This window comes from Pseudomonas sp. MDT1-85, from assembly GCF_054898065.1.
Map to the genome: position 1 here is coordinate 4468373 of NZ_CM142715.1, position 229144 is coordinate 4697516.

221 protein-coding genes and 5 pseudogenes (2 of these 226 cut by a window edge) are annotated in these 229144 nt (G+C 58.0%); 84 read left to right on the forward strand and 142 right to left on the reverse strand.

The window, feature by feature from the left end:
- Nucleotides 1-270 carry the 5' portion of a TetR/AcrR family transcriptional regulator gene (locus tag ACYZT2_RS20095; protein ID WP_038982266.1) on the reverse strand. 357 nt of this gene lie to the left of the window's left edge, so only the first 270 of its 627 coding nucleotides appear in the window; the start codon lies at nt 268-270; the stop codon falls past the left edge of the window.
- Between the two features lie 178 nt (nt 271-448).
- On the opposite strand from ACYZT2_RS20095, the gene ACYZT2_RS20100 reads away from it, so the two are divergent.
- The 8 genes from ACYZT2_RS20100 to ppnP all read left to right on the forward strand — a co-directional run bounded on the left by ACYZT2_RS20100 (nt 449) and on the right by ppnP (nt 9832).
- Nucleotides 449-2251, forward strand: coding sequence for an acyclic terpene utilization AtuA family protein (locus ACYZT2_RS20100; protein WP_461966715.1), 1803 nt, complete (start codon nt 449-451; stop codon nt 2249-2251).
- Nucleotides 2252-2263: 12 nt separating this feature from the next.
- The gene (locus ACYZT2_RS20105) at nt 2264-3178 is read left to right on the forward strand and encodes an SDR family oxidoreductase (protein WP_461966717.1); all 915 of its coding nucleotides are present in this window, start codon (nt 2264-2266) and stop codon (nt 3176-3178) included.
- Between the two features lie 2 nt (nt 3179-3180).
- Nucleotides 3181-4797 (forward strand): geranyl-CoA carboxylase subunit beta, encoded by a 1617-nt coding sequence (gene atuC, locus ACYZT2_RS20110; protein WP_461966719.1) that lies wholly within the window; start codon nt 3181-3183, stop codon nt 4795-4797.
- A gap of 25 nt (nt 4798-4822) precedes the next feature.
- Nucleotides 4823-5980 (forward strand): citronellyl-CoA dehydrogenase, encoded by a 1158-nt coding sequence (atuD, locus tag ACYZT2_RS20115; RefSeq protein WP_461966721.1) that lies wholly within the window; start codon nt 4823-4825, stop codon nt 5978-5980.
- On the forward strand, nt 5977-6774 hold the full coding sequence (locus tag ACYZT2_RS20120) for an enoyl-CoA hydratase/isomerase family protein (protein WP_461966723.1): 798 nt from the start codon (nt 5977-5979) through the stop codon (nt 6772-6774). The genes atuD and ACYZT2_RS20120 overlap by 4 nt, the downstream gene beginning before the upstream one ends.
- Nucleotides 6775-6891: 117 nt before the next feature.
- Nucleotides 6892-8853: an acetyl/propionyl/methylcrotonyl-CoA carboxylase subunit alpha gene (locus tag ACYZT2_RS20125; RefSeq protein WP_461966725.1), complete on the forward strand. Its 1962-nt coding sequence runs from the start codon at nt 6892-6894 to the stop codon at nt 8851-8853.
- A 71-nt stretch (nt 8854-8924) separates the two neighbouring features.
- A complete protein-coding gene (locus tag ACYZT2_RS20130) occupies nt 8925-9473 on the forward strand; it encodes a 3'-5' exonuclease (protein ID WP_461966727.1) in 549 nt (182 codons plus the stop codon).
- 74 nt (nt 9474-9547) lie between these two features.
- On the forward strand, nt 9548-9832 hold the full coding sequence (gene ppnP, locus ACYZT2_RS20135) for a pyrimidine/purine nucleoside phosphorylase (RefSeq protein WP_461966729.1): 285 nt from the start codon (nt 9548-9550) through the stop codon (nt 9830-9832).
- A gap of 69 nt (nt 9833-9901) precedes the next feature.
- Here the strand turns inward: ppnP and ACYZT2_RS20140 are convergent, their stop codons facing one another.
- Together ACYZT2_RS20140 and ACYZT2_RS20145 are read right to left on the reverse strand one after the other, a co-directional pair.
- Complete coding sequence (locus ACYZT2_RS20140) at nt 9902-10705, reverse strand: MOSC domain-containing protein (protein WP_461966731.1); 804 nt, start codon at nt 10703-10705, stop codon at nt 9902-9904.
- Nucleotides 10706-10836: 131 nt separating this feature from the next.
- On the reverse strand, nt 10837-11772 hold the full coding sequence (locus ACYZT2_RS20145) for a chemotaxis protein CheV (RefSeq protein ID WP_461966733.1): 936 nt from the start codon (nt 11770-11772) through the stop codon (nt 10837-10839).
- Between the two features lie 463 nt (nt 11773-12235).
- Between ACYZT2_RS20145 and ACYZT2_RS20150 the strand changes: the two genes are divergently transcribed.
- The 3 genes from ACYZT2_RS20150 to ACYZT2_RS20160 all read left to right on the forward strand — a co-directional run bounded on the left by ACYZT2_RS20150 (nt 12236) and on the right by ACYZT2_RS20160 (nt 14719).
- Nucleotides 12236-12706, forward strand: coding sequence for a hypothetical protein (locus tag ACYZT2_RS20150; RefSeq protein WP_461966735.1), 471 nt, complete (start codon nt 12236-12238; stop codon nt 12704-12706).
- 463 nt (nt 12707-13169) lie between these two features.
- Complete coding sequence (locus ACYZT2_RS20155; RefSeq protein WP_461973190.1) at nt 13170-14063, forward strand: sensor histidine kinase; 894 nt, start codon at nt 13170-13172, stop codon at nt 14061-14063.
- The gene (locus ACYZT2_RS20160; RefSeq protein ID WP_461966737.1) at nt 14060-14719 is read left to right on the forward strand and encodes a response regulator; all 660 of its coding nucleotides are present in this window, start codon (nt 14060-14062) and stop codon (nt 14717-14719) included. The genes ACYZT2_RS20155 and ACYZT2_RS20160 overlap by 4 nt, the downstream gene beginning before the upstream one ends.
- Here ACYZT2_RS20160 and yegS read toward each other — a convergent pair.
- The gene (yegS, locus tag ACYZT2_RS20165) at nt 14703-15620 is read right to left on the reverse strand and encodes a lipid kinase YegS (RefSeq protein WP_461966739.1); all 918 of its coding nucleotides are present in this window, start codon (nt 15618-15620) and stop codon (nt 14703-14705) included. The genes ACYZT2_RS20160 and yegS overlap by 17 nt on opposite strands.
- Before the next feature lie 324 nt (nt 15621-15944).
- Here yegS and ACYZT2_RS20170 point away from each other — a divergent pair, with 324 nt between their 5' ends.
- Nucleotides 15945-16253, forward strand: coding sequence for a hypothetical protein (locus ACYZT2_RS20170; protein WP_461966741.1), 309 nt, complete (start codon nt 15945-15947; stop codon nt 16251-16253).
- Between the two features lie 64 nt (nt 16254-16317).
- On the opposite strand, the gene ACYZT2_RS20175 is transcribed toward ACYZT2_RS20170, so the two are convergent.
- Both ACYZT2_RS20175 and moaB read right to left on the reverse strand, forming a co-directional pair.
- Nucleotides 16318-17544, reverse strand: coding sequence for a molybdopterin molybdotransferase MoeA (locus ACYZT2_RS20175; protein WP_461966743.1), 1227 nt, complete (start codon nt 17542-17544; stop codon nt 16318-16320).
- On the reverse strand, nt 17528-18067 hold the full coding sequence (gene moaB / locus ACYZT2_RS20180) for a molybdenum cofactor biosynthesis protein B (RefSeq protein WP_008075630.1): 540 nt from the start codon (nt 18065-18067) through the stop codon (nt 17528-17530). Before moaB ends, ACYZT2_RS20175 begins: the two co-directional genes overlap by 17 nt.
- An 81-nt stretch (nt 18068-18148) precedes the next feature.
- Between moaB and mobA the strand changes: the two genes are divergently transcribed.
- Nucleotides 18149-18751, forward strand: a complete 603-nt coding sequence (gene mobA, locus ACYZT2_RS20185; protein ID WP_461966746.1) for a molybdenum cofactor guanylyltransferase MobA — start codon at nt 18149-18151, stop codon at nt 18749-18751.
- A 76-nt stretch (nt 18752-18827) separates the two neighbouring features.
- A complete protein-coding gene (locus tag ACYZT2_RS20190; RefSeq protein ID WP_038982251.1) occupies nt 18828-19049 on the forward strand; it encodes a YgdI/YgdR family lipoprotein in 222 nt (73 codons plus the stop codon).
- A gap of 88 nt (nt 19050-19137) precedes the next feature.
- On the opposite strand, the gene ACYZT2_RS20195 is transcribed toward ACYZT2_RS20190, so the two are convergent.
- The 3 genes from ACYZT2_RS20195 to ACYZT2_RS20205 all read right to left on the reverse strand — a co-directional run bounded on the left by ACYZT2_RS20195 (nt 19138) and on the right by ACYZT2_RS20205 (nt 20817).
- Nucleotides 19138-20028 carry a pseudouridine synthase gene (locus ACYZT2_RS20195; RefSeq protein ID WP_461966748.1) on the reverse strand — a complete coding sequence of 297 codons (891 nt, stop codon included), beginning with the start codon at nt 20026-20028 and terminating at the stop codon, nt 19138-19140.
- Nucleotides 20029-20098: 70 nt separating this feature from the next.
- A complete protein-coding gene (locus ACYZT2_RS20200; protein ID WP_007895054.1) occupies nt 20099-20419 on the reverse strand; it encodes a hypothetical protein in 321 nt (106 codons plus the stop codon).
- A gap of 149 nt (nt 20420-20568) precedes the next feature.
- Nucleotides 20569-20817 (reverse strand): glutaredoxin family protein, encoded by a 249-nt coding sequence (locus tag ACYZT2_RS20205; RefSeq protein WP_461966751.1) that lies wholly within the window; start codon nt 20815-20817, stop codon nt 20569-20571.
- A 208-nt stretch (nt 20818-21025) separates the two neighbouring features.
- On the opposite strand from ACYZT2_RS20205, the gene ACYZT2_RS20210 reads away from it, so the two are divergent.
- Nucleotides 21026-22738, forward strand: a complete 1713-nt coding sequence (locus ACYZT2_RS20210; RefSeq protein ID WP_461966753.1) for a cation:proton antiporter — start codon at nt 21026-21028, stop codon at nt 22736-22738.
- 1 nt (nt 22739) lies between these two features.
- Here the strand turns inward: ACYZT2_RS20210 and ACYZT2_RS20215 are convergent, their stop codons facing one another.
- Nucleotides 22740-23948, reverse strand: a complete 1209-nt coding sequence (locus ACYZT2_RS20215; protein WP_461966755.1) for an ammonium transporter — start codon at nt 23946-23948, stop codon at nt 22740-22742.
- 306 nt (nt 23949-24254) lie between these two features.
- Between ACYZT2_RS20215 and ACYZT2_RS20220 the strand changes: the two genes are divergently transcribed.
- The 8 genes from ACYZT2_RS20220 (at nt 24255) to ACYZT2_RS20255 (ending at nt 34887) form a co-directional block, all read left to right on the forward strand.
- On the forward strand, nt 24255-24569 hold the full coding sequence (locus ACYZT2_RS20220) for an ElaB/YgaM/YqjD family protein (protein WP_008009371.1): 315 nt from the start codon (nt 24255-24257) through the stop codon (nt 24567-24569).
- A gap of 1 nt (nt 24570) precedes the next feature.
- Nucleotides 24571-24960, forward strand: a complete 390-nt coding sequence (locus ACYZT2_RS20225; RefSeq protein WP_007895049.1) for a phage holin family protein — start codon at nt 24571-24573, stop codon at nt 24958-24960.
- Nucleotides 24957-25298, forward strand: a complete 342-nt coding sequence (locus tag ACYZT2_RS20230) for a hypothetical protein (protein ID WP_461966758.1) — start codon at nt 24957-24959, stop codon at nt 25296-25298. The genes ACYZT2_RS20225 and ACYZT2_RS20230 overlap by 4 nt, the downstream gene beginning before the upstream one ends.
- Nucleotides 25299-25448: 150 nt before the next feature.
- Nucleotides 25449-26780 carry a deoxyguanosinetriphosphate triphosphohydrolase gene (locus tag ACYZT2_RS20235; RefSeq protein WP_461966760.1) on the forward strand — a complete coding sequence of 444 codons (1332 nt, stop codon included), beginning with the start codon at nt 25449-25451 and terminating at the stop codon, nt 26778-26780.
- Between the two features lie 171 nt (nt 26781-26951).
- Complete coding sequence (locus ACYZT2_RS20240) at nt 26952-27356, forward strand: response regulator (RefSeq protein ID WP_461966762.1); 405 nt, start codon at nt 26952-26954, stop codon at nt 27354-27356.
- A gap of 256 nt (nt 27357-27612) precedes the next feature.
- Nucleotides 27613-28239 carry a response regulator gene (locus ACYZT2_RS20245; protein ID WP_007895044.1) on the forward strand — a complete coding sequence of 209 codons (627 nt, stop codon included), beginning with the start codon at nt 27613-27615 and terminating at the stop codon, nt 28237-28239.
- Between the two features lie 8 nt (nt 28240-28247).
- Complete coding sequence (locus ACYZT2_RS20250) at nt 28248-31892, forward strand: transporter substrate-binding domain-containing protein (protein WP_461966764.1); 3645 nt, start codon at nt 28248-28250, stop codon at nt 31890-31892.
- A gap of 49 nt (nt 31893-31941) precedes the next feature.
- Nucleotides 31942-34887: an HD domain-containing phosphohydrolase gene (locus tag ACYZT2_RS20255; RefSeq protein WP_461966766.1), complete on the forward strand. Its 2946-nt coding sequence runs from the start codon at nt 31942-31944 to the stop codon at nt 34885-34887.
- On the opposite strand, the gene ACYZT2_RS20260 is transcribed toward ACYZT2_RS20255, so the two are convergent.
- Both ACYZT2_RS20260 and ACYZT2_RS20265 read right to left on the reverse strand, forming a co-directional pair.
- Nucleotides 34888-35370, reverse strand: a complete 483-nt coding sequence (locus tag ACYZT2_RS20260; protein ID WP_461966768.1) for a GAF domain-containing protein — start codon at nt 35368-35370, stop codon at nt 34888-34890.
- Nucleotides 35367-36257 carry an ATP-binding protein gene (locus ACYZT2_RS20265; protein ID WP_253552699.1) on the reverse strand — a complete coding sequence of 297 codons (891 nt, stop codon included), beginning with the start codon at nt 36255-36257 and terminating at the stop codon, nt 35367-35369. The genes ACYZT2_RS20260 and ACYZT2_RS20265 overlap by 4 nt, the downstream gene beginning before the upstream one ends.
- A gap of 154 nt (nt 36258-36411) precedes the next feature.
- Between ACYZT2_RS20265 and ACYZT2_RS20270 the strand changes: the two genes are divergently transcribed.
- Nucleotides 36412-38733, forward strand: a complete 2322-nt coding sequence (locus ACYZT2_RS20270; protein WP_461966771.1) for a hybrid sensor histidine kinase/response regulator — start codon at nt 36412-36414, stop codon at nt 38731-38733.
- On the opposite strand, the gene ACYZT2_RS20275 is transcribed toward ACYZT2_RS20270, so the two are convergent.
- From ACYZT2_RS20275 to msrB, 3 genes are all read right to left on the reverse strand, one after another.
- Nucleotides 38717-39178: a MarR family winged helix-turn-helix transcriptional regulator gene (locus tag ACYZT2_RS20275; RefSeq protein ID WP_461966773.1), complete on the reverse strand. Its 462-nt coding sequence runs from the start codon at nt 39176-39178 to the stop codon at nt 38717-38719. The genes ACYZT2_RS20270 and ACYZT2_RS20275 overlap by 17 nt on opposite strands.
- Nucleotides 39175-39660: a glutathione peroxidase gene (locus ACYZT2_RS20280; protein WP_030132313.1), complete on the reverse strand. Its 486-nt coding sequence runs from the start codon at nt 39658-39660 to the stop codon at nt 39175-39177. The genes ACYZT2_RS20275 and ACYZT2_RS20280 overlap by 4 nt, the downstream gene beginning before the upstream one ends.
- 221 nt (nt 39661-39881) lie before the next feature.
- On the reverse strand, nt 39882-40277 hold the full coding sequence (msrB, locus tag ACYZT2_RS20285; RefSeq protein WP_461966775.1) for a peptide-methionine (R)-S-oxide reductase MsrB: 396 nt from the start codon (nt 40275-40277) through the stop codon (nt 39882-39884).
- Between the two features lie 225 nt (nt 40278-40502).
- On the opposite strand from msrB, the gene ACYZT2_RS20290 reads away from it, so the two are divergent.
- Nucleotides 40503-41714 (forward strand): pyridoxal phosphate-dependent aminotransferase, encoded by a 1212-nt coding sequence (locus ACYZT2_RS20290; protein ID WP_461973192.1) that lies wholly within the window; start codon nt 40503-40505, stop codon nt 41712-41714.
- 317 nt (nt 41715-42031) lie between these two features.
- Complete coding sequence (htpX, locus tag ACYZT2_RS20295) at nt 42032-42919, forward strand: protease HtpX (RefSeq protein ID WP_008075669.1); 888 nt, start codon at nt 42032-42034, stop codon at nt 42917-42919.
- 193 nt (nt 42920-43112) lie between these two features.
- On the opposite strand, the gene ACYZT2_RS20300 is transcribed toward htpX, so the two are convergent.
- Entirely contained in the window at nt 43113-43769 is a 657-nt protein-coding gene (locus tag ACYZT2_RS20300) for a thiopurine S-methyltransferase (RefSeq protein WP_461966778.1), read from the reverse strand.
- A gap of 103 nt (nt 43770-43872) precedes the next feature.
- Here ACYZT2_RS20300 and ACYZT2_RS20305 point away from each other — a divergent pair, with 103 nt between their 5' ends.
- Complete coding sequence (locus ACYZT2_RS20305) at nt 43873-44640, forward strand: DODA-type extradiol aromatic ring-opening family dioxygenase (RefSeq protein WP_461966780.1); 768 nt, start codon at nt 43873-43875, stop codon at nt 44638-44640.
- A 180-nt stretch (nt 44641-44820) separates the two neighbouring features.
- Here the strand turns inward: ACYZT2_RS20305 and ACYZT2_RS20310 are convergent, their stop codons facing one another.
- Entirely contained in the window at nt 44821-46494 is a 1674-nt protein-coding gene (locus tag ACYZT2_RS20310) for a DEAD/DEAH box helicase (protein WP_007943712.1), read from the reverse strand.
- Between the two features lie 434 nt (nt 46495-46928).
- Here ACYZT2_RS20310 and ACYZT2_RS20315 point away from each other — a divergent pair, with 434 nt between their 5' ends.
- Nucleotides 46929-47720, forward strand: a complete 792-nt coding sequence (locus tag ACYZT2_RS20315; protein WP_461966782.1) for a crotonase/enoyl-CoA hydratase family protein — start codon at nt 46929-46931, stop codon at nt 47718-47720.
- Nucleotides 47721-47831: 111 nt separating this feature from the next.
- Here ACYZT2_RS20315 and ACYZT2_RS20320 read toward each other — a convergent pair whose 3' ends face one another.
- A complete protein-coding gene (locus ACYZT2_RS20320) occupies nt 47832-48587 on the reverse strand; it encodes a spermidine synthase (RefSeq protein ID WP_461966784.1) in 756 nt (251 codons plus the stop codon).
- A gap of 163 nt (nt 48588-48750) precedes the next feature.
- Here ACYZT2_RS20320 and ACYZT2_RS20325 point away from each other — a divergent pair, with 163 nt between their 5' ends.
- Complete coding sequence (locus ACYZT2_RS20325) at nt 48751-50097, forward strand: class II 3-deoxy-7-phosphoheptulonate synthase (protein WP_461966786.1); 1347 nt, start codon at nt 48751-48753, stop codon at nt 50095-50097.
- 89 nt (nt 50098-50186) lie between these two features.
- On the opposite strand, the gene ACYZT2_RS20330 is transcribed toward ACYZT2_RS20325, so the two are convergent.
- Both ACYZT2_RS20330 and ACYZT2_RS20335 read right to left on the reverse strand, forming a co-directional pair.
- Nucleotides 50187-51416 carry a winged helix-turn-helix domain-containing protein gene (locus tag ACYZT2_RS20330; protein ID WP_461966788.1) on the reverse strand — a complete coding sequence of 410 codons (1230 nt, stop codon included), beginning with the start codon at nt 51414-51416 and terminating at the stop codon, nt 50187-50189.
- Between the two features lie 64 nt (nt 51417-51480).
- Entirely contained in the window at nt 51481-51696 is a 216-nt protein-coding gene (locus tag ACYZT2_RS20335) for a DUF1127 domain-containing protein (RefSeq protein ID WP_461966790.1), read from the reverse strand.
- Nucleotides 51697-51792: 96 nt separating this feature from the next.
- On the opposite strand from ACYZT2_RS20335, the gene ACYZT2_RS20340 reads away from it, so the two are divergent.
- Complete coding sequence (locus tag ACYZT2_RS20340; protein WP_007899911.1) at nt 51793-52647, forward strand: LysR substrate-binding domain-containing protein; 855 nt, start codon at nt 51793-51795, stop codon at nt 52645-52647.
- On the opposite strand, the gene ACYZT2_RS20345 is transcribed toward ACYZT2_RS20340, so the two are convergent.
- Nucleotides 52637-53386: a sulfite exporter TauE/SafE family protein gene (locus ACYZT2_RS20345; RefSeq protein WP_461966793.1), complete on the reverse strand. Its 750-nt coding sequence runs from the start codon at nt 53384-53386 to the stop codon at nt 52637-52639. The genes ACYZT2_RS20340 and ACYZT2_RS20345 overlap by 11 nt on opposite strands.
- A gap of 109 nt (nt 53387-53495) precedes the next feature.
- On the opposite strand from ACYZT2_RS20345, the gene ACYZT2_RS20350 reads away from it, so the two are divergent.
- The 4 genes from ACYZT2_RS20350 (at nt 53496) to ACYZT2_RS20365 (ending at nt 56805) form a co-directional block, all read left to right on the forward strand.
- The gene (locus ACYZT2_RS20350; RefSeq protein WP_461973194.1) at nt 53496-54452 is read left to right on the forward strand and encodes a LysR family transcriptional regulator; all 957 of its coding nucleotides are present in this window, start codon (nt 53496-53498) and stop codon (nt 54450-54452) included.
- Nucleotides 54453-54521: 69 nt separating this feature from the next.
- Nucleotides 54522-54983 carry a MarR family winged helix-turn-helix transcriptional regulator gene (locus ACYZT2_RS20355; protein WP_461973196.1) on the forward strand — a complete coding sequence of 154 codons (462 nt, stop codon included), beginning with the start codon at nt 54522-54524 and terminating at the stop codon, nt 54981-54983.
- 356 nt (nt 54984-55339) lie between these two features.
- On the forward strand, nt 55340-55759 hold the full coding sequence (locus ACYZT2_RS20360; RefSeq protein WP_008009416.1) for an organic hydroperoxide resistance protein: 420 nt from the start codon (nt 55340-55342) through the stop codon (nt 55757-55759).
- A 32-nt stretch (nt 55760-55791) separates the two neighbouring features.
- Nucleotides 55792-56805: an alpha/beta hydrolase gene (locus ACYZT2_RS20365; protein WP_461966796.1), complete on the forward strand. Its 1014-nt coding sequence runs from the start codon at nt 55792-55794 to the stop codon at nt 56803-56805.
- 279 nt (nt 56806-57084) lie between these two features.
- Here the strand turns inward: ACYZT2_RS20365 and ACYZT2_RS20370 are convergent, their stop codons facing one another.
- Both ACYZT2_RS20370 and earP read right to left on the reverse strand, forming a co-directional pair.
- Complete coding sequence (locus ACYZT2_RS20370; protein ID WP_223483792.1) at nt 57085-57654, reverse strand: elongation factor P; 570 nt, start codon at nt 57652-57654, stop codon at nt 57085-57087.
- A 48-nt stretch (nt 57655-57702) separates the two neighbouring features.
- A complete protein-coding gene (gene earP, locus ACYZT2_RS20375; RefSeq protein WP_461966798.1) occupies nt 57703-58845 on the reverse strand; it encodes an elongation factor P maturation arginine rhamnosyltransferase EarP in 1143 nt (380 codons plus the stop codon).
- 124 nt (nt 58846-58969) lie between these two features.
- Here earP and ACYZT2_RS20380 point away from each other — a divergent pair, with 124 nt between their 5' ends.
- Nucleotides 58970-59377 (forward strand): hypothetical protein, encoded by a 408-nt coding sequence (locus ACYZT2_RS20380; protein WP_050681923.1) that lies wholly within the window; start codon nt 58970-58972, stop codon nt 59375-59377.
- A gap of 14 nt (nt 59378-59391) precedes the next feature.
- Nucleotides 59392-59874: a GreA/GreB family elongation factor gene (locus tag ACYZT2_RS20385; protein WP_461966803.1), complete on the forward strand. Its 483-nt coding sequence runs from the start codon at nt 59392-59394 to the stop codon at nt 59872-59874.
- Between the two features lie 14 nt (nt 59875-59888).
- On the opposite strand, the gene cysB is transcribed toward ACYZT2_RS20385, so the two are convergent.
- The 5 genes from cysB to ACYZT2_RS20410 form a co-directional block, all read right to left on the reverse strand.
- A complete protein-coding gene (gene cysB, locus ACYZT2_RS20390; protein ID WP_007899921.1) occupies nt 59889-60863 on the reverse strand; it encodes an HTH-type transcriptional regulator CysB in 975 nt (324 codons plus the stop codon).
- Nucleotides 60864-60975: 112 nt separating this feature from the next.
- Nucleotides 60976-61479 (reverse strand): universal stress protein, encoded by a 504-nt coding sequence (locus ACYZT2_RS20395; protein WP_007899922.1) that lies wholly within the window; start codon nt 61477-61479, stop codon nt 60976-60978.
- Between the two features lie 97 nt (nt 61480-61576).
- Complete coding sequence (locus ACYZT2_RS20400; RefSeq protein ID WP_008075703.1) at nt 61577-62482, reverse strand: 5'-nucleotidase; 906 nt, start codon at nt 62480-62482, stop codon at nt 61577-61579.
- A 121-nt stretch (nt 62483-62603) separates the two neighbouring features.
- Nucleotides 62604-63560 (reverse strand): putative 2-dehydropantoate 2-reductase, encoded by a 957-nt coding sequence (locus ACYZT2_RS20405; protein ID WP_461966806.1) that lies wholly within the window; start codon nt 63558-63560, stop codon nt 62604-62606.
- Nucleotides 63557-63943 carry a thioredoxin family protein gene (locus ACYZT2_RS20410; protein WP_461966808.1) on the reverse strand — a complete coding sequence of 129 codons (387 nt, stop codon included), beginning with the start codon at nt 63941-63943 and terminating at the stop codon, nt 63557-63559. The genes ACYZT2_RS20405 and ACYZT2_RS20410 overlap by 4 nt, the downstream gene beginning before the upstream one ends.
- On the opposite strand from ACYZT2_RS20410, the gene ACYZT2_RS20415 reads away from it, so the two are divergent.
- Nucleotides 63942-64370, forward strand: a complete 429-nt coding sequence (locus tag ACYZT2_RS20415) for a PilZ domain-containing protein (protein WP_461966810.1) — start codon at nt 63942-63944, stop codon at nt 64368-64370. The genes ACYZT2_RS20410 and ACYZT2_RS20415 overlap by 2 nt on opposite strands.
- Before the next feature lie 395 nt (nt 64371-64765).
- Nucleotides 64766-65842, forward strand: coding sequence for a 3-deoxy-7-phosphoheptulonate synthase (locus tag ACYZT2_RS20420; protein ID WP_038982203.1), 1077 nt, complete (start codon nt 64766-64768; stop codon nt 65840-65842).
- A 69-nt stretch (nt 65843-65911) separates the two neighbouring features.
- Here the strand turns inward: ACYZT2_RS20420 and ACYZT2_RS20425 are convergent, their stop codons facing one another.
- Nucleotides 65912-66193, reverse strand: coding sequence for a GNAT family N-acetyltransferase (locus ACYZT2_RS20425; RefSeq protein ID WP_030132333.1), 282 nt, complete (start codon nt 66191-66193; stop codon nt 65912-65914).
- A gap of 628 nt (nt 66194-66821) precedes the next feature.
- Between ACYZT2_RS20425 and oprI the strand changes: the two genes are divergently transcribed.
- On the forward strand, nt 66822-67073 hold the full coding sequence (gene oprI / locus ACYZT2_RS20430; RefSeq protein WP_003172710.1) for an outer membrane lipoprotei OprI: 252 nt from the start codon (nt 66822-66824) through the stop codon (nt 67071-67073).
- A 123-nt stretch (nt 67074-67196) separates the two neighbouring features.
- Here the strand turns inward: oprI and ACYZT2_RS20435 are convergent, their stop codons facing one another.
- From ACYZT2_RS20435 to ACYZT2_RS20445, 3 genes are all read right to left on the reverse strand, one after another.
- The gene (locus ACYZT2_RS20435; protein WP_461966829.1) at nt 67197-68168 is read right to left on the reverse strand and encodes a L,D-transpeptidase family protein; all 972 of its coding nucleotides are present in this window, start codon (nt 68166-68168) and stop codon (nt 67197-67199) included.
- Nucleotides 68169-68420: 252 nt separating this feature from the next.
- Entirely contained in the window at nt 68421-68714 is a 294-nt protein-coding gene (locus tag ACYZT2_RS20440) for a hypothetical protein (RefSeq protein WP_008075246.1), read from the reverse strand.
- Nucleotides 68715-68770: 56 nt separating this feature from the next.
- Entirely contained in the window at nt 68771-69376 is a 606-nt protein-coding gene (locus ACYZT2_RS20445; protein ID WP_461966831.1) for an arylesterase, read from the reverse strand.
- Between the two features lie 10 nt (nt 69377-69386).
- Here ACYZT2_RS20445 and ACYZT2_RS20450 point away from each other — a divergent pair, with 10 nt between their 5' ends.
- On the forward strand, nt 69387-70070 hold the full coding sequence (locus ACYZT2_RS20450) for an ABC transporter ATP-binding protein (RefSeq protein WP_461966833.1): 684 nt from the start codon (nt 69387-69389) through the stop codon (nt 70068-70070).
- A complete protein-coding gene (locus ACYZT2_RS20455; RefSeq protein ID WP_461966835.1) occupies nt 70070-72574 on the forward strand; it encodes an ABC transporter permease in 2505 nt (834 codons plus the stop codon). Before ACYZT2_RS20450 ends, ACYZT2_RS20455 begins: the two co-directional genes overlap by 1 nt.
- A gap of 12 nt (nt 72575-72586) precedes the next feature.
- Here the strand turns inward: ACYZT2_RS20455 and greB are convergent, their stop codons facing one another.
- From greB to ACYZT2_RS20475, 4 genes are read right to left on the reverse strand one after another with little or no spacing between them, the layout of a single operon-like run.
- Nucleotides 72587-73060 carry a transcription elongation factor GreB gene (gene greB / locus ACYZT2_RS20460; protein ID WP_461966837.1) on the reverse strand — a complete coding sequence of 158 codons (474 nt, stop codon included), beginning with the start codon at nt 73058-73060 and terminating at the stop codon, nt 72587-72589.
- A gap of 20 nt (nt 73061-73080) precedes the next feature.
- Nucleotides 73081-73686 (reverse strand): HipA domain-containing protein, encoded by a 606-nt coding sequence (locus ACYZT2_RS20465; RefSeq protein WP_461966839.1) that lies wholly within the window; start codon nt 73684-73686, stop codon nt 73081-73083.
- Nucleotides 73687-73709: 23 nt separating this feature from the next.
- On the reverse strand, nt 73710-73940 hold the full coding sequence (locus ACYZT2_RS20470) for a HipA N-terminal domain-containing protein (protein ID WP_461966841.1): 231 nt from the start codon (nt 73938-73940) through the stop codon (nt 73710-73712).
- Nucleotides 73937-74233 (reverse strand): helix-turn-helix domain-containing protein, encoded by a 297-nt coding sequence (locus ACYZT2_RS20475; protein ID WP_461966843.1) that lies wholly within the window; start codon nt 74231-74233, stop codon nt 73937-73939. The genes ACYZT2_RS20470 and ACYZT2_RS20475 overlap by 4 nt, the downstream gene beginning before the upstream one ends.
- A gap of 240 nt (nt 74234-74473) precedes the next feature.
- Between ACYZT2_RS20475 and ACYZT2_RS20480 the strand changes: the two are divergent.
- A pseudogene (locus ACYZT2_RS20480) lies at nt 74474-74598 on the forward strand (GreA/GreB family elongation factor); the annotation flags it as partial.
- Nucleotides 74599-74640: 42 nt separating this feature from the next.
- On the opposite strand, the gene ACYZT2_RS20485 reads toward ACYZT2_RS20480, so the two are convergent.
- The 3 genes from ACYZT2_RS20485 to ACYZT2_RS20495 all read right to left on the reverse strand — a co-directional run bounded on the left by ACYZT2_RS20485 (nt 74641) and on the right by ACYZT2_RS20495 (nt 77169).
- Nucleotides 74641-74949 carry a class I SAM-dependent methyltransferase gene (locus ACYZT2_RS20485; RefSeq protein ID WP_461966845.1) on the reverse strand — a complete coding sequence of 103 codons (309 nt, stop codon included), beginning with the start codon at nt 74947-74949 and terminating at the stop codon, nt 74641-74643.
- 260 nt (nt 74950-75209) lie between these two features.
- The gene (locus tag ACYZT2_RS20490; protein ID WP_461966847.1) at nt 75210-75644 is read right to left on the reverse strand and encodes a DoxX family protein; all 435 of its coding nucleotides are present in this window, start codon (nt 75642-75644) and stop codon (nt 75210-75212) included.
- Nucleotides 75645-75747: 103 nt separating this feature from the next.
- Complete coding sequence (locus ACYZT2_RS20495) at nt 75748-77169, reverse strand: MltF family protein (protein WP_461966849.1); 1422 nt, start codon at nt 77167-77169, stop codon at nt 75748-75750.
- A 236-nt stretch (nt 77170-77405) separates the two neighbouring features.
- Here ACYZT2_RS20495 and ACYZT2_RS20500 point away from each other — a divergent pair, with 236 nt between their 5' ends.
- The 3 genes and pseudogenes from ACYZT2_RS20500 to ACYZT2_RS20510 all read left to right on the forward strand — a co-directional run.
- Entirely contained in the window at nt 77406-78212 is an 807-nt protein-coding gene (locus ACYZT2_RS20500) for a TatD family hydrolase (protein ID WP_461966851.1), read from the forward strand.
- 186 nt (nt 78213-78398) lie between these two features.
- Nucleotides 78399-79880, forward strand: coding sequence for a methyl-accepting chemotaxis protein (locus ACYZT2_RS20505; RefSeq protein ID WP_461966853.1), 1482 nt, complete (start codon nt 78399-78401; stop codon nt 79878-79880).
- Between the two features lie 186 nt (nt 79881-80066).
- Nucleotides 80067-80291 (forward strand): annotated as a pseudogene (locus tag ACYZT2_RS20510) (terminase); the annotation flags it as partial.
- 18 nt (nt 80292-80309) lie between these two features.
- Here ACYZT2_RS20510 and ACYZT2_RS20515 read toward each other — a convergent pair.
- From ACYZT2_RS20515 to ACYZT2_RS20525, 3 genes are all read right to left on the reverse strand, one after another.
- Nucleotides 80310-81107 (reverse strand): acyl-CoA thioesterase, encoded by a 798-nt coding sequence (locus tag ACYZT2_RS20515; protein ID WP_461966855.1) that lies wholly within the window; start codon nt 81105-81107, stop codon nt 80310-80312.
- Nucleotides 81108-81328: 221 nt separating this feature from the next.
- On the reverse strand, nt 81329-82096 hold the full coding sequence (locus ACYZT2_RS20520) for a CHAD domain-containing protein (RefSeq protein WP_461966857.1): 768 nt from the start codon (nt 82094-82096) through the stop codon (nt 81329-81331).
- 44 nt (nt 82097-82140) lie between these two features.
- A complete protein-coding gene (locus ACYZT2_RS20525) occupies nt 82141-82419 on the reverse strand; it encodes a hypothetical protein (RefSeq protein ID WP_461963161.1) in 279 nt (92 codons plus the stop codon).
- Between the two features lie 232 nt (nt 82420-82651).
- Between ACYZT2_RS20525 and ACYZT2_RS20530 the strand changes: the two genes are divergently transcribed.
- Complete coding sequence (locus tag ACYZT2_RS20530) at nt 82652-83692, forward strand: patatin-like phospholipase family protein (RefSeq protein ID WP_461966859.1); 1041 nt, start codon at nt 82652-82654, stop codon at nt 83690-83692.
- Between the two features lie 141 nt (nt 83693-83833).
- Here the strand turns inward: ACYZT2_RS20530 and ACYZT2_RS20535 are convergent, their stop codons facing one another.
- The 6 genes from ACYZT2_RS20535 to kdpF all read right to left on the reverse strand — a co-directional run bounded on the left by ACYZT2_RS20535 (nt 83834) and on the right by kdpF (nt 91951).
- Complete coding sequence (locus ACYZT2_RS20535; protein WP_461966861.1) at nt 83834-84532, reverse strand: response regulator; 699 nt, start codon at nt 84530-84532, stop codon at nt 83834-83836.
- A 48-nt stretch (nt 84533-84580) separates the two neighbouring features.
- Nucleotides 84581-87232: a DUF4118 domain-containing protein gene (locus ACYZT2_RS20540; RefSeq protein WP_461966863.1), complete on the reverse strand. Its 2652-nt coding sequence runs from the start codon at nt 87230-87232 to the stop codon at nt 84581-84583.
- Between the two features lie 161 nt (nt 87233-87393).
- Nucleotides 87394-87939, reverse strand: a complete 546-nt coding sequence (gene kdpC, locus ACYZT2_RS20545) for a potassium-transporting ATPase subunit KdpC (RefSeq protein ID WP_461966865.1) — start codon at nt 87937-87939, stop codon at nt 87394-87396.
- Nucleotides 87940-88090: 151 nt separating this feature from the next.
- The gene (gene kdpB, locus ACYZT2_RS20550) at nt 88091-90148 is read right to left on the reverse strand and encodes a potassium-transporting ATPase subunit KdpB (protein ID WP_461966867.1); all 2058 of its coding nucleotides are present in this window, start codon (nt 90146-90148) and stop codon (nt 88091-88093) included.
- Between the two features lie 10 nt (nt 90149-90158).
- The gene (gene kdpA, locus ACYZT2_RS20555) at nt 90159-91853 is read right to left on the reverse strand and encodes a potassium-transporting ATPase subunit KdpA (RefSeq protein ID WP_461966869.1); all 1695 of its coding nucleotides are present in this window, start codon (nt 91851-91853) and stop codon (nt 90159-90161) included.
- 8 nt (nt 91854-91861) lie between these two features.
- Nucleotides 91862-91951: a K(+)-transporting ATPase subunit F gene (kdpF, locus tag ACYZT2_RS20560; protein WP_007899818.1), complete on the reverse strand. Its 90-nt coding sequence runs from the start codon at nt 91949-91951 to the stop codon at nt 91862-91864.
- A gap of 406 nt (nt 91952-92357) precedes the next feature.
- On the opposite strand from kdpF, the gene eat reads away from it, so the two are divergent.
- Together eat and ACYZT2_RS20570 are read left to right on the forward strand one after the other, a co-directional pair.
- Nucleotides 92358-93722: an ethanolamine permease gene (gene eat, locus ACYZT2_RS20565; RefSeq protein WP_461966871.1), complete on the forward strand. Its 1365-nt coding sequence runs from the start codon at nt 92358-92360 to the stop codon at nt 93720-93722.
- 145 nt (nt 93723-93867) lie between these two features.
- Nucleotides 93868-94035 (forward strand): DUF2897 family protein, encoded by a 168-nt coding sequence (locus ACYZT2_RS20570; RefSeq protein WP_008006000.1) that lies wholly within the window; start codon nt 93868-93870, stop codon nt 94033-94035.
- A gap of 93 nt (nt 94036-94128) precedes the next feature.
- Here ACYZT2_RS20570 and ACYZT2_RS20575 read toward each other — a convergent pair whose 3' ends face one another.
- The 7 genes from ACYZT2_RS20575 to ACYZT2_RS20605 all read right to left on the reverse strand — a co-directional run bounded on the left by ACYZT2_RS20575 (nt 94129) and on the right by ACYZT2_RS20605 (nt 101616).
- On the reverse strand, nt 94129-94980 hold the full coding sequence (locus ACYZT2_RS20575) for an urea carboxylase-associated family protein (RefSeq protein ID WP_461966873.1): 852 nt from the start codon (nt 94978-94980) through the stop codon (nt 94129-94131).
- 15 nt (nt 94981-94995) lie between these two features.
- Complete coding sequence (locus ACYZT2_RS20580; protein ID WP_461966875.1) at nt 94996-95655, reverse strand: GntR family transcriptional regulator; 660 nt, start codon at nt 95653-95655, stop codon at nt 94996-94998.
- Between the two features lie 74 nt (nt 95656-95729).
- Nucleotides 95730-97004, reverse strand: a complete 1275-nt coding sequence (fabF, locus tag ACYZT2_RS20585; protein WP_461966877.1) for a beta-ketoacyl-ACP synthase II — start codon at nt 97002-97004, stop codon at nt 95730-95732.
- 32 nt (nt 97005-97036) lie between these two features.
- Nucleotides 97037-97831, reverse strand: coding sequence for an SDR family NAD(P)-dependent oxidoreductase (locus ACYZT2_RS20590; RefSeq protein ID WP_461966879.1), 795 nt, complete (start codon nt 97829-97831; stop codon nt 97037-97039).
- Between the two features lie 228 nt (nt 97832-98059).
- Nucleotides 98060-98395: a ComEA family DNA-binding protein gene (locus ACYZT2_RS20595; RefSeq protein ID WP_461966881.1), complete on the reverse strand. Its 336-nt coding sequence runs from the start codon at nt 98393-98395 to the stop codon at nt 98060-98062.
- 112 nt (nt 98396-98507) lie between these two features.
- Nucleotides 98508-100502: a polysaccharide biosynthesis protein gene (locus ACYZT2_RS20600; RefSeq protein ID WP_461966883.1), complete on the reverse strand. Its 1995-nt coding sequence runs from the start codon at nt 100500-100502 to the stop codon at nt 98508-98510.
- Nucleotides 100503-100596: 94 nt separating this feature from the next.
- Nucleotides 100597-101616: an MraY family glycosyltransferase gene (locus tag ACYZT2_RS20605; RefSeq protein WP_461966885.1), complete on the reverse strand. Its 1020-nt coding sequence runs from the start codon at nt 101614-101616 to the stop codon at nt 100597-100599.
- Between the two features lie 367 nt (nt 101617-101983).
- Between ACYZT2_RS20605 and ACYZT2_RS20610 the strand changes: the two genes are divergently transcribed.
- The 7 genes from ACYZT2_RS20610 to ACYZT2_RS20640 are packed head-to-tail and all read left to right on the forward strand — an operon-like array spanning nt 101984 to nt 108036.
- Nucleotides 101984-103009, forward strand: coding sequence for a glycosyltransferase (locus ACYZT2_RS20610; RefSeq protein WP_461966887.1), 1026 nt, complete (start codon nt 101984-101986; stop codon nt 103007-103009).
- Nucleotides 103009-104169 (forward strand): NAD(P)/FAD-dependent oxidoreductase, encoded by a 1161-nt coding sequence (locus ACYZT2_RS20615; protein WP_461966889.1) that lies wholly within the window; start codon nt 103009-103011, stop codon nt 104167-104169. Before ACYZT2_RS20610 ends, ACYZT2_RS20615 begins: the two co-directional genes overlap by 1 nt.
- On the forward strand, nt 104166-104903 hold the full coding sequence (locus ACYZT2_RS20620) for a glycosyltransferase (RefSeq protein ID WP_461966891.1): 738 nt from the start codon (nt 104166-104168) through the stop codon (nt 104901-104903). Before ACYZT2_RS20615 ends, ACYZT2_RS20620 begins: the two co-directional genes overlap by 4 nt.
- A gap of 2 nt (nt 104904-104905) precedes the next feature.
- Nucleotides 104906-105847, forward strand: a complete 942-nt coding sequence (locus ACYZT2_RS20625; protein ID WP_461966893.1) for an aldo/keto reductase — start codon at nt 104906-104908, stop codon at nt 105845-105847.
- 15 nt (nt 105848-105862) lie between these two features.
- The gene (locus tag ACYZT2_RS20630) at nt 105863-106237 is read left to right on the forward strand and encodes a GtrA family protein (protein WP_461966895.1); all 375 of its coding nucleotides are present in this window, start codon (nt 105863-105865) and stop codon (nt 106235-106237) included.
- Between the two features lie 40 nt (nt 106238-106277).
- Nucleotides 106278-106775 (forward strand): hypothetical protein, encoded by a 498-nt coding sequence (locus ACYZT2_RS20635; RefSeq protein WP_461966897.1) that lies wholly within the window; start codon nt 106278-106280, stop codon nt 106773-106775.
- Entirely contained in the window at nt 106756-108036 is a 1281-nt protein-coding gene (locus tag ACYZT2_RS20640; protein WP_461966899.1) for a hypothetical protein, read from the forward strand. Before ACYZT2_RS20635 ends, ACYZT2_RS20640 begins: the two co-directional genes overlap by 20 nt.
- A 233-nt stretch (nt 108037-108269) precedes the next feature.
- Here the strand turns inward: ACYZT2_RS20640 and ACYZT2_RS20645 are convergent, their stop codons facing one another.
- Both ACYZT2_RS20645 and ACYZT2_RS20650 read right to left on the reverse strand, forming a co-directional pair.
- Nucleotides 108270-109211: an acyltransferase family protein gene (locus ACYZT2_RS20645; protein ID WP_461966901.1), complete on the reverse strand. Its 942-nt coding sequence runs from the start codon at nt 109209-109211 to the stop codon at nt 108270-108272.
- A gap of 461 nt (nt 109212-109672) precedes the next feature.
- Nucleotides 109673-110278 (reverse strand): hypothetical protein, encoded by a 606-nt coding sequence (locus tag ACYZT2_RS20650; protein WP_461966903.1) that lies wholly within the window; start codon nt 110276-110278, stop codon nt 109673-109675.
- Here ACYZT2_RS20650 and tnpB point away from each other — a divergent pair.
- From tnpB to ACYZT2_RS20665, 3 genes are read left to right on the forward strand one after another with little or no spacing between them, the layout of a single operon-like run.
- Entirely contained in the window at nt 110277-110636 is a 360-nt protein-coding gene (gene tnpB, locus ACYZT2_RS20655) for an IS66 family insertion sequence element accessory protein TnpB (protein ID WP_461964917.1), read from the forward strand. The genes ACYZT2_RS20650 and tnpB overlap by 2 nt on opposite strands.
- An 18-nt stretch (nt 110637-110654) precedes the next feature.
- On the forward strand, nt 110655-112157 hold the full coding sequence (gene tnpC, locus ACYZT2_RS20660) for an IS66 family transposase (RefSeq protein WP_461964919.1): 1503 nt from the start codon (nt 110655-110657) through the stop codon (nt 112155-112157).
- Nucleotides 112154-112468: a peptidylprolyl isomerase gene (locus tag ACYZT2_RS20665; protein WP_448091603.1), complete on the forward strand. Its 315-nt coding sequence runs from the start codon at nt 112154-112156 to the stop codon at nt 112466-112468. Before tnpC ends, ACYZT2_RS20665 begins: the two co-directional genes overlap by 4 nt.
- 90 nt (nt 112469-112558) lie before the next feature.
- On the opposite strand, the gene ACYZT2_RS20670 is transcribed toward ACYZT2_RS20665, so the two are convergent.
- Entirely contained in the window at nt 112559-113611 is a 1053-nt protein-coding gene (locus tag ACYZT2_RS20670) for a reverse transcriptase domain-containing protein (RefSeq protein WP_461966905.1), read from the reverse strand.
- Nucleotides 113612-114032: 421 nt separating this feature from the next.
- Between ACYZT2_RS20670 and ACYZT2_RS20675 the strand changes: the two genes are divergently transcribed.
- Nucleotides 114033-115124, forward strand: coding sequence for an IS630 family transposase (locus ACYZT2_RS20675; protein ID WP_461966907.1), 1092 nt, complete (start codon nt 114033-114035; stop codon nt 115122-115124).
- A gap of 36 nt (nt 115125-115160) precedes the next feature.
- Here the strand turns inward: ACYZT2_RS20675 and ACYZT2_RS20680 are convergent.
- A pseudogene (locus ACYZT2_RS20680) lies at nt 115161-115319 on the reverse strand (IS630 family transposase); the annotation flags it as partial.
- 5 nt (nt 115320-115324) lie between these two features.
- Here ACYZT2_RS20680 and ACYZT2_RS20685 point away from each other — a divergent pair.
- From ACYZT2_RS20685 to ACYZT2_RS20695, 3 genes are all read left to right on the forward strand, one after another.
- On the forward strand, nt 115325-115402 hold the full coding sequence (locus ACYZT2_RS20685) for an IS66 family transposase zinc-finger binding domain-containing protein (protein WP_461973198.1): 78 nt from the start codon (nt 115325-115327) through the stop codon (nt 115400-115402).
- A 193-nt stretch (nt 115403-115595) separates the two neighbouring features.
- The gene (locus ACYZT2_RS20690; RefSeq protein WP_461966909.1) at nt 115596-116579 is read left to right on the forward strand and encodes an acyltransferase family protein; all 984 of its coding nucleotides are present in this window, start codon (nt 115596-115598) and stop codon (nt 116577-116579) included.
- A gap of 45 nt (nt 116580-116624) precedes the next feature.
- Complete coding sequence (locus tag ACYZT2_RS20695) at nt 116625-118217, forward strand: hypothetical protein (protein ID WP_461966911.1); 1593 nt, start codon at nt 116625-116627, stop codon at nt 118215-118217.
- Nucleotides 118218-118425: 208 nt separating this feature from the next.
- Here ACYZT2_RS20695 and ACYZT2_RS20700 read toward each other — a convergent pair.
- The 23 genes and pseudogenes from ACYZT2_RS20700 to mtnA all read right to left on the reverse strand — a co-directional run.
- Nucleotides 118426-118618 (reverse strand): annotated as a pseudogene (locus tag ACYZT2_RS20700) (IS66 family transposase); the annotation flags it as partial.
- A complete protein-coding gene (locus ACYZT2_RS20705; RefSeq protein ID WP_461966913.1) occupies nt 118614-119987 on the reverse strand; it encodes an FAD/NAD(P)-binding protein in 1374 nt (457 codons plus the stop codon). The pseudogene ACYZT2_RS20700 and the gene ACYZT2_RS20705, both read right to left, overlap by 5 nt.
- Complete coding sequence (gene cysC, locus ACYZT2_RS20710) at nt 119984-120577, reverse strand: adenylyl-sulfate kinase (RefSeq protein WP_454868827.1); 594 nt, start codon at nt 120575-120577, stop codon at nt 119984-119986. The genes ACYZT2_RS20705 and cysC overlap by 4 nt, the downstream gene beginning before the upstream one ends.
- 64 nt (nt 120578-120641) lie before the next feature.
- Nucleotides 120642-125513, reverse strand: coding sequence for a glycoside hydrolase family 99-like domain-containing protein (locus ACYZT2_RS20715; protein ID WP_461966916.1), 4872 nt, complete (start codon nt 125511-125513; stop codon nt 120642-120644).
- 4 nt (nt 125514-125517) lie between these two features.
- On the reverse strand, nt 125518-126885 hold the full coding sequence (locus tag ACYZT2_RS20720; protein WP_461966918.1) for an ABC transporter ATP-binding protein: 1368 nt from the start codon (nt 126883-126885) through the stop codon (nt 125518-125520).
- Complete coding sequence (locus tag ACYZT2_RS20725) at nt 126875-127693, reverse strand: ABC transporter permease (protein WP_461966920.1); 819 nt, start codon at nt 127691-127693, stop codon at nt 126875-126877. The genes ACYZT2_RS20720 and ACYZT2_RS20725 overlap by 11 nt, the downstream gene beginning before the upstream one ends.
- Before the next feature lie 117 nt (nt 127694-127810).
- Nucleotides 127811-128818: a glycosyltransferase family 2 protein gene (locus ACYZT2_RS20730; protein ID WP_461966922.1), complete on the reverse strand. Its 1008-nt coding sequence runs from the start codon at nt 128816-128818 to the stop codon at nt 127811-127813.
- 357 nt (nt 128819-129175) lie between these two features.
- The gene (locus tag ACYZT2_RS20735) at nt 129176-130138 is read right to left on the reverse strand and encodes a UDP-glucose 4-epimerase family protein (protein WP_461966924.1); all 963 of its coding nucleotides are present in this window, start codon (nt 130136-130138) and stop codon (nt 129176-129178) included.
- On the reverse strand, nt 130135-131058 hold the full coding sequence (locus ACYZT2_RS20740) for a glycosyltransferase (RefSeq protein ID WP_461966926.1): 924 nt from the start codon (nt 131056-131058) through the stop codon (nt 130135-130137). Before ACYZT2_RS20740 ends, ACYZT2_RS20735 begins: the two co-directional genes overlap by 4 nt.
- 56 nt (nt 131059-131114) lie before the next feature.
- A complete protein-coding gene (gene rfbA, locus ACYZT2_RS20745) occupies nt 131115-132005 on the reverse strand; it encodes a glucose-1-phosphate thymidylyltransferase RfbA (protein WP_461966928.1) in 891 nt (296 codons plus the stop codon).
- Nucleotides 132002-132895 carry a dTDP-4-dehydrorhamnose reductase gene (gene rfbD / locus ACYZT2_RS20750; RefSeq protein WP_461966930.1) on the reverse strand — a complete coding sequence of 298 codons (894 nt, stop codon included), beginning with the start codon at nt 132893-132895 and terminating at the stop codon, nt 132002-132004. Before rfbD ends, rfbA begins: the two co-directional genes overlap by 4 nt.
- Nucleotides 132892-133968 carry a dTDP-glucose 4,6-dehydratase gene (gene rfbB, locus ACYZT2_RS20755; protein ID WP_095055846.1) on the reverse strand — a complete coding sequence of 359 codons (1077 nt, stop codon included), beginning with the start codon at nt 133966-133968 and terminating at the stop codon, nt 132892-132894. Before rfbB ends, rfbD begins: the two co-directional genes overlap by 4 nt.
- Nucleotides 133969-134194: 226 nt before the next feature.
- On the reverse strand, nt 134195-134434 hold the full coding sequence (locus ACYZT2_RS20760; RefSeq protein ID WP_305425806.1) for a LapA family protein: 240 nt from the start codon (nt 134432-134434) through the stop codon (nt 134195-134197).
- Nucleotides 134435-134461: 27 nt separating this feature from the next.
- Entirely contained in the window at nt 134462-134758 is a 297-nt protein-coding gene (gene ihfB, locus ACYZT2_RS20765; RefSeq protein WP_007899751.1) for an integration host factor subunit beta, read from the reverse strand.
- A 150-nt stretch (nt 134759-134908) separates the two neighbouring features.
- Nucleotides 134909-135187, reverse strand: a complete 279-nt coding sequence (locus ACYZT2_RS20770) for a hypothetical protein (RefSeq protein WP_007899746.1) — start codon at nt 135185-135187, stop codon at nt 134909-134911.
- A 438-nt stretch (nt 135188-135625) separates the two neighbouring features.
- Complete coding sequence (gene rpsA, locus ACYZT2_RS20775) at nt 135626-137317, reverse strand: 30S ribosomal protein S1 (RefSeq protein ID WP_007899744.1); 1692 nt, start codon at nt 137315-137317, stop codon at nt 135626-135628.
- A 120-nt stretch (nt 137318-137437) separates the two neighbouring features.
- Nucleotides 137438-138127 (reverse strand): (d)CMP kinase, encoded by a 690-nt coding sequence (gene cmk, locus ACYZT2_RS20780; protein WP_461966934.1) that lies wholly within the window; start codon nt 138125-138127, stop codon nt 137438-137440.
- Nucleotides 138124-140331, reverse strand: a complete 2208-nt coding sequence (locus tag ACYZT2_RS20785) for a bifunctional prephenate dehydrogenase/3-phosphoshikimate 1-carboxyvinyltransferase (protein WP_461973200.1) — start codon at nt 140329-140331, stop codon at nt 138124-138126. Before ACYZT2_RS20785 ends, cmk begins: the two co-directional genes overlap by 4 nt.
- A 28-nt stretch (nt 140332-140359) precedes the next feature.
- The gene (gene hisC, locus ACYZT2_RS20790; RefSeq protein WP_461966936.1) at nt 140360-141472 is read right to left on the reverse strand and encodes a histidinol-phosphate transaminase; all 1113 of its coding nucleotides are present in this window, start codon (nt 141470-141472) and stop codon (nt 140360-140362) included.
- 12 nt (nt 141473-141484) lie between these two features.
- Nucleotides 141485-142579, reverse strand: a complete 1095-nt coding sequence (gene pheA / locus ACYZT2_RS20795) for a prephenate dehydratase (RefSeq protein WP_007899727.1) — start codon at nt 142577-142579, stop codon at nt 141485-141487.
- Nucleotides 142579-143664, reverse strand: coding sequence for a 3-phosphoserine/phosphohydroxythreonine transaminase (gene serC / locus ACYZT2_RS20800; RefSeq protein WP_461966938.1), 1086 nt, complete (start codon nt 143662-143664; stop codon nt 142579-142581). The genes pheA and serC overlap by 1 nt, the downstream gene beginning before the upstream one ends.
- A gap of 246 nt (nt 143665-143910) precedes the next feature.
- Nucleotides 143911-146580: a DNA gyrase subunit A gene (gyrA, locus tag ACYZT2_RS20805; RefSeq protein WP_461966940.1), complete on the reverse strand. Its 2670-nt coding sequence runs from the start codon at nt 146578-146580 to the stop codon at nt 143911-143913.
- Between the two features lie 418 nt (nt 146581-146998).
- On the reverse strand, nt 146999-148075 hold the full coding sequence (gene mtnA / locus ACYZT2_RS20810) for an S-methyl-5-thioribose-1-phosphate isomerase (RefSeq protein WP_461966942.1): 1077 nt from the start codon (nt 148073-148075) through the stop codon (nt 146999-147001).
- Between the two features lie 109 nt (nt 148076-148184).
- Here mtnA and ACYZT2_RS20815 point away from each other — a divergent pair, with 109 nt between their 5' ends.
- The 5 genes from ACYZT2_RS20815 to ACYZT2_RS20835 all read left to right on the forward strand — a co-directional run bounded on the left by ACYZT2_RS20815 (nt 148185) and on the right by ACYZT2_RS20835 (nt 153124).
- On the forward strand, nt 148185-149519 hold the full coding sequence (locus ACYZT2_RS20815) for a TRZ/ATZ family hydrolase (RefSeq protein ID WP_461966944.1): 1335 nt from the start codon (nt 148185-148187) through the stop codon (nt 149517-149519).
- 71 nt (nt 149520-149590) lie between these two features.
- Nucleotides 149591-150289 (forward strand): bifunctional 2-polyprenyl-6-hydroxyphenol methylase/3-demethylubiquinol 3-O-methyltransferase UbiG, encoded by a 699-nt coding sequence (ubiG, locus tag ACYZT2_RS20820; protein ID WP_150712050.1) that lies wholly within the window; start codon nt 149591-149593, stop codon nt 150287-150289.
- A 4-nt stretch (nt 150290-150293) separates the two neighbouring features.
- Nucleotides 150294-150965, forward strand: coding sequence for an N-acetylmuramic acid 6-phosphate phosphatase MupP (mupP, locus tag ACYZT2_RS20825; protein ID WP_461966946.1), 672 nt, complete (start codon nt 150294-150296; stop codon nt 150963-150965).
- A gap of 117 nt (nt 150966-151082) precedes the next feature.
- Entirely contained in the window at nt 151083-151823 is a 741-nt protein-coding gene (locus ACYZT2_RS20830) for a YciK family oxidoreductase (protein WP_007899713.1), read from the forward strand.
- A gap of 374 nt (nt 151824-152197) precedes the next feature.
- Nucleotides 152198-153124 carry a GGDEF domain-containing protein gene (locus ACYZT2_RS20835; RefSeq protein ID WP_461966949.1) on the forward strand — a complete coding sequence of 309 codons (927 nt, stop codon included), beginning with the start codon at nt 152198-152200 and terminating at the stop codon, nt 153122-153124.
- Nucleotides 153125-153264: 140 nt separating this feature from the next.
- Here the strand turns inward: ACYZT2_RS20835 and ACYZT2_RS20840 are convergent, their stop codons facing one another.
- The 7 genes from ACYZT2_RS20840 to ACYZT2_RS20870 all read right to left on the reverse strand — a co-directional run bounded on the left by ACYZT2_RS20840 (nt 153265) and on the right by ACYZT2_RS20870 (nt 161149).
- A complete protein-coding gene (locus ACYZT2_RS20840; protein ID WP_461966951.1) occupies nt 153265-154026 on the reverse strand; it encodes a TenA family transcriptional regulator in 762 nt (253 codons plus the stop codon).
- Between the two features lie 77 nt (nt 154027-154103).
- Complete coding sequence (locus tag ACYZT2_RS20845) at nt 154104-156563, reverse strand: EAL domain-containing protein (protein WP_461966953.1); 2460 nt, start codon at nt 156561-156563, stop codon at nt 154104-154106.
- A gap of 197 nt (nt 156564-156760) precedes the next feature.
- Nucleotides 156761-158578: an ABC transporter ATP-binding protein gene (locus ACYZT2_RS20850; RefSeq protein WP_461966955.1), complete on the reverse strand. Its 1818-nt coding sequence runs from the start codon at nt 158576-158578 to the stop codon at nt 156761-156763.
- Nucleotides 158571-159173: a DsbA family protein gene (locus tag ACYZT2_RS20855; protein WP_461973202.1), complete on the reverse strand. Its 603-nt coding sequence runs from the start codon at nt 159171-159173 to the stop codon at nt 158571-158573. Before ACYZT2_RS20855 ends, ACYZT2_RS20850 begins: the two co-directional genes overlap by 8 nt.
- A gap of 39 nt (nt 159174-159212) precedes the next feature.
- Entirely contained in the window at nt 159213-160154 is a 942-nt protein-coding gene (trhO, locus tag ACYZT2_RS20860; protein ID WP_461966957.1) for an oxygen-dependent tRNA uridine(34) hydroxylase TrhO, read from the reverse strand.
- 167 nt (nt 160155-160321) lie between these two features.
- A complete protein-coding gene (locus tag ACYZT2_RS20865) occupies nt 160322-160615 on the reverse strand; it encodes a BolA family protein (RefSeq protein WP_461966959.1) in 294 nt (97 codons plus the stop codon).
- Between the two features lie 12 nt (nt 160616-160627).
- A complete protein-coding gene (locus tag ACYZT2_RS20870; protein WP_461966961.1) occupies nt 160628-161149 on the reverse strand; it encodes a DUF2059 domain-containing protein in 522 nt (173 codons plus the stop codon).
- Nucleotides 161150-161339: 190 nt separating this feature from the next.
- Between ACYZT2_RS20870 and ACYZT2_RS20875 the strand changes: the two genes are divergently transcribed.
- On the forward strand, nt 161340-162734 hold the full coding sequence (locus ACYZT2_RS20875; protein WP_461973204.1) for a class II fumarate hydratase: 1395 nt from the start codon (nt 161340-161342) through the stop codon (nt 162732-162734).
- 124 nt (nt 162735-162858) lie between these two features.
- On the opposite strand, the gene ACYZT2_RS20880 is transcribed toward ACYZT2_RS20875, so the two are convergent.
- The gene (locus tag ACYZT2_RS20880; RefSeq protein ID WP_461973206.1) at nt 162859-163818 is read right to left on the reverse strand and encodes a DMT family transporter; all 960 of its coding nucleotides are present in this window, start codon (nt 163816-163818) and stop codon (nt 162859-162861) included.
- Between the two features lie 200 nt (nt 163819-164018).
- Here ACYZT2_RS20880 and ACYZT2_RS20885 point away from each other — a divergent pair, with 200 nt between their 5' ends.
- On the forward strand, nt 164019-164213 hold the full coding sequence (locus ACYZT2_RS20885; protein WP_461966963.1) for a DUF6316 family protein: 195 nt from the start codon (nt 164019-164021) through the stop codon (nt 164211-164213).
- Between the two features lie 138 nt (nt 164214-164351).
- Here the strand turns inward: ACYZT2_RS20885 and ACYZT2_RS20890 are convergent, their stop codons facing one another.
- Together ACYZT2_RS20890 and pap are read right to left on the reverse strand one after the other, a co-directional pair.
- Nucleotides 164352-165536, reverse strand: coding sequence for a thiolase family protein (locus ACYZT2_RS20890; RefSeq protein WP_461966965.1), 1185 nt, complete (start codon nt 165534-165536; stop codon nt 164352-164354).
- A 105-nt stretch (nt 165537-165641) separates the two neighbouring features.
- Nucleotides 165642-167165, reverse strand: coding sequence for a polyphosphate:AMP phosphotransferase (pap, locus tag ACYZT2_RS20895; protein WP_461966967.1), 1524 nt, complete (start codon nt 167163-167165; stop codon nt 165642-165644).
- Between the two features lie 214 nt (nt 167166-167379).
- Here pap and ACYZT2_RS20900 point away from each other — a divergent pair, with 214 nt between their 5' ends.
- From ACYZT2_RS20900 to ACYZT2_RS20925, 6 genes are all read left to right on the forward strand, one after another.
- A complete protein-coding gene (locus ACYZT2_RS20900) occupies nt 167380-168438 on the forward strand; it encodes an IS110 family RNA-guided transposase (RefSeq protein WP_461973063.1) in 1059 nt (352 codons plus the stop codon).
- A 479-nt stretch (nt 168439-168917) separates the two neighbouring features.
- Nucleotides 168918-170900, forward strand: coding sequence for a bifunctional tRNA (5-methylaminomethyl-2-thiouridine)(34)-methyltransferase MnmC2/FAD-dependent 5-carboxymethylaminomethyl-2-thiouridine(34) oxidoreductase MnmC1 (mnmC, locus tag ACYZT2_RS20905; RefSeq protein ID WP_461966969.1), 1983 nt, complete (start codon nt 168918-168920; stop codon nt 170898-170900).
- 122 nt (nt 170901-171022) lie between these two features.
- Nucleotides 171023-172795, forward strand: a complete 1773-nt coding sequence (locus tag ACYZT2_RS20910) for an N-acetylglutaminylglutamine amidotransferase (protein WP_461966971.1) — start codon at nt 171023-171025, stop codon at nt 172793-172795.
- A 3-nt stretch (nt 172796-172798) separates the two neighbouring features.
- A complete protein-coding gene (ngg, locus tag ACYZT2_RS20915) occupies nt 172799-174544 on the forward strand; it encodes an N-acetylglutaminylglutamine synthetase (RefSeq protein WP_461966973.1) in 1746 nt (581 codons plus the stop codon).
- Between the two features lie 164 nt (nt 174545-174708).
- Nucleotides 174709-175899 (forward strand): osmoprotectant NAGGN system M42 family peptidase, encoded by a 1191-nt coding sequence (locus tag ACYZT2_RS20920; RefSeq protein WP_461966975.1) that lies wholly within the window; start codon nt 174709-174711, stop codon nt 175897-175899.
- 189 nt (nt 175900-176088) lie between these two features.
- A complete protein-coding gene (locus tag ACYZT2_RS20925) occupies nt 176089-176316 on the forward strand; it encodes a YheU family protein (protein ID WP_461966977.1) in 228 nt (75 codons plus the stop codon).
- 5 nt (nt 176317-176321) lie between these two features.
- Here the strand turns inward: ACYZT2_RS20925 and csrA are convergent, their stop codons facing one another.
- From csrA to ACYZT2_RS20940, 3 genes are all read right to left on the reverse strand, one after another.
- Nucleotides 176322-176507: a carbon storage regulator CsrA gene (gene csrA, locus ACYZT2_RS20930; protein ID WP_461966979.1), complete on the reverse strand. Its 186-nt coding sequence runs from the start codon at nt 176505-176507 to the stop codon at nt 176322-176324.
- A gap of 154 nt (nt 176508-176661) precedes the next feature.
- A complete protein-coding gene (locus ACYZT2_RS20935) occupies nt 176662-176994 on the reverse strand; it encodes a YnfA family protein (RefSeq protein WP_461966981.1) in 333 nt (110 codons plus the stop codon).
- Between the two features lie 64 nt (nt 176995-177058).
- Entirely contained in the window at nt 177059-177874 is an 816-nt protein-coding gene (locus ACYZT2_RS20940; RefSeq protein ID WP_008075150.1) for an SDR family oxidoreductase, read from the reverse strand.
- A gap of 299 nt (nt 177875-178173) precedes the next feature.
- Here ACYZT2_RS20940 and ACYZT2_RS20945 point away from each other — a divergent pair, with 299 nt between their 5' ends.
- Nucleotides 178174-178326: a DUF3309 family protein gene (locus ACYZT2_RS20945; protein WP_008012020.1), complete on the forward strand. Its 153-nt coding sequence runs from the start codon at nt 178174-178176 to the stop codon at nt 178324-178326.
- Between the two features lie 122 nt (nt 178327-178448).
- Here the strand turns inward: ACYZT2_RS20945 and ACYZT2_RS20950 are convergent, their stop codons facing one another.
- From ACYZT2_RS20950 to ACYZT2_RS20995, 10 genes are all read right to left on the reverse strand, one after another.
- Entirely contained in the window at nt 178449-180545 is a 2097-nt protein-coding gene (locus ACYZT2_RS20950; protein WP_461966984.1) for an LTA synthase family protein, read from the reverse strand.
- A gap of 511 nt (nt 180546-181056) precedes the next feature.
- Complete coding sequence (locus ACYZT2_RS20955; protein ID WP_461966986.1) at nt 181057-181659, reverse strand: START domain-containing protein; 603 nt, start codon at nt 181657-181659, stop codon at nt 181057-181059.
- A 41-nt stretch (nt 181660-181700) separates the two neighbouring features.
- Nucleotides 181701-181955 (reverse strand): YkgJ family cysteine cluster protein, encoded by a 255-nt coding sequence (locus tag ACYZT2_RS20960; RefSeq protein ID WP_461966988.1) that lies wholly within the window; start codon nt 181953-181955, stop codon nt 181701-181703.
- Between the two features lie 169 nt (nt 181956-182124).
- A complete protein-coding gene (locus ACYZT2_RS20965; protein WP_461966990.1) occupies nt 182125-182592 on the reverse strand; it encodes a translation initiation factor 2 in 468 nt (155 codons plus the stop codon).
- A gap of 87 nt (nt 182593-182679) precedes the next feature.
- Nucleotides 182680-184119, reverse strand: coding sequence for an aminotransferase-like domain-containing protein (locus ACYZT2_RS20970; protein WP_019582609.1), 1440 nt, complete (start codon nt 184117-184119; stop codon nt 182680-182682).
- Between the two features lie 356 nt (nt 184120-184475).
- On the reverse strand, nt 184476-185288 hold the full coding sequence (locus ACYZT2_RS20975; protein WP_461966992.1) for an OmpA family protein: 813 nt from the start codon (nt 185286-185288) through the stop codon (nt 184476-184478).
- On the reverse strand, nt 185285-185641 hold the full coding sequence (locus tag ACYZT2_RS20980; RefSeq protein ID WP_008073146.1) for a DUF4398 domain-containing protein: 357 nt from the start codon (nt 185639-185641) through the stop codon (nt 185285-185287). Before ACYZT2_RS20980 ends, ACYZT2_RS20975 begins: the two co-directional genes overlap by 4 nt.
- Before the next feature lie 9 nt (nt 185642-185650).
- Entirely contained in the window at nt 185651-186487 is an 837-nt protein-coding gene (locus tag ACYZT2_RS20985; RefSeq protein ID WP_461966995.1) for a substrate-binding periplasmic protein, read from the reverse strand.
- 209 nt (nt 186488-186696) lie between these two features.
- Nucleotides 186697-187626 (reverse strand): electron transfer flavoprotein subunit alpha/FixB family protein, encoded by a 930-nt coding sequence (locus ACYZT2_RS20990; RefSeq protein ID WP_461966997.1) that lies wholly within the window; start codon nt 187624-187626, stop codon nt 186697-186699.
- Between the two features lie 16 nt (nt 187627-187642).
- On the reverse strand, nt 187643-188392 hold the full coding sequence (locus tag ACYZT2_RS20995) for an electron transfer flavoprotein subunit beta/FixA family protein (RefSeq protein WP_283188805.1): 750 nt from the start codon (nt 188390-188392) through the stop codon (nt 187643-187645).
- A 545-nt stretch (nt 188393-188937) separates the two neighbouring features.
- On the opposite strand from ACYZT2_RS20995, the gene ACYZT2_RS21000 reads away from it, so the two are divergent.
- Nucleotides 188938-190602, forward strand: a complete 1665-nt coding sequence (locus ACYZT2_RS21000; RefSeq protein ID WP_461966999.1) for an electron transfer flavoprotein-ubiquinone oxidoreductase — start codon at nt 188938-188940, stop codon at nt 190600-190602.
- Between the two features lie 182 nt (nt 190603-190784).
- Here the strand turns inward: ACYZT2_RS21000 and ACYZT2_RS21005 are convergent, their stop codons facing one another.
- Entirely contained in the window at nt 190785-191675 is an 891-nt protein-coding gene (locus ACYZT2_RS21005; protein WP_461967002.1) for an AraC family transcriptional regulator, read from the reverse strand.
- Between the two features lie 204 nt (nt 191676-191879).
- On the opposite strand from ACYZT2_RS21005, the gene ACYZT2_RS21010 reads away from it, so the two are divergent.
- Nucleotides 191880-192932: an NAD(P)-dependent alcohol dehydrogenase gene (locus tag ACYZT2_RS21010; RefSeq protein WP_461967004.1), complete on the forward strand. Its 1053-nt coding sequence runs from the start codon at nt 191880-191882 to the stop codon at nt 192930-192932.
- 15 nt (nt 192933-192947) lie between these two features.
- On the opposite strand, the gene ACYZT2_RS21015 is transcribed toward ACYZT2_RS21010, so the two are convergent.
- The 6 genes and pseudogenes from ACYZT2_RS21015 to ACYZT2_RS21040 all read right to left on the reverse strand — a co-directional run bounded on the left by ACYZT2_RS21015 (nt 192948) and on the right by ACYZT2_RS21040 (nt 197755).
- Entirely contained in the window at nt 192948-193751 is an 804-nt protein-coding gene (locus tag ACYZT2_RS21015) for an IclR family transcriptional regulator (RefSeq protein WP_461967005.1), read from the reverse strand.
- Nucleotides 193752-193811: 60 nt separating this feature from the next.
- Nucleotides 193812-194021 (reverse strand): annotated as a pseudogene (locus ACYZT2_RS21020) (MFS transporter); the annotation flags it as partial.
- A 206-nt stretch (nt 194022-194227) separates the two neighbouring features.
- Nucleotides 194228-195376: a galactonate dehydratase gene (gene dgoD, locus ACYZT2_RS21025; protein ID WP_461967006.1), complete on the reverse strand. Its 1149-nt coding sequence runs from the start codon at nt 195374-195376 to the stop codon at nt 194228-194230.
- Between the two features lie 46 nt (nt 195377-195422).
- Nucleotides 195423-196043 carry a 2-dehydro-3-deoxy-6-phosphogalactonate aldolase gene (locus ACYZT2_RS21030; RefSeq protein WP_461967008.1) on the reverse strand — a complete coding sequence of 207 codons (621 nt, stop codon included), beginning with the start codon at nt 196041-196043 and terminating at the stop codon, nt 195423-195425.
- 19 nt (nt 196044-196062) lie between these two features.
- On the reverse strand, nt 196063-197055 hold the full coding sequence (locus tag ACYZT2_RS21035) for a 2-dehydro-3-deoxygalactonokinase (RefSeq protein WP_461967010.1): 993 nt from the start codon (nt 197053-197055) through the stop codon (nt 196063-196065).
- Nucleotides 197056-197272: 217 nt separating this feature from the next.
- A complete protein-coding gene (locus ACYZT2_RS21040) occupies nt 197273-197755 on the reverse strand; it encodes a GNAT family N-acetyltransferase (RefSeq protein WP_111455360.1) in 483 nt (160 codons plus the stop codon).
- Between the two features lie 354 nt (nt 197756-198109).
- Here ACYZT2_RS21040 and ACYZT2_RS21045 point away from each other — a divergent pair, with 354 nt between their 5' ends.
- The 4 genes from ACYZT2_RS21045 (at nt 198110) to ACYZT2_RS21060 (ending at nt 199962) form a co-directional block, all read left to right on the forward strand.
- Nucleotides 198110-198766: an HD domain-containing protein gene (locus ACYZT2_RS21045; RefSeq protein ID WP_461967012.1), complete on the forward strand. Its 657-nt coding sequence runs from the start codon at nt 198110-198112 to the stop codon at nt 198764-198766.
- A 93-nt stretch (nt 198767-198859) separates the two neighbouring features.
- Nucleotides 198860-199180, forward strand: coding sequence for a hypothetical protein (locus ACYZT2_RS21050; RefSeq protein WP_461967014.1), 321 nt, complete (start codon nt 198860-198862; stop codon nt 199178-199180).
- Nucleotides 199181-199235: 55 nt separating this feature from the next.
- Complete coding sequence (locus tag ACYZT2_RS21055; protein WP_461967016.1) at nt 199236-199490, forward strand: hypothetical protein; 255 nt, start codon at nt 199236-199238, stop codon at nt 199488-199490.
- A gap of 91 nt (nt 199491-199581) precedes the next feature.
- Entirely contained in the window at nt 199582-199962 is a 381-nt protein-coding gene (locus ACYZT2_RS21060; RefSeq protein WP_461967018.1) for a termination factor Rho, read from the forward strand.
- 135 nt (nt 199963-200097) lie between these two features.
- On the opposite strand, the gene ACYZT2_RS21065 is transcribed toward ACYZT2_RS21060, so the two are convergent.
- The 10 genes from ACYZT2_RS21065 to ACYZT2_RS21110 form a co-directional block, all read right to left on the reverse strand.
- Nucleotides 200098-201027: a PfkB family carbohydrate kinase gene (locus ACYZT2_RS21065; protein WP_461967020.1), complete on the reverse strand. Its 930-nt coding sequence runs from the start codon at nt 201025-201027 to the stop codon at nt 200098-200100.
- A complete protein-coding gene (locus ACYZT2_RS21070; RefSeq protein WP_461967022.1) occupies nt 201020-202486 on the reverse strand; it encodes a purine-cytosine permease family protein in 1467 nt (488 codons plus the stop codon). Before ACYZT2_RS21070 ends, ACYZT2_RS21065 begins: the two co-directional genes overlap by 8 nt.
- Nucleotides 202487-202706: 220 nt before the next feature.
- Nucleotides 202707-203705: an ADP-ribosylglycohydrolase family protein gene (locus ACYZT2_RS21075; RefSeq protein WP_461967024.1), complete on the reverse strand. Its 999-nt coding sequence runs from the start codon at nt 203703-203705 to the stop codon at nt 202707-202709.
- Nucleotides 203702-204415, reverse strand: a complete 714-nt coding sequence (locus ACYZT2_RS21080) for a GntR family transcriptional regulator (RefSeq protein WP_461967026.1) — start codon at nt 204413-204415, stop codon at nt 203702-203704. The genes ACYZT2_RS21075 and ACYZT2_RS21080 overlap by 4 nt, the downstream gene beginning before the upstream one ends.
- A gap of 273 nt (nt 204416-204688) precedes the next feature.
- Nucleotides 204689-205657: an L-arabinose ABC transporter permease AraH gene (gene araH, locus ACYZT2_RS21085; RefSeq protein ID WP_461967028.1), complete on the reverse strand. Its 969-nt coding sequence runs from the start codon at nt 205655-205657 to the stop codon at nt 204689-204691.
- Between the two features lie 9 nt (nt 205658-205666).
- Nucleotides 205667-207211, reverse strand: coding sequence for an L-arabinose ABC transporter ATP-binding protein AraG (gene araG / locus ACYZT2_RS21090; RefSeq protein WP_461967030.1), 1545 nt, complete (start codon nt 207209-207211; stop codon nt 205667-205669).
- 66 nt (nt 207212-207277) lie between these two features.
- On the reverse strand, nt 207278-208282 hold the full coding sequence (locus ACYZT2_RS21095) for a substrate-binding domain-containing protein (RefSeq protein WP_123494570.1): 1005 nt from the start codon (nt 208280-208282) through the stop codon (nt 207278-207280).
- 130 nt (nt 208283-208412) lie between these two features.
- Nucleotides 208413-209231 carry an SDR family oxidoreductase gene (locus ACYZT2_RS21100; protein ID WP_461967032.1) on the reverse strand — a complete coding sequence of 273 codons (819 nt, stop codon included), beginning with the start codon at nt 209229-209231 and terminating at the stop codon, nt 208413-208415.
- A gap of 273 nt (nt 209232-209504) precedes the next feature.
- Nucleotides 209505-210380 (reverse strand): SMP-30/gluconolactonase/LRE family protein, encoded by an 876-nt coding sequence (locus ACYZT2_RS21105; protein WP_461967034.1) that lies wholly within the window; start codon nt 210378-210380, stop codon nt 209505-209507.
- Between the two features lie 144 nt (nt 210381-210524).
- Nucleotides 210525-211241: a FadR/GntR family transcriptional regulator gene (locus tag ACYZT2_RS21110; RefSeq protein WP_461967036.1), complete on the reverse strand. Its 717-nt coding sequence runs from the start codon at nt 211239-211241 to the stop codon at nt 210525-210527.
- A 249-nt stretch (nt 211242-211490) separates the two neighbouring features.
- Here ACYZT2_RS21110 and ACYZT2_RS21115 point away from each other — a divergent pair, with 249 nt between their 5' ends.
- On the forward strand, nt 211491-212363 hold the full coding sequence (locus ACYZT2_RS21115) for an esterase/lipase family protein (RefSeq protein WP_461967038.1): 873 nt from the start codon (nt 211491-211493) through the stop codon (nt 212361-212363).
- Nucleotides 212364-212426: 63 nt separating this feature from the next.
- Here the strand turns inward: ACYZT2_RS21115 and ACYZT2_RS21120 are convergent, their stop codons facing one another.
- The 17 genes from ACYZT2_RS21120 to ACYZT2_RS21200 all read right to left on the reverse strand — a co-directional run bounded on the left by ACYZT2_RS21120 (nt 212427) and on the right by ACYZT2_RS21200 (nt 226213).
- Nucleotides 212427-212987 carry a DUF1285 domain-containing protein gene (locus tag ACYZT2_RS21120; RefSeq protein ID WP_461967040.1) on the reverse strand — a complete coding sequence of 187 codons (561 nt, stop codon included), beginning with the start codon at nt 212985-212987 and terminating at the stop codon, nt 212427-212429.
- A 16-nt stretch (nt 212988-213003) separates the two neighbouring features.
- The gene (locus ACYZT2_RS21125) at nt 213004-213609 is read right to left on the reverse strand and encodes a DUF4823 domain-containing protein (RefSeq protein ID WP_461967042.1); all 606 of its coding nucleotides are present in this window, start codon (nt 213607-213609) and stop codon (nt 213004-213006) included.
- Nucleotides 213610-213879: 270 nt separating this feature from the next.
- On the reverse strand, nt 213880-214848 hold the full coding sequence (locus tag ACYZT2_RS21130; RefSeq protein ID WP_461967044.1) for a GTP 3',8-cyclase MoaA: 969 nt from the start codon (nt 214846-214848) through the stop codon (nt 213880-213882).
- Nucleotides 214849-214987: 139 nt separating this feature from the next.
- Nucleotides 214988-215626, reverse strand: coding sequence for a TetR/AcrR family transcriptional regulator (locus tag ACYZT2_RS21135; RefSeq protein ID WP_186611511.1), 639 nt, complete (start codon nt 215624-215626; stop codon nt 214988-214990).
- A 384-nt stretch (nt 215627-216010) separates the two neighbouring features.
- Entirely contained in the window at nt 216011-216802 is a 792-nt protein-coding gene (locus tag ACYZT2_RS21140) for a TatD family hydrolase (protein WP_461967047.1), read from the reverse strand.
- Between the two features lie 14 nt (nt 216803-216816).
- Nucleotides 216817-217173 (reverse strand): PilZ domain-containing protein, encoded by a 357-nt coding sequence (locus ACYZT2_RS21145; protein WP_008014345.1) that lies wholly within the window; start codon nt 217171-217173, stop codon nt 216817-216819.
- Nucleotides 217174-217216: 43 nt separating this feature from the next.
- A complete protein-coding gene (locus ACYZT2_RS21150) occupies nt 217217-218203 on the reverse strand; it encodes a DNA polymerase III subunit delta' (protein WP_461967049.1) in 987 nt (328 codons plus the stop codon).
- Nucleotides 218196-218828, reverse strand: a complete 633-nt coding sequence (tmk, locus tag ACYZT2_RS21155; RefSeq protein WP_008067785.1) for a dTMP kinase — start codon at nt 218826-218828, stop codon at nt 218196-218198. The genes ACYZT2_RS21150 and tmk overlap by 8 nt, the downstream gene beginning before the upstream one ends.
- 19 nt (nt 218829-218847) lie before the next feature.
- A complete protein-coding gene (gene mltG, locus ACYZT2_RS21160) occupies nt 218848-220053 on the reverse strand; it encodes an endolytic transglycosylase MltG (protein ID WP_461967052.1) in 1206 nt (401 codons plus the stop codon).
- Nucleotides 220054-220056: 3 nt separating this feature from the next.
- Entirely contained in the window at nt 220057-220872 is an 816-nt protein-coding gene (gene pabC / locus ACYZT2_RS21165) for an aminodeoxychorismate lyase (RefSeq protein WP_461967054.1), read from the reverse strand.
- Nucleotides 220872-222116 (reverse strand): beta-ketoacyl-ACP synthase II, encoded by a 1245-nt coding sequence (gene fabF / locus ACYZT2_RS21170; protein ID WP_008067780.1) that lies wholly within the window; start codon nt 222114-222116, stop codon nt 220872-220874. Before fabF (ACYZT2_RS21170) ends, pabC begins: the two co-directional genes overlap by 1 nt.
- Nucleotides 222117-222225: 109 nt before the next feature.
- On the reverse strand, nt 222226-222462 hold the full coding sequence (gene acpP / locus ACYZT2_RS21175) for an acyl carrier protein (RefSeq protein ID WP_003442511.1): 237 nt from the start codon (nt 222460-222462) through the stop codon (nt 222226-222228).
- A gap of 191 nt (nt 222463-222653) precedes the next feature.
- On the reverse strand, nt 222654-223397 hold the full coding sequence (gene fabG / locus ACYZT2_RS21180) for a 3-oxoacyl-ACP reductase FabG (RefSeq protein WP_123494581.1): 744 nt from the start codon (nt 223395-223397) through the stop codon (nt 222654-222656).
- Between the two features lie 15 nt (nt 223398-223412).
- On the reverse strand, nt 223413-224351 hold the full coding sequence (gene fabD / locus ACYZT2_RS21185; RefSeq protein WP_461967057.1) for an ACP S-malonyltransferase: 939 nt from the start codon (nt 224349-224351) through the stop codon (nt 223413-223415).
- Nucleotides 224352-224475: 124 nt separating this feature from the next.
- Nucleotides 224476-225486, reverse strand: coding sequence for a phosphate acyltransferase PlsX (gene plsX, locus ACYZT2_RS21190; protein ID WP_461967059.1), 1011 nt, complete (start codon nt 225484-225486; stop codon nt 224476-224478).
- 3 nt (nt 225487-225489) lie between these two features.
- A complete protein-coding gene (rpmF, locus tag ACYZT2_RS21195; RefSeq protein WP_003179396.1) occupies nt 225490-225672 on the reverse strand; it encodes a 50S ribosomal protein L32 in 183 nt (60 codons plus the stop codon).
- A gap of 13 nt (nt 225673-225685) precedes the next feature.
- A complete protein-coding gene (locus ACYZT2_RS21200; protein WP_004371317.1) occupies nt 225686-226213 on the reverse strand; it encodes a YceD family protein in 528 nt (175 codons plus the stop codon).
- Nucleotides 226214-226318: 105 nt separating this feature from the next.
- On the opposite strand from ACYZT2_RS21200, the gene ACYZT2_RS21205 reads away from it, so the two are divergent.
- Nucleotides 226319-226897, forward strand: a complete 579-nt coding sequence (locus tag ACYZT2_RS21205; RefSeq protein WP_461967061.1) for a Maf family protein — start codon at nt 226319-226321, stop codon at nt 226895-226897.
- A 204-nt stretch (nt 226898-227101) separates the two neighbouring features.
- Here ACYZT2_RS21205 and sppA read toward each other — a convergent pair whose 3' ends face one another.
- The 3 genes in view from sppA to rluC are tightly spaced (at most 26 nt apart) and all read right to left on the reverse strand, a layout consistent with a single transcriptional unit that may run on beyond the window.
- On the reverse strand, nt 227102-228091 hold the full coding sequence (gene sppA / locus ACYZT2_RS21210; RefSeq protein WP_461967063.1) for a signal peptide peptidase SppA: 990 nt from the start codon (nt 228089-228091) through the stop codon (nt 227102-227104).
- 26 nt (nt 228092-228117) lie between these two features.
- Nucleotides 228118-228780, reverse strand: coding sequence for an HAD-IA family hydrolase (locus ACYZT2_RS21215; RefSeq protein ID WP_461967065.1), 663 nt, complete (start codon nt 228778-228780; stop codon nt 228118-228120).
- On the reverse strand, nt 228767-229144 hold the 3' end of the coding sequence (gene rluC, locus ACYZT2_RS21220) for a 23S rRNA pseudouridine(955/2504/2580) synthase RluC (RefSeq protein WP_461967067.1). 585 nt of this gene lie beyond the right edge of the window; 378 of the gene's 963 nt are visible here — the last part of the coding sequence; its start codon lies beyond the right edge, outside the window; it ends in the stop codon at nt 228767-228769. The genes ACYZT2_RS21215 and rluC overlap by 14 nt, the downstream gene beginning before the upstream one ends.

Genomic DNA, 229144 nt, shown 5'->3' on the forward strand with positions numbered 1-229144 from the left:
GGCTGCGCGCATCAACGCGGTGTTGTAGCGAATGGTCTCTTCCATCACTGCCCGCAGGATCTCGTCCTTGCTTTTGAAGTGATGAAAAATGCTGCCGGACTGAATGCCCACCGCACCAGCCAGATCACGCACGGTGGTACGTTCATAACCTTTATTGCGAAACAGGTGAGCGGCCACTTGCAGCAGTTTGCCGCGAGCGCTGTCCGGGTCGGTCAATTGGCCGCTGTCGACCAATTCGCGCATCACCCTCAGGGCTTTTTGCTCGTCCACCCGTTCTCTCCTACAGTCGATCAATCAATTGCGCCGCTGCCCGCTAAAACAGCGGGCTTGCGCGGGCAATTTAAGCTGGCGGGGGCGACCAAGCAAGCGCTTGGGTAGAAGATATTTCAGTCGTTTACAAACCAAGCGCTTGCTTGGTAGTCTCGAAACACTTCTGTCGGAGGTGGTTATGGAATTGGCTGCGCCTAAAACAATCCGCATCGGTTGCGCCAGCGCATTCTGGGGCGACACCTCGACCGCCGCCGAGCAACTGGTGGAAGGCGGGCGGCTGGATTACCTGGTGTTCGATTATCTGGCCGAAATCACGATGTCGATCATGGCCGGGGCGCGGATGAAAGATCCGGCGGCCGGCTACGCCAGCGACTTCATCGAAGTCCTCAGCCCTCTCCTCAACCAACTCGCGGAACAAAAGATCCGCGTTATCAGCAATGCCGGCGGCGTCAATCCACAGGCGTGTGCCGCGGCCCTGCAAGCGGCCTGCGACAAGGCCGGAGTGGCGCTGAAGATTGCCGTGTTGTCGGGCGACGATTTGCAACCGCAGTTCAAACGCCTGAGCAGCCTTGGCCTCCATGAGATGTTCAGTGGCGCGCCGCTGCCGCCGATGTGCGTGTCGACCAACGCCTATCTGGGCGCGCCGGGCATTGTCGAAGCCCTGCGTCTGGGCGCCGACATTGTGATTACCGGACGTGTGGTCGACAGCGCCGTGGTCAGCGCCGCGCTGGTGCATGAGTTCGGCTGGTCGTGGCACGACTACGACAAACTCGCCCAAGCTGCATTGGCCGGGCACCTCATTGAATGTGGCGCCCAATGCACTGGCGGCAATTTCACCGATTGGCACGACGTGCCCGATTACGAACACATCGGCTTTCCGATCGTCGAAGTCGGCGCCGACGGCCAGTTTATCCTCAGCAAACCCGACGGTTCCGGCGGTCTGGTCACGCCCCTGACGGTGGGCGAGCAGATGCTTTATGAAATCGGCGACCCGCAGGCCTATTTGCTGCCCGACGTGGTGTGCGATTTCAGTCAGGTCAAACTCGTGCAACAAGGCAAAAACACGGTTCAGGTGCATGGCGCAAAAGGCTTGCCGCCAACCGATCACTACAAGGTCAGCGCCACCTATCCGGACGGTTTCCGCTGTACCGCCAGCTGCCTGATCGCCGGAATCGATGCCGTGGCCAAGGCCCGACGGGTGAGCCAGGCGATCATCAACAAAACCTCGGAAATCTTCAGCCAGCGCGGCTGGGCGCCCTACAGCGAAGTGAACATCGAGCTACTGGGCAGCGAAGCCACTTATGGCCCTCATGGCCAGCGCCAGGACAGCCGCGAAGTGGTGATCAAACTCGCCGTGCGCCATCCGGGCAAACAGGCCTTGATTCTGTTCTCCCGGGAAATCGCCCAAGCCGCCACCGGCATGGCACCGGGGTTGACCGGGATCGTCGGCGGGCGGCCGACGGTGTACCCACTCATCCGGCTATTTTCATTCCTGATCGACAAAACGGCCTGCACCCTGGAAATCGACCTCGTCGGTGAGCGTCACCCATGCGCCTTGCCCGCCCTCGATGTACTCGACCCGGCTGACTTGCCGCTACCGTTCGATCCGCCCCAACCCACAGAACGCGCCGACGCCAGCGTGGCCCTGATCAAACTCGCCGTGGCGCGCTCCGGCGACAAGGGCAATCACAGCAATATCGGCGTCATGGCCCGCCATCCCGACTACCTGCCGTGGATCGCCGAAGCGCTGACACCGGAGGTGATGGTCGACTGGATGAGCCATGTCCTCGACCCGATCCACGGGCGTGTCGAACGCTGGTATTTACCCGGCACTCAGAGCTTTAATTTTCTTCTGGAGAACGCACTCGGCGGCGGTGGCGTGGCCAGCCTTCGGATCGATCCGCAAGGCAAGGCGTTCGCTCAACAACTGCTGGAGATCCAGATTCCGGTGCCGCAACGCATCGCCGATCAGGTCAACTAGAGGACCGTCGCCATGGCTTATGACTCGATTTACAAACCCGACCTGTTCGCTGGCCAAAACATCATCGTCACCGGTGGCGGCAGCGGCATCGGTCGTTGCACCGCCCACGAGCTCGCAGCCCTCGGCGCGCAGGTGCTGCTGGTGGGGCGAAATGTCGAGAAACTGAAAAAGGTCGCCGCTGAAATCACCGAAGACGGGGGTAAAGCCAGTTGGCAGGTCTGCGATATCCGCGATGAAGACGCCGTCACGCAATTGGTCAGCGAGCTGATCCGCAAACACGGTCCGATTCATGGACTGGTCAACAATGCTGGCGGGCAGTACCCCTCGCCGCTGGCGTCGATCAATCAGAAAGGTTTCGAAACCATCCTGCGCACCAACCTGGTGGGTGGTTTCCTGATGGCCCGTGAGGTGTTCAATCAGTCCATGAGCAAGCACGGCGGCGCCATCGTCAACATGCTCGCCGACATGTGGGGCGGCATGCCCGGCATGGGTCACTCGGGCGCGGCGCGCTCGGGCATGGACAACTTCACCAAGACCGCCGCGTTTGAATGGGGCTACGCCGGCGTGCGGGTCAACGCCGTCGCGCCAGGCTGGGTCGCCTCCAGCGGCATGGACACCTACGAAGGCGCGTTCCGGGCCGTGATCCCGACCCTGTGCGAACACGTGCCGCTCAAGCGCATCGGCACTGAATCGGAAATCAGCGCGGCGATTGTTTTCCTGCTCAGCCCGGCAGCCGCTTTTGTCAGCGGCAGCACATTGCGCATCGACGGTGCCGCCAGCCTCGGCGGGCGGGCCTGGCCGATGCACAAGGCGCAGAACAGTCATTCGTACAACGGCTTTCACCGCGCCTATTTACCCGAAGTACTCCGACCCGACGTGCCCAAACCAGACGCGTCCAATCCAGACGAGTTCAAGGACAAGGAATAACCATGCCGGTCATCCAGTCCCAGGTAGATCCGTTCAGCGCACCGTTCGCCCGCAACCGGGCGGCTATGCTGGCCGGCATCGAGCAGGTCCGTCAGCTCGAGCAGAACCTGCTGAGCAAAGCCGCCGAAGCCAAGCCCAGGTTCGACAAGCGCGGGCAACTGCTGCCCCGTGAACGCCTTAATCTATTGCTCGATCCCGGCGCGCCATTCCTCGAACTCGCGAGCCTGGCCGGCTACAAGCTGCACGACGACAAGGACGGCAGCTCGGCTGGCGGCGGTTTGATCGCCGGGATCGGTTACGTGTCCGGCGCACGGGTATTGGTGGTGGCGAACAACAGCGCGATCAAGGGTGGGACCATTTCCCCCAGCGGTTTGAAAAAATCCCTGCGCCTGCAACAGATCGCCATGGAAAACAAACTGCCGGTGATCACCCTCGCGGAGAGTGGGGGCGCCAACCTCAATTACGCGGCGGAGATTTTCGTCGAAGGCGCGCGCAGCTTTGCCAATCAGGCGCGGATGTCGGCCATGGGCTTGCCGCAGATCACCGTGGTCCATGGCTCGGCCACGGCGGGCGGTGCTTATCAACCAGGGTTGTCGGATTACGTGGTGGTGGTGCGCGGCAAGGCCAAGCTGTTTCTCGCCGGGCCGCCGCTGCTCAAGGCCGCCACTGGTGAAGTCGCTACCGACGAAGAACTGGGCGGCGCCGAGATGCACGCGCAAACCGCCGGCACCGCCGAATACCTGGCCGAAAACGATGCCGATGGTGTGCGCCAGGTGCGCGAGATCATGAGTTTGTTGCCGTGGAACGATCAACTGCCATGGTTACCCGAACGTCGGTGGGAAGAACCGCTCTACCCCATCGACGAACTGCTGGGTCTGATCCCGGATGACCCGAAAAAGCCCTACGACGTGCGCGAAATCATCGCCCGGATTGCCGACGCTTCGAACTTTCTCGAATTCAAGGGCGAGTTCGACCCGCAAACAATCTGCGGGCATTTGCAGATTCAAGGTCGAGCCTGCGGCTTCATCGGCAACAACGGCCCGATTACGCCCAAAGGTGCGAGCAAGGCTGCACAGTTCATTCAGCTCTGCGATCAGAGTCAGACGCCCCTGCTGTTTTTCCACAACACCACCGGTTTCATGGTCGGCACCGAGTCGGAACAACAAGGGGTGATCAAGCACGGCGCCAAAATGATTCAAGCGGTGGCCAATGCTCGGGTGCCTAAATTGACGATCGTCGTCGGCGGCTCCTACGGCGCCGGTAATTATGCGATGTGTGGCCGTGGCCTCGACCCGCGTTTCATCTTCGCCTGGCCCAACAGCCGCACCGCTGTGATGGGCGGCGCCCAGGCCGGCAAAGTGTTGCGGATCGTCACCGAAGCCAAACAGCTCAAGGACGGGTTGGTGCCCGATCCGCAAATGCTCGACATGCTGGAACAGGTCACCGCGCAGAAACTCGACAGCCAGTCCACCGCGCTGTATGGCAGCGCCAACCTGTGGGACGACGGGCTGATCGATCCGCGGGACACCCGCACGTTGCTCGGGTATTTGCTGGATATCTGCCATGAGGCCGAGGTTCGTTCGCTGCAATCCAACAGTTTCGGCGTAGCCCGCTTCTAAGCGGCGATCAGGAGAACAATAAAAAATGATCTTCACCCAGGAACACGAAGCACTGCGCCGCACCGTCCACCAATTCGTCGATCACGAGATCAATCCTCATGTCGAGGAATGGGAAAAGGCCGGACGCTTTCCGATCCATGAGATCTTCCGCAAGGCGGGCGACCTCGGTTTGCTGGGGATTTCAAAACCGGAAAAATTCGGCGGCATGGGGCTCGATTACAGCTATTCGATTGTGGCCGCCGAAGAGTTCGGCACCATTCATTGCGGCGGCATTCCGATGTCCATCGGCGTGCAGACCGACATGTGCACCCCGGCCCTGGCGCGTTTCGGCTCCGATGAACTGCGCGAAGAATTCCTGCGGCCGGCGATTACCGGCGAACAGGTCGGCTGCATCGGCGTCTCCGAAGTCGGCGCCGGCTCCGACGTAGCCGGTTTGAAAACCACCGCCCGCAAGGATGGCAACGACTACGTGATCAACGGCAGCAAGATGTGGATCACCAACTCGCCGAGCGCCGACTTCATCTGTCTGCTGGCCAACACCTCGGACGACAAACCGCACATCAACAAGTCGCTGATCATGGTGCCGATGAACAGCCCGGGCATCAGCCTCAGCTCGCACCTGGACAAGCTCGGCATGCGCAGTTCGGAAACCGCCCAGGTGTTTTTCGACAACGTGCGCGTGCCGCAACGCAACCGCATCGGCCACGAAGGCGCGGGGTTCATGATGCAGATGCTGCAGTTCCAGGAAGAACGGCTGTTCGGCGCGGCGAACATGATCAAGGGCCTGGAGTACTGCGTCGACAGCACCATCGAGTACTGCAAGGAGCGCAAAACCTTCGGCAATGCGCTGATCGACAACCAGGTCATCCATTTCCGTCTGGCCGAATTGCAAACCGAAATCGAATGCCTGCGGGCGCTGGTCTACCAGGCCACCGAGCAATACATAAAAGGCCAGGACGTCACTCGTCTGGCGTCCATGGCCAAACTCAAGGCCGGGCGCCTCGGTCGGGAAGTCAGCGACAGTTGCCTGCAATATTGGGGCGGCATGGGCTTCATGTGGGACAACCCGGTGGCCCGGGCTTACCGCGACGTGCGGCTGGTGTCGATCGGCGGCGGTGCCGACGAAATCATGCTGGGGATCATCTGCAAACTCATGGGCATCCTGCCGGGGAAAAAGAAATGAGCACCCTCCCTGTTTGTCAGACGCTGTTGCTCGAACGGCACAACGGCGTCTTGCACATCACTCTCAATCGCCCCGACAGTCGCAACGCCATGAGCCTGCAAATGGTCGCCGAACTGCGCGCGGTGCTGGCGGCGGTGCGGGATGACCGGCAAGTTCGCGCGCTGGTGATCGGCGGTGCCGGCGGGCATTTTTGTGCCGGTGCCGACATCAAGGACATGGCCAATGCCCGTGCTCAAGGCGCGACCGCCTACCGCGAATTGAACCGTGCGTTCGGCGCCTTGCTGGAAGAAGCTCAGCACGCGCCGCAAGTGGTCATCACGGTGCTGCAAGGCGCGGTGCTTGGCGGTGGCTTCGGTCTGGCCTGCGTCAGCGATATCGCCATGGCCGATCATCAGGCGCAATTCGGCTTGCCGGAGACCAGCCTCGGCCTGTTGCCGGCGCAGATCGCGCCGTTCGTGGTGCAGCGCATCGGCCTGACTCAGGCCCGTCGACTGGCCCTGACCGCCGCACGGTTCGATGGCAACCAGGCGCGGCGCATGGGTCTGGTGCATTTTGTCGAGCATGACCCGCAAGCCTTGGCCGAGCGACTCGATGAAGTGCTGGCCCATGTGTTGTGCTGCGCGCCGGGGGCGAATGCGGCGACCAAAAAACTCTTGCTGGCGAGTGCCGGGCAACTCTCGGATGGCCTGCTGGATCAGGCGGCCGAGTGGTTCTGTGAAGCGGTGACCGGGGATGAAGGGGTCGAGGGGACGATGGCCTTTGTGCAGAAGCGTAAACCGGGTTGGGCTACTTAAAAGCATCGCGAGCAGGCTCGCTCCCACAGGTTTTGTGAACGACATAGAACCCCTGTGGGAGCGAGCCTGCTCGCGATGAGGCCAGCACTTTCACCGCACAACTTGAGAGAAGACCCCATGCCCGCCTTCAGCAAAATCCTGATCACTAACCGCGGTGAAATCGCCTGCCGCGTCCAGCGCACCGCGCAAAACCTGGGCTACCGCACCGTCGCCGTGTTCAGCGATGCCGACGCCGATGCCCTGCATGTACAAATGGCCGACGAAGCCGTGAACATCGGCCCGGCCCCAGTGCACCAGTCTTATCTGAACATCCCGGCAATCATCGACGCCGCCCGGCGCACCGGTGCCGATGCGATCCACCCCGGTTACGGCTTCCTCTCGGAAAACGCAGCATTCGCCCTTGCCTGCCAACAGGCCGGCATCATCTTCATCGGCCCCAGCCCCGAAGCCATCGAGTTGATGGGCAGCAAACGTCTGTCGAAACTCGCCATGATCAAAGCGGGCGTGCCCTGCATCAAAGGCTATCAGGGCAGTGAACAGGACGACGCAACCCTGAGCCGCGAAGCCGAACGCATCGGCTACCCACTGATGATCAAGGCCAGTGCCGGCGGTGGCGGTCGTGGCATGCGTCTGGTGCACAGCGCCGCCGAGTTGCTGGAGCAACTCCGTACCGCACGCTCCGAGGCGCTGCATGGGTTTGGCAGCGACGAACTGATCCTCGAGCAAGCCTTGATCGACCCGCGTCACGTCGAGGTTCAGGTGTTCGGCGATCAGCACGGCAACTTGATCTACCTCGGCGAGCGCGATTGTTCGATCCAGCGCCGCCACCAGAAAATCATCGAGGAAGCGCCCTGCCCGGTGATGACCGCCGAGCTGCGTCAGGCCATGGGCGAAGCCGCGCTCAAGGCGGGGCGCGCGGTGAATTACGTCGGCGCTGGCACTGTGGAGTTCCTGCTGGATGCTCGCGGGCAGTTCTACTTCCTGGAGATGAACACCCGGCTGCAAGTGGAACATCCGGTGACCGAGCTGATCACCGGCCTCGATCTGGTGGCCTGGCAGTTACACGTCGCCGAAGGACTGCCACTGCCGTTGCGACAGGAGCAGGTGCAACTCAACGGGCATGCCATGGAGGTGCGCCTGTATGCCGAAGATCCAGCACAGGGATTTCTGCCGCAAACCGGACGAATCGCAGCCTGGGAACCTGCATTGCAGGGCAGCGTGCGGATCGACCATAGCCTGATCGAAGGCCAGTCTGTCAGCCCGTTCTATGACCCGATGCTGGGTAAGCTCATCACCCACGGTGCCACCCGCGAAGAAGCCCGGCGCAAGTTGCTGCGGGCTGTACAAGACAGCGTGCTGCTGGGCGTGCAAAGCAATCAGCGCTTGCTCGCCAGCCTGCTGGAACATCCACAGTTCATCAGCGGCGAGATCAGCACCGGGTTCATCCCCACGTACTTCGCCGATCATCCGTGCCTGCATCCCCACGTGCCGAGCGCCGAAGAACTGGCCATCGCCGCGGCGCTTTTTTATCAAGCTTGCGCACAGGTTCACCGCGCCCCGCTGGCCGGTTGGCGCAACAACGCCAGCGTGCCTTTGCACTACCGAATCGGCCTGGAGGATCAGGATTGGCCGGTGGAATTTAACGCTGAGCCCGGCCAGCCCTACCGTGCTCAGGTCGGCGCTCGCGCCATCGAACTGAAGGTCATCGGATGCGACGGACGCTGGGCCACCCTGGAAATCGACGGCATTCGCCAACGCCATGCCTATCGCCTCGAAGCCGGGCAACTGTGGTTGTTCACGCGCCCCGGCAGCTTGCGGCTGGTCGATAAGACCCAGGCGCTGGTCAGCGGCCAGGCCAGTGTCAGTTCCGGAACGCTCAAGGCGCCGATGGACGGGGCGATCGTAGATGTACTGGTCAGCGAGGGCAGCCCGGTCAGCAAAGGTCAGCTGTTGGTGGTGCTCGAAGCAATGAAAATGGAGCATCCGCTCAAATCGGGTATCGACGGCGTGCTCAAACGCTTGCAGGTCAGGGTCGGCGATCAGGTCAAAAATCGTCAGATTTTGTTAGAGGTCGAATAAGCCGCTAGGCGGATCCGCCGGGTTTGGCTACGCTCAAGCCCTATCAGGACGCGGATACCAGGAACCCTGCGATGCCTCACTGGTTGGTCATTGATCTGGAAGCCACCACCGATGAGGGTGGCTGGCCAGTAACAGAAATGGAAATCATCGAAATCGGTGCCACCCTCGTGGACCGCAAGGGCCAGGAACTGGATCACTTCCAGTGCTTCGTGCGCCCGTTGCGCCGGCCCTTGCTGACACCGTTTTGCCGGGAACTGACCCACATCACCCAGGCCAATATCGATGCCGCACTGCCGCTCACCGACGTCTGGCCGTTGTTCGAACGCTGGCTCGGCCACCATCACGCGCGCCTGGAAGGCTGGGCCAGTTGGGGCGATTACGACCGCAAACAACTGCTTCAGGACTGGCAGCGCCTGCAACTCGACAGCGCCCTGAGCCGGGTGCCGCACATGAACCTCAAGCAACGCTTCGCCAAGGCTTGTCGGCTCGAGCGCCCGCTGAACCTCAATGGAGCCTTGCAACTGGCGGGTCTGCAGTTCAACGGCCAGCAGCATCGGGCACTGGAAGACGCGCGCAATACTGCGCGTTTGTTACCGCTGATTTTCCCCGCTAATCCTTGAGTGCAGGAGGTGACGCCTATCGACACCTTGTGCATACTGGCCGGCCCTTTTCAGCCCTTTTCGAGGAACCGCCCATGTTTAAAGTCAACGAGTACTTCGACGGCACCGTCAAGTCGATCGCCTTTGGCACCCCTGAAGGTCCGGCGACCATCGGCGTCATGGCACCGGGCGAATACGAATTTGGTACCAGCCAGCGTGAAATCATGCACGTGGTGTCCGGCGCCCTGACCGTTAAACTGCCTGACAGCGACACCTGGGAAACCTTCGCCGCCGGCAGCCAGTTCAACGTGCCCGCCAACAGCAAGTTCCAGCTGAAAGTGGCCGTCGACACCGCCTACCTGTGCGAATACCGCGGCTAAACCCCCGGGTTTTCACAGCGAAAAAAAATGCCTGTGTCCTTGGACGCGGGCATTTTTTTTGAAGGGCTTTTATTCGAGGATTGTCACGGGCATGCCGACTTCGAGCCGGCCATTGCTGTCGTTGACCAGATTCTGACCGAACATCGCGCCATCGGCCTCGGTGCGGTATTTCTGCAAGGTGGCCAGCGGTTCACGATCTTCGCTGCGTACACCGGTCTGCGGGTCGATAGTGGTCAGAATGCAGCGTGAGCAGGACTTGACCACGCGAAACTCAATGTCGCCAATGCGGATGCGCTTCCAGCTATCTTCGGCATACGCCTCGCTCCCCTCGATCACCAGATTTGGCCGAAAACGCAACATCTCCAGCGGCCGCCCGACCTTGCTCGACAAGTCCTCCAGCGACGCCTGACCAATCAGCAACAACGGAAAGCCGTCGGCAAAAGCCACCTGATCATCGTCCTTGCCGTAGCCGGCCTGGGTGGTCCGTGCGCGATCAAGCGGCACTTGCACCAGACGCGTCGGCTTGCCGATGAACTCACTGACCCAGGCACCCGCCGTATCGCCGGCATCGGGAACGCGCAAGGTGTCACGCCAGATGGTCACCCCTCGCAAATCGGCATCGCCGTCAGGCAACGCAATACCGATCGGCGAGTGACCCGGGGCACTGAGGGTCAAGCCGCCGTCGGCATTCCACAACGCCGACAGTTGACTCATTTTCGCGACCGCGCGTTGGGTCAGGAAGCGCCCGCTGGCCTCGTCCACCAGCATCCAGCGTCGATCGCCGTCCAGTCCCAGCTTGTCCAGACTGACCTGATTGAGGGTCTCGCCCTTGCCGGATTTCAATGGAAAACGATAAAGCGCGCTCAGACGCATGGCCAGCTCCCTGGTAGGTAAAAACGCCACCCTATACGAGCTTGATCGACGAATCAAAGCCCTGTTGAGAGCGCTTGCCCGCTTTTCGTAGGAGCCAGCGGTGCGGCAAGCCTGGCTCCTACATACCCATTTCAGGCAGGTACGGCGTCGAGCATCAGGCGCTGGCGCACCACGTCGACGAGTTTGTCGGGCTGGAACTTGGAGAGGAAGTTGTCGCAGCCGACCTTCTTCACCATCGAGTCGTTGAAGCTGCCCGACAGCGAGGTGTGCAAGACCACATAAAGGCCGCGCAAACGGGGGTCGTTACGGATTTCGGTGGTCAGGCGATAGCCGTCCATTTCCGGCATTTCCGCATCGGTGAAGATCATCAGCAGCTTGTCAGTCATGACTTCGCCCGTATCGGCCCAGGCCTTGAGCATGTTCAGCGCCTTCAAGCCATCGCTGGCGATGTGCATCTTCACGCCCAGTTGACCCAAGGTGTCGCGCAATTGCGAAAGGGCCACGTTCGAGTCATCCACCAGCAGCACTTCACGACCACGGGCGCGCTCCAGAACCGGATCATCGAGTTTTTCGCGCGATACCTTGGCGTTGTACGGAACGATTTCGGCCAGGACTTTTTCGACGTCGATGATTTCCACTAACTGATCATCGACCTTGCTGATGGCGGTCAGGTAATGCTGGCGACCAGCGCTGGCCGGCGGGGGCAAAATGGCTTCCCAGTTCATGTTGACGATGCGGTCCACCCCACCGACCAGGAATGCCTGCACCGAGCGGTTGTACTCGGTGACGATGATGGTACTGGTGGGGCTTGGCACCAGCGGACGCATGCCGATGGCCTGGGACAGGTCGATCACCGGCAGCGTCTGGCCCCGCAGGTTGACCACGCCGCAAACAAAGGGATGGCGTTGGGGCATCAGGGTCAGCTTCGGCAACTGCAGCACTTCCTGGACCTTGAAGACGTTGATCGCGAACAATTGCCGTCCGGCCAGCCGGAACATGAGAATTTCCAGGCGATTCTCACCCACCAGTTGCGTGCGTTGGTCTACCGTGTCGAGAATGCCGGCCATTGATGACTCCTGGGCTTGTTCTGATGAATTCACTAAAGGGAGTTATCGGCTGTTTTTGCCGGACCTTGACCCCCAGACAAAATGCCACGATCAGACATTGATGTCACATTAACATCATGCTTTACTGGCGCTGTGATTTCATCTGCTTTCATTCCCTGCGGCGCGACCTCGGTTTGTACGTCAGGTTCCCCTGCGTAAGGGATTCCCCTAGTAACAATCAGGCCCAACCTGATATTCGCAGTATCCAATAGCCATTAATGTGACGCCATTCTCATTGCATGAACGGAGTCAGGCTTTTGTGTGCGATCGCAGGTCAGTGGCCATCCACCCTCTCGAGTTCCCCAGCCGGCGCTCAAACCTGCCGGAGCGCGATCTCACGAAGGCTTGGCGGCGCCGGGACACCTATGGTTCTCTTCGGCACACACGACATTCCCTCATCTGACATGACGTTGTGGAGATAAACATGCCGAACGACACCAAAGAGTGGGCTCAGCGATTTCCAGAGTTTCTCGTCGAGGCTGAAACACTCTTGGCCAAATCCGAGGAATGCCTGAGTCATTTGCAACTGATCAGCAATGACAAGGATGCCATCGATTGCATGCTCAGCACCCTTCTCAAGCTGTCCAGCAAGGCTGATGCTCTGGCATTGGCGGCGGTCTCGGAATTCTCGCTGCATATTCATGGATTGCTAAGCCACGCGCAGAACCACATGGACCTGCATGATCAAGCCCTGGACGCGCTCAAGGACTGCTTCACATTAATCGCCTGGCAACTTGAACTCATCGATCAGACTACCGGCCAACTCGGTCTCGATGACAGTGAACAGACCTCGCTGATTGAAGCGTTTGCGTTTCAGGTGGGGCAAAGTCAGTTTCAGCCGCCCAGCCACTCCAGACCGTTCAGGCTGGTTTCGTTCTCGGAACGGCAAGCTTAATCAGCCCTAGCCGTGCTGCGCTTTTCTCTTGCCATGACGCTGCCTATAACTTGATGCGCTCATGTCGCAATTGAATATTTCATACCCACGACGACAGTCGAAATAAATAATTATCCTGTCTCGATTTCAGATAGCGCGTGGCAATAAAGACAAAATGCCTGGCGATCGATTCCGACGATAAAAATCGAAAGTTTTTCCATTGTGGAACCATCGTCCAGATACCATATTTTGACTGTATGGAACTTATATACCGTACGCGACCAACGGTATGTTAAGTGGTAGTATGCCGACCATTAGTTGACGCCAATTAATGGCACAGTGACTCCAGCCAAGCACCATGAAGGCTGCATTTCCAGCACTGAACCACAGCCATGAAGGCGACTTCACAACAATTTCCACACAGAGACCCGTCAGCCCTTATGGCCGGTCTGCCCGCAGCGAACATTCATTGGCTCCATCCGCTATGTACGCCAGCCTCAAGTCAATTACCCTGTGGCCACCTTCTCGAAAAAACGCGCGCCGGTTCACGCTTTTACTGTGCATCTGCTCGGCGCTTGGCAGCCTGCTGGTCTACAGCTTGTCCATGCCTCTGCCGTTGAGTCTGCTGGTGCTCAATAGTGCAGCGTTGACCTGTGTCTGGGTGGGATATTGCCTCTCGCGCAAATCAATAAAGTTTCAACCTCAAGAACTGGCTGACCGTCTGCTGCAAGTGCAGGAAAACGAACGCCACCGGCTCAGTCGGGAACTGCATGATGACATCGGGCAATTGCTGACCGCCGCAAAACTTCAAAGTGAATGGCTCAAACGTCGATTGCCCGAAGAACTGCAGGGTCAGTGTTCGGTACTTAGCGATACGCTGGACGAAACCCTGACCAAGGTTCGTGACGTCTCGGCCATCCTCAATCCGCGGCAACTGGCCAGTCTCGGGCTGGAAGCCAGTTTGCGTGCACATTTACTCAGGACGCTGGCCAATACCTCCGTGCACTGGAGCCTGGAATGCCATCAACGCCTGACGGGCATACCAGAGGAAATGGCAGTGGCAGCTTTTCGAATCACTCAAGAAGCGATTACCAATATACTGCGTCATGCCGAGGCCAAAAATCTGTTGGTCCGCCTGCAACGCCTGCCCCAGGGCCTGACGCTGTTGATCAGCGACGATGGCCTGGGTTTCGCGCCAGCGGCAGATCCTGCTCGCGAGGGGCAACGCGGAATGGCCGGGATGTCGGAACGGACCGATCAGTTAGGTGGCACACTGACCGTGACCAGCGAGCCGGGTAAAGGCACTCAAATAGAAGCACTCTTCCCTTGGGCGCCCCGTGCGCTAGAACGGGCCAGTACGAATAAGGTTATGCATTGACTTGTAACTTACTTCTGGTGGACGACCACTCACTGATCAGGGCTGGCGTGCGCGCTCTGGTGCTGGATATTCCCGGTTACGCGGTAATCGGGGAGGCTAATGACGGCTCGCTGTTGGTCGAGATGGTCGAGCAGCTGTCCCCGGACATCATTCTGCTGGATATTTCCATGAAGGAAACCGGTGGTCTTGAAGCCTTGCAGCGACTCAAGCGCGTGCGCCCGCAGTGCAAAGTGCTCATCCTGTCGATGCATACCGACCCGGCGCTCATCATGCAGGCACTGGAATCAGGGGCGCATGGCTACCTGCTCAAAGACACCACGGCCACCGAACTCGAACATGCCCTGGATGCCTTGCGCCATAACGAACGTTATTTGAGCCCGGCCATAGCCCATACCGTCATCAATCAGGCGCTGACCCGAACCCAGAAAAATCAGGTGCAAACGCAGGACTCGCACAACCTGACGGCACGTCAGCTGGAAATCCTGCGACTGATTGTTCGCGGCAAATCCACCCGGGAAATCGCCAATGGCCTGGGTCTGAGCATCAAGACCGTCGAAACCCACCGCTCGCAGATCATGAAACGCTTACAGATCTACGATGTGGCCGGCCTGGTGCTGTTCGCCGTGCGCGAGCAAATCATCAGTCTGGACGATTAGCTGGATTCGAGACGCTCAGCAGCGGCGAACCCTCGGGCAAATGCACACGCAATGCCGCCGGGCGCGCCGAGAAACGCAGACTGTCGCCCTCCAGAGGCTCACCATCAAGGTTGATATAAAGGCCCTCCGAGACTTTGATCTCGACCCATGGCAAGCGTGCTCGTACAAACATGTTGTCGATTCCGAAGCCATCGGTCAGCAAGTCTTTCAAGGTACCAACCAACTCCTGTGGCGCGGGCAAAATGCTGATATCCAGCAGTCCATCGTCAGCCAGCGCCTGCGGGCACAACACATGACCACCGCCAGCCTGTCGGCCATTGCCAATGCCCAATGCCAACAATTCGCCGCGCCAGTGAAAATCCGGTCCCTGCAACTCGCCATAGGCCGCATGCAACTCACTAAAGCGCGATAAACCCGTGAAGAGGTAAGCGGCGCCTCCAAGAATTTTTTTCAGATCCTCGGAGGTGTTGGCCGTGACCTGACTGCCAAAGCCGCCCGTGGCCATGTTCAGGAAAACCTGCCCGCCGACTTCGCCCAGATCGATGGCCCGCGGGGCAACCTCCAGAAGGTCCAACGCCTGAGCGGGCTCCAGAGGCACACCGGCGGCGCGAGCAAAATCGTTGGCGGTGCCCAAGGGCAAAAGCACCAGGCTTGCCTGAGTCGAATGCGCCGCCATGGCTTCGGCAATATCACGCAAGGTGCCATCACCGCCGCCTGCAATCAGCTGCGTATAACCTGCCGTCAGCGCTTCCTCCACCAACCGCTGCGCATCACCGGCCTCCCAGGTCAGTCGAACAGCCAGTTCCCAGCCCTGTTGGCGTTTGCCTTCGACGGCTGCGCGGACCTCCTCATTGAGTGCCTGCTTGCCATGCAGAATCAACAGCGCCTTGCGCTCGCTCATTTTTGCCACTCCCATATCCGCAATTCCATGAGATATGTTGACCTCGCAGCGCCTCATAAAAGTCGCAGGAATTTGAATTATTTTCAGGGAAAGAAAACGTGAGTCCTACAGAGCGGTATTTTTTCTTACAAAACATGAGGAATCGGCTCAATTGACCCACCCGAACAATTGGTACACCGTTGGATCTCGGTTATCAGTTATCACCCGTTAATTTACACAGGGACGTGAAAACAATGAATGGAATCCCCTTAAGGGCCTCAAAAAGCGCAGGCAACGACGGCATCGATCACTCGAATGGTTTTAACGCAAGGAGCCAGTTACTCCATGCAAAGCCATGACCTCAGACTACCGGTAACCCCGGTCGCGCCGTTCGCAGAAAATCGCACAAATCATCAGGCTGACCTCAAAAACAGCGCAAAGCCCGCCGGAGAAGTTGATATGGAACCTCGCGTCATTGAACTGGAGACACACCTCAAATATATCCGAAGAGACATGGATGAAGTCCGGGGTGACGTCAAATCCATCAAACACAGGCTCGCCTATTCAGCTGGCGGAACAGCCGGGATCCTGGGACTTCTGGCCTGGATCGCCAACAGCCGCTTCGACCAGATGGTGACACTTCTGGCAAATTGACGAATGGTCATGGACGCAAGCCCAATGCGATCAACCGGGCTTGCGTGGCAAAACCAGTGCCTGTTCAGTTCAAGACTTCACTCAGCGGGATAAAGCTCACCCAATCACCCTCGATCAGCGTACGGTCCTCCAGCACTTCGACCAAACCGTCAGCCCAGGCGGCACTGCGCAGTACGCCAGAGCTCTGATTTCTGTAGATGATTGCCCGGCCATTCTCCAGACGTCCGCGCAAGTACTCACGTCGGTTACCAGCCTTTGGCCAGACAAACCCTGCCAGCACCTGAAACTTCAGGGGCTCAACTTCTTTTACGCCTTGGCGGCGCAAAAGGTAGGGCCTTGCCAACAGAGCAAAAGTCACCAGGGTCGATGCCGGATTGCCGGGTAAACCAATCACAGGCACGCCACGAAAATGCCCGAACGTCAGCGGCTTACCTGGTTTGATGGCAAGCTTCCACAGGGTCAATTCGCCCTCTTCCCGCAAGGCGATGCCCAGAAAGTCGGCTTCTCCCACCGATACGCCACCGGTCGAGAGAATCAGGTCGACATCCTTCAACTCACCGAGGCGGGCACGAGTGGTCGCTAAATCATCGGGAAGAATGCCGGCATCGATCACCTCACAACCCAATCGCTGCAACCAGCTGCAGAGCAATACTCGATTACTGTTGTAGATCTGTCCCGGCCCAAGGACCTGGCCTGGCTCAATCAACTCATCACCGGTAGACAAGACTGCAACACGAGCCTTGCGAACCACGTCCAGCTCAGCGCATCCCAGCGATGCCGCCAGCCCCTGTTCGATAGCCCCCAGACGCGTTCCGGCGGGCAAAATCAGCTCACCAACGGTGGCTTCCTGACCTTGTGGACGTATGTTCTGTCCTGGGGTCATGGTCTCGGTGAAACGTACCCGCTCATCCGCCTGAACCTGGGCGTTCTCTTGCATCTCGACACAGTCGGCGCCTGCGGGCACAGGCGCGCCGGTGAAGATCCGCGCACAAGTACCCGGTTTCAAGGGCTCCGGGGCCTGGCCTGCAAAAATCTTCTGACTGACCACCAACGGCTCTCCCTTCCAGTCGGCCAGGCGCAAGGCATAACCGTCCATGGCACTATTGGGCCAGGGCGGCAAATCAAGTGTCGAGACCAGGTCAGTGGCCAGTACACGCCCCTGAACCTGCGCCAACGGCAAGCGTTCGTGCTCGCGAATCTTCGAGGCGTCGGCCATTTCCAGTAAACGCGCCAGTGCCACCTCGACAGCCATCAGACTGCCAGTCTTGCCTGGCTTACCCGCGGGTTTCACAGGGTGCCGCCTGTTTCAGATGGGCCACGAAATTGCACGGACGGTGACGCGAATCCAGTTGCTCGGCGAGAATGCCGTCCCAACCGGTGCGCACCGCATTGGTCGAGCCCGGCAAACAGCAGACCAGCGTGCCATTGGCCAGACCGGCCAAGGCCCGGGACTGAACCGTCGAGGTGCCGATATCCGCTACCGATATCTGCCGGAACAATTCACCAAAACCATCGACCTGCTTATCCAGCAGGCAACTCACGGCTTCGGGTGTGCTGTCGCGACCGGTGAACCCGGTACCGCCGGTGATCAGCACCACTTGCACGACCTCGTCGGCAATCCAGTTGGCGACTTGCGCGCGAATTTTGTAGAGGTCATCTTTAAGCAGTACACGGGCCGCGAGGTTATGACCGGCAGCGCTCAAACGGTCGACGAAGACCTGGCCTGAGGTATCGGTTTCCAGGGTACGGGTATCGCTGACAGTCAGCACCGCGATGTTGAGCGGTGCGAAAGGTACATCAGCCTTGGCTTTCATAGGCTCGTCCAGTTGTAGGAGAAACAGCCCGGTGTTATATCACAGCGCCTCATTTTTTCGCCGCCACCATGGAGAAGTGCGATGACCTCGAATACACCTCTGGCACCTTGCTCCATTCTGCTCCTGGCCGGCGGTCCCGGCCAACGCATGGGCGGCCAGGACAAGGGTTTGCTGGATTGGCACGGAGAGCCACTGATCGCACATCTGCACCGCAAGACGCGCCCACTAAGTGATGACTTGATCATCTCCTGTAACAGAAACCTGGAAAAATATGCGCCTTATGCGGATCAGTTGGTCCATGACGACGAAGGCGACTTTCCAGGACCATTGGCCGGTATTCGCGCAGGCTTGAAAGCCGCCCGCCACACTCACCTGCTGGTGCTGCCCTGCGATGTGCCACGCATCGATGCCGCGCTGCTCCAGAGCATGCGTGAAACCGCCGGGCAGCATCCGGACAAACCACTGATGCTGCGCCATGGCGAACACTGGGAACCCTTGCTGTGCATGATTCCCGTCGCCCTTTCAGCGGCTTTCGAGACCGCCTGGAACGAAGGTGAGCGCAGCCCGGGTCGACTTATGCGCAAACTGGGCGCCACGGCCCTGCAATGCCCGGACAACGACGCTCGCCTGGCCAATCTCAATACGCCGGAACTGTTAAGCACACATCACACTATGTCAGACTGACACGCGAAGGAACTTGCGCGCGTTGTACACGTCTCAAGCTCAGCAACCAAAAGAATTCCCATTCGGAGACACACCCATGACTCAACGGACCCTCGCCACTTTCATGCTCGCACTGGGCCTTGCCACCCTCGCCGGTTGCGCATCGCCTACAGTGATTACCTTGAATGACGGTCGAGAAATCCAGGCCGTCGACGCGCCTAAGTACGATGAAGAATCGGGCTTTTACGAATTCGAACAACTGGATGGCAAGCAAACCCGCGTCAACAAAGATCAGGTCCGTACCGTTAAAGATCTGTAATCTTTACGGCGACAACCGGATACAGAAAAGCCCGCTTTAAAAGCGGGCTTTTTCGTGGCTGAAGAAAAGCAGAGTCGTTAGCCTGTGATCACCACTGCAAGGTGATGGTGCTTTCGAATTCTCTTTCCTGCCCCGTGACCGGATCGATAAATCGCAGCCCCTGGGCCAACAGCTTCAAGGGGTTGGCATAGTCATCTTCAACGTCCTTGAGCACCTGCGGATAGAACGGATCGTTGCAGATGCTCGCCCCCAAAGCTGTCATGTGAACTCGCAACTGATGTTTCTTGCCCGTCACCGGGTACAGCGCATAACGCCAGAGTTCTCCGTTTTTTTCCCTGACCTCGACCGCTGTCTCGGTATTGCTGACGCCCGGACCTTCTTGCATGCGAAAAAACGGCTCGCCATCGATAAGTCGACTTTTATGGACCAGCGGGAAGGAGTGTTCAGGCAATGCCCGGGCGATTGCTTCATAGCGCTTTTCGATCTGGCGTGTAGGAAACAATGACTGATACGCCGACCGACTCTGAGGATTGGCTGAAAACAGCACCAGCCCCGCCGTATGCCGGTCGATTCGATGCAACGGCACCAGATGCGGGTTATCCAGTCGACGGATCAGCCGTCGCAGCAATGTCTGCTCAACGTATTCACCCGCCGGCGTCACCGGTAGAAAGTGTGGTTTGTCCGCCACCACCAGATGCTCGTCGGCGTAGAGGATCGACTCCACCACCGGGATCGGTTTTTCGTCCGGTACTTCACGGAAATAATGAATCCGCAGACCTTCCTTGTAAGGCAGTTCCAAGGCGATCGGCAGGCCTTGACCATCGAGGACACGACCGCGAGCAATTCTGTCCAGCCATTGTTCACGACCAATGGCGCTGAAGTGTTCGCACAGGCAATCGAGTACGGTCTGCCACGGCCCCGGCGGCAGATAGAGCGTGCTGGCCTGGTTATGCGCAGCAGAAAAAGATGAAGTGGACATACGAAAAGTTCTGACCCTCAATGCAGGGCGGCATTATCCAACAGTGACCGGAACGAACCTAGAAGAATCCTCAGGCCGGTATCGACTGCGTTCGAGCGGCCGCTTCGGTGAATTCCTTGAGCCAGCGCAGCACATCGACCGCTTCCCAGCGACCGGGGTCATAAAGCGCATACAACAAACCCTGATAGCCCACGACATCCAGCTGCCGGTGGTAACCCGCACGCTGGAACAAGGCTTCGATTTCGGCGAAACAGGTATTGAAATGCAATTTGTTGAAGGGCGTTTTCCCCTCCGTGACCAGACCATCCAAACGCAATTCGAGTACGGCCTCGCGCACCACGTCCGCCGACATCCGGTTCACGCTGTTCTTCAATTGTTCGACATTGACCAAGGTTCATCCTCTGACGTCCGAGATCGGCTGCCAAACCCGAAACAGGGAAAGCATGGCAGGCAATCGGAATAACTGTATACGCATACAGTAACCGAATAACCAACCTTTCGCCAATGGATGAAACGAGAACTGCGACAGGAGGGGCGTCTTCAACCGGCGTCACGACTCAGGAACGCTACGACCTGATCCGCATCGAAAGGCCAATCGAGTTCAGCGCCGTTATCAAGACGCCGCAGCACCGGTATACGCAAACTATAGTCTTCGACCCAGTCTTCGTTTTCGGCGATGTCGACCAACTCCACCAACAAACCGTTTTCGACAAAGGGCATCAGAAGTGCTTCGGCGACTTCACAAAGATGGCAACCAAGGGTGCCGAACAGGCGACATTCAGGAGGCATGACGACAAGACCCATCGAAGTAAGCGCTCATTCTAGGCCCGCTATCAAAAGCCGTCGAGCCGATGCCCTATCTGTCTGAGCAATGGCTGATTTAAAGAGATTTCGGCAAACTCCTGACGCACATCATTCGCCTCAACGGCCATTTGCACGATGCTCGCGTTTTTTTTACTTCTACGCTTGGGTAGCCAGAACCTCACCGGAGTTTTTTGTGTTCGCCAATCTTTTGATCATCTTCACCTCATCTCTGGTGGTGATTGCACTGTTCCAGCGCCTAAGCTTGCCACCAGTACTGGGCTACCTGTGCGTGGGGCTGATGATCGGGCCGACCGCGTTCAACTGGGTGAATGAAAGTGAAGAGTTGCCCGACCTTGCCGAGTTGGGCGTAGTGTTTTTGCTGTTTTCTCTCGGGCTTGAGTTTTCCCTGTCGAAAATGCTCGCACTGCGCCGAGTGGTTTTTGGCCTGGGCAGCCTGCAAGTGCTGCTTTGCGGGATAGTGCTGGGGGGGTTGCTGATACTGTTTGGCATGCCGACCATACCTGCATTGTTACTCGGTGCCGGTTTGGCGCTGTCGTCCACCGCCATTGTCAGCAAGGAGTTGAGCAGCCTCGGTGAGCTTTTCAGCCGCCACGGCCAGAATGCCATCGCCGTGCTGTTGTTCCAGGACGTGGTCGCAGTGTTGCTACTGACCCTGGTGCCGGTGTTCGCCGGCACCAGCGACCAGGTTTGGTATTGGGCTCTGCCATTGACGCTGGGCAAGACTATCGTGCTGTTCGTCGGTCTGCTGCTGGTCAGTCGCTGGTTTTTGCCACGCCTGTTTCATGAAGTCGCCGCGTCCCGGTCCGCTGAGCTGTTCGTGCTGTTGGCACTGGTGATCGTTCTGCTGACGGCCTGGCTGACTCACCTGCTCGACCTCTCCCCTGCCCTGGGCGCCTTTCTCGCCGGCATGCTACTGGGGGAAAGCCACTACCGGCATCAGATCGAGGCGGACATCCGTCCGTTTCGCGACATTCTGCTCGGGGTGTTCTTCGTCAGTATCGGCATGTTGATCGACTTGCGCTTGTTTGCCAGCCACGGCCTGCTGATTCTCGGCCTGACGCTGGGATTGCTGCTGATCAAAGGCGCCGTGGTAGCGCTGCTGGTCAAATGGCGCGGCAGCGATGTCGAAACCGCCTGGCGCAGCGGCCTGGCATTGGCTCAAGGGGGCGAATTCTGCTTTGCCCTGATGACGCAGATGACGCAGAACAAACTGATGCCCACCGACTTCGGTGGCCTGCTGCTGGCCGCCACGTTCTGCTCGATGCTGGTGACGCCTTTACTGCTGCGCGCCGCTCCTCACATCGCCACACGCCTGCACCACAAACCCAACGAAGAAGCTGAACTCGAAGAAATCAGCGCGCTCAACGCCGGCTTGCACAATCACGTAGTGATTTGTGGGTATGGCCGTGTAGGTCAGTCCATCGGGCGCGTCCTGCGTAATGTGCATCAACCTTACATTGCGCTGGATACCGACCCGGTGCGGGTTCAGGAAGCAGCCGTCAATGAAAGCTGCGTTCATTATGGCGACTCACGTCGCGGCGAACTGCTGGTCGCCATAGGGTTGGAACGCGCCAGATTGCTGGTGGTCGCCGTGGACCAGACGGACATCGCACTATTGATACTCAAGGAGGCGCGCCGCTTCAACCCGAGCGTGCCGGTCCTGGTGCGCACGCGGGACGACAGTCAGTTGGCCGAGTTGAAGGCGGCCGGCGCCAGCGAAGTCGTACCCGAGTTGCTGGAGTCGAGCCTGATGCTCGCCTCCCACGCGCTGATCATGCTGGGCATTCCCGGCCAACAAGTGCAAGACCGGGTCGACCAGGTACGGCATGACCGTTATCGCCTGCTGCACGGTTTTTACCCCGGCACCGACGATGAAGAACGCTGATTCAATCCTGACTCACGGCACCGATCTTGTGCACCGACAAGTCCGCGCCGTAATACTCCTCCTCCTGACTCAGGCGCAGACCATGGAACATCTTGATCGCGCCATACACCACAAAACCGCCGGCCAGCGCCACGATCACCCCCAGAGAAGTGCCGATCAACTGGCTGATCAGGCTCACGCCCCCCAAACCACCCAAGGCGGTTTGACCAAAGATGCCGCAAGCGATCCCGCCCCAGACACCACACAGTCCATGCAGAGGCCAGACGCCCAGCACATCGTCGATATGCCATTTGCCTTGCGCGGCTGTAAAGCACCAGACAAACAGTGCCCCGGCGACGGCACCGGTCACCAATGCGCCCACCGGATGCATCAGATCCGATCCGGCGCAGATCGCCACCAGTCCGGCCAATGGGCCGTTATGCAGGAAGCCCGGGTCATTGCGCCCGACAATCAACGCCGCCACGGTGCCACCGACCATGGCCATCAACGAATTCACCGCCACCAGCCCGCTGACCCCTTTCAGCGTCTGGGCGCTCATCACGTTGAAGCCGAACCAGCCGACGATCAGAATCCACGAACCCAACGCCAGAAAGGGAATGCTCGACGGTGCGAAGGCCACCAGTCGTCCGTCGCGATAACGACCATGCCTTGGGCCGAGCAACAACACCGCCGCGAGTGCCAGCCAACCGCCCAGGGCGTGAACCACCACAGAGCCTGCGAAGTCATGGAAGCTGGCGCCAAAACGCTCCAGCAACCAGGCTTGCAGGCCAAAGTTGCCATTCCAGATCATGCCTTCGAAGAAGGGATAGATGAACGCCACGATCAGCGCCGTCGCACATAACTGCGGGACGAATCGGGCGCGCTCGGCGATGCCTCCGGAAATGATTGCCGGTATGGCCGCAGCAAAAGTCAGCAGGAAGAAAAATTTCACCAGCCCATAGCCATGGTCGGCGGTGATCACCGCCGCCGGTTGCATGAAAGTGACCCCGTAGGAAATCCAATAGCCTATAAAGAAGTAGGCCAGGGTCGAAATGGCGAAGTCGCTGAGGATCTTCGACAAGGCGTTGACCTGGTTCTTTTGTCGAACCGTACCCACCTCCAGAAAGGCGAAACCAGCATGCATGGCCAAAACCATGACTGCACCGATAAGGATGAACAACGTGTTGGAGCTATGGACCAGACTGTCCACAGCGCTTTGCAGATTTTCCATGGATTGGCAGACCTGAAGGCTGAAAAAAAGCACCAAAGCAGTTCGCGCACATGGTTGACGCACCAAGTTGCAGCTCATCCAGACTGAAGCGCTGATCCGGATGAACCGCTTTGGCGCACAAGAACGGAGCCTTTGCGCGAGTTTTGATTATTTGAGTTAAGGTTTTCCTGAAATCATGCCCAGCAACAGCGCAATGGCGCAGGCTGACGCACCACGACACAGCAAAAGTTGTACCAGTCATTTGTACTGAACCTTCACGCAAGGCTCATACTCGAACGCTTCACAAGCCACTCACGGAGATAACCAATGGCACGCACCACAGCAAAGACTGCTCAAGAAGTTCTGATGGAAGATTTTCAGACACTGGTCACCGACACTGAAAGATTGCTGGAACACACCAAATCCCTGGCTGGCGATCAGGCCGATGAGTTGCGCCAGCAGATCCATGACAGTCTGCTGCGCGCGCGGGAAACCCTGAGATTGACCGAAGATTCTGTGCGCGAGCGCGGCAAAGCCGCTGTCACCGCCACGGAAGATTACGTTCAGGCCAACCCATGGCAATCGGTCGGAATCGCGGCTGGCGTGGGTTTCCTGATCGGCCTGCTGGCCACTCGGCGCTAATATGGCGATCGGCGAATCCGGCCCGTCCGCGACGGGCACCGGCTCATCACCGCGGCGCCTCGGTGCCGCGTTTCTTGGACTGCTGCACAGTCATGTCGAACTGTTCGGCATTGAATTGCAGGAACAAAAAGCACGCACCGTAAGCCTGCTGCTGTTTGCAGGCCTGACGCTGGTCTTTGCCTTGTTATTGCTGGTGGGGTTGTCGACGCTGGTGTTGATCCTGTTTTGGGATACCTATCGCCTGGCCGCAATCATCGGGCTCTGTGTGTTCTATACCCTCGCCGCATTGTTCTGTGCGATGCGCTTGAGAGCAGCGATTTTCGATGAGTCCTCGCCCTTCCATGGCACACTGGAAGAGTTGGCCAATGATCGGGAGCGTCTGTTGCCATGAACATGTCTGAACTTCCCCGCAACAGCTCGCGCACGGAAATGCGCAAGGCGCTGATCCGCCTGCGCATGGAAATGCATCGCCAGGAAATCCGCCACGAATCCCAACACCTGCTGCATCCCCTGCAACGGGTGCGTGGCATGACGCAAAACCTGCAAGACGGCTTCGGCATCAAACACGCCCCCCTCTGGGGCATCGCGGCCGTGATCGGGTTGGGCTTTCTGACCGGCAAGGGTGCCAAGGGTGGCGGTATCGGCAGCCTGACCCGGCTGGCTCGCTTGGGCGTCACGCTGGGGCCCCTGATAAAGCTGATCATGCAGAGCTCTTCGCGCAAACATTGATCTGTCCTTTCTGGCTGCATGCTTGACCAAGGCACCAAGGCTTGTTGACGATTGGTCACGAATCAAACGTCAATAAACCTTGGCGCCCCTTGCAGGGCCCCGCTTGAACCGCGAAGCTAGGGCATCAGTCACCTGACGGAGAAACCAGCCTTGGATTGGCAAACCCTGCTTACCCGTGAACGCCTCGGAAAGCCTGTGCACAGCCCGGAAGAACTCGGCCGCAGCCCTTTCCATAAAGACCACGACCGCATCATTTTCTCAGGCGCGTTTCGCCGTCTCGGGCGTAAGACCCAGGTCCATCCGGTCTCCAGCAACGACCACATCCACACGCGCCTGACCCACTCGCTGGAAGTCAGCTGTGTCGGTCGTTCGCTGGGCATGCGCGTCGGTGAAACCATCCGCAGCGCCCTGCCCGACTGGTGCGAACCGAGCGACCTGGGCATGGTGGTGCAATCGGCTTGCCTGGCCCATGACATCGGTAATCCGCCCTTCGGTCATTCCGGTGAAGACGCGATCCGCCACTGGTTCCAGCAAGCCGCAGGCCGTGGCTGGCTGGATGCGATGAGCGAAACCGAACGCAATGACTTCCTCAACTTCGAAGGTAATGCCCAAGGTTTCCGTGTGCTTACCCAGCTTGAATATCACCAGTTTGAAGGGGGGACCCGGCTAACCTACGCCACGCTGGGCACCTACCTGAAATACCCGTGGACGGCTCGGCACGCCGACTCACTGGGCTACAAAAAGCACAAGTTCGGTTGCTATCAGAGCGAACTGCCGCTGCTGGAACAGATCGCTCAAAAACTCGGTCTGCCCCAGCTGGACGAACAGCGCTGGGCGCGCCATCCGCTGGTGTACCTGATGGAGGCCGCCGACGACATCTGCTATGCGCTGATCGATCTGGAAGATGGCCTGGAAATGGAGCTGCTGGAATACGCCGAAGTCGAGTCTCTGCTGCTGGACCTGGTGGGCGACGATCTCCCGGAAACCTATCGCCAGCTCGGCCCCCAGGATTCGCGTCGGCGCAAACTGGCGATCCTGCGGGGCAAGGCCATCGAACACCTGACCAACGCGGCTGCCCGAGCCTTCGTCGAGCAACAGGATGCGCTGCTGGCCGGCACGCTGCCTGGTGACCTGGTGGAACACATGCATGGCCCCGCCAAACGCTGCGTCTTGAATGCCAAGGACATGGCGCGCAAAAAAATCTTCCAGGACAAGCGCAAGACGCTCCATGAAATCGGCGCCTACACCACCCTGGAAATCCTCCTCAACGCCTTTTGCGGCGCGGCACTGGAGCAGCACAACGGCCGGACGCCATCCTTCAAGCACCGTCGCATACTCGATCTGTTGGGCAACAATGCGCCCGATCCTCACGGCCCTTTACACACCTCCTTCTTGCGCATGATTGATTTCATCGCCGGCATGACCGACAGCTATGCCGGTGAAATGGCGCTGGAAATGACCGGTCGTTCAAGCCACAGGTAAAAGCGTATCGATCAGCCGCGTCAGAGACGCCTGAGCGGCTGATCGAAATACTCGATATTCATTTGTATTTCAACGTTGACAGAATCGCCCTACACCTTGCGCAGAGCTGACTGATCGATTCTTCGGCGATATCGCGAAACAATCAAAGTCCCAATGCTCGACAGATGAAGCATGAAAATTCCTATGTTCAAACATGATTGGCGCATCTTGCTGGTGGAAGATCACCCTTTTCAACTAAGAGCCACTCAATACCTGCTAGAAAGTTATGGCTTCACTCAATTGACTACCACCGACAGTGCCGAAGGTGCCTTGCAACACATGCTCAAGGCTGCACAACCGTTCGATATTCTTCTGTGCGACCAATGCCTGCCCGACCTTCCAGGTCTCGACTTGATTGCATACGCCAGTCAGCGGGGGATGATCAGACAGGCAATACTTCTGAGCAGCCTGACATCCGTCGAACTGGACGAACTTAAAGCAATGGCCTGCCACCATGATCTGCCCTTGCTCGGTTACTTGATCAAACCATTGAAACAATCAGACTTCAGAAACTTGTTGACCTTGGCCTCTCCATAAAACGCAAAAAAACCAAACACACTAAAACCATGATCAAAACATCAATTCACTTCTCTAACTCAATGCTTTCGATCCCTTGATTATCCCGATCAAACTTTTGCTCTTCTTCATGCAAAACCTAGTTGATACGTAGTCCTATTCTTCTTCGATTGTAGGACTTTTCCTATATTGCCGCTACAGCGACCTCAGCTCATGCGGCCCCTCAACTATCTGAGCTAAGGTGCGCGCTTTATTTGTGCACGTATGGGATTTGATTATGAACTCCGTTTTTATTGTCGACGATCACCCTGTCATTCGCCTCGCCGTTCGAATGCTGCTGGAACATGAAGGTTACAAAGTCGTCGGCGAAACTGACAATGGGGTCGATGCAATGCAGATGGTCCGCGAATGCATGCCTGACCTGATCATCCTCGACATCAGCATTCCCAAACTGGATGGACTGGAAGTTCTTTCCCGTTTCAACGCCATGAGTACACCCCTAAAAACACTGGTATTGACGGCACAGTGCCCGACACTTTTCGGTATTCGCTGCATGCAGTCCGGTGCCTCGGGCTATGTATGCAAACAAGAAGACCTCAGTGAACTGATGAGTGCGATCAAAGCGGTCTTATCAGGTTACAACTATTTCCCCAGTCAAGCCTTGAACCCTGTTCGCCGCGATGACGCACGCTGGGCCGACCTGGAATTATTCAAGTCCGTTAACGATCGAGAGCTGATGGTATTACAGCTATTCGCTCAGGGCCGTACCAATAAAGAAATTGCCAAGGGTATGTTTCTCAGCAACAAGACGGTCAGTACTTATAAAAAACGACTCATGCAAAAACTCAAAGCCAAATCCCTGGTTGAACTCATCGATATGGCAAAACGTAACGCGTTAGTGTGAGAAACAGGATGCCCAGTCGTTTCAAGGATTATCTGATACTCATGGCCGCGGGTTTATGCCTGAGCACCCCGGTTCTCGCGACTCAGACGACCAGCGAGCACTACACCCTGCTTAGTCGCTCGACGGCTGGGCACATGGAAGTCCAACTGGATACCTCACAACGACAATGGGTTAAAGAAAAACGTGAATTGATCCTGGGTACATCTGCTCCAGATTATCCTCCTTTCGACCTGACGCTCAGCGGCCAGGACTATGAAGGTTTCACCGCCGATTACGCGGGCATCCTCGGCAACGCTATAGGGTTGCCGATCAAAGTTCGGCGCTTCGCGTCCCGAGGAGCCGCGATCGAGGCGCTGGAAAAAGGCCAGGTCGACATGCTTGGCACCGCCAATGGGTTCGAGGCCGACAATGCCGAGATTGCCCTATCCATACCTTATGCGGTGGATCAACCCGTACTGGTGACACGAGAAGGAGAAACCAGATCGCTGACCGATGGGCTTGCCGGCATGCGGCTCAGCATGGTGTATCACTATCTGCCTCTGAATGAGGTCAGGGCGCTGTATCCGAAGGCAATCATCACCTCCTATCCCTCCTACCAGAATGCAATCAATGCGGTTGCCTTCGACCAGGCCGACGTTTTTCTCGGCGACACCATTTCAACCCACTACATGATCAACAAGGGGTATCTGAACAACATCCGCATGGCCAACTTCGGTCAACACGAAGCCCACGGTTTCAGCTTTGCCGTGCAAAAGGACAACCCGGATCTGCTCGGGATCATCAACGCGGTACTCAGGGCCATTCCCACCAGCGAGCGAGAAAACATTGCCAAACGCTGGAGTGCCGGCAGCGACATTCTTCTCACCGATCACAAACTGCAACTCAGCCACCGCGAAGAACGCTGGCTGGCGCAACATCCGGTCGTGCGCGTCGTGGTCAATGAAGCGTTTGCGCCACTGACGTTTTTCGACAGCGACGGCAACTTTCGGGGCGTCACGGCGGATCTGCTCGAGCTGATCAGATTACGCACCGGTTTGCGTTTCGAAATCCTGCGCAGCCGAAGCGATGATGCGATGGTGGAGCAGATCGTTAACCATCAGGCCGACCTGATCGCCGCCCTGCTCCCCAGCGTCCAACGTGAAACGATGCTGAACTTCAGCCGCCCCTATCTGGAAAACTCCTTTGTGCTGCTGACGCGCAAAGCGGCCGACAGCCCGACAAACCTCACGCAATTGCAGGATAAACGCCTGGCGATCGCTCAAGGCAATCCACTGGTGGATTACCTGCGCAGCGAGTTTCCGCAGATCAACCTGGTTGAAACCCCGGACACATTCAGCGCCGTGCAGTTGCTCGCCGAGGGCCAGGCAGAAGGTGCGGTGAACTCACTGGTGATCGCCAACTACTTCATCTCATCACGGATCTTCGAACAGCCACTTCAGATCAGCACCACCATCGGCACCCGACAGGCAGCGTTTTCCCTGGCGACCGGGCGCGACGCCAAAGAACTGAATGCGATTCTCGACAAGGCACTATTGAGCATTGCACCGGAAGAGCTGGGCATCATCAACAACCGCTGGCGTGGCTATTCCGCGGCCTCGCAAAGTACCTGGCGCAACTATCACCGGGTGTTCTACCAGATCGTTATCAGTGCCGGCGTGTTGCTGCTGATATCCGTTGCCTGGAACGCCTATATGAGGCGCCAGATAAAACAGCGGCAAACGGCCGAACGGGCATTGAACGATCAACTGGAATTCATGCGCTCACTGGTCAATGGCACGCCTCATCCCATTTATGTGCGTGATCGCCAGGGATTGCTGCGAAGCTGCAACGACAGTTACCTGGAAACCTTCTGTGCGAAACGCGAAGACGTCATTGGTAAAGGCGTCATACAGGGCGCCCTGGGCAACGCTTTCGAAGCACGGGAATATCAGGCGGACTACCAGCGCGTCATGGCCGAGGGAACGCCGCTGATTCTCGACCGTCCGTTGCACATCGTCGACCGCAAGCTGACGATCTATCACTGGATTCTTCCCTATCGAGACTCGAGCGGTGACGTGCAAGGCATCATTGGCGGCTGGATCGACATCAGCGAACGGCGGCAACTGTTCGATGAACTGCGGGCTGCGAAAGAGCAAGCCGATGCTGCCAACCGGGCTAAAAGCACCTTTCTGGCGACCATGAGTCATGAGATCCGCACGCCTATGAATGCAATCATCGGCATGCTCGAACTGACGCTCAAACGTATCGATCACAGCCATCCGGATCGACCGGCCATCGATGTCGCGTACCACTCGGCGAAAGACCTGCTGGAACTGATCGGGGACATTCTCGATATTGCGCGCATTGAATCCGGGCGTTTGAGCCTGAGCCCGGAGCGCGTCGATCTGGCTGAAACCGCTGCCTCGGTGGTGCGGATCTTCGACGGGCTGGCCCGACAGAAAAGTCTGGGGCTGCAACTGGAATTCTGTCCTGCCAAACCACCCTTCGATGTGCTCCTGGATCCGATGCGCTTCAAGCAGGTGCTGTCCAACCTGGTCAGCAATGCCATCAAGTTTACTCAACAGGGCCAAGTCAGAATCAGCGTCGAGTTGCAGCCGACCGACGAACCCGACCGGGTCCAGTTGCAGTTGCTGGTCGAAGACAGTGGTGCGGGGATCAGCGAGCAGGATCAACAGCGGTTGTTCGAGCCTTTCGTCCAGGCCGATAACGCTGGCCAATTAGCCAGAGGCGGTGCGGGGCTGGGCCTGGTGATCAGCCGCAATCTATGCAAAATGATGGGCGGTAGCCTGCAATTGAACAGTCAGCCAGGTGTCGGCACACAGGTTCGGGTTTCGCTGAACCTGGCCACCCTGCCGACGGAACGGATGCCGGAACCTGTCGAGCCGCAAATCCACCCGAGCACTGCTCCCTTGAACGTTCTGGTGGTCGATGATCACCCGGCCAATCGCTTGCTCATGTGCCAGCAACTGGAGTTTCTGGGGCATCGGTTCAACGTCGCAGCGGATGGCAAAGCGGGGTTCGAGCTATGGAAGAATCAGCCATTCGACCTGGTGATTGCCGATTGCAACATGCCGATCATGAATGGATATGAGCTGGTCCGTGCCATTCGCCAACATGAACAACACATGCAGCGCCCTCCCTGCACCGTTCTGGGTTTCACCGCCAACGCACAGCCGGAGGAAAGACAACGCTGCAAACTGGCCGGGATGGACGATTGCCTGTTCAAACCCCTCAGCCTGACGGCCTTGAGCCAATGGGTCGAAGGCATCAGGCCAACGGTCCGCGCTCCGGCCTTCAGTCTGGAGGGGCTGCATCTATTGACGGGTGGCAACATAACTCTGAACCAGCGATTGTTGACCGAACTGCTGAACAGCAACCGCCTGGACCGCACAGCGCTGCTGGCGTTATCCGAGTCAAAGGACCGCCAGTCACTCCTCGACATTGCCCACAAAATCAAGGGCGCGGCCCGAATCGTCCAGGCCTCCCGCCTCATCGACAGCTGCGAGGCGCTCGAGCAGGCCTGCAATAACAGGCTCCACCACGATGAAGTGGCCGATTGCAGCACGTCCATGGCGCGCGCCATGCTTGAACTGGAGCAGGCATTGCAACACCAGATGGCACGCTATGACAAAAGCAGAATGAAGGAGCATTAACTATGCTTGAAGGCTGAGCAGTGCGTTAATCATCATGGAGAAAGCTGCAATGCCCAGCCCACTGCGCCCGGAGCTACGCCGGTTTCCTCTGCACATCCATATCAGCGTGATGTTCACCTTCCTGTTGTTACTGACCGGGGTGGTACTGGGCATTTTCAATTATCGGCAAACCACCCAGATCATTCTTTCCAGCAGCGAAAAGCTCTTCAACCGCATCGAGCAGGATGTCCGTCTGGACCTGCATCGCACCTATCAGCCGATTCGTCATCTACTGAGCCTGCTGGCGGACAATCCGGCGACCGAGGCGCCCGACCTTGAGCAACGCCTGGCGATGCTCAAGCCCTTCAGCCAATCGCTCAAGGACAACCCCCATCTGGCCTCGCTGTACCTGGGCTACGGCAATGGCGACTTCTTCATGGTTCGTCCCCTGCGTACCGTCGCCCTGAAAAACCTGGTCAAGGCACCGGACACGGCGGCGTATGAGGTGTGGAGCATCGAACACTCAAGCAGCGGTCAGATCCGCTCCCAATCATTGTTTTTCGATCAGAACCTGGCCCTTATCAGCCATCAGGACAACCCCGACGAGACCTACGACCCCCGTACCCGCGCCTGGTTCTCCAGCGCCCTCGGCAACCACGATCAGATCACCACCGAGCCCTACCTTTTTTTCTCCACCCACAACGTCGGCACCACACTGGCCCGGCGCAGTGGCGAGCAGGCGGTGATGGGGGCCGACCTTACGCTGGTTGAACTGTCGGCGACCCTGGCTGAACATGTGGTGACCCCCAGTACCGAAATTGTGCTGTTCGATGCCCAAGGTAATGCCATCGCTTACCCCGACAGCAGCAAACTGATCGTCGACGACCAAACCGCCCGGTTGACCAAAGCCGCCGACCTGAGCCCGACTCTTGCGGCTCTACTCACCAGCCCCCCCGAGGTCAAACGATTGAACGTCGCAGGTCATCAATGGATCGTGGCGCGCAGCAGCATCCAGGAGGGTGGCCCGCAGGGACTGCAACTGGCGCTACTGGTGCCGGAGGAGGAACTGCTCGTCGATGCCTACCGCATGCGCTGGCAAGGCGCATTGATTACCTTGGCGACGCTGTTGTTGTGCCTGCCGATGGGTTGGCTGACCTCGAGAATTCTGGTCAAACCCCTGCGTGCCCTGGTGCAGGAAGCCGATGCGATTCGTAGTTTCGATTTCAATTTTCCGGCCTCCCGTCGCTCGCCGGTGCTTGAAGTCGACCAATTGAGCGTGTCGATGGCACGCATGAAAGACACCCTCGCGAGTTTTTTCCAGATCACCGACAGCCTGAGCGCCGAGACCCGTTTCGCCCCGCTGCTGCAACGGGTGTTGTTTGAAACCGTGAAGATAGGCCAGGCCCAGGCCGGTCTGCTTTATCTGCGGGAAAATGATGACGAGCGCGTGGAGCCTCATGCGCTGGTCATCAATGGCAGCTCACAGGCATTGCCGTCATTCGCCATTCAAGGACACACGCCTCAGGATCCGCAGAGCCCTCAATGGATGCAGAAATTGTCGAGCGCCGACAATGTCGTCACCAGCCTGGGTTTCGACGAGGCGGGGGACTTGCAGAAGGTTTTGCTCGCACTGGAGTGCCCGAGGGTTCATCTGATCGGTATCCGGCTGCACAACCGTCATAACGAAACCGTCGGGCTGTTGGTCCTGCTGCTGGCCGACAGCGGCACGCAAGACGATCTGGAAAAACTTCGCCCGGACCGCATCGCGTTTCTCCAGGCGGTTTCCGGTGCAGCCGCCGTGAGTATCGAAAGTCAGCGCCTGCAAGCCAAACAGAAACAGCTGCTGGACTCTTTTATTCAACTGCTGGCTGGCGCGATCGATGCCAAGAGTCCCTATACCGGCGGGCACTGCCAGCGCGTGCCGGCATTGACCCTGATGCTGGCGCAGGCGGCCGCGGCCAGTCAGGCCCCGGCCTTCAGCAGCTATCGGCCCACCGACGATGAGTGGGAAACCCTGCACATCGCTGCCTGGCTGCATGATTGCGGCAAGGTCACCACCCCTGAATACGTGGTCGACAAAGCCACGAAGCTTGAGACCCTGAATGACCGCATCCACGAAATCCGCACCCGTTTCGAAGTGCTCAAGCGCGATGCCTGGATCAACTATTGGCAGGCCATCGCCCTGGGAGGTGACGAGCAGCCTCTGGCGCAATTGCGCAACGCGAACCTGGCGGCGCTGGATGATGATTTCGCGTTCATCGCCCGCTGCAATCTCGGCAGCGAGGCCATGGCCGAGGACGATCTGCAACGCCTGAAGATCATCGCCCAACGCACCTGGACCCGAACCCTGGATGATCGACTGGGGGTTTCGTGGGAAGAGAACCGTCGCCAGGCCCGGGCTCCGACGCCGACTCTGCCGGTCAGCGAGCCACTGCTGGCGGATAGACCCGAACACCTGATCGAACGCGCCGACAGTGAGCTGATCCCGGCCGACAATCCGTGGGGGTTCAAGCTCGACGTGCCACGCTACAAGTACAACCGGGGCGAGCTCTACAACCTGAGCATCACCCGAGGCACCCTGACCCGCGAGGAGCGTTACATCATCAATCACCACATGGTGCAGACGATTCTGATGCTCAGTCACCTGCCTTTCCCCGGCCACCTCAATAACGTCGCGGAGATCGCCGGCGGCCACCACGAAAAAATGGACGGCACCGGTTATCCCAAACGGTTGAAGCGCGAAGACATGAGCCTGCCGGCGCGGATGATGGCGATTGCCGATATTTTCGAAGCGCTGACCGCCGCCGATCGCCCCTACAAGAAAGCCAAGTCCCTGAGCGAAGCGCTGGGCATCATGGCCACGATGTGCCGTGACGCCCATATTGACGCTGAGTTGTTCGGGCTGTTCATCAACGACGAAGTCTACTTACAGTACGCCAAGCGTTTTCTCGACCCACGACAGATTGATGCGGTCGACCCGTCAAGCCTGCTGATCAAGGCTGGCTTGAAGGCCTGATCAGCAGTCGGTCAGACGCAGGAAAATCGCCGCCAGTTGCTCGATGCCGGCCTGATCTTCAGCGGTAAAACGCGCGAGTTTCGGGCTGTCGAGGTCCAGCACGCCGATCAGTCGACCGTCCTTGAGCAGCGGCACCACCAGCTCACTGTTCGAGGCACTGTCGCACGCGATGTGCCCGGGGAACGCATGTACGTCTTCAACCCGTTGAGTCTGCAAGGTGGCCGCCGCCGCCCCGCACACACCGCGACCGAATGGAATCCGTACACAGGCGATCTGCCCCTGAAACGGGCCAAGCACCAGTTCTTCGTTGCGATTAAGGTAGAAACCGGCCCAGTTCAGGTCATCGAGCTGGTTGAACAGAAACGCCGAAAATTGTGCGGCGTTGGCGATAAAATCACGCTCGTCTGCCAGCAGCGATTCCAGCTGCGCCCACAGCATGCCGTAGCCCTCCAGGCCCTGGCCGCTTTTTTGTAAATCGATCATGCCTTGTGCTCCAACAGCTTCAGCCCGACCCAATAACGGGCAAATTGATACGCGCAACGTCCGTTGCGATTGCCCCGGCCCGTGGCCCAGCGCACCGCGAGGATGTCCAGCTCCTCGTCACGCTGCCACTCAAGGCCGGCCTTGTCGGCCAATTGGCCGATCCAGTGTTCGACGACGTTGAGGAAATGCTCCTGAGTAAACGGATAGAACGACAGCCACAGACCAAAACGGTCCGACAGCGCGATCTTGTCTTCCACCGCCTCACTGGGATGGAGTTCGCCATCGACCCTTTTCCAGTTCTCGTTATCGCTTTCCTTTTCCGGCACCAGATGGCGACGGTTGGAGGTGGCATACAGCAGAACGTTGTCTGGTGCCTGTTCAAGAGAGCCGTCGAGCACGCTCTTGAGTACGCGATAATCGCCTTCGCCCGACTCGAACGACAGATCATCGCAGAACAGCACAAAGCGCTGAGGCAGCTTGGCGATCTGCTCGACAACGCGTGGCAAGTCCGCCAAGTGATCGCGTTCGATCTCGATCAGCCGCAGGCCACTCGTGGCGTGTTCAGACAGCAAGGCGCGCACCAGCGACGATTTACCGGTGCCACGCGAGCCCCAGAGCAAAGCGTGGTTGGCCGGCATGCCATCGAGAAACTGTCGGGTGTTGCGGCCCAGTTGTTCCAGTTGCCGGTCAACGCCGATCAAGTCGGACAAACGCGTGTCCAGGCTGACTTGCAGTGGCAACAGAAAACCGCTGCGACCCTCGCGCTGCCAGCGTGCGGCCAGGCAGTGCGTCCAGTCGATGGCTTGCCGAGGCGCGGGAAGCAACGGTTCGATACGGGCCAAAACGGCATCGGCGCGTTCAAGAAAAGCATTCAATCGGGAATCCACGTCTTCTCCTCGGGCACGTTCAAGGTAATGATGGCGATACAGCGACGAAACACAGCGTCTACACCCCCTACAGGTGTTTTGCGAGAACATCGGTATCCATTGATGATCGACTATGCTTGAGCAGCGAAGGGAAACGGAAGTGGTTCAACACCCCATGGATATCAAGTTCAGCCACCGGCTGTCGTACAAACAAGCCAGGATTACGGTGCTGGCCGGTTTCATTCTGGGCACGCTGCTCAGCCTGCTGCAAATAGGCATCGATTATGCCAGCGAAGACGCCTCCATCAACCGCGAAATACTGTCTTTGCTGGAAATCAGCCATAATCCCGCATCCCGCATCGCCTATAACATCGATGCCGAACTCGCTCAGGAGTTGGCCCTGGGTCTGCTGCGCTCCCCGGCGATCATCGGCGCGCAATTGATCGACAACAACAATACCGTGTTGGCCAGCGTCCAACGCCCGGGGCTGGAAAACAATGACCGGATGATCAGCGACTTCCTGTTCGGCGCTAACCGGCAGTTCGAAGACCGCCTTTACCTCGACCACTTGCCGGACGAATCCCTCGGGACCTTGCACCTGGAAGTCGACACCTACACCTTCGGCAGCCGTTTCCTGCGCCGGGCCGAAGTGACCCTGTTCAACGGCTTCGCGCGCAGCCTGATTCTCACGGGCATTCTGCTGGCGCTGTTTTACGTGATGCTGACCAAACCGCTGGTGCGGGTCATCCGCGAACTCAGTGGTCGTGATCCGCGCAGCGCAGAGCCTACTTGGCTAGAGTGTCCGACGGGGCATGAAAACGATGAAATCGGGGTCTTGGTCGAGGTCGCCAATCAGCAGTTCGAAAATATCGCCACCGAAATCCAGCAACGGCGCAACGCCGAAAACCGCCTGACCGACTACCTCTCGCAACTGGAAAACATCGTCTCGGCCCGCACCGCGGAACTCAAGGCGATCAATACCCGCCTCAGCCAATCCAACGAGGAATTGGAAGTCGCCCGCAGCACTGCCCTGGGCATGGCCGAAGCGCGCTCGGTGTTCCTGGCCAACATGAGTCATGAAATCCGCACACCCCTCAACGGTCTGCTGGGGATGATCGCGCTCTCGCTGGACGGCCCGCTCAATGCCGAGCAGCAACAACAGCTGTCCATCGCCCATGACTCGGGCAAAGTGCTGGTGGAACTGCTCAACGATATTCTCGACCTGTCGAAATTCGATGCCGGTCAGCTCGAACTCGAACACATTCCGTTCGACCTTGGTTCGCTGATCGAAGACACCGCCAACCTGCTGTCCCAGAACGCCGCGCCGAGTGTCGAGTTGGCATGCCTGATCGACCCGCAATTTCCCGCCCTGGTGCTCGGCGATCCGACCCGGGTCCGACAAATCGTCAGCAACTTGTTGTCCAACGCCCTCAAGTTCACCCGTTTCGGGCGGGTCGATGTGCGTCTTTCAACGTTCGAAGACGGTGTGCGAATCGAAGTCTGCGACACTGGCATCGGCATCGCTCAGGACGCGCAGGTCAAAATCTTCCAGCCGTTCACCCAGGCCGGTGCCGGCATTACCCGGCAATTCGGCGGGACCGGGTTGGGCCTGGCGCTGACTTATAGCCTCTGCGAAGCCATGCAAGGGCGTTTGACGATCAGCTCGGAAGCAGGCTTCGGCAGCCAGTTCTGCGTCGACCTGCCCCTGCCCTGCCATACCCGGGCCATTTCTCCGGCTGCATTGCAGGGCAACGTCGTCGCGATTACCGCTGCCAGCAGCGGTCTGGCGGAACTGTTGAGCAGCCTGTTGCCCGGCTGGGGGCTCGACTATCAGCAGCGCTCCATCGATGACCGGTTAATCGGCCTGGAGCCGGATGTGCTGATCACCGACTGCCCCGAATGCCTGTTTGGCCTGCGTCCTACCTTCACCGCGCCGATTCTGCTGGTGACCGCTTACGGCAGTTTCCTGCCCAGCGAGCAAGTCAACGCTCTCGCGCCCCTGCAACAACAGGCGCGGCCTCTGGCGCGCAATGCGCTTTACCAGACACTGCGGCGGATCCTGCAACCGGAACTCACCACGATCAACGGGGCCCGGATCGAGGCCATCTCACCCCAGCGACGCGGACGCATCCTGCTGGTGGAGGACAACCCGGTCAATCAGTTGGTGGCCAAGGGCATGCTCGGAAAACTCGGTTGCGAGGTAAGCGTCGCCGCCCATGGGGGCGAAGCGCTGGATCAGCTTGAGTTGAGCGAATTCGATCTGGTGCTGATGGACTGCAACATGCCGGTGATGGACGGCTATGAAGCCAGTCGGCAGATTCGTCGCAGCGGGCGCTGGCCACAATTGCCCATCGTCGCCCTGACCGCCAACGCCATGTCCGAAGAACGCGAACGCTGCCGTGCGGCGGGCATGAGTGACTACCTGGCCAAACCTTTCCGCCGGGAAGAACTGGCCGCCCTGCTCGACTTGTGGATACCCACTACGACGGCGCTTTGATTTGCCCCAGCAGGTGATCGAGGCCATCGCGCAGATCATTCAGGCGATCCAGATCGACGCCGCTATCGCACAACAGCCGGGCCTTGAGCGGCCCGACCTGATCGCGCAAAGCCTTGCCGACGGGCGACAGGCTCAAATGCACCTCACGCTCATCGCGTGCCGAACGCTGGCGCTGCACCAATTGCAATTGCTCAAGCCGCTTGAGCAGCGGCGTCAGGGTCCCGGAATCCAGTGCCAGGCGCTCACCCAAGGCCTTGACCGTCGGTTGCTCCGGCGCCGCCTCCTGCCATTCCCACAGCACCAGCATCGCCAGGTATTGCGGGTAAGTCAGGCCCAACTGATCGAGCATCGGCTTGTAGGCACGGATCACCGCCCGAGAAGCGGCATACAGCTTGAAGCAGAGCTGACTGTCGAGTTTCAGCGAATCAACTGACAACGTGTTCATTTGAGCAGAGCTTCAATCTCGCGGCTCAGGTCCTGCGGTTTAGTCGCCGGAGCAAAGCGCTTGACCAATTGACCGTCCTTGCCGATCAGGAATTTGGTGAAGTTCCACTTGATGCCTTGAGAACCCAGCACGCCCGGTGCGCGCTTTTTCAGCTGAACGAACAGCGGATGGGCGTCGGCACCATTCACTTCGATCTTTTTGAACAGCGGAAAACTCACCCCGTAATTCAACTCGCAGAACTCGGAAATCGTCCCCTCGTTGCCCGGCTCTTGCTTGCCGAACTGATTGCAGGGAAAGCCGAGCACCACCAGGCCTTGATCCTTGTAGGTCTGCCACAGCTCTTCAAGACCTTTGTATTGCGGGGTGAATCCGCATTTGCTGGCGGTATTGACCACCAGCACCGCTTTGCCGGCGAAATCGGCCAGGGTCTTTTGCTCGCCCTTGATGGTGGTGCAAGGGATGCTCAGCAGGTTGTCGCTCATGGCACGAACTCCGAATGGAAGAACAAGGACCAAACATAGCGAGCAATTGAATTGCGTGCAATTTAATAAATCAATAGATGTCCGCACGCACTCCTCATCGTAGGAGCTGCCGAAGGCTGCGATCTTTTGATCTTCAGCGGTCTGAAAGATCAAAAGATCGCAGCCTTCGGCAGCTCCTACGTTAAGCAAGGTACATCCGCGACCCTGCGCAACGATGCAGATTATTGGCGGGGAACGAGATCCAGGCACACCGAATTGATGCAATAACGCAGGCCAGTGGGCGGCGGACCGTCCGGAAACGCATGACCAAGGTGCGCATCGCATGTGGCGCAAACCACTTCGGTGCGGATCATGCCGTGGCTGACATCACGGATCTCGACCATCGCGCTGTCGCCGATCGGCGCATAGAAGCTCGGCCAGCCGCAGCCGGAATCGAATTGGGTCCTGGAGTCGAACAACGGCGCGTTGCAGCAGATGCAGTGGTAAACCCCGTCGACCTTGCTGTCGTTGTACTTACCGGAAAACGGCCGCTCGGTGCCCTTGAGGCGGCAAACGTTGTACTGCTCCGGATCGAGCATGGCCCGCCATTCTTCCAGGGTTTTTTCAAACTTTTCCATGATCACACCTCAGCAGCTGAAAAAGCCCGATCTGTACCTTTTCCACGGATCGGGCGGCACGTATGATTGCGCCTCGTCAAACGCCAGTCTGGCAGCCAGACCACGCGCATTCAAACAGATTATGGGTGCCGCCACTCAAGGCGTCAGGCCTGTGTGAATACGCAGGATTCCCAGTACGGTCGTTCATACGCCGCCTGGATCGTTCATTTTCGGGAACACATCGCCATGCAGGTCAGCAAATCGAACAAGCTCGCCAACGTCTGCTACGACATTCGCGGCCCAGTGCTCAAGCACGCCAAACGCCTGGAAGAGGAAGGTCATCGCATCCTTAAGCTGAACATTGGCAACCCGGCGCCCTTTGGTTTCGAAGCGCCGGATGAAATCCTTCAGGATGTGATCCGCAATCTGCCAACCGCCCAGGGCTACAGCGACTCCAAGGGGTTGTTCAGCGCTCGCAAGGCCGTGATGCAGTACTACCAGCAAAAGCAGGTGGAAGGCGTCGGCATTGAAGACATTTATCTGGGCAATGGCGTTTCCGAGCTGATCGTGATGTCGATGCAGGCCCTGCTCAACAACGGCGACGAAGTGCTGGTGCCGGCTCCCGACTATCCGTTGTGGACTGCCGCAGTAAGCCTGGCAGGCGGCAACCCGGTGCATTACCTGTGCGACGAGCAGGCCAACTGGTGGCCGGACCTGGCCGACATCAAGGCCAAGATCACCCCGAACACCAAGGCCCTTGTCATCATCAACCCGAACAATCCCACCGGTTCGGTGTATTCGAAAGAAGTACTGCTGGGCATGCTGGAACTGGCCCGTCAGCACAATCTGGTGGTGTTCTCCGACGAAATCTACGACAAGATCCTGTACGACGATGCCGTGCACATCTGCACCGCTTCGCTGGCACCGGACCTGCTGTGCATGACCTTCAACGGCCTGTCCAAATCCTATCGCGTGGCCGGTTTCCGTTCCGGCTGGGTCGCCATTTCCGGCCCCAAACATCACGCCCAGAGCTACATCGAAGGCATCGACATACTGGCCAACATGCGCCTGTGTGCCAACGTGCCGAGCCAGCACGCCATCCAGACTGCGCTGGGCGGCTATCAGAGCATCAACGATCTGGTGCTGCCGCAAGGGCGCTTGCTGGAACAGCGCAATCGTACCTGGGAACTGCTGAACAACATTCCGGGCGTGAGCTGCGTCAAGCCAATGGGCGCATTGTATGCGTTCCCGCGGATCGACCCGAAAGTCTGCCCGATCCACAACGACGAGAAATTCGTGCTCGACCTGCTGCTCTCGGAGAAGCTGCTGGTGGTACAAGGCACGGCCTTCAACTGGCCATGGCCGGACCACTTCCGCGTGGTCACCCTGCCACGGCTCGACGACCTGGATCAGGCGATTGGCCGGATCGGCAACTTCCTCAAATCCTATCGCCAGTAAGTGGCCTGTCACCGTGCGACGCTGATCAAAGTCGCACGGTGATTAATTCAGCAACATATCTTTGCACCCTGCCCTGCACCGTTGTTTCAAGCGCTGACTGACGACACGTTTCATGCCCGCGCCTAACAACGGCGGGGGCCTGCGACGCTAATTGGCTGACAACCGTTTCCCATGTCGACGTCGGAAATGCCCTTCAAGCAGCTAGACTGTTGCTGTAGGACACAGTTTGAAATAGTCACTCGGTTGAATAGCCCGGTGCAGCACCTTATATACCCCGCAGTACGCTACATCTTTAGCACGAGGAGATTTCTACAACCATGATGCGCATTTTGCTGTTTTTGGCCACTAACCTGGCGGTCGTGCTGATTGCCAGCATCACCCTGAGCCTTTTCGGCTTCAACGGGTTCATGGCGGCCAATGGGGTTGATCTCAACCTCAATCAGCTGCTGATTTTCTGTGCGGTCTTTGGTTTCGCCGGTTCCCTGTTCTCGCTGTTCATCTCCAAGTGGATGGCGAAAATGAGCACCAGCACCCAGATCATCAGCCAGCCGCGCACCCGGCACGAGCAATGGCTGCTGCAAACTGTCGAGCAACTGTCCCGTGAAGCCGGGATCAAGATGCCCGAAGTCGGGATATTCCCGGCCTATGAAGCCAACGCCTTCGCCACCGGCTGGAACAAGAACGATGCACTGGTCGCGGTCAGCCAGGGTTTGCTCGAGCGTTTCTCGCCGGATGAAGTGAAAGCCGTTCTGGCCCACGAAATCGGCCACGTCGCCAATGGCGACATGGTCACCCTGGCGCTGATCCAGGGCGTGGTGAACACCTTCGTGATGTTCTTCGCCCGGATCATCGGCAACTTCGTCGACAAGGTGATCTTCAAGAACGAAGAAGGCCAAGGTATCGCTTACTACGTGGCGACTATCTTCGCCGAACTGGTCCTGGGCATTCTGGCCAGCGCCATCGTCATGTGGTTCTCGCGCAAGCGCGAATTCCGTGCCGATGATGCCGGTGCACGCCTGGCCGGTACCAGCGCAATGATCGGTGCCCTGCAGCGTCTGCGTGCAGAACAAGGGCTGCCGGTGCACATGCCGGACACCCTGAATGCCTTCGGCATCAACGGTGGCCTCAAACAAGGGTTCGCCCGCATGTTCATGAGCCACCCGCCGCTGGAAGAGCGTATTGACGCACTGCGCCGCCGGGGCTGACAAGCTCCGCACTAAAAGAAAAGGCCCGCAGTGAATGCGGGCCTTTTTTTGTCTGCTTGAATGTTGTGGTGCTCATTCTGGCCCCATCGCGAGCAGGCTCGCTCCCACAGTGGACCAAGTCGCTCAGGCGGACGCTACCTAATGTTGTGGGAGCGAGCCTGCTCGCGATGGGGCCGGTACAAACAACACAAGTCTATACGCTGGAAACCCGATAAACGCGCTCTTCAAGCCGCGTGACACCGGCTTCGAGAAACTTCCAGCTCTCACCCAGAACGTCCTGATCTTCCAGAATCTTCAGCGCCCACACATCGCCGAACAACCGTCGCACTTCATCATCAAGCACCGCAAACGGCGGCCCGTCCATTTGCGCTTGGTCGTAATCCAGCGTAATCAAAAGCCCTAAAGCATCCTTCGGGAGAATCCGAATCAAATGAGCCGCGTATTGCTCACGCATCGCCGGTGGCAAGGCGATCAATGCCGCGCGGTCGTACAGCCCGCTGCAATCGGCGACATCGCCGGCCGTCAGCTCAAAGAAATCACCGCACCACAACTCGATCGACCCCGCCCGATAGACCTTGAACGGCCCCTGCTCACTGACGTCCGGGTCAAATTGATGCTCACTGAAGAAATCCTCCACGGCCTTTTCCGACAGCTCAATCCCCAAGACCTCATGACCTTGGTGCGCCAGCCACAACAGATCCAGACTTTTCCCACACAGCGGCACCAGCACGCGAGCGCCCTCTTCCAGCCCCAACGCTGGCCAGAACCGTTGCAGATAAGGATTCACTTCCGGCAGATGAAAGCCGATCTGATTCGACGCCCATCGTTTGTGCCAAAACTCCGGCTGCATAATTAACCCCGAAAAATTCGATCAAAAGACCCTAAAACTTATATTAGATTTAGATCAATGATCTGACTGAAGATGGTGCCATCTTACTCTCAGGAGCTCATTCATGTTCCCCAGCCTGTATATCTCTCATGGCTCCCCGATGCTAGCCCTGGAACCCGGCGCCAGCGGGCCGGCCCTCACGCGTCTGGCTGCAGCATTGCCGAAACCCAAAGCCATCGTGATGGTTTCCGCGCACTGGGAAAGCAGCGAACTGTTGGTCAGCGGCAACCCTCAACCTGAAACCTGGCACGACTTCGGCGGCTTTCCCCAAGCCTTGTTCGAAGTGCAATACCCGGCCTCGGGCAATCCGCAACTGGCGGCGGAGGTGGTCGAGCTGCTGAAGGCCGATGGCCTGCCGGCGCGCATCGACACCCAGCGACCGTTCGATCATGGCGTATGGGTGCCCTTGTCGTTGATGTATCCCCAAGCTGACATCCCGGTGGTGCAGGTTTCCCTACCCACCCGTGGCGGCCCTGCCCTGCAAACCCGCGTCGGCCATGCCTTGGCAAGCCTGCGCGAACACGGTGTGCTGTTGATCGGCTCCGGCAGCATCACCCACAACCTGCGCGAACTGGACTGGCACGCCGGCCCGGAAAGCGTCGAACCCTGGGCCAAGGCGTTCCGCGACTGGATGATCGAGAAACTCGAAGCGAACGACGAAGCCGCGCTGCACGACTATCGTCAGCAAGCTCCGAATGCTGTGCGCAACCATCCGAGTGACGAGCATCTGCTGCCGCTGTATTTTGCCCGTGCGGCCGGGGGTGAGTTCAGCATTGCGCATCAGGGTTTCACCATGGGCGCGCTGGGGATGGACATTTATCGTTTCGGATAACGTCAAGATCAAAAGATCGTCCGAACGCGGCCCGAGCCTTCGGCAGCTCCTTGTCCGCGTTCGACGACATTCCTGTAGGAGCTGTCGAGTGAAACGAGGCTGCGATCTTTTTTCAGGCACAAAAAAATCCCCGAACCAGTCGGGGATTTTTTATGGGCGATCAATCAGCTCGAAAGCGGATCAATCTTCGCGATAGCGACGCAGCTTCAACTGCTTACCGGCAACGCGAGTGTCCTTCAGCTTGGTCAGGAGTTTCTCCAGACCATCTTCCGGCAGCTCGACGAGGCTGAAGCTGTCACGCACCTGGATGCGACCGATGGCTTCACGCGCCAGACCACCTTCGTTGAGGATGGCGCCCAGCAGGTTCTTGGCAGCGATACCATCACGCGCACCCAGCGCGGTACGGCAACGAGCACGACCTTCGGCCAATGGAACCGGAGCACGACGCTCGCGATCACCACGGTCCGGACGATCACCGGTACGCTCTGGACGATCGCCACGCGGTGCATTGTTCGGCACCAATGGACGTTCTTTCTCGATTGCGGCCAGGGTCAGTGCCTGAGCGTTGGTTGCCTTGCGCAGCAGAGCAGCGGCCAGTGCACGCGGGGTGCAACCGATGTCGGCGGTCAGGCGATCCAGCAGATCACCGTGAGTCGATTCGGCATCAGCGACCAGCGGCGACAGGCTGTTGGTCAGTTTCTTGATGCGGGCATCGAGAACAGCCTGAGCGTCCGGCAGACGAACTTCGGCAACCTTCTGACCGGTTACACGCTCGATCACTTGCAGCATGCGGCGCTCACGAGGAGTCACCAGCAGCAGTGCGCGACCTTCGCGACCAGCACGGCCGGTACGGCCGATACGGTGAACGTAGGATTCCGGGTCGTACGGCATGTCAACGTTGAACACGTGAGTGATGCGCGGAACGTCCAGACCACGAGCAGCAACGTCGGTCGCCACAACGATGTCCAGACGGCCATCCTTGAGGGATTCGATCACGCGCTCACGCTGGTTCTGAGCAATGTCACCGTTCAGCGCAGCGGCTTTGTAGCCTTTGGCTTCCAGGGCGCTGGCCAGATCCAGGGTCGCTTGCTTGGTGCGTACGAACATGATCAGGGCGTCGAAATCTTCCACTTCCAGCAGGCTCAATACAGCCGAGGTCTTCTGGTCAGCGTGAACCAACAGGTGAGCCTGTTCGATCGCGGTAACGGTCTGAGTCTTGGTCTGGATCTTCACGTGTTGCGGATCGCGCAGATGGCGTTCGGCAATGGCACGGATCGACTGCGGCAGGGTGGCCGAGAACAATACGGTCTGACGGGTTGCTGGCAAGGCCTTGAAGATAACTTCGAGGTCGTCCATGAAACCCAGTTTGAGCATTTCATCAGCTTCGTCGAGAACCAGGTGGTTCACGGTAGCCAGAACTTTTTCGTCGCGACGCAGGTGGTCGCACAGACGGCCCGGCGTGGCGACAACGATCTGTGCGCCATTACGGATTGCTTTCAGTTGTGGGCCCATAGGCGCGCCGCCGTAAACGGCCACAACGGTAACGCCCGGCATTTGCTTGGCGTAGGTTTCGAAAGCGGTTGCTACTTGCAGCGCCAACTCACGGGTTGGCGCCAGGATCAGGGCTTGCGGCTCGCGCTTGGCAGGATCGATGCGGTGCAGGATCGGCAGGGCGAACGCGGCGGTTTTACCCGTACCGGTTTGCGCCTGACCAATCATGTCGTGACCGGCCATGATGATCGGGATCGATTGCTGCTGAATAGCCGAAGGTTCTTCGTAGCCGGTCGCAATGACAGCTGCAAGAATATTCGGATTAAGATTAAAAGCGGCGAAGCCGCCGGTTTCCTGGGTCATGGGTCTGCCTCTAAGTGCATCCGCAAAGACCCATGCTCCAAAGCTGCGCATGCCGTGTAAGACTCAAGAGTCGCCCTGGCTGCTTTGTCGGCGGGGATTTGCGAAAACGAATGAATGAAAAAGATTCGTCAAGGAAGAGTCCGCTGTGCGGACGTGCAGCCGAAGCTGGCTTCGGGGAATTGCGCTACCTAAACGCGGCCCGGTTAAAGGCCGGCGCGCACTATACCGGAATTCGCCCGAAAAGGGAGCTTTTTTTATCGGAAAAAACCGGCGGATACCGTTGTGTCACGGGCTTTGCGGATAATTGTGCGACGGTCTATTTTGCAAAGGCCCGGCCCTGCTGACGATGGCGCTAAAACGGTTCACTCTTGTGACGCAGACCTGCGGTCTCACATATCCCTTTCCCGCCCCTTCCCCACCCGAGGAAATGCTCCGTGAATCAGCCCAGCCCCAATCGTGTAACCCGTGAACGACACGGCCATGTCCTGATGATCGGCCTGGATCGGGTGGCCAAACGCAATGCCTTCGACCTCGACCTGCTCAACGCACTCAGTCTGGCCTATGGCGAGTTCGAGGCCGACAGCGAGGCGCGGGTTGCGGTGGTGTTCGGCCATGGCGAGCATTTCACCGCCGGGCTCGATCTGGTCAGCGCCGGAGCGGCCCTGGCCGAAGGCTGGCAGGCACCGCCCGGTGGCTGCGACCCCTGGGGCGTGCTCGCAGGCCCCCGGGTCAGCAAACCAGTGATTGTCGCGGCGCAAGGCTACTGCCTGACCGTTGGCATCGAGTTGATGCTGGCTGCCGACATCAACCTGTGCGCCAGCAATACCCGTTTTGCCCAGAAGGAAGTGCAGCGCGGGATCTTCCCGTTCGGCGGCGCCACTTTGCGCCTGCATCAGGTCGCCGGCTGGGGCAATGCCATGCGCTGGCTGCTTACTGGCGATGAATTCGACGCTCATGAAGCCTTGCATCTAGGATTGGTGCAGGAGGTCATGGCCAGCGAGGACTTGTTGCCGCGGGCCATTGAACTGGCCGAGCGGATTGCCCGGCAGGCGCCGCTGGGGGTTCAGGCGACGCTGATGTCGGCCCGGCAGGCGCGCTATGAGGGTGAAATGGCAGCAGCTCAGGCATTGCCGGCACAGGTGAAAAAACTGCTGAATAGCGAGGATGCCAAGGAGGGTGTGCGGTCGATGATCGAGAAGCGACCGGGGGTCTTCAAAGGTCTCTGAAGGATGTATTGGCTGTAATGGCCCCTTCGCGAGCAGGCTCGCTCCCACATTTGAACCGCGATTCCATGTGGGAGCGAGCCTGCTCGCGATGAGGCTCGCACATGCAACGACTTATGTTGCCGGCCGAATCGCCTTGATCAACGACTGCAACGAATACCCCAATTGCGGTGCCAAGCCTTCAGCGCGCGCGATCAACCCATCCATATTCAGTTCCTGATCCAGCTCCGATGGCACGATCAGAATCACGTTGCCCTCCTTAACTGGCAGTTCCCAGTAATGCCGGTGATAGAGACCGCGCAACAACGCCGCCCCCAACGGTCGACCATCATCGGTGGCCCACTGGTTGATCACCAGCCAGCCACCCGGGTTCAAACGTTTCTGACAGTTTTCCAGAAAACCCCAGGCCAGATGCCCGACACCCGGCCCGACATCGGTATAGAGGTCGACGAAAATCAGATCGGCCGGTTCAGCCGTTTCGAGTAGCTCCAGGGCATCGCCGACGCGGATGTACAGCCGCGGATCGTCATCCAGGCCGAGGTATTCGATGGCCAGGCGCGGTACATCCGGACGCAGCTCGATGGCTTCGACATCTTCCAGCGGCAGGAACTTGAGACAGGCTTGAGTCAGAGTACCGGCGCCGAGCCCGAGGAACAGCGCGCTTTCCGGCTGTTCGTGGCACAGCGCGCCAATCAGCATCGCCCGGGTGTAATCGTACTCGAGCCAGCTCGGGTCGGCGGTGAACACGCAGCTCTGTTCGATGGCATCACCGAACTCCAGAAAACGGTAATCGGCCACTTCCAGCACGCGAATCACGCCGAATTCATCCTGTACCTCGGCGAGCAGATGCTCGACGCGCTCCTCAGTCATTTCGTCTCCTGATGTCACCGGGCCTGCAAGGTAATAAATAGCAGCGCAATAAATCCGCGTGGGTGGCGCGGCAAAGGCGCAATTGTCGGCGAAGCGACGGGAACAGGTCACGCACTAATTGCTGATAACATAACCGTCCGAGCGTAAAACACTAGAGACTGCAATGAGCCAACCCTGGAGCCCTGACAGCTGGCGCGCCCTGCCGATCCAGCAACAACCTCAATACCCCGACGCGGCGCATTTGCTGCAGGTCGAGCAAACCCTGGCGAGCTATCCGCCGCTGGTGTTCGCCGGTGAAGCCCGGGAGTTGCGCCGTCAGTTTGCCGAAGTGACCCAGGGCCGGGCGTTTCTGTTGCAGGGCGGCGACTGCGCCGAAAGCTTCGCCGAATTCTCCGCCGCGAAAATTCGTGACACGTTTAAAGTGTTGCTGCAAATGGCGATCGTCATGACCTTCGCCGCCGGTTGCCCGGTGGTCAAAGTCGGACGCATGGCCGGCCAGTTCGCCAAACCCCGTTCGGCCAACGATGAAACCATCAACGGCGTGACACTGCCGGCCTACCGTGGCGACATCGTCAACGGCATCGGTTTCGACGAAAAAAGCCGCGTGCCGGACCCGGAACGTTTGCTGCAGTCTTATCACCAGTCCACCGCGACCCTAAACCTGTTGCGCGCCTTTGCCCAAGGCGGCTTTGCCGACCTGCATCAGGTGCACAAGTGGAACCTGGATTTCATCGCCAACTCGGCGCTGGCCGAGAAGTACAGCCACCTGGCCGATCGCATCGATGAAACCCTGGCCTTCATGCGCGCCTGCGGCATGGACAGCTCGCCGCAACTGCGCGAAACCAGTTTCTTCACCGCCCATGAAGCGTTGCTGCTGAACTACGAAGAAGCCTTCGTGCGTCGCGACAGCCTGACCAACGACTACTACGATTGCTCGGCCCACATGCTGTGGATCGGCGACCGTACCCGTCAGCTCGACGGTGCCCATGTCGAATTCCTGCGTGGGGTGCACAACCCGATCGGCGTGAAAGTCGGCCCGAGCATGAACCCCGAAGACCTGATTCGCTTGATCGATGTGCTCAACCCGGACAACGACCCGGGCCGCCTGAACCTGATTGCGCGGATGGGCGCGAACAAGGTCGGCGATCACCTGCCGCAGCTGATTCGCGCGGTGCGGCGCGAGGGCAAGCAGGTGCTTTGGAGTTCCGACCCAATGCACGGCAATACCATCAAGGCCAGCAGCGGCTACAAGACCCGCGACTTCGCGCAGATCCTTGGCGAGGTGAAACAGTTCTTTCAGGTTCACGAGGCGGAAGGCAGTTATGCCGGCGGCATCCACATCGAAATGACCGGACAGAACGTCACCGAATGCATCGGCGGCGCGCGGCCGATTACCGAGGATGGGTTGTCGGATCGTTACCACACCCACTGCGACCCACGGATGAATGCCGATCAGTCGCTGGAATTGGCGTTTTTGATTGCTGAGACGTTGAAGCAGGTTCGGCGCTAAACTGCGTCGCCGCCTTCGCGGGCAAGCCTCGCTCCTACAAGGGATCGTGAATTCCTGTAGGAGCGAGGCTTGCCCGCGAAGGCGTCAGCTCATTCACCGCCAATCTGTGCCAATGCCACCCGCAACCGCGCCGCACTCGCCCGCGGGCAATTCAATTGAATCTGCGCAAGCCCCAACCAATCCGCCATCTGCCGCAGATTGACCGCCAACGCCAACATCCCCGCCTCATCCAGCCCCGGCTCTTCCTCATGCACGGCATGCACCGCCAACCGGCCCAACGCTCGCTCTGCGCGCAAGTCGACCCGCGCGGCAATTCGCTCATGGTGCAAAAACGGCAATACGTAATAGCCGTAGATGCGCTTGTGCTGCGGCGTATAGATCTCCAGCCGATAACGGAAATCGAACAATCGCTCGGTACGGCTGCGTTCCCAGATCAGCGAATCGAAGGGTGAAAGCAGCGCACTCGCCTCGACCTTGCGCGGCACCTTCGGCTCTGCCAGGCAATAGGCCGGTTGTCGCCAGCCTTCAACCTCACACACCAGCAGATCACCCTCCTCGACCAGCTCCGCCAGACGCGGCCGACTGTCTGCCGGGCTCAAGCGAAAATAATCCCGCAGGTCCTTTTCCGTCGCCACGCCCAACGCATTGGCGGCGTGCAGCAGCAGACCGCGCTGAGCCTCGGCCTCGCTGAGCAAAGGCTGCTGAAGAATCGCCGAAGGAATTACCCGCTCCGGCAAATCATAAAGCCGTTCGAACCCGCGCCGACCGGCCACGGTCACTTCGCCAGCGGCAAACAGCCATTCCAGCGCATGCTTTTCCGCGCTCCAGTCCCACCACGGCCCTGCCCGCTCCTGACGGGTCGACAAGCTGCCCGCACCCAGCGCACCGAGTTCCTGAACCGACGCCAAAACGCGGCGAATCGTGGCTTGCTGCTCACGACCGAAGCGCGCCAGTTGCTGATAGATGTCTTCGCCGCGGGTCGCGCGCTGCATGCGCCAGCGCATCAAGGGGTACATCGACAAGGGCAACAAAGACGCTTCATGACCCCAGTACTCGAACAACGTGCGTCGACGGCCCTGACTCCAGGCAGCCTGATCAAGCAAATCCGGGGAGTAATTACCAAGACGGGAAAACAAGGGAAGGTAGTGCGAACGCACTAACGCATTGACCGAATCGATCTGCAGAATGCCCAAGCGTTCGATCAGCCGGTTGAGCTGAACCGCTTTGATCGTCGCCGGCGGCTGGCGCCCGTTGAACCCTTGGGCAGCCAGCGCCAGACGCCGAGCCTGTTTGAGGGAAAAAGACAGTGTGGCGGGCATGAGCATCTCCTTGTCTGCTCGCAACCTACCTCACCCGCAAGTGGTTTGTGTAGCGATGGCATCATCATTTATGCATCGGATCATCCCAGAACGGTCTTACCGTCTCATGCTCCGCGTCCGCACGGCTCACGCCGATATCCTTCAGTGCTTCGTCGCTCAAGCCCGCCAGCATTTCACGTTCACGGTGAAGTTCGTACCAGCGACTAAACTTGTGCAACAGATCGGATACCGCGTGGATTGAGAATTTTTGTTCCGTTACATGCTCGTTGTGACCTTTCATCGTGTTGCCCTCCTTTAGGGATGGCTCAAGTCTCGCGCCAGCGCTAAGATCAATCCAACGAATGTTTCTGATGGCATACATCTCGGAGATTGATGAATGTCCGCCTACCCCAGTATCGACACCGATGTACTGCGCACCTTCGTCGCGATTGCCGATCAGGGCGGTTTTACCCGCGCCGGTGAAATGGTTAACCGCACCCAGTCGGCGGTGAGCATGCAGATGAAACGCCTGGAAGAAGACGTGTTGCAGCGCCAGCTGTTCGAACGCGACGGGCGCCAGGTCAAGCTGACCGCCGAAGGCCAGGTATTACTGGGCTATGCGCGGCGCATCCTCAAACTCCACAGCGAAGTCTTCAATACCCTGCGTGAGCCGCATATGGTCGGCACGGTGCGCATTGGCACGCCCGATGATTACGTCATGCGCTTTCTACCGGGCATCCTGTCGCGCTTCGCGCAGTTCTACCCGCTGATCCAGATCGAGGTTCATTGCGAGTCGACCCGGCAACTGTTGCAGCGCCAGGACCTGGACTTGTCCATCGTCACCCGTGAGCCGGGTAACGAAATTGGCCAATTGTTGCGCAAGGAGCGTTTTGTCTGGGCCGAGGCCCAATGCTTCAGCGCCCATGAGCAAACACCGCTGCCGCTGGCGATGTTCAACAGTGATTGTTTCTGCCGCCTCTGGGCATGCAATGCCCTGGACGCCATGGGTCGCGACTACCGGATTGCCTACAACAGCTCCAGCCTGTCGGCGTTGATGGCCGTGGTCAGCGCGGGGCTGGCGATCACCGCGCAGCTGGAAAGCCTGATCACACCGGACATGCGCATCCTCGGCGCCAACGAAGACCTGCCGCTGTTGCCGGAAGCCAGCATCATGCTGATCCGCAACCTGAACAACCCTTCGCCGATCACCGAATGCCTGGCCGAGCACATCGTCGAAGGTTTCAAACTTTAAACGCGAGCATCACCGCACAGACCACCAGAAAACCACAGAACAGCCCGCGCAGCAGCCGCTCCGGCAATGCGTGGGCAATTCTCACGCCCCAACTGATGCTCATCAATCCACCGACCGCCAACGGCACACCAATCGCCCAATGCACCTGATCGTGCACCGCATACGTCGCCAGGGTGACGCCCGTACTCGGCAACGCCAACGCCAGCGCCAACCCTTGGGCAACCACTTGGGTGGTGCCGAACAGGCTGGTCAGCACCGGCGTTGCCATCACCGCCCCGCCCACTCCAAATAGTCCGCCCATGGTCCCTGAAGCCGCGCCGAGCACGCCCAGCCACGGCCAGGAATAGCGCATCTGCGAAGAGGCCGGTGCGTTGGTGGTGAACATTCGCATCAGGTTGTAGGCCGACAGCGCGATCAGGAAAGCGACAAAGCCCAAACGCATGGTTTGCGCATCGATACCCACTGCCCAGATCGAACCGATCCAGGCAAAGCAGAACCCCATCGAGGCCAGTGGCAGCGCATGCCGCAATTCGATGCGATTGCGCTGGTGATATCGCCACAGCGCCAGCATCACGTTCGGTACCACCATCACCAGCGCCGTGCCTTGAGCAATCTGCTGATCAAGACCGAACCACACGCCCAGCAGCGGGATCGCGACCAGCCCGCCACCGATGCCGAACAGCCCGCCGAGGGTTCCCAAGGCCGCGCCAAAAACCAGATACATCAAAAACTCAATCACAGGCGAATTTCCTTTTGTGAGGCTGTTCATCCTACGCAGTCGGCTCTGGCGGGGAAACGCACAGCAACGCACAATGGCTGTGCCAACTTCGCACAAGCGCCGACGAACCATGAACCCCAATCAATTGACCGAACAACTTGGCCTGTTTCTCGATGTGCTGGAAAGCGGTAGTTTTTCCGCCGCGTCCCGACGCCATCCATTGACGCCTTCGGCCGTGGCACGGCGCATCGACAGCCTCGAAAGCGCCGTTGGCAGCCAGTTGTTCATTCGCAGCACCCATGCGGTGCGCGCCACCCCGGCTGGCCTGGCTTTTGCCGAGCGTGCGCGGCGGATCGTCGCTGAACTGCGCCTGGCCCGGGCGGAAGCGGTGTCCCTGAGCAGTGCGCCGGAAGGCTTGATTCGGGTGGATGCACCGGCAGCGTTCGGACGCCGACACCTGGCGCCGGTGATTGCCGATTTCCTGACGCTTTACCCCGGTCTCGACGTGCAATTGCACCTCATCGACAGCTTTGTTGACATGCAGGGCTCGAACCTGGGCAAGGTCGATCTGGTATTGCGTGCAGGGCAGATGGCCGACACCCGGCTGGTGGCGACGCCGCTGGCGAGCATGGTGCGCATCGCCTGCGCCAGCCCCGATTACCTGCAACGCCGTGGCGTGCCGACCGATCCGGCGCAGTTGATCGACCATGATGGCCTCGACTGGGAAGGCTTGGCTCCGCCGTTCGCCTGGCGCTTCGAGCGGGATGGACAGATGCACTTGCATCGGCCAGCGCGAATCCGCATGAGCGCCAACAATGCCGAGGCACTGGTCTGCGGCGCACTGGCGGGGTTGGGCATCGCGCATTTGCCGACCTGGCTGGCCAGCGAATATTTATTACGCGGCGACCTGCTGCCGCTGTTCTGCGAAAACGGTCTGCCAAAACCGGAAAGCACCGGCATTTATGCGTTGCGCCTGGAGCAGCAACCCAGTTCGCGCAGCCGCTTGTTGCTGGAATACCTGAAAACCCGTTTCAGCCCCATCCCGCCGTGGGATCTGGCGCTGCAAACCAATCTGGACCGCCACTAGTCCAGAATTATCTGGCGCATTAAAGATTCGCCCGCTAGATTCATGACGATCACTGATCAAGGCTTTGAAATGAACACCGAGCGCAACAACCCGGATAACTGCGACGACCTGCTGCTGGACAATCAGGTCTGCTTCGCCCTGCATTCCACCTCACTACTGATGACCAAGGTCTACAAACCGCTGCTGCAAGCGCTGGGCCTGACCTATCCGCAGTATTTGGCGATGATGGTGTTGTGGGAAAAGGATGGGTTGACGGTCGGCGAAATCAGCACACGACTGCTGACCGATCCCGGCTCCCTCACCCCGCTGCTCAAACGCCTGGAAGCCGAAGGCCTGCTGAGCCGCACCCGCAGCCGTGAAGACGAACGGGTGGTGATTGTCGAACTGACTGAGCAAGGCCGTGCATTGCGAGACAAGGCACGCGGCATTCCCCAGTGCATCCTCGGCGCCAGCGGACAAACGCTGGAACAGTTGAAGAAGCTGCAAGCGGATCTGCAAGCGCTGCGTAGCCATCTGCAAGACAGCATCTAACCTCCAAAACACCACTAATCCCTTGTGGGAGCGAGCCTGCTCGCGATAGCGGTGTGACATTCAGCATTGATGTTGACTGACACCCTGCTATCGCGAGCAGGCTCGCTCCCACATTTGTTTTGTAGCGCTCTCAAAAAATCCGCTTCGCCAATCCTGTCCTCGAAAAAAATTCCCCGCGAAAATCCCGCCCCGACAGCTCTAACTCAACACTTTTCATCGCGCGCGTCTATTTCGGGTCAGAATTTCTTCAAAAATTATATTGCGCGCTAAATACTTGCGAGCTACATTCACTTCGCACTTACTTAGCGCGCAAACATTTAGCGCAAAAACACTCAAACCCGAACGAGGCCCACACCATGCAAACTCTCTACACCGCAATCGCAACCTCCACCGGCGGCCGTGACGGTCGTGCGATTTCCAGCGACAACGTGCTCGACGTCAAACTCGCCACCCCGAAAGAACTCGGTGGTGCTGGCGGCGCGGCAACCAACCCTGAACAACTGTTCGCCGCCGGCTATTCCGCCTGCTTCATCGGCGCGCTGAAATTCGTCGCCAGCCAGACCAAACGCAAGATCCCGGACGACGCATCGATCACCGCCCATGTCGGCATCGGCCAGATCCCTGGCGGTTTCGGTCTGGACATCGACTTGCACATCAGTCTGCCGGGTCTTGAGCAAGCCGATGCACAAAGCCTGGTCGAAGCCGCCCACCAGGTCTGCCCGTACTCCAACGCCACCCGTGGCAATGTCGATGTGCGCCTGCACGTTACCGTCTAACTGCTGACTCCAAGGTCGAACAGGAAATGAATATGAACACTTTCAGCAAAGTCTTGACCGGTACTCTTCTCGCCCTGTCCATCAACAGTGCATTCGCAGGCAATGGGGTTGAACACAACACCCAGGCGTTCCTCGATGTACTGAATGCCGGCACCGGCAAACCGCTGGAACAGCTCACCCCTGCCGAAGCCCGTGCGGTGTTGGTGGGTGCGCAGGCCGGGGTGAAACTGACGCTGCCCAAAGCCGACGTCAGCGAGAAGACTATCCAGGTCGATGGCCAACCGATCAGCCTGACCATCGTTCGGCCGGCCGGGGTCAAAGGCGAGCTGCCGGTGTTCATGTTCTTTCACGGCGGTGGCTGGGTGCTGGGGGACTTCCCGACCCACGAACGACTGGTTCGGGACTTGGTAACGGGTTCGGGCGCGGCGGCGGTATTCGTCAATTACACCCCGTCGCCGGAAGCGCATTACCCGGTGGCGATCAACCAGGCCTACGCCGCAACAAAGTGGGTGGCCGAGCACGGTAAAGAGATCAACGTCGACGGCAAACGTCTGGCTGTGGCGGGTAATAGCGTCGGTGGCAACATGGCGGCCGTGGTTGCGCTGATGGCCAAAGATAAAGGCACGCCGGCGATCAGGTTCCAGGTGTTGTTGTGGCCGGTGACAGACGCCAGCTTCGAGACGGCGTCTTACAACCAGTTCGCCGAGGGGCACTTCCTCACCAAAAACATGATGAAGTGGTTCTGGGACAACTACACCACCGATTCCAAACAACGGAACGAGATCTACGCCTCACCGCTGCGGGCGACCACCGCGCAACTCAAGGGCTTACCACCCGCCCTGGTGCAGACGGCCAGCGCCGATGTATTGCGCGATGAAGGTGAAGCCTACGCCCGCAAACTCGACGAGGCGGGTGTACCGGTCACGGCAGTGCGCTACAACGGCATGATCCACGACTACGGTTTGCTCAACGTAGTGAGCCAAGTGCCCGCGGTGCGCTCGGCGATGTTGCACGCGTCTGAAGAGCTCAAGCAACACCTGAAATAACAGCTCTTGTAGGAGCGAGGCTTGCCCGCGAAGACGGTTTATCATCCGACATTGTTGTCGGCTGACAGGACGCTTTCGCGGGCAAGCCTCGCTCCCACAGGATTGGGGGGCAACGTAGCAAAAGATCGCAGCCTCGTTTCACTCGACAGCTCCTACATGGGTTTTGTACTCCCCTGTAGGAGCTGTCGAGTGAAACGAGGCTGCGATCTTTTGATCTTGATCTTCAGGCACAAAAAAGCCCGACTCAATGGTCGGGCTTTTTTATTCCTGAGGCTGTGCTTATTTAGCACGGCCTTTGTAGGAACCGCCTTCGCGGGTATCGATCTCGATCTTGTCACCGATTTCGATGAAGTCAGCAACTTGCAGCTCAGTACCGTTGCTCAACTTGGCAGGCTTCATCACCTTGCCGGAAGTGTCGCCGCGAGCCGAACCTTCGGTGTAGTCAACTACGCGCACGATAGTGGTCGGCAGTTCTACGGAAACCAGACGCTCTTCGAAGAAGATCGCTTCGCAAACATCGGTCATGCCTTCTTCAACGAAAGGCAGAACGGCTTCGATGTCTTCAGCGTTCAGCTCGTACATGGTGTAGTCAGTGGTGTCCATGAACGTGTAGGAGTCGCCGCTGATGAAGGACAGGGTCGCTTCTTTACGGTCGAGGATTACGTCGTCCAGTTTGTCGTCGGCGCTGTAAACGATCTCGGTCTTGTAACCGGTCAGCAGGTTCTTCAGCTTGGTCTTCATGATCGCGCTGTTACGACCCGACTTGGTGAATTCAGCTTTCTGAACCAGCCAAGGATCGTTTTCGAGACGGATCACCATCCCGGGTTTCAGTTCTTTACCAGTTTTCATTACGAATATCCGAATTTGGATGGGATTTACAAAAATCTAGGCCGCGTATCATATCCAATTTAGGTAAAACTGTACCAGCGCTGCGGCAAGATCTGCCTGCAAGGCTTGTTCCAGACACCATGTCTCCGCATGTTTTTCCAGTTCAGGCCAGTGTTTGCGGGTTGATTTCCAGTGATCGGTCATTGTCTCACCTGCATTCCATGCCCGCCATAGACCACTGATCGCCTCGCGGGCAGGTTCGGACAGGCCTTGGGTGTACAGGGTCAGGAAGGCATCGAGCTTGTCCAGATGGATATCTTCGTCCTGCCGATAGATATGCCAGAGCAGCGGACGACCAGCCCATTGAGCGCGGACAAAGGAGTCTTCGCCGCGCACGGCGTTGAAATCGCAGCTCCACAGCAGCAGGTCATATTGATCCTGCCGGACGAATGGCAGCACTTGCACGGTCAAGGCATCACGTACATGCACCGCCCCAGCCTTCAGCCCATCCGCCCCGAGCCAGCGTTCGACGTCGCCGAGAATCCGGCCTTCGGGTACCAGCAGATGAGTCGGCGTCGAGTCGGCCACCATCGTGTCGAGCCAACTGGCCAGCCCGGTATTTTCGTAGGCAAACAGCGAGATCAGCTGTGCATTCGGCGTGCGATCAATTCCCAAGCCTTTCAGGAACTCTCGCTGAGCTTGCGGACTTTGCTGAAACTGCCGACGCCGCTCCAGCAATCCGCTTTCACGCAGCAAGCCACCGGTGCCCTTGCGAAAGCCCGGGAAGAAAAAGAACTTCTGCACGTTCTTGTACTTCACCGACGGCAAGCCGTGGCAGCCGACGACCCAGTCTTCGGCACTCAGATAATCGAGGTTCATCCACAACGGCGGTTTTTCCCGTTCGGCCATGGCCTCCATGTAGGCACTCGGCAACTGGCAAGCGAATGCTGCGATGACGACATCAGCGGCTTCAGTAGGCTGCCAGTCGGCCGGCCACTGTCGCACCTCGACGCCCTGCTGCCACTGCTGCGCAGCGTTGACATCGATGTCCGGACACAAACGCTCGAAGGCCCGCAGGTCGTCGACCCACAGGCGCACCGCCACTGAATGTTCGGCCACCAGTTGGCGGGCCAGGCGCCAGGTCACGCCGATGTCGCCGAAGTTGTCGACCACGGTGCAAAAAATATCCCAGCGGGTTTTCATTTCAGGCATTCCAGGCTCCCGTTGGCAAAGGCGCCGATTGTCCGCATAAATTACCCCGTGCAGAAGAGCCGACGGCGATTAATCTTCATGCGACAATCGCCACTTGCCCGCGACCACCCGCCAGGAGGCAGTAATGCCCTACCGTCCCAACCCGCGCCGTCCCTTGCCGATCCAGTTTAATGCGCTGCAACTGACCGGCAGCATTGCCCTCGGTTTGTGGCTGGGATTCATCGCGATCGCACTGACTTGCTGGCTCGCCTGGCGCCTGTTGTTCAACGAGCAATTGGCGCCCTTGGCCCAGGCGGTGGAGCAGCTGGCCAAGCCACCGGTGATTGAGCAGCCTGCCCAACCTGCCCCGCAGAACCCGATGTTCGAACAGTACGAGGACCATTTGCGCAGGAATGAACAGCAGCAAATGGTGGAACAGGCCAGAAGCAGCAAACACAATTTGTCCAATCCCAAATGCCAGTTCTGGTTGCAGCAGAATCAAACTGCACCGAGCGAAAAAAGCCGCGCCAACGTCCTGCAATTCTGCGATTGATCATGAAGCTCTCTATGCACAAGCCGACCGTCCACCAACTGATTATCGACAAGCTGCGGATCGATCTCGACATCGCCGAGCGTGCCGCGCAAACCGCTTACGAAACCGCGACCCACGAAGAAAACATAGCCGAAAACAAGTACGACACGCTGGGGCTGGAGGCGTCTTACCTGGCGGCCGGACAAGCCAGACGAGTGGAAGAAATCAGACAGTCGTTGACCCTTTGCCTGAACCTGACACTGCGGCCTTATGACGATCAGCGCGGTATCGAAGTTGGTGCCCTGCTCGGCCTGGAAGACGAAAAGGGTCGCGAACAATGGCTGTTCCTCGCCCCCGACGCGGCCGGGCTGAAGGTTGATCTGGTGGGGCAACTGGTTACGGTCATCACCCATCGCTCACCGCTGGGCAAAAGCCTGCTGGGCAAGTTCGAAGGGGATGAAGTGGAGATTCTGGTGGCGGGCGCTCGGCAACAGTTTTCTGTCACCGAGGTGGTCTAGCGATTGTCTGGCAATTAATGAACCGGCAGTTCGACGCCGTCGAACAGCTCTTCCAGTTCCTGTTTGTTGTGGCACTGAATGGCCTTGGCCATCACTTCGCGGGTCAGGTGTGGGGCAAATTTCTCGATGAAGTCGCACATGAAACCACGCAGGAACGTGCCGCGACGGAAACCGATTTTGGTAATGCTGGATTCGAACAACTCGCTGGCATCAAGCACCACCAGGTCGCTATCGAGCTTGGTGTCGACCGCCATTTTCGCCACGATGCCCACGCCCAGGCCCAGACGAACGTAAGTCTTGATCACGTCGGCGTCGGCCGCGGTGAACACCACTTTCGGTGTCAAGCCACGATGGCTGAAGGCTTCGTCGAGTTTCGAACGGCCGGTGAAACCGAACACGTAGGTCACAATGGGGTATTCGGCCAGGGCTTCGAGGGTCAGCTTCGACAGTTTGGTCAGCGGGTGGCCCTGAGGCACGACCACGCAGCGGTTCCAGCGGTAGCACGGCATCATCACCAGGTCGCCGAACAACTCCAGCGCTTCGGTGGCGATGGCGAAATCGACGGTGCCGTCAGCGGCCATCTCGGCGATCTGCATCGGCGAACCCTGGTGCATGTGCAGGGCAACGTCCGGGTATTGCTTGATGAAATTACTGATCACCGGTGGCAATGCATAACGCGCCTGGGTATGCGTGGTGGCGATCGACAGGGTGCCTTTTTTCTCGTTGGAGAATTCCTGGGCGATCTGCTTGATGCTTTCAACTTTGCGCAGGATTTCGCCGGCGGTGGTGATGATGCGCTCGCCAGCCGGAGTAACGCGGGTCAGGTGCTTGCCGCTGCGGGCGAAAACCTCGACCCCCAATTCGTCTTCCAGCAGACGGATCTGTTTGCTGATGCCCGGTTGCGAGGTGTAGAGGCTTTGGGCTGTAGCTGAAACGTTGAGGTCGTGGTGCGCCACTTCCCAGATGTAGCGCAATTGTTGGAGCTTCATATGAATCCCTCAAAGCAGGTAGACGCCACGGGCATCAGCGACGATATATAACTATATTAATGGTTTGGTTAATAAATCTAGAACTTTTTATCAAAACGCCATTATTCGTGTCCTAGCGATCCCCTTTGCGGCGACGTTCCATCAGCGGCACCAGATAGACCGGCACTCTGGACAGTTGCAACACGCGCGCAGCGGTTCGGCCCAATGGCGTTTCCGCGCCAGCGCCATGACTGTGACTTCCTACGATCAGCAAATCGACGGAGAGTTTCTGCGCCTGGTCGAGAATCACCTGCGACGGATCGCCCTGCAGCACCCGCACTGCCCGAATCCGTTCCAGATCCTGCTCCCCCTCATCCCCCAGTTCTTCGCGAAAGCTGTCGAGCACCCGCTGCTCGATATTGGCAATCACCGTATTCAGACCCTGACTGTGAAACTCGTTCAGGGCCTGCTCATCGAGGTAACTCTGAAGCACCGATTCGGCGAACAACCCCATCGGCTCAACCGCGTGCACCACATACAAGTCGGCATTGAATGTTCGAGCCAGTGCCAACGCATGCTGCATCACAAAAGGTGCATACAGACCGAGGTCGGTGGCATACAGCATCGAATGAATCATAGTGACCTCCTTTAATGCCAACATGGCGGAGATTGATTCAGCTTAGCAGTGCCGTGGCGAGTGCGGCGTCTGGCGCAACGCATTGAACCGCGGCGCTTTAAATCGACGGCTCGTTACTGATGCCATGCGGCACGTGACCGGTGGCGACCACTTCGCGGGCCAGTTCGCAATGGCCGGCCTGATCGTCGAAAAATACGTCGGCGGCGAAGGCTTCGAGAAAAGCCGATTTGGTCAGCCCCCCAAGGAACAGCGATTCGTCCAGACGGATGTCCCATTCACGCAAGGTGCGGATCACCCGTTCATGGGCCGGCGCCGAGCGCGCGGTCACCAGCGCGGTGCGGATCGGACACGCATCATCGGGGAACTCGCGCTGCAAAAGGTTGAGCGCCGCGAGAAAGCCTTTGAACGGCCCGCCGCGCAAGGGCTCGCGGGCGGCCTCACGCTCGCTGGCCTGAAACGCTGCGAGGCCTCCTGACTGATAGACCCGCTCCGACTCATCGGAAAACAGCACCGCGTCACCGTCGAAAGCAATGCGCAATTCATCGCTGGCGGCGCGACTGGCACCGCCCGATAGAATAGTCGCTGCAGCGAAACCGGCATCCAGCGCACTGCGCACATCGTCGGAATGGGTCGAAAGAAACAGGTCGCAGCCAAAGGCCTTGAGGTACGGATAAGGGCTGCGGCCGCCGACAAATGCCGCACGCGAAATCGCCAGGCCATAGTGATGAATCGAGTTGAACACCCGCAGGCCAGTGTCGGCACTGTTGCGCGACACCAGGATCACCTCGACCCGGGCTCGGCCGAGGCTGGCATTCAGATTCAGGAGTTTTTCGACCAACGGGAACGCATCGCCGGGCTCGAGAATTTCGTCTTCGTGTTCGATCTGGTATTGCCGATAAGCCTCGACGCCGCTCGACAGATAAACCTTGTGGCTCTCGCTCAAATCGAACAGTGCTCGCGAAGAAATCGCCAACACCAGTTTGTCGTCTATGCCATTGGCCATGCATTTCCCCTAATACCCAAGTCAGTTAAGCCGCAATGCTATCTGTAAGGAAGTGCGTCGCGGCTGAAATTGCTGAACTGTCGGCATTATTGCCCTTCCCTTCCCTCTCCTTTTAACCGACTCAGTGATTACGTCGGTCGATAAAACTCAAGCTGCGATATAAGGCTTCGATACGCGGTAACTCACATCCCGCCGCCTTCGCCGCTGCCAGTGGCCGAGTGTAGATGGCATCCAGTTCCAGCGGTCGCTTGTGCAGGAAGTCGTGGTACATGCTCGGCCAATAGTCGGGCATTTTCTCGGTCATCATGAACAGATAATCGGCGTAACCCGGCGGCATGTCATGACCACAGGCCTTGGCCCCTTGAACCACTTCGGCCATCAAGGCCTGAATCAGCGCGCGGCTGTCGGCATCCGTCATTAAGGGCGTGGTGCTGGCCCCGAGCAGAACCGACAGGCCGTTGTAGGGGATATTCCAGACCAGTTTCTGCCAGCGCGCCTGATGAAGGTTCGGCATGGCCTGGGAGTCGATGGCGGCGGCGCGAAACAGCCCGGCGCCCTCTTCGACGATATTCATACGCGTCTGTTCATCGGCGGCCGGGCCGCTGTGGTAGCCGACATTCACGGCACCGAGCGCCTGATGGGTAACGCCCCCTGGGCCGGTACGATGGACGCAGATCAGACAGAGGCCGCCGAGCAGGTGCAGCGAATCGGGAAGCAACTCGCGCAGACTGTCTTCAACGTCCAGGCCATTTTGCAGCAACAGCACTTTGGCATCAGGTGCCGCGGCTTGAATAATGGCGGGGGCCAGATCCGCGTTACTGGTGGTCTTGGCACCCACCAGTAGCCAGTCGCACGGCGGCATGTCGGCCGCCGACGAATAGGCCTGAACCGGGTTCAGGCTCAGCGGGCCCAGCGATGCATGGTCGAGATGCAAGCCACGCTCGGCCACTGCAGAAAACTCACTGCGCAACAGGAAATGCACATCGAAGCCGGCACGCGCCAGCATCAGCCCGTAGAAACCACCGATCGCGCCGGTTCCGATAATGCCGATTGTCGGCCTGGCCACTGTGTGTGTCATGGCAACTCCTCTGCTTGTCGACTCAGCGCCTGACGCACGGCCTCATTGAGCGCCGTGCGGGTCAGACGCGACTGTAGTGACCCGAAGAACTCACCGTCGCGCACCACAAACAGCGCCGGCAAATGAAAGACCCGATAACGCTCGACCACCCCGCCATTGTTCCCGGCGTCAATCCAGCACAGTCGATCGACCGCCAGATCGAACGTGGGCAATTGCTCACGGGCAAAACGGCAACTGGCGCAGCCGACGCTGGTAAAAATCACCAGGGAAATGCCGTCCATCGCCAACAGCCGTTGGTCGGCGTCGAAATCGGTCAATTCCGATTCGCCCACTATACTGGGAGAAACGATGTCAGATGGCCGACACAGGGAGTCCGTGTTCATGGGACGTTATCTTCCTCATCCTGACGATGTACCCGTCGAATTAACGTTGCTTAAACATGAGTGCATTTCGCGGCAGCAGCTGCACACTATCAGCCTCGGCGGCATGGCTTGCAATTACCACCGCGGATGGCGAAGGGGCACCGCACTTCAAGTGCGCATGCCCACCCTGAGCACCACGATCTGTTACCTGGGCTATGTTGCCTGGTGTCTGCGACGAAAACGCAGCTATCTGGTGGGCATCGCCTTCGTCGATGAGCAGACCCTGTTCAGCGCGCGAATGGGTGAGCAGGTTTGTCAGATTGAACGTTACTGTCGTCAGCATGAACCTCAAAGCGAACAGATAAGCACCCAGACCCTGGCCCTCGAATGGGTCCAGCTGCATGCCGACGAGTTCTCCCACGACATGGTTCGCAAGGCATTTGCGTAGGGGGCGTTCTCAATTAGTTTCCCCGCCGCGTTGTCGCCTTAAAGCGGGCCAGGCAAGGCGCAGGCCGCTGGGAATGGTTGTTCCCTTTCCAAGGCCTGCAACGCAGCCTGGCCCGCTTTAAGGCACAACCCGAAGGGCCGGGCCTGCTGTTGTGCAGGGCTGCGTTGCTCGAAGCTTATTTGGAATGACCAAACCACGCTTCTCGCGCCTTGCCCTGCACAACAGCAGACCCGGCGCGGTGGGAAAACTAACTGAGAATGCCCCCTAACCGGTGTCTGCCCATTGTCGAGCCACGGTGTAACGCGCTAAGGTTCAGCTCCCCGACGCGCTTAATTTGCTGTGCTCCGCCGCGCGGGTTCGCTGGCGGCCGGCACCCGTGACCTGACGAGTAAACGATGGCTGATTTACCGATCAACGACCTTAACGTCGCCTCCAACGAGACTCTGATCACTCCCGATCAGCTCAAGCGTGATATTCCTCTGAGCGACGCTGCCCTGCGCACCGTCACCAAGGGCCGCGAAGTCATTCGCAACATTCTTGATGGCACCGACCACCGCCTGTTCGTCGTGATCGGGCCGTGCTCGATCCATGACATCAAGGCTGCCCACGAATACGCCGAGCGCCTGAAAGTGCTCGCGGCCGAAGTGTCCGATACCCTGTATCTGGTCATGCGCGTGTATTTCGAGAAGCCACGCACCACCGTCGGCTGGAAAGGCTTGATCAACGACCCGTACCTGGACGACTCGTTCAAGATTCAGGATGGCTTGCACATCGGCCGTCAGTTGCTGCTGGACCTGGCCGAAATGGGCCTGCCTACCGCGACCGAAGCCCTCGACCCGATCTCCCCACAATACTTGCAGGACCTGATCAGCTGGTCGGCGATCGGCGCTCGCACCACCGAATCCCAGACTCACCGTGAAATGGCTTCCGGCCTGTCCTCGGCTGTCGGCTTCAAGAACGGCACCGATGGCGGCCTGACCGTGGCCATCAACGCCTTGCAATCGGTCTCCAGCCCGCACCGTTTCCTGGGCATCAACCAGGAAGGTGGCGTATCGATCGTCACCACCAAGGGCAACGCCTACGGTCACGTGGTGTTGCGCGGCGGTAACGGCAAACCGAACTACGATTCGGTCAGCGTCGCGCTCTGCGAGCAAGCGCTGAACAAGGCGAAGATCAAGCCGAACATCATGGTCGATTGCAGCCACGCCAACTCCAACAAGGACCCGGCCCTGCAACCGCTGGTGATGGAAAACGTCGCCAACCAGATCCTCGAAGGCAACCAGTCGATCATCGGCCTGATGGTCGAAAGTCACCTGAACTGGGGCTGCCAGGCGATCCCGAAAGACCTCGCCGACCTGCAATACGGCGTGTCGATCACCGATGCCTGCATCGACTGGACCGCCACCGAAAATACCTTGCGCAGCATGCACGCCAAACTCAAGGACGTGCTGCCGAAACGCAATCGCAGCTGATCGCCGTTTCGTTTCACGCATAAAAAACGCCAGGTTTAAACCTGGCGTTTTTTTATGCGTTCGCTTTGTTCACAGCTTGGCGGCATGCCGCTGGTGGCGTTCCATGTAGCGCTCCACGTAGGAACACGATGGAATGACCGTGTAGCCCATTTCCTCAGCGTATTGCAGTGCCTGCTCGGTCAACGCCGCCGCGATGCCGCGACCACGCAACGCATTGGGCACAAAGGTACGATAAATATCCAGGGTCTGTTTTCCCAGATCCATATAGGTCAGGTAGGCACGATAACCGTCCACGGTGGTCTCGAACTGATGACCAGCCTGGTCATGGTGGATGGACAACGCCTCGCTCATCACTACTCCTCGCGGGTCTTTAATTCTGACCCCTACCTTACCGATGTTTTTCCGGCGAAGGAACATCTACGCCACCCCGTGCCTGAATGGACACCGAGAGCAACACCAATCTCGCGCAACCGAGCACGTAACAAATAGTAGGCACCATTGGCAGAAATGCTCAAGGGACGCTCGTCATGCTGGCAGGCGGGTGTTGCTTGGGTAATGCAGGGGCGGCTCGACCGGGATCTTCCCGAGTCCGAGCCTGAACATTGCCGGATATTGAGACTTAAGACGAGCGCCCGTTGTTTAAGTCACCTCAACATGGATAAAGATATGAGAGCCGCTGCGCAAAATCCGAACAAAAGTGTGGACGATTCCATCTAGACAGACTTTAGTCGAGACTGAAAAACAGCTGCCGAGGTAGGGAACTTTTCTTTGGCGGCTCGCTCAGTTCGGGCCTCGCAGCTGGATATTTTTTATACAATGCAGTTAAAAGTTGCTCGAAAAAGAATCAACGCCTACAATTTTTTTTGCTTCTTGCTCAACGTCAGTTTACTTACTACAAGTAATGGGTAGTATGTACGCCGGCTATTTCCTCACTCTGAGGAGACAGCTACTTAATAGAAAGTCCTTGAAGGGGAACACGATGAACAACGTTCTGAAATTCTCTGCTCTGGCTCTGGCCGCAGTTCTGGCTACCGGTTGCAGCAGCGTATCGAAAGAAACCGAAGCACGTCTGACTGCTACTGAAGACGCAGCAGCTCGCTCCCAGGCTCGTGCAGACGAAGCTTACCGTAAAGCTGATGAAGCTCTGGCTGCTGCTCAAAAAGCACAACAGACTGCTGACGAAGCTAACGAGCGTGCTCTGCGCATGCTGGAAAAAGCTAGCCGCAAGTAATAGTCCTTCGGGATTGTTATCAAGCCGACCCATTTTTTGGGTCGGCTTTTTTATTGCCCGCCGTTTCTGCAGGCCATAAAAAACCCGCCGATGCGGCCTGCATCGGCGGGTTACTTTAACGCGTTATTGCTGCAGGTCGATTGGTGCACTCGATACCATCGGCTCGGAAGCATTCGGCACGGCGATTTCCACCGGCAGGCCATCTTCAGCGGCAACCACGTCACGCACTACATCCCAGTTCATGCGCAAGTTGCTGGTGATGTCTTCACGCTTGAGCATCGCATTGATCACTGCGGTGTGCTTGTCGACCACCGAAGGGTTGCCCAAATCGTCCAGCGGCGTGTGCGCTTCCAGATAAACCTTGCCGGCACTGAGCCCGAACTTGTACGGGTCGTTGATGATCCGCACCGACGTCCCGACCGGCACCATGCTGGCCATTTCCAGCACGTTGTTGTTGAACATGCGGAAGCAACCGTGGCTGGTGCGCATGCCGATACCGAACTTCTTGTTCGAACCGTGGATCAGGTAGCCCGGAGTGCCCAGTGTGAACTTGAAGGGCCCCAGCGGGTTGTCCGGGCCGGCCGGCACCACATTCGGCAGTGGATCGCCATCAGCGGCGTGCTCGGCCTTGATCGACGCTGGAGGCGTCCAGGTCGGATTCGGCGTCTTGGCGATGATGCTGGTGTGGGCAATCGGCGAGCCCCAGCCTTCACGACCGATACCCAGCGGGAAGGTGTACACCACGTCCCGGCCTTTCGGGAAATAGTAGAGACGGTATTCAGCCAGGTTGATGACGATGCCTTCACGGGGACCCGGCGGCAGGATGAAGCGCGTCGGCAGCACCACTTCGGTACCTGCGCCCGGTAGCCATGGATCAACGCCAGGGTTGGCGGCGACCATTTCCGAATAGCCCAGATCGTAGGTGGTACCAAGGTCGGCGAAGGTGTCTTCGTACTTGGCCTTGATCACTTGCACCTGGCCGATGATGTCTTCACCGGGTGGTGGCAGGGGTAGCTCCAATGCTGTTACCGGCCCCGCGACACAGAGGGCGGCAAGAGACAGGCAGCGGGTGACGGCGGGAAAGCGCGGCAACATCCGGAAAATCCTTTGCATGATCGACAAGGGTATAAAAATGGAATTGTACACCGCCTTCCGTTATTTCGGGGAGGTCGAGAAGTGACAGGCGATGCAAGGCACTTGCTTCGCAGGGAGGACTGCCTCACAGAGAGTTGGCGACCAGAATGACGCCATCGCGAGCAGGCTCGCTCCCACAGGGGTTAGTGGTGTTCACACACCTTGCATCCAGCACGCTCCCTATGTGGGAGCGAGCCTGCTCGCGATGACGATCTAAAGCTCGAACCGCAACTCAGGCCAGATCGGCGAGGTGCCGCGTTTTTGCGATTCCAGGATGGCCCGGCACAGCGAGCACAGGCGCTGGTCCTGGAACACGGTACGGTCGACGCTCGACCAGCGAGGTTGCGCCGGCAACAGGCTGCCGCACAAGGTTCGGTCCACCGAGCCGCCCAATTCCAGTTGACGGGTCACCAGATGCACCCGCACTTCCTGGCAGGCGAACAGATCCAGCTGTTCGTCAGGCTCGATCAGTTGGTAGGCAAAAAGGGACCAGGCGGGACGTGGCATCGGGGGCTCCAAATCGGGGGCGCCACCTTAGCCGAAACACCGCCGCTAGAAAAGCGTCAAAGCAGCGGTTTCAGTGTCGGCCAGACATTTTCCAGCAACTTGTCCTGAGCCGCCGCAGCCGGGTGCAGGCCGTCGCCTTGCATCAGGTCCGGATGACCGCCCACGCCGTCGAGAAAAAACGGCACCAGCGGGATCTTTTTCTCATCGGCAACCCTGGTGAAAACCTCGGCAAAGGCCTGGGTGTAACGCGCACCGTAATTGGGCGGCAACTGCATGCCCAGCAGCAGTACCTTGGCACCACTGGCGCGGGAGCTGTCGATCATCGACGCAAGATTTTGTTGCAATTGTGTTGGCAGCATTCCCCGCAACCCATCGTTGCCCCCCAACTCGAGGATAACCAGCGCCGGCTTATGCTCTGCAAGCAGCGCCGGCAGGCGCGCCCGGCCTCCGGCGCTGGTGTCGCCGCTGATGGATGCATTGACCACTTTATCGTCGAAACCTTCGCGCTTGAGCCGTTGCTCGAGCAATGACACCCACCCCAAGCGGGTATCCAGGCCGAAACCGGCGCTGATACTATCGCCAACGATCAGGACTGTACCCGCCGCTGCGTTCTGGGCCATGCACATCAAGGCCAGGCCAGCACTCAAAAACCACACACGCATCGGATTCTCCATGGGCGCAAGTATTCTCACCGCGAGGAACCTCAGCAAAGTGGTTCCGAGCGCGGAAGGTGAACTGACTATCCTGCACGAACTCAGCCTGGAACTGAACAAGGGCGATAGCCTGGCCATCGTCGGCGCCTCCGGTTCTGGCAAATCCACTCTCCTGGGCCTGCTCGCCGGCCTTGACCTGCCCAGCAGCGGCGAAGTCACCCTCGCCGGGCAAGGCCTGAGCAATCTTGATGAAGACCAACGCGCGCGCATCCGCGCCGAGCATGTGGGGTTTGTCTTTCAATCATTCCAGCTGCTCGACAGTCTCAACGCTTTGGAAAACGTCATGCTGCCGCTGGAACTCGATGGCCGCAAAGACGCTCGCGAGCGCGCCACCGAACTGTTGCAACGGGTCGGTCTGGGCCAACGCCTGACCCACTCGCCGCGTCAGCTTTCCGGTGGCGAGCAGCAGCGCGTGGCGATTGCCCGAGCGTTCGCCGCCGAGCCCGACGTACTGTTCGCCGATGAACCCACCGGCAACCTCGACAGCCATACCGGCGAGCGCATCAGCGATCTGCTGTTCGAACTCAACCAGGAAAGCGGCACGACCCTGGTGCTGGTGACCCACGACGAACGCCTGGCACATCGTTGCCGGCGCCTGATCCGCCTTGAAGCCGGCCTGCTGGTCGCCCCTCTGGAGCCTTGATGGCACGCCTGCCGCTGTTGCGCCTGTTCAGTCTCGCCATCCGCCAATTGCTGCGCGATGCCCGCGCCGGTGAGTTGCGCGTGTTGTTTTTCGCCTTGCTGGTGGCTGTGGCGGCAAGTACCGCTATCGGCTACTTCGGCGCTCGCCTGAACGGCGCCATGATGCTGCGCGCCACCGAGTTTCTCGGTGCCGACCTGGTGCTCGAAGGCAGCTCACCGGCGCGACCGGAACAGGTTAGGAGCGGCACAGAACTGGGACTTGAACACGCTCAAGTGGTGGAGTTTTCCAGTGTCATCGCCACCGACAACGGCATTCAGCTGTCCAGCATCAAAGCCGCCGATGACATCTACCCGTTGCGCGGCGAACTGAAAAGCGCCCCCGCGCCCTTCGCGCTGGAAGAACCCGGTGGCGGTCCGAAACCCGGCGAAGCGTGGGTCGAAGCGCGACTGTTGACCGCGCTGGATTTGAAGATCGGCGACAGTATCGACGTCGGCATGAAAACCCTGACGCTGGCGCGAGTGCTGACCCACGAACCGGATCGCGCCGGCAATTTCTACAGCCTGACGCCACGGGTGCTGATCAACCTCAGCGACCTTGAGGCAACCGGCGTGGTGCAACCCGGCAGCCGGGTCAGTTACCGCGAACTCTGGCGCGGCAACGCTTCGGCGCTGGAAACCTATCGGCAGCTGATCAAGCCAGGCCTGGCCGCCAACCAGCGCATCCAGGATGCTCGCGATGGCAACCGGCAGATCGGCGGCGCCCTGGGCAAGGCTGAACGCTACTTGAACATGGCCAGTCTGGTGGCGGTGTTGCTGTCCGGCGTGGCAGTGGCGTTGTCGGCGACACGCTTCGCCACGCGCCGATTCGATGCCAGCGCATTGCTGCGCTGCCTGGGTCTGTCCCGTCGGGAAACCATGGTGCTGTTCAGTCTGCAGCTAACCGTACTCGGACTGCTCGCCAGCATCAGCGGCGCCCTGCTCGGCTGGCTGGCGCAGCTCGGGCTGTTTGCACTGCTGCATGATTTACTGCCGACCGATGTTCCACCGGGTGGCCTGCTGCCGGCCATCGCCGGGATCGGCACCGGGCTGGTCGCACTCGCCGGCTTCGCCCTGCCGCCACTGGCTGCTTTGGGTCGAGTGCCACCGCTGCGCGTGTTGCGTCGCGACATGCTGCCGATTCCGTCCAGCACCTGGATAGTTTATGGCGCGGCATTGGGCGCCCTCGGCCTGATCATGTGGCGCTTGAGCCTGGACCTGTTGCTGACCTTCGCCCTGCTCGGCGGCGGTGTGATCGCGGCGCTGGTGCTGGGCGGTTTGTTATTGCTACTGCTCAAGAGCCTGCGCCGGATGTTGGCGCGGGCCGCATTGCCATGGCGCCTCGGGTTGGGCCAACTGCTGCGCCATCCACTGGCGGCGGCGGGTCAAGCCCTGGCCTTCGGTTTGATTCTGCTGTCCATGGCGCTGATCGCTTTGCTGCGTGGCGAGTTGCTCGACACCTGGCAAAACCAGTTGCCGAAAAACGCCCCGAACTATTTCGCCCTGAACATTCTGCCGGCGGACAAACAGGCCTTTACCGATCGACTGATGGAGCTGTCGGCACAATCAGCGCCGCTGTACCCGGTGGTGCCGGGACGGCTGATCAGCATCAACGGCGAACCGGTGCAGGACATCGTCAGCAAGGACTCGGCCGGTGATCGAGCCATTCAACGCGACCTGAGCCTGACCTGGGCGGCCGACATGCCAGCGGGTAACAAACTCACCGCCGGCAACTGGTGGGACCAGCAACCCGCGGATGAAATACCCGGTGTTTCGGTGGAAGGTAAAGTCGCCGAAAGCCTCAAACTCAAGCTCGGCGATCACATGGTGTTTACCGTCGGCGGGGCCAATCGGGAGGCGAAAGTCACCAGCCTGCGGGAAATTAACTGGGACAACTTCCAGCCAAACTTTTTCATGATCTTCCAGCCCGGCACCCTGAAGGACTTGCCGGCGACCTACCTGACCAGTTTCTATCTGGCGGCCGGTCACGATCAGCAGATCGTCGACCTGTCCCGCAGCTTTCCGGCAGTGACCATTCTGCAAGTCGAAGCCTTGCTGGCGCAGCTGCGCAGCATTCTCGGCCAGGTCACCCTGGCGGTGGAATACGTGCTGTTGTTTGTGCTGGCGGCGGGGATGGCGGTGTTGTTCTCCGGTTTGCAGGCAACGCTGGATGAACGCATTCGCCAAGGTGCATTGCTGCGAGCGCTGGGTGCCGAGCGACAGTTGCTGGTCAGGGCCCGGCGGATCGAGTTCGGCCTGCTCGGCGCGGTCAGCGGGTTGTTGGCGGCACTGGGTTCGGAACTGGTGAGCCTGGTGCTTTACCGCTACGCCTTCGACCTGCCCTGGCATCCGCATCCGTGGCTGTTGGTATTGCCGCTGATCGGCGCCGTACTGATCGGCGGTGCCGGTGTGTTCGGCACGCGCCGCGCCCTGAACGCCAGCCCCCTGACAGTTCTGCGCGAGGGTTGATGAACTCAAGCGCTACGTCGAGTATCTGATCTCATTTATCCACCACAACATTTCTCCGCCCGGAGTCTGCACAACGGCCTCATCCCCCACCTCTTTCTTCAAAAGCGCACGCGCCATTGGTGAATCGATGGAGATGTAATCGTTGCGTCCGTAGATCTCGTCATAGCCCACAACCCTGAATTTTTTGATTTCACCTGCCTCGTTTTCGATCTCGACCCAAGCCCCGAAAAAGACCCTGCCTTCCTGCTCGGGTGAGTACGCAACCACCCGGACATCTTCGAGGCGCTTGCGAAGGTACCGAACACGTCGATCGATTTCCCGCAGCAGCTTCTTGTTGTACTGGTAATCCGCGTTTTCGCTGCGGTCGCCGAGCGATGCCGCCCAAGTGACCTTGCGCGTGGTGTCAGGACGCTTTTCCCGCCAAAGGTAATCGAGCTCCTGCTTCAGAGCCTCATGACCTTCCTTTGTGATGATGTTTGTACTCAATATGGTTTCTCACTAACGATTTATCGTAAAGCCTTCGAATCATCCTCGAAGCGCACCCGTGCATCATTGAGAACCCGGTGAATCGCACCCCCCGCAGACTTAGGAATTTTCAGTGTTTTGAGCACACGATCCCAGTCATCTAGCGCCGTGAGGGTTTGGTCGATGTATTCATCAGGCTTGAGGTAATCCTTGCACAGATCTCTGATGACCTTTCGTGTCGGTTTACCATGACCTGAAAAAGCAGTGGAGTGCTCGCCCATCCCATCGGAGAAAGTAAGGTCGTACGCGGGAGACAGCGTCCAGGCGCCCTGCCCATTTTTGTCCTGAGGTTCGTGATACAGGAACGCAAAATTTTTGGTGTGATCGTCGTAGTTGTGGAACACCGCATTGAAGATCATGAGTCTTGCCATTTTCTCAACCTCGGCAGCGCTTTTCGTCAGCGCGCTTGTCAGCTTGAGTATCTGGCTGTAATCCATCGTCGGCGCCCGGAAGTCTGCGTAGACCAACGCTGAGAGGGTCATCATATGAATCTTGCGGTCGCCATCACGATCGAAACGTTTGGCTGCGAAGAATCGCTCAAATCCGCCCTGACGCATCTGCACCTCCAGCAGTTCCGTATGCGCCATATTCACCCCAGCCTTTCTGGCCATCACCGCATACGCTTGCTCGCCTTGAACAAACGACTTTCACGAGCGAGCTGCGGCTTGTCATCGAATGTCATTGTCAGGGGAGAAAGGTCGAACCCCTTGGCCAGCCATTCTTTGCCGTACACAAAGTAGATACCTTTCCCCTCGACCCGGCTCAATTCGCCAACCATTACGCCATTAGCAGTGACGGTGAGCGATTCGGTGGGCTTGAATTTGGGGATAGGCGAGCTCATTTGGTGCCTCGTTTACGCTTAAGGTTTTTTAGCTCGTCGATTGAGCCTGGATGCGAGGGTTTGAAAAGACTCATCACCGGCGTTAGCTCATCGAGCGCCGTGGCCAGGAGAATCATGGACTCAAGGGTGATCGAGCCTGAGTGTTCGAACCGCTTGATGGAGGATTCAGACACTCCGGATTGCGCAGCCAAGGTTTTGCGAGAAAGGTTCCTGGACAAGCGCAACGATTCGGCATTTTTCCCCAGTTCGCGTGCGATTTCCGCTGGGCTGTACAAAAAATGCATAAGTGACATAGCCTTCTCCGAACGCACTATTGGTCATTATTGACCCACTATGAAGAATAATATCAAACAAAGGGTCTATTTTGACCATTTGAGTAAATATCACGATATGGAATTTATTATATTAATGGTCAAAATTGACCCATTGAGACCAAATAATAAGAATAAAAGATCAGATACGACCAATAGCTCAACAAATCTTTCGGCTGCAAGCTTCCTGATCAAGGGGGGACAAACGGTGGAGGGAAGCTGGATGAGCTGGACTTGAAACTGAACCTGATCAGCATCGACTCTCATCGCTGGCCCGCGCCTTGATCGGCAAGGCACTGGACGCCGAAGTGCGAGTCCAGACACCCACCGGTGGACAATGCGTATAAACCGTGGCGATCGACTATTTTTGAGCCGCAGCGCTCTGAATCTCAACGGCGGGTAATCAGCCCTTGGCGAGCCACGCGAGTCAGCTGCCTGATCACTTCCGGCGCATCCTCGGCGTTGGGTGCCAGAATCACCGCCAGATCGAAGCTGTCGTTGGCAAACCGTGCCAGTGACTCGCCGTCGTGGACAAACTGAATCAGGAAGGCAGCAGGCCCACCGGTGCGACGTGGCCAGCCATCGAGGTAACGCAACAAAGTTGGCTGATGTTTACCACCAAGCAGGATTTTTGGATTGCGCTGGGTGAGGTGTGCCGTGATCGGCGCGGGGCGTATAACGAGGCTTAATGCATTCATTGGGTCGTGTCTCTGCCTCAAAAGTCTGCATGGCAGGTGAGAGGCAACACCGAACCAGCGCTTTAGCGGTATTTCGAAGCCTGTTTCAAGCTTCTATCGGCAACTGAATAAGTCACCTGGCGCCCCGCAAGTAGCTGTTTAAATCGGCGCATGGGCAGCATCCTAGAGAAGCTGACCGGACAGTGTCAAGAATCACCCGCAACAAAAAAGGCCTGCACAGTGCGTCGCACAATGCAGGCCTTTTCGTTGAGCCAGGGCAGTCAGTTGGTGATGGCGCGGTCGACCGACAGCTTGCCTGCACCTTCGATCAGCACCGCGAGGCTGCCACCGAGCAAAGCCAGGGCGAATTCATAACCGTTGTTGGCCATGAACAGACCGTTGCTGATGTGCACCGTGAAAATAGCCACCAGCGCGAGGAAGGTCAGCCCCAGTGCTGCCGGGCGTACCAGCAGGCCGATGATCAGCGCCAGACCGCCGAAGAACTCGGTACCACCCGCCAGGATCGCCATCAGGTGACCGGGTGCCAGCCCGATGCTTTCCATGTACTGCGCGGTGCCGGCAATGCCGTAGCCGCCGAATGCCCCAAAGAGTTTTTGTGAGCCATGGGCCGCGAAGATGATGCCGACGAAAATCCGCAGAATCGTCAGACCGTAGCCCGCGCGAGTGAACAGTACCTTGTTGATCAGTGTGCTCATGCTGTGTCATCCATTGTGAGTGTGTGTTGGTTGGCCGCTATATTAATCAGTAAAACTCATGTTAAAAGCGCAAAAAACGCACCATAACAATCAGATTAGTCAATCATTTCCGTGAGGCCACTTTTTGCCCCTGGGGCTCCAACGACTCCCGCTCCCGATCGAACGCCAAGTAATACTTGTTCACGCTATTAACATAGCTGACAGCCCCCATTCCCACCTGCTCCATGGCGATGCGCTCGACCTGGAAAAACCACTGGTCAGGATTCAAGCCGCGCCGCCGGGCTTCGGCGCGCATGCCTTGAACCCGCTCCGGCCCCATGTTGTAGGCCGCCAGCACGAACGCCATACGCTCGCGCTCGTTGAGTTTGGGGCTGGCAAAAAACTTGCGGCGGATCATCGCCAGGTACTTGGACCCGGCCTGCACATTGGCGTCGAGGTTTTGAATATTACTGACGCCAACCCGTTGCGCCGCGGACGGGGTGATTTGCATCAGGCCGGTGGGGCCACTGCCGCTTCTGGCGTTGGGTTGCAGCGCCGACTCCTTGAAGGCCAGCGCTGCCAGGTTCAGCCAGTCCATGCCTTGGGCTTCAGCGTGTTTTTGCAGCACTGGTCGAAGTTTTTCCAGGCGCTGCCGATCGGCCTTGGCCAAGGGATAGTGCACTTGATACAGGCGCCTGTAGATCCGCAGGAACGCAGCATCCTGGTCCGACGGCTTCTTGTAGGTGGTCAAAAAGCGATCGATGCTCGAACGCAGCATTGAGGCGTCGCGGCGCACGAACCAGTATTCCTCGCCCGGCTCGCTGATAAGGACCTGCCTATCGAAGCGCAACTTGGGCAAGATTTTGCCCCAGCGCTCGGCAATCGGTTGCTCGACGATCGTCAGATGAAAGATCCCGCCCTGGACCATTTCCAGCACGTCCTCGACCGCCAGGCTTGGATCGACCCACTCGATTTTCACCGGCGGCAGCTTGTGCAGCGCGAGCTTCTGATTGATCTGACTGACCGCATCACCGGCGGCACTGCCCGTGGGCAGCGCGAGGGTTTTGCCCGAGAGTTGCTCGAGACGGGTGTAACGTCGTTCGCCTTTGATCCCCACCAGCAGCAACGGCACATTGCTGGCAATCGGTTGGCTGGTGCTGACGGCGAGGCCCGGTTGCGGGTCGAGTAACTCCCCTGGCGCCACCAGATCACCCTCCCCGCGCTGCAACGCGCCGAGCAGTTGATCCTTGGCTTTGGGAATGATCTTGAGGGTGATTTCCTGGCCATCGCGGGCATGGCCATTGAGGTATTGTTCGAAAGCGCGCAGGCGGTGATATTCGACGCCAATGGCCTGGCCCTGGACTTCACCGGAGCTGTTGCGGCTCTGGTTGACCAATACCCGCAACACGCGACTGCTGCGAATTTCCGCCAGGTCGCGGACCTTGGCCGCGGGCACGGCTTGCAACGGCCCGGCCAAGCGCGCAACCGCCGGCATGGGCAGCAGCAACGAACAACACAGCAGTAACAAAACCGAGGGACGAATCATCCACTCTCCGGAAAGAATACTGGTCGACTCATGGATGATTTCATGACGTCGAGCGACAGAAACAGAGCGCCTGAAGCGCTGGCAAAGTGCGTGAGAGTGGCACAGTGATGGCAATTCCACCAACCCCGACCTGTCTCGCGGCCTCAACAGACAGCTTTAACTCGTTGTAGTTCTTGGCTTTTCTTATAAATCTACAGCTCTGATATTCTTTCCGGTCTTTGGTCCGAGGTAGCACCATGCAACTCATCGATATCGGCGTCAACCTGACCAACCCCAGTTTCGCCGACAAACACCAGGCTGTACTCGACCGTGCCTATGCTGCCGGGGTCTGCCAACTGGTGCTCACCGGGACCAGCGTCGAGGGCAGCGAACAGGCTCTGGAGCTGTGCCAGCAACTGGACGAAAGCGCTCAACGGCTGTTCGCCACGGCCGGTATTCACCCGCACTCGGCCAGCGACTGGAACGCCGATAGCGCTCAGCGTCTGCGCAGTTTGCTCAAGGAGCCAAACGTGGTGGCCGTGGGTGAATGCGGCCTCGATTTCAATCGTGATTTCTCACCCCGACCGCAACAGGAAAAAGTTCTGGAAGAACATCTGGAGATGGCGATCGAGCTGCAATTGCCGGTGTTCCTGCATGAGCGCGATGCCAGCCAACGATTGCTGGAGATCCTGCGTGATTACCGCGACCAGTTACCGGCCGCCGTGGTGCACTGCTTCACCGGTGAAAAAAAGGCGTTGTTCAGCTACCTCGATCTGGATTTGCACATCGGCATCACTGGCTGGATCTGCGATGAACGCCGCGGTACGCACCTGCACCCGTTGGTCAAAGAGATTAAACGCGGGCGCCTGATGCTGGAGAGCGATGCACCGTATTTGTTGCCGCGCAGTCTGCGTCCCAAGCCGAAGAACGGGCGCAACGAGCCGGCGTATCTGACTGAAGTGTTGCGTGAGGTGGCGTTGCATCGTGGGGAGACGGTGGAAGATTTGGCTGCTCACAGCACGGCCTGCGCGCGGGCATTTTTCGGATTGCCTGAGTTAGCGTAACGCCTGAAAAGATCGCAGCCTTCGGCAGCTCCTACATGGATCGCATTCCTCTGTAGGAGCTGCCGAAGGCTGCGATCTTTTCATACAACACAGAATCTGTTGACTCACATCAAATTCAGCCTCCCTGCATAGCGGCACAATGCTGGCACCTTGCCAAAACTGTTTCCGCTATCAGAGAAGACCTCCATGGGTGCCTGGCTTAGCAACATCTCGCTGAAATATAAATTCTGGGCGGTCAACGCCGTCGCCTTCGTCACTACCCTGTTGCTGGTGCTGTACGCCGTGCAACTTGAGCAACAAGCCCGCAGCCACGCCGCCCAAGCGTCGGCCCAGGCCCAGGCGCGATTGCTCAATGCCTGGCCTGCCGGGCAGCCGCTGCCCAAGGCCGATCACCTGCTGACCTTCAATCGCGGGCAGGCGCCGTTGCTGAACGGGCAACCGGTGCTGGAGCTGACCGATGCCAATGGTTGGGTCGAGATCAACGCTATGCCACTGTTCGGTGAAAACCCATTGATGGGCGCCGAGGTATTCACTCGCCCCGACGGTCAACAGATCGCGGTGATTGCCTATGGCCCGAGCCTGAGCCAGGTGTTCGGCGAGCGCTTCACCCACTATGCGGTAGCGGTGTTCATTCTGATGCTGGCGATGCTCGGCGCGTCGCAACTGTTGATCCGCTTCCTGCTCAGCCAGCTCAACACGTTGAAAGACGTGATGCTCCACGTCGAGAAAACCGGCGACCTGTCGGCCCGTGTGCCACTGGCTTGCAAGGATGAAGTCGGGCAGATGGCCACCGCCTTCAATGCCATGCAGGCCGGTTACCAGCGGGTGGTCAACACCGTCGCCAACACCGCCCGGCAACTGGATGTGGGCGCCGCGCGGCTGGCCTCGAGCATGAACGAGGTGCGTCACGGCATGCTCGGTCAGCAAAGCGAAACCGATCAGGCCGCCACGGCGATCAACGAAATGACTGCCACGGTCCATCACATCGCCCAACACGCCAGCGCCACCCGCGACCTATCGCAAACCGCCGACACCTTGGCCGGCAGTGGCCAGGAAGTGGTCACTCGGGTGCAGAAATCGATTGGCGGGTTGTCCACCGGCGTGCAGCAAACGGCCGAGATGATTCAGCGTCTAGCCGAGGACAGCCAGAAGATCAACGGCGTGGTCAGCGTGATCCACAGCATCGCCGAACAAACCAACCTGCTGGCCCTTAACGCCGCCATCGAAGCCGCCCGGGCCGGTGAAATGGGCCGCGGGTTTGCGGTGGTCGCCGATGAGGTGCGTAACCTGGCCAAGCGAGTCCAGGCGTCCACCGACGAGATCACCACCATGGTTTCAGCGCTGCAGGCCGGCACTCGGGACGCCGTGGACTTCATGCAGGAAAGCTCGTTCAAGGCCGACGACTGCATGCAGCAGGCTCAGGAAGCCAGTGTGGCCCTGGCCGAAATCACCGGTGCGGTGGCGCAGATGCGTGAAAGCAATACGCAGATCGCGGTCGCAGCCGAGCAGCAGAGCCATGTGGCGGAGGAAATGAATCGGGCGGTGGTGAGCATTCGCGATGTGACCGAAAACACCGTGCAGCAGACCGTGAATTCGGCGATTACCAGCAATGAGCTGGCGATGTTGGCAGGAGAGTTGAACAAGGCCATCGGGCAGCTCAAGCTTTAGAGATCGCTAAAAGATCGCAGCCTGCGGCAGCTCCTACGGGGGACCGTGATCGGCGTAGGAGCTGCCCAAGGCTGCGATCTTTTTTGACCATCACACCTATCATGTCGATAGCCAGCCTTGATTCGCCGACGGCTTTTTCCAGGCCTATTCTTTACTCAAGCGCCTCACGAATAAAGGATAAACATCATGGGCAAACGTCATCCCAACCTTCCCGCCTGGCAATGGCGAACGTACCCGCATAAACAGCAGCACCCGACCAATCTGGTGCTGCACCAGATTGCCGTGCCGCTGTTCATCGTGGGGTCTTTACTGATGATCTCGGGGGTGTTCAGCCTGGATCTGGCGAGCATCGCAATCGGTGTCATCAGCCTGATTGCCGCCGTGGGCCTGCAGCATCACGGTCACCGATTGGCGTGAACGCCATTGCCGTCACGCAAAAATCGTGACTGTCTGCCGGCTCATCGCGATCAACTGACCGTCTTCGCTCCACAGTTTTGCGGCGGCGTGCCCGTAGCCGTCAGCGGCATACTCGATTTCCACCAGGTACTTGCACCAATCCAGCGTGCTCAACGCGAGCAACGGCTGGACGAATTCGATGGTCCAGGTCAGCGTGCTGCCTGCCGCCGGTTTCTTCAGATGCGACAACAAGGACGGTGGCCAGGCGTCGACCAGCGCCAGAATATGCGCCTCGCTGACCACCTCGTCCTTCCCTTCTCCACGCAAGCGCACCCAACCTCCCATATCACGGGAGGTGTTGCCGGTGAACGGCAGGCCGCCGATGCTCCAGCGCATTGCCAAATGACGCATGAATTCCGGGGTCACCCCTTTGATATAGGGCATTTCCTGGCAGTCGTCCCAGTGCTTCATCTCAGGCGCAGCGTTGGCCGTGACCGCCACTTCGGAAGGTCGCGAGGCGCCGAAGCTGCCCTGGACCAACGTCACCACTTGCCCTTTCTGCATCGCCCGGCCCAGCACCTGGCTGACGGCTTTGCCTTCGCGCAGCACATCGACTTCAAAACTGACCGGCACATCGGGTTCGACCGGGCCGACAAAGGTGATTGCCAGCGAACGCACCGGACGATCCGCCGGGACTTTTGCGCGCATGGCTTCGTATTGCAAGGCGGCAATCAGCCCACCAAAGCTCGCCCGCCCCTGACCCCACTCGGCCGGAATAGACAACTCCTGCGGCTGACTGCGGACAGCGTCGAGCAGATCGGAAAAGTGCATGGGAACCCCCAGAGACGGAAAAAATGGATGGAATGATCTTAACCAGCCCGCAAAGCCGATACAGCGCTTAATCCGGCCAAAATCGCTGACAGATGAGCCGGATAACACCACCACCCCGTAGGAGCTGCCGAAGGCTGCGATCTTTTGATCTTTAGCGTCATCACTTACGCTGAAAATCAAAAGATCGCAGCCTTCGGCAGCTCCTACGGGACGGTGGGTGTTCAGGATTTGAAGCAGGCGGCGCTGAGTTTGTCGAGGACGCGGTCGGCGTTCTCTTCAGCCTTGGCCAAAGTGGTTTTCCAGACCGCGACACAGGGCTGCAAATCGGGCTCTTCTTTGGCGCGGTCCAGCCACTGCCAGCTGTCGTGCCAATCGCCCAAAGCGGACTGCGCCGATTTCAGGTTGGGCAGGGCCGCTTCCGGCAAGCGATCCAGTTCGGGGTAGGCTTCGATGCCATAGCGCACGCGCTTGATCAGCAGGCGCAGGCGATGTCGGTCATGGGCGGGGTCATGCAGGGCCTGGTCGAGTTTCTTCCATTGTTTGCCCAGGCGTTTTTCGATGCGCTTGCGCAAGCCCTTGAGCAGGCCCTGACGCTGGGAAGCCCGCAGGAAACGCGGAAAGGCGTCGAGGATCATCAGCATCTGCGCCACCTCCGGGCTCGCCGCCACGATGGGATAAGCCTCGGCCATCCGTGCCATGCGCCGATGCGCGGCCTCGGGCTGATTGTGCTGGAGCAGGTACGCCGCCAGCACTTCGCGATCGCGCAACGGCGTAGTCAGGTCACCGACCCGGGATGCCGCCGCTTCCAGTTGCTCGACCCCGGGCAAACCGCGCAAGGGCCGCAGCAAGCTGCGCAAACGCCGCACGGTGGTGCGTAGATCGTGCAGCGCTTCAGAGTCGGTGTGGGCACTCAAGCGTGCCTGACAGGCGAGCAGGCGAATGTCCAGGCTCAGGACATGAGCCACCAACCGATCAACCAAGGCAGACATCGCTTGCTCCCTGAATCGATTTCCCTCATTGGCTATAGCATGCTTCAGCGGCCGGCGCGAGACTCACGAATGTAGAAGCGCGCCTTCTCGGCCTTCTTGGTACAGCCCTCGAATGCTTCGAATTGCTGTTGGGTCTTGGCGCCGGTCAGCAATGACAGGGCCTTGGAGTAACTGACAGTGCCGGCGAAGCCCTCGACCTTGGCCAGATCCAGTTCGCGCCAGGCGGCGTCGAGCTGGCTGTCGCAGCTGTCACGGTAAGCGGTTTTACCGGCACAACCGGCGAGCGCCAAGGCAATCAACGGCACACAGATCCAGGCTTTCATCACTCACACCTCAAAGATAGGTAAACAGTCATGCACGTAAGACGGTCTGGCGCGTGAAAAGTGCCTTGGGCCGCAGTGGAAACCCGCCGTGGAAATCACAGCGCCCGCGAGAATACCCATTCGGCTTCCCGGTGTGTCAAAAAACGACGCATTGGCCCCGCCGAACGACCATAGCGATTGAAGCCTGCCCCTCGATAGGTGCATTGTTGAACCTTGTCAGAGAGGTCGATTCATGAAAAAGCGTGTCGCACTGGTGTTGGGCTCGGGTGGCGCCCGGGGCTACGCCCATATCGGCGTCATTGAAGAGATCGAACGGCGCGGCTACGACATCGCCTGCATCGCCGGTTGCTCCATGGGCGCAGTGGTCGGCGGGATCTATGCCGCCGGTAAGCTCAAGGATTATCGCGACTGGATCGAGAGCCTGGATTACCTCGACGTCTTGCGTCTGGTGGACGTCAGTTTTCGCCTGGGCGCGATTCGCGGGGAAAAGGTCTTCGGGCAGATCCGCAAGATCGTCGGCGAGATCAACATCGAAGACCTGCGCATTCCCTACACGGCCGTGGCCACGGACCTGACCAACCAACAGGAAATCTGGTTCCAGGAAGGCTGCCTGCACCAGGCCATGCGGGCCTCGGCGGCAATCCCCAGCCTGTTCACGCCGGTGATGCAGGGCAATCGAATGCTGGTGGACGGCGGTATCCTCAACCCGTTACCGATTGTGCCGGTGGTGTCGAGCCATTGCGACCTGATCATCGCGGTCAATCTCAACTCCACCAACCAGCGTCACTATCAACTGCCGGTGATCCAGCGCCCGGCGGCGTTCAAGACCCGCTTCGACAGCCTGATCAACTCGCTGGGCTCGAAAATGCCCTTCCGCCGCAAACAGGCCGAACAATTGCTGCTGCTGGAAAAGGAAGCGTTGATGGCCGAAGCGGCCGACATCAATCCGTGGATCGAATCCGCCGAGCCCGAAGGCCAGCAACCGGCGGCGGCCCCGGAAAGCAACGGCGCACCGAAATCCGCCACCGGGTCGTTCATCATCGACAACGTCGGCCCGGCATCCTTGCTGGACCTGATCAACCAGAGCTTCGAGGTGATGCAGACGTCATTGGCGCAATACAAGATTGCCGGGTATCCGCCGGATATCCTGATCAACGTGCCCAAGCGGGTATGCCGGTTTTTCGAGTTCTACAAAGCGCCGGAGTTGATCGCATTGGGGCGCGAGATTGCGCGGGATACGCTGGATCGGTATGAGAATGAGCGGGATTCTTGAGGTTCTCGAGTGAATGTGAGGGCCTCTTCGCGGGCAAGCCTCGCTCCTACGGTTTGATGTCGCTCACAAAACGTATGACCGACTCAAACCCTGTAGAAGCGAGGCTTGCCCGCGAAAGCAATCGCCCTAACAACACAAAACCTAAAGGCTACCCTCACTCAACAACCGATACCCCACCCCCGCTTCGGTGACGATAAACCGTGGCTGAGTCGGATCATCCGCCAGTTTCTGCCGCAGGTGTCCGACCACTATCCGCAGATAGTGGCTGTCTTCGGTATGGGTCGGCCCCCAGATGTCCTTGAGCAATTGCTGCTGGGTGATGACCCTTCCCGGATGCCGTGCCAGTTGCGCCAGTACCGCATATTCCTTGCGCGTCAGCGCCACTTCGGCGCCGCCCAATAGCACCCGACGATAAGCCAGGTCGACAGTGAGCGGACCGAAGCTGAGCGCCGATTCCTGGGCCTCACCCGTCGGCGCCTGACGCAGCAAGGCGCGCACTCGGGCCAGAAACTCCTGAATGCCGAACGGCTTGGTCACGTAGTCGTTGGCGCCACCATCCAGGGCTTGGACTTTCTGCCCTTCACTGGCGCGCACCGAAAGCACCAATACCGGCACCGTCGACCACTCGCGGAACTCGCTCAGCACCTGCTGGCCGTCCATGTCCGGCAGGCCAAGGTCGAGCACCAGCAAGTCGGGTTTGCTTAACGCGGCCTGGGCCAGGCCTTCCGTGCCGGTGCCGGCCTCCAGCACTTTGTAGCCTTGGGAAACGAGGCTGATGCGCAGGAATTTTCGAATCTGTGGTTCGTCATCGATGACCAAAATGGTCGCGGTCTGGCTCATGAATTCACATCAACACAAAGAGGTGGCAAGAGAGTAGCGCAGGTGAGCTCAGGCTTCACTGTCCAAACCCGGCTGAGTCTGCAACGGCAAATGCAGGGTGATGCAGGTACCGCGCCCTTCGATGCCGTCGGCGACGCTGATTCGCCCGCCATGGGCACCGACCATGCCCTGACAGATCGCCAGCCCCAGCCCGGTGCCCTGCCCGCCGCGATCGCCACGAGCGGCGGTGTAAAACATGTCGAAAATCTTCGCCCGCTCCTCCTCCGGAATTCCCGGCCCCTCATCGCTCACCGAAAAAAACAGTTCGCTGTCAGTGGCCCCGGCACGCAACTCAAGACGCCCACGAGGCGGTGAGAAACGCGCGGCGTTTTCCAGCACATTGACCAGTGCTTGTTCGATCAACGCGGCATGCACATAGAGCAGCGGCAATTCGGCCGGCACTTCAGTAATGACTTGCAGGGACGCCAGCACCGCGCGCAGACGATTGAGCGAGCTGCCGACGATGTCTGCCGGCGATACCCAGTCCCGCGCCAGCTTCAGGGCGCCGTGACCGAGACGAGTCATGTCCAGCAGGTTTTGAATGTAGCGATCCAGCCGCTCGGCTTCATCGCGAGTACCTTCGAGCAATTCGCGGCGGTCCTCCAACGGAATCGCCTCTCCCAGCGCTAACAGACTGTCGATGCTGCCGCGCATGGAGGTCAGCGGCGTGCGCAAATCGTGGGACACCGAGGCCAGCAGCGCGCTGCGCAGTTGCTCGGTTTCGCCATGCAAGCGCGCCGCCTCAAGGTCATCGGCCAGTTGCGCGCGCGCCAACGCCTGGGCCAGCGGTTGGCTCAGCGCAGTCAACAAGCGTCGCCGTTGGCCGCTCAGGGTCTGACCTTCTTTGGCACACACACCGAGCAGCGCCAACGGTCCGTCGTCCACCGACAACGGCCACCACCACCAGCGCCCGAACGGCAAGGTGCCGGTGCCCGCGCCGGCCGGTTGATCATGTTGCCAGGCCCAATCGGCGGCAGCGCGCTCGGCTTCGGAAAACTCCAGTGGCCCGCCGGTTTCGACTTTCCAGCCGCTCTGGCCATCGCGGTTGAGCAGGCACAGTTTCAGGTCGGTCCAGCCATTGAGGTGCTGCGCCGCCGCGCTGATCACGGCCTGACGGTCGGTGGCGGCGGTGAGTTTGCGCGACAGGTCGAGCAGTTCGCTGGTCTCTTCCTGGGTGTCACGCAAGGCCTGCAATTGCCGGCGTTGCCGGGCCGCAAGGTTGCCGGTGAGAGCCGCCATCAGCAGGAAGAACAGCAAAGTCAGTACGTCTTCTTCGCGCTGGATGCGGAAGGAGAACGTCGGTGGAATGAACAGAAAGTCATAGGTCAGAAACGACAGTGCCGCACAGGCCAGCGCCGGGCCGAGGCTGCTGCGCACCGCCACCAGCAAGACTGCCGCGAGGAACACCAGTGAGATGTTGGGCAGCGGCAAGGCGCTCGACACCGCCCAGGCCAAGGCACTGGCAAGCACCGTCGCTACCAGCGCCAATGCGTAGTCGAACCAGACCAGCGACTGCGCCGAGCGCTGGCGCGGTTGATGCTGTTCCTGATCGCTGTCGAGCACGTTGATTTCCAGCCCGCGAGCATCGCGCAGTAAACGAGACGCCAGACCGCCGCCGAACAACCGCCGTCGCAAACGCTGGCGCGACTGGCCCACCAACACCAGGCTGGCGCGGCGTTCGGCGGCGTGCTGGATCAACGTTTTCGCCACCTCACCGGCGCGCAGCAACACCACTTCGCCCCCGAGGCGTTCGGCCAGTTGCTGAGCGCTTTGCAGGCGCAGCCGCGACTGCTCGTCGCGCACACGGCCGTTGTCCACATGCACCAGACTCCACGGCAGATGCCGGCGCTGGGCGACACGACTGGCGTGACGCACCAGGCGCTCGGCCTGAGCATCGCCATCGACGCCCACCAGCAAACGACCGCGCACGGCCGGCGCGGTGTGCCCCAACTGGCGATACCCCTGGGCCAGATCGTTATCGATCTGAGCGGCTGCGGTTTGCATCGCCAGTTCGCGCAGGGCGGTGAGGTTGGTCTGGGTGAAGAACGCATCGATGGCCGCCCTCGCCTGTTCCGGCACGTAGACTTTGCCGTCGCGCAGACGCTCCAGCAACTCACGCGGCGGCAGGTCGATCAGCAGCAGTTCGTAGGCTTCTTGCAACACCCAGTCCGGCAGGGTTTCGCGCACCTGTACGCCGGTGATGCCGCGCACCTGATCGTTGAGGCTTTCCAGATGCTGGACGTTGACCGTGGTGAACACGTCGATGCCGGCGGCCAGCAGTTCCTGGATGTCTTGCCAGCGTTTGGCGTGACGACTGCCGGGGGCATTGCTGTGGGCCAGTTCGTCCACCAGCACCAGTTTCGGTTTGGCGGCGAGCAAGCCGTCGAGGTCCATTTCTTCGAGCATCACGCCGCGGTATTCCGAGCGCACCAAAGGCTGCTGCGGCAAGCCAGCCAGTAGCGCTTCGGTTTCGGCGCGACCGTGGGTTTCGACCACCCCGGCCATGACTTTCACGCCTTGGCGCAGTTGAGTATGGGCGGCTTGCAGCATGGCGTAGGTTTTGCCCACTCCCGGCGCTGCGCCAAGGAACACCTTGAGCCGGCCACGGCCATCGCGGGGCAGGTCTGCTAACAGCGCGTCGGCGCGGCCGGAGTTGCTCATGCTTGGAAATCTCTTTTTTTCAGATGTTTATGTGGTGCCTGCGAGGCCGTCATCGCGAGCAGGCTCGCTCTCACAATTAGATAGCTGTCGTGCGCACAATTTGTGGCCAACGAAGATCCCCTGTGGGAGCGAGCCTGCTCGCGATTGGCGCCACCACCGATCTACAGTTTTTGCAGTGCCATATTCAGCGCCAACACATTCACCACCGACGGCCCCACCAACGGCTGCTCGATGTGCGCGTCCATTAGTTGCTCAAGCGTAGACACCGGCAGATTGCGCGCCGCCGCAACACGCGCTAGTTGATAGGCAATCGCGGCCGGTGGCAAGTGCGGATCGAGGCCGCTGCCGGAGGTGGTCAGCATGGCCAATGGCACCGGACCTTGGCCAGCCACCTGCAATTTATTGGCCTCGTCGATAACCCGAGTGGCCAGCGCCGGATTGCTTGGCGAGAGGTTGCTGGCGCTGCTCGACACGGTGGCAAAGGCACCGGCCGATGGCCGAGAGTGGAACCAGGCGTCGCCGACGAAATCCTGGGCAATCAGCGACGAGCCACGAACCTTGCCGTCAGCGTCGCGCACCAGGCTGCCATTGGCCTGGTTCGGGAAGGCGACCTGGGCGACGCCGGTGACCACCAATGGATAAGCGACGCCGGTGATCAGGGTCATCAGCATCAGCAGGCTCAGGGCCGGACGTATCAGTGTGGACATTTCACAATCCTCGATTCGGATAACAAATACAGCATTCAGTCAGGTGCACCGTGGCGCATTCATCGCGAGCAGGCTCGCTCCCACAGGGGAACGCGGTGCCTTTGTGGGAGCGAGCCTGCTCGCGATAGCGGCAGCAGGCGCACCGCACAGGTCAAACCAGATGCAAAGCCGTCAGCAGCATATCGATCGCCTTGATGCCCACGAACGGCACCAGAATCCCGCCCAGCCCATAGATCAGCAGATTGCGCCGCAGCAACGCCGCCGCACTCGCCGCCTGCACTCGCACACCACGTAGCGCCAACGGAATCAGCACCACAATGATCAACGCGTTGAACACAATCGCCGACAGAATCGCGCTCTGCGGACTGCTCAGGTGCATGACGTTGAGCACACCCAGTTGCGGGTAGATCGAGGCGAACAGCGCCGGCAGGATCGCGAAGTACTTGGCCACGTCGTTGGCGATGGAAAAGGTGGTGAGCGCACCGCGGGTCACCAGCAATTCCTTACCGATCTGCACCACGTCCAACAGCTTGGTCGGATCACTGTCGAGGTCGACCATATTCGCCGCTTCCCGCGCCGCTTGTGTGCCGTCGTTCATCGCCATGCCGACGTCCGCCTGGGCCAGGGCCGGGGCGTCGTTGGCACCGTCGCCGCACATGGCGACCAGCCGACCGTCGTTCTGCTCGTGACGAATGCGCGCCAGTTTTTTCTCCGGTGTGGCTTCGGCCAGCACATCATCCACGCCCGCTTCGGCAGCAATCGCCGCAGCGGTCAGCGGGTTGTCGCCGGTCACCATGACCGTGCGAATCCCCAGCTTGCGCAGTTCGGCGAAACGCTCACGGATGCCAGGCTTGACTACGTCCTTGAGGTGGATGACACCGAGCAATTTGCCGTCAGCGCACACCAGCAACGGCGTGCCGCCACTCTGAGCGATCTTGTCGATTTCCCGGGATAGAGACGCTGCCAGATCGGCGCGTTTCAGGCCGACGAAGGTCAGCAGCGAATCCACCGCACCTTTGCGATAGACCCGGCCTTGATAGTCGACACCAGACAAGCGGGTTTCAGCGCTGAACGGCACGGCGGTCAGCACATCGGCGGACGGCTCGGGTTGCGGGTGAAGACCGCGCAGGTACTCGACGATGGATTTGCCTTCAGCGGTGTCATCGGCCAGCGAGGCGAACAACGCGCCTTCGGCCAGTTCTTTGGCGGTAACGCCAGGCGCGGCATAGACCGCGGAGCAGCGACGGTTGCCGAAGGTGATGGTGCCAGTCTTGTCCAGCAACAGGACATGCACGTCCCCCGCCGCTTCCACGGCGCGTCCGGATTTGGCGATCACGTTCAGGCGCACCAGACGGTCCATCCCGGCGATACCGATGGCCGACAACAAACCGCCGATAGTGGTCGGAATCAGCGTGACCAATAACGCCACCAGAAACACCAGCGGCAGGTTGCCATTGGCGAAGTGGGCGAACGGTTGCAGGGTCACCACCACCACCAGGAAGATCAGGGTCAAGCCGATCAGCAGAATATCCAGCGCCACTTCGTTCGGGGTTTTCTGGCGTTTGGCGCCTTCGACCAGGGCGATCATGCGGTCGAGGGTCGACTCGCCGGGGTTGGCGGTGATGCGCACCAACAGCCAATCAGAAACCAGTCGGGTATTACCGGTGACCGCCGAACGGTCGCCGCCGGATTCGCGAATCACTGGCGCCGATTCACCGGTAATCGCCGCTTCGTTGACTGCCGCGATGCCTTCGATCACCTCGCCGTCACCGGGGATCATCTCCCCCGCTTCGACGCGCACCACATCACCTTTGCGCAGGCTGGTGGCCGGCACCACTTGAAAGCTGCCATTGGCGTTTTTGCGCCGGGCACTCAAGCCTTCGCTGCCGGCCTTGAGGCTGTCGGCGCGGGCCTTGCCGCGACCTTCGGCCAGCGCTTCGGCGAAGTTGGCGAACAACACGGTGAACCACAGCCACAACGCGATTTGCGCGGCGACGAAAGTCGGCACGGCGTTGTCGGGAATGAAGCACAGCACCGTGGTCAGAATCGCGGTCAGTTCGACCACCAGCATTACCGGCGCACGCTTCAATTGCCGTGGGTCGAGCTTGACGAACGCTTGCACCAGCGCCGGACGCCAAAGGGCCGAGATCGCGGTTTTCGGTTGTTCCGGCGCCTTGACGACGGCGGCTTTAGTTGCGGGCATATTCATCATTGACTCCTTAGAAGCCCAGGCTCAGGTGTTCAGCGATAGGACCCAGCGCCAATGACGGCAGAAAGGTCAGGCCACCCACCAGCAAAATGGTCACGGTCAGCAAGGTCACGAACAGCGGGCCGTGAGTCGGGAAGCTGTTCTGGCCAATCGGGGCGGTTTTCTTCATCGCCAGGCTGCCGGCCAGGGCCAGAACCGGGAGGATGTAACCGAAGCGACCGATCAACATGCCCAGCCCCAGCATCAGGTTGTGGAATGCCGTGTTCGCCCCAAGTCCCGCAAACGCGGAACCGTTGTTGGCACTGGCCGAGGTGTAGGCATAAAGCAACTGACTGAAACCGTGAGCGCCGGGGTTACTCACCGCCGCGACCGGGCCTGGCAGGCTGGCGGCAATCGCGCCGAGCACCAGCACACCGACTGGCATCACCAGCAAAGTCACCACCAGCAACTGGACTTCCCGGGCTTGCAGTTTCTTGCCGAGGTATTCTGGAGTGCGGCCAATCATCAGCCCGGCGAGGAACACCGCGATCAGCACGTTGAGCAACATGCCGTAGAGCCCGGCTCCGACGCCGCCGAAGATCACTTCGCCGACCATCATGTTGATCATCGCGACCATGCCGCTCAGCGGGTTGAGACTGTCGTGCATGCCGTTGACCGAACCGTTCGACGCCGCCGTGGTAGTCACCGACCACAACACCGTAGCGGTGGTGCCGAAACGCGCTTCCTTGCCTTCCAGCGGCGCGGTCTGTTCGACGGCGACGTTGGCCAGGGTTGGATTGGGTTGGTATTCAGCCCACAGCGACGTCGCGCCGCCGATCAAAAACAGCGCCAGCATGCAGGCGATGATCGCGCGGCTCTGACGCAGGTCTTTCACGTAATGGCCGAAGGTGAACACCAGCGCCACCGGGATCAAAATGATCGAAGAGACCTCGAACAGGTTGCTCCAGGCCGTCGGGTTCTCGAACGGATGCGCCGAGTTGACGCCGAAGAAGCCTCCGCCGTTGGTACCCAGTTGTTTGATCGCAATCTGGCTGGCGGCCGGGCCGAGCGGGATCACCTGATCGACGCCCTGCATGGTCACGGCGCTCACGTAATGAGCGAAAGTTTGTGGCACGCCCTGCCAGACCAGAAACAGCGCCAGCAGCAGGCACAACGGCAGCAGGCCATAGAGGGTAGCGCGGGTCATATCGACCCAGAAGTTGCCCAGGGTCTTGGTGGACTTGCGACCGATGCCGCGACACAGCGCGACCAATACAGCAAGCCCGGTGGCGGCGCTGACGAAGTTCTGCACGGTGAGGCCAACCATCTGGCTCAAGTAGCTCAGGGTCGCTTCGCCACTGTAGGACTGCCAGTTGGTGTTGGTCATGAAGCTGACGGCGGTGTTGAACGCTTGCGTCCACTCCTGACCCGGAAGGTTTTGCGGATTCAGCGGCAAGTAATCCTGAAACACCAGGATCGCAAACAACAGCAAAAAACCCGCGAGGTTGAAGGCGAGCAAGGCCAGGGTGTATTTCTGCCAGCTCTGTTCGGCCTGCGGATCGACGCCGGCCACGCGATAACACCCACGCTCCACCGGCCCGAGGATCGGCGAAAGCCAGGTGCGCTGCCCTTCCATCACCTTGTAGTAGAAGCGCCCCAGAAACGGTGCCGGGATCAGCACCACGGCGAAGAAGGCGAGGATCAGCCAATAGTCATAACTGTGCATAGCCGCTCCTAGTTCCGGTCCGCGCGCAACAGCGCAACCAACAGATAAATGAACAGCCCCACTGCCAATAGCAGTGACACCCCGTCCAGAACGCTCATGGAAGTTCTCCGTGTTACGGCGTATTGCCGCGTGTGGAGTGATTGTCCGCAAGGAGGCTGTAAAGGCGCGAGATCGAGGGGCGGGGCGGGGCATAAATAAAGCGTAAAGAGTGGGTTTTTGTCGGGGTTAAAGGGGTGTTCGGACGACCGCTATCGCGAGCAGGCTCGCTCCCACAGGGGATCTGCGGTGTGTCGGCAAACACTATTCCAATGTGGGAGCGAGCCTGCTCGCGATAGGGCCAGAACAGGCGCCACTGCCCCCAACTGGCGCACAAAACGCATACATCCAGCCGCGAACATCCCCGATACGACAGCTTTCAGCGCTTTACGACGCCCACCTGAAAAATGGCACGCCCACTGCACACGCCCTCCCCCGAGCTTTTCCAAACAGTTCAGGGAGCAACGCATGAACACACAACTCAAACCCACGCTGGGCACGCTCCACCTATGGGGTATCGCAGTCGGGCTGGTGATTTCCGGTGAGTACTTCGGCTGGAGTTACGGCTGGGGCGTTGCCGGCACACTTGGCTTCCTGGTGACTTCATTCATGGTCGCCACGATGTACACCTGCTTCATCTTCAGTTTCACCGAACTGACCACCGCCATTCCCCATGCCGGCGGTCCCTTTGCCTACAGCCGCCGCGCCTTTGGCGAAAAAGGTGGATTGATTGCCGGGCTGGCGACGCTGATTGAATTCGTCTTCGCCCCACCGGCGATTGCCCTGGCCATCGGTGCCTACCTGAACGTGCAGTTTCCGGCCCTAGACCCGAAACACGCGGCGGTCGGCGCCTACATCGTGTTCATGGGCTTGAACATCCTCGGCGTAAAACTCGCCGCGACCTTCGAACTGGTGGTCTGCGTATTGGCGGTCGCCGAGTTGCTGGTGTTCATGGGCGTGGTCGCGCCGGCGTTCAGCTTCAGCAACTTCGCGCTCAACGGCTGGGCCGGCTCTGATGTGTTCGGTGCGCCAGCGATTGCCGGGATGTTCGCGGCCATTCCGTTTGCCATCTGGTTCTTCCTGGCCATCGAAGGCGCGGCCATGGCCGCCGAAGAAGCCAAGGACCCGAAACGCACAATTCCCAAAGCCTATATCAGCGGCATCCTGACCCTGGTGCTGCTGGCGATGGGCGTGATGTTCTTTGCCGGCGGCGTCGGCGACTGGCGTACCCTGTCGAACATCAACGATCCGCTGCCGCAAGCCATGAAAGCCGTGGTCGGCGAAAGCTCCGGCTGGTTGCACATGCTGGTGTGGATCGGCCTGTTCGGCCTGGTGGCGAGTTTCCACGGGATCATCCTCGGCTACTCGCGGCAGTTCTTCGCCCTCGCCCGAGCCGGTTACCTGCCGGCATCCCTGGCCAAACTGTCGCGCTTCCAGACCCCGCACCGGGCGATCATCGCCGGTGGCGTAATCGGCATCGCCGCGATCTACAGCGACGGTTTGATCAACCTCGGCGGCATGACGCTGACGGCGGCGATGATCACCATGGCGGTATTCGGCGCGATTGTGATGTACATCATGAGCATGCTCAGCCTGTTCAAGCTGCGCAAAACCGAGCCGAACCTGGAACGTAGTTTCCGCGCGCCCTGCTACCCGTTGGTGCCATTCATTGCGCTGATGCTGGCGGTGGTTTGCCTGGTGGCGATGGCCTGGTTCAACACCTTGATCGGGTTGATCTTCCTTGGATTCATGGCAGTGGGTTTCGTGTACTTCATGCTGACGGCGCAGTTGCGTGCCGATGCGCCGGTGGATGCGATGTTGACCGGGCTTTAACTTCACACACCGCGCCTGCAAGGATGTACGGCGTCTACGGCATATCAGGCATAGAATGGAACCACTGCGAAAATTAATCGCTCAAAGTGGTATGCACGATCGGTCGGCGAAACCCGCCAATCGGCCTGCCCTCAAGGAGAGCCCTATGCCCTGGTATGCCTGGTTGATTCTGATCGTCGCCATCGGCTCGATCGTTGGTGGTTTGATGATGCTGCGCGACACCGCCAACAAGGTCGAATTGACCGAAGAGCAACGCAAACGCGTCGCCGAACGCAATGCGGAAGCGGATGCCAAGGATGCGCAGGACCGCTAGATCAAAAGATCGCAGCCTTCGGCAGCTCCTACACGGAATATGAGTTTCCCCTGTCGGAGCTGCCGAAGGCTGCGATCTTTTTGCTTTTAGCTCTTACTTTTCCCAATCGGCCTTGGCGATGTGCAAGCCATGCAGCCCTTTGTAAGCCGCACGCTCCGGCTGGCTCCAGCCTTCAAGCAACGACTCCTCCAACCGGTAAATCTCCACCCCCAACGGCCGACATACACTCAGCGGATCCTGCGCATCCGGCCCCCACATGGCCAGTGACAAATCCCCGCCCGGACACGTCGACAACGCGCACAGCAAATCAATCTCGGCAAAGAACTCCAGGTAGTCACCCTGCTTTGCCGGACAGGCTTTCATGAAGTACATGTCATCGTGATTCAGGCCGGTGCACTGGAAAATGTTCAGCACATCATGCACGTCGAACTCAGTCAGGCCATGGGGTAACACGGCGCGAGTCAGATTCGAGTGACAGTGATGATGGAAGTCCTCGCCAGTGAGCATTTTGTTAACGTACGGATCGCAGCGCGTCCCCAGCAAGTCGTGCAAACGCCCGCCATGTTCGTCGATGCCGTACCCGGCCAGGCTATCGTCGGTGATGGTCACCAGCGGTCGTAAAAAGGGCAGGTTCGACCAGAGCCGGTCATGGGTGCTGACATGCGCCCCTTGCAACTGGCGGGTCCGCGCCGCCCACAAACGCTCGCGCGGATCGTGGGCATTCCAGACGTTGAAGTCCCCGACTTGTGGACCGACCGGGGTCGTAACCCTGAACACATGCCCGGCCGGCACATTCCAGGCACGGCCGGTGCGGATCGGCACCTCGAACTGTTCGATCAGCATGCGACCCTCTTTCTTGTCCCGGACTCTCTCGTAGAAAGCCGTGTCCACCTGCAAGGCCGAGCCTTTGCTGACTTGATAGGCCGCCGGATAGTCTTTGTACATGGCACAAATCCTCAATCAGTGATGGGAAGAAGGGGCAGCAAGCATCTGCAACAGGAGGTGTTCGGAGTCATCGAGATAAAGGCTCATGGCGTCCCCGGCCCCGCGTTTGTCGCCGTCGGCCAACAAATCATGTATCTGCCGGTCACGCGCCAGCCAAGGCGCCTGAAAACGTGATTCATCGGGAGCGGTGCAAAACACCAGGCGCAGTTGCGCGACGACGTTGGTGAAGAACTCATCGAACAATGGACTGCGCAGCAATCCGACGATGTGTTGATGAAACGCCAGACTATGGGTGCCGACGGCGCGCCAGTCCTCACGTTCCCGGGCCAGCTCGGTGGCTTCCAGGGCTTCGAGCATCCGGTCGGACTGATATTCACGAAGTGGCTGACTGGCGCTGATGGCTTGCAGTTCCAGGGTGCGACGGACCTTGAACAGATCGCGCACATCATCAACCCCTAATCTGCGCACCATCACGCCTTTGTTGCGGACATAAAGGGTGAGCCCTTCCTGCCCCAGACGATGCAACGCCTCGCGAATCGTGTTTCGCGAGGCGTTGCAAGCCGACACCAGATCGTTTTCCACCAACGCCATGCCGGGCAGCAAACGACCGCCGATAATGTCAGCGCGTAACTCCAATGTGATGTGGTCGGCCAGGGACAGTCCGCTGCTGCTCATACTCAATGCCTCGTGATTGTTCAACAATCGTCAGCGAATGAGTAATCATTATTCGTGCCATCACCTGTCGTGAACTAGTCCTCCCAATATTTGAACAACACGCTGGCGTTCACGCCGCCAAATCCGAAGCCGTTGGACATCGCGTACTCGATCGTCATTGGCCGTGCCTGACCGTGAACGATGTCCACGCCTTGGGTGGTCGGGTCCGGGTTATCGAAGTTAAGCGTGGCGGGCACCACCTGATCGCGGAGCGCCAACAGAGTAAAGATCGCCTCGATCCCGCCAGCAGCGCCGAGCAAATGCCCAGTGGCGGACTTGGTCGCTGTCACGGCTATGTTGTTGTCCGAACCGAACAAGGACTTGATGGCCGCCAACTCCCCCAAATCCCCAACCGGAGTCGAGGTCGCGTGAGCGTTAAGATGCTGCACCTGCGCCGCCGAAATGCCCGCCTGAGCCAACGCCAGCGACATCGCCCGACGCGCACCGCTGCCATCTTCGGGGCCAGCGGTCAGGTGAAAGGCGTCGGCGCTGGTGCCGTAACCGACCAGCTCAGCCAATGGTTGAGCACCGCGCGCCAAGGCATGTTCCAGGGATTCGATCACCAGAAGGCCCGAGCCCTCGCCCATCACAAAGCCATCGCGCCCACTGTCGAACGGCCGCGAGGAGCGCTCCGGGGTATCGTTGTAACCGCTGGACAAGGCTCGAGCCGCCGCGAACCCGGCGAGACTGACACGATCGATCGCCGCCTCCGCACCGCCACACACCGCAATGTCCGCCTCGCCACATCGAATCAGTCGCGCCGCATCACCAATCGCCTGAACCCCGGCCGCGCACGCCGTTACCGGAGCCCCCAAAGGGCCCTTGAACCCGTGCTGGATCGACACATGGCCCGCCGCAAGGTTGACCAGAAACGAAGGAATGGTGAACGGCGACAAACGTCGCGGGCCACGGTTGTCGGTGGTGCGCACCGCATCGGCAATCGCGCCGAAACCGCCCACGCCCGAGCCAATAATGGTGGCAGTGCGTTCCTGGGCGTTGGCGTCCTGCGGTTGCCAACCGGCCTGCTCCAATGCCTGACGCGCCGCCTCCATGGCAAACATAATGAAGCGATCCATCTTCTTCTGCTCTTTGGGCGACGTCGCCCGATCCGGATCAAAACCCGCCTCGGGATCTTCCGCCAGAGTCTGCACCGCGCCACCGACCTTGGTGGTCAGATCGGCAACCACCTCGTCCGGCAACGCCCGCAACCCAGAGCGCCCGGCCAACAGACGCGCCCAAACTGCTTCGACGCCACTACCCAACGGCGACACCAGGCCCATGCCCGTGACCACCACTCGACGATTACTCATAACGCAAATACCTCAAGCCGATTCATGACGCCTCACTTGTAACGCGTGGCGGCCGTACTTCTAGACAGATTCGGCGCCATCGCATGACGCGCCGCCATAAAGGCCTCCCACTCGGAAGCATTCGGCAACGAAGGAATGGTGATCAACTCACCCTGGTCCAGACCCGACAACGCCGCGTCGACCATCTCCCCGGCTTCCATGATCATGTCCGCCGGAATCTGGGACGCATCGATACCGGAGCGCTCCAAAATCTCGGTGCGTGTTACCCCCGGCAACACTGCTTGAACCTGAACTCCGGTACCCGCAAGCTCCGCGTTCAATGACTGAGTCAGGCTCAACACATAAGCCTTGCTCGCGCTATACGTCGCGTTGAACCGCTCCGGAAACAACGCCACCACCGACGCAATATTGATGATCGTCCCGCGACCGGCCTTGGTAAAACCGGCCGCCGCCGCCGAGGCCAGCCGCGTGACCGTGGTGACGTTCAGCTGAATCAACCGCTCCAGCTGATCCATATCCGCGTTGGCGAGCAAACCGTCCGCCGCGACACCAGCATTGTTCAGCAACAGGCTGATACTCGAATCGCTGCGCAGGCGCTGCTCAAGCTTCAACACATCATCCTTTTGCGTCAGATCTGCCTTAAGCACCTCCACCTGAACACCATGCGCCGCGCGCAACTTACTCGCCGCGACCTCCAGCCGTTCCAGATCACGGGCCACCAGCAACAAATCAAAACCACGGGCCGCCAACCGCTCCGCGTAAACCGCACCGATGCCGGAAGAAGCACCGGTGACGAGGGCCGTACCTTGGTTCTGGACAGAATTCATGACTGTGCTCCTGAATTCATGACTGTGCTCCTGGAGGAATGCTTGAGGAAGGCGAGGCGCCTGAATGTCAGAGCGCTTCAGCGAATGACGAATTTATTATAGGCATAATTTAAACGCCATATGATAGCCGTAATTTTTACTCCCCCGATGAAATGCACCAAATAACCCTCTGCGGCAATAAACAAAAAGGCCGGTCAATGACCGGCCTCCTAGTGTGGATTTACAAGCTTAGTTCACTTCCAGCTTCTCGCGATTCTTGTCCAGAATGGCTTTGCCGATTCCTTTCACTTCCAACAATTCGTCGATGGACGAAAATGGCCCATTACTCTCACGATACGCAACAATCGCCTTGGCCTTCGCCTCACCAATCCCGGACAACTCGCGCTGCAGAGTCGGCGCATCGGCCCCATTGAGATCGACCTTGGCGGTTTGAGCCTTGGCGGCAACGTCCAGCATCAAGGGTGCCTTGGCAGCCTCTGGCGCAGCCGTCGGCGCAGCAATGGCCGCAATAGAGGCGCTGGTAAGCAGGGCAAAAACCAGAGAGTAGAAATAGCCAGTACGCATAAATGAAGCTCCATGACATCGATTGAGAAAGCAGCTTTTCCGAAGCTGCCCCCTAAACTTAGGCGATATGATGGAGCTGTCAAAAATGTGTCCGTTACAGGATGTGAAACAATCAGGGCTCGAGACGACGTTGCTGGTGAATCCAGTCGACAATCTCCCCGTCGGGGGTATATCCGCTGACCGTTTCGCGCAGGAGCTGGCGCACCCGGGAGTAATCGTCCTGCTCGACAGCCAACAACAGCTCAGTCAAACGGCCCTTGAGCACGTCCCAGGGCAGATGATCTTCGTTAGCGGACATGATCATCGGATGCGGCGTCGCCGCGACGTTATCGCCGATCAGCAACTCTTCGTAAAGCTTCTCGCCCGGACGCAGACCCGTGAACTCAATGGAAATGTCACCGTGCAGGTTCTTCTCCGAGCGAATACTCAAACCGGACAGGTGAATCATCTTCTCCGCCAGTTCGATGATCTTCACCGGTTCCCCCATATCCAGCACGAACACATCACCGCCCTGCCCCATGGAACCGGCCTGAATCACCAGTTGCGCGGCTTCCGGGATAGTCATGAAATAACGGGTGATCTTCGGGTGCGTGACCGTCAGCGGACCACCGGACTTGATCTGGCTGTGGAACAACGGAATCACCGAACCGGACGACCCAAGCACATTGCCAAAACGCACCATGGTGAAACGGGTTTTGTTGACCCGGGATACATTGGCCTTGTCGCCAAACAGTACGGGGGCAATTTCACGACTGAGCGCCTGAAGCGTCAACTCCGCCAGACGCTTGGTGCTGCCCATGATGTTGGTCGGACGTACGGCTTTATCGGTGGAGATCAGCACGAAGTTGGCCACTCCCGACTGCAAGGCAGCCTGAGCAGTGTTCAACGTGCCGATGACATTATTGAGCACACCTTCAGCAATGTTGTGCTCAACCATCGGCACATGCTTGTAAGCGGCCGCGTGATAAACGGTATCTACCCGCCAGGTCTTCATCACATCGAGCAATTTGTGCGGATGACGAATGGAGCCCAGGATAGGCAGCAACTTGACCGACACTGACTCACGACAGCCGCGCTGCTCCAATTCCGACAGAATGCTGTAAAGGTTGAACTCACTGTGTTCGAACAGAATCAGCGTGGTCGGGCCAAGGGAGAAAATCTGCCGGCACAGCTCCGAACCGATCGAGCCACCCGCGCCAGTGACCATTACTGTCTTGCCTTTGATACAGCGCTCAAGCAAATCGGCCTGCGCTGGCACGGCATCACGGCCCAGCAAGTCAGCGATATCCACTTCCTGAATGTCTTCGACCTTGACCCGACCGCTGGCCAGATCGGTGAAGTTCGGGACGCTTCGTACGTGAAGGGGGTAAGCCTCCAGCAGATTGAGAATTTCCCGGCGTCGTGCGCGGGTGGATGACGGCAGCGCCAGGAGAATTTCCTGTGCGCCGGTGACGTCGATCATCTGCTGGATGTGTTTGGGTTTGTAGACCTGGAGGCCGGAGATAGAGCGATCGGCGATGCTGGAATCATCGTCGATGAATGCCACCGGACGCATCACCCGACCCATGCGTAACGCAGCCACCAACTGATTGCCTGCCACGCCAGCGCCATAAATCGCCACTTTAGTGAGGCCATCGTCGCGGCTGGTGAAGGGTACGTGTTGGGCGGCGGTGAACCAGTCGCCCATGAAATATTGACGCATGCACAGACGCAGGCCGCCGATGATGACGAGGCTGAGCCACCAGTAGTTGAAGATGATGGAGCGTGGGACGACGGTTTGGTGGTTGCTGTACCAGTAGACGACGAGTGCCAGGATCAGCGATGACAGGCTGACCGCCTTGACGATTGCGATCAGCGCATCATTGCCGAAATAGCGCATGACGGCGCGATACATGCCAAAGCGTATAAAAAGCGGGATGGCTATAATCGGAGCGCTGAGGAATAGCCAGAAATGGACCCTCAGTGGGTTGTACATATCGTCGATGCCCAAGCGGACGATGAACGCAAGCCAGAGCGAAACCCAGACCAAAAATATATCTGTGGCAACTTGAATCAGCCGTTTTTGCCTACGTGGCAAACCTAGCAAAAAGGCGCGTATTTTATCCATAAACCTCACCCGACCAAGCCCATTCCCTTACAAAATCTGCGCTCATTGTACGGAATAATCCGGAAATCATTCTAAGTTTCCACTCAATCTGTGCTTAGCGGTCCAGATCCACGTCCCCCGCATGATATTTCACGGCTATTAAGATTAGCGGTATGTAAGCTATCACCACCCCAAGCAACCCATCCATGCCAAAAATAGTTACGCAGAGTGCGATGGGCAGCAACCAGAGCACATTGATAACGGCGACAGCTGCTGTTACTGGCAAATGCCTCCCATGTTGACGCGATGCGTATTGATAAGCGTGACTTCTGTGGGCTTCATATACCTTGTCGCCCCGCAACAGACGTCGTAGCAGGGTAAACGTCGCATCGACAATAAAGACACCAAGCAAAATCAGCCATACCCATAGGAAACGAGGCTCGGCCGCAGCAGCTTGAAGCGATAGCACCCCCAAGATGACTCCCAGGAAACCGCTCGCGGCATCCCCCATGAATATTTTCGCTGGCGGAAAATTCCAGAACAGGAAACCAAGCACCGACATCGCCAGCAACAGAGGCCCCCAAATCAGGTTCGGGTGACCGCCCACCCAGTAAAGCAGACAAACCCCTAGGCAGACGCAGATGGCCTCAACGCTGGCAATTCCGTCAATTCCATCCATGAAGTTGTATAGATTCAGCAGCCACACTAAATAGAACAACGCAAAGAGATCGCCGGCCCAGCGCAAATTCAAGACAATTCCGGCCACTTCTATCGGAGCAAGTCCTCCCGTCCAGACCAGCACCCACGCGGCGCCGACAAAATGGCCAAGCAAGCGCCAGCGGGCAGCAATGTGGCCGTGGTCATCCATGAACCCGACAACAGCCACGAGCAATCCCGCACCTGCAGCCCCGATAAAAAACCGGGAATCAATCAAACCCTCCCCCCACATTGCCGCGAGGCAAACGAGAAAAGTGACTACGATCGAAACGCCACCGCCTCTTGGAGTCGGTACTGTATGCGAACTGCGATCATTCGGCACATCGAGCATGCTACGTGCCAGTGCATATCGACGCAGCACTGCAGTCAAACCAAAAGAAAGGCAGCAGACAGCCGGTATGAACCACCAGAAAATCATTGATTACATCACTCCGAAGTGTAGGGTCAGCTACGCCGCGACGCATTCCCCATGGGCGCAGAGGGTTGCTCAGAAACAAAGTAGAATATCCCGCTGTACCGACCCGACGCCATTGCGCGCAACCGAACTGGAGCACGCCGTGCGTCGCTTTGATTGCCAAAGTGATAAAGGGTACACGATGTGTGGCGTTGTCGTACGTAGCAAAGCTAGGCATCAAGAGCCTTGGAAAGCAGGGGTTGTGCGCGATTGCCTGCAAATGGCCATGAACGAAAAGGGTGACGTCTTCTACCCCGCAGATTAAGATTACGCGCTTTTTTTTCGAAAATATGGGCGACGGCCAAATGGCCGGCGTCTGGAGGAACTCTAAATGGTATTTTTTCCGGTATTTCTCTCGGTTGTGTTTGTTGTGCGCAACCAATCAAACCATATAGGAAGTATCCTGGCAGACGCGGTCGAACGAATGTCCACGCTCGTTAGTGATTACGAACTAATTGTTGTCGACAATGCGTCGGACGACGAAAGTATATCGATATTAAAAGGTCTGACTACTGAAAACGGTCTTCCCAACTTGCAAGTTTATGCTCTGACCAAGGAAGTCGACACCGACACCGCATCCTGGGCGGGTCTTGAAAACGCCTTGGGGGATTTCGTAGTCGTGATAGATCCTTTGGCCGATGACATCGCTTTTCTGCCTGAAATGCTCGACAAGGCAGTCAGCGGCGCGGACGTGGTTTTTGCCAACAACCAGCAAAAGCCGCCACAAAGCCTTGCTTATGAGACCGCCTACAAAATATTCAATAAGGCCTACAAGTCGTTTAATGGCATTCATCTGGCCACTGAAGCCCCCCAGTATCGCCTGCTCAGCAAACGAGTTATCAACTTCATCCTGCAACACCCACAGCCATCCGTTACCTACCGCCATCTTCCTGCCACTGGCGGCTTCGCTCGCTCCAACCTTATTTACAGTTCCAAGCCTCGAGTGACTCAGACCAAGCGCCTGCGTGAAAGTGTGGATCGAGGTATGCTGCTATTGGTCTCAACGACCCGAGCGCCGATGCGGTTAGTCACCTCGCTTTCATTGTTTGGTGCCATCGCCAATCTGATCTACTCGTTTTATGTCGTTGCCAGCGGCTTCTTGAATCCGCATATTGCACCGGGCTGGATCAGCCTTTCCTTGCAACAGTCCGGCATGTTCTTCCTGATATCGCTGGTTCTCATGGTGCTTGGGGAATACATCCTGCACATGACCAGCCTGTCGAACGAAGGTCCGCTTTATCACATTGCCCAAGAGTTCACGAGCGCCCGCATTACGCGGCACGAAAAACTGAATATCGAGGAAGTAGCCTCCCAGACGGCTCCCGCCTCCCTGTCTGCTTCTGGTCGAGTTGCCTGATGGCGGCTATTGATTACACGCAAGATGCAGTTGTCATCGGAGGGGGGTTTTACGGTGCAGCAATCGCCGTCTACCTAGCCAAGCAACGCGGCATGAAACGTGTCACTTTGATCGAGCGCGAATCCACGCTGCTATCCCGCGCCTCGTATAATAACCAGGCACGAGTACACAACGGCTATCACTACCCGCGAAGCTTCACCACTGCGTATCGCAGTCGCATCAACTTGCCAAAATTCGTTCAAGACTGGCCCGACGCGGTAAAGCAAGACTTCACCAAGCTGTATGCCATCGCTCGACGCAACTCCAAAGTAACGGCCAATCAGTTTGAACGTTTTTATCGAGAAATCGGCGCCAGAATCGAACCGGCCAAACCCGCACTGCGGGCGTTATTTGAACCACGCCTGATCGAAGAGGTTTTTCTGGTTGAAGAATATGCATTCGATACAACCAGACTGGCTCAATGGGCACTGCGTGAACTGAACGAAAGCGGGGTGAACATCCGCCTGCAGACTCGGGCCGTCGCAATATCCAACAATTCCGACAACGCTCTGAGTGTCACCCTCGCTCCCGAGGGCAAAGCGCAGGAACTCATCACCTGCCGATATGTATTTAATTGCACCTATAGCGGTCTCAATCAGTTTGGTGGCGATTTTCCTGGCACACAAACAGGGCTGAAGCAGGAAGTCACAGAGATGGCGCTGATGCAGGTACCGGCCGTGCTTCAGGATGTGGGCATCACTGTCATGGATGGTCCATTTTTTTCCATCATGCCATTTCCTGCCCGTGGCCTGCATACCGTATCGCACGTACGGTACACACCTCATATGCACTGGACTGACAAGCTGGGTAGCGACCCCTACTGGAAACTGGACAATTACGATCGCGCAACCCGTGTTGACCGCATGATTCGCGATATAGGTCGCTATCTTCCATCGGCGCTGGATGCCAAATATGTAGAATCGCTTTTCGAAGTGAAAACCATACTTACAAAGAATGAAGGCGACGATGGCAGGCCCATTCTGTTCGAAAAACACGATGTGCTTCCGGGTTGCTACTCCATTCTAGGTGGAAAAATAGATAACATTTATGACGTTCTGGAAAAGCTTGAAACTGAAAATCTCGCCAGCACCCAAACCATCCTTTCAGAGCAAAGAAAATGAATCTATCAATTGAAATTACAATCCCCATCCTGAATGAAGAAGCGACACTGGCGGATCAAGTCAATAAAACCCACGACTATATCCTCAATAACCTGACGGATATTGGCGATATCCACATCGTCTTGGCCGACAATGGCTCAACCGATAGAACGCAGGAAATTGCCCGCGAGCTGGAAAGCACACTCCCCGGTGTGCGATATCTTCGCCTGGAAGAACGTGGTGTCGGCCGTGCCCTCAAAGCATCTTGGACGAAATCCACTGCAGACATTGTCGGCTATATGGATCTGGATCTGGCAACCGACTTGTGCCACCTGCGCCCGGCACTTGAAGCGCTCAAGGCAAACAGCACGGACATCGTCACAGGCTCGCGCCTGGCGAAGGGCGCAAAGGTCATTGGTCGAAAACCTCTGAGGAACGTCACCAGTTTTGGGTTCAACTATATCGTCCAGCTCATTTTCAATACGTCGTTCAGTGACGGTATGTGCGGATTCAAATTTCTGCAGCGAAACATTCTCGACTCGCTGATGAAAACCGGGGCGCAAAGTGATGGCTGGTTCTTCGCCACAGAAATTCTGATCACGGGCGAACACCTGAAATACCGAGTACTGGATTTGCCGGTTACCTGGACCGATGACCCGAATTCAAAAGTAAAAATCATCAAATTGACCATTGAGTACTTGAAGGCAATGTTCTCCTTACGCCAGCGTCTGAACAGCACTCAGCGCGGAGCATGAGCATGCCGACATTCACGCCTGACAACAAGAAACTGGTGCTGGGCACAGCACTCTGGGGCTGGGGGATAGATCGCCGCGAAGCCTATCAGCTACTCGAACACTTCTTGCAAAGTGGCGGCAGCGTTGTCGATACCGCCACCAATTACCCGATCAACAAGCACAAGGAAGACTTTGGGCTTGCTGTTAGCTGGATGGCGGACTGGGTAAAGCAACACGGTGCCAGCAGCCTTGAGTTGATCGTGAAAATCGGTTCCAGAGACAACATGGGTTCCCCTGATGTCAATCTCACGCCCGAGCATATCGAGCGAGCTACCGACACCTTAAAGAGCCGGTTTGGCAATGCCCTGTCTTGCATCTCGATCCACTGGGACAACAGGGCAGATGAAGATCACCAACGGGTAGGCATTGCGCAAACCGTTGATGCCATGTCAAAGCTGGAGCAAGCGGGATTTTCCATTGGTTTGTCGGGCATAAAGTATCCCGAACTGTACTTCAAGGCCGACCCAGCCCTTGCAGAGAAATGGATAATCCAGGTCAAAGAGAACTTCATGACACGTGCCGCACGTGAGACCTATCAAACGTGGTTTCCCAAAGCAAAGTATCTTGCCTACGGGATCAACTTGGGCGGGCTGAAAATCGAAGCGCCGAAAACAAATAGTTCGATCGAATTGCGCCAGATAAATATCCCGCAATCGCTCACCGAGAGGCTTGGACACTTCCTCAACTCAGATCATGGATTCGAGCCTCGTCCCATGACACTCAATGAATTGGCATTGGCCGCATCCTATGTAAACCCTGCGTTATCTGGAGTCGTAATAGGACCAAGAAACCTTGAGCAGTTGGAAAACACACTCGCCTATTGGAAGGCATTAGAAGAGTACGCTAACAAATCCATAGGTTTGCAAATTTTCAATCAATTGCCTAAAGCCTTATCGTCCTCATAGGAAACTTCGCCCAAAATGCAACCCCTAAAGTATATTTTTGCAGGCGTGGTCAACACAGTAATCGGCTACGGTGTATTTTTAGCACTAATAATTCTGTTCAACACAAACCCCGCGTACGCTAACGCCATCGGTTATGGTGTTGCATTGATCGCAGCTTTTGTACTTAACAAGATTTTCGTATTTAATCAGTCAACAACTGACCGAAGCACGATCCCGAAATTCATTCTCGCCTTTGCCATCTCATTTACTATAAATCAACTGGTGCTTTTGATAGTTTATCAAGGAATGGGTGCGCCCGCCGAAATAGCACAAATTTTCGCAATGGTCTCGTATACAGTAGTTTTTTATCTTCTAAACAAAGAATTTGTATTTCACAAAAACCAATATTAAGTCACAACCAGATAAAATAAAATCCCGACAGGATAAAAAAGTGCCGAAGATACTCGTCAACACGAGACTCAAAAATGTGCTTAGTTTCTCACCAGCCACTTACGTGATTGTAATTATCCTTTCAATCCTTTTGGTGATTACTCTTTTTTTTGCAAATAACTCCACAGAGCGCACGAAGCTTCCTGCAGAAAAAAACTACACGCCCGACTTGAAAGCTAATTTTGACAAGTGCGAAATCGGAAAGTTCTGGATTACCGTGAGTGGCTGGGCGGTTCTAAACGCGCCCAACGACACTATCAAGATCCACCTTATCGCCACGGGAAAGAAAGGCGCGATCAAGTTGATCACTCGCCGCTTATATAGAAAAGATGTCAGCGATTTTCTGAAAGTAAAAAGTGATTTCCATTTACACGGATTCTCCGCATCAGCGGTGGGTTACCGGATCCGCAATCGCTACGGTAATACCGTTAAGCTGTACATTGAAGACTCAAAAGGCGTTATGCATTATGGAGGCGAAAATGTCTGCACTGCGATTTGACTCGAAAACCCTGAAACTATTTACGTTTATATTATATCTTGCGTTTTTCTATTTGAGCTTATTCTTCAATCTGCAACTAAAAGAATTTTCGGACGACTACACGTTTTTATCTGCTGCCATGTCTGGCGTACCTCCTATGGATTACATCACTGAACGCTACCATACGTGGACCGGGCGAATAGCGATTGAAGGAGTCATGATTACCACAATAGGCTATCCAATTTTCTGGAAGCTTGCCATTCCAACCTGCCTGCTGCTGAGTGCTTACTCTACATGGAAGGCATTTTTTTCAAATACCATTCATTATAGTTATGGTATTACTCTCTGCATTTTCCTTACACTGCTTATAAGCCATGACATCCTGGACACTACCGCATTTTATGTCACAGGATTTTACAACTACTTGCTACCCGTTTCCTGTGCAGTTTTTGTTTGCACAATTTTCATGCGACCATCGAGCTTTTCAATACTAGAAAAAATACTTGTATTTCCGTTAGCCCTAATCGCTTCGCAATCAGAACAAGCAGGCGTGTCAATGCTTAGTATTTTTACAGTTTCTTTGATTTGGGATAGAAAGAACGCCCTCGCATACAGATGCATAATACTGGCAGTTGTATTAACCGGATTTGCCTTTCTACTGTCGGCACCTGGGAACTATATTCGCCTGACATCAGAATTACGATACATGCCTGAGTTCACCGATTACTCCATATTAAAAAAAGCAACGACCGGACTTGATGTATTTAACTACCACTTCACAGATCCAAGAAACCTTTACCCAAAGTTACTAGCCCTTCTATTGACCCTGCTCTCCCTTAAAAATAATTTCCCTTTGAAAAAACTCGCAATTCTGCTTGTTATTTTCGGAGTATTCCAAAGCAGTATATTTGGATACATATTCAACACGGGAGGTGACGAATATTTCTCCATTCGCTACTTAAGCACTGGCTTGGGCCTCGAGTACTTCGTTTCCTATACGCTGACCCTCTTGGCCTTGGTTAGCATGATCTACATCGTTAGAAACGTCATCATTAACGACGAAGAATTTTATTTTGCCGCTTTCCTGCTTATGCTTTACACAGCAGTAACAGCATTAGTAGGGCTTTCGCCAACAGCGTACGAGTCTGGATACAGAGTATTGTTGGCAGGCGACATTATAAGTCTTATGTTTATTTGCATACTCTTTAAAGAAGTACTCGAACAGTACAGTTCAACCTTTACAAAGCCCCCCCTACGCAGAACACACGAGAAAGGACGGTAAACTCATCTCCATAAACCCAACTCATTAAGAGTTGGGGTTTATGGAACGGTCATATCCGAGTTGGCCGCCAGAGACCAATCAATATATGGACGATATATCGTTTATCGTAACGCGTTATCGCTGATTAGACTAGTGCAAACCGCACCATCGGTATTCAGTATAAAATTCTAGCCTTATCGCGGCGATCCTCAGCCCTACAGAATGCCGCGAGGGAGTTATTGCAATACCGAAGTTCAGGCCTCCTTGGCAACTATAACTTCTTCAGCTTCCGCAAAAAATTTAACCTTCAGGTTGAGCGCTGGCTTCTCAATTAGATGCCAAGCCATATAGCAAATAGGGAGTGAAGAGAGCAAAACAAACCAAAAGAGCCTTTGACCCAATGGGACAAAGTATATAAGCTGTGCAAGAACAAGGTAATGCGTAAGGTACAGCGAATAACTCATATCAATCTTGAGCCTTGGAAGTTGAGGCCCGGAAATTGCAAATGCGATCATAGCTGCGAAAGAAACAAAATCTATGTAGGCCATCGGATTGCGCACGATAGAGTTATAAGGAAGCCAGTATACTGCAGCAATAGAGCCTATAAAAAGAACAGTCGCTATTCGCTTATCTAATTTCTCAGCGATTTTGTCGCGATACAAATACATTATATTACCAAGAAAAAAAGCGGATCCTAGCATATACCATTGCTTCGGCAGTATAATGAATTTGAAAGCTATTGTCATTGCCATGATAAACCCGCAAATCAATATCGGTACTATTTTACGCTTGTATATACCTAGCGAAAACAATATCGCCAGTATTATATAGAAGACTTCTTCATAGATTAAAGTCCAGACAACCGGGTTTGCAGGAGCATCTCCTGTTGGCCACAGCCAGTACAATATGTTGCGAACCATCTCCTGAGGGCTCCAGAATATTCCCACCGCAATGAAAGACACAGCTAGGAGAGGTAGAACACGTAAGGCGCGATTGACGAAGAACTGCCCAATCGGCCGACGCTCCATGCTTCCAAGAACAACAAATCCACTTATCGCAAGAAATGCAGGCACTGGATTCATAAACACGTTAGGCGCAATGCCGCAGTGAATAGCAACAACTTGGATTGCCAAGAGCAGCCTCAGCCAATCAAAGTTTGGGTAGTGGGTTACCTTACTTAAATTTGATTTAGACATTTATTTTTTACCTATTTTAGATGGCGTACATGCTAGCCGATAACGGTAGATGTTTCCATCAAGCCATTCCTTCGTTTGGACGTATATCGGCACCGTAGGCGATGCGGCCCAATGTGGGATCTGAACGCACGCTTCAGCGGTAGTACATAGATGACGGGGTGTTTGATAGCCAGCAACCGACTCGCAGTCTGCACGCTTATTTTTAAAAAAATGGCAAAGGCTCCAAGGTAGCGCAAAAAGTACGACCTAAAGGCAAACCGGGCGTGATCAAGCAGTAACGTAAGGGGGTCATCTCCCGAACATATGCTGACACACCCGCCAGCGCGATCAATCATCGGTCATCGGTGTCGGTGATGGCGATGGCGATGGCGACACTCTTAAGCATACGCGGGGCCAGTCAGGCGGTCGCGGTAGGAATGGCAGTCACCTGCCACCCCCCGCACAGATCCGTACGTGCGGAATTACCGCATACGGCTCCTGCCTTGGGTTTTGACGCCGAAGCGGGTTATGGGATGCGGATGCATTGGTAGCTCTCTTGGATAGGGTATGAATAGCCGGGCCAACGTAGTCATGCGTTCCCAGTTCAGTCGGTGCCGCTGACTTCGCCGTTTAAGAGCATGCCTCCACGCACCGATCACTTCACGGCGAAAGGCATCCAGTCGCCGTGTGTTACCGGGTACGTGATAGTAGTTGCAGTAACCTTTAAACAGACGGCTCAACCATTGTCCGATTACCGGGACGGGCTCGTGCCTGCGCTTGTGTAACTGCGCCCGTATCTCCCTGATTGTCGTTCTCATACGCTTGGCGATGGTCACGCGTCTAACCACAAACATCCCGTTCTTGGTTTTATCACAGATATGCGTGAACCCGAGAAAATCGAAAGTTTCCGGTTTTCCTTCTCCGCGCTTCTTGCGATCTTCGATCGCGAACCAGCCAAACCGTAGCAAACGTGTTTTCTCTGGATGCAGTGTCAGGTTGAACTGTAAGCGCGCCATGAACCCCACATTCAAAGCCACCATATGATCGCGGATGCTGTGCTCCCGAATTTTTCTGGAGCCGTCCGCCATGATGCGACCCGACGCCAAAGTCGAAAAAGTCTACCTCTACCCCAAGTCCGTGGATTTCCGAAAATCCATCGATGGCCTCGCTGCCCTGGTCGAACTGGATATCAAGGTGGCGGTATTCGACCCGGTACTTTTTGTTTTTCTGAATCGCCCCCGGAACCGAGTGAAAATCCTTTACTGGGAGCGCAATGGCTTTTGCCTTTGGCTTAAGCGCCTGGAGTCCGAGCGTTTCAAAACCTCGCCCGACGTTACTGACGAAGCCATCGTATTGAGCGTCCAGGAACTGAACTGGCTGCTTGACGGTTTTGACCTTTGGCGCAACCGTCCGCATCAGGTTTTGACGCCGCGATTTGTTGCTTGATTGGGTATAATCCGGGCCATGATTTCCAGGCCCGACAACTTTCCCGATGATCTGACTGCGCTCAAGCAATTACTTGCTCAGATGCAGTCGAAGGTCGTTTTTCTTGAAGAAGAGAATGCGCTGCTTCGTCAGCGCCTGTTCGGGCGCAAGTCTGAGCAAACGGCTGATCCGGCGACACCACAACTGCCGCTGTTTAATGAAGCCGAAAGTATCGACACGCTAGCGCCTGTTGCTGCTGACGAAGAAGTTGTCGCCCCGACCAAACGCCGTGGCAAACGCAAGCCACTACCGGCTGACTTGCCACGCATCGAAGTTATCCACGAACTCCCCGAACACGAACTGACCTGCGTTTGCGGCTGCCGCAAACATGCCATCGGCGAGGAAACCAGCGAACAGCTGGAGATCGTGCCGATGCAGATCCGGGTGATCAAACATATCCGCAAGGTCTACGGCTGCCGAGGCTGCGAAACAGCACCGGTCACTGCCGACAAACCCGCGCAACTGATCGATAAAAGCATGGCCAGCCCCAGCGTGCTGGCGATGCTGCTGACCACCAAGTACGTCGATGGCCTGCCGCTGCACCGCTTCGAAAAAGTCCTCGCTCGCCACGGTGTCGATATCCCGCGTCAAACTCTGGCGCGCTGGGTGATCCAGTGCTGCGAACACTTCCAGCCGCTGCTGAATCTGATGCGTGATCGGTTACTGGAAAGTCCGATTGTTCACTGCGATGAAACGCGAGTGCAGGTGCTGAAAGAGCCAGGTCGAGACCCGACCAGCCAATCCTGGATGTGGGTACAAGCCAGCGGCCCACCGGAGCGACCAGTCCTTCTTTTTGACTACACCACCAGCCGAGCGCAGGAGGTGCCATTGCGGCTGCTCGGCGACTATCGTGGTTATTTGATGACTGACGATTACGCCGGCTATAACGCCTTGGCCGCACAGCCGGGTGTCGAGCGTTTGGCTTGTATGGCCCATGTACGGCGCAAATTTGTCGATGCGCAGAAAGTGCAGCCCAAGGGTAAAACCGGTCGGGCCGATGTTGCGCTGACGATGATCAACAAGTTGTACGGTATCGAACGTGATTTGAAAGAAATGACGGATGAGCAGCGCTTTGCCGGTCGCCAGGAACAGAGCTTGCCGGTGCTCGCGCAGTTGAAAAGCTGGCTGGAGAAAACTCACCCGCAAGTCGCATCGCAAAGTGCTCTCGGCAAGGCGCTCAGTTATCTGGCCAGCAACTGGAGCCGGCTGGAGCGTTACGTGGAGGCCGGTTTTTTACCGATCGACAACAATGCCGCCGAAAGAGCAATCAAGCCGTTTGTCATAGGGCGCAAGGCATGGTTATTCAGCGATACGCCCAAGGGCGCCGCAGCCAGTGCGCAGATCTACAGCTTGGTCGAAACCGCCAAAGCTAACGGCCAGGAGCCCTATACGTGGCTGCGCCACGTACTGGAACGATTACCGCAGGCTGAATCGGTTGAAGATGTTGAGGCGTTACTACCCTGGAATTGGAGGGCATCATGAGTATCAATATTGATCATCTGAGCGTCGATGAATTAGTGACATTGAATCATCACATTATCGAACGGCTGAAGATGTTGGAGTCGTTGGAGGCTCATAAATCGATGATGCAGTTCCATCCGGGAGCACGGGTAAGCTTCGATTCACCCAATGGTGAGCGCCTGTCCGGTACCGTCATGAAGTTCAACCGCAAGACCGTCACAGTGGTAACCGACACCAGCCAGCGCTGGAATATTTCGCCGCACTTACTGTCACCGATCAAAAACGTGCAGGCGGGGACGGTAGTGGATATGAAGCCACAAAAAATGAAGTAACCGCCACGAATGGTCTCCGCGCCAGAATGATTTGATTTCACACCCGATCTCACGCGCTGAACGCGCCACCTGTTTTTGGATAGGTGGGGTTTATGGATCAGTTACGTTGAACTGAGCTAGTCGAGCCTCCAACGCCTGGCGAAAACTCCATGCATCTTCATGCTTTTCAAACCCAAGCACACTGTCGTCTGCGTACCGCACAGCAATCATCTGACCTCGTGCAGTACGCTCGCGCCATTGCCTGATCCACAAGTCCATCACGTAGTGCAGGTAGATGTTGGCAAGCAACGGTGAAATGGGCGCACCTTGCGGCGTGCCCTGCTTCGCAGGAATGCGCTTTCCATTTTCGAGAACACCTGTGCGCAACCATCGAGCTATCAGCGCTAACATTCGCCTATCCGCGATTCGGTGTTGCAGGAAGCACATCATCCATTCGTGATCGATGGTGTCAAAGAACGCTCGAATATCCACGTCCAATATCCAACGAACACGCGAATTCTGTATTCCTACCGATAACGCATCCAATGCATCGTGTTGCCCTCGACCTGGGCGAAAACCATACGAGAGTCCGAGAAAGTTCTGCTCATAAATTGCGTTGAGCACTTGCGCGACTGCGGTCTGGACGATCTTGTCTTCCAGTGCGGTTACGCCCAGCGGGCGCTCGCTACCATCTGCCTTTGGGATAAACACCCGCCGAACAGGCTGGGCGCGATAGCGGCCACTGTGCACTTTGTCGTGTAAGGCTGTCAGCCTTGTGGGCAGACCTTGCTCGTACTCTCGCCACGATAGACCATCCACACCACTGGCCGCGTCTCGCTTGAGATTGTAGAAACTCTCGTGCAATAGCTCGACCGTCACGTGGTGCAGCAAGCTCGTGAACTTTACCCGGCGATCTCGCCGAGCTGCTTGACGTACAGCGAGCAACCCTGACAACGCACTTGTCCGGCTCTGCGTCCGGGGTGCGGAAGGCTGTTCGCTGTTCCCCTTGGCTAACTCCCTTTCCTCCATTGTCTCCGCTGAGCAAAACCCATTGTTCGACAACTTCTCAGGTACTACGGAGTTATCCGACTTCTCATCCGCGTAGACGGCAGGCTTTTGGCTTGTGACCTTTCCTGCCCCGTCTGGCTTGTCACGACCAGACACGGATGAGATCTCCCAGCTTCCGTACAGTTGACTTCCCAGCATGCTCAGGGTCTACGACCGCGCAGGGCGTGAAACATGGCTTGCGATTATCGTCATGCACACTGTGGCCTTCCGCTTCGCTTAACAGCGTCGGCGCCCTGGACTCATGATTTCGCGGCTCAATGGCTGGCCTGCTGGTTTCCCCTGCCAACGCTTCGCCGTACACCTCGCGGTGCACAACGCATGACTCGGGGTCGAGGTGTTTCGCCATAACTTCTCTCGTAGGGACTTTCACCCTTTATCAACTGCAAGCTTGGCTGGCGCACTAAGCGCGCCATGAACCCCACATTCCAAGTCCCTAGTGGCCTGAGCGGTTAATTCATTTATTTATATGTTGGTAAGGAATATACTAAGCGCCCAATATCATGACTTGGTTATGCGCATGGCCCGACCGACTTCCCCCTTCGCTTTAACGCCTTCTGATCACGCTATCCTGCAAGGCTGGTTGCGTATGAGTACGCTGGAACAGAGCCTCGCCCTGCGTGCACATATCCTGCTTCTACTGGCGGATGGATTGACGCCCAAGGTCATCAGCGAACAGTTGCAGGTCACGCCGCCGACAGTGTTCAAGTGGCGAAAACGCTATCTTGAGGCGGGCGTCGAGGGTTTGAGCGACCTGCCACGTAGTGGTCAGCCGCTCAAACTCGGGGCTGAAAAAGTCAGCGAGATCCTCACACTGACTACCCGGCGAGTACCCAAGGAGGCTACTCACTGGAGTGTTCGCCTGATGGCCAAGTATGCGCGGGTCACCACCTGGCAGGTGCGTCAGGTCTGGGCTGCTTCCGACCTCAAACCCCATCGTCTGAAGACCTTTAAAATCAGCAACGATCCACATTTCGCCGACAAGGTGGTCGACGTAGTCGGGCTTTATCTGAATCCACCAGACAACGCCCTGGTGCTGTCTGTGGACGAGAAAACTCAGATTCAGGCCTTGGATCGCACCCAGCCAATGTTGCCTCTGCGCCCCGGACAGATCGAGCGTCGGACGCATGATTACAAGCGCCATGGAACAGCCAGTCTGTACGCGGCATTCGACATCATGACTGGCCAAGTCATCGGGCGGATCACGCAACGCCATCGCGCCAAGGAATTCCTAGCCTTTCTGCACCAGATTGATCGCAGCACACCTCCGGCACTGGATCTGCATGTCATCCTGGATAACAGTTCGACCCACAAAACGGCCGCAATCAAGCAGTGGCTGGAAAAACGTCCGCGTTTCAAATTGCACTTCACACCGACCAGCGCGTCCTGGTTGAACGCCGTAGAGGGCTGGTTTGCACAACTGGAAAGGCGAGCGCTGTACCGAGGTGCCTTCACCAGCGTTGCCGACTTGAAGACAGCTATCCGCCAATTCATCGAGGCTCACAATGAGTTCTCAGCCAAGCCGTTCAAGTGGAATAAAACAGCTGAAGCCATTATCAGTTCGGTACACAAGGCGAAGCTGAGCGTGATAAAAAATAAATTAATGAATTAGCCGCTCAGGCCACTAGTGTGCTGTTTTCGAAATATATTACCCACTCATCTGCGCTTCCATCGCGTCGCGTGCTCGCCGAATCTTGTTCAAAATTTCCTCTCCCTTTGCGTTCCAAACGTACCGAGTCGGTTGCGCGTTTCGTAATGCCAAGAAGGTGGTAATCGAGCTTTCCAACTCTCGTACAGAGCCGAAACTACACCATCGGTGAAGAAGTCAGTGAACAACTTGAAATCGTGCCGATGCAGATCCGTATGATCAATCATATCCACAAGGTCTAAGCCTACCGTGGTTGCGAAACCGTGCCAGTGACTGCGGACAAGCCGATGATGGACATAGCTGTCTCCATCAGACAGAAAGCCGCCGAGAGACGGCTTTTGGATATGTAATCATTCAGGCGGATGCTGCTAATAGGGGACTGTGGAGCTAACAGCCGTCATCGGCTAGCATGGCGCCCACTATAAAGGATCTCTCATGACACCCCAAGCATCTTCAAATGCATCTAGAAACTCAAATTTTGACTGGCTGCGCCTATTTTTGGCTGGTTCGGTTGCGTATTTTCATGCAGGCTATTTCTCAAAGGTTGCCAATGGTCAAGATGTGCCATCTTGGATAATTCCATTCCCAATGGTGCCTACTTTCCTAGCCGTGTCGGGTTATCTAATGTTCAGCAGCTTTTCGTCGAGTCGAAGCTATTTACATTTCATGCAAAAGCGCGCCTTGCGTATTCTTCCTGCGCTAGGCGCTTCGCTTGTGGTAAGCGGATTGGCGTGGGGGTTCTCAGTTGGTGTGATCGGTTCTCTGCAGATATATATTGGTGGCGGTGCGTTAATTCTAGCGCCTGGTGGTAATGGATCGCTATGGTCATTGCTATGGGAGGAAATTGCCTATCTTATAATGGCTATATTGATAGCAATAAAAGCATACGATCATAAGTGGGTGATTTGGTTTTGTTTCTTCATAGGCTGCACCATAGCAGCGCTTAACAATCAGCAAGAACCCTTATGGCGTATCACTAATTTAGTTCCAGCGCTTTTTACCGGAAACCTCGTTTATCTATACCGCCAAAAACTATCAAAAATATCATGGAGAGTTCTAGCTGCGATATTGATCAGCACAACAATTTTAAATAGCGTTTTCCAACTGCATCCACAGGCTTGGTACATGGTTCCAGTAGCAGGCTTTTTAGCTTTAACACTATGCCTGAATGGTCCGTCCTTACCAAGATTGCCTTTTGATATTTCCTACGGACTTTACGTTTTTCATGACCCGGTTTTTTATATGGCGTCAAAAATAAAACCAGACTCTTTTACGAGCATGCTTATTATTGGAGCGCCTACCCTTATCGGCCTCTCACTATTGTGTTGGTTTTTTATCGAAAAACCTGCGCTTTCACTAAACAAGGCCGGTAAAACAAAGAACATTTTTCCTGAGTCAACAATAACGCCGACAAAATAAATCTTCCATTTAACCTGGTGATAATACCGACTAACGGTAGGAAAAATGCTCATATTAATTAAACAAATATTTGTGAAAAATAGAGCGTCTATTGAAGCCGTTCTAGGATCGATTTTTCTATGTGGAATTGGTTTTGTCATACAGTGGCGATACGGCTTCGGATTGGCTGATGAAGGTTTATTATGGTATGCCTCGCAGAGAACATTTCTTGGCGAAATTCCAATATTGGATTTCTATAGTTATGATCCTGGAAGATACTACTGGGCCAGTTTGTTCTTCCACATCACCGGCAGCAACGATCTCTTCAGTTTGCTTCTTGCCGGCGCAGCCTTTGGCTCTATGGGCTTAACGGTTGTATGGTATGCAATGTCAAAAGCCGGGTTGCCATGGAAGACACGGCTAGCTTGCGCTGTTTTATTAGTAATTGCTTTGGGATTTCCTAGACACAAAGTCTACGAGCAATCCTTAACTCTAATACTTTGTGCATTAGTGTTTTTTACATTGGTTAACTTTGACAAAACTAGGCAATGGTTCATATTTGGAGTTTTTACAGGGTTAGCCGCGTTTATTGGTAGAAATCACGGATTTTACTTCCTAGTGGCATTCTTTCTGATTATGCTGTATATGCTTTATTTAAATAGACGCACTCTATTACTCTCGGCCACTGCATGGTTTACTGCAGGAATTTTTGCTGGTTATTCGCCTATGCTGATGATGCTGGTATTTCAGCAAGGTTTCTTCTCGGCATTCATGGACTCCCTGCTTGCAGTATCCACTTGGCAGCTTCCAATTCCTATTCCATTTATTTGGAGAGCTGATCTCAGCGGAGAAATAACAGTAACCCTGATTCAAACTGCCGCCCTCGGCATGACATGTATTCTTATACCGTTAATTTATGCGGCAGGCATATACATATTCTTATCTAAATCCAAGCGCGGGATTCCAAATAGTCTTTCCCTGCTGATAGGGGCAAGTTGCGCTGCTGGAATACCATACCTGCACCAAGCATTTGAGCGAGCTGACCTCAGTCATATAGCGCAAGCGACTTTACCTGCTTACATTGCCGCATTTGGCATGTCGCACTATTTTTCATCGAAAAACAAAAAGGCCCTGTCGGTAACGCTTGCATATATAACATCAATTACGATGCTCACTGTCTGGATCCCTAACGAGCCAGGAATAATCTACTTGAGACAAAAAAGCAATGATCCCGACTCCGTCTCTGCCATTGACATAGGAGACAAGAAATTTTACATCGACAAGTATCAAGCCGATGTTCTGTTCGCAGTGAAACGAGCGATGCAACAATGCAATATTGGACGCAATGAGTTACTAGCCGCACCACATTTTCCAGGCGTATACGCATTTTTCAATGCAAAAGCTCCATCTTGGGAATTGTACTATTTGTACAAGCGATCTGACCAATTCCAGCGGGATCACATCAAGGCGATATCTAACACAAAACTTATACTGCTTTCGCCAGAGGCAACGATTGACAACTTGGAAAATCTCAAGCTAAAAAATACTTATAGTTTGCTTGTTGAGTATATACACCAGAAATACAAGAAAATAGCGGTAGTTGGGTCTCCCGACAAAATACAACTTCTCAATTATACTGAAGCATGTTCGTCTGAATGAAGCAGTGGCTAGAGCGTAAAAGAATATGACATGGACAATCTGGATGACGCCTTTGCCATATAACTAAAAATAAGAGGGCAGACTGCCAATCAATTGCTTAGTATTCAACATCAGTCATCTATGTGCTACCGCTTAAGGGTGCGGCCAGATCCTGCACATTGGACCGATCGCCTTCGGTGCCGATTGATCAGTATCGGCACCGCCGCAATATCTCAGAAACGTCGCAGTGGATCATGCGACTTTCCTGCAACTGATCGCACATCAGATTGAGCAACGGTTGGAGGTGGTCACCGCACTGGATCACCCAGCGTGCCAGGGATTTGACACGGGATATCGATGTCGTGACGACTGAGCACTTCCTCAAAGCGGTGCAATGGTAAGCCATCAACGTATTTTTCAGTGAAGCAAGTTTACTAATCTTGACGCCAGCACCTTTGCATGTTGACGCAGTTCAGGTACGGCAGTAGCTTCCCAAAAGTTTGCCTTGAGCATCGGACCTATGTAGTGAAGCCAAGTTGATCCATTGCCATTGGCATCTTTTACCGCCAGTCGCTCGTCGACAACCAATCCCAGACCGAGCGGATCGGATTGTATGAGACCGTCCTCTCTTAGTTGGGTGATCAGCATGTCATCGACACGTCGCAAGTTGGTATTTGGCCCTGTGCAGTTGATGACACGCACAACGGTGAGTTGTTGCAGTCTGTCCTCGCCGCGCAGTCGTACATCGACTGATATCTGCCCGGCATTTGAACTTACCTTCTGGATTCGTCCCGCCACGGAGTAAATCTGCCCGGCCAATACCGCCTCTTCGAAGCGTTGGTAGGCCACCGGAGCAACTCGATGACGGTGAACATCCCAGTAGGGTTGCACGTGACGTAGAAAGCGCTGGCGCTCAACCTCTGCCAGACGCTCCCACAATTGAGGCGTGGCTGAGCGGATAATCGCCAGCAAATCGCGCCAATCCAGCCCATGAGGTCGCGCCGCGTCGATTGCGTGGCGAACCAACCGCACATACTCAAGTACCTTTGGAGGAGCCTGCATCAGGTCATCCACTAAACTTATCGGTACTTCCTGAGCCGGCCTTTGAGGCCGATGGGGCAGTGGACGAAGTCCACGTCGCGAAACCATATAAATGGGTCCACGATGCCCCTGCTGTAATAGCCCGAGCGAAACATCCAGAGCTGTAAGCCCTGCACCCACTAACAGGATCGGACTATTCGCATCATTGATCTGAGAATTACCTGCCCAAGGATCCGACTGGTATTGATGAGATGCCATGCACAAATCAAAATCATAAGGATCGACGGGGGAGAAATTACCGAATGCCAGTACCACCTGATCGGCCTTGATACACTCGCCGTTGGCTAACTCCAGATAAGCCCCTGCTCCATCGGGTCGCAGGCAATTAACTTCCGAAATAATCCGCTCAAGCATTGCACCCTCGGTGCAATACTTTTCAGCATCATCCAGCACAGTGGTCAGATAATCGCCGTAAAGTTTGCGCGGCACGAAAGACGACGCTGTATAAGCAGCATCCTGTGCCTGACAAAAGCGTAAAAAATGATCCGGCTCATCAACATAGGCGCTCATATTGCCGGCAGGCACATTGAGCAGGTGCAGGGAGCTGTTGGTGCCGTAGGCCAGACCTCGGGCCATTGCCCCGGATCTATTGATCAGCACCACTCGAACCCCAGGAGGACTGCGGCGCAGAAATTGCGCCGCCGTTACCGCACCGCTGAAACCAGCACCAATGATAACGAGTGTTTTCATTGACCAAACCTTTTGTCCAGATACTCTAAAACGCATCCAATGGAGACCGACAGAGGCTCTGCAACAGTGTTGATGGAAATATCCGGGTCTGTAGGTTTCTCATAAGCAGAATCTATCCCGGTGAAGTTCTTAATCTCCCCAGCCCTTGCCTTGCTATACAACCCTTTAGGATCGCGCCGCTCACATTCCTCCAGCGAAGTGTCTACAAACACTTCGACAAACTCGTCGGGCCCGATAACGTCACGCGCCATCGCGCGATCTTGCTGGAAGGGCGATATGAAAGCAGTGATCACGATCAATCCAGCATCGACGAGCAGTTTGGAAACTTCTGCAACTCGCCGGATATTTTCAACACGATCGGCATCCGCGAAACCGAGATCCTTGCACAACCCCATCCGCAGATTGTCGCCATCGAGTAAAAACGTATGCCGACCTTTGTCAACCAGGGCCTGTTCCAGCGCATTGGCAATCGTCGACTTTCCTGCACCACTCAACCCTGTGAGCCAGATGACTGCAGGCTTTTGCCCTTTCACTTGGGCTCTCGCCGAGGCACTGACAGCCGTAGTGTGAAAAACCAGATCCTTACTCATACGATAAACCTTAAGTGAATCAGACAACCAAGGCCCGCCAGTGAAGTGGCAGGCCTACTCCGGGTTATGCGTGGGCAAGCAGACGATCGCGCAACGCCTTGATCCGAGCCTCACAGATTCGATAGGACTCACTGTTCAGCAAGTCCGTACGCTGCTGTTCGTCAGTGAGCGCGAGCGTATGAGTGTCACAGCCGATTCGATGAATGTAGTCACCAATAAAGCCGCTGGTTCGCAAGGACGCCCAATCTGTTCCGGCTCGAGTGAACAATTGCATCGTCAGATAATAGTCTTCCATGTACTTCATATCATCGAAGTAGGTCACAGCTTCGAGATCGCACTTATCCAGATCCAGCAGGAAGCTGTGCAGCGGTGCGTGGTTATGCTCGACGAAATCACGATAGGTTTCACCGTAGTCATAAATTTTTTCGCGTTTGATCGTGCAACCGGTCTCCGCATCGACCATGGTGGAATACACACGTGCAAAGGTCGCATTTTTGCCGCTGGCCTTGATTTGCTCTAACAGCACCTCGTAAGCCTTCGGAAACAACAAATCGTCGTAATCGAGAAATGCCACATAACCACGGCCGACAGCCTTGAGCGTGTCGTTCAACATCAGAGAGCGTAGATCCGGTGCCTGCTCTGTCGATGAATAACGCCGAATGACCGGTGCGCAGCCATCGCTCCAAGGCAGCTTTGCAAGCTCCCCTTCCAGTACCGCTATCTCCTCGTCACTCATATCCTGAATGGCCAGAATCGGCTTGACCAAGCAACCGGACTGGGCAATTAAAGAAAGAAGTGCATTAATCAGTGAGGCTCTGTCGCCCCGCCGATGGTAGCGCATGATGGTCGACACGGTGTCGAGCGCAACCTGAGTAACGGCTTCGGGCATTAGCTGGAAGCATGTAGCTTCGCAGCAGATCTTGTAGCCGATGGCCGAAACATTCGGGCGCAACTCCATGCAAGCGCGCTGATCAGCTTCAATTGTAAAGTTGACAATAGTTTCGCTTTGCACAAAGTCAGGATCGTTGCGCAGGTTGGCGGACACGGCAAAGCCTTTGTGCCGGATCGCCATTTTCAGCAACGATTCAATGGCGTCGGCGGGAAACAGGCAGACATCGCTGAAAACAAGGGTGAAATCCGCGAGATCGGCAGCATGACTGGAAACTTTCACGCCTTGTGCCTGCAGCGCCTGGTGTACCTGACCGCTTTCGACAGCAACCGAACACCGCTCAAAAACGCCGGAACTCGCAAGGCACGCCAGGAACTTGTGACGGGACTCGGGCTCGGCCTCCAGACGCGCCGAGGCATCAGATGTCAGGACAATATTGAGTTTCAGATCACTATCGAGAGCGTCGTGGCCGGCCGCCGAAAACGACTGACCGGACATTGCCCGCCCAATGGAGTTTAGATAGCCGTAACCGAATCGAGTATCCGGTTCGAGATGCGCACCTTCAGCCCATTCGTTCCAGGCATTGATCACCACGAAACGGCGATCTTCCGGCAAGTTTTGCTCGGAATAATCGATAAGGCGCTCGACCCAACTCTGGAACTTCGCAGTCGTGAAGTTGTTCAGCACGTAGGCTCTGGTGCCGTATCGAGCGGTGTTGTCCCATGTTGGAACCAGAGAGCGGAACAAGGTGAAATCCTTGCCCAGATCCTGCTCCATATAGTGGTCGGCGACTTCCGCGTAGTTGAGAACACTACCTTCCAGAGGCCAATAGGGGCGCAACTGAGCGCGAGTATCAGCGACCGCATCACCGGTCCAGTCATGCAGGACCCGCTCAATAGCAGCATCCATACCATAGTCTTGCGGATGCGTTGCCCCGCGTGTCAGCGTCGCGACAACATAAGGTGGTTTAACACCCGCCTTCTCACACTCTTCGCGCCAGATAGCGATATAACGCTCGCTATGCTCGATTGAAGAAGGACGATAAACGGATAGTTTTGGACGTCCATCCACCTTGATGTAGCGCTCGTCCTTGAAGAATGGGATGAGATAGCGGATGAAGTCACGAGCGTCATTTTCCGAATACACTTGCCCCAGCAGAACTTCCTGCTCGTTGCCATCCCAGCGACGAGTCCAGTTTTCATTAGCCCAGCAGAAGCAAAACGGCATGTCGATTTGTGGATTGTCCAGCAGCATCTGCGCCGGCTTCTCCAAGATCATTCGTCCGGTGAACCAGTAGTGATAGAAAATCAGGCCATGAACACCTGACTTCTTCATCATCTCAGCCTGTTGCATCAACTGTGCCGGGCCGTCCAGATGGTAATAACCGATGTCCTGGTGAGGAACATGCTGCTGGTAGTGCCCGTGGAACAGCGGGTTGGCAGAGCGAACCTTGTACCACTCGGTGAATCCCTCACCGTGCCACTCATCGTTTTCAGGCGTAGGGTGGAACTGTGGCAAGTAGTACGCCAGCACTTTGATCGTGTCGTGCACGATAGAGCCGGAGTAATCGGATTGCGGTTCGTAATAGGCCAACGGGTCACCAGAAAGCTGCGGTGACTCCAGTTGGTAATTGCGACCTTCATTCATCGTCGTGCAAACCAGAAGCAGCCGTTCCAGGCAGTGGGTAAGCATGTCGGACGTGGCAACTTTGCGCTCACCTGCAAAATCTTCATATTGCAAAGGCAAATGAATAAAGTCGCTAACCATACTTACGCGGGCCCAGAACATGCCGGCACGCGGGAATTCCGCGCTCGGGAACGTCGCGCCATCAACCTGGGGATACTTCTCCATTACCGTCGGGAGCACGCCACGGGCGTCGCTCCAACCAGACTCATGGTACGTAGCGTCCTCTGGCCGGTGATCGACCGGGTACACCACTTTCGCGTCATTGCCGAGCAAGTCGAAGATTTGCCCAACGATGCTCGGTGAACCGCACAGCTGCTCCATCCGAAGGTTCGTGCCCGCGTCTTTTCCGCCCATGTCGTGAAAATGCGCAACATAGTCGTAACTGCTTAAACGGCTACCGAACTGAATGATCAACGGGACGAGGTGCCCACTGTTTACCGGAACACCCTCGACGACCAGTTCGCGCAGCAAAGGCACGGCGGCACGCAAGGACTTATCGTCAAACTTTGTGTTACCTGCGCCACTACGGGAAATGAATAGGTCAAATTCGACCGGGATATGCTTCAGGTAGTCGGACCAGTCCCCAGCCATCTGCTCATCATGCAAATGAAGATGAACGGCGATCATGATCGACCCTGGCTTCGTAATCTCTTGCAAATAAGGATCCAGGTAATAAGGTACGACTTTAAGTACCTCGTACTCTGCCAGTGCGCTGTCGCTCAGCGGCTGCAGCACCTTGCTCAAGGCCAAGCGTTTTTGACTGCGAGTGAGTGTACGAGCCGCAATTGCGATCGCATGGCGCAGACCACCACGACGTGCCTCGCGAACAAAACGCCCGAGTAACTGCGGCTGCTGCGAAACCAGACTCAGCAGTTGGACAACAGTGCGTTGACGACTCAATTTACGCGAAAGGTGATAGTTACGACCTTTCGTATCGTAGATCGACCGGCCTTCGTAGTAGCCGTGGCGCAGATAGTGGATCAGAGGATTGATACGACGCAGCCGAACATCAGCATATCGCTCAAGGTAGGCATTGGTAGAAAAGCCGGCCGAAGGGTCGCGCCCTTCACGCCAGCCCTGTTCGAGATAGTGCTGCAGCGGATTGACGCCTGCGGCTCGAACATCCTCATAAGTGGTCAGGTAATAGTTGGCGTCGAACAATTCGCTTTCGGCAGGACTGTCTCCGCGATACCGCAATCCGAATCGCTCGGCCATATGCGACACCAGCGACTTGAGCAGAAAGCGCCCAGAAGCATAGCGGCGCAGATCCGCTTCCAGGCTTTGAATCGAACGCTCGGAATCAACAAGAACCGTATTGATCGTGTCATATTCGGATTCAAGTGCGTGACGGTGTGCTACCAAGTTCGAGTATTCAGATGCAAGTGTGCTGTGTTGAGCTTCCAGATTACCGAGGTCTACCTCAAGCGCCTTTATGCTCTGATCCTTCAACACCGCTTGTTCGATCAGTCGCACACTCAACTCCGAACTGTGGTCCTCGAAGTGGCGCATGAGTCGATAAGCAGGCAAACGGTCCAACATCCCACGGTGGAGTTCATTGAGCAACGCTTCAAGTGCCTGGTCGTCTGCTCGCTTGTCATGGGAAAGCTCCAGAAGAACATTGCTGAGCTTCAACACATCGACCGATACAGCGGGATCCTTGCTGAGGTCTTCTGGGGTAAAGGTATTATGTTGCAGCGAACGCTCGAGAAACTTGTGCTGATACTCAAGGAACTCCGGCCCTTGCGGATCAAACGGTAGCCCCAAGGAAGCAGAAATACGCTTCAACTGCTTTTCTGGCTCTTGAAGCATCAAATCGTAGTTAACAAAGACACGAGCAGTGCCCTGGCTATACTTCATGCTGAACAGCATGTGTTCCAGCCAGAGAAAATAACCTTTTTCCAGCTCAAAATTATTTCGCTTGGCCAACGAGTGAGCGACACTTTTCGGATTACGAAAGGCGACGACGTAGCTGACTTTCAACTCGAGTGCGGCAAAAACCTCCTGCCAGAAAGGCAGGAGCCGCGCCATGCGTGGATCTTTAACGCCAAAACAATCGATCCCCGCAAGCTTGCTACGCAGAAGTTCGATCGCAAGAATTTTTTGATCTTGGGCAACTTTCGACTCCAACTCCTTCGGCAGGATCGGCGTCAGCGTATGCCAGTCATGACCCAGCGCCTTTAGCAGTTCGACGTTGAAATCCGTTACTGCGGCGTCTTCAAAAAAACCCTTTTCGTTATTACCCACCTCAGCCGACAAAAGATTGCCGCCGAGGTCTACACCAAGAACTTTTAACCCGCGAGTAATGGCACTTGTACCGCTACGGTGCATGCCCAGAACTACGACTATTTGTTTATGATCCATAAGATTAATTATGCTCAACACTTGAAATGGTAAAAGCTGAAATACACTTGAAATCTACCGTCCCGGTTGCTGTGATCGCGGTTTCCGGTAGAACACGAAACAGGCACGCATCGATCAAACGGTGCAGGTAGGTTTCCCCTTCCCCTACGACACCGACCACGCCGGAGTTGAGAAAGTACGTGCCAGGATTCAGGTTGCACTCGAACTTGAATTCGACATCGATTTCCGCCTCGGCAGCCACATAGGTAATAGAATCTTGAGCCGTGGCCGCACTGGCCGCCCCACCGATCTCGATGCCCGCAAGCGTTTTGATCATCATGCCAAAGCGAACAGCCACGGCCCCTGTCGAAAACGCTACACGGTACGTATAGCGATAGGTGTCCCCACGCTTGAGGCAGTTGATCTGTTTGCCGGCCGCATTGAGGATGCGTGGATCACTGATCAGAACGCCGTGAGATTCGTAGGACATAACACTTTTGGAGACGATATGAGGATCGAAGTACTCCTCCAATCCATTGTCCGCAGCTCGCGATACCTCGACCGCAACCGCCGAGCGTTTCGCCTCTCGCTCCAGTTCAAGCCGTTCGAGACCACCCGATTTGATCGCTTCGCGAATGCCGGCAACCTTGTCAGCGGGTGCATACAACAACTTCTGATATTGGCCGACAATAACCTTCGGCACTCCCTCGGCAAGCTTCTCACCTTTATCGAGAAGTATCGCGCGGGTACACAATTCGATGACTGCGCTTCCCGAGTGCGATACGAACAGAATAGTGGCGCCGCTGGCTTTAATCGCCTCGATACGCGCAAAGCATTTGCGCTGAAATAATTCGTCGCCGACGGACAACGCCTCGTCGACGATCAATATTTGCGGGTCAACGTTGATGGCCACCGCAAAGGCCAGGCGCACCATCATGCCACTAGAATAGGTCTTGACCGGTTGATCAATGAAATCCCCGATTTCCGCGAATGCCTCGATCTCGGCAAAGCGGGCGTCGGTTTCTTCTTTTGTAAGACCAAGCACTGCAGCGTTCATGTACACGTTTTCGCGGCCGCTGAATTCCGGGTTGAATCCAGAACCCAACTCCAACAAGGCTGCGACGCGACCATGGGTCAAAATATCGCCATGAGTCTGATTGAGCGTGCCGCAAATCATCTGCAACAGGGTTGATTTCCCGCTGCCGTTACGCCCAAGAATACCGACGGTTTCACCTCTGTTGATGGTGAACGAAACGTCCTGCAAGGCCCAAAACTCCCGAAAGTATTGCTTCCGGCCGCGAGCGAACATTTGCAACAGCCGATCTCTAGGCTTGTCGTAGATATGAAAACACTTGCTCAGGTTGTTGACGGCAATTGCTGTGTTAGAGGACATCGGCGAACCCTTTACGCGTTTTTTGGAACCACGCAAATCCTAGCCAGAAGACAAGAGCTGCAGCGATATAGTAAAAACCTAGGTGAACAAAGCTGGGCAGTTCACCACGGAAAAGCAGAGCCCGCGCATCTTCGATCGCAGGTGTCAGGGGATTCAGGAAAAGCAAATGCCGGTACTGCTCAGGCAGCGCCGTGATCGGATAGAAAATGGGGGACAGGAACATCAGAACCGAAGTGAAGACACCGATGATCTGACTGACATCTCTGAGGTACACCCCCATTGAGGCGAGAAACCAGACCAGGCCGACAACAAAGATCATCAAGGGCGCCAAGAATACCGGCAGCAGAAGGACGGTATATTGGAGTTTTCCGAAGAAAATCAGGTAAGCAATCAACCAGACACTAAGGCTGACAAGAAAGTGGAACATTGCCGCGCCAAGTGTTACCCAAGGAAGTATTTCCAGCGGGAATACCACCTTCTTTACGTAGTTGACGTTGCCGATAATCAGCCCTGGGGCTCTGTTTATGCACTCTGCAAACAGATTAAACACGATCAGGCCGGCAAACAGCATGAGCGCAAACTCGGTTTTCGAGCTGCTATCGACGCTCCACCTGGCTTTGAACACGACACTAAACACGAATGTGTAAATCACCAGCATGACAATCGGGTTGAACAGTGACCACAACATCCCCATGATCGAACCACGATAGCGCCCAACGATCTCCCGCTGTACCAACGCTCGGATGAGGCCTTTGTTGCGCCAGACGCTATTGAGCATCTCCTTTGGCGACGTAGAAAAATTCAGCATTGTGTAAAAACCTCAAAAAATCCGAGGGAGTTTAACTCTCTCAGCAAACTCTCTCGTCCGATCATTACTTGAATTACCACAGAACTCTTCCTGAAAGGAGCCAAGCCCGACTGCGTGTCAGATTCCATTGAACACCGTCGCCAAAACCAGCCCAAGATTGCCCCATAAGGATTGCCGGTAGACCCCAGATCGTCGTAGCCAGATGATCCGCGCCAATCCACGTGAGCTACGTGCTCGTTGAAAAAGATCCAGCCTCATTCGGTTTTCTTCATTTAACTGAAATCGGGTCGATTCCAGCGCTGCAATATTCTTTTGATTCCACCCACGAAAACGACCGCGAAACAGCATGCGCACTCGTTTCAATTGCGCTCTCAACCCCGAGGTAGAGCCAATAAGATTCGCATCATGCTGCCTATAGAGAATGGTCGGGCAAACGTCGTAACAAACCCGCCCACCGGCGCCCGAAACAAGCAGATAGGCCCACCAGTCATGGGAGACGATATCCAGACCGGCGCCTGCACACTGAAACAACTGGCGGGCAGCATGGTTGAAGACCATTGTGTTGCCGCCACCCACACTTTGCACCAGTGCATTGGCAAATCCGACGGGACGCTCAAACAAGGGTGACAAGCCGATATTTGCGCCATGTTCGTCGATCAGCGCCGTCCTGCCACAATAAAGAGAAGGTGTATGCGACGGTATATCCTGCAGTCGCTGCAAAGCGGACTCCAGCTTGTTTTCCTGCCAGATGTCGTCTTGATCGGCCCAAGCATAGAAATCGGATTTGATCGATTCGTCACAGGTAACAGCGAGGAAATTTGCAGCATAGCCGCGTCCTGGCCCCTGTCGGATCGACAGTTTGTCATCGCCCCAGCGCTCGACATATTCGCGCAACAGTTCCAGGGTAGAGTCAGTGGAGCCGTCATCCGATACCACAACAACCCAGTGCGAATAGGTTTGACGCGCTATGGATTCCAGTTGTTGAACCAGAAATCGCTCACCATTGAAGGTGCACAAAAGAATCGCAACACGTTCCATATGCCCGGTTACTTTCTGCCGACTATCGCCCACATCGCGGTAATCCGAATTGCTGTTATGGACAACCGGGGAAAGAGGGGCTACCACCGAGCACTCCGTTGCTGAAATGAGAGAACTTCACCTGTGCCGACTCGTTCAACACAGGCAGGCGTTCGACGGGTCTGTGGAGCGTTAGATGATCGGCTCAGACACCACCCCCAACTGCGCAAAATTTGCGATTATAGCGATGAAGCATTGCCATTTGATAGCCCAGTGACATTATCGCTTTGCAAACGCTGGAAGCGGGTTTCGGGATTGAAAACACATAACATTGAACAATTCGAGGTGCAGCCGCACACGCCGCGGCACCGGGAGTGTAGGGTACCAAGCCCCCCTTCACCGAAAAAGGGTGGCAGTTTGCCAATGGCAGGATCAATGCGTCACCGACCCACTTGATACTGCAGTTCAGCTATGCGGTTTCAGGCGATGCTGTTCGGCTGTGTGACGAAGCGCTTCGTCCACACTGATAACAGGCAGCCACCCCAGGATATCCCGGGCTTTACTGATATCGACCTGTAATGAGCCACACAACCGCTGCGCCAAGTCACGACGCCCAATCAAAGATGCGCCTAAATTTAGTACCCAGTAAGGGATTGACAGCAAACGAGGCTTCACACCCAGCGCATCGGCCATTCGCCGAAGCAATTGGGAGGTGGACAAGTCCTCGCCATCACTGACTAGAAATATATTTCCCGCCGCTTCAGGATGGCTGATGCAGACATTGATCAAATCCACCAGATTCCCTATAGCCACCAAGCTACGCCGATTTTTTATCGCTCCCAGCGGAAGTGGCACACCGCGCTCAAGCCAACGCATCATGCTCAGGAAGTTGGCCTTCACTCCCGGACCGTAGACCAGTGGCGGGCGAATGATGACAATCTCCATGCCAGTGTCGAGGCTGAGCTGCTTCAATGCCTCTTCGGCTTCGTGCTTGGACACACCATAGGGATCGGCTGGGGCCGGAAAATCCTTAGCCTTGAATGGTTTACCCAAGACAGTACTTTCACCATTGACCTTGATCGAACTGATGAAAATGAAGCGCTTTACCCCGGACTCAGCGGCGCGCCGTGCCAGTCGAAGGGTCCCCTCCACATTGACTTTGCGAAATTCGGTCAAGGCATCTGTAGCAGTTTCATTCATCACATGTACGCGAGCAGCGGCATGGATGACGACTTGCACGCCACAGAGATCAGGTAACGCTTTCGAATCAGTCAGCTCAAAAGGAACAACCGCGCACAACCCATTCAGCCGGGTTGAGCCGCGCGCAGCTGCTATAGGAATGAATTTCCTGTCCAGCAACAGCCTGAAAACCACCGCTTCGCCGACAAATCCGCTTGCCCCTGTTACCAGTATCTTTGGGGCATTCATTTAGATTTGCACCCTATCAACGCCGTAGCCCAACAGATAAAAAAGAAGAACACTTTGTCACGCACCCGACGCCGGCATTGCCAGGCACTAAAAGACAGCTTTATTAATTCCCTATGACGTAGATGCAGCCATGTTTCGACAAAAGGGTTCGAATCTTGCCCGACCAGTCGAGCAATTGTTCGCACCTGATTAAACCACCAACCGTCATGAATCGTTTTGTAACGAGAAATCAATGAGCTCAAACCCTTGTTGGCACCCACCTGATTACGTTCGTGTTGGCGATAGTCCATGGATGGCAACGGGTCGATATACCAGCGATAGCCATGACTGCGGGCAAAAGCGTAGAAATACCAGTCATGCAAAGTGACTTTCTGCAGATGCTGCCATTTTTCAAGCATCGCCGCTTTCAAGGACTCTGCCAGCGTTTTGCTGAGCACATAGGTACAACCCGGACCCGCTGCCTCGAACAGGTAGTCCCATTCAACCTGGGGCTGGGCCTTGTCTAGCAAGTGGATTCTGCCATCTGGCCAAAAGGCCGTGACGTTGCTGGAGCAGGCATCGATCTGGCGAGTTTGAATGGCATCGACTGCACGCTGCAATTTGTCTTTGTGCCAAATGTCATCCTGGTCGGCAAAGGCAATGAAATCGAAGGAGCCGAAATCGACATCACGAATCAAACGAAAGAAGTTACGCGAGGCCCCCCCGAAGCTACCGGCATCCGGCAGAACGACCACTTGGTGATGCTCAGCCGCATAAGCCGCGCACCAAGCCTCGGTACCGTCAGTCGAAGGATCGATACTGATATAAACGGTTACGTCGACAGCTGACTGATCGAGGATCGAGGCCAACTGCTCCTCGATCCACCGCATGCCATCGTAGGCAGCCAGCAAAACCGCAACCTTGGGATGTTTTACTGACATACCATTCCTGCCTGGGACCGGTTAAACGCTACTGTTCGAAGGCTTTGAATTTCGAATCAGTGAGAAGGCGAGTCCAGCAGTTTTTGCAGATACTGACCGTACCCCGTCTTCTTCAGAGCATCAGCCTGAGTACCCAACTGCTCAGCAGTAATCCAGCCATTGTGATACGCGATCTCTTCAAGGCAAGCCACTTTCAAGCCTTGACGCTGTTCAATGGTGTGCACGAAGTGACTGGCTTCCAACAGCGAATCATGGGTACCGGTGTCCAGCCAGGCGAAGCCACGGCCGAGCATTTCGACGTTGAGAGTCTTCTGCTCGAGGTACGCACGGTTAATGTCGGTAATTTCCAGTTCGCCGCGTGCGGATGGCTTGATGCTCTTGGCGATTTCGACGACCTGATTGTCGTAGAAGTACAGGCCAGTCACGGCGTAGCTGGATTTCGGCTTCAGCGGCTTCTCTTCGATGCTCAAGGCCCGACCGGCAGCGTCGAACTCGACGACACCGAAACGCTCTGGATCGGATACGTGATAACCAAATACAGTCGCGCCGTGCTCTTGAGTGCTGGCGGAGCGCAGGTTTTCCGAGAAGTGCTGACCGTAGAAGATGTTGTCGCCCAGAATCAGGCAGCAAGGGTCCTTGCCGATGAACTCTTCGCCGATGATGAAGGCTTGTGCCAGACCGTCCGGGCTAGGTTGCTCGGCGTAGGTCAGCTTGATGCCGTACAGGCTGCCATCGCCCAACAATTTGCGGAAGTTCGGCAGGTCTTCAGGGGTGGAGATAATCAGGATTTCGCGCATACCGGCAAGCATCAGCACCGACAGCGGATAAAAGATCATCGGCTTGTCGTAGATCGGCAGCATCTGCTTGGACACGCCAAGGGTCAACGGGTGCAGACGAGTGCCCGAGCCGCCAGCGAGGATGATGCCTTTACGATTTGTCGTGGTCATTTATTCAGGACTTCCATAAGCATTCGGGTGACACCACTTTGCCAATCCGGCAAGTGTAGAGAAAAATTGTCGCGCAGCTTCTGAGTATTCAACCGTGAGTTCAGAGGGCGGCGCGCCAGTGTTGGGTAGGCGGTTGTGTCTATTGGGTTGATGGCCGTAACGGCGAGTTCTTCACCGTTGGCCTTGGCAAAACCGATGACATGCCTGGCATAGCCGTGCCAGGACACTTCGCCGGCGGCCGCCAGGTGATACAGGCCCGCCAGTTCAGGACGCTGCAAGACCTGCTGAATGGCCAAAGCCGTCACGTCGGCTATCAAATCTGCGCCGGTCGGGGCGCCGATCTGGTCGGCGATGACGCTCAGGGTGTCGCGGTCCTTGGCCAGACGCAGCATGGTCTTGGCAAAGTTGTTGCCGCGTGCGCCATAGACCCAGCTGGTGCGGAAAATCAGGTGCTTGCAGCCCGAGGCAGCAATCGCTTGCTCGCCGGCCAGTTTACTGGCGCCGTAGTGATTCACCGGCGCGACAGCATCTGTCTCTTGCCATGGCGTCAGGCCTTCACCACTGAACACGTAGTCGGTCGAGTAGTGAATCAGCCAGGCGCCTAGGGATGCAGCTTCTTCAGCCATGACTTGACTCGCCTGACCGTTCACACGGTCGGCCAGCTCGGTCTCGGACTCGGCTTTATCGACGGCGGTATAGGCCGCTGCGTTGACGATAACGTCAGGTTTCACCTGACGAATCGTCGCACGCAATGCATCAAGATCAGACAGGTCGCCGCTCAAACCATCGACCGGGTGACGGTCTAGGGCGATCAACTCACCAAGCGGCGCAAGGGAACGTTGCAGCTCCCAGCCCACCTGGCCGTTTTTTCCCAACAGGAGGATTTTCATGCCTTGTCCGAACGATCCGTGTAGTTCTGGTCGATCCATTGCTGGTAGCTGCCGCTCTTCACGTGAGCCACCCACTCAGTGTTGTTGAGGTACCACTCGACGGTCTTGCGAATACCGGTTTCAAAGGTTTCTTCCGGTGTCCAACCCAGCTCGCGCTGGATTTTGCTCGCGTCGATGGCATAGCGCTGGTCGTGACCCGGGCGATCCTGCACGTAGGTGATCAGACTGGCGTGAGGACGATGAGCGGAGTCTGGACGCAGTTCGTCGAGCAGCGCACACAGGGTGTGCACTACTTCAATGTTTTGCTTCTCGTTATGGCCACCGATGTTGTAGGTCTCGCCGATCACGCCTTCGGTCACGACTTTGTACAGTGCGCGGGCGTGGTCTTCGACATAGAGCCAGTCACGAACCTGATTGCCTTTGCCGTAGACCGGCAGCGGCTTGCCTTCCAGTGCGTTGAGAATGATCAGCGGGATCAACTTCTCAGGGAAGTGGCACGGGCCGTAGTTGTTCGAGCAGTTAGTGACCAGAGTCGGCAGGCCGTAAGTACGCGCCCAGGCGCGAACCAGGTGATCGGAACTGGCCTTGCTGGCCGAGTACGGAGAGCTTGGCTGGTACGGCGTGGTTTCGGTGAAGAGGTCTTCCGGACCTTCGAGGTCTCCGTAGACTTCGTCGGTGGAAATATGGTGGAAGCGGAAGTTGGCTTTACGCGCATCATCCAGTGCCGCCCAATAATGGCGTGCAGCTTCCAGCAAGGTGTAAGTGCCGATGATGTTGGTCTGGATGAATTCAGACGGACCGGAGATCGAGCGGTCAACGTGGGACTCTGCGGCCAGGTGCATGATGGCATCCGGTTGGTGTTCGCGCAGGACACGGTCCACTTGGTCACGGTCACAAATGTCGACGCGCTCGAACACATAACGCGAGTTCTGGCTGACTTCGGCCAGCGACTCAAGGTTACCGGCATAAGTCAGTTTATCGACGTTAACGACAGAGTCGTTAGTGTTGGAGATGATATGACGAATGACTGCCGAGCCGATAAACCCGGCGCCGCCGGTTACTAGAATTTTCACGCGAAACCATACCCTTAAGTTGCTGACAGGGCCGCCAACCGCGCACTGTCTAATCCATGAATGCAAAAGCCATCAAGTCAGCCGTGGCTTCTGACAGAGTCAGTCTGAACCGATCAGGAAACGCCCTATCGACCAAGCGCAGCATTTTACAGCTTAATGAAGGTTTTACTAATGGATATGGACAAGCTATGACGCAAATTCGACGCGTGTAACGGGTTTGTCGCAATCAGACAAGGCGCTTGCGTGAGGCTCTGGACGTACGTCCCAGAAACCAGCCAAGAATCGGCCCGATCACCATGCCGATCAGCAGCGCGATCACCATGATCAGCGATACTGGCAACTGTGGGCCCGCCCAGCCCAGGAACAGCAGCGACACGCTTTGCTGGTTCTCCAGAACGAACGCCAGGATCGCCAGAACGAGCAACAGGACAAATACAGCGAGAAGTACGCGCTTGAGGTTACGCATCAGCGGCTCCTTGAAGTGCAGCAGCTGTCAAAGCCCCTCCTCCTCTTCCTCGTTCACGCGATCACGCAGTTCTTTGCCTGGCTTGAAATGCGGAACGAACTTGCCGTCGAGGCTGACGGACTGACCGGTTTTCGGATTGCGGCCTACGCGCGGCGCGCGATAGTGCAGGGAGAAGCTGCCAAACCCACGGATCTCGATTCGATCACCGGTGGCCAGACATTGGGACATTTGCTCAAGCATGGTCTTGATGGCCAGCTCCACATCCTTGGATGAGAGCAGCCCTTGATGGGTGACAATTCGTTCGATCAACTCCGACTTCGTCATATTTTTCCCTTCTTTTTCAAGCAGCTAGGAAAAGCGCTTCAAAGGTTTTAGCATGCCAGGAGAAATTTGAACAGCCCGAGTTTTGACATATCTTTCCTCGTAATGAGGCGCCCGATTTCAGAACATCGGAACATTACTCAAACCCGGCATTCATCTACAGATAACCAGCATGGTGCGCGTCAGATAACCCGCGGGATTGAAGCCAAAAGGGAATTCATCTTCCTCCTTCGCGTCATCGGACCTGACAACGACTTTATAGCCTGCACCCTTGCATTCCTTGGCGGCTCGCTTGTGACACTTCTCCCATCCGGAGCCCAATCCTGAACAATCGATCTCTATACCACTGACTCCGCGCACTGCATGAGTCTTGGCGCTGGTGGTACAACCTGCCAATGTCAGTACTGCTATCACGACAATGAGCTTGTTCATTTATTTCCTTATGCCAGGCGCGCTGCCCAGCGGTCGTTCACTTCAGACTAAGCCTAGCCTTGAATAGACGATTGACCTGTATGAAGTTACAGACAGCTTATGTAGATCATTGGTTTCACGAAAGAAATAAGGCGGCGGGCAAACCGCTTTTCGTAGGAGCCAGCGGTGCAGCGATCCGACTTGCTCGCGAAAGCGGTGTATCAGGCGACATCAATGTTGACTGTGTTGCCGTCTTCGCGAGCAAGTCGAATCGTCGCACCGCCGCTCCCACATGGATTGCGCTTAACTGGCTTGCCGGCGAAGGCGCTCTTACGGACGCCTTCGCCGGCAAGCCTGGCTCCTACGAAAAGCGGTGGCGCCAGCACGTCTGGGATTCACCAAATCGCAGACATAAAAAAGGGCGACCGAAGTCGCCCTTTTTCTATGGTCTGACAGAACTTAGTTCTGTTTTTCCATTTGTGCACGCAACAGGTCGCCCAGAGTGGTAGGACCAGCAGCGATGCTATCCGAAGGCTTGTCTTTCAAGCTTTGGATGGCTTCTTTCTCTTCAGCATCGTCTTTCGACTTGATGGAGAGCTGGATTACGCGGCTCTTGCGGTCAACACTGATGATCTTGGCTTCTACTTCCTGGCCTTCTTTCAGAACGTTGCGCGCGTCTTCAACGCGGTCACGGCTGATTTCGGAGGCTTTCAGAGTCGCTTCGATATCGTCGGCCAGAGTGATGATGGCGCCTTTAGCGTCAACTTCCTTCACGATGCCTTTAACGATGGCGCCTTTGTCGTTCTCTTGAACGTACTCGGAGAACGGATCGCTTTCCAGTTGCTTGATACCCAGGGAGATGCGCTCGCGCTCTGGGTCAACCGACAGGATAACGGTGTCCAGCTCGTCGCCCTTCTTGAAGCGGCGAACGGCTTCTTCGCCCACTTCGTTCCAGGAGATGTCGGACAGGTGAACCAGACCGTCGATGCCGCCGTCCAGACCAATGAAGATACCGAAATCGGTGATCGACTTGATGGTGCCGGAGATTTTATCGCCCTTGTTGAACTGGCCAGAGAAATCTTCCCATGGGTTAGATTTGCACTGCTTGATGCCGAGGGAGATACGACGACGCTCTTCGTCGATGTCCAGAACCATAACTTCCACTTCGTCGCCGACTTGTACGACTTTCGAAGGGTGGATGTTCTTGTTGGTCCAGTCCATTTCGGAAACGTGTACCAGGCCTTCAACGCCTTCTTCCAGCTCAGCGAAGCAGCCGTAGTCGGTCAGGTTGGTTACACGAGCGGTAACGCGAGTGCTTTCTGGGTAACGGGCTTTGATAGCAACCCATGGATCTTCGCCCAGTTGCTTGAGGCCCAGGGAAACACGATTGCGTTCGCGATCGTACTTCAGCACCTTGACATCGATCTCGTCGCCAACGTTGACGATTTCGGAAGGATGCTTGATACGTTTCCAAGCCATGTCGGTAATGTGCAGCAGGCCATCGACGCCACCCAGATCGACGAATGCGCCGTAATCGGTGAGGTTCTTGACGATACCTTTGACTTGTTGGCCTTCCTGCAGGGATTCCAGCAGAGCTTCACGCTCGGCGGAGTTCTCGGCTTCGAGGACGCTGCGACGGGAAACGACAACGTTGTTGCGTTTCTGGTCGAGTTTGATGACCTTGAATTCCAGCTCTTTGCCTTCCAGGTGCGTGGTGTCGCGCACTGGACGGACGTCAACCAGAGAACCTGGCAGGAACGCACGGATGCCGTTAACGTCGACAGTGAAGCCGCCTTTAACCTTACCGTTGATAACGCCCTTGACCACTTCTTCGGCTGCGAAGGCTGCTTCCAGAACAATCCAGCATTCAGCGCGCTTGGCTTTTTCACGGGACAGCTTGGTTTCACCAAAGCCGTCTTCAACCGAGTCCAGAGCAACGTGAACTTCGTCACCGACGTTGATGTTCAGTTCGCCAGCGTCGTTGTAGAACTGCTCAAGCGGGATGAGTGCTTCAGACTTCAGGCCAGCGTGAACGGTTACCCAGCGAGCTTGGTAATCGATATCAACGATAACACCGGTGATGATGGAGCCTGCCTGAAGGTTCAGGGTTTTTAGGCTTTCTTCAAAGAGTTCCGCAAAGCTTTCGCTCATTTTAATTCCTGTTGATGAGGGCGAAGAATACGCCCATCTCCACACCCCAGACGGTGTGGGTTAGTTTCATTTAAAAGAAGCCACCGCAGGACTATGACTGGTCCCCTGCGGCCTTCTTGGTCACCCGGCGATATCGCGAATGGCGATCTCGCTCATGATGCGTTCCAGCACCTGATCGATGGATAATTCCGTGGAATCCAGCTGGATGGCGTCAACCGCCGGTTTGAGCGGGGCTACCGCTCGCTGGGTGTCGCGCTCATCGCGCGCACGTATCTCATCTAGCAGACTCGACAGACTAACACCATCGACTTTGCCCTTCAACTGCAAGTATCGACGGCGCGCACGCTCCTCCGCACTGGCGGTCAGGAAAATCTTCAACGGTGCGTCGGGAAATACCACCGTGCCCATGTCGCGGCCATCGGCCACCAGACCCGGTGGCTCCTGAAAGGCCCGCTGGCGCTGTAGCAGCGCCTCACGAACGGCAGGCAATGCAGCAACCTGCGAGGCGCCCGAGCCGATACTCTCGGTGCGAATGATATCGCTGACTTCATCGCCTTCCAGAATGATGCGCTGCAGCTGACCGTCGGTCGCCGCGATGAATTGCACATCCAGATGAGCGGCTAGTTTTTTGAGCAGCTCTTCATTCGTCAGATCGACGCCATGGTTATACGCCGCGAACGCCAGCAATCGGTACAGCGCACCGGAATCCAGCAAGTTCCAGCCCAGACGCTTGGCCAGCATCCCGGCGACAGTGCCCTTGCCAGAGCCGCTTGGCCCATCAATGGTGATGACCGGTGCGATGATTTTCACGACTGAGCCTCTTGTGCAACACGGATACCGACCTGCGCGCACAGCGCGAGGAAGTTCGGGAACGAGGTCGCGACGTTGGCGCAATCATGGATGCGGATGGGTGCGCTAGCGCGTAGCGAAGCCACGCTGAAGGCCATGGCAATCCGGTGATCGCCGTGACCGTGCACTTCGCCGCCGCCGATCTGGCCGCCGTGGATGATGATGCCGTCCGGGGTTGGTTCGCACTTGACGCCCAGCGCCAGCAGACCATCCGCCATGACCTGGATCCGGTCCGACTCCTTCACGCGCAGCTCTTCGGCGCCGCGCAGCACGGTGCGCCCTTCGGCACATGCAGCGGCCACGAACAGCACCGGGAACTCGTCGATAGCCAGTGGAACCAGCGCCTCAGGGATCTCGATACCTTTGAGTTTAGCTGCCCGTACGCGCAGATCCGCTACCGGCTCACCACCAACTTCACGCTGGTTTTCCAGGGTGATGTCCGCACCCATCAGGCGCAGGATGTCGATCACGCCGGTACGGGTCGGGTTGATGCCGACGTGCTCAAGCACCAGCTCCGAACCTTCGGCAATCGACGCAGCTACAAGGAAGAACGCCGACGACGAGATATCGCCCGGCACTTCGATGTGGGTCGCGGTCAACTTGTGGCCGGACTCGACCGAGGCAGTCGCGCCGTTGACGGTCACCGGATAGCCGAAGCCGCGCAGCATGCGCTCGGTGTGATCGCGAGTCGGTGCCGGCTCGGTGACGGTGGTCTTGCCGTCGGCATACAGACCCGCCAGCAACAGGCAGGATTTAACCTGGGCGCTGGCCATTGGCATGGTGTAAGTCAGGCCCTTGAGCTTGTTGCCGCCACGAATGGTCATCGGTGGACGACCTTCAGCAGCGGTCTCGATTACGGCGCCCATTTCACGCAGCGGATTGGCCACGCGATTCATCGGACGCTTGGACAGCGAGGCGTCGCCGGTCAGCGTGCTATCGAAACTCTGCGCAGCCAAAAGGCCAGACAGCAGACGCATCGAAGTGCCGGAGTTGCCCAGATAGATCGGGCCCGGCGCAGGCTTCAGGCCATGCAGGCCGACGCCGTGGATGGTCACACGACCATGGTGCGGACCTTCGATGACGACGCCCATGTCACGGAAAGCTTGCAGGGTCGCCAGAGCGTCTTCGCCCTCGAGGAAACCTTCCACTTCGGTGACGCCTTCGGCCAGGGAACCGAGCATGATCGAACGGTGGGAAATCGATTTGTCGCCCGGTACACGAATCCGCCCAGTCAGGCGGCCACCAGGTTGTGCCAGGAAAATCAGATCGTTGGAATTCATAGCGTCCACATAGGCCCGGCGGGCCAGGATTTTACTGAAATGCTCGCGGGCAACCCGGGCGCGAGTGAACACGCCCAACAATTGGTGCCCATCCCCTGCATCGACCGCGTCGCGCAAGGCGTCGAGGTCGCTGCGAAATGTATCGAGTGTGCGCAGGACAGCTTCGCGGTTGGCGAGGAAGATGTCGTGCCACATGACCGGGTCGCTACCGGCGATTCTTGTGAAATCGCGGAAACCGCCCGCAGCGTAACGGAAGATCTCAAGATTTTCATTGCGTTTGGCCAACGAATCGACCAAACCGAACGCCAGCAAGTGCGGCAAATGGCTGGTCGCCGCCAACACTTCGTCGTGACGCTCTACCTGCATGTGCTCGACGTCGGCGCCCAGTTCGCGCCACAACCGGTCGACCACTGCCAACGCGGCCGGATCGGTCTGATCCAGCGGCGTCAGAATCACTTTATGACGACGGAACAGCTCGGCATTGGAGGCTTCCACCCCGCTCTGCTCGGAACCGGCAATTGGATGCCCCGGCACAAAACGCGCCGGCATGCCGCCAAACGCCTCGGTCGCTGCGCGCACCACATTGCCCTTGGCGCTGCCGACGTCGGTCAGAATCGCTTGTCCCAGGTCCATGCCCGCCAATAGCGCGAGCAGTTTCTCCATGGCCAGAATCGGCACCGCCAGCTGAATCACGTCAGCGCCCTGGCAAGCCGCCGTCAGGTCTTCTTCGCAGCGATCCACCACGCCCAACTCGACCGCCAGCTTGCGCGACTGCGGATCGAGATCGACTCCGACCACTTCGCGGCACAGACCACTTTCACGCAAGCCTTTGGCAAACGAACCGCCGATCAACCCCAAGCCGACCACCACCAGGCGACCGATCATAGGTTGAGCAGATTGCAGTGCAGTGACATCAACCACGAGCCATAACCTTGGTCAGCGCCTCGAGGAAGCGGCTGTTTTCAGCCGGCAAACCGATGGTGATACGCAGGTGGTTCGGCATGCCGTAGTTGGCCACCGGACGCACGATCACGCCTTCACGCAGCAACCCCTCGAATACAGGAGCAGCGACACGCCCCAGATCGACACAGATGAAGTTGCCTTTGGATGGAATCCAGCTCAACCCCAGCTCGCGGAAACCCGCTTGCAGCTGCTGCATGCCGGATTCGTTCAGGCGACGGCTTTCGGCCAGGTACTCGAGGTCTTGCAGCGCTGCACAAGCGGCGGCCAGTGCGAGGCTGTTGACGTTGAACGGCTGACGCACGCGATTCAGCACATCGGCGACGATGGCCGAGGACAAGCCGTAACCGACCCGCAGCGACGCCAGACCATAGGCCTTGGAGAAGGTGCGCGAGACCAGCAGGTTCGGATAGGCCGCCAGATAGTCCAGGCCATCGGGCAAGTCGCTGCCTTCGGCGTATTCGATGTAAGCCTCGTCCAGCACCACCAGCACATGGGCCGGTACGTCCTGCAGGAAGTCATCCAGTGCCTGGGCGTCGAACCAAGTCCCGGTCGGGTTGTTCGGGTTGGCGATGAACACCACGCGGGTATCGGCATCGATCGCAGCCAGCATGGCCGACAGATCATGCCCCCAGTCTTTGGCCGGGATCACTTTTGCCTGGGCGCCGACGGCCTGGGTGACGATCGGATAGACCGCAAACGCATGGGCGCTGAACACCGCATTCAGACCCGGGGCCAGATAGGCACGCGCCACCAGCTCCAGAATGTCGTTGGAGCCGTTGCCCAGCGTGACCTGGTTCAGCTCGACGCGGCACTGATCGGCCAGCAGGGTCTTGAGCGCAAAACCGTTGCCATCCGGATAGCGGGTCAGTTCGGTCAGCGCTTCGCGAATCGCTGCCAATGCCTTGGGGCTGGCGCCCAACGGGTTTTCGTTGCTCGCCAGTTTGACGATATTGGCCGGATCGAGGTTCAGCTCACGGGCCAGTTCGTCCACGGGCTTGCCCGGAACGTAAGGCGAAAGTTGTTGCACGCCCGGCTGTGCCAGAGCGAGGAAGTTGCCACTCATTTGCTACCGCCCTTAGAGAACTGCTTTCGGGTAGGAACCCAGCACTTTGAGTGCTACTGCTTCCTGACTGATCTTTTCCAGTACACCTTTGACCAGTGGGTCGCGGTGGTGCCCGACGAAGTCGATGAAGAACACGTAGGTCCATTTACCGCTGCGCGACGGACGGGTCTCGATGCGCGTCAGGTCGATGCCGTTGTCATGGAACGGCACCAGCAGCTCGTGAAGGGCGCCGGGTTTGTTGCTCATGGAAACGATGATCGAGGTCTTGTCGTCGCCAGTCGGCGGCACTTCCTGGCTGCCGATCATCAGGAATCGCGTGGAGTTGTCCGGACGATCCTCGATTTTTTCGGCCAGACGAGTCAACCCGTACAGACCAGCGGCCATGTCGCCGGCAATCGCCGCCGAGTTCCACTCACCCTTGACTCGCTTGGCCGCTTCGGCGTTGCTCGAAACCGCCACGCGCTCGACATTCGGGTAATGCGCGTCCAACCACTTGCGGCACTGGGCCAGGGACTGGGCGTGGGAATAGATGCGGCTGATGCTGTCGGTCTTGGTGTTTTCACCCACCAACAGGTGATGGTGAATGCGCAGCTCGACTTCGCCACAGATCACCATGTCGTGTTCGAGGAAGCTGTCGAGGGTGTGGTTGACCGCGCCCTCGGTGGAGTTTTCCACCGGGACCACGCCAAAATTCACCGCACCGGCCGCGACTTCACGGAACACTTCGTCGATCGCTGCCATCGGCTTGCTGATCACCGCGTGGCCGAAGTGCTTCATGGCCGCAGCCTGAGTGAAGGTGCCTTCAGGGCCGAGGTAGGCCACTTTCAGCGGCTGCTCGAGGGCCAGGCACGAGGACATGATTTCGCGGAACAGCCGCGCCATCTCTTCGTTGCCCAGCGGCCCCTGGTTACGCTCCATCACACGCTTGAGCACCTGAGCTTCACGCTCAGGACGATAGAACACCGGCACTTCGCCTTCGGCCAGCGAGGCCATCTTTACTCGCGCAACTTCCTGGGCGCAGCGTGCGCGCTCACTGATCAGCTCGAGGACTTTTTCGTCCAGAGCATCAATGCGCAGGCGCAGCGCCTTGAGTTCTTGCTCAGACATTAACCGTGTTCCTTCTCGAACTCTGCCATGTACGAAACCAGCGCGTTGACCGCAACGATATCGACGGCGTTATAGATGGAGGCACGCATGCCGCCCACGGAACGGTGGCCCTTGAGGTTCAGCAGGCCGCGTTCGTCGGCACCCGCCAGGAATGGCTTGTCGAGACGATCGTCAGCCAGACGGAACGGCACGTTCATCCACGAGCGATCCGACTTGTTGATCGGGTTGCTGTACAAGCCACTGGCGTCGATGAAGCCATACAGCGTGCGCTGCTTCACTTCATTGAGCTTGCCGATGGCTTCAACACCACCCTGCTCTTTCAGCCACTCGAACACCAGACCGGACAAGTACCAGGCCAGGGTTGGCGGGGTGTTGTACATCGAGCCGTTATCGGCCGCGACCTTGTAGTTGAGCATGGTCGGGCAAATGGAACGGGCGTGACCCAGCAGGTCTTCGCGAACGATGTTGACGACGACACCGCTCGGGCCGATGTTTTTCTGGGCGCCGGCGTAGATCATGCCGAAGCGCGAGACATCCACCGGACGCGAGAGAATGTCCGAGGACATGTCGGCAACCAACGGCACATCACCGGTTTCCGGGATCCATTGGAATTCCAGGCCGCCAATCGTTTCGTTCGGTGCGTAGTGAACGTAGGCCGCGTCTTTCGACAGGCTCCATTCGTTCTGACCGGGAATAGCGAAATAGTCGTAAGGCTTGGCGGTCGCGGCAACGTTGACGTGGCCGTAGCGCGAGGCTTCTTCGATAGCTTTCTGCGACCAGATACCGGTGTCGATATAGTCGGCGGTGCCGCTTTCCGGCAACAGGTTCAGAGGAATCTGAGCAAATTGCTGGCTCGCGCCACCTTGCAGAAACAGCACTTTATAGTTCGAGGGGATATTCAGCAGATCACGCAGATCCTGCTCGGCCTTGGTGGCAATGGACACGAACTCATCGCTGCGATGGCTCATTTCCATGACCGACAAGCCCTTGCCGTGCCAATCAAGGAGTTCACCCTGGGCGCGCTTCAGGACAGCTTCGGGAAGCGCCGCAGGACCGGCACAGAAGTTATAGGCTCTCTTGCTCACATCCAATCTCGCTCTGATTTGGTGGTATCACGCAATAAATCACAACATCAATCGCCACGGGTCCCTGCTGAAGCAAATATTTGTGGGAGCGAGCCTGCTCGCGATTGCATCACCGCGGTGCTTCGGACGTATCGCGGCGCCTGCATCGCGAGCAGGCTCGCTCCCACAAGGGATCTCCAAAAGGTGTCGATATTTCATTATGGACAAACAAGGGGGCGAATCTTCATCCGCCCCCTGCTTGCCCGCTTACTCTTGCGGCTCTTCGTCAGCGGCGGCGTCGAGTTGCTGGTCTTCGGCAACGTCGTCGATCACGACTTCACCGTCGAACACTGCACCTTCTTCACCTTCGAGCCCTTCGCCTTCCAGCTCTTCGCCTTCGACTTCCGACGGCTCTTGAACCCGCTCCAGGCCCACCAGCGTTTCATCGCTGGCCAGCTTGATCAGGGTTACGCCCTGGGTGTTACGACCCAGGCTGGAGACTTCGTCGACACGGGTACGAACCAAAGTACCCTGGTCGGAAATCAGCATGATCTCCTCGCCATCGAGCACCTGGACTGCGCCGACCAGACGGCCGTTACGCTCGTTGCTGACCATGGCGATAACGCCCTGACCGCCACGCTTGTACTCAGGGAACTCGGTGATCGCGGTGCGCTTGCCGAAACCACGCGCCGAAGCGGTGAGGATCTGGCTGCCTTCTTCCGGGATCAGCATGGAGATCAGCTTCTGGCCTTCCGGCAGACGCATACCGCGGACACCGCGAGCGGTACGGCCCATGGCGCGAACGTCGGTTTCCTTGAAGCGAGTGACCTTGCCACCGTCGGAGAACAGCATGACTTCACGCTCGCCATCGGTAATGGCGGCAGAGATCAGTACGTCGCCTTCGTCCAGTTCCAGCGCGATCAGACCGACGCTGCGTTGACGACTGAAGGATTCCAGCGGGGTCTTCTTCACGGTGCCTTTGGCAGTGGCCATGAAGATGAAGTGACCTTCGGTGTATTCCTCGACCGGCAGCATGGTGGTGATGTACTCATCACTGTCCAGCGGCAGCAGGTTGACCAGCGGACGACCACGGGCCGCACGCGACGCTTCCGGAATTTCGTAGGTTTTCAGCCAGTACACTTTGCCTTTGCTGGAGAACAGCAGCAGCGTGGTGTGGCTGTTGGCGACCAGCAGGTGAGCGATGTAGTCCTCATCCTTGACGCCGGTGGCCGACTTGCCTTTACCGCCACGACGCTGAGCCTGGTACGCAGCCAATGGCTGGGTCTTGGCGTAGCCACCGTGGGAAATGGTCACGACGCGCTCTTCTTCCGGGATCATGTCGCCCAGGGTCAGGTCGAGACGGGCATCGAGAATCTCGGTGCGACGCACATCGCCGTATTCGGCGCGGATCACTTCCAGCTCTTCGCGGATCACTTCCATCAGGCGCGTGGCGCTACTGAGGATGCGGATCAGCTCGCCGATCTGGTTGAGGATCTCTTGATACTCGGCCAGCAGCTTTTCGTGTTCCAGACCGGTCAGACGGTGCAGGCGCAGGTCCAGAATGGCTTGCGCCTGCTCTGGCGACAGGAAGTACTTGCCTTCGCGCAGACCGTATTGCGGGTCCAGGGTCTCTGGACGGCACGAATCGGCACCGGCACGCTCAACCATCGCAACCACGGCGGAAGATTCCCACGCAGTCTTGATCAGCGCTTCCTTGGCTTCCGACGGCGTTGGCGAGGCCTTGATCAGGGCGATGACCGGGTCAATGTTCGACAGGGCAACCGCTTGACCTTCCAGAATGTGGCCACGTTCGCGCGCTTTACGCAGCTCGAACACGGTACGACGGGTCACCACTTCGCGACGGTGACGAACGAAAGCTTCCAGCAGGTCCTTGAGGTTCAGGATCCGCGGACGGCCATCGATCAGCGCGACGATGTTGATACCGAACACCGCTTGCAGCTGGGTCTGGGCGTAGAGGTTATTGAGGATTACCTCAGGCACTTCACCGCGACGCAATTCGATCACGACGCGCATACCGTCCTTGTCGGACTCATCGCGCAGCTCGGTGATGCCTTCGAGCTTCTTCTCTTTGACCAGCTCGGCGATCTTCTCGATCAGACGCGCCTTGTTCAGCTGGTAAGGGAGTTCGGTGATGACGATCTGCTGACGACCACCGACCTTGTCGATGTCTTCGATCATCGAGCGGGCACGCATGTAAATACGCCCGCGACCGGTGCGGTAGGCTTCGATGATGCCGGCGCGACCGTTGATGATCGCGGCGGTCGGGAAGTCCGGACCAGGGATGTATTGCATCAGCTCATCGACGGTCAGTTCCGGGTTGTCGATGAGTGCCAGGCAACCGTCGATGACTTCACCGAGGTTGTGCGGCGGGATGTTCGTCGCCATGCCCACGGCGATACCGCTGGAGCCGTTGACCAGCAGGTTGGGAATACGGGTCGGCATGACCGCCGGGATCATTTCGGTGCCGTCGTAGTTCGGCACCCAGTCCACGGTTTCTTTGTGCAGGTCAGCCAGCAGCTCGTGCGCCAGCTTGGTCATGCGCACTTCGGTGTATCGCATGGCCGCGGCGTTGTCGCCGTCCACCGAACCGAAGTTGCCCTGACCGTCTACCAGCAGGTAACGCAGCGAGAACGGCTGCGCCATCCGAACGATGGTGTCGTACACCGCGGTATCACCGTGAGGGTGATACTTACCGATCACGTCACCGACAACACGGGCAGATTTCTTGTACGGCTTGTTGAAGTCGTTGCCCAGCTCGCTCATCGCGAACAGCACACGCCGGTGCACGGGCTTCAAGCCATCGCGCGCATCCGGCAGGGCCCGCCCGACAATTACGCTCATCGCGTAGTCGAGGTAGGACTGCTTCAGCTCGTCTTCGATATTGACCGGGAGGATTTCTTTGGCCAGTTCGCCCATGAGAAGCCTGATTCCTTTTTCTGGTGAAACTTCGTCACATCCATATGGGACGAACGAAGCTCGCCGATGCAGACTGAGTGCCATGCACCGACTTACGACAAATCAACGAGTTATGCCATGGATCTGCGCAGTAAAGGCAGCCACATCAGGCTACCCTGGAAACCGCCGGATGTTATCACAAGAGCCGCCACGCACCTATCCCCCAGATGCGCATGGAGTGTAGTTAGTTGACTGGTGGCAGGCTTGAAGGGGACGAGAGGGGCTTAGAGGAAAATTTCAGAGGGGAATGAAGCGTATTTGTTGGCTGTCAGGGCCTCATCGCGAGCAGGCTCGCTCCCACATTGGATCTGCGTCGTTCACAAATTCCTTGTGGGAGCGAGCCTGCTCGCGATGGCAATCTCTCAGGCGCCAGAAATTATTAATGCAGACGCTTGCGGCACATCAATTGCGCCATTTTCGCCGTATCCGGCCGTTCGACGATGCCTTTTTCGGTAACGATCGCGTCGATCAAATCCGCAGGCGTTACGTCGAACACCGGATTGAACGCATCGACATCCGCCCCCACCCGCTTGCCGCCGACTTCCAGCAACTCGCGGCCATCGCGCTCTTCGATAGGAATCTCGTCGCCGCTGGCCAGGTTCATGTCGATGGTCGAACTCGGCGCCACGACCATGAAGCGCACGCCGTGGTGCATGGCGTTGACCGCCAGTTGGTAGGTGCCGATCTTGTTCGCCACGTCGCCATTGGCGGTGATGCGGTCGGCGCCGACGATCACCCAGGTCACACCCTTGGTTTTCATGATGTGTGCGGCGGCGGAATCGACATTGAGGGTCACGGGAATGCCTTCATTGGCCAATTCCCATGCGGTCAATCGCGAACCTTGCAGCCACGGCCGGGTTTCGTCGGCGTAGACGCGCTCGACCATGCCTTCGATGAAAGCCCCGCGAATCACCCCCAGCGCCGTGCCGAAGCCGCCGGTGGCCAGTGCGCCGGTGTTGCAGTGCGTGAGGATCGCCTGCGCGTTGCCCTGATGCTTGCGAATCAGGTCGACACCCAGCTGGGCCATGGTCAGGTTGGCTTCGCGATCACTTTCATGAATGGCGATGGCTTCGGCCTCCAGCGCCGCCAGAGGGTCGGCGTCTTCCTTGAGGCGATCCAGGCGGTCACGCATGCGACTCAAAGCCCAGAACAGATTCACCGCTGTTGGACGGGAATCGGCCAGTACCGCGTAATCCTCTTCCCACGCTGCCTGCCAGTCACCGCCCTCGGCAATTCGGGCGCGGGCTGCCAGCACCATGGCATAAGCGGCACTGATGCCGATGGCTGGCGCGCCACGCACCACCATCGAACGAATGGCTTCGGCCACCCCCGCGGCGCTGGTGTAGGCGATCCAGGTTTCCTCGAACGGCAAAATACGCTGATCCAGCAGGTACAGTGCGCCATCACGCCAATCGATGGCCTTCACCTTCTCCGCAGCCAACAGTCGATCGCGCATCCACTTACCCCGCACTCATGAACAAAAGCCGCCGATTATAGCGATCCCCCCGCGAAGACGCTCGGGTATACTTCGCCATCCTTTACAAAAGCACTGGAACCAACTTTCGATGCCGACCCCCACCGCTGCGCTCGACCTGTTATTGCTGCCGACCTGGCTGGTACCCGTCGAACCGGCTGGCGTGGTCCTTAAAGAGCATGCCCTGGGCATCCGCGACGGTCGTATCGTATTTATCGGCCCTCGCGCAGCAGCCTTGAAGTTTAACGCAACCGAAGTCCGCGAATTGCCGGACATGTTGCTCAGCCCCGGCCTGATCAATGCCCACGGGCACGCGGCAATGACCTTGTTCCGAGGCCTGGCCGACGATCTGCCGCTGATGACCTGGCTGGAAAAGCACATCTGGCCGGCCGAAGCTAAATGGGTAGACGAAGCTTTCGTACGTGACGGCACTGACCTGGCCATCGCCGAGCAGCTCAAAGGCGGCATCACCTGCTTCTCCGACATGTATTTCTTCCCGAAGGTCGCCAGCGAACGCGTGCATAACAGCGGCATTCGCGCCCAGATCGCCATTCCGATCCTCGATTTCCCGATCCCAGGCGCCAGCACGGCGGATGAAGCCATTCGTCAGGGCGTCGAATTATTTGGCGATCTCAAGCATCACGAGCGGATCAAAATCACCTTTGGGCCTCATGCACCCTACACCGTGGGCGACGAAACCCTGGAAAAAATCCGGGTCATCACCGAAGAACTGGACGCCTCGATTCACATGCATGTCCATGAAACCGCTTTCGAAGTGCAGCAGTCGGTCGAGCAGCGTGGCGAACGCCCGCTGGCCCGCCTCGGTCGCCTGGGCCTGCTCGGGCCCCGCCTGCAGGCCGTTCACATGACCCAGATCAGCGATGAAGACCTGGTGCTGCTGGTAGAAAGTAACACCCATGTGATTCATTGCCCGGAGTCGAACCTGAAGCTGGCCAGCGGTTTCTGCCCGGTCGAGCGCTTGTGGCAGGCCGGGGTCAATGTGGCGGTCGGCACCGATGGCGCGGCCAGCAATAATGACCTCGATTTGCTCGGCGAAACCCGCACCGCTGCGTTGCTGGCCAAGGCCGTTGCCGGCTCCGCTACCGCGCTGGACGCCCATCGCGCCCTGCGCATGGCCACGCTCAATGGCGCTCGCGCACTGGGAATCGAAGCCGAGACGGGTTCGCTGGAAGTCGGCAAAGCGGCGGATATCGTCGCGTTCGACCTGTCGGGCCTGGCGCAGCAACCGGTCTATGACCCGGTTTCGCAACTAATCTATGCCACTGGCCGCGACTGCGTGAAACACCTTTGGGTCGCCGGCAAGCAACTGCTCGACGACCGCCGCCTGACCCGCCTGGATGAGGCGCAGCTGTGTGCGACCGCCAAGGCCTGGGGCCAGCGCATCAGCGGCCATACCGAATCGTAAGCACCGAATTGTAAGCACCCTGGACCGAAACCGGGGCAACAGGATTTTTCAAGTTTTAGAGGACTGACACCATGAGCAACGTCGACTACGCCGAAATCGCCAAATTCGAAGCCCTGGCCCATCGCTGGTGGGACCGCGAAAGCGAGTTCAAACCGCTGCACGACATCAACCCGCTGCGGGTCAACTGGATCGACGAGCGCGTCCATCTGGCCGGCAAGAAAGTCCTCGACATCGGTTGCGGCGGCGGCATCCTCAGCGAAGCCATGGCTCAACGCGGCGCGACCGTGATGGGCATCGACATGGGCGAAGCGCCGCTGGCTGTCGCTCAATTGCATCAGCTGGAATCCGGCGTGAGCGTCGAGTACCGCCAGATCACCGCCGAAGCCTTGGCCGAGGAAATGCCCGAGCAGTTCGACGTAGTGACCTGCCTGGAAATGCTTGAGCACGTGCCGGATCCGTCGTCGGTGATCCGCGCCTGTTTCAAAATGGTCAAACCGGGCGGCCAGGTGTTCTTCTCCACCATCAACCGAAATCCGAAGGCGTATCTGTTCGCCATCGTCGGTGCCGAATACATCATGAAGCTGCTGCCGCGCGGCACCCACGACTTCAAGAAATTCATCCGCCCTTCGGAGCTTGGTGCCTGGAGTCGCATGGCCGGTTTGACCGTCAAGGACATCATCGGCCTGACCTACAATCCACTGACCAAGCACTACAAACTGGCGGCCGACGTGGACGTCAACTACATGATCCAGACCCTGCGCGAGGAGTAAGCCGATGCGTATCAGAGCAGTCCTTTTCGACATGGACGGCACCCTGCTCGACACCGCGCCGGATTTCATCGCCATCTGCCAGGCGATGCGCGCTGATCGTGGTTTGCCGCCGATCAACACTCAACACATTCGCGATGAAATTTCCGGTGGCGCCAAGGCGATGATCGCCGCGAACTTTTCCATGGACCCGGAATCGCCGGGGTTCGAGGAACTGCGTCAGGAATTCCTCGACCGCTACCTCAAGGGTTGCGCGGTCCATAGCCATCTGTTCGACGGTATGGCCGAGGTGCTGGAGAAAATCGAAAAGGCCAACCTGATCTGGGGCGTAGTCACCAACAAGCCGGTACGTTTCGCCGAGCCGATCATGCAGCAGCTGGGCCTGGCCGAACGCTCGAAAGTGCTGATTTGCCCGGATCATGTGAAGAACAGCAAACCGGATCCGGAGCCGTTGATCCTGGCGTGCAAGATGCTCGACCTGGACCCGGCCAGCGTGCTGTTTGTCGGCGATGACCTTCGAGACATCGAGTCCGGCCGCGATGCCGGCACCAAAACCTGCGCGGTGACCTACGGTTACATTCATCCGGACGACAACCCCAAACACTGGGGCGCGGACGTGGTGATCGATCATCCGCTGGCGCTGGTCGAGGTGCTGGATAACGCTTTGTGCAGTTGCTGAGCTGAGAACGCTTTTGTAGGAGCCAGGCTTGCCGGCGAAGGCGCTCTTAAGGACGCCTTCGCCGGCAAGCCTGGCTCCTACGAAAAGCGGTTCACATTATTTGTGTTGAGGTTTTTTATGTTTGATTATTCCGCCCGCCCTGAATTGCTCAAGGATCGGGTCATCCTGGTCACCGGCGCTGGCCGTGGCATCGGTGCTGCCGCTGCAAAAACCTACGCCGCCCATGGCGCCACCGTGCTGTTGCTGGGCAAGACCGAAGCCAACCTGACTCAGGTCTACGACGAGATCGAAGCGGCCGGGCATCCACAACCGGCCGTGATTCCGTTCAATCTGGAAACCGCACTGCCTCATCAATACGATGAACTGGCAGCCATGATCGAGACCGAGTTCGGCCACCTCGACGGCTTGCTGCACAACGCCTCGATCATCGGTCCACGTACCCCGATCGAGCAGTTGTCCGGTGAGAATTTCATGCGCGTCATGCACGTCAACGTCAACGCCATGTTCATGCTCACCAGCACCCTGCTGCCACTGCTCAAGCTGTCTCAAGACGCCTCGGTGGTGTTCACGTCCAGCAGCGTCGGTCGCAAGGGTCGTGCGTACTGGGGCGCTTACGGCGTTTCCAAATTCGCCACCGAAGGCCTGATGCAAACCCTGGCCGACGAAGTAGATACAGTGGCACCGGTGCGCTCCAACAGCATCAACCCCGGCGCCACCCGCACCAGCATGCGCGCTCAAGCCTACCCCGGTGAAAACCCGCTGAACAACCCGACACCCGAGGAGATCATGCCGGTCTACCTTTACCTGATGGGTCCGGACAGTACCGGCATCAATGGCCAGGCGTTCAACGCTCAGTAACGCCCGTGCGTCGCTTTTCTGCCGCGACGGCTTCCCGCCGCGGCACGCAAAACAGATGATAACTGCAGTTGCTTCAAGTCAAATAAATGTCATCGCCCTCCGCGACTCCTCTCGCATGACCTTCCAGTATTTTGATTTTTAAAGCTTTTTATTCGACTGAACCGAATGGCACGACTTTCGCTCTAATTTTGTTCAGACACGCCGTGTGAAAGCAGACGGGGCGGAGCTTGAGCCGAGAGGTTACTAATCTTCGGCAAAGCGGACTAAACTCGTGCCAAATGTCCTACGGGACTGATGGACCAGTATGACGCGCAGCTCAAAGCCGCTCTCACCCAGCCTGTAAGACAGCCTTACTGCTTAGGGGCTCACGCCATATGAAATCACCTTCCCAGACCAACGCAATTGACTTCGACAGTGCCAAATTGCAACGCCTGGGCTTTGGTCAGCAGCCTCCCCTCCTGGAGCGGCCCGTCAGTCTTGTGCAGTTGCGCCAAGCGCTGGGTCTGCAACTGCAAACCAGTCTTGAGCCGCAACGCATTCTCGGGCTTTTCTTCCGCGAAATTCAGCGCCTTGTGCCGCTGGATGCCTTGAGTTACGAACATCAGCCCAGCGACTTGCGCCTGCAATTCGGTGCTCGGGGTCATCATTCAATCAGCTATAGCCTGAGCCATGAAGGCGAGCAATTGGGAGAGCTGGTGTTCCGTCGCAATCAACGCTTCAGCGAACAGGAACAGGGCAATCTGGAGTCACTGTTGTCGGCCCTGCTCTTCCCCATGCGAAACGCCCTGCTCTACCGAGCGGCGACCCAAAGTGCATTGCGTGATCCGCTGACCGATACCGGCAACCGCATCGCTATGGATCAGACGCTACAACGGGAAATGGAGATGTCGCGGCGGCACTCGCAGCCGCTGTCGCTGCTGATGCTGGACATCGATCATTTCAAACACATCAACGATACCTACGGGCACAGTGCCGGCGATGAAGTGTTGAAGGCCGTCGCGGCCTCGATCAAGAACCAGTTGCGCAACGTCGACATGGTGTTCCGGTTTGGTGGCGAAGAATTTCTGATTCTGCTTTCCAACACCAGTCGGGAAGCAGCAGCCATGGTCGGTGAACGACTGCGGTTTGCGGCGCAGGCGCAGGACTATGTGGCCGAGGGCAAGATGATCGAACTGACGGTCAGCATCGGTTGCTCGACGCTGCTGCCCGGCGAGTCTGCCGAGAGTTTGTTGCGACGAGCCGACAGTGCATTGTATGTGGCTAAGCGTGAGGGGCGGAATCGCCTTGCGATGGCGGGCTGATCTTTCAGCAACGCTGCATAACCCATGTGGGAGCGGGCTTGCTCGCGAAAGCGATCTGACATTCAGCATCTCTGTTGAATGTTAAGCCGCTTTCGCGAGCAAGCCCGCTCCCACATTTGGTTTGTGTTGCTTTCAGGGGATCAGCTTTCGGCCAACTCCATTCGCTCACGGACTACCGGAGTTTTCACTGCCAATTCCAACTGCATGCAACGCTCCAGGAACAGATACATGTAGTCGTAACTTTTGCAGACAGCCTGGCGCAACTCCACTTGCAACGCTTTGCTCGGGTTCATGCCCGCCAGGGTGCAGATGATTTCCAGCGCTTCCCATGGATGGGCATCGTCATACTGGGCGTGCATCTTCAACCACTTCATGGCCCGCTTGCGATCTTCCTCGGGGAACGCTGCCGCGTAGACGCCACTGGAACAGACCAGTGCCGACCACTCCCCTGTCGCACCCTCAATGGCGTAGTTGGTGGCGGCGATGGCCACGATCAGCGAGTCCGACGAACTGGTGTGCCAGCACCAGTGGCTCAAGGCGTGAAGCTCGGGGGCCACCTGTTGGGCTTGCAGATCTTCCAGGCTAATACCGTGAGCACGGCTCCAATGCACCCAGTAATCGGCATGGTTCAATTCGACGCGAATATTGCGCATCAGCCAGCGACGCGCCATATCTTCACCAGGGTGGCGCGCAAAACGGGTCTTCGTCAGGTTCTGTGCCATGTATAACGCGAACTGTTCGACCACTGGCCAGCCACCAATAAGGTACTGACGCATGGTTTTTGCGCTGAGTTTGTTATCTCGCATGCGTTGATACAGTTCGTGTCCGACTACCCGGCGCTTGCTCTCGCTGCAATCCTGGATCAGTTGCTGAGCCCAGGCGGGATAACTTGCAGCTTCCATGAGTGGTCCGGTTCGGTTGAATGTGTCGATCACTGTCGCGCTCCTTTTGATTGTGATTTTAAGATCAACAAGAGGTTTCAACGGAACGTGCCGGGCGCCTTGAACAACAAAGGTCGGGGCCGGGCTGGACGACTTTGCAAACTATCCCAGGTAAACAGATGCGGGCGTTCAATCACATACCCTTGAGCGTAATCCACCCCGATCTCCAGCAATGCCTGCTCGATCTGAGGTGTTTCAACGAACTCGGCAATCGTGCGCTTACCCATGACATGACCGATGTGATTGATCACTTCGACCATGGCGCGGTTAATCGGGTCGTCCAGCATATCCTTTACGAAACTCCCGTCGATCTTCAGGAAGTCTACAGGTAAATGTTTCAAGTAAGCGAATGAGGACATACCGGCGCAAAAGTCGTCTAGCGAAAAGTGACAACCTAAACCTTTGAGTTCATTGATAAATCTAATTGCGCTGCGCAAATTTGCAATCGCGCTGGTTTCTGTAATTTCAAAACAAATCATTTCAGGTGGAATTGAATATGCAACAAACTGTTCACGAAGGAAGTCCAGAAACGCCTCATCTCCGATAGTAATACCTGACAGATTTATCGCACACATGGCCAACGGCCCTTCGCGCTCTTCAGCGATACACTGGGCAATGACTTTGAAAACGTTCTCCACCACCCAACGGTCGATCGACGTCATCAAACCATAACGCTCGGCGGCTGGAATGAAACTGTCCGGCAGAATCATGCGCCCCGCTTCATCATGCAGACGCAGCAGGATTTCGATATGCCCACCGCCCTGTTCGGTATGGCCAAGGGGCGCGATTTCCTGGGCATACAGATAAAAGCGATCTTCTTCCAATGCCATGTGCAGGCGCTGAACCCACGCCATCTCGCCAAAACGCAGGGACAGCTCCGAGTCGTCGGCGTGATAGACCTGAACCCGGTTGCGGCCCTTTTCCTTGGCCATGTAACAGGCCATGTCAGCGGCACGCAGCGAAGCTTCGAGCGTGGCCGGACCTTGGGTCACATGCACCAGACCGATACTCACGGTGGTCACGAACGGCCGGCCTTTCCAGACAAAATGCAGGTTCTGCACGGTCTGGCGCAGGCTTTCGGCGATTTTCTCGGCCGCTTCCGGCGCGCAGTTTTCCAACAGAATGCCGAACTCATCGCCACCCAACCGGGCCAGGGTGTCGCCTTCGCGCAACCCTGATTGCAACAATGCACAAATATGCCGCAACAGCTCGTCGCCCGCCGCATGACCGCAAGTGTCATTGACCAGTTTGAATTGATCCAGGTCGAGAAACATCAAGGCGTGACGCCCCGCCTGGCGCGTCAGGTGATGCAGTGCCTGTTCGAGGCGATATTCGAATTCGCGGCGGTTGGCCAGCCCGGTCAGTGCGTCATGGGTCGCCTGCCACGACAGATTGGCGATGTATTGCCGCTCCTGGGTCATGTCATGCAGCACCAGCACGGCGCCACTGACCTTGCCCGTATTGCGGATCGGCGCGCCGACCAGAGTGACCGACACCGTGCTGCCATCCAGACGCTGGATCAGTTTGGAATGCTCGCTGCCACCGCTGAGCTGACCGCTCAAAATGTGCTCGATCAAGGTAAAACCGTCGGTCTGAGCGTTCTCGTCCAGCAGATTGAACAGCGCGGCCAATGGCAACCCCGCCGCCTGTTCGGCCTTCCAGTGAGTCAAGGCCTCGGCGGCCGGATTCATATAAGCGATCGCGCCCTCGACGTCCGTGGTGATCACCCCATCGCCAATCGATTGCAGAGTGATCTGCGCCCGGTCTTTCTCCAACTGCAAGGCATCGGCGAAGGCATGGCGCTGCTTGAGCAGCTTATGAGTACGCAATAGGGCCAATACAATCAAACCCAGCGCAGTGGCGAGGTTCGTCACCAATAGCAGCCGGAGAATCACCCGCGAGCCCTCGCCCAAGGCATCACTGAATGCTTTGGCGGCAGGCGTCACGCCATCGTTGATGGCGAAAATCTGGTCCTTCCAGCGTTTGACGTCGGCGTCGGTGACCTGGCTATCGGCAATGCGCTGGTGCATCTCCCGCGCGACGTCATCGAGTTGCACCAGGTACGCGTCACCGACCGTCCAGAGGTCGATGGCTTTTTCAAGGTAGCTGAAGTGCCGGAAATTGAGGTACAGCCAAATCACGCTGGAGACGTCGTCCGGGTGGTTGCCGCCCTTGAGGATGGCGATTCGCGCCGCCTCGATATTGGGTGGTTGATGATCCAGCGCCAGACGCAATTCATGGCCACCCTGAGGTACCGCAATCGCGTTCTGGTATTTGAGAAAAATCGTTTCGTCGCGACTGTCGGCGTAGAGATTGAGGTAATAGATGGCGTCTTTCTGGCCCTTGGACCACAGGCTTTCACCACCGACGTAGCCGCGAACCGCCGAAAGAACGTAAAGGCTTACGCCTCCCAACAGGGCCTGAAATAACACGACGGCGATAAAAGGCCAGACGATGCCCAACAACCGCGGGGTTCCGAGAGTCCTTTTTTGCTTCATGAGGTCCCTTGTCTTGACACTGCTTGATCGTCGTCCGGACGAAAACGCTACAGCTAGACTAGGATGGGTTCTCACTCTAGGCAAGCCGGGGAAGCTCCTGCTCAACAGCAGCATAGCCCCAGCGCTTCAAGGCTGGCTCGTCCTCATGTGCTAATCCTTGCCGGGGAAAAATACCCTGAACGTCCTGTGGCATTAATCTAGTGCTGCTGCAAATGCCCATAAAGCTTTGCATACAACCCACCATCAGCTATCAATTGCTGATGGTCGCCATCCTCGGCAACTTGACCGCCGTCGAACACCAGCACTCGGTCAGCCTGCTTCACGGCCGACAACCGATGCGCAATGATCAACGTGGTGCGGTTGCTCAAGAACCGCGCCAGTGCCTGGTGCAGGTTGTATTCGGTGGCTGCGTCCAGGGCGGACGTGGCCTCGTCGAGGATGACCACTTTGGGTTCGGCCAACACCATCCGCGCAATCGCCAGACGCTGACGCTGCCCGCCGGATAAACGCACACCGGAGCGCCCGACAATACTGTCCAGGCCGTTGGGCAATTCACGCACCGTGTTGTGCAGTTGAGCAATTTCCAATGCCTGCCAGCAGGCTTCGTCACTGCGTTCACGGCCCATGGTCAGGTTGGCGCGCACGGTGTCGTTGAACAGTGCTGGATGCTGCAAGACCACGGCGACATTTTCTCGCACGGTCTCCAGACCGATCTCTTGCTGAGTCGAACCACCGAAACGGATGGTGCCGGCCAGCGGCGTGTACAAGCCCAGCAGCAACTGCACCAGGGTGCTTTTACCACCGCCGCTGGCGCCGACAATCGCGACCTTTTCACCGGGGGCAATCGACAGATTCATTTGGTTCAGCACCAACTCGTCGCCGTAGCCGAAACTCAGCCCCTGAACTTCGATGCCTACCGTGTCGCGCCCTTGAAACGGGTCGACACTGCCGGTGTATTGCGGCTCATCAGCGCGGGCCAGCAGCTCGTTGATTCGCGACAGCGCACCGCCGGCGGCGTAAAAGGCGTACTGCAGGTTGAGCAGTTGTTCCACCGGACCGATCATGAACCACAGGTAGCTGAACACCGCCAGCATCTGGCCGATGGACAGGTCGGAAAACAGCACGGTGAGCATGGCCGCTGCGCGAAAAATATCGATGCCGAACTGGAACAGCAAACCGCTGGCACGGTTCGACGCATCGGTTTTCCATTGCGAGTTCACTGCGTAATCGCGCACCTCACGTGCTCGCTGGCCAAGCCGTCCGAGGAAAAAGCCCTGACGATTACCGGCGCGCACTTCCTGGATGGCATCCAGGGTTTCGGTCAAGGCCTGGGTGAAGCGCGAGGTGCTGTCGTTCTCGAGTTTCTTCAGGTGTTTGACGCGCTTGCCCAACTGCACCGTGGCATAGATCACCAGCGGGTTGAACAGCAGAATCAGCAACGCGAGTTTCCAGTGCATCCACATCAGGATGGAGGCGGTGCCCACCAGCGTCAGTATGGCCACGAGGAAACGACTGAGGGTTTCGCCGACGAATTTGTCCAGCGTGTCCAGGTCGGTGACCAGGTGCGTAGTCACCGTGCCGCTGCCCAGGCTTTCGTATTCCCCGAGCGAGATACGCTTGAGCCGTTCGATCAGCCGCACCCGAATCCGATACACGATGTCTTTGGCCAACGCCGCAAACAATTTCGCCTGCACAACGTTGAACAACAACGCCGCACAGCGTAGTGCCAGGGTCACCAGCAGCATCAGGCCAATGTAACCCGCGGCTTTCTGCCAGACGTCGGGCAGCGCATGGTTCATGATTTTCAGCGCGGCGTCGCCGTGGCCCAGCAGCACTTCGTCGACCAGCAACGGCAACAGCAAGGGGATCGGCACACTGCATAGTGTTGCCAATACCGCGACGCCGTTGGCGATCCACAGGGACTTTTTATGGTGAAGGGCCAGACGACGGATTTCCGCCCAGCTCAGACGGTCGACACGTGCAGGGGCTGGAACGTCGTCGGGCAGGTCATGCACAGGCAGCGCGCTCCAGCCAGCGGCCGAGCAACGGTGACAACACACTCAAAGGTTGATACCCATTGGTCAGCAACGCCAATTGACCATCACGCTCTGCCAGCAAGGTCGGGAAACCGGCAATGCCCAAGTCCTGGACCCAGGTGAAATCGGCAGCGGTGGCTGCGTGCTGATCGGCACGGTCGAAGGCGGCGGCGAATTCGATGCGCGGTAAACCGGCCTGCTCTGCCAGCTCCACCAACACGCTGGCGTGAGTGACGTCGCGACCTTCGGCGTAGAACGCATGCTGGAGCAACCCGAGCAGCTTCCACGCGCAATCCGGTGCCAGGCTGCGCGCCGTCACCAGCGCCCGACACGCCGGCTCGGTGTCGTAGACAAACCCGTCGGGCAACGCGCCTTCAAACTTGAACGGTTGACCGGTGGCCTCATGCACCGCTTGCCAGTGCTCAAGAATGTAGCGCCGGGTGGTCGGCTCCAGCGCTGAGCCGCTGCCGGTGCGCAAACCGCCGACGACCAGATGCACGTCCACCCCCGCTGCGTGCGCCTGCTCGACCAGCGCGTTGGCCACTGGCGCAAAACCCCAGCACCAGGAACACATCGGGTCCATCACATAGAGCAGGCGACGTGCAGACATGGTTCAAGCCTCGGAAGGAGTTTGCTTGTAGTTGTAACCGATCGGGTGCGGCAGGTTGCGCGCCTTGGCCAGTTCGATCTGCTTCTGCCGGTCGATGGCACTGCGACGGGTTTTCTCGCTCAGCTTATCCCAGCAATGCGGGCAACTGATGCCGGCCACGTAATGCTCGGATGCGCGGTCTTCCACGCTGATGGGCGTACGACAGGCATGACATTGATCGTAGTCGCCTTCGCTGAGGTCGTGGCGCACGGTCACGCGGTTATCGAACACGAAGCAGTCGCCCTGCCATTTGGTTTCTTCCTGCGGTACCTCTTCGAGGTACTTCAGGATGCCACCCTTGAGGTGATAGACCTCATCGAAACCCTGGCTGAGCATGTAGCTCGAAGCCTTCTCGCAGCGAATGCCGCCGGTGCAGAACATCGCGACTTTCTTGTGCACGGCCGGGTCGAAATGGGCTTTGATGTAGTCGGGGAATTCACGAAAACTGGTGGTCTTCGGATCGATGGCGCCTTCGAAGGTGCCGATCGAGACTTCATAGTCGTTGCGGGTGTCGATCAACAGCACTTCAGGATCGCTGATCAGCGCGTTCCAGTTCTGTGGATCCACGTAGGTGCCGACACTTTTGTTCGGGTCCACGCCTTCGACGCCGAGGGTGACGATTTCTTTCTTGAGTTTGACTTTGGTGCGATAGAACGGCTGCTCATCGCAGTACGACTCTTTGTGGTCGATGTCGTCCATGCGCGGGTCGTTCTTGAGCCAGGCCATCAGCCCGTCAATGCCTTCGCGGCTGCCGGACACGGTGCCGTTGATGCCTTCTTCGGCGATCAGCAGCGTGCCTTTGATGCCGTTGTCGACCATTGCTTGCAGCAGCGGCTCGCGCAGGCCGACGTAATCTTCCAGGGTGACGAACTTATACAGTGCCGCCACGACAATCTGTTGTGTCATGGGTAATTCTCCAGGTGGCTACCCTCGTAAGGGGTGAACCGGATGCGAAAAAAAACGCGCCGGGTGAGCGGCGCGTTGCGGATTCTAGCAAAAATAAACCCTTCTGTAGGAGCACGGCTTGCCGGCGATGGCGATCTTGAGTACGCCTTCGCGGGCAAGCCTCGCTCCTACCTGCCGCCAGCACAGGTCGGCGAAGCCGGGGCCGCGTCGATCTGTGCCCATTCTTGCGGCGTATAGGTATGCAGCGCCAACGCATGGAACTCGCCCATCAGCTCGCCCAAAGTGCCGTACACCTTCTGGTGACGCTTGACGCGATTGAGGCCTTCGAACTGCTGGCTGACCACCACCGCTTTGAAGTGGGTCTGTAACCCACGGCTGTGCATGTGGCTTTCATCCAGCACTTGCAGGTGCTCGGGCTGTAATAGCCCAAGTGTCGATTCGATGCGTTGTTGCATGGTCATCCCGAACTCCGCTTAAGGCTTTTTCTTGGCAGGAGCGGCGCCTTTAGGCTCCAGCTCGGCCGTCATGTCAGCCAGCAGTTTGTTGACCACAGGCACCGCGCTTTCCAGCTTGGCTTGGGTCATCTGGGCCGATTGCTGAGTCAGCTGCGGCATTTTTTCCAGGACTTTCTTGCCCAGTGGCGACTGGTAGAACGCAACCAGATCCTTGAGCTCGGATTCGCTGAAATTGGTGGTGTAAAGCTTGACCATGTCCGGCTTCAGCTTCTTCCAGCCAATGGCTTGATCCAGAGCGGCATTGGCCTTGGCCTGGTAAGTTTCCAGCAGGGCTTTTTTCGATTCAGGGGCTTTGGTCTGTTCAAAGCGCTGAGCGAACATTTGCTGCACTTGCATGTACACCGGAGTGCCCAATTTGTCAGCGTGCGCCAGGGTCAGGAAAGCTTCGGCACTGGCGTTGTGGCTGGCGGTATCGGCAAAAACCTGGCCGCTGGCGCAAACCAGTGCAACCGCGGTACAGATGGCACGAAGACGAGTCATCGAGTTTCCTTTTCTAGCAGGCGAGGCAAAACCTCAAGGGCGACCATTCTGCACCTAAAAAAGTGTGTCACTCAACCCCAAGCCTTGTCGCACCTGATTTAGAGGGGCTGAACGGTCAAATTCCAGACTGATGGAACCACGGCGGGCGATCACGGCCTAAACTGCGCTATCACCTACAGGAGTGTGCATGATGAGCCGTATCGAAACCGACAGCCTGGGCCAGGTAGAAGTCCCGGATGACGCTTACTGGGGCGCTCAGACGCAACGCTCGCTGATCAACTTCGCCATCGGCAACGAGCGCATGCCGCGGGCGGTGCTGCACGCCCTGGCCCTGATCAAGAAAGCCGCGGCGCGCGTTAACGATCGCAATGGCGACCTGCCCGCCGACATCGCCCGCCTGATCGAACAGGCCGCCGACGAAGTGCTCGACGGTGACCACGACGAGCAGTTCCCGCTGGTGGTCTGGCAGACCGGCAGCGGCACCCAAAGCAACATGAACGTCAACGAAGTGATCGCCGGTCGCGCCAACGAACTGGCCGGCAACCCGCGCGGCGGCAAGATTCCGGTGCACCCCAACGATCACGTCAACCGCTCCCAGAGTTCCAACGATTGCTTCCCCACGGCCATGCACATCGCGACGGTTCAGGCGGTGCAGCAACATTTGCTGCCGGCGATCAGCGAATTGTCTGGCGGGTTGGCGGAGTTGTCCGCGCGGCACATGAAACTGGTCAAGACCGGTCGTACCCATATGATGGACGCCACGCCGATGACCTTCGGCCAGGAGCTCTCGGCGTTCATCGCGCAACTGGATTACGCCGAGCGGGCGATCCGTAGCGCGTTGCCGGCGGTCTGTGAACTGGCTCAGGGCGGCACTGCGGTGGGCACCGGATTGAACTCGCCCCACGGTTTTGGCGAAGCGATCGCGGCTGAACTGGCCGCCCTCTCCGGCCTGCCGTTCGTCACCGCACCGAACAAATTTGCCGCACTAGCCGGTCACGAGCCATTGGTCACCCTTTCCGGGGCCCTGAAAACCCTTGCCGTGACCCTGATGAAAATCGCCAACGACCTGCGCCTGCTGGGCTCCGGGCCGCGAGCAGGGTTTGCCGAAGTGAAACTGCCGGCCAATGAGCCGGGCAGTTCGATCATGCCCGGCAAGGTCAACCCGACGCAGTGCGAAGCGCTATCGATGCTGGCCTGTCAGGTATTGGGCAACGACGTTGCCATCGGTTTTGCGGCCAGTCAGGGCCACCTGCAGTTGAACGTGTTCAAACCGGTGATCATCCACAACCTGCTGCAATCGATCCGCTTGCTGGGCGATGGCTGCAGTAACTTTCAGCAGCATTGCATTGCCGGGCTGGAACCCGATGCCGAGAAAATGGCTGAGCATCTGGAACGAGGCTTGATGCTGGTGACGGCGCTGAACCCGCATATTGGCTACGACAAGTCGGCGGAGATTGCCAAGAAGGCTTACAGCGAGGGGCTGACCCTGCGCGAGGCGGCGTTGCAGCTGGGGTATCTGACGGATGAAGAGTTTGATGCGTGGGTGAGGCCAGAGGACATGTTGGAGGCGGGTGCCAAAGGCTGAGTTCTACATAGCCCTGTAGTCCGCCATCGCGAGCAGGCTCGCTCCCACATTTTGACCGCATTCCCCTGAAAGGAACTCGGTCACCTGTGGGAGCGAGCCTGCTCGCGATGAACGATAACGCGGTCTAACTGGCCGTCATCCGCACCCGCCGCGCCCTGAGCCCCGCCATCAACGATGGCCCTAACGCCACCAACGCCGACCCCAATACCACCAACACCGCCCCGCCATACCCCAGGCCATTGATCTGTTCGGCGTGCACATACTCCGGCCATAACCACGCGGCCACGGCTACGGCGGCAAAGGTCACCAGCGGTGTGATCGCCAGCGTCGCACTGACCCGCGAGGCTTCCCAATGGGCCAGGGCTTCGGCAAAGGCGCCGTAAGCAATCAGCGTGTTCAAACAGCACGCCAGCAGCAACCAGCCTTGTAGCGGACTCAATTGCAGCGCCTCCAGCGGATGCACCCATGGCATCAGCAATAGCGCGCAGAACAAGTAAATCACCATCATCACCTGCAACGAATTCCACACCGTGAGCAACTGCTTCTGGCCCAAGGCATAGAAGGTCCAGACCGTGGACGCCAACAGCACCATCAGCACACCGGCGGTGTAATCAGTCAGAGAGGTGAGCAGTTCACTCAAGCGCTGATTGAAGAAGAGCGCAAAGCCGATCAGCAACACCAACAGGCCAATCCCCTGCCCCACGCTGAAACGTTCCTTGAACACGAACAGACTGGCGATCAGCAACATGATCGGGCCCATTTGTACCACCAGTTGCGCGGTGCCGGGGCTGAGCAGGTTCAGGCCCATCAGGTACAGCACGTAGTTGCCGACCAGTCCGAATACCGCCATCAACACCAGCCAGCCACCACGCGGGCCGAGGACTTTGCGACTCGGCAGGCGTTTGGTCGTCGCCAGATAAATGAACAGGCAGCCGCCGGACACCAGCAGGCGAAACCAGGTCACCGTCACCGGGTCCATCACCAGCAGCACTTGCTTGAGCTTGATCGGCAGGATTCCCCACAGCAACGCGGTCAGCAAGGCCAGGCATAGACCATAAACCCAGCGACCCGATGAAATATGCATGCTGCCCCCGAAGCCCATGGCAAAAACGGTCATTCTAGGCTCAGACCGGGGCGCGACACAGGGACAGTTGCCGAAGGGCCGCGAATGAAACTGTGCAGGTCGCACCATAAAGTTGACGATATGCCGTCGATCAGGTGACCAGGCGCGACAAGTGGTTCATGCATAAGCTCATTGAAACCGTCATCCGCAGGAGATCGCCCATGTACGGCATGCGCGCCCAAGACAACGCCCCCACCACCCACTTTCGTTGTGACCGGTTATGTCGTGTGAATGGAGAGCTGTATTTCACCACACGGGAACTCACCCTTGAGGGGCCGTTTGAAAACCGGGAAGCAGCGAAGCGTGAGATTCAGGCGTATATCGAGCGGATGCAGGTCATGAGCATGAGCCGGTAAACCGCGGCGCCTTCATCGCGAGCAGGCTCGCTCCCACAGTGGATCTATGGTGAACACAAGATAGGTGAACACCAGTGATCAATGTGGGAGCGAGCCTGCTCGCGATAGCGGTCAATCAGGTAGTACGAACTTGCAGATTTAACGCACCGCCTCAAATAACCCCGTAGCCCCCATCCCGCCCCCCACGCACATGGTGACGATGCCGTAACGCAGGTTACGCCGCTGCAACTCACGCACGATGTGCCCGACCTGACGCGAACCGGTCATGCCGAACGGATGGCCGATGGCAATCGAACCGCCATTGACGTTGTACTTGTCGTTGTCGATTTCCAGCCGGTTGCGGCTGTACAGGCATTGCGAGGCGAAGGCTTCGTTGAGTTCCCACAGATCAATGTCGGCAACCTGCAACCCCTTGGCCTTGAGCAACTTCGGCACCGAGAACACCGGGCCGATGCCCATCTCGTCCGGCTGACACCCGGCCACGGCAAAACCGCGGAAGAAGGCTTTGGGCTTGAGCCCCAGCGCCAGGGCTTTTTCCAGGCTCATCACCAGAGTCATCGAAGCGCCGTCGGACAGCTGCGACGAGTTGCCGGCGGTGACCGAGCCGTCTTCGGCAAACACCGGTTTCAACTCGGCCAGGCTTTGCAGCGTGGTGTCCGGGCGGTTGCAGTCGTCGTGATCGACGATGCCGTCGAGGATCTTCACCTGCCCGGTGGCCTTGTCTTCAACGCGATACTTCACCGCCATCGGCACGATTTCATCGTTGAACAACCCGGCGGCCTGCGCCAGGGCGGTACGTTGCTGGCTTTGCAAGGCGTACAGATCCTGCTCTTGGCGACTGACGTCGTAACGACGCGCGACGATCTCGGCGGTCTGGCCCATTGGGAAATAGATGCCCGGCACCTGCTCTTTCAGCAGCGGGTTGATCAGGTTGTCGGTGTTGACGCTTTTCAGGGTCAGGCTGATCGATTCGACGCCACCGGCGACGATGATGTCGCTGCAACCCGAAGCGATCTGATTGGCCGCAATGGCGATGGCCTGCAAGCCTGACGAACAGAAGCGGTTTAGGGTCATGCCTCCCGTGCCGATGCCCAGGTGCGACAGCACCGCGACATTGCGACCGATGTTGAAGCCCTGGGCGCCTTCGTTAGAGCCGGCGCCGACGATGCAATCCTCGACGCTGGCCGGATCGACGTCATTGCGCGTGAGCAGCGCATTGACACAGTGGGCCGCCATGTCGTCCGGGCGGGTCATGTTGAACTTGCCGCGAAAGGATTTGGCCAGGCCGGTCCGTACGCTGTCGACGATCACCACTTCACGCATGACATACACCTCATTGTTGTTGTCAGTCAGGAGTTGGACCGAGCATAAGTCCACCCTATGACTGACCGCGACAATCATTCACCCCGCGTATGCGTAGCCATCGATTCAGCGCTTGCGTTTCTGCAGCTTCTTCTCACGTTTGTCAGACTTTTCGAACGCCTCTTCCAGCGCCTGATTGAGGGTGCGCAGCACCTTGACCCGCGCCCAGCGCTTGTCGTTGGCTTCCACCAGGGTCCAGGGTGATATCTCGGTGCTGGTGCGATCAACCATATCGCCCACTGCGGCGCGGTAATCGTCCCATTTGTCACGATTGCGCCAGTCGTCTTCAGTGATCTTGAATCGCTTGAAGGGGATCTGTTCGCGTTCCTGGAAGCGCTCCATCTGAGTCTGTTTGTCGATGGCCAGCCAGAACTTGACCACGATGACTCCGGCATCGGCGATCTGCTCTTCGAAGTCGTTGATCTCGCCGTAGGCGCGCATCCAGTCCGCTTTGCTGCAATAGCCTTCAATGCGCTCCACCAGCACCCGGCCATACCAGGAACGGTCGAATACAGTGAATTTGCCTCGCGCCGGAATATGCCGCCAGAACCGCCAGAGATACGGCTGCGCTCGTTCCTCCTCGGTGGGCGAGGCGATCGGCACGATGTTGTACTGGCGTGGGTCAAGTGCCGCGGCCACCCGCCGGATCGCCCCGCCCTTACCTGCCGCGTCGTTGCCTTCGAACACCGCGATCAACGCATGGCGGCGCATGCGTTTGTCGCGCATCAGCCCGGAAAACCGTGCCTGCTCGGTAATCAGTTGCTCTTCGTAATCGTCCTTGTCCAGGTGCAGGGTCAAGTCCAGGCTGTCGATCAGATTGAACTGATCGACGCTGGGGAACAACGGTGCGGCGCTGACTTTGTCCGGGTGAATCCTGGGTCTCTTCAACGCACTTTGCAGGCCATCGAGCAGGATCTTGCCGACCGTCAGGCTGCGATAGCGCTCGTCCACGCCGGCGATCACATGCCACGGTGCATAGTCGCGGCTGGTGCGGCGCAGCACCCGTTCGCCGTACTTCACGAATTTGTCGTAGGTCGCGGATTGTTGCCAGTCCAGCGGGCTGATACGCCAGCTGTGCAGCGGGTCGTCGGCCAGGACCTTGAGCCGTGCTTTCATTTGTTTTTTGGAGAGGTGAAACCAGAACTTGAAGATCAGCGCGCCTTCGTCGCACAGCATCTTCTCCAACCGCTCGGCCCCATTGATGCTTTGATCGAGTCGCGGATCCTTGAACAAACCATGAACCCGTCCCTGCAGCATCTGGCTGTACCAGTTGCCAAAGAAAATCCCCATGCGGCCCTTGGCCGGAAGCATCCGCCAATAGCGCCAGGCCGGCGGTCGCGCCAGTTCTTCGTCGGTCTGCTGGTCGAAAGTGCGGACCTCGATCGAGCGCGGGTCCATCCATTCGTTGAGCAACTTGACCGTCTCGCCCTTGCCGGCCCCTTCGATGCCGTTGATCAAAATGATCACTGGAAAGCGGTGTTGCTGGCGAAGTTCGAACTGCGCTTCGAGCAACGCTTCGCGCAACGCTGGCACTTCGGCTTCATAGGTTTCTTTGTCGATGGCATGACCGATTTCGGCGGATTCGAACATGGAGCGGCTCCTTCCAGGATTGAGCAAGACTAGCGGAAGATGGAGGTTTGCGGTGAAGCAAAAAGAGATCAAAAGATCGCCGCCTTGTAATTGGATGGACTCGCCCAAGCCGAGGCGTCAATGCGCCACGGTGGCAGTCTAATCAGCCAACGACAGCGAGGGCGAGTCCATGAAAAAGCATACTTCGATTGATCAATCCCTGTCTTCTTCCGATTTGTCGGCCTGCACAACCGTGGCGGTCGATCTGGCCAAGCAGGTCTTTCAGGTCGCCGGTGAAGACGTCCTCGGCCAGGTGCACTACGAGCAGCGGATCAAGTCGCGCGAGGCGTTTTATGAGTTTCTCCGCCAGTTGCCGCCTCATGTCGTGGTTCTGATGGAGACCGGTCCGGGTGCTCAAGCTTGGGCCCGGCAGTTGCAAGACCAAGGCAATCTGGCGCGGATTCTTCCAGCCGGTTTGGTGGCCACACATCGCAGCGGGCCTAAAAATGATCGCAACGATGCGCTGGCGATTCTGCGGGCTGGTCGCGATGAAAAGATCTACGCAGTGCCGGTCAAAAGCGTTGCGGCGCTGGCAATGCAGGCGTTGCATCGCGCCCGCCAAGGCTATGTGCGTCGACGCACGGCGGTGAGTAATCAGATGCGCGGCCTGCTGCTCGAGCACGGCGTGGCCTTGGCGCAGGGCGATGTTGCGATCAGCCAGAAAATTCCGCGGGTACTGGAAGATGCCACCCAGCCGGTGCCGGGCCTGCTGCGTGAACTGATCGACGAACTGTTGGCCGAGTGGCGCCATTTGGGCGAACGCATCAGCGTGCTGACGGGGCGCCTGGAAGTGGCCGCCAGCGCCGACATGACGGCGAAGCGACTGATGACTGTGCGCGGCATCGGCCCAGTCACTGCCACGGCACTGGTGGCCAAGGAAACCAAGCCTGAGCGATTTCCCAATGCCCGCAAGTTTGCCGCGTACTTTGGCATGGTGCCTGACCAGCACAGCAGCGGGCAGACGGTCCGGCTGGGGGACATGACCAAGCGAGGTGATGTTTATTTACGCAGCCTGATGATCCAGGGAGCCCATGCGGTGCTGCAACAACTACGACCTGATTCCCAGCAACCCGATGACCGCCGCTTGTTGCGCTGGATGAGCCGGCTGGGTCGTAAGGAGGCTGCGATCAGGCTAGCCAACCGCAACCTGCGAATCGTCTGGGTGCTTCTACAGAGTGACCAGACTTATCGTCGCCACGCTGGTGATGGCCAGCAAGCGACGATGAGCCACTGAGCGACAGAGTTCTGCCACCGAGGTACTGACTGTCCGACCCTTTGCTGAAGAAAAATTGACCCCAGGTAAGACCGGCGTGGATTGATGCCTAAGCTGCTACTGGCCTTCGAGGCCTGACTGTAATCGGCATACCACGAGCTTTTCCAATTTTGGCCAGAAGCCGAAGACGGCTTCCACGAATAGGCCTAATACATAGATGCAACAGGGCGACGGTTTTTTCAAAAGCGGGTAGACAGTGGGGGCGAGTCCATACATAGCAGCTGGCGCAGCCTGCGTTCGATCGCGAAGCGGTCGCCAAACCCGGCGGCGATGCATTACCGGAAAGCCACGTTGCCTGACTTTGCGACCGCTTCGCGATCGAACGCAGCCTTCGGCAGCTGCTACAGAATTTCAGCGACAGGTCGAACGTGTCTTGCCATGGATCAAGCGCCGTAACGGCGATCGGCTAGAATGGCCACCTTGCCGTTACCGAGCCTGCCATGAAACCTGTATTGCCCCACGCCCAGCTCGACTGGGACGACCAAGGTCGCCCGCGTTCGCGGGTGTTCGATGATGTGTATTTTTCCGACCTGTCGGGCCTTGAAGAAACCCGTTACGTGTTTCTGCAGCAAAACGATTTGCGCGGCCGTTTCGCCGCCTTGCCGGTGAATGGTCGACTGGTGATTGGCGAGACCGGTTTCGGTACCGGGCTGAATTTTCTCTGTGCCTGGCAGTTGTTCGAACAGCACGCGGTGGCCGGTGCGCGACTGCATTTTGTCAGTGTCGAAAAGTACCCGCTGAGCGCGCCCGATCTGCAACGGGCCTTGGCGTTATGGCCGGAGCTCAAGCCGTTTGCCGATCAATTGCTGGCGCAATACGTAGCGATCCATCAAGGCTTTCAGCGCCTTGTGCTGGACAACGGCCGCGTCACCCTGACCTTGCTGGTCGGCGATGCACTTGAGCAGTTACCGCAACTGGATGCCCAGATCGACGCGTGGTTTCTCGACGGTTTTGCCCCGGCGAAAAACCCCGACATGTGGACCGCCGAATTGTTTGCCGAACTGGCACGCCTGGCGGCACCCGGCTCGACCATCAGCACCTTCACCAGCACCGGCTGGGTGCGCCGCTTGCTGAACGCGGCGGGTTTCAAGATGAAGCGCACGCCTGGCATCGGCCATAAATGGGAAATCCTGCGGGGCACCTTCCTCGGTTGGCCTGAAGAGACCGCTAAACCAGCCGCGACAAAACCATGGTTCGCTCGCCCACAACCGCTGACCGGCGAACGCCACGCCTTGGTGATCGGCGCCGGGCTGGCCGGTTGCGCGAGTGCCGCCAGCCTGGCCGCGCGGGGTTGGCAAGTGAGCCTGCTGGACCGCCACGAAGCATTGGCGCAGGAGGCCTCGGGCAATCCTCAGGGTGTGCTGTACCTCAAGCTTTCAGCCCACGGCACGGCGTTGTCGCAATTGATCGTCAGCGGTTTTGGCTACACCCGACGTCTACTGGAGCAATTACAGCGAGGCGTCGACTGGGACGATTGCGGGGTCTTGCAACTGGCCTTCAATGCCAAGGAAGCCGAGCGTCAGACGCAATTGGCCGCGGCCTTTTCACCGAGCCTGGTGCACCTGCTCGATCAACCACAGGCCCAGGCCCGGGCCGGTATCGAATTGGCGCACGGCGGCTTGTTCTACCCTGAGGGCGGCTGGGTTCATCCGCCCGCGTTGTGCCAGTGGCAGGCGTCCTCACCGAACATCCAGTGGCTGCCCCATCGCGAGGTGCTGGAACTGCGCAAGGTCGATGATCAATGGCAGGCCTGGGACGGCGATGCCCTACTGGCCAGCGCGCCCGTGGTGATTCTGGCCGGCGCCGCCGAGATCAAGCGTTTTCCATACAGCGCCGACCTGCCCCTCAAACGCATTCGCGGCCAGATCACCCGACTGGCGCAAACCCCTGAAAGCCATAGCCTGGCGACCGTCGTCTGCGCCGAAGGCTATGTGGCGCCGGCACGCCTGGGCGAACACACCCTCGGCGCCAGCTTCGATTTCAAGAGTGACGAGCTGGCCCCTACCGTCGCCGAACACCTTGGCAACCTGGCGTTGCTCGAGGAAATTTCCACTGACCTGGTCGCCCGGTTGCATGTTCCAGACCTGAACCCGCAGCAGCTTGAAGGACGCGCGGCATTCCGCTGTACCAGCCCCGACTACCTGCCGATCGTCGGACCGTTGGCTGAACAAGTCGCCTTCGCCGAGGCCTATACCGCGCTGAGCAAAGATGCCCGGCAAGTGCCCGATGTGCCCTGCCCATGGCTCGAGGGGTTTTACGTCAATAGCGGTCACGGTTCTCGCGGTTTGATCACTGCGCCATTGTCTGGCGAGCTGTTGGCGGCATGGCTTGAAAACGAGCCGTTGCCGCTGCCAAAAACAGTGGCCGAGGCCTGCCATCCCAACCGTTTTGCCTTGCGCCAATTGATCCGCGGAAAAGCCTGACCCACAGCCTTATAACTTATCGGTCTAAAACTCCAGGGATTCACCTGGGTCAGTTTCCGGGTACCCGCCGTTTTTGGCGGGTATCGATTGACCCTCCCCAACGGAAAAACCGGTAAGGACTTATGTGCGGATTAGCTGGAGAATTACGTTTCGACCATCAACCTGCGGACCTCGCAGCCATTGAACGAATCACCCATCACCTGGCCCCTCGCGGCCCTGATGCATGGGGCTTCCACAGCCAGGGGCCGATTGCCCTGGGCCATCGGCGCCTGAAAATCATGGACCTGTCGGACGGCTCGGCACAGCCGATGATTGACAACCAACTGGGCCTGTCACTGGCCTTCAACGGCGCGATCTACAACTTCCCGGAACTGCGCACCGAGCTGGAAAGCCTTGGTTACGCCTTCTATTCCGGCGGCGACACCGAAGTGCTGCTCAAGGGCTATCACGCCTGGGGCGAAGCCTTGTTGCCCAAACTCAACGGCATGTTCGCCTTCGCCATTTGGGAGCGCGACGCCAAGCGTCTGTTCATCGCCCGCGACCGTCTCGGCGTAAAGCCGTTGTACCTGTCGCGCACCGGTCAGCGCCTGCGCTTTGCTTCGTCCCTGCCGGCATTGCTCAAGGGCGGCGACATCAACCCGATTCTCGACCCGGTGGCGCTGAACCATTATCTGAACTTCCATGCAGTGGTCCCGGCGCCGCGCACCTTGCTGGCGGGCATCGAAAAGCTGCCCCCGGCGAGTTGGATGCGCATCGAAGCAGACGGCACCACCGAGCAGAAAACCTGGTGGACCCTGCCCTACGGCCCAAATGCCGACGAACTGAACCTGACCCTCGAAGACTGGCGCGATCGCGTGCTCGACAGCACCCGTGATGCCGTGGCGATCCGTCAACGGGCGGCAGTGGATGTCGGCGTGCTGCTTTCCGGCGGCGTTGATTCGAGTCTGTTGGTGGGCCTGTTGCGCGAAGTCGGGGTCGAAGACTTGTCGACCTTTTCCATCGGTTTCCAGGATGCCGGCGGCGAGCGCGGTGACGAGTTCCAGTATTCGGACCTGATCGCCAAGCACTACGGCACACAACATCACCAACTGCGCATCGACGAAAAAGAGATCATCGAGCAACTGCCCGCAGCGTTCCGCGCCATGAGCGAGCCGATGGTCAGCCATGACTGCATTGCGTTCTATCTGCTGTCTCGCGAAGTGGCCAAGCACTGCAAGGTGGTGCAAAGCGGCCAAGGCGCGGACGAATTGTTCGCCGGGTATCACTGGTATCCGCAAGTGGACGGTGCGAGCGATCCGTACGCGGCGTATCGCGATGCGTTTTTCGACCGCAGCTACGCCGACTACGCCGCCACGGTGCAGCCGAAATGGCTGACGGCCAACGACGCGGCCGGCGACTTCGTGAAAGAACATTTCGCCCAGCCCGGCGCCGACGCAGCCGTGGACAAAGCCCTGCGTCTGGACAGTACCGTGATGCTGGTGGATGACCCGGTCAAACGGGTCGACAACATGACCATGGCCTGGGGCCTGGAAGCGCGCACGCCGTTTCTCGACTATCGCCTGGTGGAATTGTCGGCGCGGGTTCCGGGTAAATTCAAGCTGCCGGATGGCGGCAAGCACGTGTTGAAAGAAGCGGCACGGCTGGTCATTCCGAGTGAAGTGATCGACCGCAAAAAGGGTTACTTCCCGGTCCCCGGCCTCAAGCATTTGCAGGGCGATACGCTGAACTGGGTGCGTGAACTGCTGCTCGATCCGAGTCAGGATCGCGGCCTGTTCAACCCCGCCATGCTCGACCGCCTGCTGACCGATCCGCAAGGTCAACTGACCCCGTTGCGCGGCTCCAAGCTGTGGCAATTGGCAGCCCTGAACCTGTGGCTCAGTGAACAAGGAATCTGATCGATGAAACCTCACGCCTCGGCTTATAGCCAACGCTTGTTGCGCGGTCAGGCGCCCTCCTACGAACGCTTGCAGGCGCGACTGGCCGAAGACGGCAGTGAATTGGGCGCCGCGCCGATCGCGGTGCACTGCGGCTGGGGTCGGTTGCTGATCGGCCATACCTTTCCCGATGCCGCGAGCCTTGCCCAAGAGTTGCTCAATGAGCAGCCCGGTGAGCGGGACATCGCCTTGTACGTTGCCGCGCCCCAGCAAGTGCTGGGGCTGGAACCGGCGCAACTGTTTCTCGACCCGTCCGACACCTTGCGCCTGTGGTTCAGCGATTACCGTCAGGCCACCCGGGTGTTTCGCGGCTTCCGCATCCGTCGGGCGCAAAGCGAGGCGGATTGGCAGGCCGTCAATCAGCTGTATCAGGCGCGCGGCATGCTGCCGATTGATGCGAGTTTGCTGACGCCTCATCACCAGGGCGGCCCGGTTTACTGGCTGGCCGAAGATGAGGACAGCGGCGCGATCATCGGCAGCGTCATGGGCCTGAATCATCACAAGGCGTTCAACGACCCCGAAAACGGCAGCAGCCTGTGGTGCCTGGCGGTCGATCCACAATGTTCCCGCCCAGGCGTCGGCGAAGTGCTGGTGCGGCACTTGATCGAACACTTCATGAGCCGTGGCCTGAGTTACCTGGACCTGTCTGTGCTGCACAACAACGGCCAGGCGAAAAGCCTTTACGCCAAGCTCGGTTTTCGCAACTTGTCGACCTTCGCCATCAAGCGCAAGAACGGCATCAACCAACCGTTGTTTCTCGGCCCCGGCCCGGAAGCCGGGTTCAATCCGTATGCGCGAATCATCGTCGAGGAGGCTCATCGGCGCGGTATTGAGGTGCAGGTGGACGACGCGCAAGCCGGTCTGTTTACCTTGATTCACGGCAGTCGTCGGGTACGTTGCCGCGAATCCCTGAGCGATCTGACCAGCGCCATCAGCATGACGTTGTGCCAGGACAAAAGCCTGACCCACAAGGTGCTGAAAAACGCCGGCCTTAAATTGCCAGCCCAACAACTGGCGGGGAGCGCGGACGACAATCTGGCGTTTCTCGACGAGCACGAACGGGTGGTGGTCAAACCGCTGGACGGTGAACAGGGCCACGGGGTGGCAGTGGATTTACGCACCCTCGAAGAGGTCCGGCAAGCCATCGAGAACGCCCGCGCGTTCGACAGTCGAGTGCTGCTGGAAAGCTTCCATGAAGGCCTCGACTTGCGGATTCTGGTGATCGGTTTCGAAGTGGTCGCGGCCGCCATTCGCCGGCCGGCGGAAGTGGTGGGCGATGGTCAGCATTCCATCGGCGCGCTGATCGAAGCCCAGAGCCGTCGCCGTCAGGCGGCGACCAGCGGTGAAAGCAAAATCCCGCAGGACCATGAGACTCAGCGCACGTTGCAGGCGGCGGGTTATGACTACAGCAGCATTCTGCCGGCCGGCGAGCACTTGTTCGTGCGGCGCACGGCGAATCTTCATACCGGCGGCATTCTTGAAGACGTCACGGCGATTCTGCATCCGACCCTGGTGGACGCGGCGGTGCGCGCGGCGCGGGCCCTGGATATTCCGATGGTCGGGCTCGACCTGATGGTGCCGGCCGCCGACCAGCCGGAGTATGTGTTTATCGAGGCCAATGAACGCGCCGGGCTGGCCAACCATGAACCGCAGCCGACGGCCGAGCGGTTTGTGGATTTGTTGTTTGCGCATAGTCAGCCGGCGGTTTGACATTAATGTGTCGCCTGTTCCATCGCCATCGCGAGCAGGCTCGCTCCCACATTTGACCGCATTCCCTTGTGGGAGCGAGCCTGCTCGCGATGGGGGCCTGACAGATCACACACTCTCTTTTCCTCATCGAAACCATCGATGCTCTCACTTCATCAGGAGTTTCCATGACCCGCAAAATTCCCGAACCGGACCTCAATTACCTGCAAAAAGTCCTGCTGGAAATGCTCGCCATTCCCAGCCCCACCGGGTTCACCGATACCATCGTGCGTTACGTCGCCGAGCGTCTCGAAGAGTTGGGCATTCCCTTTGAGATGACTCGTCGCGGCACCATCCGCGCCACCCTCAAGGGCAAGAAGAACAGCCCGGACCGCGCGGTCTCCGCTCACCTGGACACCATTGGCGCGGCGGTTCGCGCGATCAAGGACAACGGTCGCCTGACCCTGGCACCCGTCGGTTGCTGGTCCAGCCGTTTCGCCGAAGGCAGCCGCGTCAGTCTGTTCACCGACAACGGCGTGATCCGTGGCAGCGTGTTGCCGCTGATGGCTTCCGGGCACGCGTTCAATACTGCCGTGGATGAAATGCCGATCAGTTGGGATCATATCGAATTGCGTCTGGACGCTTACTGCGCCACCCGCGCCGATTGCGATTCGCTGGGGATCAGCGTCGGTGATTTCGTTGCCTTCGACCCGTTGCCGGAGTTCACCGAAAGCGGCCATATCAGCGCCCGTCACCTTGATGACAAGGCCGGCGTTGCCGCATTGCTGGCGGCGTTGAAAGCCATTGTCGACAGCGGCGAAGAACTGATGATTGACTGCCATCCGCTGTTCACCATCACCGAAGAAACCGGCAGCGGTGCGGCGGCGGCCTTGCCTTGGGATGTCAGTGAATTCGTCGGCATCGACATCGCGCCGGTCGCGCCCGGCCAGCACTCCAGTGAACACGCGGTGAGCGTGGCGATGCAGGATTCCGGCGGGCCTTATGACTATCACCTGTCGCGCCACTTGCTGCGGCTTGCCAGCGATAACGAACTGCCGGCGCGCCGCGACCTGTTCCGCTATTACTTCAGCGATGCTCACTCGGCCGTCACTGCTGGCCATGACATTCGCACCGCCCTGCTGGCCTTCGGTTGCGACGCCACCCACGGCTATGAACGCACCCACATCGACAGCCTCGCCGCCCTCAGTCGCCTGCTCGGCGCCTATATCCTCAGCCCGCCGGTGTTCGCCAGCGATGCACAACCGGCCAAGGGATCGCTGGACCGGTTCAGTCACCAGATCGAACACGAGACGCAGATGGAAAGCGATACGCGGGTGCCGTCGGTGGATAGTTTGATTGGGCAGCGCTCGGAGAGCTGAGTCAAATTCGAGATGTGTAGCGCATGAAATATCGCTATCGCGAGCAGGCTCGCTCCCACAGGAGTACACCATTTACTGTGGGAGCGAGCCTGCTCGCGATAGCGCTGGATCAGGCGCCACATGAGTTCCAGGCTAGCCGCCACCGCCCATTCGCCGTAGCATCGCGCCATTGTTTAGCCGAGGTGTCTTATGCTGATCCCCCACGACCAACTTGAAGTCGACACACTGACCCATCTGATCGAGGATTTCGTGACCCGCGACGGCACGGACAACGGCGATGACACGCCGCTGGAAACCCGCGTCTTGCGTGTTCGTCAGGCATTGACCAAGGGCCAGGCGCTGATCGTCTTCGATCCGGAAAGCGAGCAATGCCAGTTGATGCTCAAGCACGACGTGCCCAAGCATCTGTTCGACTGAGGCCCTTAACGCGCCTTGGCTTTTGCCTGCTGGATCTGGATGCGCTCATAGACTTCGGCGCGATGTACGTTGACCTTCTGCGGCGCTTCAACGCCGAAGCGCACGCTGCTTCCGTTGACGGCGAGAACCCGCACGGAAATGTTGTCACCAATGGATATCAATTCGCCCACAACGCGGCTAAGTACAAGCATGGCATTCATCCTTCAGGGTTACCGGCCCTTGAAGATGCACGGCGCGCAGCGGGTCTTCAATGCAACGACAACAAAACAGTCTCGCCCTACAGCGCAGGATGCAGAGCCCTGAAGGACGTATCCGACAAACCGGTTTGAATGAAGGACCGATCCTTCAGGATACGGAAAAGCGCGGACCAAACAGGATGACGCTCGCCCCGATCACGCACAGCGCCACGCCAATCCAGTCAGAGCCCAGTGGACGAATCCGCTCGACCACTGCCAGCCAGCCGATCGACGCAATGATGTAGATGCCACCGTAGGCGGCATAGGCGCGGCCGGCGTAGCTCGCTTCGACCCGGGTGAGCAGCACCGCGAACACCATCAGGCTGAGTAACGCCGGGACGATCCACCAAGCGCTTTTACCCTGGCGCAGCCACATCCAGAAGGCGAAACAGCCGGCGATTTCGAACAGCGCGGCGAGGAAAAACCACAGGTAATTGAGCATGCAGATGTCTCGTGAGGATGACCGGTTGCGGCCACCCTAACGATGGTGTTGCGCACGGGCAAGTTCAGCCTGCGGATTGTTTGGCCTTGGCGCGCATTTTGTCAGCCATCACGGTCATTTCGTTGTAGAGCAATTGCGGGTCTTTTTGCTTGATCGCCCAGGCCATGCGGCCCTGTTCGTGAGGCAGGATCAAGAATTCTCCGGCGGCGACCTGCTGATAAATGTAATCGGCAATGTCGGCAGCGGTGATCGGCGAGCTTTCCAGCAATTTGCCGACCTGGGCTTTCATGGCCGGTGTCGGGCCGCGGAAGGAGTCCAGCAGGTTGGTCTGAAAGAACGACGGGCACACTACATGCACGCTGACTTCCTCGTGGGCCAGTTCGATCAACAGACTTTCGGACAACGCCACCACACCCGCCTTGGCCACGTTGTAGTTGCTCATGGCCGGACCTTGCATCAGTGCCGCCATCGAGGCGATGTTGATGATCTTGCCTTTGCTTTTCTCCAGCAGCGGCAGGAAGGCCTTGCAGCCTTTCACCACGCCCATCAGGTTGATCGCGATCTGCCAGTCCCAGTCTTCCAGCGACAGTTCACTGAAGAACCCGCCCGACGCCACGCCGGCGTTGTTGACGATGACGTCGATGCCACCGAACTTCTCTTCACAGGCTTGGGCGAACGCCGTCAGCTGGCTGTAGTCACGCACATCGCAACGCTGGATGAAACCGTCACCGCCAGCTTCGCGAACCAGCTTCAGGGTTTCCTGCAGGCCGGGCTCACTGACATCCGACAAGGCCAGCTGCCAGCCTTCACGCGCCCAGCGCAGCGCGATTTCGCGACCCAGGCCTGAGCCCGCGCCAGTGATCATCATGCGATTTTGCATAGCAAACAGCCTTGTTGTTCCGGGGAAGATGCACCGAGTGTAGCGAAGGATAATGCGCGACCCACGCTCCATCAGAGTGCTGAATGGCCAGCAATGAACCACGGCGCGGTTCGATTGTTTCAACTTTGAGACGCAGTAAAAGAAATAAACGTACTTTCCAAATACATTAAAAAAAACTGGAATTTTTCTTCATATCCATGAGTCGGATTTTGTAAGCAGCTAGGATTAATACAAGTCCAGCTGATGGCTAAAAGCTAAAACGCTAGGTCAACCACAACGCTTCCAACAAGGAAACAGACATGGGCACAATTCTTATCGTTATTCTTATCCTGTTGTTGATAGGTGGCTTGCCGGTCTTCCCGCACTCCAGAAGTTGGGGTTACGGTCCGTCCGGTATCATCGGCGTGGTGTTGGTGGTGCTATTGATCCTGCTGCTACTTGGCAAGATATAAAGGTTTTGCCGGCAAAAAAAAGAGGCCCTGCGAAGGGCCTCTTTTTGTATGCACCAGCGGTCGGTGATCCGACTTACCGGCGCAGGCACCCTTAAGGACGCCCTCGCCGGCAAGCCTGGCTCCTACAGGTCCGGCTTGCCGTCAACGACACCGGCGGTGTTATCGATCAGGCTTTTGGAGGCCGTCTGGATGAACGACTCGAGCTTCTGCTTGAGCGCCGCTTCATCAGCCGATGCCGGGATCACTTCACCTTTCGGATTGGCGCCCAGTTCGTATCGATACAACTTCGGCGGCATCTCTTTGGGCAGTACCAGCACGCGATCTCCGGTAAGCAATGCGACCGTCTGATCGCTGCCCGACGGCTTGATCACACCAAAGCCCTTGTCGCCTTCCGGCAGGTTCAGCAAGTCGCGACCCCAGCATTGATGAACGACATCTCCACCAATACGGCCCATGATGGTTGGCACGATGTCGATCTGGGTGCCGACGGTGTGGTCGACCTGGCCGAATTTTTCCTGGACGCCCGGCCCGATCAGCAGCATCGGTACGTTGAAGCGACCCAGGTCCATTTCAGTGATCTGCTGTTCGTTGCCAAAACCGTGGTCACCGACCACCACAAACAGGGTTTCCTTGAAATACGGCTCTTTGCGGGCCTGTTCGAAGAATTGACCCAACGCCCAGTCTGAGTAGCGCATGGCGGTCAAGTGTTCGTTGAGGCTGCCGCGATCGGTCACAGGTTTCACCGGCAATGGCGTCGGCAAAGCGTACGGCGTGTGGTTGGACAGCGTTTGCAGCAAGGCATAGAACGGCTTTTTGTCCTTGCCGTCGCGGGCCTTCAACTCCTCCAGACCACGGTTGAACATGTCCTGATCAGACACACCCCAAGTCGGATCGGAGAACACCGGGTTAACGAAGTCATTGCGCCCGATGAAGTTGGTCATGCCCTGGTTGCTGAAGAAGCCCGACTGGTTATCCCAGGCAAAGTCGCCGTTGTAGACGTATACATCGTCGTAGTCACGCACGCTGAGCAACTGCGGCAGACCGGACAGCTTGTGGCTGCCTTCAGGCGTTTGCATCAAGTATTCGAAACCCGGCAAGTTCGGGAAGCAGGCCATGGTGGCGAACATGCCTTGGTGGGTATGGGTGCCGTTGGAGAAGAAACGATCGAACAACAGGCCTTCTTTCGACAGTTTGTCGAAGTACGGGGTGATTTCACCTGGACGACCCAGAGCGCCCACCGAATGACCGGCGAAGCTTTCCATCAGGATCACCACGACGTTCTTGATCGGCACTGTCTTGTTGGTGTCGGGGCTGAAATTGCGACGCACCGCGGCGGCCTCGGAATCAACCAGCTTGTCGCTCGGGGTCAGCAACAAATCGCGCACGGTTTGCTGGGCCTGGGGCTGTGGCAGTGTGGCTTTCCAGACATTGTCGCGATGTTCGGACAACCGGCTCTTGGCCGCCGCGATCAACGACAGCGTGCCGTTGAGGCCCAACTGGTTGGCGAAGTTCGAGTCGGTGGTGTAAACGTCACCCCAACGCATTGGCGGGCCCTGACGCAGAGTGCCCCGAGCAGCGACCACGCAGACCAGCAGGCAGACCACGAACACTACGCCACGCGCATACCACGGAGCGACCTGCCGCGTACCAATGCTGCCGCCGCTGAACGGCCCGCGAGGACGCGTGGCCCGGTCGGCACCCTTGAACGCGAGGGTCAGGATTAACGTGCCCAAGGCCCAGGCCAACAGGTAGCGAACCACCGGAAAACCATACCAGAGCATGCTCATCACGGTTTTCGGGTCTTCTTTCACGTACTGGAAGACCAGACCGTTGAGGCGCTGGTGGAACTCGCGGTAAAAATCCATCTCCATCAGGCCGAGGAACAGCGCGATGCTCGAGACAACGGTCAGCCACAGCCGGAAGAATCCGCGGGCGGCCATCGCTCGGGCGCTGAACAATGCCAGCAGCAGCGGAATGCTGAGGTAAACCACCAGGCGCAAGTCGAAACGCAGGCCGTTGGCGAACGCTTCCAGAAAGGTCGAAGCGGGAGTGTCGAGGATCATCGAGCTGTTGTAGACCAGCAGCGCCACGCGCAGCAGGCTGAACATGACCATCATGACCAGGGCACACAATAGCGTGTAGGCCAGATGCGATTTGACGGTCGGTTGCAGCAGGCGACTAGAAGCTCGCTGCTGACTCAGGGCGTCCGGGTTTGCCATGTCGTTTTAGGACCCATTGGAAGTTGAAGTTTCAAAAATACAGCGGCGCCTTGCCTAATGCTGATCAGTTAACCTGTGGGAGCGGGCTTGCTCGCGAAGACGGCGGCACAGTCAACATTGATGTCGTCTGACACACCGCTTTCGCGAGCAAGCCCGCTCCCACTTGGATTGCGTTTAACTGACCGGCATTAAGTGCCTTGCCCTCTGTTGGCCATCCTCGGCCCCGGGGCTTGCGCGATGCACAAATGTTGCACGATCAACCGCGCCATTACCATTGATTACTGACCGGCAGGCCCCGACGGTCGCTTGTAGCGTTCTGGGACAAGAGACCTGGCGCAAAGTTGCGGAGGCTGACGGGTTGCGGCGCGGGTGAATTGTCTTGGAGACTTTGTGAAAATTTCGTTCAACGCATATCCAGAAACAAAATAAAGCCCCGCCCCTTGGTAAAAAACGCTAACGCCCCGATCAAATCGGGGCGCTGTTGAACGGGCATTATCAAAAGTCTACGCGGTTACTTCTCGGCACGTTCCTTCAGGGCTTTGAGGGTGTTGAACGGCGCATCGACCACAAACTTGTTGGCCAACCACGACGGCACGCTGCCGCCGGGTTCGGTATGGGCCTGGTAAGTCACTTCGACTCGATCGCCTTTAGGCACTAGCTTCCAGAAACCTTTGACCTGGGCCACCCGCACAAAACCTTTTTCTTCCGGGACGTACTTGGGTTGCCCTTCCAACTCGCGGGTCAGGCTGCCATCGGCGCCTTCAACAGTGGTGACATGCAATACGGAGTCGCGAGGAGTGACCGGCCAAGGGGTATTGAACTGTGTGTAGGTCCAGCTCTGATTACCTTCATGTTTGAGCAACTTCTGAGTCTTGCACTCGTGAATCCATGCACAGGCACCCGGCACGTCTTCCTGCAATGCTCGCAGTTTGGCCATGGTGGTCTTCATGACGGTCACGCCACGGTACGCCTTGTATTGGGAACCGGCCACTTCACTCAAGGACACCTTGATGCCCTCTTCTTCCTTGGCGGTTTTCCATTCTTCAGCCTGGGCCGTGGAGGCCAGTAAAACCGTCAAACCACACAGCACAGCCATACGATGCAGCGAACCCATAGTCTTTTTCCTTATTGTTGAAGTTCCATGCGTTGAACACATCACGCGGCCGTCATTTGTTCCCACCAGCCCAGCAACTTGATCGCTTCGTCGCTGCTGCTTCCGCAGACCTCGACATCGGCTTCAAATGCCGAACACACCGCAGGACGTTCCGGCTCGCCGAAAATGCTGCACAGGTTATCGGCAGACAGCTGTAAGCACCGCTCTCCGGCGGCTTTGCCATTGGGCATGCCGGGAATCGGCGAACTGATGGAAGGGGCAATGCAACAGGCGCCACAGCCTTCACGGCATTTCATGACGACAAGCTCCTCGCGACGGGCAATGTGTTAAAAAAGGGACGGGGCACAGAGTAACGGCTAAAACGACTGTTTAAAATTACCTGAGCCCGGTTTTTTTAGCTCAAACGAACGTGACTGACCAGTCTCCGACAAAGCGCCTGGTCCGTGGGTCACGATTGGAAAGGATTTATTGCTTGAATTCGAAGTCCAGCGCCGCGCCTTCAACCTCCCGACGCTCTTCATTGCGCAATTGCAGCTGCATCTCGTTGCTGAGCAGACGACCGTTGAGCTGGAACGGGCTGCTCTTGTCACCGAACATTTGCGGCAACAGCGCATCGCGTTGGGGCAACGTTACCGTGCCGACCGGCTTCAGTTCCTCGACCATGTCCTTGGGCAAGCTCAAATCGAGATTTGCCGAAGGGAGTTTGGTTTTCACGACTTCACTGGCCACTTTCGACTTGGAAGAAATGGGGGAACGTTTTTTGACCGCTGCAGCCTTCTTTTTGGCCGGCGCTGCTTTTTTGACCGGTGCCGCTTTCTTCGCAGGTGTGCTGGCTGTCGGTTTTTCCTGAACGGAAGCCGCCATGACGCCTTCCGGGTGACAGATCATTAGCAGGCAGATCAACAACCAGGCGGCAGGAAAAATCGGCTTCATGGACCCAACGGCGTGAACGGCAGAAGGCTATATGCTCGCCTGTTGGAGACGACAAGACAAGCGGGCAGTTCAGAACTGCCCGGCCGCTCAAAAACCGCTCGCCGTCTCCTGACAAAGTTGCGTCGCCAGCAACCCCAACGTCATCAATGCACGCTCGGCCTCGCGGTTCCAGGGGATGCCACAGTTCAGGCGAATGCAGTGATTGAACTGCTCGGTGTTACTGAAAATCAGCCCCGGCGCAATGCTGATGCCTTGCTGCAACGCACGCACATGCAGTTCCTGCGTATTCACCCGCCCCGGCAGGCTGACCCACAGAATGAAGCCGCCGGTGGGCCGGGTCATCTGCGTGCCTTCCGGGAAGTACTGCTGCACCGCCAGTTGAAAAGCGCTGAGGTTCTTGCGGTACTCCTGACGGATGTAGCGCAAATGCCGATCGTAACCGCCGTTCTCCAGATAGGCCGCGATGCCCATTTGCGTGACGCTGCAGGCTGAATGGGTACTGAAGGTCTGCAAGCGCTGGATTTCCTGCTGGTACTTGCCGGCAATCATCCAGCCGATGCGCACACCGGGCGACAGGGTTTTGGAGAAGCTGGAGCAATAGATCACCCGATCCAGCCGGTCATAGGCCTTGAGCGATTTGGTGCGACCCTGCTCAAACATCAATTCGCCGTAAATATCATCTTCGACGATCTGGATATCGAAATCCGAGGCCAGGCGCAGCAGTTGTTTCTGCCGCTCTTCGGGCATGGTGCCGCCCAGGGGATTGCTCAGGCGTGTGGTCAGCACCAGCGCCTTGATCGACCATTGGTTGGCCGCCAGTTGCAGAGCTTCGAGGCTCATGCCGGTGGCTGGATCGCTGGGGATCTCGATGACTTTCAGCCCCAGCAGGTCGGCCAGTTGGAGTAAACCGTAATAAGTTGGCGACTCGGCCGCGATCAGGTCGCCCGGCCGGGTCAATACGCGCAGAGACATTTGCAAGGCATCGACGCAGCCGTGGGTGATCACCACTTCCGACGGGTCGACCACTACACCGGCGTCGCGCATGCGGATCGCCACTTGTCGACGCAACGGCTCGAAGCCGGGGCTGAACATGTAGCTGAACGCCCGCGGGCTATGGAAACGGGTGACTTTGGCCAGTTGCTGATGCAGCGCCCGCACCGGTAGATAATCGACACTCGGTACGGCGGCGCCCAACGGAAAGACGCCTTCGCGGCGGGATTCGACCAGAACTTGCTGAATGATGCTGCTGCGGGTGACTAGGCCAGGTCGCTCGACCCGGGCAATGTCAGGGGTTGGCGCCGTGAGCGCCGGCGTCTGGTGCACGTAGTAACCGGATTGCGGCCGGGCACGAATCAGCCCCTGATCTTCAAGGTTGGCGTAGGCCTGCAACACCGTCGCGTGGCTGACGTTGAGCTGCGAACTCATCTTGCGCACCGAAGGCACGCGCTCCCCCGGTTGATAAACACCGCGGCGGATGTCTTCGGCCAGTTGCTGAGCAATACGTTGGTAGAGCAAGAGATTGGTCATGACGCAGCACTCGATTTCACGGGCATTTTATTCTTGTGTGAAACAATACCGGAACAGTTTGGAAGTGTACTGGGACAGTTGTCACAATAGTCGACCGTACAGTGCAGTGTCAGCAAAAACTGTACTGTTTTTTGCGAAGATGCGATGCAATTGATCGGCGAAACCTTGTAGCAGCTGCCGAAGGCTGCGTTCGAGGACGAAGGCCTCGTCTGGGGTCCCCTCGATCATTCTGGAGAGCGGCGTACTCAGGATTGACGACTGCTTCGCAGCCGAACGCAGGCTGCTACAAGGGTTTGATCCGCGCACAAAAAAACCCGGCATTGACTTACAGGCCGGGTTTTCCAGTAACGCAGCCCTTAGCGGGCGGCGCCGAGCTGGCCTTTTTCGTCGGAGAATACAATTTCCACTCGACGGTTCTGTGCACGACCACGTTCTGAGGCGTTCACGTCCACCGGATATTCATCGCCATAGCCTTCGACCTGGATGCGTTTGTCGTCAATACCCAGGTCCGTCAGCACGTCAGCCACCGATTGCGCACGGTCGCGGGACAGCTTGAGGTTTTCCTGTTTGCCGCCAGTGCTGTCGGTATAGCCCTCGATCCGCACCACGCGTTTGGGGTTGAGCTGCAAGAACTGAACGATCTTCAGCACCACGCGGTTTGCCGAGCTTTTCAGCTCCGCCTGGCCGGTATCGAACAGCACATCGCCCAGGGTCATCACCAGACCACGGTCCGTTTGGGTAGTCGCCAGCGCGACGATCTGCTCTTCGAGCCACTTGCCCTGTTGCTGCACACTGAGCAACTTGGACTCACGCAGGGCCAGTTGCAGACGCTGACGCTCGAGTTCGAGCTTCGCCGCGCGTTCCTCGTTGAGCACTTGATTGGTGTGTTCCCGGGCGATTTCGCTGTAGCGCCGGCTGAGGTAGGCGTAATGCACAACGTCCGAACCGCTGCCCCAGTAGCTGGACAGACGATCGGCGCGGGCCAGCGACTCGCCGGCACGGATCACGTCTTTGGGCGCAATGCGCAGCACGTTGGAGTCTTCCTTGACCTTCTGAAAGTCAGTGCCGGCCTGCTGGATTGCGGCTTCGCTGTGTTGACCAGCGCAGCCATAAAGGCTTGCGCAACCGGCCAGGATCAAGCCGCCGAGTGCTTTGGTCTTCAGGCTCATTGGGCATCTCCCAGTTGCTTGCGCAGGCGAGTGATGCGGGTATTGAGCACGTTCAACTGCTCCTCGCTCTTGAGGGTCAGAACCCGGGCTTCGGCCAGACGCGCGTCCAGCTCGGCCTGCTCGGCCCGCATGCGCGCATTCTTGAAGGACTGGTCGGCCATATTGCCCTTGGCACGCTTGAACTTGTCTTCAGCCAGTTTCAGCTCTGGCACTTCGTCGGCGGTAGCACCCACGGCCTTGGCTTGTTCGAGGGCCTGCTCGGTCAGGCGTATTTGTTCATTCGGCGCCGGATCGGCTGCACAACCCGCCAGAGCCAGAACGGCCAGGGCAGCGAAAAGAGGTCGAATACTCACTAAAAATCCCTACTGTTTTGGGGTACTGACAGATTGTGGCTGCGGTTGTGAGCGTTGCGCTTTCCAACGCTCGATATTGCGCAGCAGCGCAGCTTCCGTCAGTCCGGACGCGGGCAATTCTGTCATCTTTTTGGCCAGCTGTCCGCGCAACCAAGGATCGTTGCAGGCGGAGTTATGGGAAACCGCGAGATACAGGCCGGGTTTGTCGATGGGGTGTGGGTGGGCCATCAAGTCATCGGCCATCCCCAGCGTTTGCACTATGGCCATGCCCGAGTAGCGTCCGGCGAGGACAAATTCCACCTCGTTCAGCAGCAATTTCTGAAAGGCCTGGGTCAGGTTGGGCGGGCGTACCAGGGTCAATTGCTGCTCGGCGAAAGTGCCAAATGACGGGGTTACTCGAGCCTTTTCCGACAAGGCACCGGGATGCCCGTGAAGGTCCTGCGCTTCGTTGTAGACCAGTAACGAGTCGTTGCGGGTCCAGACCAGATAATCATTTTCCAACAGCGGTGGGTGGATGTAATCCAGATTTTCCAGCTCAGTGACTGTCAACGGCGCATCGGCCAGCATGTCCATGCGCCCGCTGCGCACTTCGTCCAGGGCCTGGGAGCGTTTTCCGGCGTAAAGCAGTTCGACCTTGATGCCCAACTCCCCCGCCACTTGCTGCAACAGGTCAGCGCTGGCGCCTATCAGGTACTTGGGGTTTTGTGGGTCTTGCCACAGGTACGGCGGCGCGTCCGGGCTGCCGGTCACTACCAGGCGCTCGCATTTTCCCGCGGCAGCAGACAGCCCCGGCAACAGCGTCAGCCCCAGCAGTAATGACCAGCCACACATGCGGCGCAAATCCATGGCGACACTCCCTACAACCCAATATTTTCGCCCGTAGGATCTGTGTAGGAGCTGTTGAGTGAAACGAGGCTGCGATCTTTCCTGCCGCACTTGAGTATCAAGAGCAAGATCAAAAGATCGCAGCCTCGTTTCACTCGACAGCTCCTACACGAAGAACCAAAAAAAAGCCCGACCAAAAGGTCGGGCTCTTTATAAGTCAAGCCGCCGGATTAGACCAGCTTCTCGAACTCGGGGATGGCTTCGAACAAGTCCGCCACCAGGCCATAATCGGCCACCTGGAAGATCGGCGCTTCTTCGTCCTTGTTGATCGCAACGATCACTTTGGAGTCTTTCATGCCGGCCAGGTGCTGGATCGCGCCGGAGATACCGACGGCGATGTACAGCTGTGGCGCAACGATCTTGCCGGTCTGACCGACCTGCATGTCGTTGGGTACAAAACCTGCGTCGACCGCGGCGCGGGAAGCACCGACAGCAGCGCCCAGCTTGTCGGCCAGGGCGTACAGGTGCTTGAAGTTGTCGCCGTTCTGCATGCCGCGACCGCCGGAAACGACGATTTTGGCAGCGGTCAGTTCCGGACGATCAGACTTGGCCAGTTCTTCGCCAACAAAGCTCGAAGTGCCAGCGTCGTGAGCAGCCGCAACCGCTTCAACGGCAGCCGAACCACCTTCAGCTGCAACCGGGTCGAAACCGGTAGCACGCACGGTGATCACTTTCACCGCAGCGTTGGACTGTACGGTAGCAATGGCGTTACCGGCGTAGATCGGGCGCTTGAAGGTATCAGCGCTTTCGACCGAGATGATCTCGGAGATCTGGTCAACGTCCAGCTGAGCGGCAACGCGCGGCAGGATGTTTTTGCCGTTGGAAGTCGCGGCAGCCAGGATGTGGCTGTAAGCCTTGCCCAACTCTGCAACCAGAGGAGCTACGTTTTCCGGCAGTTGGTGTGTGTAGGCGGCGTTGTCGGCCACCAGCACTTTAGCCACGCCAGCGATTTTCGCAGCAGCTTCAGCCACGGCGCCAGCGCCCTGACCTGCAACCAGAACGTGGATATCACCGCCGATCTTGACAGCAGCAGCCACAGTGTTCAGCGTGGCCGGAGCCAGTACTTTGTTGTCGTGTTCAGCGATTACCAAGATAGTCATGATTCGGCTCCTTAACTCAAAGCACCTTCGCTTCGTTTTTCAGTTTCTCGACCAGTTCAGCCACCGACTTGACCTTGATACCCGCGCTGCGTGCAGCCGGCGCTTCGACTTTCACGGTCTTGTTGGTGGAGGCGGTGGAAACGCCCAAAGCGTCCGGAGTCAGCACTTCGAGAGGCTTCTTCTTGGCTTTCATGATGTTTGGCAGGGACGCGTAGCGCGGCTCGTTCAAACGCAGGTCGGTGGTGACGATGGCCGGCAGTTTCAGGGAAACCGTCTGCGCGCCGCCGTCGACTTCGCGAGTCACGGCAACGGTGTCGCCGCTGATTTCGACTTTGGACGCGAATGTGCCCTGACCGTAGCCGCTCAATGCAGCGAGCATCTGGCCAGTCTGATTGTTGTCGCTGTCGATGGCTTGTTTGCCGAGGATCACCAGCTGAGGCTGTTCCTTGTCGACAACCGCTTTCAACAACTTGGCAACGGCCAGGGAAGTCAGATCTTCAGCGGATTCGACGAGGATGGCGCGGTCGGCACCCAGAGCCAGCGCGGTGCGCAGTTGCTCTTGAGCGGTGGACGGGCCGATGGAGACGACGACAATTTCAGTCGCAACGCCTTTCTCTTTCAGACGTACGGCTTCTTCCACTGCGATTTCGCAGAATGGGTTCATCGACATCTTGACGTTAGCGAGGTCGACGCCGGAATTGTCCGCCTTGACACGAACCTTGACGTTGTAATCCACAACGCGTTTGACAGCTACAAGAACCTTCATGGATTCCTCGTTACTCTCCGGTGAAAAGAAAGTCGCCTAGGCGAACCTGGCGGTTGATGCTCATCGGCGCAAGGGCACCTCTAAAAACGCTGGCAGGTGTATCAGGTGAACTCTGCTCACGAGGCTGATAACCGTTCGTCAGTGGTGACCGATAAGTCATTCATAATCGCGGCATGTAAACTGCGCGCCTGACCTGCACTGCGCATCACCTTATACTGCCATCGCCCTGTCTTTAGAGGTGCTCTTGAAACCAACAGTCAGCCTACGGCGAGCGCAAAACCGACCGTATCTTGACCGGAACGCCTATTCCGGTCAATACGGCAAAATAGCCGTTCATAAGCCGCGTGACTTTGATTTCTCTGGCTTTGAGCCAATTCAAACAAACGTTTGTATTGGACGCTAGGAGTGGTGTAGATATAATGCGCCACCTAGAGAGAAAGGTGGGTCATCCATTGTCCCTTCCGGCAGTTACCGGAGGAAATAATGGATGCAACGCCAAACCTCCAATTAGAAAAAACTGTTGAGCCTTGAGTAGGAGATAGCCTGTGGAACGCGAATACATGGAATTCGACGTGGTCATCGTCGGTGCCGGCCCCGCTGGCCTGTCCGCCGCCTGCCGTTTGAAGCAGAAGGCCGCCGAAGCCGGTAAGGAAATCAGCGTCTGCGTGGTCGAAAAAGGCTCCGAGGTCGGCGCTCACATTCTGTCCGGTGCCGTGTTCGAACCACGCGCCCTGAACGAATTGTTCCCGGACTGGAAAGAACTCGGCGCGCCGCTGAATACGCCAGTCACACGCGATGACATCTTCGTGCTCAAGAATGCCGACAGCGCGCAGAAGATTCCTGACCTCTTTGTGCCCAAGACCATGCACAACGAAGGCAACTACATCATCTCCCTGGGCAACCTGTGCCGCTGGCTGGCCCAGCAGGCCGAGAACCTGGGCGTGGAAATCTACCCGGGCTTCGCCGCCCAGGAAGCTCTGTTCGACGAGAACGGCGTGGTTCGCGGGATCATCACCGGCGATCTGGGCGTTGACCGCGAAGGCAATCCGAAAGAAGGCCTGTACACCCCGGGCATGGAACTGCGTGCCAAGTACACGCTGTTCGCCGAAGGTTGCCGTGGCCATATCGGCAAACAGCTGATCAAGCGCTTCAACCTCGACAGTGAAGCCGACGCCCAGCATTACGGCATCGGCCTGAAAGAAATCTGGGAAATTGATCCAGCCAAGCATCAACCTGGCCTGGTGGTCCACACCGCCGGTTGGCCGCTGGACATCATGGGCACCGAGAACACTGGCGGCTCGTTCCTCTATCACCTGGAAAACAACCAAGTGGTCGTCGGTCTGATCGTCGATCTTTCCTACAGCAACACCTACCTGTCGCCATTCGACGAGTTCCAGCGCCTCAAGCATCACCCGGTACTCAAGCAATACCTGGAAGGTGGCAAGCGCATCAGCTACGGCGCGCGTGCTATCTCCAAAGGCGGCCTGAACTCGCTGCCGAAAATGGTCTTCAAGGGCGGCGCGCTGATCGGTTGCGACCTCGGCACGCTGAACTTCGCCAAGATCAAAGGCAGCCACACCGCGATGAAGTCCGGCATGCTCGCCGCTGACGCCGTGGCCGACGCGTTGTTCGCCGATCTGGACGGCACGCAAGAGCTGACCACTTACGTCGACGCCTTCAAGAAAAGCTGGCTCTACGACGAACTGTTCGCCAGTCGTAACTTCGGCCCGGCGATCCACAAGTTCGGCGCCATCGTCGGCGGCGGTTTCAACTGGCTCGACCAGAACATCTTCGGCGGCAAACTGCCGTTCACCCTGCACGACACCAAGCCGGATTACGCTTGCCTGAAACTGGCGGCCGACTGCAAGAAGATCGACTACCCGAAACCGGACGGCAAGATCAGCTTCGACAAACTCAGCTCGGTGTTCATCTCCGGTACCAACCACGAAGAAGAACAGCCTTGCCACTTGAAGCTGACCGATCCGAGCATTCCGATCGCCAAGAACCTGCCGATGTACGATGAACCTGCCCAGCGTTACTGCCCGGCCGGCGTGTACGAAGTGGTGACCCAGGAAGACGGCGAGAAGCGCTTCCAGATCAACGCCCAGAACTGCGTTCACTGCAAGACCTGCGACATCAAGGACCCTGCACAGAACATCACCTGGGTGGCGCCGGAAGGTTCTGGCGGCCCGACTTACCCGAACATGTAAGTCGAATCGCTGAACATCAAGGCTCCCGAAATGGGGGCCTTTTTGTTGCCCGAAATTAAGCCACACCACAAAACCAATGCGGGAGCGAGCCTGCTCGCGATAGCGGTGTGTCAGTCGACATCTATGCTGGATGATAAACCGCAATCGCGAGCAGGCTCGCTCCCACACGGGCCATCACTGGATCAAGCCACCCGCTCATCCCCAGGACTGCGCTCAAAGTAACGCTTGTACTCGCGGCTGAATTGCGACGTGCTCTGATACCCCACCCGATGCGCCACCTGGGCCACGCCCAAGCCTTCGCCCAGCAACAATTGCTGGGCCCTGAGCAAACGCAAACGCTTCAAATACTGCACCGGCGACAACAACGTGCTGCGTTTGAAATGCTCATGAAACGTCGACGCGCTCATGTTCGCGCAACTGGCCAGGGTCTCGACGTTCAGCGGCTCGGTGTAGTGCGCATGCAGATGACTCAGCGACGCCGCAATCCGCGCGAACTGCCCCTGTTGTTCCACCAACGCTCGCAATACATCGGCTTGCGGCCCCCGCAACGCCACGAACAACAATTCACGCAAGCGCGCCGGGCCCATGATCTGGCACTCCAGCGGATCGTGCAGGCAGCGCAACAACCGTTCCACACAACCGCGCATGGCATCGTCGAGCACCGCCGAGGTCATGGACTCGGGCGTCTGTGCGGGAACAGTGCGCCCCGGCGACAGCCCCATGGCCAACACCAACTCACCGAGCATTACCCGGTCGATGGCGATGGAAACGCCCAGCATCGGGCCATCTGGAGCCGAAAACGTCTCGCATTCGAAGGGTACCGGCAACGCCTGAATCAGGTAATGCCCGGCACCATATTCCAGCGTACGCGGGCCCAGATACGCCAACTTGCTGCCTTGGGCGATGATGACCAGGCTTGGCTCGTAGATTTGCGGGCCACGGGCGACATCACAACTGGCCCGCAAAACCTGCACCCCCGGCAATGCGGTGGGCGCGAAACCATCGCGAATAGTCAGCGGCTGGATCAGCGAAACCAGGGTGGCGTTGGCATCGAGATGACGAGTCAACAACATGAGGGGCTCTTCACAAAAGAAGTCACAAAAAAAGTCGCGAAAAAAGGGATGAAAACATCATCGCAGGTCTGAACGCCAATGCGACCCATCAACGGTGCATACCGGAGGATTAGGCATGACCCCCGGAGGAATCGCCATGGCCGGTCACCCGTGCGGCGCCCAGAATGGCTCGCCTCACCTGTCACTGCTTTTGCGAGGTTCACCATGTACACCGCCATCGGATACGCGGCTCAATCAGCCACCACTCCCCTCGCCCCGATGAAATTCGAACGCCGCAGCCCGCGTGCCGACGACGTTGCGATCGAGATTCTTTACTGCGGCGTCTGCCATTCCGACATCCATCAGGCACGCAACGAGTGGGGCATTGCTGTTTACCCACTGATGCCCGGCCATGAGATCGTCGGAAAAGTCACCGCCGTCGGTGCGAATGTGACCCAACACAAGGTCGGCGATCTGGTCGGGGTCGGCTGCATGGTCGACTCGTGCCGCCACTGCGAAGCCTGCCAAACGGATCTGCAGCAATACTGCCTCGAAGGTCCGACCATGACGTATGCCACCCCGGACCGGGTCGATGGCAGCAACACCATGGGCGGTTACTCCGACAGCATCGTGGTCAGCGAGCACTTTGTCGTGCGTATCCCGGCGAAACTCGACCCGGCCAGCGCCGCGCCGATTCTGTGCGCCGGCATCACCACCTACTCGCCACTCAAGCACTACGGCGTCAAGGCCGGCGACAAGGTCGGGATTCTCGGCATGGGCGGCCTCGGTCACATGGGCATCAAGTTCGCCAAGGCGATGGGCGCTGAAGTGACGTTGTTCACCCGCTCGGCGAGCAAGGCTGAAGAAGGCCGTCGTCAAGGCGCGGACCACGTGATCGTGTCCACCGATGCAGAACAGATGAAAGCCGCCGCCGGACATTTCGACTTCCTGCTGGACACCATTCCGGTGCAACACGACCTCAATCCCTACCTCGATACGCTGCGTTTCGACGGCATACACATTTTGGTGGGCTTGATCGAACCGATCGATCCACCGGTCCACGCCACCAAACTGGTATTGGGTCGTCGCGTGTTGGCAGGCTCCCTGATCGGCGGCATCGCAGAAACCCAGGAAGTGCTGGATTTCTGCGCCGAACACGGCATCACCTGCGACATCGAAATGCTCGACATCCGCCAGATCAACGAGGCTTACACCCGCATGATTGCCGGTGACGTGAAGTACCGCTTTGTGATCGATATGGCGACGCTGAAAGTCTGATCAGACCTGCTCGCCTTATACCTTCAAGCCGAGTTCAGCAGAAAGCCGAGCCGTGACCCCTTTGATCAGGGGAATCAGCTCGGCCATTTTTTCCAGCGGCATGTAGGGCACGGTGCTGGCGATGCTGATACCGGCGACGATGCGCTTGCTGGCATCGCGGATCGGCGCCGCCACGCAGCGAATCGACGGTTCGTTGTCTTCCAGATCGAAGGCGTAACCGCCGGCCACGTACTCGATCATGCGCTGCTGGAACTGCTCCCAGGATTGCTCCGGGTGCTGCGGCCAGAACTGACTTTTCCCAGCCGCCGGCAAGCTGATTTCGTACAGCCGTTGCCACTCTTCCTGCGAGTCATCGAGCATCAGCGCTTTACCGATCCCGGTACGCGCCAATGGCATGCGATGCCCCACCCGCGAACGCATTTCCGGACCATTGCGCCCCGGATTCTTGTGCAGGTACAACACCTCGTCACCCTCACGAATCGCCAAGTGGATGGTGTCACCGGTCAACGCCGACAACTCATCCAGATACGGCCCCGCCAGCGTCACCAGTGGCAACTCTTCACGCGCCTGGAAACCCAGCTCGATCAGTTTCGGCCCCAGCAGATAACCGACTTGCGGCACCACCCGCAGATAACGCTCGTCCACCAGGCAACTGGCCAGACGATGGGTGGTGCTGCGCGTTGTGCCGATCAGCCGGGCGATTTCCTTGAGATCGCGGGCGCCACTGGCCACGGCCTGAACTACACCCAAACCACGAAGCAGTGTCTGGGTGCCAGTCGGCGCGGCGTCCTTGGCGATTTTTGGGGCGTCTTCCTGCATATCCAGCCTTTACCGTTGAGCGAGTGAACGGGCGGCATTATGGTCGCCCGAAGGCTGCGACTACAACTTGATACGCTCGACCTTGCCCACCAACAACACGTAGGAAAGCGCCCCCATCAACGCCAGAATCGAGATATAGGTAATCGCCGGGGCAAACGAATCACCGGAAGCGAGAAAGCCGATGACGATGGGCGTGGTAATCGCCGCCAGGTTACCGATGAAATTGAACACCCCACCGGTCAATCCAAGCAAGCGCGCCGGGGCCAGGGTCGGTTTGCGGTTGCATGGGGAATGCCTCTTCTTATGTTTATTGAGGTCGTGGAACGAACATGAACGCGGATCTCCTCTGCCTGGAGATCAAACCTGTGGGAGCGAGCCTGCTCGCGATGGCGTCTTGTCAGTCACATCAATGTCGGATGTACCGCCATCATCGCGAGCAGGCTCGCTCCCACAGGGGGCGGTGGTGTGTCAGCCATTCACCACTCGGCAAAGCTGCCATCGGCATGGCGCCAGATCGGGTTGCGCCAGCGGTGGCCGACGGCGGCGCGTTCGATCACGTATTCCTCGTTGATCTCGATGCCCAGGCCCGGGCCGTTGGGGATCTTCACGAAGCCCTTGTCGTAGTCGAACACCCGCGGATCTTTCACATAGTCGAGCAGGTCATTGCTCTCGTTGTAATGGATGCCCAGGCTCTGTTCTTGGATGAACGCGTTGTAGCAAACCGCGTCCAGTTGCAGGCACGCCGCCAGGGCAATCGGGCCCAACGGGCAATGCAGCGCCAGTGCCACGTCGTAGGCTTCGGCCATGTTGGCGATCTTGCGGGTTTCGGTGATGCCGCCTGCGTGGGAGGCATCCGGCTGAATGATGTCGACATAGCCTTCGCTGAGCACCCGCTTGAAATCCCAGCGCGAAAACAACCGCTCGCCGAGGGCAATCGGTGTGCTGGTCAGTGGCGCCAGTTCTTTCAGCGCTTCGTAGTTTTCGCTGAGCACCGGCTCTTCGATGAACATCAGTTTGTATGAGTCGAGTTCCTTCATCAGCACCTTGGCCATGGGCTTGTGCACCCGACCATGGAAGTCCACGCCGATGCCGACATTCGGGCCGACCGCATCGCGTACGGCGGCGACGTTGGCCAACGCCAGGTCGACCTTCTCGAAGGAATCGAGGAATTGCAGTTCTTCGGTGCCGTTCATTTTCACCGCAGTGAAACCACGGCTGACCGCTTCTTTCGCGGCGCGAGCGGTGTCCGCCGGGCGATCACCACCGATCCACGAATAAACGCGAATCTTGTCCCGCACCTGACCACCCAACAGGTCACTGACCGACACACCCAGTGCCTTGCCCTTGATGTCCCACAATGCCTGGTCGATGCCGGCCAGGGCGCTCATGTGGATCGCGCCGCCACGGTAGAAGCCGCCACGGTAGAGCACGGTCCAGATGTCTTCGATGTTGCGTGGGTCCTTGCCGATCAGGTAGTCGGACAATTCCTCAACCGCAGCAGCGACGGTGTGCGCGCGGCCTTCGACCACAGGCTCACCCCAACCGGTCACGCCCTCGTCGGTTTCTATTTTGAGGAAGCACCAGCGCGGCGGAACGATGAAGGTAGTGAGTTTGGTGATTTTCATCCTTTGTCTCTCTTATAAGATGCAGCGCTCACAGCGCCAAAAAGTCTTAATGCAAAGCATTCCAGGCAGCGACATACGCCTTGGCGCGCACCGCTACTTCGTCAGCCGTCATGCCCGGTTTGAACAACCCGGAACCGAGGCCGAAACCTTTGACGCCGGCCTCGACAAACACCTGCATGTTGTCCGGCGTAATCCCGCCCACCGGCACCAGCACCGTCCCTGCCGGCAACACCGCCAACCAGGCTTTCACAACGGCGGGACCCATTTGTTCGGCCGGGAACATCTTCAGCACATCCGCCCCTTCGGCCAGCGCCGCAAAGGCCTCGGTCGGCGTCGCGACACCTGGCGACAGGAACAGCCCCGCCGCTTTCGCCGCACGCAACACCTTGGCATCGCTGTGAGGCATGACGATCACCTGGCCACCCGCCGCTTTCACTTGCTCGACCTGTTCCGGCGTCAACACCGTGCCCGCGCCGATCAGGCAATCGGCGGGCAAGGTACTGCGCAGGATGCGGATACTTTCGTACGGCTCGGGGGAATTAAGCGGCACTTCGATGACGCGAAATCCGGCCGAGTACAGGACTTCGCCGACGGCTGCCGCTTCTTGCGGATGCAGGCCACGCAGAATCGCGATCAAACCGTTTTGTGCCAGTGCTTGCTTGAGCATGTCAGACCTCCAGTCAGGTTTAACGGGATGGGGGTGTCGTGATCAGTCCGGCGGCGACCGCCAACTGCCACAACCCGCGTTCGGTGGCCTGCTCGGCCAGGGTCACCCGGGCAAAACCGCAAGCGTCGAGCGCCCGGCTGTAGCGGGCGCAGAGTTGCGCATTGCCGATGAGGATGATCGAAGGCAGGTGCACGCTGTTGCGTCGGCACCGCTGAACGTTGGCCAGGGCCGACAGTTCATGGCCGATCAACAGGCCGGACAGATAGTCCGGCTGAGCGACGGCGCTGAGTTCACCGGTCAGCCCCAGGCTGCGGGCACTGAACAACGTCGACAGCGGCCCGATCTCGCCGTCCGCCGACAGAGCCACCCGCACGCCGCGATCAAACGCTTCGCCATCGAAGGACGCGCCGCGCTGCTGAGTGCGCCCCAGAATGCTGTGTTCGCTGAGCACGGCGAAGACTTCGCCGGTCATGAAGGTATCGAAATGCACGATGCAGCCGTCGGCCACTTCCACCCATTTCGAATGACTGCCCGGCAGGCCGATCAACAGATCGTTACCCGCCCCGCTCGGCAGATTCTGCAACACGCCGAGGACTTGGGTTTCCTCGCCGCGCATCACGTTCGGCAAGCGCGAACGCTGAATCACGCCCGGCACGATATGTACATCGACACCACGAAGGCTACGAACGGTTTGTAGGGAAGTTCCGAGATTGGCGACGTTCGCCGGCGTGTCGCAGTAGGCCGCTTCGCGCCAGCCCTGAGCACTGCCGACCATGCCGCAAGCAATCACCGGCAAATCGGGCTGCGCGTCGAGCCAGTCACCACACGCCTCATCGAAGGCCAATTCAAAACCGTCGGCACATTCCTGGCTGGCGATGATTCGCGGCGTCTTGGGCAACTGCATGATCCCGGACGACAGCGAGCGCTGTTCCAGCACCTGGCCACCGAAGCCGAGTTTGTAAGCACGTAATGAGGTTGTCCCCCAATCGAGCGCGATCAATTGCGCCTGCATCGCTTCACCTGTTTTGTTTTTTGGCAGTGAGTGAGCTGGACTATAAACCTGAACGAAGTAAAATCTCAATATATAACTATCGATCCCACATATTGAGACGAACACAAAAAAAGATCGCAGCCTTCGGCAGCTCCTACACATTCGATGCACGACGCAAGAGCGCGGTCGAACACAATCCTGTGTAGGAGGCTGCCGAAGGCTGCGATCTTTTAGGGGATCAATTGCCCGCGGCAAAATCCCTTAACACCGCCCCATCCATCCGATACCGCACCCACTCTTCCTGCGGTTGTGCGCCGAGGGATTTGTAGAATTCGATCGCCGGTTTGTTCCAGTCCAGCACGCTCCATTCGAAACGGCCGCAGTCATTGGCGCAGGCGATTTTCGCCAGGTGGCGCAGCAAGGTTTTACCGGCGCCGCCGCCCCGTTGCTCTGGCGTGATGTAGAGGTCTTCGAGGTACAGGCAGTTGCTGCCCAGCCAGGTGGAATAGCTGAAAAAGAACACCGCGAAGCCGATCGGCAAACCATCGCGCAGGCAAATCAGGCCATGGGCGGTGGCGCCTTCGCTGAACAGGCTACGCTCGATGTCGGCGACGCTGGCGATGACTTCGTGGCGGGCACGTTCGAAGTCGGCCAGTTCAGTGATGAACGCGAGTATTTGCGGAGCATCGCTGGGGGTTGCCGGGCGGATTTCGATCGTCATGAACGTGCCTTGTCAAAAGTTGAAAACGCCATACTAAGTCCGCGCGCGGCGCTCGTCACATGAGAAATGGTGGTGAGGGGCTTTTGCGGCTAATGCCGATAGGTTAAGAAATATCAGGCGCAATACTCTCCGTAGCAGCTGTCGAGCCTGCGAGGCTGCGTTCGGCTGCGAAGCAGTCGTAAAACCAGACATTGCGGTGCGTCAGACAGACCGCGTCAGCCGGATTCACGACTGCTTCGCAGCCGAACGCAGCCTCGCAGGCTCGGCAGCTGCTACAGATCGCTTTTACAGCTAACTTACCGGTAGTAGACCAAGCCCCCTCGCCACAAAAGTATTCCACACAAAAGGACTTTTATGACCACTGCCGCTTTCGCACCGCTGCACAATCTGGCTTCTGAACTGCTGCCTCATGCACTGGAACCTGGCGAGGACGGTGCCCATGATCTGTCGCATTTGCAGCGGGTGTGGCACAACGTGCGCACGCTTCATGCCGAAGAAGGCGGTGATCTTGAGGTGCTGCTGGCAGCCGTGCTGTTGCATGATTGCGTGGCGGTGGAGAAAAACTCGCCGCTGCGCTCGCAGGCATCACGCCTGGCGGCGCAGAAAGCTTCGACAGTTCTGATAGCCATGGATTGGCCTGACGCAAAAATCACAGCGGTCGTCCATGCCATCGAAACCCATAGCTTTAGCGCCAACATCCCGCCCATCACCCTCGAAGCGAGAATCATCCAGGACGCCGACCGCCTCGATTCCCTTGGCATGCTCGGCGTGGCGCGTACCTTCTACATTGCCGGGCGCATGGGCAGTGCGTTGTACGACCCTTTGGACCCGGAAGCAAAAGAACGGGACTACGACGACAAGCGCTTTTGCCTCGATCATTTCCAGACCAAGTTGCTGCACTTGGCGGACGGTTTCCAAACGACCACCGGTCAACGTCTGGCACTGATTCGCCACGAACGCCTGAAGGGTTTCATGGAGCTGTTCAAGGAAGAAATCGGCGTCGACCAATAAATCTGGACGGCACCGCTCGTCGTTCATCAGGCACCAATTCAGGTCGGGAAGGACCAATATCGGGTAAGGACTCTAATCAACGGAGACGACACCATGATCACGTCCCGACTGACCGCCCTCGCTCTCACCACATTGCTCACCTCTGTCGCGTTCGCCGCGACCAGCGCTTCCGGGACCGACCCGACCGATCCAATCGATAGGCCCGAATCTGCGGCCACCCAAGGCATCGACAGCGGCCGGTCTCCGTCTCCGTCTCCGACGGCCACAGACCCACGGATTTATCACGATGACGCGGGCGCTCAAGGCGGGATGAATACACCCGGCCCCCAAACTCCTGACAATGCGGGAACCGGCGTCAGCTCGAAAACCACCACCGGTGGCTCGGGCTCCGAAGGCCGTAGCGCCAATCAATAAGTTCGCAGATGCGAGCGAACATGCAATACCCATCCATCCTGACGAAGAGGTAACCATGAACGTCGATAAAAACCTGGAAAAAGAAGTCCTGACCCGCCTGCTGCACGCCCACCCAAGTGGCTTGGGCAAGGAGGTTCTGGACAATTACCGGGGGGAGAAAGTCGTGGCCAGCACCCTCGCCACTCTGCAGGAGCGCGGATTGATCCAGCACGGTCATGTGACCTGCAACGAAGCCGGCGAGCATTCGCTGAACCTGCCGATCAAACTCAACGCCGCAGGGGTTGAAGCGGCGCGCAAGCTGGATATTTAACCGCGTAGGAGCTGCCGCGGGCTGAGATCTTTTGCCTGTGGATGTTTGAAGAGTTCCTACGGATATATATCCTGAAACCAGGAGAAATCGCATGCCTCGTGGAAGCAAAGACAAATACACCGCCGAGCAAAAACGCAAGGCCGAACACATCGAAGAAAGCTACGAGCACAAAGGCGTATCGAAAGATGAAGCCGAAGCTCGCGCCTGGGCCACGGTGAACAAGCAGTCCGGTGGCGGTGAACGCGCCGGCGGCTCCGGGCGCAAGAAGCCGGCCAGCGCCAAGTCTGCAGATCGCAAGGAATCATCCCGACGTGCAATGGCCACTCGTGAAGGCAAGCCACGCAACAGTAAGGCTTCGCGCGATACGCAAACGGTGGTCAGCCTGATGAAAGAAGCCCGGGCGAAGAAGATTCCGGGGCGCTCGAGCATGCGCAAGCAAGCGTTGATCGAGGCGTTGCGCAAGGTCGGGTAAGGGTTCGGATTTGATGGTGAGTTCAAGGGCCCCATCGCGAGCAGGCTCGCTCCCACAGTTGATTCGTGTGAACCGCAATATTGGCGGCTGGCATAAATCCAATGTGGGAGCGAGCCTGCTCGCGATAGCGGTCAATCAGGCGCCATAGGTCTCGCGAATCAACGCATCCACCTCAGCCGCCCCTGGCGAAGTCGCCGGCCCCCAGCGAGTGACCGCCAACGCCGCTGCCGCATTCGCCCGCCGCGCCGCTTCGACCGCTGATAATCCGTGCGCCAACCCGGCAACAAAAACGCCCGCGTGAGCATCCCCCGCACCGTTGCTGTCCACCGCCACGACCTTGAAGCCGGGCACACGCTGCCGATCACCACGCTGGCTGATCCAGCATCCTTGCGGCCCATCGCGTACCACCATCAACACCTCGGTCGGTAGATGATCCGCCAACCGACTCAATGCCTCGCCGATGTCCGTCGCCCCGGTAAACCGCAGCGCCTCGACACGGTTGCTGGTCCACAGATCGATGCGCGGCAACAAAGCCTTCATCAGCGATGCGTCCGGCGAGTCCACCAACGGCCCCGGATCGAACACCACCTTGATCCCGTCCGGCAAATCCAGCACCCAATCCATCAGCGTCTGAGCCTTTGCGCCATGCAACAGGCTATAGCCACTGACATAGACAAAATCGCCCGCCTCGGCCGGCACGCTCGTCAGGTCTTCGGCGGTCAATTCGCCTTCGGCACCGATCCAGGAAATGAATGTGCGCTCGGCCGAGGCTTCGGTCAACGCGACGCACAGCCCGGTGTCACGCTCAGTACTCTGATTGACGCCAATCCGAATGCCTTCAGCCGTCATTGCCTCTCGGGCCAGGTCGCCGAAACGGCCCTTGCCGTGGCCACCGAGGTAGACCACCGGCAAGCCGTTTCGCCGGGCCGCAGCCATCACATTGAAGCCACCGCCGGCCTCGAAACGGGCGGATTGCGCCAGCACGTCACCGCCCGACTGAGGCAATTTATCCACGGCCATGACCAGGTCGATCATGACCTGGCCGGTGTGCAAAAACTTAGGCATGAGCGCTCTCGAGCAACGCGGCGCGGCGATCCTTGGCACCGCCGAGTACCCCGTAAATGCCACCGGCCACCAGGAACGTCACGATCCAGCCCAGGCCGTTGTGGCCCAGCCAGGAGTCGGACAAAAAGCCCCGGAACCAGACATTTTGTTCAGTGGTGCCAATGGTGGTGAAGCTGAAACCCAACACGATCGCCAGCGCCCATGCACCGAAGGCGCGCCACTCGACGCCGCCGCGATACCAGTAGGCGCTGCTCGGACTGACGTCCAGCAGGTCTTTGGGGCTGTAGTAATGCCGGTGAATCAGGTCGATCACGAAGATCGCGACCCACGCCGTGATCGGCACGGCCAACAAGGAAATGAAGGTGATGAACGGGCCGTAGAAGCTCTCGGCGATCAGCATGAAGTAGATCGACCCGGCGAAGATCGCGATGATATCGACCACCACCGCATACACGCGCTTGACCTTCAGGCCGAGGGTCAGCGTGGTCAAACCGGCGGAGTACACCGACAGGTTGTTCGACAGCAGCAGCCCGCCAAATGCGGTGATCAGGTACGGCACGGCCATCCAGGTCGGCAGCATGTCGCGGATCGCGACGATCGGGTCAGTCGCCGAGGCCAGATCATTATTGCCCACTGACAACAAACCACCGAGAGTGATCAGCAGCACCAGCGGAATCCCCGCACCGAACGCCGCCGACGCCACCAGACGCACGGCTTTGACGCTGCGGTGCTGGTAGCGCGACATGTCGGCACCGGCGTTGGCCCAACCGATCCCGGTACCAGCGGCCATGGTGCCGATGCCGATGATCATCGCGCTCAGGGGCGCTGGCGTCGCATTGAATACGGCGCTCCAGTCGATGGTCGCGCAGAGGAAACCGCCGACCAGAATGTTCAACGCACCGAATACGTAGGTCGCCCATCGCTGGATCACCAGCAACGTGGCGTGACCGAGACCGGACACCGACAACGTCAGCAGCACGAAAATCGCGATGAACACCAGGGTCAGCAGCGGCGCGCTTTTGGCTTCCACCGGCGAGCCGAACAGAATCGAGCACAGCGACAGCAAGACGAATGCGGCGGTGGTGGTGTTGACGGTTTCCCAACCTAGACGCGACATCAGCGAGACCAGCGTCGGGCCGATATTGCCGCGCACCCCGAAGATTGCTCGCGACAGCGTCAGGCTCGGTGCGCGACCGCGACGACCGGCAATGGAGATGATCCCGACCACCGCGAAAGAGCCGGCGGCACCGAGGATGGCGACGATGATCGCCTGCCAGATCGCCAGGCCGCGGAAGGCCACCAGCGTGGCGCCCAACGGCAGGCCGAGGATGGAAATGTTCGCCGCGAACCAGACCCAGAACAGTTGCAGTGGGTGGCCATTGCACTCCCCTTCCGGCACCGGTTCAATACCACGGGTTTCCAATTGCCCGGCACTTTGCCCGGTGTTCGATGAACTCATGAAAACTGCTCCTGTTGCCATTGTTGTGGTTGTGGGCAATTCGGAAGTTGACATAACTTTCCGGCGGTCCTGGCCATGTTTGTGCGCTCCATTGCGGGTGAAAAATTCAAATATGCGGTGCGCCTATCGCGAGCAGGCTCGCTCCCACAGGTACGGCGTGTGCATTGAGATTGCACCATACCCTGTGGGAGCGAGCCTGCTCGCGATGACGTCAGTACAGTCAACGCAAAGCCAACAGCCCCTGCACCAACGATTCCAGCTGCAAATCATTTACCGCTTTAATCTGTTCAATCATCTCCACAGGCCAACTCTCAAGCCCCAGACAAGCCCCAAGCATGGCGCCGAGTATCGCCGCGACGGTGTCAGTGTCACCGCCCAAACTGGCAGCCATGCACAATGCATCGAAAGCCGTCATCTGCCCGATAGCCACTTGCCGAGCCAGAGCAAACGACACCACCACCGATTCCTGCGAGGCCACCGAAGTGCCGATCACGTCGTACAGCAAGTCCGCCAGCAACGCCTTGTCGCTGTCGACGCTGATGCTCCACGCCCAACTGATGCGCGAAGCGATACGTCCGCCAGCGACCCAGTGACCATGGCTTTCGGCTTGCTGAGCGATCTGCTGGCCGAGGTCCAATGCCTCGCCCAGATCCATGCCATTGATTCCGGCAGACACTACCGCCGCCACCGCTGCCGCACTGGCAATTCCCAACGTGGTGTTGTGGGTCACTTGACAGGCTTGCACCACGGCGCGGATGAAACGTTCGGGATCGGCAACATCAGCCGCAATTCCCACCGGCGTGATGCGCATTGCCGCACCATTGGTGGTGCCGTAGCGCCCTGCCTCTTCCAGTGAATGGCCGGCGAGGACCATCTCGATCGCGCGTTTGGTCGAGGGGCCGAGCAAGTCCTGCGAGCCCTTGGTTTGCATCCCGGCTTCCCATTCGATCAAGCGTTGAGCCAGCACCGCCGGTTCGATCCAACCCTCGCCTTCAATCAACAACTGACCGACCAGGATCGCCTGTTCGGTATCGTCGGTGACCGAGCCTTTGGGCATGTTCGCGGCGATCGGCTGATCCGGGCCAGCGTCTTGCAGATCGGTGATCTCGCCGAAGCGCGCCTTGATCTCGGCGCGGCTCAGGGATTGGGTCGGCATGCCCAACGCATCGCCCAGGGCCAGTCCGTAGAAGGCGCCGAGGGCACGGTCGAGCGCGGTCATTTTGAAGTTCCAATTTGCAGGTGCAGACGGAAATGCATCGGGTCGAGCAGGCTTTCGACCTGTTCCATGAAGCGGTTCTGACGGTCGTAAGTGGTGCGCAGGGCCTTGAGGAACACCGTGCCCTCCGGGCGCCCGAGCAATTCGGCGTCTTCGGCATTCAAGGGTTCGGCACCGATCCACTGATCCCCGTGGTCGCCGATGTAGCCGTAGGCGGCCAGCGTGATGGTCAGGGAGTCATCGATCAGCCCCACTCGCGGGAGACTTTCCAGATCTCCAGTGGCGGGCATCAATGAGCGTTCAAGGGACACCAGCGTGCCATCGGTGCCGCGGCGGCGACGGTCGAGGGTGATGAACTGATCAGTGCCGAAACGCGACAACAGATCCGGTCGGGTCACCGCCTCCAGCCGCAGCACTTCGGTATTGATCAGCGCCCCATTGTCGGCCAGCGCCTGGGACCAGCCGCTACGCTGATCGAGCACCACCCCGTCGTAAGTGACGATGGAGCCCACCGCGCCTTGCGTAGCGATGTTGTGGCGCCGTTTCAGTTCGGCCAAGGCTTCACGCAGCGTGCCTCGGCTGACCTTGAATTCTTGAGCCAACTGATGTTCGCCCGGCAATACAACGCCGTCCTCCATGAGGCCGTTTTCGATGCGCCGGACGAGCTCGTCGACTACCTGTTGTTTCTTGTCAATTCGTAGCGGTCTGATCATGTACACCTCGGGTGTACCGTCATAGCTGAAACGGGTTGGGGCGAGCAAGGGATATTTTGTGAAAGTGGGTGAAGGATACCGGTTCAAAATCGACCGCTGCGCGATCAATCGCGAGCAGGCTCGCTCCCACACTGGATCTTGGTGGTACACAAAATCTATGTTCACTGAAGATCAAATGTGGGAGCGGGCTTGCTCGCGAAGGCGTCGGCACATCCAGCATCGGCGTGACAGACAGACTGCTTTCGCGGGCAAGCCTCGCTCCTACAGGGACAATCAGCGCTGTTTCAACCGGTCAATAACCACCGCCAGCAACAAGATCGAACCACGAATCACGTACTGATAAAACGTATCGATATTCTTCAGGTTCATCGCATTCTCGATGATCGCCAGAATCAGCACCCCGGCGATCACATGCCGAATCATCCCGATCCCGCCACTCAGCGATACCCCGCCGAGCACGCAAGCCGAGATCACCGTCAACTCGAAACCCTGGCCAATCATCGGCTGACCGGACGTCATGCGCGACGCCAGAATCACCCCGGCCAACGCACCGATCACACCGTGTACGGCGAAGATGATGATCTTGGTCCGATCAACGTTCACCCCGGCCAGCAACGCCGCTTCCTGGTTACCGCCGATGGCCATGGTGTTGCGCCCGTAAGTGGTGTAATTCAGCAACCAGCCGAAAAACAGGAAGCAGACAACGGTGATCAGAATCGGCACGGGCACACCGAACAACTGGCCGTTACCGAACACGAAGAACTGCTCCTGCGAAACGCCCACTGCTTTGCCGTTGGCAAAAATGTAAGCCAGGCCACGGACGATCTGCATGGTCGCCAGCGTGGTAATCAACGCATTGACCCGCAGCTTGGCGATTACGATCCCATTGATCAGCCCGACGATCAGCCCCATCACCAGCGCCGCGCTGACGCCGAGGAACACGCTATCGGTGTCGCGCATCACCACCGCCGCAACCACGCCGGCGCAGGCAATCACCGAACCCACCGACAAGTCGAAATGCCCGGACGCCAGGCAATACAACATGGTGCACGCGGCAATTCCGGTAGTAGAAATCGCCAGGCCCAGGCCACGCATGTTCAGTGGCGACAGGAAGTTATCGATCAGCAAGGTACAGAGCACGAAGATCCCGACGGCCGCCAGCAGCATCACCCAGTCATCGAGAAAGCGCCGCAGGTCCAGCGGTTTGCGCGGGGTTGGCAAAGCATTGTTTTGGACGGTCATAGTCACCTCTCAGTTCGCCACGTCGGCAGCGCGTTGGCGTGGCAACGCCAGTTGCAGCAGGTTGGATTCATTGGCTTGTTCGCGGGTCAATTCGCCGCGCATCGCGCCTTCGCAGAGCACCAGGATGCGGTCGGAAATGCCCATGACTTCCATCAGGTCGCTGGACACCACAATCACCGCGATGCCGCTGGCGGCCAGGTTATGGATGATCTGGTAGATCTCTGCTTTTGCTCCGATGTCGATGCCGCGGGTGGGCTCGTCGAGCAGCAGGACTTTCATCGGCATCGACAGCCAGCGACCGAGAATCGCCTTCTGCTGATTGCCGCCAGACAGGTACATGATTTTCTGCGCCGCGTTGGGCGTCTTCACCTTCAGCGCCTTGATCTGCTTGTCGGCATTGTCCTTTTCCCACAAGCCGCGCAACAGGCAGCCGAAGGTGGAATGGGCACCACGAGCGCTGATGTTGATGTTCTCGGCGACGCTGGCGAGCGGCAGGATGCCCTCCTTCTTGCGGTCCTCGGGACACAGCAGAATCCCCGCCGCGATGGCATCGCGGGGCGAATGCAATTTCAGTTCACGACCGCGCAGCTCCAGGCGTCCGGCAGTGTTGCGCGTCAGCCCGCTGAGCATCCGGAACAGCTCGGTGCGCCCGGCCCCGACCAGGCCGAACAGCCCGAGGATTTCACCCTTGTGCGCCTCGAAACTCACCGGCTCCCGCAAGCCTGGCCCCAGTAATCTGTCGACCTTGAGCGCCACTGCGCCGCGCGGACGACTGCGGTAATCGTAGATATCCTGAATGTCGCGACCGACCATGCACGTCACTAACTGGTCGTGGGTCAGCTCGCTCATGTCCTCGAAGGTGCGCACGAAGCGACCGTCCTTGAACACCGTCACCGCGTTGCAGATGCGGAAAATTTCTTCCATGCGATGGGAGACGTAAAGCACCACTTTGCCTTCGTCGCGCAGGCGCCCGATGATCGCCATCAAGCGATCGATTTCCCGCGCCGACAGGCTGCTGGTGGGTTCATCGAATGCAATCACATGCGCGCCACGGGACAACGCCTTGGCGATTTCCACCAGTTGCCGCTGGCCGAGGGACAAGCGCCCGACTTTCTCTTGCGGATCGATTTCATCGGCGAGGCCTTTAAGGCAGGCCAATGCCTGTTGCCGCAAAACGCCGCGATTGATCAGACCGAAACTCGCTGGCAGATGCCCGAGAAACAGGTTCTCGGCGACGGTCATTTCAGGCACCAGGTGCAGCTCCTGATGGATCACCGCGACCCCGCTGCCAATGCTGTCGGCAGTGGACTTGAAGATCCTCTTCTGCTCGCCGATCTGCAGATCGCCGCTGCTCGGCGTGTAAGCACCGCCAAGGATTTTCAGCAGCGTGGATTTACCGGCACCGTTCTCGCCCATCAAGGCGTGAACCTGCCCCGGATGGGCGACGAAGCTGATGCCGTCCAGCGCCTTCACCCCGGGAAAGGTTTTGCCGATCCCGTTGAAGCGCAGGCTGCCGCCAATGCTCTGTTGATCTGTCTGTACTTGTGCGTGCATAAACCCACCTCATCACACCGGTCAGGCAGCCCCGTCGCCAGGGCCGCCGATGGAATCAACCGCGCCTCAGTTCCACAGGCCGATTTTTTCCAGTTCCTGCTTGAAGTTGTCGCGCGTGATCAGCGTAACGTCGTCCATCGCGGTGTATTTCGGCGGTTCTTTGCCGGTGGTGACCCACTCGTACATCATGCTCGCGGTGTTGTAGCCCTCGATGTGCGGGCTCGGCAGCATCGAGCCGAAGAAGCCGCTGTTGGGTTTCTTCAGTTCGCCGATGGCATCGGTGCCGTTGATGCCGATGCCGATCACGTTGGCCGCGGCAAAACCGGCGCTTTCGGTGGCGCGCACGCCGCCCAGCACGGTGTTGTCGTTCATGCCGCCGATGATCAGGTTTTTCGCCGCGCCCGGTAGCTTCACCAAGGCCGAGTTGGTGGCGTCCATGCTGCCCGGTACGTCGAGGGTTTTCAGCGCCGAGAAGAGGATGTGGTCTTTCGGCATACCGGCGTCCTCCAGCGCTTTGACAGAACCGTCAGTGCGTTTCTTGCCGGTGTCGAGTTCGTTATAGGTATTGATCACCGCGTAGGTATCTTTCCAGTCCCAGCCGCGTTTTTTCGCCTCAGTGGCCATGGCGGCGCCCTGCTTTTGGCCGACTTCGAAAGCGGCCATGCCGAGGTACGGCACGTCCTCCATGAACTTGCCGCCGGCATCGACGAAACGGTCATCGACGGCGATCACTTTCAAACCGTTGAGCTTGGCCTTTGCCATAATTGCCGGGCCGAGGGACACGTCCGGCGGGCAAATCACGAAGCCCTTGGCACCATTGGCCGCCAGGCTGTCGATGGCCGAGAGAGTTTTCTCGCCATCAGGCACGGCGATCTTGATCACGGTGAAGCCTTTGTCTTTGCCGGCCTTTTCGGCGAAGGCCCATTCGGTCTGGAACCAGGGCTCTTCCGCTTGCTTGACCAGAAAACCGATCTTCACTTCCTCGGCTGCCAGCAACGTACTGCTGAGGCTGACCGCGGTGACCGCCAAAGCGGCACAGCACAGGGAACGGATACCACGACGACGTTTCATAAGCTGACTCCTTGTTATTTTTTTTGAGCGTTATTTGAAAGCCAATACAGCGGTCGAAGCATGCAGCAAATAGTCATATCGTATGATGATTGGATTTCAGACGTAGTTTCGCGCTTGAAACCCGAGTTATTCAGTCGTGGTACATGACCGAGCGCCCACCATCGATGGTGATACATGAAGCGTTAATGAACGGCGCTTCATCGCTGGCCAGGAACACAGCGGTCATCGCCACTTCAATCGGCTGGCCGATGCGCCGCGGTGGATGCAGGTCGAAGGCTCGTTGACGTTCGGCATGGGGGTCGGCAAAACCGTTCCAGTAATCGACGTTCAGTTGGGTTTCGATGTAGCCCGGCGCGATGGCGTTAACGCGAATGCCCTTGGGTGCGTATTCGATGCCCAAGGCGCGGGTCAGCCCGAGCAAACCATGCTTGGCCACCGGATACGGGAAGCAGCCGGGAATGATGTGAGTGGAATGGGTGGAGGCGATGTTGATGATGCTGCCGATGCCCTGCTCGATCATTTGCGGCAACACCGCTTTGCAGCCATACCAGGCGCCGTCCAGGTCAATGGCGAAGCAGCGATGCCAGTCTTCCTCGGTCATTTGCAGCGGGTCGCGGAACACGTTGACCCCGGCGCAGTTGACCAGCACGTCGATTCGACCGTGAAGTTCGATGGCCAATCCGGCCATGGCATGCAGGTCTTGCTGGCACGACACGTCGGCCTTGATCGCCACGACATCCGCGCCTTGTTCACGCCAGTGCGCCGCGACTTTTTCGACTTTCTCGGCCTGGATGTCACTGATGATCAGCTTGGCCTGCTGAGAGGCGAAGGTTGCGACAATCGCCTCGCCGATCCCCTGAGCAGCACCGGTCAGCAGCACGACTTTATTTTTCAGCCGCTCACCCTTGGGCGGTTCGGGCACCGGAGGCAAGGAAAGAGGTTCAGCCATGGATCAACACTCCTGTTCGAAGGCACGACGAAAACCGGGCATCTGTCGATGTCCGGTCAAAAAGCTGTTGGGAATAGGCAGGCAGGCGCGAAAACGGCCGGGCGCCGAGGCGGCCTGAAGCACTGACTCCGTAAGGGAGTGCGGTGGGATATCGCTGCATCACTTCACCTGTTTTGTTTTTTTAAGTGTGAGTGCGTGTAACTGATGGGGCCGACTATAAACCTGACTACCAAATAATCTCAATATATAATTTTACATCCCATATTTTGGGATTTACCCAGCAAAGCGCTGACAGGGTTTTCCGGGCACATCCACTCGAATCGATAACAGCGCGCCGTCCAACGGGTGATTGAGCGGGCTTGCGGCGCTGGTGATGTACAGGGTTTTGAAGTCTTCGCCACCGAACACGCAACTGGTGGGACGGCTGACCGGAAGTTCGATCACCCGATCCACATAACCGTCCGGGTTTAGCCGGAGCAGGCAACTACCATCCCAACGGGCATTCCATATATAGCCGTCGGCATCCATCGCGGAACCATCGGGGCCGCCACGTTCGTGGGGGCCAAACCAGACATAGGCGGTGTCCAGGTTGCCGTCGGTATGGATGAAATGCCGGTACAACGTGCTGTCGAGGCTGTCGGCGAAATACAGCGTTGTGCCGTCGTCGCTCCACAGCAACGTGTTGGGAATGCCTAATCCCCGAAGCAGCGGCGTGACCCGAGCATCGCGGTCGATGCGAAACAGGCCGCCGGAGCGGCGCACGACGGGTAAATCTTCGCCCTGCTCACCGATGTTGTTTTGCATGGTGCCCAGCCAGAGCCGGCCTTGGGCATCGCAGCGGGCTTCGTTGGGGCGATTGCCGGGTTGCGGATCGGCGACGCAGAATAAAGTCAGCCGAGGTTCCAGGCCTGGGGAATCCAGATCCAGCCGGTAAACCCCACTGCTCAATGACACCAAGGCATCGCCGCTTTCACAGGGGATGAACGCGGACACGTGCTCCGGCATCTGCCAGATTTGCACATTGGCGCCGATCAGCCTGAGCGCTTGTTTGCCGGCGATATCTACCCAATACAGTGCCTGGGTCGGAGCATCCCAGAACGGGCCTTCGCCGAGTTGCGCACGGTGTCCGGTAACCGCAGTCCACGTCATGAAAGCTCCTTTTGTATTGCTTGTATGTGGGAGCGGGCTTGCTCGCGAAGAGGCCGTGACATTCACCATCTCTGTCGCCTGACACATCGCCTTCGCGAGCAAGTCGGATCGCCGCACCGCCGCTCCCACAAGGGTTCTTTATTGTTAGCTGGCCTTCTTGTCGGCCATGACTTTGGGGTAAAAGCGTTTGATCGCCAGGTCGGCGTTATCGATCAGGGTCATGCACGCCCACACACCCCGGGCGGCATCCCGGGCGGCGATGGCGTCGGCCATGTCTTTGTGGATTGGCAAGGTCCGACGCAGTTCGTCCGGGTCGGCGGCAGACACTTCGAAAGACACTGCCAGCAGCGCGCCGAGGGCCGGGACCATTTGTTCGATGAATTGATTGTGGCTGGCGGCGAGGATGCACTCGTGGAAGAACTGATCGGCGCGGTTGTAATCGACGCCGCTGTCCACTGCCCGTTCCAGCGCGTTATAGGCCTGGAGCACGGCTTGCACTTGTTCCACCGTCGCCCGCTCGCAAGCCCAGCGCACCGCCATGGGTTCGATGGTGCGGCGCAGGTCGAGCAAGTCGTCGACGAAGTTCTCCGGCAAGCCACTGCGCGATAGCCAGCCGACGACTTGCGGGTCGAAGAGGTTCCAGCGCCGCACCGGTAATACGCGTGTGCCGACCTTCGGCCCGACTTCGAGCATGCCTTTGGCGACCAGGGTTTTGATGGCTTCGCGGATGACCGTACGACTGACTCCGAGCTGCTCGCCCAGATCGGCTTCGACCTTGATGGTTTCGCCGGGTTTGACCTGGCCGGCAGCAATCCAGCACCCCAGCCAGTCGACCGTCGACGCATGAAAACTGCTGGACATGGACACCTCGTCGACCGGTGATAAAAACAAACGACACAAAGCCGTTCGCGATGGATGTCCACGCTAATCATCATATGATTGGGTGTCAATTGGATTTTCAGCTGCCCTTGCCAATATGAACATGGCTGTTCGTCCGAATCCTGCCTGAAGCGCTTTGATTCCATCCACTTTGTAAACTAGGGTTAGCCGCAGCAGATCGGGCAGTCGGCGATCTGTTCCCCTTCAAATCCGCTATTGATAGGTATGAACATGGACAGGGATGCGTCTACGAAATACCCCATTGTGTTGGTTCACGGTCTTTTCGGCTTCGATAAAATCGCCGGTTATCCCTACTTCTTTGAAATCGAGGAAGCCCTGGAACGCGCTGGCGCCCAGGTGTTTGCCGTCAATATTCCAGCCGTCAACGGTAATGAGGAACGCGGAGAAAAACTGCTCGAACACGTCGACCGCATTTTGCTGGAAACCGGAGTCGCCAAGGTCAATCTGATCGGCCATAGCCAAGGCCCCTTGGCCGCACGCTACGTAGCAGCCCTGCACCCGGAAAAAGTCGCGTCGGTCACTTCGGTCAGTTGCCCCAATCATGGCTCGGAGATTGCCGACCAATTGCATAAGGCACTGACGCCCGGAGAGTTGCCCGAAGCGTTCGTACTGGCCCTGTTGGGCGCAGTCGGCACCTTCATTTCGCTGATCAGCGGCCATCCAGAAAACCCGATTGACGCTGAAGCGGCTTTCGAATCGCTGACCAGCGCGGGATTGGCTGCCTTCAATCGCAAGTACCCACAAGGGGTGCCAAAGGTGTGGGGCGGCGAAGGCAACGAAGTTGAAAACGGCGTGTATTACTACTCCTGGAGCGGGATCGTGCAGAACTTCCAAAGTCTGCAACCACTCGACCCGAGTCATTTGAATACTGTCGTGCTGTCGAAGTTATTTTATAAAGAGAAGCGCGCCAATGATGGGCTGGTCGGCCGCTACAGCTCGCACCTGGGGAAAGTGATTCGCTCGGATTACCCGATGGACCATTTTGATGCCGTCAATCAGATGGCCGGGATCACCAGTTGGAACGTGAGCCCGGTCGGGCTCTACCTGGAACATGCAGAGCGACTCAAGAGCAAAGGTTTGTAAGCCCCAAAAAAACGGCCCGTTGAACTAACGGGCCGTTTTTCACAGCGAAATAAGCGCAGCGCGTTACGGCTCAAGCCCGATAGGAAAGAATTCGCCACTGCTCCACACGCCCAGCCAACGCTGCCCGTCGATTTCACGACTCACCGCCAGCTCCACCAGTTGGTAGAACACATTGCGGTGAATCAGCGCTTCAAGGTTAGTGCGCACATGCACGTACGGCGCGGGCTCCTGAGTTACCGGATCAATCACTACACGCATAGGGTGCTCGGCGCCGGCATCGGCGGTTTCGTCGACGTTGGTGGTAAAGCGCAAGACCTGGGCCTCACCCTCGCCTTCGACCTCCACGGCAATCGCCACGAACGGCGCGTCGTCGACCTTGATGCCAACCTTTTCGACCGGGGTAATCAGAAAATAATCATCGTCGTCGCGGCGAATGATGGTGGAGAACAACTTGACCATCGGTTTGCGCCCGATCGGCGTGCCGAGGTAATACCAAGTGCCGTCGCGTGCGATGCGCATATCGATATCGCCGCAGAAGTCGGGATTCCACAAGTGGACCGGCGGCAAGCCTTTGGTTTTGGGGATTTGCCCCAACAGGTCGTTGGCTTTTTGCGGGCCACTCATGGCGTTCTCCTTTGAATTACTGGTCGCTGAGCCCCAGCAGGCTACGAGCGTATTGCTCCAGCGGCGGGCCCAGCAAGTCTTCTGGCTTGTTGTCGTGGAACGTCAGTAAACCGCCACGACTCTTGATACGTGCAGTATCAATCAAATACTGGGTGCTGGTCTCGATCAACATGATCTGAATCACGCCGTTGTCGATTCCGAGGCGATCCACGTGTTCCTGGTCGAGCCATTCGTCCGAGTTGCCGATGCGGTCGTCGGCCTTGGCGAAACGCGTGTAAAGCAGGTAATGGGCGCCGGCGGCACGGGCTTCGCCCATGGCAGCGTCGAGGCCTTCCGGCGCGCGGGCACGGCGGACCATCGGGAAATATTCTATAAAGCCGTTGAAGGCTTCTTCGGCCACCACGTTAGGTCGCGGGTAGGCACTGCCCGGCGGCGCGAAGGCACCTTGGGCGATGTAGATGAACGAGTCCGGCTGAATGCGGAAGTTATTCACACGACGGCTGTCGCTGTGGTCCAGCAGGCCCGCGTCGCTCATGTGGTAGCGACTCCCTTCGGCCATATCGCTGACATTCATGCAGCCACCAAGCGCCAAAACGGCCAGCAGCAAAACCAGGCTACGCATCCTACCCTCCAGAGGCCGGTGACGGAAAACCGGCGAATGGCCATGGGATGCAGCTTCCGCGCCAGCTTATGAGTGGTTCATCTTTGTAGCAGTTGCCGTAGGCTGCGTTCGGCTGTAGCAGCTGTCGAGCCCCAGCGAGGCTGCGTTCGGCTGCAAAGCAGTCGTAAAATCAGAAACTGCGGTACGTCAGGCAAACCGTGTTAGCCGGATTCACGACTGCTTCACAGCCGAACGCAACCTCGCGGGCTCGGCAGCTGCTACAGGTCGCGTTTAGCCGCCGATGATTTTCATGATGGTCGCACCACCGGAGAATGCCACTTCCTGCTTGTCCCCCAAGGCTTTGACCAGCAGTCGCTGCAACGCCGGTAGCGCCTGGTGACGAGGTTTGTCCAGCAGGTCGCCGACATAGTGACGATTGCTCGACGACAGGCAACCATGCAGCCAACCAGTGGACGACAAACGCAGACGCGAACAGGTGCGGCAGAACGGAACGCTTTCGTTGGCGATCACGCCGAAGTGGCCCAGCCCTGGAATCTGGTAACGCACCGCCGTGGCATCGACCGGCGCATCGGCCTGAAGGTACTCGTAGCGCTCGCCAATCAAGCTCAGCAACTGCTGAAGGCTGACGAACTGCTGCAGGAAGGCGTTGGAGTCGCTGGCCAAGTGGCCCATGCGCATCAACTCGATGAAGCGCAACTCGTAGCCGCGCTCCAGGCAATAGTCGAGCAACGGCATCACCTGATCTAGGTTCTGCCCGCGCAGCGGCACCATATTGACCTTGATCTTCATGCCGGCCGCGGCGGCCTGGTTCATGCCGTCGAGTACGGTCGCCAGATCACCGCCGCGCGCAATGCTGCGAAAAGCGCTGGCATCCAGGGTATCGAGGGAAACGTTGATGCGCCGAATGCCGGCATCCATCAGCAGCGGCAGTTTCTTCGCCAGCAACTGACCATTGGTGGTCAGGCTGATATCCGCCAGGCCCATCTGCCCGACGGCAGTCATGAAGGCTTCGAGTTTGGGACTGACCAGGGGCTCGCCACCGGTAATGCGCAAACGCTCGATGCCCGCGGCTTCGATCAGATAGGCCACGCCGCGTGCCATGGCCTCCGCCGACAACTCATCCTGCGCAGCCACCAGCCGCTTGCCGTTGGGCACGCAGTAGGTACAAGCGTAGTTGCAGGCTGAGGTCAGACTGATCCGCAAATTGCGAAAACGCCTGCCTTGACGGTCAACGATCATGGATCACTCCGGCGAAAGAAGATTCGAACGCGCAAAACTTGACTCACAAATCAAGTTTTAGCAAGCCCTATGCCTGAGTATATTCCTGCGGTACTGCGCCATGCAGCTAAATCATGGCGCAATAAGGCAACTGAATGGTTCAGCTGCTCGGCGTGTCGGTATCGCGCTTGCGCTTATTGCCCATGCGCACGCCGATGTCCATCAGGAACTGGAAGAAACCTTCCTGATCTTCCAGCACGTTACTCCAGAACGGCGAGTGATACAGCGCCACGGCCCCGTGCACCAGCGCCCAGGCTGCGCAGTAATGGAAATAAGGCGGCACGTCTTCGAGCTTGCCTTCGCTTATCCGGCCCTTGATCAGCAAGGTCAGGCGTTCGAAGTTCGAGGCGCGGATCTTGTGCAGTTCCTCGACCATCTCCGGCACCTGATTGCCCTTGACCACCTTTTCTTCCAGGCGATCGAACAACCGATAGCGTTGCGGATCGCGCATGCGGAATTCGAAGTAGGCCCGGGACAGGGCTTCCTTGTCCTTATCGACATCGGCTGAATGCAACAGCTCGTTCAAATCGCGCTCGTAATCGAGCATCAAGCGCAGATAGATCTCCGCCTTGGATTTGAAGTGCTTGTAGATCGTGCCTTTGCCGATACCGACGGCATCAGCAATCATCTCGACGGTGACACTGTCTTCACCTTGGTCGAGGAACAGCTTGAGCGCGGTATCGAGAATTTCTTGCTCGCGGCGACGAAACTCACGGACCTTACGAGGTTCTTTATGCATAAGAAAAGGTCTGTAGGGGTCAAAATTCGAAGCCGCGTATTATGCCTAACTTGCGCCAAAATGCACGGATCATCCGACCATATATGTGTTTCTTGATGAATTCGCACAACCTTGCCGGTCGATGAGAACTCAACCGAAGCGTGCGTATTCCAAATTTGTTTAAAAACCCGACCAGCTAAACTGGACTCGGCGCAATACTGATCAATACTTCAACTGTCGGCGAGGCATCTCCCCCAAGTGTCGCGCCGATGAAGGTACCAAAGGATTGTGTGCCTTTGTTTTACTCCTAATGGTCTTAACCCGGATTCACCCCCCAGAACCCGGGTTTTTTTTGCCTGCGATTCAGCGGCCAAAAATCCCATAGGTAGCGATCTTTTCTAAACGTTACACCGATGTCCTGACGTGCGCCAACGGGAATAAACGCTTGAAATTCTCGGTGGTCTGCTCGGCAAATCGCTCGTAGGTCTCACCTCGCAACATTGCCAGAAATTCCGCTACCTCACGCACGTACTGCGGCAGGTTCGGTTTGCCCCGATAAGGGATCGGCGCCAGGTACGGCGAGTCGGTTTCAACCAGCAACCGGTCAGCCGGCACCTTGCTGGCCACATCCCGCAGGGCATCGGCATTGCGAAAAGTGACAATACCGGACAAGGAAATGTAATACCCCATGTCCAGCGCAGCCTTGGCCATCTCCCAGTCTTCGGTAAAGCAATGCAGCACGCCCGCCTGAGGCAGCGCCGCTTCGCGTAGCAGTTCAAGGGTATCGGCCCGCGCGCCACGGGTATGGATGATCACCGGTTTGCCGGTCTGCCCGGCCGCTTGCAGGTGCAGACGAAACGACTCCTGCTGCAACGCAGCCGCTTGCGGTTCGTAGTGATAATCCAGACCGGTTTCACCGATCGCCACCACCCGCGGATGATTGAGTTCGCGCAACAGCCAATCCAGCGCCGGTGCGGCACCCGGCTGCACATCGAGTGGATGCACGCCGACCGAACAGTCGACATCGTCGTAACGTTCGGCCAGGGCTTTGACGTCGGCGGCGTTATCGGCGCTGACGCCAATGCACAGAAAGTGCCCTACCCCGCGCTCACGGGCCGCATCGAGTGCAGCATCCAGGGATCCCTCGTGGGCGGTGAGGTCGAGGCGATCAAGGTGACAATGGGAATCTACGAGCATAAAAGGACTACAACTTACATCGTATGAGTGGGACGGTCGGACTTCAGGGCTCCGGCCAGATGGGTTTCGATTCGACTGCGCGCGGTGTTGTCGCCTTCATTGAATTGCACGCCAACCCCGGCGGCGCGGTTGCCCTGGGCACCTTTGGGGGTGATCCAGGTGACCTTGCCGGCAACCGGAATCTTTTCCGGTTCATCCATCAGGTGCAGCAGCATGAAGACCTCATCGCCCAACTTGTAGCTTTTGTTGGTCGGAATAAACAGGCCACCGTTCTTGATGAACGGCATGTAGGCCGCGTAGAGCACGGCCCTGTCCTTGATGGTCAAGGACAAAATGCCATTGCGCGGCCCCGGACTGATGGGTTCATTCATGCTGACCTCCACTGTCTGATAATCGGAGTCTAGGCTCAGACAGTCACTTCTGGGTAGGCAAAGATACCCATTGCACTAACAGCGCCTCCAACAACAACGCCGGATTGAGGTTGGCCTTGCTCATCACTTTCTGGCGCTGGGCGAGAATCCAATCCTGGATATTCAGGACTTTGTCCTGAGCGGATTTCTGCGCCAGGTATTGAATCACCTTGCGCATGTCCGCCAGGCCCAGCCCTGCTTCATCCTGAGTCAACTGATAACGTAGGATCAGGCTCGACCAGTCGCAGAACCAGTCGAACAGCAGCAACATGGGAATGGTTTTCCACTCCTCGGCCAGTTGCGTCGGCGACTGCTGCTGCTTGAGCAGCTTCTTCACGGCTTCAACCACCAGAGCCCGCTGTTCGCGCACGCCCTGTGCCTGCAATTTGACCGCGGCCAATGGCGAACCGGCGGCGAGGGTCAGCAGTTCAATGCGCTCTTCTTCCGAACAGTCCGGCAAGGCGCTGGCCAGCCAGGCCAGACTCATCGCTTCGCTTGGTAATGGACAGGCTTGCTGCACGCAACGGCTCTTGATGGTCGGCAGCAGACGGCTGGTCTGGTGGCTGACCAACAGCAAAACGGTATCGCCGGACGGCTCTTCAAGGCTTTTCAGCAAGGCGTTGGCGGCATTGATGTTCATCGACTCGACTGGCTCGATCAGCACCACTTTGCGCCCACCCATTTGCGCGGTCTGAACCACGAAGCTGACCAGATCACGCACCTGATCGACCTTGATCGCCTTGTCTGCCTCTTCCGGCTCCAGGATGTAGTTGTCGGGGTGACTGCCAGCCTTCAGCAACAAGCAGGATTTGCACTCACCGCAGGCGTCTTGGGCGGTCGGGCGCTGACACAACAAATGGGCCATCAGACGCTCGGCCAGCGCACGCTTGCCGATCCCGGCCGGGCCATGCAGCAAATAGGCGTGAGCGTGCTGGGCACGCCCGGCCAATTGCTGCCAAAGACTGTCCTGCCACGGATAGGCTTCAGCCACGGGTCAACTCCAGCAGACGTGGCAACAAGGCATCCAGAGACTGCTGAACCTGTGCCAACGGCTGAGCGGCATCCACCAGGACATAACGCGCAGGATCCGCTTTGGCACGCTCGAGGAAGGCTGTGCGCACCGCATCGAAAAACGCTCGGCCTTCGAGCTCGAAGCGGTCCAGGCGACCGCGGGCGCTGGCGCGGGCAAGGCCCACTTCTACCGGCAGATCGAAGATCAGCGTCAAGTCCGGGCGCAGATCGCCCTGCACGAATGTTTCGAGGGTCGCGATGCGCTCCAGCGACAAACCACGACCACCGCCCTGATAGGCATAAGTCGAATCGGTAAAACGATCACACAAGACCACAGCGCCACGGGCCAGCGCCGGGCGGATCACCTCGGCCAGATGCTGGGCTCGCGCGGCGAACACCAACAGCAGCTCGGTGTCGGGGTTCATGACTTCATCGACCGGCGCTAACAGCACGTCGCGAATCCGTTCAGCCAAGGGCGTGCCGCCGGGCTCCCGGGTCAACACCACCTCGATCCCGGCAGCGCGCAGACGCTCGGCCAGGTATTCGCGATTGGTGCTCTTGCCGGCGCCTTCAGGGCCTTCCAGGGTAATAAACAAGCCAGTCACAGGCAGTCCTTAGTCAGAGTCATTGCGGGCTTTGCGGCGCGGGCGCATCCGCTTCGGGTGCTGGCGCAGGTTCTTGTGCAGGCTCTTGTGCCTCAGAGTCATGCGGCGCTACCGGCGGCATGTCTTCGGGCGCCGTATTGGGCGAAGCCGCCGGGATCGGGGCCTGAGCATCCTCGGTCGGCGGCGTAACGGTCGGAGCAGGGCTGGACCGGTAATCGGCACGTCGATTGATCTGGAACTCGCGCACCGCATTGTTGTGGGCGTCCAGATCATCGGAGAACACATGGCTGCCATCACCGCGCGCGACAAAATACAGGCTGTTGCCGTTCGCCGGATTCAACGCCGCATGGATCGCTTCGCGGCCCACCATCGCAATCGGCGTCGGCGGAAGACCAGCAATCATGTAGGTGTTATACGGCGTCGGCTCCTTGAGATGAGCGCGGGTCAACTTGCCGTTGTAACGATCGCCCAGACCATAAATCACGGTCGGATCAGTCTGCAACAGCATGCCCATCTCCATGCGCCGCACGAACACGCCGGCGATCTGCCGCCGCTCCTGCGGCACACCGGTTTCCTTTTCCACCAGCGAGGCCATGATCAGCGCCTGATAGGGCTCGGTATAGGGGACGTCGGCAGCGCGCTGATTCCATTCCTTGAGGAGGACCTCGTCGAGGCGGTCGTAAGCTTTCTTGAGTAGATCGGCGTCGGTCATGCCACGCACAAAACGATAGGTGTCGGGGAAGAATCGCCCTTCCGGAAAAATCCCGCTGTGCCCGAGCTTGTCCATCACTTGGCTGTCGCTCAGACCGTTGAGGGTCTGCTCGAGTTTTTCATCCTTGGCCAGCGCTGCGCGAACCTGATGGAAATTCCAGCCTTCGACCAGCGTCAGGCTGTATTGCACCATTTCACCGCGTTTCCACAGGTCGATCAGCCCGTTGACTGTCATACCCGGCACCATGCGGTATTCGCCGCTGTGCAGCGGTTGTCCTGCCAGATTGAAGCGCCAATATACACGCAGCCAAAAAGCGTCTTTGATGACGCCATCGGCTTCGAGTCGCAGCAAAGTGCGGTTTGGCGTAGTACCTTTGGGCACTTCCAGCAGCTCTTCCTGGGCGATGTTCAGCGGCTGTTCCAGCGCCGAATCGATTTTCCAGGCGCAAGCGCCTGCCAACAGCCCCGCCAGAACCAATCCGGTTTCCAGCAGCAGCAAGAATTTACGTCTCACGAATCAAGCATCCAGTAGCGCACGGGCAATGGTTTGGAGTTTACGGGTGAGCGGCCCAACCGGCCAGCTCAGTGCGGCATAGGCGCGCACCGGCCAAACGCCATACACGCTGTTGCAGACAAAGACCTCGTCAGCCCATTGCAACTGCTCGAGGGTGATATCGGTGATTTGCGTGGGAATCCCCAATGACTTGGCCTGAAACAATAATTCGGCGCGCATCACGCCCGCCACGCCACAGCGTTTGAGATTGGCGGTCACCAGCACGCCATCGCGCACCAGGAAGAGATTGCTGAACACGCCTTCGATCACCCGCCCGACCTGATCCAGCATCAAGCCTTCGGCATGTTCGCTGTCCTGCCATTCGGAACGGGCGATCACCTGTTCCAGACGATTCAAATGCTTGAGACCGGCGAGCAATGGCTGTTTGGAAAGCCGTGTCGCACAAGGAAACAGCCGAACGCCCTGCTCCGCATGAACAACCGGATAAGCCGCAGGAGGATTGCCTTGCAGAATGCGTCGAGCCTGAGCCGAGGGATCGGCGGCGTAACCGCGCAGGCTGTCGCCGCGGGTCAGGATGAGTTTGAGCACGCCCTCGTCCAGCGAGGCGGCATAGGCCAGCAGCTCCGCGCGGATCAGTTGATGATCGGCGGCAATCGCCAAGCGCGAACACCCCTCCGCCAGACGCGACAAATGTCGATCCAGCAGCAGCGGCTGCCCGCCCTTGACCGCAATGGTCTCGAACAGACCATCACCGTAAGCCAGGCCGCGATCCTTCAGCGACAAAGCGTCAGCCGGTTGACCGTCGACCCAGCTGTCCATCAGTCAGCGAACCGGCGGAACACCAGCGAGCCATTGGTACCGCCAAATCCGAAGGAGTTGGACAGCACCACGTCGATATCCATGCCACGCGCGGTGTGGGGTACGAAGTCGAGATCGCAGCCTTCGTCCGGCTCATCGAGGTTGATGGTCGGCGGCGCTACCTGGCTGTTGATTGCCAGCACGCTGAAAATCGCCTCGACCGCGCCCGCCGCACCCAACAGGTGACCGGTCATGGACTTGGTCGAACTGACCGCCAGCTTGTAGGCGTGATCACCGAACACGGATTTGATCGCACAGGCTTCGGCGAGGTCGCCAGCCGAGGTCGAAGTGCCATGGGCATTGATGTACTGAACCTGATCGCTATTGATCTTCGCATCGCGCAAGGCATTGGTGATGCAACGCGCAGCACCCGCGCCATCGGCCGGTGGCGAGGTCATGTGGTAAGCATCGCCACTGGTGCCGAAACCGATCAGCTCGGCGTAGATGGTCGCGCCACGGGCCTTGGCGTGCTCCAGTTCTTCGAGAACCAGTGCGCCAGCGCCGTCGGACAGCACGAAGCCATCACGGCCCTTGTCCCATGGACGGCTGGCGCGGGTCGGCTCGTCGTTGCGAGTCGATAGTGCGCGGGAGGCACCGAAGCCGCCCATGCCCAGACCGCAAGCCGCCATTTCAGCGCCGCCGGCAATCATCACGTCGGCTTCGTCGTACATGATGTTGCGTGCCGCCATGCCGATGCAGTGCGTACCGGTGGTACACGCCGTGGCGATGGCGTAGTTAGGTCCCTGTGCGCCCAAGTGGATGGACAGGAAACCGGAAATCATATTGATGATCGAGCCAGGCACGAAAAACGGAGAAATCCGTCGTGGGCCGGAATCATGCAGCGTGCGGCTGGTTTCTTCGATATTGGTCAGACCGCCAATACCCGAACCCATGGCCACGCCGATCCGCTCGCGATTGGCGTCGGTGACCTCAAGACCTGCGTTACGCACGGCTTGAAAACCTGCAGCCAGACCGTATTGAATGAACAGGTCGAGTTTGCGAGCTTCCTTGACCGACAGGTATTCCTCGACATTGAAGCCCTTTACCGAGCCGCCAAAACGGGTGGAATAGGCAGAAAGGTCGGTGTGTTCGATCAGACCAATGCCACTGCGGCCAGCCAGAATGCCCTGCCAGCTGCTCGGCACATCCGTGCCCAGTGGCGACAACATACCCATACCGGTGACTACGACGCGTCTACGCGACACAGCACTCTCCTTTTTTCAAATGACGACTTTGCATCAGGCCTAAAGAAAAAACCGCACGCCATGATGGCAGTGCGGTTTTTCCATGACAGCAAGCAACGATTACAAGCTATTAAGCCTGATGGTTAGTAACGTAATCGATTGCGGCTTGTACAGTAGTGATCTTCTCAGCTTCTTCGTCAGGGATTTCGGTCTCGAATTCCTCTTCCAGAGCCATCACCAGCTCAACAGTGTCAAGGGAGTCGGCACCCAGGTCTTCAACGAAGGAAGCAGTGTTGACCACTTCTTCTTCTTTAACGCCCAGTTGCTCAGCAACGATTTTCTTGACGCGCTCTTCGATGGTGCTCATACCTTGTTTTCACTCCTAATGGACAAATTCAGGCAGCTGGCCGGTGGGTAAGTGTATAGAAAGGCTTTTCAGTTTTTCAACTGAAAGCTTCACTCCTCAAACCCGGCGACCCTCTGTCTATAAATAGATTGCAGCTTTATAACGGATTTTAGACAGCTCGTATGACATTTTTTTGAAGCAATCCGTCACATTTAACTCATGTACATCCCGCCGTTCACCGGGATTGTAGCCCCAGTAACGTAAGCCGCACCGTCAGACGCAAGAAAAGCGACCACAGACGCGATCTCTTGAGCTTGCCCCAGACGACCCAGCGGAATCTGCGTCTGCAAGGCTTCACGCTGCGCCTCGGGCAGTTCACGGGTCATATCGGTATCGATGAACCCAGGGGCCACCGAGTTTACCGTAATCGAACGCGAACCGACTTCACGCGCCAGTGCACGGCTGAAACCTTCCAGACCGGCCTTGGCGGCAGCGTAGTTTACTTGGCCTGCGTTGCCCATGGCACCCACAACCGAGCCAATACTGATAATTCGTCCCCAACGCGCTTTGGTCATGCCGCGCAAAACGCCCTTGGACAGGCGGAACAGACTGTTCAGATTGGTATCGACGACGTCATGCCATTCGTCATCTTTCATGCGCATCATCAGGTTATCGCGGGTAATACCGGCATTATTGACCAGGATCGCCGGCGCACCGAATTGCGCCTGAATGCTCGCCAGCACGGCCGCTACGGACTCGTCGCTGGTGACATTGAGTTCCAGGCCAGTGCCCTGAACACCATTTTCTTTCAGGGTCGCAGCGATACGCTCGGCCCCCGAAGCGGAAGTCGCGGTGCCGATAACAATGGCACCCTGACGACCCAATTCCAGAGCGATAGCCTGGCCGATACCACGGCTGGCACCGGTGACCAGTGCAACTTTACCTTGCAGACTCATGCAAGCTTCTCCTTGTTAAGCCAGCGCTGCGCGGGCGGCAGCGAAAGCGTCTGGGGTATTGAGGTTAGAGGTCGACACGCCTTCGGCGCAACGTTTGTTCAAACCGGCAAGTACTTTGCCAGGGCCGCATTCGACCAGTTCGGTCGCGCCCTTGGCGGCCAGCGCCTGGACCGACTCGACCCAGCGTACAGGCTTGTAGAGCTGCTCAAGCAGATCGCGCTTGAGGGTTTCCAGGTCCGCCGGCACGCTAGCGCTGACGTTCTGTACCACCGGGATCTGCGGCGCCTGCCAGTCGATCGCTGCGATCGACTCGGCGAACCGCTCGGCGGCCGGGCGCATCAATTCGCAGTGGGACGGCACGCTGACCGGCAATGCCATGGCGCGCTTGGCGCCACGTGCCTTGCAGCCTTCGATGGCGCGCTCGACCGCTGCCTTCGCGCCAGCGATCACTACCTGGCCCGGGGAGTTGAAGTTGACCGCGCTAACCACTTCGCCTTGCGCCGCTTCGGCACAGGCTGCCAGCACGTCAGCGTCTTCCAGACCAAGGATTGCAGCCATGCCGCCCTGCCCGGCCGGAACGGCCTCCTGCATCAACTGACCGCGACGCTCTACCAGTTTCACTGCGTCGCCCAGGCTCAGACTGCCTGCCGCCACCAGGGCGCTGTATTCGCCCAGGCTGTGACCGGCAACGTAAGCCGGACGCGCGCCGCCTTCAGCCAGCCACAGGCGCCACAAGGCGATCGAAGCGGTCAGAATGGCCGGCTGGGTTTTATCGGTTTGATTGAGTTGTTCTTCCGGCCCTTGCTGGGTCAGTGCCCACAGGTCGTAACCCAGAGCATCGGAAGCTTCTTTGAATGTTTCGAGGACAACCGGATGTTGCGCGCCCAACTCGGCCAGCATGCCGAGGGACTGCGAACCCTGTCCTGGAAAGACGAATGCGAGGGAAGCAGACATGTAACAAGCCCCTAATAATCTTGTCGTCGGAGAATGACGTCCCGTTTCTGGAACGCAAGAAACTCACAGTTGGATGGCCCATTGAACTGAGCGGTCACATTTAAGCATTGTCCGACGAAAACGCCTAAGGCAACAAATCTTCCAGGCGCCCATGAAGCCGCTCCGGCACGTTTTCCTGGATCTCGATCAACGCGCGTTGAATCGCACTCTGAAAACCCTGTACCCCCGCCGAACCGTGGCTTTTCACGACAATTCCCTGCAAACCGAGAAAACTTGCGCCGTTATGCCGCGCCGGCGCCAGTTCGGCCTGCAAGCGTTTCATCAGCGGCAGCGCCAGAGCACCCACCACTTTCGACGCGAAATTTTTCTTGAATAACGCCTCGATGCGCCCGGCAATCATGGTCGCCAGGCCTTCGCTGGACTTGAGCAGGATATTGCCGACAAAGCCGTCACACACCACCACATCCGCCTCGCCACGGTACAAACCGTCACCTTCGACAAAGCCGATGTAGTTGATGCCACGAGCACTCTGCAACAAGGTGGCCGCCAGTTTGACCTGCTGATTGCCCTTGATGTCTTCGGTGCCGATGTTCAGCAAGGCGACCCTTGGGCGAACGATACCCAGGGTTTCTGCCGCGACCGAGCCCATCACAGCAAACTGCAACAGGTGCTCGGCACTGCAATCGACATTCGCGCCCAGATCGAGCAACTGGCAGTAGCCCTTCTGCGTTGGAATGGCCGCGATCATTGCCGGCCGATCGATGCCTGGCAAGGTCTTGAGCACAAACCGTGACAATGCCATCAGCGCACCGGTGTTACCCGCACTGACGCAGGCCTGGGCCTTGCCATCGCGCAATAACTCCAGCGCCACGCGCATCGACGAATCGGGCTTGCCGCGCAAGGCCTGAGCAGGCTTTTCGTCCATGGTGATGACTTCGGAGGCTGGCGCTATCGACAGGCGCGCGCGATCCACAGCCGATTGGCTGGCGAGCAGTTCTTCAAGAAGGGAGGGTTGACCGACGAGGGTCAGGTGCAGCGAGGGTGTAGCAGACAGACAAGCAAGGCTGGCCTGAACAATGCTGCGGGGACCGAAGTCCCCGCCCATTGCGTCAATCGCGATGACTTGAGCGGACAAGGATTACTCGTCAGCGCCCTTGTCGATCACTTTACGACCACGGTATACGCCTTCTGGCGATACGTGGTGACGCAGGTGAACTTCACCGGTGGTTTTTTCTACAGACAGGGTGCTAGCCTCGAGAGCGTCGTGCGAACGACGCATGTCACGGGCAGAGCGGGATTTTTTGTTCTGCTGAACAGCCATAATTGATTAACTCCTAAACGTTTGGGTCACGCTTTAACTGCGCCAATACACTGAACGGGTTGGACCGCGTTACCTCGTCCTCGCTCGGTTCGGGCTCATCGAGACCCGCCGGCTGCTGGCATTCTTCCGGATGATGAGCAGGCACAATGGGCAAGGCGAGCAGAAGCTCCTCCTCGATCAGTGACTGCAGATCCAAAGGATCTTCGCCCAGTTCCAGCACGTCATAACCTTTCGGCAACGACTGGGTATTCGCACCCTCCTTCACCACAGCATAACTGCATTCGCTATGGATCGGCAGGGTGACCAGCTCAAGACAACGCTGGCAAACCATTTTGACTTCGGTGTCGATAAAGCTGTGAATTACCACAGATTTACGTTCATCTCGTTCAAAAACGAATTTAGCCTGCACCGTACCGACAGTATCGGAAAGCGGGTCGCAGAGTCTCTCCAAATCGGCCAGCAGCAGTTCACCTTGAAGGGTGGTGCCACGGTCAGCCAATTTGCGCGGGTCAACGTGAGGTGGAATCGGGTCATTCAACATAGGCGCAGCATTATAGGGATGCCCCCAGCCATGTCAAAGGAAATTCAGCCCTGTCCGTCACTTGAGCCTGCGCTAGAATTCGACCCCTGCCCTTTGGAGATGCGCATGCTGCCTTTATTACTCGCTTCAAGCTCGTCCTATCGCCGGGAACTGCTGGCCCGATTGCAGTTGCCGTTCACGTGCAGCTCGCCGGATATCGACGAAAGCCATCGTCCGGACGAGTCAGCCGTCGAACTGGTAAAGCGCCTCGCCGAAGAAAAAGCCCGCGCACTTGCAGGCAGTCATCCTGACCATCTGATCATCGGCTCGGATCAGGTCGCGGTACTCGGCGAGCGGATTCTCGGCAAACCTCACACCTTCGAAAAGGCCCGCGAACAACTGCTGGCATCCAGCGGCGTCAGCGTGACCTTCCTGACCGGCCTGGCACTGCTCAATAGTCAGACCGGCCACTGCCAGGTCGATTGCGTGCCCTTTACCGTACACATGCGCACACTCGACGCAGCGCGCATCGAACGCTACCTGCGCGCTGAACAGCCCTATGACTGCGCTGGCAGCTTCAAGGCCGAAGGTTTGGGGGTGAGCCTGTTTCAAAGCACCGAAGGCCCTGACGCCACCAGTCTGATCGGTCTGCCGCTGATTCGCCTGATCGATATGCTGCTGGCTGAAGGCGTGCAAATACCCTGAAGATCTTTTGATCTGAAAAAACCGGCCACGCAGGCCTAATGCCAATCAGTTAAGCGAGCAAACCGCTTTTCGTAGGAGCCAGGCTTGCCGGCGAAGGCGTCCTTAAGTGCGCTTTCGCCGGCAAGCCTGGCTCCTACAGGTCCGATTCATCCTTAACTGACTGGCATTAGCCACGCAGGCCGGTTTTTTTATGCAGCAAGAAGATCAGCGCAACGACGGACCCTGAAAGCCCATCCACATCGCCAAATGCTCAGCCACGCTGGCACCGAGCTTTTTCGAGAAGCGATCGAATGGCGATTCCTCAACCGTGAAATCCACCAGCTCTTTCTCGCCAATCACATCACGGGCAACCGAACTGGCATTACCCAGACCATCGATCAAGCCCAGCGAAAGCGCCTGCTCACCCGACCAGACCAGCCCGGAAAACAGCTCCGGATGCTCTTTATCCTTCAGACGATCACCCCGGCCCTTCTTGACGCTGCTGATGAACTGCTGATGAGTGGTATCGAGCACGCTCTGCCAGAACTGGGTTTGCGCAGGCTTCTGCGGCTGGAACGGATCGAGGAATGATTTGTGCTCGCCGGAGGTGTAGGTACGACGCTCAACGCCCAACTTTTCCATGGTCCCGACAAAACCGTAACCGGCCGCCGTCACACCGATGGAACCCACCAGGCTCGCCTTGTCGGCGTAGATCTGATCCGCGGCGCTAGCGATGTAATAGGCACCGGAAGCGCCCAGATCCGAGATTACCGCGTAAACCTTGGTATCCGGATGCAGGCCGCGCAAACGACGGATCTCGTCGTAGACATAACCCGACTGCACCGGACTGCCGCCCGGGCTGTTGATCCGCAGAATCACACCCTTGACCTTCTTGTCCTCGAAGGCTGCACGCAAACTGCCGACGATATTGTCGGCACTGGCCGGCTCTTTGTCGGCAATCATGCCCGTTATATCGATCAGCGCCGTGTAGCCAGAGCCGAGGCTCGCGCCTTTCTCCATGCCTACCAACGGCGATAACAGAAACAACGCGCCGAGCAGGTACAAAAAAGTCAGCGATTTGAAGAATATTCCCCAGCGACGGGACCGGCGCTGCTCCTGCACGCCAGCCAGCAAGGTTTTTTCCAGCAGCTTCCAGCTTTTGTCGTCACCGCTTTGCGCACTCGTCTTGGCGGGCGCTTTCCATTCGTCGGTCATGCCATGTACCCCAGCAAAAAAACCAATTAAACCCGCTGACCCAGCCAGGCGTGCAACTCTGCAAAACGATCAATGGCCAGTCTCGGCTCAAATAGCTTCAAGGCGTCGATCGATTGAGCGCCATAGCTGACCGCCACCGAATCCATGCCCGCATTGCGCGCCATCTGCAGGTCGAACGACGAATCGCCGACCATCAGCGCCTGCTCCGGGCGAACCTCGCAATGGGCGAGAATCTGCTCGAGCATCAGCGGATGGGGTTTGCTGGCGGTTTCGTCAGCAGCACGGGTGATATCGAAATAATTTTCCCAGCCATGAGATTTCAGCACCCGATCCAGCCCACGACGAGCCTTGCCGGTCGCTACTGCCAGATGATACCCCTCGACACGAAACGCTTCGAGTGACTCGATAACACCTTCAAACAGTGGGGAAGGCACGGCCTCCGCCGCAATGTAGTGATCCGCATAGTGCTGACGGAATGCCACTAGCTGGGCGTCGCCAATCTCGGGATACAGGGTGCGAATCGCTTCCGGCAAGCCCAGACCGATAATGCCTTTGACGGCAAAATCATCGCGCAACTGAAAACCGGACCGCTCGGACGCGACATGCATCGCCTCGACAATCCGACCAATGGAGTCAGCGAGCGTGCCGTCCCAATCGAAAATCAGCAGCTTGTAATCAGTAGGGTGCACTCAAGCGCTCCACGGTTTTGGCCCACATCTCGTCGACCGGCGCTTGCAACTTGAGTTCGCCACCATCAGGCAGCGGCACAGTCAGCATGTAGGCGTGAAGAAACAGACGCTTGCCGCCCAGATCACGAATCTCTTTGCTGAAACCCTCGTCGCCGTACTTGGTATCACCCGCAATGCAATGCCCGGCATGCAGAGTATGGACGCGAATCTGATGAGTGCGACCCGTGATCGGCCTGGCCTCGACCATAGTGGCAAAGTCGCCAAAGCGACGCAGCACCTTGAACACCGTCACAGACTCCTTGCCCTCCTCCTCGTCCACCTCGACCATGCGCTCGCCGGAGCGCAGATTGCTCTTGCCCAGGGA

Coding starts and splice junctions, on each gene's coding strand:
- ACYZT2_RS21050 (WP_461967014.1), top strand. CDS start 198,860: ATGATCACGTCCCGACTGACCGCCCTCGCTCTCACCACATTGCTCACC.
- ACYZT2_RS20605 (WP_461966885.1), bottom strand. CDS start 101,616: ATGATTTTCTGGTGGTTCATACCGGCTGTCTGCTGCCTTTCTTTTGGT.
- oprI (WP_003172710.1), top strand. CDS start 66,822: ATGAACAACGTTCTGAAATTCTCTGCTCTGGCTCTGGCCGCAGTTCTG.
- msrB (WP_461966775.1), bottom strand. CDS start 40,277: ATGGAAAAGTTTGAAAAAACCCTGGAAGAATGGCGGGCCATGCTCGAT.
- ACYZT2_RS21070 (WP_461967022.1), bottom strand. CDS start 202,486: ATGAGTTCATCGAACACCGGGCAAAGTGCCGGGCAATTGGAAACCCGT.
- ACYZT2_RS21200 (WP_004371317.1), bottom strand. CDS start 226,213: ATGTTGAATGACCCGATTCCACCTCACGTTGACCCGCGCAAATTGGCT.
- ACYZT2_RS20330 (WP_461966788.1), bottom strand. CDS start 51,416: ATGCCCGCCACACTGTCTTTTTCCCTCAAACAGGCTCGGCGTCTGGCG.
- atuD (WP_461966721.1), top strand. CDS start 4,823: ATGATCTTCACCCAGGAACACGAAGCACTGCGCCGCACCGTCCACCAA.
- ACYZT2_RS20615 (WP_461966889.1), top strand. CDS start 103,009: ATGGCGGCTATTGATTACACGCAAGATGCAGTTGTCATCGGAGGGGGG.
- ACYZT2_RS20590 (WP_461966879.1), bottom strand. CDS start 97,831: ATGAATTCTGTCCAGAACCAAGGTACGGCCCTCGTCACCGGTGCTTCT.
- ACYZT2_RS20440 (WP_008075246.1), bottom strand. CDS start 68,714: ATGCCACGTCCCGCCTGGTCCCTTTTTGCCTACCAACTGATCGAGCCT.
- ACYZT2_RS20495 (WP_461966849.1), bottom strand. CDS start 77,169: ATGATTCGTCCCTCGGTTTTGTTACTGCTGTGTTGTTCGTTGCTGCTG.
- ACYZT2_RS20220 (WP_008009371.1), top strand. CDS start 24,255: ATGGCACGCACCACAGCAAAGACTGCTCAAGAAGTTCTGATGGAAGAT.
- trhO (WP_461966957.1), bottom strand. CDS start 160,154: ATGACACAACAGATTGTCGTGGCGGCACTGTATAAGTTCGTCACCCTG.
- ACYZT2_RS20845 (WP_461966953.1), bottom strand. CDS start 156,563: ATGAAGCAAAAAAGGACTCTCGGAACCCCGCGGTTGTTGGGCATCGTC.
- ACYZT2_RS20855 (WP_461973202.1), bottom strand. CDS start 159,173: ATGTGTTCCTGGTGCTGGGGTTTTGCGCCAGTGGCCAACGCGCTGGTC.
- mnmC (WP_461966969.1), top strand. CDS start 168,918: ATGAAACCTGTATTGCCCCACGCCCAGCTCGACTGGGACGACCAAGGT.
- ACYZT2_RS20835 (WP_461966949.1), top strand. CDS start 152,198: ATGAAATCACCTTCCCAGACCAACGCAATTGACTTCGACAGTGCCAAA.
- ACYZT2_RS20445 (WP_461966831.1), bottom strand. CDS start 69,376: ATGCGTGTGTGGTTTTTGAGTGCTGGCCTGGCCTTGATGTGCATGGCC.
- ACYZT2_RS20465 (WP_461966839.1), bottom strand. CDS start 73,686: ATGGCGCATACGGAACTGCTGGAGGTGCAGATGCGTCAGGGCGGATTT.
- ACYZT2_RS20720 (WP_461966918.1), bottom strand. CDS start 126,885: ATGTCCTCTAACACAGCAATTGCCGTCAACAACCTGAGCAAGTGTTTT.
- ACYZT2_RS20715 (WP_461966916.1), bottom strand. CDS start 125,513: ATGGATCATAAACAAATAGTCGTAGTTCTGGGCATGCACCGTAGCGGT.
- ACYZT2_RS20370 (WP_223483792.1), bottom strand. CDS start 57,654: ATGAAAACTGGTAAAGAACTGAAACCCGGGATGGTGATCCGTCTCGAA.
- ACYZT2_RS20425 (WP_030132333.1), bottom strand. CDS start 66,193: ATGAGCGAGGCGTTGTCCATCCACCATGACCAGGCTGGTCATCAGTTC.
- ACYZT2_RS20245 (WP_007895044.1), top strand. CDS start 27,613: ATGAACTCCGTTTTTATTGTCGACGATCACCCTGTCATTCGCCTCGCC.
- ACYZT2_RS20955 (WP_461966986.1), bottom strand. CDS start 181,659: ATGGGTTCGCTGCATCGTATGGCTGTGCTGTGTGGTTTGACGGTTTTA.
- ACYZT2_RS20870 (WP_461966961.1), bottom strand. CDS start 161,149: ATGACTCGTCTTCGTGCCATCTGTACCGCGGTTGCACTGGTTTGCGCC.
- ACYZT2_RS20875 (WP_461973204.1), top strand. CDS start 161,340: ATGAGCCGTATCGAAACCGACAGCCTGGGCCAGGTAGAAGTCCCGGAT.
- ACYZT2_RS20975 (WP_461966992.1), bottom strand. CDS start 185,288: ATGAGCCTGAAGACCAAAGCACTCGGCGGCTTGATCCTGGCCGGTTGC.
- ACYZT2_RS20530 (WP_461966859.1), top strand. CDS start 82,652: ATGAAAAAGCGTGTCGCACTGGTGTTGGGCTCGGGTGGCGCCCGGGGC.
- acpP (WP_003442511.1), bottom strand. CDS start 222,462: ATGAGCACCATCGAAGAGCGCGTCAAGAAAATCGTTGCTGAGCAACTG.
- ACYZT2_RS21040 (WP_111455360.1), bottom strand. CDS start 197,755: ATGACGATCGAAATCCGCCCGGCAACCCCCAGCGATGCTCCGCAAATA.
- ACYZT2_RS20485 (WP_461966845.1), bottom strand. CDS start 74,949: ATGAATGCATTAAGCCTCGTTATACGCCCCGCGCCGATCACGGCACAC.
- gyrA (WP_461966940.1), bottom strand. CDS start 146,580: ATGGGCGAACTGGCCAAAGAAATCCTCCCGGTCAATATCGAAGACGAG.
- ACYZT2_RS20935 (WP_461966981.1), bottom strand. CDS start 176,994: ATGCTCAATTACCTGTGGTTTTTCCTCGCCGCGCTGTTCGAAATCGCC.
- ACYZT2_RS20600 (WP_461966883.1), bottom strand. CDS start 100,502: ATGGATAAAATACGCGCCTTTTTGCTAGGTTTGCCACGTAGGCAAAAA.
- ACYZT2_RS21100 (WP_461967032.1), bottom strand. CDS start 209,231: ATGGCTGAACCTCTTTCCTTGCCTCCGGTGCCCGAACCGCCCAAGGGT.
- ACYZT2_RS20190 (WP_038982251.1), top strand. CDS start 18,828: ATGACTCAACGGACCCTCGCCACTTTCATGCTCGCACTGGGCCTTGCC.
- pap (WP_461966967.1), bottom strand. CDS start 167,165: ATGTTCGAATCCGCCGAAATCGGTCATGCCATCGACAAAGAAACCTAT.
- atuC (WP_461966719.1), top strand. CDS start 3,181: ATGCCGGTCATCCAGTCCCAGGTAGATCCGTTCAGCGCACCGTTCGCC.
- ACYZT2_RS20505 (WP_461966853.1), top strand. CDS start 78,399: ATGGGTGCCTGGCTTAGCAACATCTCGCTGAAATATAAATTCTGGGCG.
- ACYZT2_RS20435 (WP_461966829.1), bottom strand. CDS start 68,168: ATGTTGCCGCGCTTTCCCGCCGTCACCCGCTGCCTGTCTCTTGCCGCC.
- ACYZT2_RS20725 (WP_461966920.1), bottom strand. CDS start 127,693: ATGCTGAATTTTTCTACGTCGCCAAAGGAGATGCTCAATAGCGTCTGG.
- ACYZT2_RS20290 (WP_461973192.1), top strand. CDS start 40,503: ATGCAGGTCAGCAAATCGAACAAGCTCGCCAACGTCTGCTACGACATT.
- earP (WP_461966798.1), bottom strand. CDS start 58,845: ATGCCTGAAATGAAAACCCGCTGGGATATTTTTTGCACCGTGGTCGAC.
- ACYZT2_RS20770 (WP_007899746.1), bottom strand. CDS start 135,187: ATGAACAAGCTCATTGTCGTGATAGCAGTACTGACATTGGCAGGTTGT.
- ACYZT2_RS20970 (WP_019582609.1), bottom strand. CDS start 184,119: ATGACCAATCTCTTGCTCTACCAACGTATTGCTCAGCAACTGGCCGAA.
- araG (WP_461967030.1), bottom strand. CDS start 207,211: ATGCACGCACAAGTACAGACAGATCAACAGAGCATTGGCGGCAGCCTG.
- ACYZT2_RS20405 (WP_461966806.1), bottom strand. CDS start 63,560: ATGACACACACAGTGGCCAGGCCGACAATCGGCATTATCGGAACCGGC.
- ACYZT2_RS20255 (WP_461966766.1), top strand. CDS start 31,942: ATGCCCAGCCCACTGCGCCCGGAGCTACGCCGGTTTCCTCTGCACATC.
- ACYZT2_RS20535 (WP_461966861.1), bottom strand. CDS start 84,532: ATGAGCCAGACCGCGACCATTTTGGTCATCGATGACGAACCACAGATT.
- kdpF (WP_007899818.1), bottom strand. CDS start 91,951: ATGAGCGTTCTGGACGGGGTGTCACTGCTATTGGCAGTGGGGCTGTTC.
- ACYZT2_RS20830 (WP_007899713.1), top strand. CDS start 151,083: ATGTTTGATTATTCCGCCCGCCCTGAATTGCTCAAGGATCGGGTCATC.
- ACYZT2_RS20260 (WP_461966768.1), bottom strand. CDS start 35,370: ATGATCGATTTACAAAAAAGCGGCCAGGGCCTGGAGGGCTACGGCATG.
- ACYZT2_RS21005 (WP_461967002.1), bottom strand. CDS start 191,675: ATGTTGTTGACTCGTCATCTCGATGCCAACGCCACCCTGGTTTCGCTG.
- ACYZT2_RS21035 (WP_461967010.1), bottom strand. CDS start 197,055: ATGCAGGCGCAATTGATCGCGCTCGATTGGGGGACAACCTCATTACGT.
- dgoD (WP_461967006.1), bottom strand. CDS start 195,376: ATGAAAATCACCAAACTCACTACCTTCATCGTTCCGCCGCGCTGGTGC.
- ACYZT2_RS21080 (WP_461967026.1), bottom strand. CDS start 204,415: ATGATCAGACCGCTACGAATTGACAAGAAACAACAGGTAGTCGACGAG.
- ACYZT2_RS20575 (WP_461966873.1), bottom strand. CDS start 94,980: ATGTACAAAGACTATCCGGCGGCCTATCAAGTCAGCAAAGGCTCGGCC.
- rfbD (WP_461966930.1), bottom strand. CDS start 132,895: ATGAAAATCCTCCTGTTGGGAAAAAACGGCCAGGTGGGCTGGGAGCTG.
- ACYZT2_RS20645 (WP_461966901.1), bottom strand. CDS start 109,211: ATGTCTAAATCAAATTTAAGTAAGGTAACCCACTACCCAAACTTTGAT.
- kdpC (WP_461966865.1), bottom strand. CDS start 87,939: ATGTCCACACTGATACGTCCGGCCCTGAGCCTGCTGATGCTGATGACC.
- ACYZT2_RS20150 (WP_461966735.1), top strand. CDS start 12,236: ATGCCGAACGACACCAAAGAGTGGGCTCAGCGATTTCCAGAGTTTCTC.
- ACYZT2_RS21030 (WP_461967008.1), bottom strand. CDS start 196,043: ATGCTCAAGCAAGCACTGGCACAAAACGGTTTGATCGCGATTCTGCGT.
- ACYZT2_RS20785 (WP_461973200.1), bottom strand. CDS start 140,331: ATGATCGGTCGCCTGGTGGTGGTCGGCTTGGGGTTGATCGGCGGTTCG.
- ACYZT2_RS20120 (WP_461966723.1), top strand. CDS start 5,977: ATGAGCACCCTCCCTGTTTGTCAGACGCTGTTGCTCGAACGGCACAAC.
- ACYZT2_RS20400 (WP_008075703.1), bottom strand. CDS start 62,482: ATGGCCAATGGCATAGACGACAAACTGGTGTTGGCGATTTCTTCGCGA.
- ACYZT2_RS20125 (WP_461966725.1), top strand. CDS start 6,892: ATGCCCGCCTTCAGCAAAATCCTGATCACTAACCGCGGTGAAATCGCC.
- htpX (WP_008075669.1), top strand. CDS start 42,032: ATGATGCGCATTTTGCTGTTTTTGGCCACTAACCTGGCGGTCGTGCTG.
- ACYZT2_RS20380 (WP_050681923.1), top strand. CDS start 58,970: ATGCCCTACCGTCCCAACCCGCGCCGTCCCTTGCCGATCCAGTTTAAT.
- ihfB (WP_007899751.1), bottom strand. CDS start 134,758: ATGACGAAGTCGGAGTTGATCGAACGAATTGTCACCCATCAAGGGCTG.
- ACYZT2_RS20225 (WP_007895049.1), top strand. CDS start 24,571: ATGGCGATCGGCGAATCCGGCCCGTCCGCGACGGGCACCGGCTCATCA.
- ACYZT2_RS20985 (WP_461966995.1), bottom strand. CDS start 186,487: ATGGATTTGCGCCGCATGTGTGGCTGGTCATTACTGCTGGGGCTGACG.
- rfbA (WP_461966928.1), bottom strand. CDS start 132,005: ATGACCACGACAAATCGTAAAGGCATCATCCTCGCTGGCGGCTCGGGC.
- ACYZT2_RS20475 (WP_461966843.1), bottom strand. CDS start 74,233: ATGTCACTTATGCATTTTTTGTACAGCCCAGCGGAAATCGCACGCGAA.
- ACYZT2_RS20925 (WP_461966977.1), top strand. CDS start 176,089: ATGCTGATCCCCCACGACCAACTTGAAGTCGACACACTGACCCATCTG.
- ACYZT2_RS20740 (WP_461966926.1), bottom strand. CDS start 131,058: ATGTCAGTAAAACATCCCAAGGTTGCGGTTTTGCTGGCTGCCTACGAT.
- ACYZT2_RS20650 (WP_461966903.1), bottom strand. CDS start 110,278: ATGGCGGACGGCTCCAGAAAAATTCGGGAGCACAGCATCCGCGATCAT.
- ACYZT2_RS20305 (WP_461966780.1), top strand. CDS start 43,873: ATGTTCCCCAGCCTGTATATCTCTCATGGCTCCCCGATGCTAGCCCTG.
- tnpC (WP_461964919.1), top strand. CDS start 110,655: ATGATTTCCAGGCCCGACAACTTTCCCGATGATCTGACTGCGCTCAAG.
- ACYZT2_RS20490 (WP_461966847.1), bottom strand. CDS start 75,644: ATGAGCACACTGATCAACAAGGTACTGTTCACTCGCGCGGGCTACGGT.
- ACYZT2_RS20395 (WP_007899922.1), bottom strand. CDS start 61,479: ATGATTCATTCGATGCTGTATGCCACCGACCTCGGTCTGTATGCACCT.
- araH (WP_461967028.1), bottom strand. CDS start 205,657: ATGACCGTCCAAAACAATGCTTTGCCAACCCCGCGCAAACCGCTGGAC.
- ACYZT2_RS20310 (WP_007943712.1), bottom strand. CDS start 46,494: ATGACCCAGGAAACCGGCGGCTTCGCCGCTTTTAATCTTAATCCGAAT.
- ACYZT2_RS20455 (WP_461966835.1), top strand. CDS start 70,070: ATGGCACGCCTGCCGCTGTTGCGCCTGTTCAGTCTCGCCATCCGCCAA.
- ACYZT2_RS20340 (WP_007899911.1), top strand. CDS start 51,793: ATGTCCGCCTACCCCAGTATCGACACCGATGTACTGCGCACCTTCGTC.
- ACYZT2_RS20640 (WP_461966899.1), top strand. CDS start 106,756: ATGTCTGCACTGCGATTTGACTCGAAAACCCTGAAACTATTTACGTTT.
- pabC (WP_461967054.1), bottom strand. CDS start 220,872: ATGGACAGCTGGGTCGACGGTCAACCGGCTGACGCTTTGTCGCTGAAG.
- sppA (WP_461967063.1), bottom strand. CDS start 228,091: ATGACCGACGAATGGAAAGCGCCCGCCAAGACGAGTGCGCAAAGCGGT.
- pheA (WP_007899727.1), bottom strand. CDS start 142,579: ATGTCTGAGCAAGAACTCAAGGCGCTGCGCCTGCGCATTGATGCTCTG.
- kdpB (WP_461966867.1), bottom strand. CDS start 90,148: ATGAATATGCCCGCAACTAAAGCCGCCGTCGTCAAGGCGCCGGAACAA.
- ACYZT2_RS21060 (WP_461967018.1), top strand. CDS start 199,582: ATGCCTCGTGGAAGCAAAGACAAATACACCGCCGAGCAAAAACGCAAG.
- ACYZT2_RS20155 (WP_461973190.1), top strand. CDS start 13,170: ATGTACGCCAGCCTCAAGTCAATTACCCTGTGGCCACCTTCTCGAAAA.
- ACYZT2_RS20415 (WP_461966810.1), top strand. CDS start 63,942: ATGGGACGTTATCTTCCTCATCCTGACGATGTACCCGTCGAATTAACG.
- ACYZT2_RS20525 (WP_461963161.1), bottom strand. CDS start 82,419: ATGAAAGCCTGGATCTGTGTGCCGTTGATTGCCTTGGCGCTCGCCGGT.
- ACYZT2_RS21125 (WP_461967042.1), bottom strand. CDS start 213,609: ATGCGTAGCCTGGTTTTGCTGCTGGCCGTTTTGGCGCTTGGTGGCTGC.
- ACYZT2_RS20215 (WP_461966755.1), bottom strand. CDS start 23,948: ATGGAAAATCTGCAAAGCGCTGTGGACAGTCTGGTCCATAGCTCCAAC.
- ACYZT2_RS20500 (WP_461966851.1), top strand. CDS start 77,406: ATGCAACTCATCGATATCGGCGTCAACCTGACCAACCCCAGTTTCGCC.
- ACYZT2_RS20940 (WP_008075150.1), bottom strand. CDS start 177,874: ATGCAAAATCGCATGATGATCACTGGCGCGGGCTCAGGCCTGGGTCGC.
- ACYZT2_RS20665 (WP_448091603.1), top strand. CDS start 112,154: ATGAGTATCAATATTGATCATCTGAGCGTCGATGAATTAGTGACATTG.
- ACYZT2_RS20355 (WP_461973196.1), top strand. CDS start 54,522: ATGAACACCGAGCGCAACAACCCGGATAACTGCGACGACCTGCTGCTG.
- kdpA (WP_461966869.1), bottom strand. CDS start 91,853: ATGCACAGTTATGACTATTGGCTGATCCTCGCCTTCTTCGCCGTGGTG.
- ACYZT2_RS20580 (WP_461966875.1), bottom strand. CDS start 95,655: ATGAGCAGCAGCGGACTGTCCCTGGCCGACCACATCACATTGGAGTTA.
- ACYZT2_RS20300 (WP_461966778.1), bottom strand. CDS start 43,769: ATGCAGCCGGAGTTTTGGCACAAACGATGGGCGTCGAATCAGATCGGC.
- mobA (WP_461966746.1), top strand. CDS start 18,149: ATGACCTCGAATACACCTCTGGCACCTTGCTCCATTCTGCTCCTGGCC.
- ACYZT2_RS20990 (WP_461966997.1), bottom strand. CDS start 187,626: ATGACTATCTTGGTAATCGCTGAACACGACAACAAAGTACTGGCTCCG.
- ACYZT2_RS21115 (WP_461967038.1), top strand. CDS start 211,491: ATGGACAGGGATGCGTCTACGAAATACCCCATTGTGTTGGTTCACGGT.
- ACYZT2_RS21140 (WP_461967047.1), bottom strand. CDS start 216,802: ATGCTCGTAGATTCCCATTGTCACCTTGATCGCCTCGACCTCACCGCC.
- ACYZT2_RS21075 (WP_461967024.1), bottom strand. CDS start 203,705: ATGACCGCGCTCGACCGTGCCCTCGGCGCCTTCTACGGACTGGCCCTG.
- ACYZT2_RS20250 (WP_461966764.1), top strand. CDS start 28,248: ATGCCCAGTCGTTTCAAGGATTATCTGATACTCATGGCCGCGGGTTTA.
- mupP (WP_461966946.1), top strand. CDS start 150,294: ATGCGTATCAGAGCAGTCCTTTTCGACATGGACGGCACCCTGCTCGAC.
- ACYZT2_RS20280 (WP_030132313.1), bottom strand. CDS start 39,660: ATGAGCGACAACCTGCTGAGCATCCCTTGCACCACCATCAAGGGCGAG.
- ACYZT2_RS20625 (WP_461966893.1), top strand. CDS start 104,906: ATGCCGACATTCACGCCTGACAACAAGAAACTGGTGCTGGGCACAGCA.
- ACYZT2_RS20325 (WP_461966786.1), top strand. CDS start 48,751: ATGAGCCAACCCTGGAGCCCTGACAGCTGGCGCGCCCTGCCGATCCAG.
- ACYZT2_RS20760 (WP_305425806.1), bottom strand. CDS start 134,434: ATGCGTAACCTCAAGCGCGTACTTCTCGCTGTATTTGTCCTGTTGCTC.
- ngg (WP_461966973.1), top strand. CDS start 172,799: ATGAAACCTCACGCCTCGGCTTATAGCCAACGCTTGTTGCGCGGTCAG.
- ACYZT2_RS20920 (WP_461966975.1), top strand. CDS start 174,709: ATGACCCGCAAAATTCCCGAACCGGACCTCAATTACCTGCAAAAAGTC.
- ACYZT2_RS20145 (WP_461966733.1), bottom strand. CDS start 11,772: ATGGCCGGCATTCTCGACACGGTAGACCAACGCACGCAACTGGTGGGT.
- rpmF (WP_003179396.1), bottom strand. CDS start 225,672: ATGGCTGTTCAGCAGAACAAAAAATCCCGCTCTGCCCGTGACATGCGT.
- moaB (WP_008075630.1), bottom strand. CDS start 18,067: ATGAAAGCCAAGGCTGATGTACCTTTCGCACCGCTCAACATCGCGGTG.
- ACYZT2_RS21130 (WP_461967044.1), bottom strand. CDS start 214,848: ATGATCGTTGACCGTCAAGGCAGGCGTTTTCGCAATTTGCGGATCAGT.
- cysC (WP_454868827.1), bottom strand. CDS start 120,577: ATGAGTAAGGATCTGGTTTTTCACACTACGGCTGTCAGTGCCTCGGCG.
- ACYZT2_RS21120 (WP_461967040.1), bottom strand. CDS start 212,987: ATGAGTGGCCCGCAAAAAGCCAACGACCTGTTGGGGCAAATCCCCAAA.
- ACYZT2_RS20880 (WP_461973206.1), bottom strand. CDS start 163,818: ATGCATATTTCATCGGGTCGCTGGGTTTATGGTCTATGCCTGGCCTTG.
- ppnP (WP_461966729.1), top strand. CDS start 9,548: ATGTTTAAAGTCAACGAGTACTTCGACGGCACCGTCAAGTCGATCGCC.
- ACYZT2_RS21205 (WP_461967061.1), top strand. CDS start 226,319: ATGCTGCCTTTATTACTCGCTTCAAGCTCGTCCTATCGCCGGGAACTG.
- mtnA (WP_461966942.1), bottom strand. CDS start 148,075: ATGCGCGATCGACTGTTGGCTGCGGAGAAGGTGAAGGCCATCGATTGG.
- ACYZT2_RS20130 (WP_461966727.1), top strand. CDS start 8,925: ATGCCTCACTGGTTGGTCATTGATCTGGAAGCCACCACCGATGAGGGT.
- ACYZT2_RS20675 (WP_461966907.1), top strand. CDS start 114,033: ATGGCCCGACCGACTTCCCCCTTCGCTTTAACGCCTTCTGATCACGCT.
- ACYZT2_RS20100 (WP_461966715.1), top strand. CDS start 449: ATGGAATTGGCTGCGCCTAAAACAATCCGCATCGGTTGCGCCAGCGCA.
- ACYZT2_RS20840 (WP_461966951.1), bottom strand. CDS start 154,026: ATGGAAGCTGCAAGTTATCCCGCCTGGGCTCAGCAACTGATCCAGGAT.
- ACYZT2_RS21145 (WP_008014345.1), bottom strand. CDS start 217,173: ATGAATGAACCCATCAGTCCGGGGCCGCGCAATGGCATTTTGTCCTTG.
- ACYZT2_RS20735 (WP_461966924.1), bottom strand. CDS start 130,138: ATGAATGCCCCAAAGATACTGGTAACAGGGGCAAGCGGATTTGTCGGC.
- ACYZT2_RS21065 (WP_461967020.1), bottom strand. CDS start 201,027: ATGCCTAAGTTTTTGCACACCGGCCAGGTCATGATCGACCTGGTCATG.
- ACYZT2_RS20595 (WP_461966881.1), bottom strand. CDS start 98,395: ATGCGTACTGGCTATTTCTACTCTCTGGTTTTTGCCCTGCTTACCAGC.
- ACYZT2_RS21045 (WP_461967012.1), top strand. CDS start 198,110: ATGACCACTGCCGCTTTCGCACCGCTGCACAATCTGGCTTCTGAACTG.
- ACYZT2_RS20410 (WP_461966808.1), bottom strand. CDS start 63,943: ATGAACACGGACTCCCTGTGTCGGCCATCTGACATCGTTTCTCCCAGT.
- ACYZT2_RS20620 (WP_461966891.1), top strand. CDS start 104,166: ATGAATCTATCAATTGAAATTACAATCCCCATCCTGAATGAAGAAGCG.
- ACYZT2_RS20205 (WP_461966751.1), bottom strand. CDS start 20,817: ATGCCTCCTGAATGTCGCCTGTTCGGCACCCTTGGTTGCCATCTTTGT.
- yegS (WP_461966739.1), bottom strand. CDS start 15,620: ATGAGCGAGCGCAAGGCGCTGTTGATTCTGCATGGCAAGCAGGCACTC.
- ACYZT2_RS20890 (WP_461966965.1), bottom strand. CDS start 165,536: ATGCGTGAAGTGGTGATCGTCGACAGCGTACGGACCGGCCTGGCCAAA.
- ACYZT2_RS20515 (WP_461966855.1), bottom strand. CDS start 81,107: ATGCACTTTTCCGATCTGCTCGACGCTGTCCGCAGTCAGCCGCAGGAG.
- ACYZT2_RS20275 (WP_461966773.1), bottom strand. CDS start 39,178: ATGAACACGTTGTCAGTTGATTCGCTGAAACTCGACAGTCAGCTCTGC.
- ACYZT2_RS20815 (WP_461966944.1), top strand. CDS start 148,185: ATGCCGACCCCCACCGCTGCGCTCGACCTGTTATTGCTGCCGACCTGG.
- ACYZT2_RS20950 (WP_461966984.1), bottom strand. CDS start 180,545: ATGGCAAACCCGGACGCCCTGAGTCAGCAGCGAGCTTCTAGTCGCCTG.
- ACYZT2_RS21105 (WP_461967034.1), bottom strand. CDS start 210,380: ATGACGTGGACTGCGGTTACCGGACACCGTGCGCAACTCGGCGAAGGC.
- ACYZT2_RS20270 (WP_461966771.1), top strand. CDS start 36,412: ATGGATATCAAGTTCAGCCACCGGCTGTCGTACAAACAAGCCAGGATT.
- ACYZT2_RS20885 (WP_461966963.1), top strand. CDS start 164,019: ATGTACGGCATGCGCGCCCAAGACAACGCCCCCACCACCCACTTTCGT.
- ACYZT2_RS20350 (WP_461973194.1), top strand. CDS start 53,496: ATGAACCCCAATCAATTGACCGAACAACTTGGCCTGTTTCTCGATGTG.
- ACYZT2_RS20865 (WP_461966959.1), bottom strand. CDS start 160,615: ATGACCATGCAACAACGCATCGAATCGACACTTGGGCTATTACAGCCC.
- csrA (WP_461966979.1), bottom strand. CDS start 176,507: ATGCTTGTACTTAGCCGCGTTGTGGGCGAATTGATATCCATTGGTGAC.
- ACYZT2_RS20450 (WP_461966833.1), top strand. CDS start 69,387: ATGGGCGCAAGTATTCTCACCGCGAGGAACCTCAGCAAAGTGGTTCCG.
- ACYZT2_RS20945 (WP_008012020.1), top strand. CDS start 178,174: ATGGGCACAATTCTTATCGTTATTCTTATCCTGTTGTTGATAGGTGGC.
- ACYZT2_RS20910 (WP_461966971.1), top strand. CDS start 171,023: ATGTGCGGATTAGCTGGAGAATTACGTTTCGACCATCAACCTGCGGAC.
- ACYZT2_RS20240 (WP_461966762.1), top strand. CDS start 26,952: ATGAAAATTCCTATGTTCAAACATGATTGGCGCATCTTGCTGGTGGAA.
- ACYZT2_RS20360 (WP_008009416.1), top strand. CDS start 55,340: ATGCAAACTCTCTACACCGCAATCGCAACCTCCACCGGCGGCCGTGAC.
- ACYZT2_RS20995 (WP_283188805.1), bottom strand. CDS start 188,392: ATGAAGGTTCTTGTAGCTGTCAAACGCGTTGTGGATTACAACGTCAAG.
- ACYZT2_RS20230 (WP_461966758.1), top strand. CDS start 24,957: ATGAACATGTCTGAACTTCCCCGCAACAGCTCGCGCACGGAAATGCGC.
- hisC (WP_461966936.1), bottom strand. CDS start 141,472: ATGAGTGGCAACTTCCTCGCTCTGGCACAGCCGGGCGTGCAACAACTT.
- ACYZT2_RS21015 (WP_461967005.1), bottom strand. CDS start 193,751: ATGCAGGAAGACGCCCCAAAAATCGCCAAGGACGCCGCGCCGACTGGC.
- ACYZT2_RS20365 (WP_461966796.1), top strand. CDS start 55,792: ATGAACACTTTCAGCAAAGTCTTGACCGGTACTCTTCTCGCCCTGTCC.
- ACYZT2_RS21135 (WP_186611511.1), bottom strand. CDS start 215,626: ATGCATAAAGAACCTCGTAAGGTCCGTGAGTTTCGTCGCCGCGAGCAA.
- ACYZT2_RS20610 (WP_461966887.1), top strand. CDS start 101,984: ATGGTATTTTTTCCGGTATTTCTCTCGGTTGTGTTTGTTGTGCGCAAC.
- ACYZT2_RS20690 (WP_461966909.1), top strand. CDS start 115,596: ATGACACCCCAAGCATCTTCAAATGCATCTAGAAACTCAAATTTTGAC.
- ACYZT2_RS20705 (WP_461966913.1), bottom strand. CDS start 119,987: ATGAAAACACTCGTTATCATTGGTGCTGGTTTCAGCGGTGCGGTAACG.
- ACYZT2_RS20195 (WP_461966748.1), bottom strand. CDS start 20,028: ATGTCCACTTCATCTTTTTCTGCTGCGCATAACCAGGCCAGCACGCTC.
- ACYZT2_RS20420 (WP_038982203.1), top strand. CDS start 64,766: ATGGCTGATTTACCGATCAACGACCTTAACGTCGCCTCCAACGAGACT.
- ACYZT2_RS20520 (WP_461966857.1), bottom strand. CDS start 82,096: ATGTCTGCCTTGGTTGATCGGTTGGTGGCTCATGTCCTGAGCCTGGAC.
- fabF (WP_461966877.1), bottom strand. CDS start 97,004: ATGAGTAATCGTCGAGTGGTGGTCACGGGCATGGGCCTGGTGTCGCCG.
- ACYZT2_RS20960 (WP_461966988.1), bottom strand. CDS start 181,955: ATGAAATGCCGTGAAGGCTGTGGCGCCTGTTGCATTGCCCCTTCCATC.
- ACYZT2_RS20105 (WP_461966717.1), top strand. CDS start 2,264: ATGGCTTATGACTCGATTTACAAACCCGACCTGTTCGCTGGCCAAAAC.
- ACYZT2_RS20170 (WP_461966741.1), top strand. CDS start 15,945: ATGCAAAGCCATGACCTCAGACTACCGGTAACCCCGGTCGCGCCGTTC.
- fabD (WP_461967057.1), bottom strand. CDS start 224,351: ATGTCTGCTTCCCTCGCATTCGTCTTTCCAGGACAGGGTTCGCAGTCC.
- ACYZT2_RS20385 (WP_461966803.1), top strand. CDS start 59,392: ATGCACAAGCCGACCGTCCACCAACTGATTATCGACAAGCTGCGGATC.
- ubiG (WP_150712050.1), top strand. CDS start 149,591: ATGAGCAACGTCGACTACGCCGAAATCGCCAAATTCGAAGCCCTGGCC.
- ACYZT2_RS21095 (WP_123494570.1), bottom strand. CDS start 208,282: ATGAAACGTCGTCGTGGTATCCGTTCCCTGTGCTGTGCCGCTTTGGCG.
- ACYZT2_RS20140 (WP_461966731.1), bottom strand. CDS start 10,705: ATGCGTCTGAGCGCGCTTTATCGTTTTCCATTGAAATCCGGCAAGGGC.
- ACYZT2_RS20320 (WP_461966784.1), bottom strand. CDS start 48,587: ATGACTGAGGAGCGCGTCGAGCATCTGCTCGCCGAGGTACAGGATGAA.
- ACYZT2_RS20630 (WP_461966895.1), top strand. CDS start 105,863: ATGCAACCCCTAAAGTATATTTTTGCAGGCGTGGTCAACACAGTAATC.
- fabG (WP_123494581.1), bottom strand. CDS start 223,397: ATGAGTCTGCAAGGTAAAGTTGCACTGGTCACCGGTGCCAGCCGTGGT.
- ACYZT2_RS20335 (WP_461966790.1), bottom strand. CDS start 51,696: ATGAAAGGTCACAACGAGCATGTAACGGAACAAAAATTCTCAATCCAC.
- ACYZT2_RS20695 (WP_461966911.1), top strand. CDS start 116,625: ATGCTCATATTAATTAAACAAATATTTGTGAAAAATAGAGCGTCTATT.
- eat (WP_461966871.1), top strand. CDS start 92,358: ATGAACACACAACTCAAACCCACGCTGGGCACGCTCCACCTATGGGGT.
- ACYZT2_RS21055 (WP_461967016.1), top strand. CDS start 199,236: ATGAACGTCGATAAAAACCTGGAAAAAGAAGTCCTGACCCGCCTGCTG.
- cysB (WP_007899921.1), bottom strand. CDS start 60,863: ATGAAGCTCCAACAATTGCGCTACATCTGGGAAGTGGCGCACCACGAC.
- ACYZT2_RS20965 (WP_461966990.1), bottom strand. CDS start 182,592: ATGAAGCCGATTTTTCCTGCCGCCTGGTTGTTGATCTGCCTGCTAATG.
- ACYZT2_RS21010 (WP_461967004.1), top strand. CDS start 191,880: ATGTACACCGCCATCGGATACGCGGCTCAATCAGCCACCACTCCCCTC.
- ACYZT2_RS20570 (WP_008006000.1), top strand. CDS start 93,868: ATGCCCTGGTATGCCTGGTTGATTCTGATCGTCGCCATCGGCTCGATC.
- rpsA (WP_007899744.1), bottom strand. CDS start 137,317: ATGAGCGAAAGCTTTGCGGAACTCTTTGAAGAAAGCCTAAAAACCCTG.
- tnpB (WP_461964917.1), top strand. CDS start 110,277: ATGATGCGACCCGACGCCAAAGTCGAAAAAGTCTACCTCTACCCCAAG.
- ACYZT2_RS21110 (WP_461967036.1), bottom strand. CDS start 211,241: ATGTCCAGCAGTTTTCATGCGTCGACGGTCGACTGGCTGGGGTGCTGG.
- ACYZT2_RS20470 (WP_461966841.1), bottom strand. CDS start 73,940: ATGAGCTCGCCTATCCCCAAATTCAAGCCCACCGAATCGCTCACCGTC.
- ACYZT2_RS20540 (WP_461966863.1), bottom strand. CDS start 87,232: ATGAGCAACTCCGGCCGCGCCGACGCGCTGTTAGCAGACCTGCCCCGC.